General features: G+C 66.1%; 197 protein-coding genes, 2 tRNA genes, 1 other RNA gene and 3 pseudogenes (2 of these 203 cut by a window edge). 106 read left to right on the forward strand and 97 right to left on the reverse strand.

The features are described from left to right. From bamA to ACCQ12_RS07210, 16 genes are all read right to left on the reverse strand, one after another. Window positions 1–729: the start of an outer membrane protein assembly factor BamA gene (bamA, locus tag ACCQ12_RS07135; RefSeq protein WP_372383257.1), read on the reverse strand. It extends 1635 nt beyond the left edge of the window; 729 of the gene's 2364 nt are visible here — the first part of the coding sequence; it begins with the start codon at window positions 727–729; its stop codon lies off the left edge, out of view. An 83-nt stretch (window positions 730–812) separates the two neighbouring features. Next, window positions 813–2171: an RIP metalloprotease RseP gene (gene rseP, locus ACCQ12_RS07140; RefSeq protein WP_372383258.1), complete on the reverse strand. Its 1359-nt coding sequence runs from the start codon at window positions 2169–2171 to the stop codon at window positions 813–815. Window positions 2172–2197: 26 nt separating this feature from the next. Continuing rightward, window positions 2198–3388, reverse strand: coding sequence for a 1-deoxy-D-xylulose-5-phosphate reductoisomerase (locus ACCQ12_RS07145; RefSeq protein ID WP_372383259.1), 1191 nt, complete (start codon window positions 3386–3388; stop codon window positions 2198–2200). A 2-nt stretch (window positions 3389–3390) separates the two neighbouring features. After that, window positions 3391–4218 carry a phosphatidate cytidylyltransferase gene (locus tag ACCQ12_RS07150; protein WP_047693617.1) on the reverse strand — a complete coding sequence of 276 codons (828 nt, stop codon included), beginning with the start codon at window positions 4216–4218 and terminating at the stop codon, window positions 3391–3393. Continuing rightward, window positions 4215–4976, reverse strand: coding sequence for a polyprenyl diphosphate synthase (uppS, locus tag ACCQ12_RS07155; RefSeq protein WP_184386934.1), 762 nt, complete (start codon window positions 4974–4976; stop codon window positions 4215–4217). The genes ACCQ12_RS07150 and uppS overlap by 4 nt, the downstream gene beginning before the upstream one ends. Before the next feature lie 17 nt (window positions 4977–4993). Continuing rightward, entirely contained in the window at window positions 4994–5551 is a 558-nt protein-coding gene (gene frr, locus ACCQ12_RS07160) for a ribosome recycling factor (protein ID WP_039412023.1), read from the reverse strand. A 194-nt stretch (window positions 5552–5745) separates the two neighbouring features. After that, entirely contained in the window at window positions 5746–6468 is a 723-nt protein-coding gene (pyrH, locus tag ACCQ12_RS07165) for a UMP kinase (protein ID WP_039412029.1), read from the reverse strand. Window positions 6469–6574: 106 nt separating this feature from the next. Continuing rightward, complete coding sequence (locus tag ACCQ12_RS07170; RefSeq protein ID WP_039412032.1) at window positions 6575–8098, reverse strand: sensor domain-containing diguanylate cyclase; 1524 nt, start codon at window positions 8096–8098, stop codon at window positions 6575–6577. A 287-nt stretch (window positions 8099–8385) separates the two neighbouring features. Further along, a complete protein-coding gene (gene tsf, locus ACCQ12_RS07175) occupies window positions 8386–9264 on the reverse strand; it encodes a translation elongation factor Ts (protein ID WP_104581605.1) in 879 nt (292 codons plus the stop codon). Window positions 9265–9432: 168 nt separating this feature from the next. Then, window positions 9433–10236: a 30S ribosomal protein S2 gene (gene rpsB, locus ACCQ12_RS07180; protein WP_372383260.1), complete on the reverse strand. Its 804-nt coding sequence runs from the start codon at window positions 10234–10236 to the stop codon at window positions 9433–9435. 440 nt (window positions 10237–10676) lie between these two features. Continuing rightward, window positions 10677–11384, reverse strand: a complete 708-nt coding sequence (locus ACCQ12_RS07185) for a fimbrial biogenesis chaperone (RefSeq protein WP_372383261.1) — start codon at window positions 11382–11384, stop codon at window positions 10677–10679. Between the two features lie 2 nt (window positions 11385–11386). Further along, window positions 11387–11695, reverse strand: a complete 309-nt coding sequence (locus ACCQ12_RS07190) for a hypothetical protein (RefSeq protein ID WP_372383262.1) — start codon at window positions 11693–11695, stop codon at window positions 11387–11389. Between the two features lie 66 nt (window positions 11696–11761). Further along, window positions 11762–12796, reverse strand: a complete 1035-nt coding sequence (locus tag ACCQ12_RS07195; protein WP_184440041.1) for a Csu type fimbrial protein — start codon at window positions 12794–12796, stop codon at window positions 11762–11764. Then, window positions 12793–15141 (reverse strand): fimbria/pilus outer membrane usher protein, encoded by a 2349-nt coding sequence (locus tag ACCQ12_RS07200; RefSeq protein WP_372383264.1) that lies wholly within the window; start codon window positions 15139–15141, stop codon window positions 12793–12795. The genes ACCQ12_RS07195 and ACCQ12_RS07200 overlap by 4 nt, the downstream gene beginning before the upstream one ends. 16 nt (window positions 15142–15157) lie before the next feature. Further along, complete coding sequence (locus tag ACCQ12_RS07205) at window positions 15158–15925, reverse strand: fimbrial biogenesis chaperone (protein WP_372383265.1); 768 nt, start codon at window positions 15923–15925, stop codon at window positions 15158–15160. Between the two features lie 8 nt (window positions 15926–15933). Next, window positions 15934–16458 (reverse strand): Csu type fimbrial protein, encoded by a 525-nt coding sequence (locus ACCQ12_RS07210; RefSeq protein WP_449367374.1) that lies wholly within the window; start codon window positions 16456–16458, stop codon window positions 15934–15936. 317 nt (window positions 16459–16775) lie between these two features. On the opposite strand from ACCQ12_RS07210, the gene map reads away from it, so the two are divergent. The 7 genes from map (at window position 16776) to asnB (ACCQ12_RS07245) (ending at window position 25250) form a co-directional block, all read left to right on the forward strand. After that, complete coding sequence (map, locus tag ACCQ12_RS07215) at window positions 16776–17552, forward strand: type I methionyl aminopeptidase (protein WP_039410342.1); 777 nt, start codon at window positions 16776–16778, stop codon at window positions 17550–17552. Next, complete coding sequence (locus ACCQ12_RS07220; protein ID WP_166751387.1) at window positions 17549–20158, forward strand: [protein-PII] uridylyltransferase; 2610 nt, start codon at window positions 17549–17551, stop codon at window positions 20156–20158. Before map ends, ACCQ12_RS07220 begins: the two co-directional genes overlap by 4 nt. A 17-nt stretch (window positions 20159–20175) precedes the next feature. After that, on the forward strand, window positions 20176–21321 hold the full coding sequence (dapD, locus tag ACCQ12_RS07225) for a 2,3,4,5-tetrahydropyridine-2,6-dicarboxylate N-succinyltransferase (RefSeq protein ID WP_372383266.1): 1146 nt from the start codon (window positions 20176–20178) through the stop codon (window positions 21319–21321). 207 nt (window positions 21322–21528) lie between these two features. Beyond that, window positions 21529–21885 (forward strand): arsenate reductase, encoded by a 357-nt coding sequence (locus tag ACCQ12_RS07230; RefSeq protein WP_372383267.1) that lies wholly within the window; start codon window positions 21529–21531, stop codon window positions 21883–21885. A 248-nt stretch (window positions 21886–22133) separates the two neighbouring features. Then, the gene (dapE, locus tag ACCQ12_RS07235) at window positions 22134–23264 is read left to right on the forward strand and encodes a succinyl-diaminopimelate desuccinylase (protein WP_372383268.1); all 1131 of its coding nucleotides are present in this window, start codon (window positions 22134–22136) and stop codon (window positions 23262–23264) included. Between the two features lie 21 nt (window positions 23265–23285). Further along, window positions 23286–23426 (forward strand): hypothetical protein, encoded by a 141-nt coding sequence (locus tag ACCQ12_RS07240; protein WP_158255441.1) that lies wholly within the window; start codon window positions 23286–23288, stop codon window positions 23424–23426. A 129-nt stretch (window positions 23427–23555) separates the two neighbouring features. Further along, on the forward strand, window positions 23556–25250 hold the full coding sequence (gene asnB / locus ACCQ12_RS07245) for an asparagine synthase B (protein WP_372383269.1): 1695 nt from the start codon (window positions 23556–23558) through the stop codon (window positions 25248–25250). 54 nt (window positions 25251–25304) lie between these two features. Here the strand turns inward: asnB (ACCQ12_RS07245) and hpaM are convergent, their stop codons facing one another. The 3 genes from hpaM to ACCQ12_RS07260 form a co-directional block, all read right to left on the reverse strand. Then, entirely contained in the window at window positions 25305–26357 is a 1053-nt protein-coding gene (gene hpaM / locus ACCQ12_RS07250; RefSeq protein WP_184374068.1) for a type III secretion-associated outer membrane-bound protein HpaM, read from the reverse strand. Between the two features lie 289 nt (window positions 26358–26646). Beyond that, entirely contained in the window at window positions 26647–28785 is a 2139-nt protein-coding gene (locus ACCQ12_RS07255; protein WP_372383270.1) for a TonB-dependent siderophore receptor, read from the reverse strand. Window positions 28786–29277: 492 nt separating this feature from the next. After that, complete coding sequence (locus ACCQ12_RS07260; protein WP_372383271.1) at window positions 29278–31671, reverse strand: penicillin acylase family protein; 2394 nt, start codon at window positions 31669–31671, stop codon at window positions 29278–29280. Between the two features lie 257 nt (window positions 31672–31928). On the opposite strand from ACCQ12_RS07260, the gene bfr reads away from it, so the two are divergent. Continuing rightward, entirely contained in the window at window positions 31929–32414 is a 486-nt protein-coding gene (gene bfr / locus ACCQ12_RS07265) for a bacterioferritin (RefSeq protein ID WP_372383272.1), read from the forward strand. Between the two features lie 87 nt (window positions 32415–32501). Here the strand turns inward: bfr and ACCQ12_RS07270 are convergent, their stop codons facing one another. The 3 genes from ACCQ12_RS07270 to ACCQ12_RS07280 form a co-directional block, all read right to left on the reverse strand. Continuing rightward, window positions 32502–33158, reverse strand: a complete 657-nt coding sequence (locus ACCQ12_RS07270; RefSeq protein ID WP_372383273.1) for a thiopurine S-methyltransferase — start codon at window positions 33156–33158, stop codon at window positions 32502–32504. A 334-nt stretch (window positions 33159–33492) separates the two neighbouring features. Beyond that, window positions 33493–35736: a DNA topoisomerase IV subunit A gene (gene parC / locus ACCQ12_RS07275; RefSeq protein WP_372383274.1), complete on the reverse strand. Its 2244-nt coding sequence runs from the start codon at window positions 35734–35736 to the stop codon at window positions 33493–33495. Between the two features lie 61 nt (window positions 35737–35797). Continuing rightward, window positions 35798–36649, reverse strand: coding sequence for an AraC family transcriptional regulator (locus tag ACCQ12_RS07280; RefSeq protein WP_039563972.1), 852 nt, complete (start codon window positions 36647–36649; stop codon window positions 35798–35800). A gap of 122 nt (window positions 36650–36771) precedes the next feature. Here ACCQ12_RS07280 and ACCQ12_RS07285 point away from each other — a divergent pair, with 122 nt between their 5' ends. Genes ACCQ12_RS07285 through ACCQ12_RS07300 form a run of 4 tightly spaced genes read left to right on the forward strand, consistent with a single transcriptional unit; the run spans window position 36772 to window position 41514 of the window. Beyond that, window positions 36772–37212, forward strand: coding sequence for a MarR family winged helix-turn-helix transcriptional regulator (locus tag ACCQ12_RS07285; RefSeq protein ID WP_039410307.1), 441 nt, complete (start codon window positions 36772–36774; stop codon window positions 37210–37212). Next, complete coding sequence (locus ACCQ12_RS07290; RefSeq protein WP_372383275.1) at window positions 37209–38723, forward strand: AdeC/AdeK/OprM family multidrug efflux complex outer membrane factor; 1515 nt, start codon at window positions 37209–37211, stop codon at window positions 38721–38723. Before ACCQ12_RS07285 ends, ACCQ12_RS07290 begins: the two co-directional genes overlap by 4 nt. A 10-nt stretch (window positions 38724–38733) precedes the next feature. Continuing rightward, window positions 38734–39927: an HlyD family secretion protein gene (locus tag ACCQ12_RS07295; protein WP_184386946.1), complete on the forward strand. Its 1194-nt coding sequence runs from the start codon at window positions 38734–38736 to the stop codon at window positions 39925–39927. Window positions 39928–39933: 6 nt separating this feature from the next. After that, window positions 39934–41514, forward strand: coding sequence for a DHA2 family efflux MFS transporter permease subunit (locus ACCQ12_RS07300; RefSeq protein WP_047693582.1), 1581 nt, complete (start codon window positions 39934–39936; stop codon window positions 41512–41514). Between the two features lie 219 nt (window positions 41515–41733). On the opposite strand, the gene ACCQ12_RS07305 is transcribed toward ACCQ12_RS07300, so the two are convergent. The 3 genes from ACCQ12_RS07305 to ACCQ12_RS07315 all read right to left on the reverse strand — a co-directional run bounded on the left by ACCQ12_RS07305 (window position 41734) and on the right by ACCQ12_RS07315 (window position 46102). After that, window positions 41734–41820: transfer RNA gene (locus ACCQ12_RS07305), tRNA-Leu, on the reverse strand. Window positions 41821–41961: 141 nt separating this feature from the next. Then, entirely contained in the window at window positions 41962–44151 is a 2190-nt protein-coding gene (locus tag ACCQ12_RS07310; protein ID WP_372383574.1) for a beta-glucosidase family protein, read from the reverse strand. A gap of 181 nt (window positions 44152–44332) precedes the next feature. Continuing rightward, window positions 44333–46102, reverse strand: a complete 1770-nt coding sequence (locus ACCQ12_RS07315) for a M14 family metallopeptidase (protein WP_372383276.1) — start codon at window positions 46100–46102, stop codon at window positions 44333–44335. Between the two features lie 284 nt (window positions 46103–46386). On the opposite strand from ACCQ12_RS07315, the gene ACCQ12_RS07320 reads away from it, so the two are divergent. Both ACCQ12_RS07320 and ACCQ12_RS07325 read left to right on the forward strand, forming a co-directional pair. After that, complete coding sequence (locus ACCQ12_RS07320) at window positions 46387–47952, forward strand: POT-type proton-dependent oligopeptide transporter (RefSeq protein WP_372383277.1); 1566 nt, start codon at window positions 46387–46389, stop codon at window positions 47950–47952. Between the two features lie 7 nt (window positions 47953–47959). Further along, the gene (locus ACCQ12_RS07325; RefSeq protein WP_039414461.1) at window positions 47960–48568 is read left to right on the forward strand and encodes a rhomboid family intramembrane serine protease; all 609 of its coding nucleotides are present in this window, start codon (window positions 47960–47962) and stop codon (window positions 48566–48568) included. Window positions 48569–48709: 141 nt separating this feature from the next. Here the strand turns inward: ACCQ12_RS07325 and ACCQ12_RS07330 are convergent, their stop codons facing one another. After that, on the reverse strand, window positions 48710–48916 hold the full coding sequence (locus tag ACCQ12_RS07330) for a hypothetical protein (RefSeq protein ID WP_104579981.1): 207 nt from the start codon (window positions 48914–48916) through the stop codon (window positions 48710–48712). A 210-nt stretch (window positions 48917–49126) separates the two neighbouring features. Between ACCQ12_RS07330 and ACCQ12_RS07335 the strand changes: the two genes are divergently transcribed. The 3 genes from ACCQ12_RS07335 to ACCQ12_RS07345 all read left to right on the forward strand — a co-directional run bounded on the left by ACCQ12_RS07335 (window position 49127) and on the right by ACCQ12_RS07345 (window position 50864). Next, window positions 49127–49411: a GNAT family N-acetyltransferase gene (locus tag ACCQ12_RS07335; RefSeq protein ID WP_166750639.1), complete on the forward strand. Its 285-nt coding sequence runs from the start codon at window positions 49127–49129 to the stop codon at window positions 49409–49411. A 40-nt stretch (window positions 49412–49451) separates the two neighbouring features. Further along, window positions 49452–50297 carry a DUF3298 and DUF4163 domain-containing protein gene (locus tag ACCQ12_RS07340; protein WP_372383278.1) on the forward strand — a complete coding sequence of 282 codons (846 nt, stop codon included), beginning with the start codon at window positions 49452–49454 and terminating at the stop codon, window positions 50295–50297. A gap of 66 nt (window positions 50298–50363) precedes the next feature. Continuing rightward, window positions 50364–50864, forward strand: a complete 501-nt coding sequence (locus ACCQ12_RS07345) for a MarR family winged helix-turn-helix transcriptional regulator (RefSeq protein WP_104579979.1) — start codon at window positions 50364–50366, stop codon at window positions 50862–50864. Window positions 50865–50955: 91 nt separating this feature from the next. Here the strand turns inward: ACCQ12_RS07345 and ACCQ12_RS07350 are convergent, their stop codons facing one another. Continuing rightward, window positions 50956–53154, reverse strand: coding sequence for a M3 family metallopeptidase (locus ACCQ12_RS07350; protein WP_372383279.1), 2199 nt, complete (start codon window positions 53152–53154; stop codon window positions 50956–50958). A 460-nt stretch (window positions 53155–53614) separates the two neighbouring features. On the opposite strand from ACCQ12_RS07350, the gene ACCQ12_RS07355 reads away from it, so the two are divergent. Further along, window positions 53615–54103 (forward strand): glutathione peroxidase, encoded by a 489-nt coding sequence (locus ACCQ12_RS07355; protein WP_104579977.1) that lies wholly within the window; start codon window positions 53615–53617, stop codon window positions 54101–54103. Window positions 54104–54233: 130 nt separating this feature from the next. Here the strand turns inward: ACCQ12_RS07355 and ACCQ12_RS07360 are convergent, their stop codons facing one another. Beyond that, entirely contained in the window at window positions 54234–55013 is a 780-nt protein-coding gene (locus ACCQ12_RS07360; protein ID WP_039414483.1) for a ferredoxin--NADP reductase, read from the reverse strand. A gap of 216 nt (window positions 55014–55229) precedes the next feature. After that, window positions 55230–57107 carry an ABC transporter ATP-binding protein gene (locus tag ACCQ12_RS07365; protein WP_372383280.1) on the reverse strand — a complete coding sequence of 626 codons (1878 nt, stop codon included), beginning with the start codon at window positions 57105–57107 and terminating at the stop codon, window positions 55230–55232. Window positions 57108–57388: 281 nt separating this feature from the next. Between ACCQ12_RS07365 and ACCQ12_RS07370 the strand changes: the two genes are divergently transcribed. Next, window positions 57389–58906: a fumarate hydratase gene (locus ACCQ12_RS07370; protein ID WP_372383281.1), complete on the forward strand. Its 1518-nt coding sequence runs from the start codon at window positions 57389–57391 to the stop codon at window positions 58904–58906. Window positions 58907–59222: 316 nt separating this feature from the next. Here ACCQ12_RS07370 and ACCQ12_RS07375 read toward each other — a convergent pair whose 3' ends face one another. Further along, on the reverse strand, window positions 59223–59519 hold the full coding sequence (locus ACCQ12_RS07375; RefSeq protein WP_372383282.1) for a hypothetical protein: 297 nt from the start codon (window positions 59517–59519) through the stop codon (window positions 59223–59225). Window positions 59520–59715: 196 nt separating this feature from the next. On the opposite strand from ACCQ12_RS07375, the gene ACCQ12_RS07380 reads away from it, so the two are divergent. Continuing rightward, on the forward strand, window positions 59716–60351 hold the full coding sequence (locus ACCQ12_RS07380; RefSeq protein ID WP_355587566.1) for a glutathione S-transferase family protein: 636 nt from the start codon (window positions 59716–59718) through the stop codon (window positions 60349–60351). A 112-nt stretch (window positions 60352–60463) separates the two neighbouring features. Continuing rightward, the gene (locus ACCQ12_RS07385; protein ID WP_372383283.1) at window positions 60464–61177 is read left to right on the forward strand and encodes a carbonic anhydrase; all 714 of its coding nucleotides are present in this window, start codon (window positions 60464–60466) and stop codon (window positions 61175–61177) included. A 225-nt stretch (window positions 61178–61402) separates the two neighbouring features. Here the strand turns inward: ACCQ12_RS07385 and ACCQ12_RS07390 are convergent, their stop codons facing one another. Continuing rightward, window positions 61403–62533, reverse strand: coding sequence for a phospholipase A (locus ACCQ12_RS07390; RefSeq protein ID WP_372383284.1), 1131 nt, complete (start codon window positions 62531–62533; stop codon window positions 61403–61405). Window positions 62534–62822: 289 nt separating this feature from the next. After that, a complete protein-coding gene (locus ACCQ12_RS07395) occupies window positions 62823–63308 on the reverse strand; it encodes a DUF456 domain-containing protein (protein WP_166743268.1) in 486 nt (161 codons plus the stop codon). Between the two features lie 228 nt (window positions 63309–63536). On the opposite strand from ACCQ12_RS07395, the gene ACCQ12_RS07400 reads away from it, so the two are divergent. Continuing rightward, window positions 63537–63752, forward strand: coding sequence for a cold-shock protein (locus ACCQ12_RS07400; protein WP_003483561.1), 216 nt, complete (start codon window positions 63537–63539; stop codon window positions 63750–63752). A gap of 89 nt (window positions 63753–63841) precedes the next feature. Here ACCQ12_RS07400 and ACCQ12_RS07405 read toward each other — a convergent pair whose 3' ends face one another. Beyond that, window positions 63842–64324, reverse strand: a complete 483-nt coding sequence (locus ACCQ12_RS07405) for a glycine zipper 2TM domain-containing protein (RefSeq protein ID WP_047693562.1) — start codon at window positions 64322–64324, stop codon at window positions 63842–63844. 120 nt (window positions 64325–64444) lie between these two features. Beyond that, complete coding sequence (locus tag ACCQ12_RS07410) at window positions 64445–64873, reverse strand: hypothetical protein (protein WP_166743267.1); 429 nt, start codon at window positions 64871–64873, stop codon at window positions 64445–64447. 70 nt (window positions 64874–64943) lie between these two features. On the opposite strand from ACCQ12_RS07410, the gene ACCQ12_RS07415 reads away from it, so the two are divergent. Further along, window positions 64944–65774, forward strand: a complete 831-nt coding sequence (locus ACCQ12_RS07415; protein WP_179454606.1) for a tRNA threonylcarbamoyladenosine dehydratase — start codon at window positions 64944–64946, stop codon at window positions 65772–65774. A gap of 3 nt (window positions 65775–65777) precedes the next feature. Here the strand turns inward: ACCQ12_RS07415 and ACCQ12_RS07420 are convergent, their stop codons facing one another. Continuing rightward, entirely contained in the window at window positions 65778–66581 is an 804-nt protein-coding gene (locus ACCQ12_RS07420) for a TatD family hydrolase (RefSeq protein ID WP_184440087.1), read from the reverse strand. Next, complete coding sequence (locus ACCQ12_RS07425; RefSeq protein WP_047693558.1) at window positions 66581–66796, reverse strand: DUF6116 family protein; 216 nt, start codon at window positions 66794–66796, stop codon at window positions 66581–66583. Before ACCQ12_RS07425 ends, ACCQ12_RS07420 begins: the two co-directional genes overlap by 1 nt. 144 nt (window positions 66797–66940) lie before the next feature. Between ACCQ12_RS07425 and ACCQ12_RS07430 the strand changes: the two genes are divergently transcribed. The 9 genes from ACCQ12_RS07430 to ACCQ12_RS07470 all read left to right on the forward strand — a co-directional run bounded on the left by ACCQ12_RS07430 (window position 66941) and on the right by ACCQ12_RS07470 (window position 79525). Next, window positions 66941–67732, forward strand: a complete 792-nt coding sequence (locus ACCQ12_RS07430; protein WP_047693557.1) for a glycine zipper 2TM domain-containing protein — start codon at window positions 66941–66943, stop codon at window positions 67730–67732. Between the two features lie 117 nt (window positions 67733–67849). Next, on the forward strand, window positions 67850–69025 hold the full coding sequence (locus tag ACCQ12_RS07435; RefSeq protein WP_372383285.1) for an acyl-CoA dehydrogenase family protein: 1176 nt from the start codon (window positions 67850–67852) through the stop codon (window positions 69023–69025). Window positions 69026–69083: 58 nt separating this feature from the next. Beyond that, window positions 69084–71657, forward strand: coding sequence for a DUF3857 domain-containing transglutaminase family protein (locus ACCQ12_RS07440; RefSeq protein WP_372383575.1), 2574 nt, complete (start codon window positions 69084–69086; stop codon window positions 71655–71657). Window positions 71658–71808: 151 nt separating this feature from the next. After that, window positions 71809–72447, forward strand: coding sequence for a glutathione S-transferase family protein (locus ACCQ12_RS07445; RefSeq protein WP_199680122.1), 639 nt, complete (start codon window positions 71809–71811; stop codon window positions 72445–72447). A gap of 175 nt (window positions 72448–72622) precedes the next feature. Beyond that, window positions 72623–74563, forward strand: a complete 1941-nt coding sequence (asnB, locus tag ACCQ12_RS07450) for an asparagine synthase (glutamine-hydrolyzing) (RefSeq protein WP_372383286.1) — start codon at window positions 72623–72625, stop codon at window positions 74561–74563. Between the two features lie 78 nt (window positions 74564–74641). Beyond that, window positions 74642–75196, forward strand: a complete 555-nt coding sequence (locus tag ACCQ12_RS07455; RefSeq protein ID WP_372383287.1) for an NADPH-dependent FMN reductase — start codon at window positions 74642–74644, stop codon at window positions 75194–75196. A 221-nt stretch (window positions 75197–75417) separates the two neighbouring features. Then, window positions 75418–76848 (forward strand): replicative DNA helicase, encoded by a 1431-nt coding sequence (locus tag ACCQ12_RS07460; RefSeq protein ID WP_039403345.1) that lies wholly within the window; start codon window positions 75418–75420, stop codon window positions 76846–76848. Window positions 76849–77111: 263 nt separating this feature from the next. Next, the gene (locus tag ACCQ12_RS07465) at window positions 77112–78530 is read left to right on the forward strand and encodes a cryptochrome/photolyase family protein (protein WP_372383288.1); all 1419 of its coding nucleotides are present in this window, start codon (window positions 77112–77114) and stop codon (window positions 78528–78530) included. A gap of 269 nt (window positions 78531–78799) precedes the next feature. Next, complete coding sequence (locus tag ACCQ12_RS07470; protein WP_039403338.1) at window positions 78800–79525, forward strand: YiaD family glycine zipper/OmpA-like lipoprotein; 726 nt, start codon at window positions 78800–78802, stop codon at window positions 79523–79525. An 801-nt stretch (window positions 79526–80326) separates the two neighbouring features. Here ACCQ12_RS07470 and ACCQ12_RS07475 read toward each other — a convergent pair. Further along, window positions 80327–81361 carry an XC_2801 family transcriptional regulator gene (locus tag ACCQ12_RS07475; protein ID WP_047696769.1) on the reverse strand — a complete coding sequence of 345 codons (1035 nt, stop codon included), beginning with the start codon at window positions 81359–81361 and terminating at the stop codon, window positions 80327–80329. Window positions 81362–81490: 129 nt separating this feature from the next. Between ACCQ12_RS07475 and ACCQ12_RS07480 the strand changes: the two genes are divergently transcribed. The 6 genes from ACCQ12_RS07480 (at window position 81491) to ACCQ12_RS07505 (ending at window position 89144) form a co-directional block, all read left to right on the forward strand. Continuing rightward, window positions 81491–81718 carry a hypothetical protein gene (locus ACCQ12_RS07480; RefSeq protein WP_372383289.1) on the forward strand — a complete coding sequence of 76 codons (228 nt, stop codon included), beginning with the start codon at window positions 81491–81493 and terminating at the stop codon, window positions 81716–81718. Further along, window positions 81715–82488 (forward strand): SDR family oxidoreductase, encoded by a 774-nt coding sequence (locus ACCQ12_RS07485; RefSeq protein ID WP_047696767.1) that lies wholly within the window; start codon window positions 81715–81717, stop codon window positions 82486–82488. The genes ACCQ12_RS07480 and ACCQ12_RS07485 overlap by 4 nt, the downstream gene beginning before the upstream one ends. After that, the gene (locus ACCQ12_RS07490) at window positions 82485–83681 is read left to right on the forward strand and encodes an efflux RND transporter periplasmic adaptor subunit (RefSeq protein ID WP_372383290.1); all 1197 of its coding nucleotides are present in this window, start codon (window positions 82485–82487) and stop codon (window positions 83679–83681) included. Before ACCQ12_RS07485 ends, ACCQ12_RS07490 begins: the two co-directional genes overlap by 4 nt. A 106-nt stretch (window positions 83682–83787) precedes the next feature. Continuing rightward, on the forward strand, window positions 83788–86958 hold the full coding sequence (locus ACCQ12_RS07495; RefSeq protein ID WP_047696763.1) for an efflux RND transporter permease subunit: 3171 nt from the start codon (window positions 83788–83790) through the stop codon (window positions 86956–86958). A gap of 36 nt (window positions 86959–86994) precedes the next feature. Further along, window positions 86995–87726, forward strand: coding sequence for an SDR family oxidoreductase (locus ACCQ12_RS07500; protein ID WP_372383291.1), 732 nt, complete (start codon window positions 86995–86997; stop codon window positions 87724–87726). After that, window positions 87720–89144: an efflux transporter outer membrane subunit gene (locus tag ACCQ12_RS07505; RefSeq protein ID WP_166750363.1), complete on the forward strand. Its 1425-nt coding sequence runs from the start codon at window positions 87720–87722 to the stop codon at window positions 89142–89144. Before ACCQ12_RS07500 ends, ACCQ12_RS07505 begins: the two co-directional genes overlap by 7 nt. Window positions 89145–89266: 122 nt before the next feature. Here the strand turns inward: ACCQ12_RS07505 and ACCQ12_RS07510 are convergent, their stop codons facing one another. Continuing rightward, window positions 89267–90241 carry a GGDEF domain-containing protein gene (locus tag ACCQ12_RS07510; RefSeq protein WP_047696757.1) on the reverse strand — a complete coding sequence of 325 codons (975 nt, stop codon included), beginning with the start codon at window positions 90239–90241 and terminating at the stop codon, window positions 89267–89269. A gap of 166 nt (window positions 90242–90407) precedes the next feature. Here ACCQ12_RS07510 and ACCQ12_RS07515 point away from each other — a divergent pair, with 166 nt between their 5' ends. Next, window positions 90408–90641, forward strand: coding sequence for a hypothetical protein (locus tag ACCQ12_RS07515; RefSeq protein WP_372383292.1), 234 nt, complete (start codon window positions 90408–90410; stop codon window positions 90639–90641). A 232-nt stretch (window positions 90642–90873) separates the two neighbouring features. On the opposite strand, the gene ACCQ12_RS07520 is transcribed toward ACCQ12_RS07515, so the two are convergent. Next, entirely contained in the window at window positions 90874–92616 is a 1743-nt protein-coding gene (locus ACCQ12_RS07520) for a sensor domain-containing diguanylate cyclase (RefSeq protein ID WP_372383293.1), read from the reverse strand. A gap of 143 nt (window positions 92617–92759) precedes the next feature. On the opposite strand from ACCQ12_RS07520, the gene ACCQ12_RS07525 reads away from it, so the two are divergent. Together ACCQ12_RS07525 and ACCQ12_RS07530 are read left to right on the forward strand one after the other, a co-directional pair. Further along, window positions 92760–93011 carry a hypothetical protein gene (locus tag ACCQ12_RS07525; RefSeq protein WP_039403307.1) on the forward strand — a complete coding sequence of 84 codons (252 nt, stop codon included), beginning with the start codon at window positions 92760–92762 and terminating at the stop codon, window positions 93009–93011. A gap of 216 nt (window positions 93012–93227) precedes the next feature. Then, window positions 93228–93392 carry a hypothetical protein gene (locus ACCQ12_RS07530; RefSeq protein WP_372383294.1) on the forward strand — a complete coding sequence of 55 codons (165 nt, stop codon included), beginning with the start codon at window positions 93228–93230 and terminating at the stop codon, window positions 93390–93392. A gap of 135 nt (window positions 93393–93527) precedes the next feature. On the opposite strand, the gene ssrA is transcribed toward ACCQ12_RS07530, so the two are convergent. Continuing rightward, window positions 93528–93926, reverse strand: a transfer-messenger RNA (tmRNA) gene (ssrA, locus tag ACCQ12_RS07535). A 132-nt stretch (window positions 93927–94058) separates the two neighbouring features. Here ssrA and ACCQ12_RS07540 point away from each other — a divergent pair. After that, complete coding sequence (locus ACCQ12_RS07540) at window positions 94059–96506, forward strand: S8 family peptidase (protein WP_372383295.1); 2448 nt, start codon at window positions 94059–94061, stop codon at window positions 96504–96506. Window positions 96507–96719: 213 nt separating this feature from the next. Here ACCQ12_RS07540 and smpB read toward each other — a convergent pair whose 3' ends face one another. Further along, on the reverse strand, window positions 96720–97223 hold the full coding sequence (gene smpB, locus ACCQ12_RS07545) for an SsrA-binding protein SmpB (protein WP_005988385.1): 504 nt from the start codon (window positions 97221–97223) through the stop codon (window positions 96720–96722). A gap of 59 nt (window positions 97224–97282) precedes the next feature. On the opposite strand from smpB, the gene ACCQ12_RS07550 reads away from it, so the two are divergent. Next, window positions 97283–97714 carry a type II toxin-antitoxin system RatA family toxin gene (locus tag ACCQ12_RS07550; RefSeq protein WP_372383296.1) on the forward strand — a complete coding sequence of 144 codons (432 nt, stop codon included), beginning with the start codon at window positions 97283–97285 and terminating at the stop codon, window positions 97712–97714. Then, window positions 97711–97992 (forward strand): RnfH family protein, encoded by a 282-nt coding sequence (locus ACCQ12_RS07555; RefSeq protein WP_372383297.1) that lies wholly within the window; start codon window positions 97711–97713, stop codon window positions 97990–97992. Before ACCQ12_RS07550 ends, ACCQ12_RS07555 begins: the two co-directional genes overlap by 4 nt. Window positions 97993–98132: 140 nt before the next feature. Here ACCQ12_RS07555 and ACCQ12_RS07560 read toward each other — a convergent pair whose 3' ends face one another. After that, window positions 98133–98528, reverse strand: a complete 396-nt coding sequence (locus ACCQ12_RS07560) for an outer membrane protein assembly factor BamE (RefSeq protein ID WP_039403293.1) — start codon at window positions 98526–98528, stop codon at window positions 98133–98135. Window positions 98529–98632: 104 nt separating this feature from the next. Here ACCQ12_RS07560 and fur point away from each other — a divergent pair, with 104 nt between their 5' ends. Beyond that, entirely contained in the window at window positions 98633–99043 is a 411-nt protein-coding gene (gene fur, locus ACCQ12_RS07565) for a ferric iron uptake transcriptional regulator (protein WP_005988392.1), read from the forward strand. A gap of 893 nt (window positions 99044–99936) precedes the next feature. Here fur and recN read toward each other — a convergent pair. Then, entirely contained in the window at window positions 99937–101601 is a 1665-nt protein-coding gene (recN, locus tag ACCQ12_RS07570; protein ID WP_372383298.1) for a DNA repair protein RecN, read from the reverse strand. 137 nt (window positions 101602–101738) lie between these two features. Here recN and hrcA point away from each other — a divergent pair, with 137 nt between their 5' ends. The 6 genes from hrcA (at window position 101739) to ACCQ12_RS07600 (ending at window position 109136) form a co-directional block, all read left to right on the forward strand. Continuing rightward, entirely contained in the window at window positions 101739–102770 is a 1032-nt protein-coding gene (gene hrcA, locus ACCQ12_RS07575; RefSeq protein ID WP_179454557.1) for a heat-inducible transcriptional repressor HrcA, read from the forward strand. A 98-nt stretch (window positions 102771–102868) separates the two neighbouring features. Then, entirely contained in the window at window positions 102869–103387 is a 519-nt protein-coding gene (gene grpE, locus ACCQ12_RS07580) for a nucleotide exchange factor GrpE (RefSeq protein ID WP_047696740.1), read from the forward strand. A gap of 142 nt (window positions 103388–103529) precedes the next feature. Beyond that, a complete protein-coding gene (gene dnaK, locus ACCQ12_RS07585; protein WP_372383299.1) occupies window positions 103530–105455 on the forward strand; it encodes a molecular chaperone DnaK in 1926 nt (641 codons plus the stop codon). 160 nt (window positions 105456–105615) lie between these two features. Further along, the gene (gene dnaJ, locus ACCQ12_RS07590) at window positions 105616–106743 is read left to right on the forward strand and encodes a molecular chaperone DnaJ (RefSeq protein ID WP_047696736.1); all 1128 of its coding nucleotides are present in this window, start codon (window positions 105616–105618) and stop codon (window positions 106741–106743) included. A gap of 357 nt (window positions 106744–107100) precedes the next feature. Further along, window positions 107101–108009: a pyridoxal kinase gene (pdxY, locus tag ACCQ12_RS07595; protein WP_228313656.1), complete on the forward strand. Its 909-nt coding sequence runs from the start codon at window positions 107101–107103 to the stop codon at window positions 108007–108009. Further along, window positions 108006–109136, forward strand: a complete 1131-nt coding sequence (locus ACCQ12_RS07600; protein ID WP_184374095.1) for a prephenate dehydrogenase — start codon at window positions 108006–108008, stop codon at window positions 109134–109136. The genes pdxY and ACCQ12_RS07600 overlap by 4 nt, the downstream gene beginning before the upstream one ends. 239 nt (window positions 109137–109375) lie before the next feature. On the opposite strand, the gene ACCQ12_RS07605 is transcribed toward ACCQ12_RS07600, so the two are convergent. The 13 genes from ACCQ12_RS07605 to ACCQ12_RS07665 all read right to left on the reverse strand — a co-directional run bounded on the left by ACCQ12_RS07605 (window position 109376) and on the right by ACCQ12_RS07665 (window position 126808). After that, window positions 109376–109570 (reverse strand): hypothetical protein, encoded by a 195-nt coding sequence (locus ACCQ12_RS07605; RefSeq protein ID WP_166752672.1) that lies wholly within the window; start codon window positions 109568–109570, stop codon window positions 109376–109378. A gap of 403 nt (window positions 109571–109973) precedes the next feature. Further along, window positions 109974–111377, reverse strand: coding sequence for a TolC family protein (locus tag ACCQ12_RS07610; protein WP_372383300.1), 1404 nt, complete (start codon window positions 111375–111377; stop codon window positions 109974–109976). Then, complete coding sequence (locus tag ACCQ12_RS07615) at window positions 111374–112459, reverse strand: efflux RND transporter periplasmic adaptor subunit (RefSeq protein WP_372383301.1); 1086 nt, start codon at window positions 112457–112459, stop codon at window positions 111374–111376. The genes ACCQ12_RS07610 and ACCQ12_RS07615 overlap by 4 nt, the downstream gene beginning before the upstream one ends. After that, window positions 112443–114131 carry an ABC transporter transmembrane domain-containing protein gene (locus ACCQ12_RS07620; RefSeq protein WP_047696729.1) on the reverse strand — a complete coding sequence of 563 codons (1689 nt, stop codon included), beginning with the start codon at window positions 114129–114131 and terminating at the stop codon, window positions 112443–112445. Before ACCQ12_RS07620 ends, ACCQ12_RS07615 begins: the two co-directional genes overlap by 17 nt. 89 nt (window positions 114132–114220) lie before the next feature. After that, a complete protein-coding gene (locus tag ACCQ12_RS07625; RefSeq protein WP_104580012.1) occupies window positions 114221–115120 on the reverse strand; it encodes a hydrogen peroxide-inducible genes activator in 900 nt (299 codons plus the stop codon). A gap of 87 nt (window positions 115121–115207) precedes the next feature. Then, window positions 115208–116974, reverse strand: coding sequence for an ABC transporter transmembrane domain-containing protein (locus tag ACCQ12_RS07630; protein WP_166750373.1), 1767 nt, complete (start codon window positions 116972–116974; stop codon window positions 115208–115210). Then, window positions 116971–117573, reverse strand: coding sequence for an IMPACT family protein (locus tag ACCQ12_RS07635; protein ID WP_372383576.1), 603 nt, complete (start codon window positions 117571–117573; stop codon window positions 116971–116973). Before ACCQ12_RS07635 ends, ACCQ12_RS07630 begins: the two co-directional genes overlap by 4 nt. A gap of 228 nt (window positions 117574–117801) precedes the next feature. Beyond that, window positions 117802–118395, reverse strand: coding sequence for an LOG family protein (locus tag ACCQ12_RS07640; RefSeq protein WP_047696722.1), 594 nt, complete (start codon window positions 118393–118395; stop codon window positions 117802–117804). Window positions 118396–118553: 158 nt separating this feature from the next. Further along, a complete protein-coding gene (gene lpdA / locus ACCQ12_RS07645; protein ID WP_184374097.1) occupies window positions 118554–119990 on the reverse strand; it encodes a dihydrolipoyl dehydrogenase in 1437 nt (478 codons plus the stop codon). Between the two features lie 146 nt (window positions 119991–120136). Next, entirely contained in the window at window positions 120137–121348 is a 1212-nt protein-coding gene (sucB, locus tag ACCQ12_RS07650; protein WP_166752674.1) for a dihydrolipoyllysine-residue succinyltransferase, read from the reverse strand. 40 nt (window positions 121349–121388) lie between these two features. Further along, window positions 121389–124217, reverse strand: coding sequence for a 2-oxoglutarate dehydrogenase E1 component (locus ACCQ12_RS07655; RefSeq protein WP_047696717.1), 2829 nt, complete (start codon window positions 124215–124217; stop codon window positions 121389–121391). A gap of 180 nt (window positions 124218–124397) precedes the next feature. Beyond that, window positions 124398–125330, reverse strand: coding sequence for a GNAT family N-acetyltransferase (locus tag ACCQ12_RS07660; protein ID WP_372383302.1), 933 nt, complete (start codon window positions 125328–125330; stop codon window positions 124398–124400). Continuing rightward, a complete protein-coding gene (locus ACCQ12_RS07665; protein ID WP_372383303.1) occupies window positions 125327–126808 on the reverse strand; it encodes a ribosomal protein uL16 3-hydroxylase in 1482 nt (493 codons plus the stop codon). The genes ACCQ12_RS07660 and ACCQ12_RS07665 overlap by 4 nt, the downstream gene beginning before the upstream one ends. A 334-nt stretch (window positions 126809–127142) precedes the next feature. Here ACCQ12_RS07665 and ACCQ12_RS07670 point away from each other — a divergent pair, with 334 nt between their 5' ends. Further along, window positions 127143–127511: a PDZ domain-containing protein gene (locus tag ACCQ12_RS07670; protein ID WP_372383304.1), complete on the forward strand. Its 369-nt coding sequence runs from the start codon at window positions 127143–127145 to the stop codon at window positions 127509–127511. Window positions 127512–127685: 174 nt separating this feature from the next. On the opposite strand, the gene ACCQ12_RS07675 is transcribed toward ACCQ12_RS07670, so the two are convergent. From ACCQ12_RS07675 to ACCQ12_RS07685, 3 genes are all read right to left on the reverse strand, one after another. Beyond that, on the reverse strand, window positions 127686–128195 hold the full coding sequence (locus ACCQ12_RS07675; protein ID WP_372383305.1) for a DUF3060 domain-containing protein: 510 nt from the start codon (window positions 128193–128195) through the stop codon (window positions 127686–127688). Between the two features lie 181 nt (window positions 128196–128376). Continuing rightward, window positions 128377–129744 (reverse strand): adenylosuccinate lyase, encoded by a 1368-nt coding sequence (gene purB / locus ACCQ12_RS07680; RefSeq protein ID WP_372383306.1) that lies wholly within the window; start codon window positions 129742–129744, stop codon window positions 128377–128379. A gap of 36 nt (window positions 129745–129780) precedes the next feature. Continuing rightward, window positions 129781–131103 (reverse strand): hemolysin family protein, encoded by a 1323-nt coding sequence (locus tag ACCQ12_RS07685; RefSeq protein WP_372383307.1) that lies wholly within the window; start codon window positions 131101–131103, stop codon window positions 129781–129783. A 285-nt stretch (window positions 131104–131388) separates the two neighbouring features. Between ACCQ12_RS07685 and ACCQ12_RS07690 the strand changes: the two genes are divergently transcribed. Continuing rightward, on the forward strand, window positions 131389–132795 hold the full coding sequence (locus ACCQ12_RS07690; protein ID WP_047696706.1) for a class II fumarate hydratase: 1407 nt from the start codon (window positions 131389–131391) through the stop codon (window positions 132793–132795). Window positions 132796–132930: 135 nt separating this feature from the next. Here ACCQ12_RS07690 and ACCQ12_RS07695 read toward each other — a convergent pair whose 3' ends face one another. From ACCQ12_RS07695 to ACCQ12_RS07725, 7 genes are all read right to left on the reverse strand, one after another. Further along, window positions 132931–133353: a hypothetical protein gene (locus ACCQ12_RS07695; protein WP_039403207.1), complete on the reverse strand. Its 423-nt coding sequence runs from the start codon at window positions 133351–133353 to the stop codon at window positions 132931–132933. Between the two features lie 275 nt (window positions 133354–133628). Further along, on the reverse strand, window positions 133629–134162 hold the full coding sequence (locus ACCQ12_RS07700) for a DUF2884 family protein (RefSeq protein ID WP_372383308.1): 534 nt from the start codon (window positions 134160–134162) through the stop codon (window positions 133629–133631). Window positions 134163–134184: 22 nt separating this feature from the next. After that, window positions 134185–135009: a DUF4097 family beta strand repeat-containing protein gene (locus ACCQ12_RS07705; protein ID WP_372383309.1), complete on the reverse strand. Its 825-nt coding sequence runs from the start codon at window positions 135007–135009 to the stop codon at window positions 134185–134187. 10 nt (window positions 135010–135019) lie between these two features. Beyond that, window positions 135020–136006 (reverse strand): hypothetical protein, encoded by a 987-nt coding sequence (locus tag ACCQ12_RS07710; protein ID WP_047696700.1) that lies wholly within the window; start codon window positions 136004–136006, stop codon window positions 135020–135022. Then, on the reverse strand, window positions 136003–136878 hold the full coding sequence (locus ACCQ12_RS07715; RefSeq protein WP_047696698.1) for an ABC transporter ATP-binding protein: 876 nt from the start codon (window positions 136876–136878) through the stop codon (window positions 136003–136005). Before ACCQ12_RS07715 ends, ACCQ12_RS07710 begins: the two co-directional genes overlap by 4 nt. Next, on the reverse strand, window positions 136875–137237 hold the full coding sequence (locus ACCQ12_RS07720) for a GntR family transcriptional regulator (RefSeq protein ID WP_003483692.1): 363 nt from the start codon (window positions 137235–137237) through the stop codon (window positions 136875–136877). Before ACCQ12_RS07720 ends, ACCQ12_RS07715 begins: the two co-directional genes overlap by 4 nt. Before the next feature lie 2 nt (window positions 137238–137239). Further along, window positions 137240–137488, reverse strand: coding sequence for a hypothetical protein (locus tag ACCQ12_RS07725; RefSeq protein WP_081422587.1), 249 nt, complete (start codon window positions 137486–137488; stop codon window positions 137240–137242). A gap of 135 nt (window positions 137489–137623) precedes the next feature. Between ACCQ12_RS07725 and ACCQ12_RS07730 the strand changes: the two genes are divergently transcribed. The 10 genes and pseudogenes from ACCQ12_RS07730 to ACCQ12_RS07775 all read left to right on the forward strand — a co-directional run bounded on the left by ACCQ12_RS07730 (window position 137624) and on the right by ACCQ12_RS07775 (window position 146922). Beyond that, entirely contained in the window at window positions 137624–138181 is a 558-nt protein-coding gene (locus ACCQ12_RS07730; RefSeq protein WP_372383310.1) for a glutathione peroxidase, read from the forward strand. Between the two features lie 90 nt (window positions 138182–138271). Next, window positions 138272–139243, forward strand: a complete 972-nt coding sequence (locus ACCQ12_RS07735; RefSeq protein ID WP_039403181.1) for an FKBP-type peptidyl-prolyl cis-trans isomerase — start codon at window positions 138272–138274, stop codon at window positions 139241–139243. Between the two features lie 61 nt (window positions 139244–139304). Beyond that, window positions 139305–139658, forward strand: a pseudogene (locus ACCQ12_RS07740) (UDP binding domain-containing protein); the annotation flags it as partial. Continuing rightward, window positions 139651–139887, forward strand: a complete 237-nt coding sequence (locus ACCQ12_RS07745; RefSeq protein WP_039403175.1) for a SlyX family protein — start codon at window positions 139651–139653, stop codon at window positions 139885–139887. The pseudogene ACCQ12_RS07740 and the gene ACCQ12_RS07745, both read left to right, overlap by 8 nt. A gap of 18 nt (window positions 139888–139905) precedes the next feature. Further along, window positions 139906–140643 (forward strand): DUF2058 domain-containing protein, encoded by a 738-nt coding sequence (locus ACCQ12_RS07750; protein WP_372383311.1) that lies wholly within the window; start codon window positions 139906–139908, stop codon window positions 140641–140643. 392 nt (window positions 140644–141035) lie between these two features. Then, on the forward strand, window positions 141036–141878 hold the full coding sequence (locus tag ACCQ12_RS07755; RefSeq protein WP_372383312.1) for a transporter: 843 nt from the start codon (window positions 141036–141038) through the stop codon (window positions 141876–141878). Between the two features lie 429 nt (window positions 141879–142307). After that, window positions 142308–143413 (forward strand): annotated as a pseudogene (locus tag ACCQ12_RS07760) (LacI family DNA-binding transcriptional regulator). Window positions 143414–143426: 13 nt separating this feature from the next. Then, the gene (fucP, locus tag ACCQ12_RS07765; RefSeq protein ID WP_372383313.1) at window positions 143427–144737 is read left to right on the forward strand and encodes an L-fucose:H+ symporter permease; all 1311 of its coding nucleotides are present in this window, start codon (window positions 143427–143429) and stop codon (window positions 144735–144737) included. Then, window positions 144734–145720 carry a carbohydrate kinase family protein gene (locus tag ACCQ12_RS07770; RefSeq protein WP_166743232.1) on the forward strand — a complete coding sequence of 329 codons (987 nt, stop codon included), beginning with the start codon at window positions 144734–144736 and terminating at the stop codon, window positions 145718–145720. The genes fucP and ACCQ12_RS07770 overlap by 4 nt, the downstream gene beginning before the upstream one ends. After that, a complete protein-coding gene (locus ACCQ12_RS07775; RefSeq protein WP_166743231.1) occupies window positions 145717–146922 on the forward strand; it encodes an AGE family epimerase/isomerase in 1206 nt (401 codons plus the stop codon). Before ACCQ12_RS07770 ends, ACCQ12_RS07775 begins: the two co-directional genes overlap by 4 nt. A 130-nt stretch (window positions 146923–147052) precedes the next feature. On the opposite strand, the gene metH is transcribed toward ACCQ12_RS07775, so the two are convergent. The 3 genes from metH to ACCQ12_RS07790 form a co-directional block, all read right to left on the reverse strand. Continuing rightward, window positions 147053–149806 carry a methionine synthase gene (gene metH / locus ACCQ12_RS07780; RefSeq protein ID WP_372383314.1) on the reverse strand — a complete coding sequence of 918 codons (2754 nt, stop codon included), beginning with the start codon at window positions 149804–149806 and terminating at the stop codon, window positions 147053–147055. A gap of 241 nt (window positions 149807–150047) precedes the next feature. Beyond that, window positions 150048–151187, reverse strand: coding sequence for a homocysteine S-methyltransferase family protein (locus tag ACCQ12_RS07785; protein ID WP_372383315.1), 1140 nt, complete (start codon window positions 151185–151187; stop codon window positions 150048–150050). Further along, on the reverse strand, window positions 151184–152179 hold the full coding sequence (locus ACCQ12_RS07790) for an ArsR/SmtB family transcription factor (RefSeq protein ID WP_372383316.1): 996 nt from the start codon (window positions 152177–152179) through the stop codon (window positions 151184–151186). Before ACCQ12_RS07790 ends, ACCQ12_RS07785 begins: the two co-directional genes overlap by 4 nt. A gap of 123 nt (window positions 152180–152302) precedes the next feature. Between ACCQ12_RS07790 and ACCQ12_RS07795 the strand changes: the two genes are divergently transcribed. Both ACCQ12_RS07795 and ACCQ12_RS07800 read left to right on the forward strand, forming a co-directional pair. Then, window positions 152303–153451, forward strand: a complete 1149-nt coding sequence (locus tag ACCQ12_RS07795; RefSeq protein WP_184386988.1) for an acyl-CoA dehydrogenase family protein — start codon at window positions 152303–152305, stop codon at window positions 153449–153451. Window positions 153452–153783: 332 nt separating this feature from the next. Beyond that, window positions 153784–155307 (forward strand): platelet-activating factor acetylhydrolase IB subunit, encoded by a 1524-nt coding sequence (locus ACCQ12_RS07800; protein ID WP_372383317.1) that lies wholly within the window; start codon window positions 153784–153786, stop codon window positions 155305–155307. A gap of 265 nt (window positions 155308–155572) precedes the next feature. Here the strand turns inward: ACCQ12_RS07800 and ACCQ12_RS07805 are convergent. Further along, window positions 155573–155659 (reverse strand) — tRNA-Leu (locus tag ACCQ12_RS07805). A gap of 120 nt (window positions 155660–155779) precedes the next feature. On the opposite strand from ACCQ12_RS07805, the gene rnr reads away from it, so the two are divergent. The 4 genes from rnr (at window position 155780) to ACCQ12_RS07825 (ending at window position 163406) form a co-directional block, all read left to right on the forward strand. Further along, window positions 155780–158326: a ribonuclease R gene (gene rnr / locus ACCQ12_RS07810; RefSeq protein ID WP_372383318.1), complete on the forward strand. Its 2547-nt coding sequence runs from the start codon at window positions 155780–155782 to the stop codon at window positions 158324–158326. A gap of 126 nt (window positions 158327–158452) precedes the next feature. After that, entirely contained in the window at window positions 158453–158926 is a 474-nt protein-coding gene (locus ACCQ12_RS07815) for a GFA family protein (protein WP_104580031.1), read from the forward strand. 439 nt (window positions 158927–159365) lie between these two features. Next, window positions 159366–160115: a 23S rRNA (guanosine(2251)-2'-O)-methyltransferase RlmB gene (rlmB, locus tag ACCQ12_RS07820; RefSeq protein WP_039412860.1), complete on the forward strand. Its 750-nt coding sequence runs from the start codon at window positions 159366–159368 to the stop codon at window positions 160113–160115. Between the two features lie 258 nt (window positions 160116–160373). Beyond that, window positions 160374–163406 carry a diguanylate cyclase domain-containing protein gene (locus ACCQ12_RS07825; RefSeq protein ID WP_372383319.1) on the forward strand — a complete coding sequence of 1011 codons (3033 nt, stop codon included), beginning with the start codon at window positions 160374–160376 and terminating at the stop codon, window positions 163404–163406. Window positions 163407–163626: 220 nt separating this feature from the next. Here ACCQ12_RS07825 and rnt read toward each other — a convergent pair whose 3' ends face one another. The 8 genes from rnt to ACCQ12_RS07865 all read right to left on the reverse strand — a co-directional run bounded on the left by rnt (window position 163627) and on the right by ACCQ12_RS07865 (window position 171875). Then, entirely contained in the window at window positions 163627–164268 is a 642-nt protein-coding gene (rnt, locus tag ACCQ12_RS07830) for a ribonuclease T (RefSeq protein WP_104580033.1), read from the reverse strand. 157 nt (window positions 164269–164425) lie between these two features. Next, complete coding sequence (phoU, locus tag ACCQ12_RS07835; protein WP_039412869.1) at window positions 164426–165136, reverse strand: phosphate signaling complex protein PhoU; 711 nt, start codon at window positions 165134–165136, stop codon at window positions 164426–164428. Between the two features lie 110 nt (window positions 165137–165246). After that, window positions 165247–166077 carry a phosphate ABC transporter ATP-binding protein PstB gene (pstB, locus tag ACCQ12_RS07840; RefSeq protein WP_039412872.1) on the reverse strand — a complete coding sequence of 277 codons (831 nt, stop codon included), beginning with the start codon at window positions 166075–166077 and terminating at the stop codon, window positions 165247–165249. Between the two features lie 22 nt (window positions 166078–166099). After that, a complete protein-coding gene (gene pstA, locus ACCQ12_RS07845) occupies window positions 166100–166969 on the reverse strand; it encodes a phosphate ABC transporter permease PstA (RefSeq protein WP_039412875.1) in 870 nt (289 codons plus the stop codon). Continuing rightward, window positions 166969–167943, reverse strand: a complete 975-nt coding sequence (gene pstC, locus ACCQ12_RS07850; RefSeq protein WP_372383320.1) for a phosphate ABC transporter permease subunit PstC — start codon at window positions 167941–167943, stop codon at window positions 166969–166971. The genes pstA and pstC overlap by 1 nt, the downstream gene beginning before the upstream one ends. 112 nt (window positions 167944–168055) lie before the next feature. After that, window positions 168056–169147 carry a phosphate ABC transporter substrate-binding protein PstS gene (gene pstS, locus ACCQ12_RS07855; protein ID WP_372383321.1) on the reverse strand — a complete coding sequence of 364 codons (1092 nt, stop codon included), beginning with the start codon at window positions 169145–169147 and terminating at the stop codon, window positions 168056–168058. Window positions 169148–169408: 261 nt separating this feature from the next. Next, on the reverse strand, window positions 169409–170428 hold the full coding sequence (pstS, locus tag ACCQ12_RS07860) for a phosphate ABC transporter substrate-binding protein PstS (protein WP_372383322.1): 1020 nt from the start codon (window positions 170426–170428) through the stop codon (window positions 169409–169411). A 196-nt stretch (window positions 170429–170624) separates the two neighbouring features. Then, a complete protein-coding gene (locus ACCQ12_RS07865) occupies window positions 170625–171875 on the reverse strand; it encodes an OprO/OprP family phosphate-selective porin (protein WP_166750399.1) in 1251 nt (416 codons plus the stop codon). Window positions 171876–172191: 316 nt separating this feature from the next. On the opposite strand from ACCQ12_RS07865, the gene ACCQ12_RS07870 reads away from it, so the two are divergent. The 3 genes from ACCQ12_RS07870 to ACCQ12_RS07880 all read left to right on the forward strand — a co-directional run bounded on the left by ACCQ12_RS07870 (window position 172192) and on the right by ACCQ12_RS07880 (window position 174909). Further along, window positions 172192–172533: a hypothetical protein gene (locus ACCQ12_RS07870; protein WP_047696658.1), complete on the forward strand. Its 342-nt coding sequence runs from the start codon at window positions 172192–172194 to the stop codon at window positions 172531–172533. Between the two features lie 115 nt (window positions 172534–172648). Further along, window positions 172649–173329 carry a carbonic anhydrase gene (locus ACCQ12_RS07875; protein WP_047696657.1) on the forward strand — a complete coding sequence of 227 codons (681 nt, stop codon included), beginning with the start codon at window positions 172649–172651 and terminating at the stop codon, window positions 173327–173329. An 11-nt stretch (window positions 173330–173340) separates the two neighbouring features. After that, window positions 173341–174909 carry a SulP family inorganic anion transporter gene (locus ACCQ12_RS07880; RefSeq protein ID WP_372383323.1) on the forward strand — a complete coding sequence of 523 codons (1569 nt, stop codon included), beginning with the start codon at window positions 173341–173343 and terminating at the stop codon, window positions 174907–174909. A gap of 209 nt (window positions 174910–175118) precedes the next feature. Here ACCQ12_RS07880 and nth read toward each other — a convergent pair whose 3' ends face one another. The 3 genes from nth to ACCQ12_RS07895 are packed head-to-tail and all read right to left on the reverse strand — an operon-like array spanning window position 175119 to window position 176996. Further along, window positions 175119–175829 (reverse strand): endonuclease III, encoded by a 711-nt coding sequence (gene nth / locus ACCQ12_RS07885; protein WP_047696653.1) that lies wholly within the window; start codon window positions 175827–175829, stop codon window positions 175119–175121. Beyond that, window positions 175826–176206: a hypothetical protein gene (locus tag ACCQ12_RS07890; protein WP_372383324.1), complete on the reverse strand. Its 381-nt coding sequence runs from the start codon at window positions 176204–176206 to the stop codon at window positions 175826–175828. Before ACCQ12_RS07890 ends, nth begins: the two co-directional genes overlap by 4 nt. A gap of 7 nt (window positions 176207–176213) precedes the next feature. Further along, window positions 176214–176996 carry an enoyl-CoA hydratase/isomerase family protein gene (locus ACCQ12_RS07895; protein ID WP_047696649.1) on the reverse strand — a complete coding sequence of 261 codons (783 nt, stop codon included), beginning with the start codon at window positions 176994–176996 and terminating at the stop codon, window positions 176214–176216. Between the two features lie 164 nt (window positions 176997–177160). Between ACCQ12_RS07895 and ACCQ12_RS07900 the strand changes: the two genes are divergently transcribed. The 4 genes from ACCQ12_RS07900 to ACCQ12_RS07915 all read left to right on the forward strand — a co-directional run bounded on the left by ACCQ12_RS07900 (window position 177161) and on the right by ACCQ12_RS07915 (window position 180685). Beyond that, complete coding sequence (locus ACCQ12_RS07900; protein WP_047696647.1) at window positions 177161–177859, forward strand: FKBP-type peptidyl-prolyl cis-trans isomerase; 699 nt, start codon at window positions 177161–177163, stop codon at window positions 177857–177859. A gap of 118 nt (window positions 177860–177977) precedes the next feature. Further along, window positions 177978–178775 (forward strand): CoA pyrophosphatase, encoded by a 798-nt coding sequence (locus ACCQ12_RS07905; RefSeq protein WP_372383325.1) that lies wholly within the window; start codon window positions 177978–177980, stop codon window positions 178773–178775. Beyond that, window positions 178772–179644 carry a sulfurtransferase gene (locus ACCQ12_RS07910; RefSeq protein ID WP_179456898.1) on the forward strand — a complete coding sequence of 291 codons (873 nt, stop codon included), beginning with the start codon at window positions 178772–178774 and terminating at the stop codon, window positions 179642–179644. The genes ACCQ12_RS07905 and ACCQ12_RS07910 overlap by 4 nt, the downstream gene beginning before the upstream one ends. A gap of 87 nt (window positions 179645–179731) precedes the next feature. Further along, the gene (locus ACCQ12_RS07915) at window positions 179732–180685 is read left to right on the forward strand and encodes a DUF1684 domain-containing protein (protein WP_372383326.1); all 954 of its coding nucleotides are present in this window, start codon (window positions 179732–179734) and stop codon (window positions 180683–180685) included. Window positions 180686–180723: 38 nt separating this feature from the next. On the opposite strand, the gene ACCQ12_RS07920 is transcribed toward ACCQ12_RS07915, so the two are convergent. After that, window positions 180724–181299, reverse strand: a complete 576-nt coding sequence (locus ACCQ12_RS07920; protein WP_166743217.1) for an N-acetylmuramoyl-L-alanine amidase — start codon at window positions 181297–181299, stop codon at window positions 180724–180726. Between the two features lie 23 nt (window positions 181300–181322). On the opposite strand from ACCQ12_RS07920, the gene ACCQ12_RS07925 reads away from it, so the two are divergent. The 9 genes and pseudogenes from ACCQ12_RS07925 to ACCQ12_RS07965 all read left to right on the forward strand — a co-directional run bounded on the left by ACCQ12_RS07925 (window position 181323) and on the right by ACCQ12_RS07965 (window position 189300). Beyond that, complete coding sequence (locus ACCQ12_RS07925; protein ID WP_039412437.1) at window positions 181323–181814, forward strand: MOSC domain-containing protein; 492 nt, start codon at window positions 181323–181325, stop codon at window positions 181812–181814. Beyond that, the gene (locus ACCQ12_RS07930) at window positions 181811–182338 is read left to right on the forward strand and encodes an alpha/beta hydrolase (protein ID WP_047696642.1); all 528 of its coding nucleotides are present in this window, start codon (window positions 181811–181813) and stop codon (window positions 182336–182338) included. The genes ACCQ12_RS07925 and ACCQ12_RS07930 overlap by 4 nt, the downstream gene beginning before the upstream one ends. A 40-nt stretch (window positions 182339–182378) precedes the next feature. After that, complete coding sequence (locus ACCQ12_RS07935; RefSeq protein WP_047696640.1) at window positions 182379–182885, forward strand: GNAT family N-acetyltransferase; 507 nt, start codon at window positions 182379–182381, stop codon at window positions 182883–182885. 150 nt (window positions 182886–183035) lie between these two features. Continuing rightward, a complete protein-coding gene (locus ACCQ12_RS07940) occupies window positions 183036–183986 on the forward strand; it encodes an SAM-dependent methyltransferase (protein WP_047696638.1) in 951 nt (316 codons plus the stop codon). 179 nt (window positions 183987–184165) lie between these two features. After that, window positions 184166–184354: pseudogene (locus ACCQ12_RS07945) on the forward strand (hypothetical protein). After that, window positions 184351–186486, forward strand: coding sequence for a bifunctional 23S rRNA (guanine(2069)-N(7))-methyltransferase RlmK/23S rRNA (guanine(2445)-N(2))-methyltransferase RlmL (rlmKL, locus tag ACCQ12_RS07950; protein ID WP_184370031.1), 2136 nt, complete (start codon window positions 184351–184353; stop codon window positions 186484–186486). Before ACCQ12_RS07945 ends, rlmKL begins: the two are co-directional and overlap by 4 nt. A gap of 144 nt (window positions 186487–186630) precedes the next feature. Beyond that, window positions 186631–187407, forward strand: a complete 777-nt coding sequence (locus tag ACCQ12_RS07955; protein WP_039412455.1) for an NAD kinase — start codon at window positions 186631–186633, stop codon at window positions 187405–187407. 187 nt (window positions 187408–187594) lie between these two features. After that, window positions 187595–188560, forward strand: a complete 966-nt coding sequence (locus ACCQ12_RS07960; protein ID WP_047696635.1) for a 5'-nucleotidase — start codon at window positions 187595–187597, stop codon at window positions 188558–188560. Next, complete coding sequence (locus tag ACCQ12_RS07965; RefSeq protein ID WP_372383327.1) at window positions 188557–189300, forward strand: spermine/spermidine synthase domain-containing protein; 744 nt, start codon at window positions 188557–188559, stop codon at window positions 189298–189300. Before ACCQ12_RS07960 ends, ACCQ12_RS07965 begins: the two co-directional genes overlap by 4 nt. Before the next feature lie 150 nt (window positions 189301–189450). Here ACCQ12_RS07965 and ACCQ12_RS07970 read toward each other — a convergent pair whose 3' ends face one another. The 8 genes from ACCQ12_RS07970 to can all read right to left on the reverse strand — a co-directional run bounded on the left by ACCQ12_RS07970 (window position 189451) and on the right by can (window position 199229). Further along, window positions 189451–190017: a DUF2939 domain-containing protein gene (locus ACCQ12_RS07970; RefSeq protein ID WP_184385172.1), complete on the reverse strand. Its 567-nt coding sequence runs from the start codon at window positions 190015–190017 to the stop codon at window positions 189451–189453. A gap of 111 nt (window positions 190018–190128) precedes the next feature. Beyond that, on the reverse strand, window positions 190129–190815 hold the full coding sequence (locus ACCQ12_RS07975) for a DUF2461 domain-containing protein (RefSeq protein WP_039412460.1): 687 nt from the start codon (window positions 190813–190815) through the stop codon (window positions 190129–190131). After that, complete coding sequence (gene sbcB / locus ACCQ12_RS07980) at window positions 190812–192257, reverse strand: exodeoxyribonuclease I (protein WP_372383328.1); 1446 nt, start codon at window positions 192255–192257, stop codon at window positions 190812–190814. Before sbcB ends, ACCQ12_RS07975 begins: the two co-directional genes overlap by 4 nt. A 309-nt stretch (window positions 192258–192566) precedes the next feature. Continuing rightward, a complete protein-coding gene (locus tag ACCQ12_RS07985) occupies window positions 192567–193934 on the reverse strand; it encodes an FAD-dependent oxidoreductase (protein WP_166743213.1) in 1368 nt (455 codons plus the stop codon). A gap of 171 nt (window positions 193935–194105) precedes the next feature. Continuing rightward, window positions 194106–195380, reverse strand: coding sequence for a kynureninase (gene kynU / locus ACCQ12_RS07990; protein ID WP_372383329.1), 1275 nt, complete (start codon window positions 195378–195380; stop codon window positions 194106–194108). Between the two features lie 33 nt (window positions 195381–195413). Further along, a complete protein-coding gene (locus ACCQ12_RS07995; protein WP_372383330.1) occupies window positions 195414–197543 on the reverse strand; it encodes an FUSC family protein in 2130 nt (709 codons plus the stop codon). A 283-nt stretch (window positions 197544–197826) separates the two neighbouring features. After that, the gene (locus tag ACCQ12_RS08000) at window positions 197827–198357 is read right to left on the reverse strand and encodes a 3-hydroxyanthranilate 3,4-dioxygenase (RefSeq protein ID WP_372383331.1); all 531 of its coding nucleotides are present in this window, start codon (window positions 198355–198357) and stop codon (window positions 197827–197829) included. 209 nt (window positions 198358–198566) lie between these two features. Next, window positions 198567–199229 (reverse strand): carbonate dehydratase, encoded by a 663-nt coding sequence (gene can, locus ACCQ12_RS08005; protein WP_039411402.1) that lies wholly within the window; start codon window positions 199227–199229, stop codon window positions 198567–198569. A gap of 155 nt (window positions 199230–199384) precedes the next feature. Between can and ACCQ12_RS08010 the strand changes: the two genes are divergently transcribed. Genes ACCQ12_RS08010 through ACCQ12_RS08030 form a run of 5 tightly spaced genes read left to right on the forward strand, consistent with a single transcriptional unit; the run spans window position 199385 to window position 201946 of the window. Continuing rightward, complete coding sequence (locus ACCQ12_RS08010; RefSeq protein WP_372383332.1) at window positions 199385–199921, forward strand: glycoside hydrolase family 108 protein; 537 nt, start codon at window positions 199385–199387, stop codon at window positions 199919–199921. Window positions 199922–199963: 42 nt separating this feature from the next. After that, on the forward strand, window positions 199964–200494 hold the full coding sequence (locus ACCQ12_RS08015) for a DUF2589 domain-containing protein (protein WP_039520615.1): 531 nt from the start codon (window positions 199964–199966) through the stop codon (window positions 200492–200494). Between the two features lie 49 nt (window positions 200495–200543). Continuing rightward, on the forward strand, window positions 200544–201164 hold the full coding sequence (locus ACCQ12_RS08020) for a DUF2589 domain-containing protein (protein ID WP_355586441.1): 621 nt from the start codon (window positions 200544–200546) through the stop codon (window positions 201162–201164). Between the two features lie 47 nt (window positions 201165–201211). After that, complete coding sequence (locus tag ACCQ12_RS08025; protein ID WP_104580055.1) at window positions 201212–201472, forward strand: hypothetical protein; 261 nt, start codon at window positions 201212–201214, stop codon at window positions 201470–201472. Then, window positions 201473–201946: a hypothetical protein gene (locus ACCQ12_RS08030; protein WP_372383333.1), complete on the forward strand. Its 474-nt coding sequence runs from the start codon at window positions 201473–201475 to the stop codon at window positions 201944–201946. It abuts the gene before it with no gap. An 11-nt stretch (window positions 201947–201957) separates the two neighbouring features. Here the strand turns inward: ACCQ12_RS08030 and ACCQ12_RS08035 are convergent, their stop codons facing one another. Further along, window positions 201958–202146: a hypothetical protein gene (locus ACCQ12_RS08035; protein ID WP_372383577.1), complete on the reverse strand. Its 189-nt coding sequence runs from the start codon at window positions 202144–202146 to the stop codon at window positions 201958–201960. A 52-nt stretch (window positions 202147–202198) separates the two neighbouring features. Between ACCQ12_RS08035 and ACCQ12_RS08040 the strand changes: the two genes are divergently transcribed. From ACCQ12_RS08040 to ACCQ12_RS08050, 3 genes are all read left to right on the forward strand, one after another. Continuing rightward, the gene (locus ACCQ12_RS08040; RefSeq protein WP_372383578.1) at window positions 202199–202909 is read left to right on the forward strand and encodes a hypothetical protein; all 711 of its coding nucleotides are present in this window, start codon (window positions 202199–202201) and stop codon (window positions 202907–202909) included. 168 nt (window positions 202910–203077) lie between these two features. Next, window positions 203078–203947, forward strand: coding sequence for a hypothetical protein (locus tag ACCQ12_RS08045; protein WP_047696608.1), 870 nt, complete (start codon window positions 203078–203080; stop codon window positions 203945–203947). Between the two features lie 372 nt (window positions 203948–204319). Continuing rightward, on the forward strand, window positions 204320–205033 hold the full coding sequence (locus tag ACCQ12_RS08050; RefSeq protein WP_052077077.1) for a LuxR C-terminal-related transcriptional regulator: 714 nt from the start codon (window positions 204320–204322) through the stop codon (window positions 205031–205033). A 298-nt stretch (window positions 205034–205331) separates the two neighbouring features. Here the strand turns inward: ACCQ12_RS08050 and ACCQ12_RS08055 are convergent, their stop codons facing one another. Genes ACCQ12_RS08055 through asnS form a run of 5 tightly spaced genes read right to left on the reverse strand, consistent with a single transcriptional unit; the run spans window position 205332 to window position 208250 of the window. Then, window positions 205332–205967 carry an FMN-binding negative transcriptional regulator gene (locus ACCQ12_RS08055; protein WP_372383334.1) on the reverse strand — a complete coding sequence of 212 codons (636 nt, stop codon included), beginning with the start codon at window positions 205965–205967 and terminating at the stop codon, window positions 205332–205334. Between the two features lies 1 nt (window position 205968). Continuing rightward, complete coding sequence (locus ACCQ12_RS08060) at window positions 205969–206301, reverse strand: hypothetical protein (RefSeq protein ID WP_039411430.1); 333 nt, start codon at window positions 206299–206301, stop codon at window positions 205969–205971. Beyond that, on the reverse strand, window positions 206298–206603 hold the full coding sequence (locus ACCQ12_RS08065) for a hypothetical protein (protein WP_228313614.1): 306 nt from the start codon (window positions 206601–206603) through the stop codon (window positions 206298–206300). Before ACCQ12_RS08065 ends, ACCQ12_RS08060 begins: the two co-directional genes overlap by 4 nt. Then, a complete protein-coding gene (locus tag ACCQ12_RS08070; protein WP_372383335.1) occupies window positions 206600–206854 on the reverse strand; it encodes a hypothetical protein in 255 nt (84 codons plus the stop codon). The genes ACCQ12_RS08065 and ACCQ12_RS08070 overlap by 4 nt, the downstream gene beginning before the upstream one ends. Window position 206855: 1 nt before the next feature. Further along, window positions 206856–208250, reverse strand: a complete 1395-nt coding sequence (asnS, locus tag ACCQ12_RS08075; RefSeq protein ID WP_047696596.1) for an asparagine--tRNA ligase — start codon at window positions 208248–208250, stop codon at window positions 206856–206858. 204 nt (window positions 208251–208454) lie between these two features. Here asnS and ACCQ12_RS08080 point away from each other — a divergent pair, with 204 nt between their 5' ends. From ACCQ12_RS08080 to ACCQ12_RS08110, 7 genes are all read left to right on the forward strand, one after another. Then, window positions 208455–208793, forward strand: coding sequence for a HesB/IscA family protein (locus tag ACCQ12_RS08080; RefSeq protein WP_039411442.1), 339 nt, complete (start codon window positions 208455–208457; stop codon window positions 208791–208793). 370 nt (window positions 208794–209163) lie between these two features. Continuing rightward, on the forward strand, window positions 209164–209595 hold the full coding sequence (gene rpsF, locus ACCQ12_RS08085) for a 30S ribosomal protein S6 (RefSeq protein ID WP_039411444.1): 432 nt from the start codon (window positions 209164–209166) through the stop codon (window positions 209593–209595). Between the two features lie 11 nt (window positions 209596–209606). Then, entirely contained in the window at window positions 209607–209837 is a 231-nt protein-coding gene (gene rpsR / locus ACCQ12_RS08090) for a 30S ribosomal protein S18 (protein ID WP_005991243.1), read from the forward strand. A 242-nt stretch (window positions 209838–210079) separates the two neighbouring features. After that, the gene (gene rplI / locus ACCQ12_RS08095) at window positions 210080–210529 is read left to right on the forward strand and encodes a 50S ribosomal protein L9 (RefSeq protein WP_039411457.1); all 450 of its coding nucleotides are present in this window, start codon (window positions 210080–210082) and stop codon (window positions 210527–210529) included. A 209-nt stretch (window positions 210530–210738) separates the two neighbouring features. Beyond that, complete coding sequence (gene smc / locus ACCQ12_RS08100) at window positions 210739–214242, forward strand: chromosome segregation protein SMC (RefSeq protein ID WP_372383336.1); 3504 nt, start codon at window positions 210739–210741, stop codon at window positions 214240–214242. Window positions 214243–214298: 56 nt separating this feature from the next. After that, complete coding sequence (gene zipA, locus ACCQ12_RS08105; RefSeq protein ID WP_179456930.1) at window positions 214299–215033, forward strand: cell division protein ZipA; 735 nt, start codon at window positions 214299–214301, stop codon at window positions 215031–215033. 8 nt (window positions 215034–215041) lie between these two features. After that, complete coding sequence (locus ACCQ12_RS08110; RefSeq protein ID WP_166752720.1) at window positions 215042–215425, forward strand: hypothetical protein; 384 nt, start codon at window positions 215042–215044, stop codon at window positions 215423–215425. A 230-nt stretch (window positions 215426–215655) separates the two neighbouring features. Here the strand turns inward: ACCQ12_RS08110 and ACCQ12_RS08115 are convergent, their stop codons facing one another. Further along, window positions 215656–216780, reverse strand: a complete 1125-nt coding sequence (locus tag ACCQ12_RS08115) for a pyridoxal phosphate-dependent aminotransferase (protein ID WP_372383337.1) — start codon at window positions 216778–216780, stop codon at window positions 215656–215658. 389 nt (window positions 216781–217169) lie between these two features. On the opposite strand from ACCQ12_RS08115, the gene ligA reads away from it, so the two are divergent. The 6 genes from ligA to ACCQ12_RS08145 all read left to right on the forward strand — a co-directional run. Further along, window positions 217170–219671: an NAD-dependent DNA ligase LigA gene (gene ligA, locus ACCQ12_RS08120; protein WP_372383338.1), complete on the forward strand. Its 2502-nt coding sequence runs from the start codon at window positions 217170–217172 to the stop codon at window positions 219669–219671. Next, window positions 219668–220630, forward strand: a complete 963-nt coding sequence (gene epmA / locus ACCQ12_RS08125; protein ID WP_372383339.1) for an EF-P lysine aminoacylase EpmA — start codon at window positions 219668–219670, stop codon at window positions 220628–220630. Before ligA ends, epmA begins: the two co-directional genes overlap by 4 nt. A gap of 354 nt (window positions 220631–220984) precedes the next feature. Further along, a complete protein-coding gene (locus ACCQ12_RS08130) occupies window positions 220985–221671 on the forward strand; it encodes a DUF3011 domain-containing protein (protein WP_047696583.1) in 687 nt (228 codons plus the stop codon). Between the two features lie 1096 nt (window positions 221672–222767). Beyond that, window positions 222768–223832: an S-methyl-5-thioribose-1-phosphate isomerase gene (gene mtnA / locus ACCQ12_RS08135; protein WP_166750421.1), complete on the forward strand. Its 1065-nt coding sequence runs from the start codon at window positions 222768–222770 to the stop codon at window positions 223830–223832. A gap of 209 nt (window positions 223833–224041) precedes the next feature. Next, window positions 224042–226744: a DNA gyrase subunit A gene (gyrA, locus tag ACCQ12_RS08140; RefSeq protein ID WP_372383340.1), complete on the forward strand. Its 2703-nt coding sequence runs from the start codon at window positions 224042–224044 to the stop codon at window positions 226742–226744. A gap of 215 nt (window positions 226745–226959) precedes the next feature. Further along, a protein-coding gene (locus ACCQ12_RS08145) for a membrane-bound PQQ-dependent dehydrogenase, glucose/quinate/shikimate family (RefSeq protein ID WP_372383341.1) crosses the window boundary here: on the forward strand, window positions 226960–228467 show its 5' portion. It continues 991 nt past the right edge of the window; 1508 of the gene's 2499 nt are visible here — the first part of the coding sequence; its start codon is at window positions 226960–226962; its stop codon lies off the right edge, out of view.

A 228467-nucleotide genomic window follows, 5' to 3' on the forward strand; every position in this document is an offset into this window, starting at 1 on the left:
GTCCACATAGCCGCGGTCCAGGTACCAGGAATTGAGCTTTTCCAGGTCGCCGGACATCTTTTCCTTGGAGTACTGGTCGTCGCGGCGGTACCACGAGGCCCAGTTGTGCTCCTTGGACTCCCAGTTCTCCAGGATGTCCTCGTTGGCGAACTTTTCCGTACCGATCAGGTTGACGTGGCGGATCTTGGCCGCCTTGCCTTCCTTGATCGCGATGGCCACATCGACGCGGTTGCGGTCCAGCGGGCTCACCGTGGGGGTGATTTCGACGTTGTACTTGCCGCGGTTGTTGTACTGGCGGGTCAGTTCCTGGGTCACGCGGTCCAGGCTCAGGCGGTCGAAGGTGCCGCCCTCGGTCAGGCCGATGTCGCCCAGGCCCTTGAGCAGCTCTTCGGACTTGATGTCCTTGTTGCCGGTCACGGTGAGCTTGTTGATCGCCGGGCGCTCCTTGACCGTGATCACCAGGATGTTGCCCTGGCGGTCCAGCTGCACGTCCTCGAAGAAGCCAGTGCGGTACAGCGCGCGGATCGAGTCGGCCACCTTGGCATCGTCCACGGTATCGCCACGGTTCACCGGCAGATAGGTGAACACGGTGCCCGAAGCGATGCGCTGCAGGCCGTCGACGCGGATGTCGCTGGCAACGAACGGCTCGGCGGCCAGGGCAACGGCTGGCAGGCTGAGGCCGGCGGCAAGAGCGAGGGCAAGCAGGCGGCGAGTGGGAAGACGCGTCATGTCACATCCGGTTGGAGTCGATTTCAGGTGTTGCTGGGTGCCGGCGTATGACGACGACAACAGGCGGAAAGAGTGGAGCAGTTTCATCGTGGAACCAGGCCAAGGATGTCGTTGTAGAACGCCAGCCCCATCAGCCCGGCCAAGACCGCCAGGCCGACGTATTGCCCGGCAATCATGGCCCGCTCGCTGATCGGGCTGCCCTTGACCAACTCAATAAGGTAATACAGCAGATGCCCACCGTCCAAGATCGGGATGGGCATCAGGTTGATGATCGCAAGGCTCAGCGACAGCAGGCCCAGGAAATACAGGAACCAGTCGAGCCCGCGTTCGGCCGAGGCATTGGCCGCGCGCGCGATGGTGACCGGGCCGGAGATGTTCTTGACCGAGGCCTGGCCGGTCAGCATGCGCTTCATCATGCCCAGCGAATCGGCGGTCATCCGGCCGGTTTCGCGGATCGCGGCCGGCACCGCGGCAAACAGGCCGTACTGCTGGCGGCTGTCGTATGCCGGGGCGGGCGCGGCGGCCGGGCGGATACCGATCATCCACTGGCCCTGCGGCGACTTGCGCGGGGCAATCTCCAGCGCCAGGCGGTCTTCGCCCTGTTCGCCCTTGCGCGCCACCTCGATCATGCCCGGGCCGCCGTGCTCGCCCAGCGCCTGCACCTGCGGAATGATGTCCTCGGCCGAGCGGATCGGCTGGCCGTCGATGGCCACGATGCGGTCGCCCGGCTTGAGCAGGCCGTCGGCGACCGAGCCGGGCACCACCTCGGCGATCACCGGCGGCTGCAGCATGAACTGCCAGCCGATCCCGGCCAGCGAGGCCACGCGGCGCTCGTCGAAGCCGACCGGCAGCTGCGACAGGCGCAAGGTGTGCTCGCTGTTGCCGGCGCCCTCGGTGGCGGTGAGTACCTGGATGTCGCGCCGGTCCATCGCCGCGGTGGTGAGCTGCATGCTGGCATCGCTCCAGCTGCTCACGCCGCGGCCATCGATGCGCACGATACGCTCGCCCGGGGTCAGCCCGGCCTCGGCGGCCAGGCCGTCGGCGCGGCCGACGGTGGCCGAATAATCCTGCTTGCCGACCACGAACATCGCCCACAGCATCGCCATGCACAGCAGCAGGTTGGCGATCGGGCCGGCGGCCACGATGGCGATGCGCTGCCACACGGTCTTGCGATTGAATGCCTGATCCTGCTCGGCCGGGTGCACGTCGCCTTCGCGCTCGTCGAGCATCTTGACGTAGCCGCCCAGCGGAATGGCCGCCACCACGAACTCGGTGCCGTGCCGGTCGCGACGCATCCACAGCGGCTTGCCGAAGCCCACCGAGAACCGCAGCACCTTGACGCCACACCGGCGTGCGACCCAGAAGTGGCCGAATTCGTGGAAGGTCACCAGCACACCCAGGCTGACGATCATCCACCAGACCGAACCGATGAAATCACCCATGGATGTAACTCGGTTGCGTGGTTCGGTCAGGCATGAAAGGCGTGGTGGGCGAGGGCGCGTTCGGTGATCTGCCGTGCTTGCGCGTCGGCAGAAAGGAGGGTGTCGAGGGTGTCGGCATTGTGCCGCGGAAGCGTTGCCAGCGTTTGTTCGACCAACGCTGGGATCGCTAGGAAACCTATCCGGCCCTGAAGAAACGCTGAAACAGCCACTTCGTTGGCCGCGTTCAGGATGGCCGGGGCGGTTCCGCCAGCACGCAAGGCCTCCCAGGCCAGCCGCAGGCAGGGGAAGGCCGCAGTGTCGGGGGCTTCGAAATCCAGCCGGCCCTGCTGCAGCAGGTCCAGCCCCGCCACCCCGGAGTCGACCCGTTCGGGCCAGGCCAGTCCGACGGCCAGGGTGGTGCGCATGTCCGGCAGGCCAAGCTGGGCCAGGGTGGAGCCGTCGACGAACTCGACCAGCGAATGCACCAGGCTCTGCGGGTGCACCAGTACATCGATCTGCCCGCCGGGCAGTCCGAACAGGTGGTGCGCCTCGATGACTTCCAGGCCCTTGTTCATCAGCGTGGCCGAATCCACCGAGATCTTCGGCCCCATCGACCACTTCGGGTGGGCCACCGCCTGCGCAGGCGTCACGGCCGACAGCGCAGTGCGGTCCCAGCCCCGGAACGGGCCGCCAGAGGCGGTGAGGATCACCCGGCGTACGCCGCGGCTGGCATCGCACGAGCGCAGGCACTGGAAGATGGCGCTGTGCTCGCTGTCGATCGGGATGATTTCAGCGCCGGCGGCAGCAGCGGTGCGGGTCAGCAGTTCGCCGGCCAGCACCAGCGATTCCTTGTTGGCCAGCAGCAGGCGCTTGCCGGCGCGCGCGGCTGCCAGGGTCGAGGGCAGGCCGGCGGCGCCGACGATGGCCGCCACCACGGTATCGCAGGCATCGCTGCCGGCCAGTGCGTCCAGCGCTGCGGTGCCGGCATGCGCCTGGGTGGCCAGGCCGGCGGCGCGCAGGCCGTCGCGCAGTACCGGGTACAGCGCCTGGTCGGCAATCACCGCATGCGCGGGCCGGTGCGTGGCGCACAGTGCCAGCAGGGCATCGACCTGGCTGCCGGCCGACAGCACGCTGGCGCGCAGCCGGTCCGGATGGCGGGCGATGACGTCCAGGGCCGACGTGCCGATCGAGCCGGTCGCGCCGAAGACGGCGACCTGGCGGGGAGAAGAGCCAGCCATGCTTAGAATCCGAGAATTTCCTTGCCGAGTGCGAACACCGGCAGGGCGGCGAGCACGCCATCGATACGATCCAGCACGCCGCCGTGGCCCGGGATCACCGTGCCCGAGTCCTTGGCGCCGGCATGGCGCTTGAGCAGGCTCTCGAACAGGTCGCCCAGCACCGAGGCCAGTACAGCGACGGCTGCAACCAGCACCAGCTGTGGCACATGCGCCAGGGTCAATCCGGCCAGCCAGCCGAACGCGCAGGCCACCGCGATACCGGCGACCATGCCGCCGAGCAGCCCTTCGATGGTCTTGTTGGGGCTGATGCGCGGCGCCAGCTTGTGCTTGCCGAACGCGCGCCCGGCGAAATACGCGCCCGAGTCTGCCGCCCAGACCATGGTCAGCGCGGTCAGCAGCCACAGGTTGCCCTTGTCCGGGTTGGCATGCAGCAGCACCAGCGCGGCCCAGGCCGGCAGCACCGCCAGGGTGCCGGCGGCCAGTTTGAGCGCGCGTGCCTGGCCGTTGCCGTGATCGGCACCGAAGGTGAAGAAGCGCAGCCACAGCAGCGCCAGCACCCACCACACCACGCCCACCAGGGCGGCGATCTGGAACAGCACCATGGAGCCGGCCGAAGCCCACACCATCAGTACCATCAGCAGCAGGTTGAGCATCAGCAGCACGGTGCGCGGCAGGCTGTCGTCGATGCCGGAGAGCTTGAGCCATTCCCACAGCCCGGTCAGGAACAGCACCGCCGCCAGCGCCGCCAGCCACTGCGTGGGCAGCAGCACGATCGCGCAGATGGCGAGCGGCGCCATGATCAACGCGGCAATCACGCGGGTCTTGGTCATGCGGAGGAAGTCTCCGTCGCCTTATCGGCGATCTGGGCGCTGGTCAGGCCGAAGCGACGTTCGCGCCCGGCGTAATCATCCAGCGCCTGCTGCAGGACGCCGGCATCGAACTCCGGCCACAGGGTTTCGGTGAACCACAGCTCGGTGTAGGCCAGCTGCCACAGCAGGAAATTGCTGATGCGGGTATCACCGCCGGTTCGGATGAACAGATCCGGCGCCGGCAGGTCGGCCAGGGCTACCCGGCTGGCGAGCAGGGCTTCGTCGATCTGCTGCGGTTGCAGGCGACCGGCGGCCACCTCTTCGGCCAATGCGCGGGCAGCCGCAGCGATGTCCTGGCGGCCGCCATAGCTGGCCGCGATGCTCAGCACCAGCCGCGCGTTGCCGGCGGTGCTACGTTCCGCTGCCGCCATGCGGTCGCGCAACGGGGCGGCGAAGCGGCTGCGCTCGCCGATGAAACGCACCTGCACGCCGCGTCGCTGCAATTCGTCGACCTCGCGGTCCAGCGCGTGCAGGAACAGCTTCATCAGCGCATCCACTTCTTCCTGCGGGCGGCCCCAGTTTTCACTGGAGAACGCGAACAGGGTCAGCGCGCTGACGCCTTTTTCCAGGCAGAAATCGATGGTGCGGTTGACCGCCCGCGCACCGGCGCGATGGCCGATCATGCGCGGACGTCGCCGACGCTGCGCCCAACGCCCGTTGCCATCCATGATGATGGCAATGTGGCGCGGTATCGCGTCGGAGGAAGGGACTGGATGCATGGCAGGCGATGCCACGATCAGACCGTCATCAATTCCTGTTCCTTGCCCTTGACGACCTCATCCACGTCCTTGATGGCCTTGTCGGTCAGTTTCTGGATGTCGTCTTCGGCGCTGCGGGCCTCGTCTTCGGTGACGGCCTTGTCCTTGAGCAGATCCTTGACCTGCTGGTTGGCATCGCGGCGGATGTTGCGGATCGCCACCTTGCTGTCTTCGCCTTCGCCATGCACCGACTTGCTGAGCTCCTTGCGGCGCTCCTCGGTCAGCGGCGGCAGGTTCAGGCGGATCACGGTGCCCACCACGGTCGGGGTCAGGCCCAGATCCGAGGCATAGATGGCTTTTTCCACGTCCTTGATCATGCCCTTGTCGAACAGGCTGATGACCAGCGAGCGGCCTTCGGAGACGCTGATGCTGGCGACCTGATTCAGGGGCGTGTCGGTGCCGTAGGCCTTGACCTTGATACCGTCCAACAGCGCCGGCGAGGCACGGCCGGTGCGGATGGTGGTGAGGGAATGGCGCAGAGCATCGATGCTCTTGGTCATGCGCGTCTGCGCGTCTTGTTTGATCTGGGTGAGCATCGCCGGAATCCGTGTGGAGCTGAATCCGGGGATTATAGCCGGGACTGGGGTTTCACGACTCGCATGCCGTCAGGACCCGCGCAGCCGGTTCACTTGCCGCCCTGTTCCAGCCGGGCGTGCGGGGTGAAGATCGCTGCGCAGCGCGCGGCCATGCGCTCTTGCGATTCCCCAATCCCGATTCCCGATTCCCGACCTCAGCTACGGCCCTGCACCAGCGTGCCGATCTGCTCGCCGCGTAGGATGCGCAGCAGCACGCCGGGCTCGCTCATGCCGAAGATGCGCAGCGGCAGGTCGCTGTCGCGTGCCAGTGCGAAGGCCGCGGTGTCCATCACTTCCAGGCCCTGCAGGATGACTTCGTCGTAGGTCAGGCTGTCGTAGCGCACCGCATCGGTGTGCTTCTTCGGGTCCTTGTCGTAGACGCCGTCGACCTTGGTTGCCTTGAGCAGCAGGTCGGCGCCGATCTCGATCGCGCGCAGCGCCGCGCCGGAGTCGGTGGTGAAGAACGGGTTGCCGGTGCCGGCAGCGAAGATCGCGATGCGTCCCTTTTCCAGGTGACGCATGGCGCGGCGGCGGATGAAGTCTTCGCAGACATCGTTGATCTTGATCGCGCTCATCACGCGCACCTTGGCGCCAAGCTTCTCCAGCGCATCCTGCATCGCCAGCGCATTGATCACCGTGGCCAGCATGCCCATGTGATCGCCGGTGACGCGGTCCATGCCGCTGGCGGCCAGGCCGGCGCCGCGGAAGATGTTGCCGCCGCCGATGACCAGCGCGACCTGCGCACCGGCCTGCTGGGCTTCGATCACTTCATGGGCCAGGCGATTGATGACCTTGGGGTCGATGCCGTAGTCCCCGTCTCCCATCAGCGCCTCCCCGGAAAGTTTGAGAAGGATGCGGCGATAGGAAAGTTCGGACATGGGGGAGGCCTCGGGGGTAGGGGACGGCAAACGCCGGCAATTCTAGCGGAAGCCTGTCCCCGGGCGTGGTAAAAATTCCTTTGTCGGTGGCGACGTGACGCGTTGCTCAGTGTGCGCGCGGGTTGGGCGGCGTCGGTACATCGGTCGCATCGTAGGCGGTGACACGGTTGCGGCCGCGATGCTTGGAGCGATACAGCGTGCTGTCGGCGGCCTGCAGCAGGTGCTCGATGCTTTCGAACTGGCGCTCGATACCGCCGTGCGTGGCCAGGCCTGCAGAGAAGGTGATATGCAACGGGCCGCCCTGCAATTGCGCCATCGGCGTGCGCGCAGTCTCGGCAAGAATGCGCTCGATCACCATCAGCGCCGCGTCGGCCGGTGTGTTGGGCAGGATCACTAGGAATTCTTCGCCACCGTAGCGCGCCACCAGATCGCTGGTGCGCACCATGCGTTGCAGTGTCTGCGCAAAATTGCGCAACACCTCATCGCCAACCAGATGGCCATGCGCATCGTTGACGCGCTTGAAGTCGTCCAGGTCGATGAAGGCGATCGACAGCGGCCAGCTCTGCCGCGAGGCCAGTTCGAACTCATGCGTCAGCGCGGTGCCGAGCTGATGGCGGTTGAACACGCCGGTCAATGCATCGCGGCTGGCCTGTTCGGCCAGATGGCGCATGCGGTTTTCCGATTCGTCGGCATGACGGCGCGCTTCGGCCACGTCCTGCAATTCGCGCAGGCTGCGCAGCATCGCCAGTTCGCGCGCCTGCTCGAAGATCATCTGGATGTGCTCGGGTTGCGGCACGCGGATGTCGAACAGCGCTTCCAGCTCGGGCAGCGATTCGGCGATGCGTTCGATCACTTTCTCGAAGCGCTCGGCATCCAGTTCCAGGATGTCCTGGGCCTGGCGCTGCGCGCGCTCGGTGGCGGTGACGGCGCTTGCGGAGAGCCAGATGTCGGCCAGCCGCCCGGACAGCGCGACGCAGGCCATGAACGGCTCCAGGCTCGCCGGTTCGTCCTCGCTCTGCGCGATCGCATTCTGCAGATAGGGCGGCAATTGCCACTGATGCGCGAGCCAGGCGCCCACCTCGGCATGGGTGGCACCCAGGTGTTCGCGTTCGGCATCCAGTAGCGATGCATTGTCCGGCGCCTGGTCCAGCAGTGGCCCGTACAGCTCGGGCGCACCTTGCAGCAGCGCCAGCTTGCCGATGTCCTGCAGCAGGCCGGCCAGCATCAATTCTTCGGGTTTGCGGATGCCATAGGCCTGGCCCAGGATGCGGCTGGCCAGCGCGCACAATCCGGCGCGACGCCAGATGTGCTCATGCAGGGGATGGGCGGTGAAGGTGTTGCGCACGCCGTGCACCATCGAAAAGCCCAACGCCAGACTCAAGGTGGCATTGAGTCCGAGCATGGTCAGCGCCTGGCCCAGGTTGTCGACGCGGCGGCGGCTGGCGTAGAGCGGCGAGTTGGCCACGCGCAGCATGCGGGCACTCAAGGCCATGTCCATGCCGATGACGTTCGCCGTGGTGGTCATGTCCACGTCCGGGTCCTGCGCCAGTTCGATCACGCGCAGCGCGACGCCAGGCGGCGATGGCAGGTTGCGGCAGTAGTGCAGGGCGGCCTGAAGATCTGGTTGCATGAGTCATCGCCGACGGTGATCGCAAGCATACAGCTGCGTTCGTTGAGTAGGGCACGCCATGCCCCGCCATCACCGCGCTGCATGCGCGCTGGGTGTCGAGAGCCTGGTCGGTATCTGGATTTAGCGGCACCCGTCAACCGATCTGTAGCGTCGAGCACGGTTCGCCACGTGGCGGATGCGTTTGCTTCAGGTTCGGGCGCCGGGCCTGTCGTGCGGCAAGGACGGGTACAAAACGGGCACAAAAAAAGCCGCGGCATGCCGCGGCTCCTTCTGCACTGTGGCGAAGATCAGGCCAGGCCGGCCTGCTTCATCACTTCGGCGGCGTAGTCTTCCACCACCTTCTCGATGCCCTCGCCAACGGCCAGGCGCTGGAAGCCGATCACGTCCGCACCGGCGGCCTTGACGGCCTGCTCGACGGTCTGATCGGTGTTCAGCACGTACGGCTGGCCGTACAGCGTGACTTCGTTGACGATCTTGCTGATCTTGCCGCTGATGATCTTTTCCAGGATCTCGGCCGGCTTGGACTTGTCCTTTTCGGACATCTTGGCCAGTTCGATTTCCTTTTCCTTGGCGACGAATTCGGCCGGAACGTCGGACGCCTTGACGTGCGGCGGGTTCATCGCAGCGATGTGCATGGCGATGCCGCGTGCCAGCTCGATGTCGCCACCCTTCAGCTCGACCAGCACGCCGATGCGGCCGCCGTGCACATAGGCCGCGACGTTGTTGGCGCTGTCGATGCGGACCAGGCGACGCACCTGCAGGTTCTCGCCGACCTTGGCGATGACTGCGGCGCGACGCTCTTCGATGGTCTCGCCGCTGTCGAGCTTGACGCTCTTGAGCGCTTCGGCATCGGTAGCGTCCGAGTTCAGTGCGGCATTGGCCACGACCTCGGTGAAGGCCAGGAAGTTCTCGTCCTTGGCGACGAAGTCGGTCTCGGAGTTGACTTCGACCAGCACGGCCTTGCCGCCGGCCTGTGCGGTGGCGATGCGGCCTTCGGCGGCAACGCGGTCGGCCTTCTTGTCAGCCTTGGCCAGACCCGACTTGCGCAGCCATTCGGCAGCGGCGTCGATGTCGCCAGCGTTTTCGACGAGTGCCTTCTTGCACTCCATCATGCCGGCGCCGGTGCGCTCGCGCAGTTCCTTGACCAGGGAAGCAGTGATTTCCACGGGATTACCTCATTGGACGAATGCGTGCGGCGGAAAGGATTCCGCCAGTAGGAGACGGTGCAGCGTGCTGGCCGCCCCCGTTGTGTCTTCAGTGGCCTGTACGACGGGTCGCGATGGACCCGCCGGGGCTGCGGCCGCACAGCATGGTGCGGCCGCATTGCATGCCAGTTACTCGGCAGCGGCGGCGTCAGCCTTCTTGTCGCCCTTCTTGGCCGGAGCGCGACGGCCCTTGCCTTCGTCGCCGGCATCGGCAGAGAACTCTTCTTCGCGGACCGAAGCCGAGTTCGGCGCAGCAGCCTTGCCTTCCAGCACGGCATCGGCGGCGGCGCGTGCGTACAGCTGCACGGCGCGGATGGCGTCGTCGTTGCCCGGGATGGCGTAGTCGACCAGGGCCGGATCGTAGTTGGTGTCGACCACGGCGATCACCGGGATGCCGAGCTTCTTGGCTTCCTTGATGGCGATGTCTTCATGGCCGATGTCGATTACGAAGATCGCGTCGGGCAGGCGGTTCATTTCCTTGATGCCGCCCAGCGAGGCGTCCAGCTTTTCGCGCTCGCGACGCAGGCCCAGCACTTCGTGCTTGACCAGCTTTTCGAACGTGCCATCGGTCTCGGCCGCTTCCAGTTCCTTCAGGCGGGCAACCGACTGCTTGACGGTGCGGAAGTTGGTCAGCGTGCCGCCCAGCCAGCGCTGGGTCATGAACGGCATGCCGCAACGCTCGGCTTCTTCCTTGATGGACTCGCGCGCGCTGCGCTTGGTGCCCAGGAACAGCACGGTGCCGCGCTTCTGCGCGATCGAGGAGAGGAAGTTCATCGCGTCGTTGAAGAGCGGAACGGTCTTCTCGAGGTTGATGATGTGGATCTTGCCGCGCGCGCCGAAGATGTACGGCGCCATCTTGGGGTTCCAGTAGCGGGTCTGGTGGCCGAAATGGACGCCGGCTTCCAGCATCTGACGCATGGTGACTTGGGGCATTGCAGTAACTCCGTAAGAGCGGAATCGCCGTGCGCGGCCTTGACTTTTAGAGTCCGCGCATGGGCATGCGGACTGTTGCGAGGGACTCGCATCAAACGCACAAGATTCCGGGGTTGGGCTTCCCTGTTGCCTCCGCGACGAACCCCTTGTGAGGGCACCCCGGCGCGGATGGCGGCAGCAGGTGTGGATTCGTCGGTGACGTCCGACGTGAACGACGCAATGCGTGAGAGACGCAAAACAGCCGGCGGAGTATAGCCGGCTGGGTGACGTGGTGCAATTGGTATGGTTCTGAGGCAGCTGACAGTGATCGCTGGGGGATTCGGGATTGGAGATTGGTTTAGAGCGGATCGCGAATGACCGGTCGTGTCGCACATTCCGAAGGACGGCGAGGCCAGCAACGCTTCTGCGAATCCCCAATCCCGAATTTCCAATCCCGGCCCTCAGGGCTCCAGCGTCAGCGTGCTCTCGATATCGCCATTGACGCGTGCCACGAAGCGGCCGGTACCGGGGAGCAGGCTGGCCGGCAGTGCCCATTGCCGGGTCTGGCCTGGCAGCACATAGCCGGCCAGGTCGTCACGAATGCTGCGGCGGGTGCCGCCGGCATCGATGAAGGCCAGGTCGGCCAGGCGTGCGTGACTGAGCCCGGCATTGTGCACGCGCAGCGTCCGCTCGACGCCCTGGCCGGTCAGCGAGACCTGCAGGCGCGGATGCCCGCTTCCCGGTTCGCTGGGCAGCGCGAACACCGGGGTGGAGTAACGCAGCAGCTCGGTCTCCTGGCCGGTGGCGTGCTGGGTCACCACCAGGCGGTAGCTGTCTTCGATAGTCGCGGGGCTGGGGCCGAGGCGGATCACCCGCAACAACTGCCGGCCTTGCGGCGGGATATCGAACTGGCTGGGGCTGACGGTGGCGCCCAGGGCCGGTTCCAGCACCTCGCGATCGCCTTGCTGGCGCCAGCGGTAGAGCCTGGCATCGGCGCGCCACGGATGGGCGTCCTGGTTGTAAAGCCAGACGGCGGTCTGATCGGTGTCGGCCGGGATGTGCGCGGTGGTCGGTGCGATGGCGATTTCGGCACCGACGGCGCTGCCGCTGGTTGCCAGGACGGCCAGGCCCAGCACCAGCCAGACCCGACGGAAGCAGGACGTGGCCATGGTCAAAACGCAATGGTGGTGATGCGCGCCGCGCCGCTGGGCGCAGGCCCGGCAAGGGCGCTGGCGTCCTGGGCGGTGCTGGTAGGCGGCGGCGTCCCGGCGCCGGGCGCTGGTTGGGCGATCGCGACCGGGGTGCCGCGCGAGCAGCTGGCGCGCGGCGGTGTGGTGCGCAGCTCGCAACCGCTGAGCACGCGCAGGCCGATGTGCAGGGTGGAGTTTTCAGGGCCGCGGTTGCCGGCCGCGCTCGCGATGGAGGCGCTGCAAGCGAGGGCAAGCAAAAGCACGCGCTTCGGCAAGGTGACCGTCATCATGAAGGCAATCGTTTGCAGCGGATACGTAACAGATAGCGACGTGCCCCAAACGAACTTTATTAACTGTCAGTAAGTGATCGAGACTGTCACCGTGTCGTTGTAGGCGCCTGCGATAGGCAGCTGCGGAGCCGGGGCGCGTCCGTAGACGGTGACGGTCTGTGCCACCCCGTTGCCGGTGCCGGCCAGGGTGTCGACCCCGATGGTGGTGCCCCAGCGGCTGCTGCGGCCGGGGTCCTTGTAGAGCTCGTAAGTGATGTAGTTGGCGCTGCTGGCGTGGCGCATGCGGCGGGTGCTGCCACTGGCGTTGACGCCGACATCCAGGCCAATGTTCCAGGCGGTGCGGTTGGTGCAGGCCAGGCTGATGGTGGAGCTGCGGTCGATGGCGGTGGCGATGCTGCCGGCGATGCTGCCGAAATCCAGGTCGGTGGTGACATAGGTATTGCAGCGCGCCGGGACGCTGGCCGACGCGGTGAACGGGAATGCATTGCTGGCGGTCTTGGCGCCGCTGCCGCCGGTGGTGCAATTGGCCGGAACCGGCGGGACGCCAATGATGCTTTCGTTGTAGGCGTAGCGCAGCACGGTATCGGCACCACCGAAGTTGCTGGTGTGATTGCCGGTCGACAGGATCTGGTTGGCGGGAATGCGCCCGTACAGCGTGATGCTGGTCATCTGCGAGCCGCCGGTAACCACCGGAACGCCGTACGACAGCGTCAGCAGGCCCGGCGACGGGCTTGCCGACCCGGTGGCTCCCCAGACCTGGGTGCGTGCGGCGTCCTTGTAGACCTGGAAGTCCAGGCTGTCGCCGGTGGCGTTGAGCATGCGGCGCGGGGCATACAGCCCATTGCTCGCGCTGCCCGGGCCAAGATCCAGGCACAGGCTCACCTGCGCATACCCCAGAACGCTGAGCGCGGCGGTCGCGCACGTGACGTTGAGCGTGGCGACCACATCGGTCGTGCCATTGGCCGCGACATTGCCGAAGGCCATGGGCGTCCCCAGCGTGACCGTGCAGGTGGTGTCGGCGCGCGCGTGCTGGCTCGGTGCCAGCCACAGGCTGCAGAGCGTCAATGCAAGCAGGAGTGGCCAGCGCATCGTCGGTGTCATGGCGCGGGCTCTGTCGTGCAGCGCAGCGGGCCGACCCGCGGAATGCCGCCGGCCTCGGGCGGGTACGCGAACTGCGCCACGCAACGGCCCTGCGGCAGATCGACCAGGATGCGGTTGTCGGCCTGCAGATTGTCCAGATAGGTTTCGCCGTCGTAGCCGACCACCACGCGTTCGGCGTTCCCCTCGCGCTGCGCCACGCTGCCCACCGGCAATGCAGCGCCATTGGCATCGTGCAGGACGATCACCGCAGCGCGCACGCGGGTGATGCCGAAGCGCACGGCCACACCGGACTGCTGGCGCGGGGTCACCGTGGTGTCGACGCGGTCAACGCGCAGCTCCGCGGGCAGGTTCAAGGCGTCGATCGACAACTGATTGCGCTGCCACGACTGCAGGGGCGTCACCAGCAAGGTGCCGCGTGCGTCGGTGACACCGATCAGACGGTTTTCCAGCCGGACCGGAATGCCGGCCTGGCCGTCGGTGGAGACCACCGCAAACGCATCCTGGACGTCGCGCGCCGCAAAGCTCCGTCCATCCATCCATACCAGGCTGCCACTGGCGCTGGCATAGCCGAAGGTAGCGCCATCCTGGCTGGCCGCGCCGAAGTTGTAGCGGCCGACCCGGTTCAGCCAGCCCAGTTCGGCCAGCCCGCCACTGGCATCGTCGCCGGCGCGTGCCTGCAGCCGCCAGCCAATGCCGCCCAGGTCGCCGTCGCCGGGCAGCGGCTGGCTGACATCGGCGACAAAGCCGGTGCGGTTGCCACTGCGCTGCATCGAGGCACTGGCCTGGCGCAACTGGCCGAAGGTGGTCGACAGCGACAGATACAGGCTGCGATCGCTGCGCTCGTCCAGATTCTGGTTGCCGGACAGGTTGGCGGCCCAGTTGCGCCCGAAGCTGCGCGACCAGAACACGCTGGCATAGCGCGAGGTGTCGCCTTGCGGGTAGCTCAGGCGCACGTAGCTGGTGCCCAGCGAGCCGATCGGGTCGACATTGACGCCGAACGCGGCGCGGTCGCTGACGCGCGCCGGCAGGCTGCCCTGCAGCGCCCCCAGGTCGCGGTAGTCGCCGTGGGTACGCTGGGTGCCCAGGTTGACGTTGAAGCGCCGGTTGTTCCAGGCGTAGCCCAGCACGTACTGTCCGCCGCGCAGGTCATGCATGCGGCTGTGGGCGTAGGCAGCGTTGACCACCCCGCCTGCACCCAGCAACCACACTCCGCCCGCGCCGGCATTGATCACGCCGCCGCCGGCTTCGGCATGCGCCTCGACGGTGAAATCGTCGCGCATTCCCTTGCGCAAGGTGGCGCTGGCGATCGGCTGCGAGGCATAGGAAAACGAGCGCACCCCGTAGTCGCGACGCAGGTGGCCGATGCCGGCCGACCATTCGGAAATGCCGCGCGCCAGCAGTTGCGGCGTGCCGTAAAACGCGAAATTCAGCTGGCGCACGCGACCGAAGGCGTCGGTCACCACGATCTGCGCCTGGCCGGTGCCGCTGATGCCCGGTTGCGCGGCCAGCTGGAACGGACCGGCCGGCACCTGGCCGCTGTATTGACGCAGGCCATCGACGTAGAGCTCCACCGTGGAAGGCACCGCTGCTTCGCCCAGAAAACTGGGCGTCGGCGTCAGCACGCGATACGGCTGCAGCGCGTAATTGCGGCCGATCTGCACGCCCCCCAGCCGCAGCGAGCGGCTCCAGTCGACGAAGCCGCTGTAGAAGTCGCCCACCGTCAGGCTGGTGGCGCTATCGGGGAAATCCATCTGCCAGGCGCTGTCCAGACGCACCGCTTCACTGCGCCAGCGCTCGTCCTGCGGGCGGTCGTAGGCCAGAAACACCGCCGTGGTGTCGAACATGCCGCGGCCGATGCCGAAGCCACGCAGTTCGGTCGCCAGCGACACGTTGCTGGCACCGGTGGTGCGCGTGGCATACAGGTCGTAGTTGAGCAGGACGCCGGGCGATGCGGTGGCGCTGGGCGGGGCGGCTTCTTCGGGCTTGAGCACGGTGGTGGACAGCGCCAGCTGTGCCACCGGCACCTGCAGCGCGAGCCGCTGCAGGGCGGCGTCGTAGCGCACTTCCACGTCGGGCAGGCGATCCAGATCGACCGACTGACCCGGCGCGCGGTCGGCCAGGATGAAGCCGAGCTTGCGCAGGGTGTCCACCGAGGCCCGCAGATGGCCGTCGACCAGCTCGAACGGCGTCAGGCCGCGCTCGGCCTGATTCAGGGTGACCTCCAGATACAGCGTCTGCGGCTGCCCGGTGGCGGGTTGTGCGGTCTGATCGGGCAAGGCGTCGATATCGGCGAGGTCGCCGGCCGTCGCGTCTGCCCACCCGGTGGCGGCCGCCAGCAGCGTCATCGCCAGCCGGGCCGCATCACGGCGCCGTCGGCGCGGCCAACAGGGTACGTTCGTCAGCCTCACCATTGATCCTTGCGATGATGGCGCCGCGGGCGAACTGGGCCAGCGGTGCACCCAGCGACCAGCGCATGGTCTGCCCCGGCAGCACATAGCCGACCAGCCCGTTCAAGGCGGTCTTGGTGGCGCCGTCGACCCGGTGCTGCAGATCGGCGATCTGTGCATGCCCGCTGCCGGTATTGCTGATCTGGATCTGCGCAGTGCCGTCGCTGCCGGCCACTACCTGCGCGCTCAGGGTCGGGGTGGGCGCGGCCTTGCCGGGCGGCAGCACGAAGATCGGCACCGAGTAGCGCAGCACGAACTGCATGCCCTTGCGGTCGGCATCGGCGCTGGGTAGTTCGTCGACGATGATGCGGTAGCAGGCTTCCTGGCTGCCGGGTGCGGGCCCGGCACGGATCACCCGGATCAACTGGCGCTCGCCGGCGGCCAGGGTGCGCATCGGGGGGCTGATCAGCAGCTCCTGGGTCGGGGCGAGCTGGTCCTGGCCCTCGCGCTGGGTCCAGCGGTAGGCGCGGGTCTGCACCTGTACCGGCGCGCCGCCACTATTGCTCAGCCACAGCCCATCGGCGCTCTGTTCGGCGCTCAGGGTCAGCGAGGTCGGGGCCAGCTGCAGGCTGGCCGCGTGCGTGGCGGGCAGCGTCCAGGCACTGCCCAGCAACAGGCTCAGGGCCAGTCCAGTCAGGACCAGCCGTGCGCGCACAGGAAACCGCAGGGGAGGCAAGGGCATGCGTGGTCTCAATAGACGATCGTGGCGGTGATCGTGTCCAGGTAACTACCGGTGGCGGCATTGGCCACCGACGGATTGGTCACGCGGCCGTAGACCGGATAGACCTGGTTGAGGCCGGTGGCGGTCCGGCTCAGGGTGTTGGTGCCGGTGGTGCTGCCCCACACCGTGCTGCGCGCCAGGTCCTGGTAGAGCTGGTAGGAAATGAAGTTGTTGGTGGTCACCAGCGGGTCGGCGTTCTTCATCCGGCGGGTGGTCACGTCATTGGCGGTGCCGGCGTTGCTGCCTGCGCTCAGCGCGATGTTGTAGGGGGTCAGTGCGGTGCACTGGGCGGTCACGCTGCCATTGGCGTCGACATTGGCGGTCGAGGTGGACAGCACCGAGCCGAAGTCGACATCCGTGGCAGAGGCGGCCGTGATTGTGCAGGCCTTGGTCACGGCGATCTTGACGTTGAAGGTGGTGGTGTCTGCAGCAGTCGCCATACCGATGGTCGAGAGCAGGCCGAGGGACAGCAGGACAGGGCGGACAGTACGCATGGACATTTCCTTGACCGGTTGGGTCAGCAGTGACGCGACAACATGTCGCCCTCCCTGCAATGCATCAGCTGTGCCAAACATAACGGCGATTGCGCCGGCTATCCAGCTGTTTTCAAAGGCCAATCTGACAAATATGCGATGTCCTGCGGATGACTCCGTTCACGCCAACGTTGACGCGTCCGGGACTGCGTCACACATGAATGGGCGGGTGGCGGCGGTTTTCTGTTGCCCCGTCCGTTTGTGCGACGGCAATGCGACTTGAAAAAAGCCGCGCATGGGTCGTTCAGATTCAGCCCGTATCGGCGATAATCCGGGCCATGAGCGTCAATCTGAAAACCAAAGAAGAAATCGAACTGATGCGTATCGCCGGCCGTCTGGCCGCCGAGGTGCTCGATATCGTGGGCCCGCACGTCAAGCCGGGCGTCACCACGGCCGAGCTGGACCGCATCTGCCATGACCATATCGTCAATGTGCAGGGAACCATTCCTGCCAATGTCGGCTATCGCGGCTTCCCGAAGAGCGTGTGCACCTCGGTCAACAACGTGATCTGTCACGGCATCCCGAGCGCGGCCAAGGTCCTGAAGGATGGCGACATCGTCAATATCGATGTCACCGTCATCAAGGACGGCTGGCATGGCGACACCAGCCGCATGTACTACGTGGGCACTCCCTCGGTGATGGCCAAGCGCCTGGTGGACACCACGTACGAAGCCATGTGGCGCGGCATCCGCGCGGTCAAGCCGGGTGCGACGCTGGGCGATGTGGGCCATGCGATCCAGAAGTTTGCCGAGGCCGAGCGCTTCAGCGTGGTGCGCGACTATTGCGGCCATGGCATCGGCAAGGTCTACCACGACGAACCGCAGGTGATGCATTACGGCCGTCCGGGCGAAGGACTGGTGCTCAAGCCGGGCATGACCTTCACCATCGAGCCGATGATCAACGAAGGCACCTACCACCATAAGACCTTGCCCGATGGCTGGACCGTGGTCACCAAGGACCGCAAGCTGTCCGCGCAGTGGGAGCACATGGTGGCGGTGACCGAGGACGGCGTGGATGTGCTGACGCTGTCGGCCAACTCTCCCGCGCCGGTATGACGGCCACGCCGGCGGATCGACCCGACCCGGGCGTCGCCGGCGACGCGGACTGGGCCGCGCAGGCCCGTCCGCTGTTGGTGCACGCCGACATGCGGCTGTGCAAACGCTTCGATCAGGGCGAGCCGATCGAGCGGCTGGTGGCGCTGCGCGCACGCGCAGTCGATCAACTGATGCGCAATGCCTGGACGCGCTGCATTCCAGCCGACAGTGGCCTGTCGCTGCACGCGGTCGGCGGCTACGGGCGCGGTGAGTTGTTCCCGCGCTCGGACGTGGATGTACTGGTGCTGGGCGACACCGCTGCGCAGCAAGACCACGAGCAGGCGCTGGCGCGACTGTTCGCGCTGTTGTGGGATGTGGGCCTGCCGATCAGTCATGCGGTGCGCTCGCCTGCGCAGTGCACGGCTGCAGCGGTCGATCAGACCGTGCTTACCGCGCTGATCGAATCGCGCGCACTGGTGGCCGATGGCGCGGCGCGCGCGGCGCTGGCAGCGGCCATCGCGCCGCAACAGGTGTGGTCGCCACGCGATTTCTTCCAGGCCAAGCGCGAGGAGCTGCTGGCACGGCACGAGCGCTTCGGCGATACCGCCGACAACCTCGAACCCGACATCAAGGATGGCCCGGGCGGTCTGCGCGACCTGCAGACCCTGGGCTGGATGGCGTTGCGCGCGTTCGGAGTGAAGGATCTGGACGCGCTGGTCGGGCTGGGGCATGTGGGCCTGGACGAAGCGGCGGCGCTGCGGCGCGAGCGCGAGGAACTGGCGCGGCTGCGCTTTGGCCTGCATATCGTCGCCAACCGGCCCGAAGAACGCCTGCGTTTCGATTACCAGAAGACCCTGGCGCAGCGGCTGGGATTTGCCGACGACCCGGAAAGCCTGGGCGTCGAAAAGATGATGCAGCGCTTCTACCGCAGCGCGGCGCTGATCCGCCGCATCAGCGACCGGCTGCTGCAGCGCTTCGAAGAACAGTTCGATGGCGAAGCGGTGCCGGAGCCGATCGGCGGCGGGTTCAGCCTGCGCCGTGGCTATCTTGCCGCCGATGCAGAGACCTGGCCGGATGGCGACGTGCTGCAGATCTTTGCGCTGTTTGCGCAATGGGCGGCGCATCGCGAGGTGCGCGGGCTGCATTCGTTGACCGCGCGTGCGCTGGCCGAGGTCCTGCACGAGCTGCCGGCCTACGACGTGGCCGATGCGACGGCACGCGAGCGTTTCATGGCGCTGCTGCGTGGCCCGCGCGCGGTGGAAACGCTCAATCGCATGGCGCGGCTGGGCGTGCTCGGGCAGTGGATTCCGGCGTTTGCCAGCGTCTCCGGGCGCATGCAGTTCGACCTGTTCCATGTCTACACGGTGGATCAGCACACCTTGATGGTGCTGCGGAACATCGCGCTGTTTGCGGCCGGCCGTGCCGATGAGCGTTTTTCGATCACCCACGAAGTCTGGCCGCGCCTGCGCAAGCCCGAGCTGCTGTTGCTGGCCGGCCTGTTCCATGACATTGCCAAGGGCCGGGGCGGCGATCATTCCGAACTGGGCGCGGTCGACGCACGTGCGTTCTGCCTGGCACATCGCCTGAGCGAAGGCGATACCGAGCTGGTGACCTGGCTGGTGGAGCAACACCTGCGCATGTCGGTCACCGCGCAAAAACAGGACATCTCCGACCCGGAGGTGATCCATCGCTTCGCCACGCTGGTGGGGACGCGTGAGCGGCTGGATTATCTGTACCTGTTGACCTGTGCCGACATCGCCGGCACCAGCCCCAAGCTGTGGAATGCGTGGAAGGACCGGCTGCTGGCAGACCTGTACTTTGCGGCGCGCCGCGCCTTGCGCGAAGGCCTGGAGCATCCGCCGCCGCGCGAGGAGCGTCTGCGCGAAGCGCGCGACTCCGCGCGCGCGCTGATGCAGGCGCAAGGGCACGACGATGCCACCATCGACCGCCAGTTTGCCGGCATGCCGGACGAAAACTTCCTGCGCTTCCGCCCCGAGCAACTGGCCTGGCAGGCCGCATCGCTGATCGAAGTGGAGATCGGCCAGACCCTGGTCAAGGCGCGCCGTGCGGTGCCGGACAACGACGCGCTGGAAGTGTTCGTGTATTCGCCCGACCGCGATGGCCTGTTTGCGGCGATCGTGGCCACGCTGGACCGCAAGGGCTATGGCATCCACCGCGCCCGCGTGCTGGACGCACCGCACGATGCGATCTTCGACGTGTTCGAAGTGCTGCCGCAGGAGAGTTTTGCCGACGGCGACCCGCAGCGGCTTGCTGCGGTGCTGCGCCAGGTGCTTGCCGGCGATCTGCAGAAAGTGCGCCCATCGCGGCGCGCAGTGCCGCGCCAGTTGCGGCATTTCCGTTTTGCCCCGCGCGTGGAATTCAGCGAAAGTGCCGGCGGCCGGCGCACCCGCATCAGTCTGGTCGCCCCCGATCGCCCCGGCCTGCTGGCCGATGTCGCGCACGTCCTGCGCATCCAGCACCTGCGCGTGCACGACGCGCGTATCGCCACGTTTGGCGAGCGTGCCGAAGATCAGTTCCAGATCACCGACGAGCACGATCGCCCGTTGTCCGAATCCGCCCGGCAGGCGCTGCGCGATGCGCTGTGCGCCTGTCTCGATCCCGCCTAGTCCGTCCGGAGACCCCCATGGCCACCCCCAAGAAGACCACGCGCAAGCCCGGCGCCGCCACCACCGCCAGCAAGCGTGCAGCCACGCCTGCCGGCAAACCCGCCAAGGCCGCTGCGGCGGCCAGCGCCAAGCCGCCGGCAAGCGCCGCCGCCAGGCGCGATGCCAAGACGGCCGTTGCTAAGAAAGCGCCGGCAAAGAAAGTTGCCAGTGCTGCGCGTGTGGCCAAGCAGGCCACCCGCGTGGTCTCGGCACCGGCCGCCAGGAAGGCCGCAGCAGCCAAGAAGTTGCCGATCGCCGAGCAGGTCGTACAGCGCGCAACAGCGCATGTGAGCAAGGACGAATTGAAGCTCGGTATCGAAAGCGCCTTCGAGCGCCGCGCCAGCCTGACGGTGGACGAGATCGAGGGCTCCACGCGTGCGATCGTCACGCGTGTGATCGACGGACTGGAAAGCGGCGAATTCCGCGTTGCCGAGCCGGACGGGCAGGGCGGCTGGACGGTCAACGAGTGGTTGAAGAAAGCCGTGCTGCTGTATTTCCGCGTCAACGAGATGGCGGTGATCGATGCGCAGCCGGCGCCGTTCTGGGACAAGGTGGAATCGCGTTTTGCCGATTTCCACGAAGCCGACTTCCGCAAGGCCGGCGTGCGCGTGGTGCCGGGTGCCGTGGCGCGTCGCGGAAGCTATTTCGGCAAGGACGTGGTGCTGATGCCGAGCTTCACCAACATCGGCGCCTACGTGGGCGAAGGCACCATGGTCGATACCTGGGCCACGGTGGGGTCGTGCGCGCAGATCGGCGCGCACTGCCATCTGTCCGGCGGCGCCGGCATCGGCGGCGTGCTCGAACCGCTGCAGGCCAGCCCCACCATCATCGAAGATCACTGCTTCATCGGTGCGCGCTCGGAAGTGGTGGAAGGCGTGGTCATCGGCCATCACAGCGTGATCGGCATGGGCGTGTTCATCAGCCAGAGCACGCGCATCTACAATCGTGCCACCGGCGAGATTTCCTACGGCTACGTGCCGCCGTACAGCGTGGTGGTGTCCGGCCAGCTGCCGTCCAAGGACGGCTCGCATTCGTTGTACTGCGCGGTAATCGTCAAGCAGGTGGATGCGAAAACGCGGAGCAAGACCAGCGTGAATGAATTGCTGCGCGGGCTGGCGGATTGATCCATCGTGCATCGGGAGGAGGCCTGCGAGTTGCTCGCGCGCTGGACGCTTGCTTCCCTTCTCCCACCGGGAGAAGGTGGCGCGAAGCGCCGGATGAGGGTACGAGCGAAGCCTGATGCGCGTTCTGTACGGGGCTTCACCCGTACCCTCACCCCAACCCTCTCCCGGTGGGAGAGGGGCGTTATAGGCCGATTTTCCGGGATACAGATGACGACGCTCTACGGATTGAAAAACTGCGACACCTGCAAGAAGGCCACCAAGTGGCTGGACCGCTTCAATGTCGCCTATACGTTTGTGGACTACCGGGACAACACGCCGTCGCCGGAGACGCTGCTGGGATGGGCAGGCAAGGCGGGTGGATTCGAGGCCTTGATCAACAAGTCCTCCACCACCTGGCGGCAGTTGCCCGACAACAAGAAGACGCCCGGTTCGGATGCGGAGTGGAAGCTGCTGCTGCGCGAATACCCGCAGCTGATCCGCCGCCCGCTGGTGATGACCGACGACGGCGAGTTGAGTCAGGGCTTCTCCGATAACGGCTTCAAGAAGCGGTTCGGCATCGGCTGAGCGACTGCGGTTCCTACGGCGAGGCCGGAGCGCGCTGCCGCTGGTGTCGTTGCTGCCATTGGTTCGGCGATCGCCTGTTCGCTCATCCGTCCATCGCTCGGCAAGCCGGTCGAGGTGGCGTGGGCATGGCTCCCGGCAGCAAGGTATTCCGACCCCGCGACTGCGACCGCGATCGAACCACACCGATCGATGCAAATCCGCTCCATTCCATCAACGCCGCTGATGCGGCTCCACTGCGGTGACGTTTCATGAGCGATGTGCTGGACCTGACCTGTGACCTCATTGCACGTGCCTCGGTAACGCCGGTGGATGCCGGATGTCAGGCACTGATTGCGCGGCGCCTGGGCGCGGCCGGATTCGCCTGCGAGCACCTGCGCCTGGGCGAGGTCGACAACCTGTGGGCCACGCATGGCAGCGGCGCGCCGGTGCTGGTGCTGCTCGGCCATACCGATGTGGTGCCGCCGGGCCCGCGCGACGCATGGACCAGTGATCCGTTCGCGCCGCAGATCCGTGACGGCGTGCTGTACGGCCGTGGCGCGGCGGACATGAAAGGCAGCGTCGCGGCATTTGCAATCGCCGCAGAGCAGTTCGTTGCCGCCCATCCCGGGCATCCCGGCACGCTGGCAGTGTTGCTGACGTCCGATGAAGAGGGCGATGCCATCGACGGCGTGCGCCATGTCGCACGGCTGTTCGCCGAGCGCGGCCAGCAGATCGATTGGTGCATCACCGGCGAACCGTCGTCCACCGAGCGATTGGGCGATCTGCTGCGCGTGGGCCGGCGCGGCAGTTTGTCCGGCATGTTGAGCGTGCGCGGTATCCAGGGGCATGTGGCATATCCGCACAAAGCGCGCAACCCGATCCACCAGGCCGCACCTGCGCTGGCCGAACTAGTGGCGCGGCAGTGGGACGACGGCTTTGAAAGCTTCCCGCCGACCAGCCTGCAACTCTCCAACATCCACGCCGGCACCGGTGCCAACAACGTGATCCCCGGCGAGCTGCAAATGGCCTTCAACCTGCGCTACACCCCGCACTGGGACGCGCCGCGCCTGGAAGCGGAGATCACTGCATCGCTGGATCGGCATGCGCTGGATTACACGCTGCAGTGGCATCGCAGCGGCGAACCGTTCTACACCCCGGAAGGCCGCCTGCGCAGCGTCGCGCGCGCGGTGCTGGGCGAGTTCGCCGGTGCGCCGCCGGAAGAGAGCACCGGCGGCGGTACCTCCGACGCGCGCTTCATCGCGCCGCTGGGCGCGCAATGCATCGAAGTCGGCCCGGTGAACGCGTCCATCCATCAGGTGGACGAGCACGTCCGCGTGGCCGACCTGGAAGCCTTGCCTGCGTTGTATCGCACGCTGATCGAGCGCTTGTTGAGCGCATGAGGTGTCGGCGTCGGACCGTCGTTGCCGCTGAAACAGTTGCGCCAGCGAAAACGAACGGTTAGCGTCGACGCCATGGTCATCCACCTCGCCAACGTCAATAACGCCAACCGCAACACGCTGCGCGCGAATAATCGTGCGCGGCCGATGCGGGTCTGCGACTAGGCGAAGTTCACCCAAACGCCCAGGAATCAGAAAACCCGCATCGGCCGATGCGGGTTTTTTTATGGGTGTCATTTCGTGCAGCACGCGTGTCCACCGGCCACCAATCCCGCAGTTCATCAGGAGTTTTCCATGTGTTCCATCTTCGGTATTTTCGGGCTGCAACCCGGTGACGATCTGCAGGCGCTACGCCGGCAGGCTCTGGAATGTTCGCAGCGTCAGCGCCATCGTGGCCCCGACTGGAGCGGCGTGTATGTCGATGGCGGTGCGATCCTGGTGCACGAGCGCCTGGCCATCGTCGACCCGGCCGGTGGCGCACAGCCGTTGCTTTCCGAAGATGGGCAACTGGTGTTGGCGGTGAATGGTGAAATCTACAACCATCGCGAAATCAAGCAGGAACTGCAGCAGGCCTACGCATTCCAGACCGGCTCCGATTGCGAAGTGATCAATGCGCTGTATCGCGAAGATGCGCCTGCGTCCTATCTCAATCGCCTCAACGGCATCTTTGCGTTTGCGTTGTGGGACAAGGCCGCCGGCCGCGTGATCATTGCGCGTGATCCGATCGGAGTGGTGCCGCTGTACTGGGGCCACGATCGCGAGGGTCGCCTGCGGGTGGCGTCGGAACTGAAGTCGCTGGTGGACGAGTGCGCCGACGCCGCGCAATTTCCGCCGGGGCACTGGTACGACAGCGCCACCGGCGAACTGAGCCGTTACTACGAGCGTGCCTGGCGCGAATACGCTGAAGTGGAAGGCGTGCAGGTGCAGCTGCAGGAATTGCGCGAAGCCTTCGAGCGTGCCGTGCACCGCCAGCTGATGACCGATGTGCCGTACGGTGTGCTGCTGTCCGGCGGACTGGACTCGTCATTGGTCGCAGCCGTGGCTGCGCGTTATGCACGCCACCGCATCGAAGAAAACGACACCACCGAAGCATGGTGGCCGCGGCTGCATTCGTTTGCGATCGGCTTGAAGGGGTCGCCCGATCTTGCCGCCGCAGAAGTCGCTGCGTCGGCGCTGGGCACCGTGCACCACGGCTTCGAATACACCTTCGAAGAAGGGCTGGATGCGCTGCCGGAAGTGATTCGCCATATCGAGACCTACGACGTCACCACCATCCGGGCATCGACGCCGATGTTCCTGCTGGCGCGGCGGATCAAGGCGATGGGCGTCAAGATGGTGCTGTCGGGCGAAGGCAGCGACGAAATCTTCGGTGGCTACCTGTATTTCCACAAGGCACCCAATGCGCGCGAGTTCCACGAAGAACTGGTGCGCAAACTCGATGCGCTGAACAACTACGATTGCCTGCGTGCCAACAAGTCGATGATGGCCTGGGGCGTGGAGCCGCGGGTGCCGTTCCTGGACCGCGAGTTCCTGGATGTGGCCATGCGCATGGACGCCAGCTTCAAGATGATCGACAAGACCAGCACGGGCGCCACGCGCATGGAAAAGGGCGTGTTGCGCGAGGCCTTTGCCGGCTATCTGCCCGAATCGATCCTGTGGCGGCAGAAGGAGCAATTCAGCGACGGCGTCGGCTACGGCTGGATCGACGGGCTCAAGGAGCATGCCGCCTCGCACGTCAGCGACCGCGAACTGGCTGCGGCCGGCAAGCGTTTCCCGGTCAATCCGCCGCAGACCAAGGAAGCGTATTTCTATCGCAGTGTGTTCGAGCAGTTCTTCCCGAGCCAGGCGGCGGCGGAGACGGTGCCCGGCGGCAAGTCGATTGCCTGCTCGTCGCCCACCGCGATTGCCTGGGATGCGAGTTTTGCCGCAATGGCCGACCCATCCGGCCGGGCGATCGCAGGCGTGCACGCACAGGCGCTGGCCTCCTGAGGCAGTGGGCTTGCAGCGGCCGGCACGCGCCAACGCGCGGCCGGCCGCCTTGTCTTATTGCTCGTGGCGCACGCAATAACCGTATCGCTGCGGCTCGATATCCACGCCGGCCACATCGGCCTGGTTGTTGCGCCACAGGTTGGGCTTGAAGTCGGCCGCCGTGCAATTGGCCGCGCGGTCCACGCCGATGGTGTAGGTGAACGGCGTATTGGAGAAGCGGTTGTTCTCGAACACGTTGTCCTGGCTCATGCTGTTGTCCCAGCACAGGATTTCCGGCGTGCGATAGCGGATGGCGCAGGCCAGGAATACGCCGGCGACCTTGTTGCCGTCGAACTGGTTGTTGCTGAAGCGGTTGCGCCGTGCATCGGACAGGTAGATGCCCTGGCTGCCATTGCGCTCGAAGCGGTTGTTGCGGATCTCGCTGTCTTCCAGATGCTCGGTGGTCAGGCCTGCAGCCACGTTGTCGTGGATGTAGTTGTTGACCATGGTCACCTTGGCTGTGCGGTTGAACGACACGCCATCCCAGATGGCGCCGGAGACATCGTTGTTTTCGATGGTGATCTCGCGGGTGTCGTACTCGCTCAGCAGGCAGGCGCTGCGGCACTTGTTGACCTGCAGACCGGCGAGCCGGATGCCCTGGCCGGAGCGCACCACCACCGCGCTGTTGCTCAGGTACGGGCGCTCGGGCATGAACTCCTTGTCGCCGGTGCTGGCCACGATCTGCATGTCTTCGATGCTGACGTTGCGGATCACCCCGGTGGGCTGCTGGTTTTCGTAGTCGCCTACCACCAGCACAGGCTGTTGCACGCCGTCGGCCATGCGCAGCACCGTGCCCGGACCCTTGCCGCGCAGGGTCAGGTTGCCACGATGGATCGACACCAGCCCGTTGAGCGGAAATTCGCCTTTTTCCAGGCACAGCACGGCCGGCGTGTCGCCCAGCGGCAGTTTGTCGATGGCTTTTTGCAGATCCTGCCCCGGCTTCACCTTGGCGGTGCAACTGGCCACCGGCGCGGCAGGTGGGCCCGGAGTGGCTGGTGGCGCGGCCGAACAGGCGGCCGAGAACAGCAGGGGCAACAGGGCGGAAACGGAGCGGGCAAGCTGAGGCATGCGGATTCCGGTCAGTGAGGGGAGGAGGGCGATGTGCGGTAGCTCTCTACCGATCGCGACGGCCTCTAGTGTGTCGCACCGAACGTTAAGTTCCAGCCCATGCATGCCCGCGCGATTCGGCGCAGGTTCATTGCGCGGCCATCGCCACCGCCGCAACCGTGCGTTGTTGCACAGTTGCCATCGCCACACGCAGACGCGTGGCAGCGATGGCGATGGCGCGGGCTGAATTACAGGATCCACACTCCGCACTCCGCACGCATGCAGGAGTGCGCACCACTGCAAGCGGCGATCAGAAGCTGTAGGCCAGTTGCGCGTAGATGCGTCGCGGCTCGCCCGGGAAGTGGCCGCCGCGCGCATTGAAACCGCTCACCGCGTACACCTTGTCGAACAGGTTCTTGACGTTGATCTGCAGCTTCCATGCGTCCCACTGCGTCTGCCAGCTGATGTCGTAGATGGCGTACGGTTTGACCCGCTGGCCTTCGAGGCTGACCCGCTCGCCCACGTAGTCGGCGCCGAACGCGACCGCCGAGCGCCATGCCGGCAGGTCGTAGCGGGTCCATAGCCCGAAGGTGTTGCGTGGCGCATTGGCGAAGCGATCGCCGGAGGCATTGGTGATGCCATTGGTCCCCGCGTCCAGCACGCGTGCATCGTTGTACGCATAGGTGAGGTTGAGCACCCAGCGCTCGGTGAGGTCGGCCAGCAGGTCCACCTCCAGCCCTTCGCTGCGCACCAGTCCGAGTGCAGACAGCTGATTGACCCCATCGACGACGGCACCATTGGCCTGCACGATGTTGCTGCGTTCGATGCGATACAGCGCGGTGTTGAGGGTCAACCCACCATCGTTGAGCGCGGTTTTCAGGCCAAGCTCCCACTGCGTGCTGCGTTCCGGATCGAATGGCCCGCCCACGCTGGCATCCTGATTGGCCGCATCCTGCGGCAGGAAACCGCTGGCATAACTGGCGTAGGCATTGACGCCATCGCGCAGCACGACGGTGCTGCCCACGCGCCAGCTGAGGTCGTTGCCGGTGACGCGCGAATCGTCCAGCAGGTTGTCGTCCTTGAAGCCGTCCCAGCGCACGCCGGCCATTGCATGCCAGCGCGGCGTCAGCGTGAGCTCGTCCTGCAGATATGCGCCATAACGCTGGCTGCGCGTGCTGGTGGCGCGCCAGGGCAGTGTGTCCAGCCCGTAGTCGTAGAAGCCGCTGCGCCCGTACTCCGGGTTGAACAGATCGATACCCGGCACTGGCCCGCGCACGCGCCCGGTATCGGCGGTGTTGGCGGTCTGTGCACGGAAATCGGCATCCAGACGGTAGTAATCGGCGCCCATCAGCAGCTTGTGCTCGATCGCGCCGGTGCTGGTGCGGAACACCGCGTTGACGTTGCTGGAAATCGCATCGTTGTCGCGGTACTGGTTGCGCAACTGGCGCGTCATCCACTCGGCCGTACCGTCGCGATCGCGGTCGATCAGGCCCATCGGCTCGTGATAGATCTGATGTTCGTCGTTCTTGAACCAGCGCACCGCCATGTCCACGTCCCACGCGCTGGACGGCGCAAACCGGTACTGCGCGAACGCCACCTTGGCGCGCATGTCGAGAAAGTCGGTGGGCTCGTTGTGGTTCCAGCGGCGGTCGGTGAGGAAGTTGCCGTCGTCATCCACCGGCACCCCGCGCAGGCGGTTGCCGCCCAGGTTCTGGGTGATGTCGGTGTACTGCAGGGTGAGTTCGCCGGTGTCGCCGATATCGAAGGCCACCGACGCATCACCGATCTGGCTTTGACTGTCGGTGTTCCAGCGAAAGCCGTCCTCGCCATCGGCATAGGCGCCAACGCGGTAGCGGATGCGGCCGTCGGCGCGCGCGGGGCCTGTGGCTTCGAACGAGGCCGCGCCGAAGGACTGATTGCCCACCTGCAACTCGATCCGGCGCTGTGCCTGATGCGCCGGCTTGCGGGTGACATAGTTGATGACGCCGCCCGGCTCGCCGCCGCCATACAGCGCGCCCGCCGGACCCTTGAGCACTTCCACGCGTTCGATGTTGAACAGCTGCGGCACCGAGAAGCCGGCGTACGGGTCGCCGCGCAGTCCGTCGTAGAGCACGTTTTCCTGGCGGAAACCGCGCAATGTCACGCCGGCATAGCTGAAGAAACTGATGCCGCTGATGCTGCGATACAGATCGGTGATCTGACGGGCGGCCTGGTCGTCGATCAACTCGCGCGGCAGGACCTGCACCGATTGCGGCACCAGTGCCAGCGGTGTATCGGTCCGCGTGGCCACGGCGGCGTCGTCGGATTTGTAGAGGGTCTGCGCGCGGCCGACGACATTCACGCCATCCAGCTCGGTCAAGGCCGGAGGGGTGCTGTGTTGAGCGAAAGCAGGCAGGGCAGGCAGGGCGAGCGCAGCGGTGAGCGCGGTGACAAGGAGCGTGGGGCGCATTGGTGACTAAATGGGAATGGTTATCAAATGCATCTTAGCACGATGTGATTGGCCAATTGCAGAGGTCGCTGCGGAGGAGCGAAACGTGTGGTTGTGTGATTTGCTTGTGTGCGTGTGCGTGTGCGGATGCAGTCACGCGAGCTGCGAGCTGCGAGCTGCGAAGGCAGAAGGCAGAAGGCAGAAGGCAGAAGGCAGAAGACGCCTCGCCGGGGAGCGGCTTCAGAACATGGCGGCCATGCCCGCTTCCCTTCTCCCGCCGGGAGAAGGTGCCCGAAGGGCGGATGAGGGTGCAGTGCCGCTGGATGCTGCCGGTTGCGGGACTCGCCTCGGCTCTGGCTGATCCATAGGGATGAAGCCCGTACCCTCACTCCAACCCCTCTCCCGCCGGGAGAGGGGCTTTGCATCGGGGGAGAGGGGCTTCCGCATGGCGGCGATAGCCGATGGTTCTTGTTGTTTTTCCGTAGCCGCTATGCAGCAGCGTTGCTGCCGCTTTTACTGCGGACGCAATTGCAGCGTGTAGCGCGTGGCAGTGGGTAGAAAAGGTGTGGGTCGTCCATGCACCCAATCGTCGTGGCCCGCGCCCCAGAACGGTGACAGCGGGTGGCCGCTCTGGCCGCCGGGCATGTGCACGATGCCGTCCTGTTCGTGCCCGGGAGAGACCACCATGCGCTCGGAGGCGCCGAAAGCCGGGCCTTGCACGCGTGGCATGTCGCGGTCGCCCGGCAGCTGGTCCGGTGGCATGCACAGCCAGCGGCTGGCCAGCGCCGGCAACGCGCGGGCGATTGGATGGCAGATGGCAGCGGTGTTGCGCTCGCCCCAGGTGCGCTTGCCCAGTGGTTCGCCGGGCGCTGCCTGTGCGGCCAGCTCACGCTGCGCGCTACGGGCAGCGTCGCCAAGCAACTGGTCCCAGCTCGCATAGCTTGGTGGCAGCAGATGCACCGGGCGCTGTTGCAGAAGCGGCCACACGACGCCTTCCAGTTGCGCGCGACGCAGCGGCAGAAACTCATTGCCAAGCGCAGCTTTCCCGGGGGCAAGCAGGCCGGCTTCCACCGCAGCGATGGTGTTGCTGCGGAACTCGCGCACGATGCGGTAGCTGGCCGAATCGGTGGAGGCATGGCCACTCCACCGCCGCGTTGCCACTTCGACTTGCTGCAAGGCCGGGTCGTTGCTGTGCGCGACCACGCCGCGCAGCACCTGCCACCAACGTGTCAGCAACACCGCGCGATCGTCCAGCTGGATCGCCAGCAGATCGCGCTCGGTGAAGCGCTGCCTGGCGAACAGGGCGTCGCGGATCTGCTGGGCACGTGCGCCCAGGTCGTAGCCGGCATTGCCCAGCGTGGCCAGTTGCTGCGCGTCGACAACCCGGCTGTTGGCGGTCCAGAGCCGATGCGAGGGCGGGTCGATCAGCGCGGGCGCTGCGTCGCTGCGCAGCGGCCACGGTGTGCAAGCGGCCGGCGGCGTGGTGGCCGGTGCTGGCGGGGCGGTCTGTGGCGAGGCTGCAAGGTCGGCGATGCCGGTCGGGGTGCAGCCGGGGTTGCGTGCAGGGCGCGCGCCGATCAGTCGCCAGCCGATGCGCCCGCTGCGGTCGGCGACCACCAGGTTCTGCGCGGGAATGCCGGAGCGGTCCGCTACCGCGAAGGCGTCCTGCAGGTCGCGTGCGCGGCTCATCTGCGCAAAGTCCAGGCGGATGGCGCCGGGCAACTGCGCGGCCCAGCGCAGCGCCAGCACGCTGCCATCTGCATTTTCGTGCAGGATCGGCCCCCATGCCGCTTCGCGCACCTCAAAGCGCACCGGTGCCGCGCCGGCGACGCGGATCGTTTCGACATGCGTCGTCAGTGCCTGCGGGTGATCCGGCGTCGCCGGTGCGATACGCGCGAAGTCGGCGGTGTCGATGTAGCTGTTGGTGAAGGCCCAGGCCACGTGGCCATTGCTGCCGACCACCACCGCCGGCAGACCGGGCAGGGTGAAGCCGGTGACATCCACCTTGCCATCGGCTGCGGCCGTGTCGGAGTAGCGCAGCCGCGCGCGGAACCAGATGTTGGGGGCGCGCAGGCCCAGGTGCATGTCGTCGGCCACGATGGCGCGGCCGTCGGCGGTCAGGCGGCCATCGACTGCAAAATTGTTGCTGCCCGGGGTGGGCTGCTCGGCCTGCGGTGCGGCGGCTGGATGCGGCAGGCGGCGCAGATCCAGCGTCCCCGCATCCGGCAGCACCGCATCGCCCTGTGCGGGGCCGGACAGCGGCGCATCCCAGCTGGAACCCTGGTGATCGAGCAAGGCCGCCAGTGCCGGTGGCAGCACCGCGCGCAGACGCGCGGCGGCCAGTTCGGTCTGGTTGTCGCTGTCCTGCAGGTCGGCGTACATCGCCATGCCGGTCAGGATCGAATCCTCCAGGGTCCAGGCACGCGGCGTCTGGCGCAGCAGCAGGTACGGCCAGGGGCGCACCGGCAGCGCGGCCAGCCCCGCGTTCACACCGTCGGTATATGCCTGCAGCGCGGCACGCTCGCTGCCGGCTGCAATCTGCAGACTGGCCTGCACGCGTGTGCGCAGCCGGTGGACGCGGTTGCGCTTGTCCAGGTCCACCGCCTTGGCGCCGAACAACTCCGACAGCTCGCCGGCGGGCGCACGGCGCATCAGGTCCATCTCGAAATAGCGCTCCTGAGCATGCACGTAGCCGAGCGCGCGCATCGCATCGATCTGGCTGGCGGCATCCAGCGTGACCACGCCGTTCCGGTCGCGCTGGACGCGCACTGGCGCGTGCAGCCCGGCCAGAGCGGTGTCGCCATCCAGCTGTGGCAGGCTGCCGCGCAGCAGCAGATACAGGACCACGCCGGCTGCCAGGGCCAGTACCACGATTGCCAGTGTCAGCCGGCCCAACCATTTGCGCATTTTCATGTCCCTGAGTGTGGATTGCTGACAGGCCGCGATGCGGTGGCGGCGGGCTGCGCAGCGCGGGGATCGCCGATCCGCAGGCCGGCCGCGCCCGTCTTGCGGCATGCACCGTCGATCTGGTCGCCATTGTCGAGTGTGCCTGCGGCGCATGACCGCGATGGGTCTGGCCGCAAGCGCAACTGAAAGTGATTCCGATTAGATCATTGCCCGCCGGCTTAGGGCACCATGCGCGCATTGCGTCACTGGAGCACAGCATGAAAGGCCATCCCGAAGTCGTCGAATACCTCAAACAGCTGCTACGCGGCGAACTGGCGGCACGCGACCAGTATTTCCTGCACTCGCGTCGCTACGAGGATCAGGGCCTGATGGCGCTGTACGAGCGCATCAATCATGAAATGGAAGAGGAAACCGAGCACGCCGATGCGTTGCTGCGGCGCATCCTGTTCCTGGAAGGCGACCCGGACATGCGACCGGCCGAGTTTGCGCCGGGCAAGACGGTGGTGGAAATGCTCGAGCGCGATCTGATCGTCGAATACGAAGTGCGCGCAGCATTGGCTGCCGGCATGAAGCTGTGCGAAGAGCACGGCGACTATGTCAGCCGCGACGTGCTGCTCAAGCAGCTGCAGGACACCGAAGAAGACCATGCCTGGTGGCTGGAGCAGCAGCTCGGCCTGATCAAGCGGATCGGCCTGGAGTTGTACCAGACCTCGAAGATCGACAAGGGCCCTGTGGCCGGTTGATGGCCACGGCTGCATGAACGCGCGGTGCAAGGCCGCGCGCAGCAGCCAGCGTGTGATGCGGCCAGGCGCGTGCCTGGCAGGCCGCCATCAGCCGCGTTGCAGGCGATAGACGACGGTGGACAGTGCGGTGACGCCATCGGCGCGAAAGCGCGGCTCCTGATCGAGGATGTCGCGCCGTTCCAGCACTTCCACCTGCCAGTTGGTGTCCAGCAACGCGTGTACCTGCGCGGCGTCCACCGAAAACGGCGGGCCGGCTTTCTCGGCTTGCGGATACTCCAGCGTGATCAGCAGGCCGCGGCAGTCTGCCGGCAGGCGCGCGTACGTCGTATCCAGATAGCGTTGACGCAGGTCCTCCGGTAACGCGACCAGCGCTGCGCGGTCGTACACCGCCCCGCAGTCGGCGAGCAGGCTCGCCTCCAGGGCAAATGCATCGCCGCAAATGATCTCGATGGGACCGGCGACGAAATGCTCGCCGGCAGCGCTGATGCGACGCTGCGGTTGCAGGCCGGCTTCGTCGAAAAACTGCATCACCGCCAGCGGCGACAATTCCACGCCCAGCACGCGATGGCCTTGTGCGGCCAGCCAGTGCATGTCCATCGTCTTGCCGCATAGCGGCACCAGTACGCGGGTGTCGGTGGGCACCTGCAGCTTGGGCCAGTGCTTGCGCAGCAGGGGCATGACCTCCTGCTGGTGGAAGCCGATCTGTCCGTGCTGCCAGCGTTGCAACCAGAAATCTGTGTCCATGGAGGCGTCGTGTCCTTGCGCGGCATGCGCAGTGGTCGTCGCGCCAGCGCGCGCCGCTCGATTGATGTGTCGATTCCAGCGTTGGCACTACAGCTGACGCAGCTCGATCAGCCAACGCAGCGGCGCCGATCGCACCGCTGCGCAGGCATATGGCGAAGCCGCGTTACTGCACTTCCAACTGCGCCTCAGTAGCCTGAGGCGACCGCAGTTCCAGTCACGCCGCTGCGCGCCGGATGGGTGAACCCCCGTTACTGCACTTCGAACCCGCGCCTCGGTCGCCTGAGGCGACCGCGGTTCCATCCGCGCCGCTGCGCGCCGGATGGGTGAACACCCGTTACTGCACTTCCAACCCATCCACCTTCTGCCACCCACGCGGCAACAACGCCCCACGGCTCGCGCGCGCACCCACATACGTGTCCAGATCCTTGAACGACAGGCTCATGGTGCGGGCGCCGCTGCGCACCAGCAGGGTATTGCCCGGAGCGACCGCCACCACCGCCACTACACGCTCGGTACCGAGCTTGGCCTTGGGGATCTCGATGATCTTGTTGCCCTTGCCCTTGTCCAGCTCGGGCACCTCGGTCGCCGGCACCGCCAGCAGGTTGCCGGCGCTGGTCACCGCGACAATCCGGTCGGTCTGCGGGTTGCTCACCTGCGCCGGCGTCAGCACGTGCGAGCCGGCGGTGAGGTTGAGCATCGCCTTGCCGGCCTTGTTGCGGCCGGTGAGGTTTTCAAAGCGGGTGACGAAACCGTAGCCGTGCGAGGACGCCAGCACGAAGCGGGTGGCGTTGTCGGCACTGGCTATGACCTGGAACGCGGCGCCGGAGGCCGGCGAGAAGCGCCCGGTCAGCGGTTCGCCATTGCCACGCGCGGAGGGCAGGGTGTGCACGGCGGTGGAATAGGCGCGGCCATCGGAATCCAGGAACGCCACCTGGTGGGTGCTGCGGCTGCGCACCGCCGCCCGCAGGCCATCGCCTTCGCGATACGACATGCCGGCCGGATCGACCTCGTGGCCCTTGGCGGCGCGCACCCAGCCCTTTTCCGACAGCACCACGGTCATCGGTTCGCTGGCGACCATCTCGGTTTCGTCGATGGCCTGCGCGGCGCCGCGCTGCACCAGCGGCGAACGGCGCGCATCGCCGAACTTCTTGGCATCGGCGGTGAGCTCGTCCTTGATCAGCTTCTTCAGCTTGGGCTTGCTGTCCAGGATGGCCATGATCTGCGCGCGTTCCTTGGCGAGGGCTTCCTGCTCACCGCGGATCTTCATTTCTTCCAGGCGCGCCAGCTGGCGCAGCTTGGTTTCCAGGATGTATTCGGCCTGTTCCTCGCTCAGCGCGAAGCGCGCGATCAGCACCGGCTTGGGTTCGTCTTCGCTGCGGACGATGCGGATCACTTCGTCCAGGTTGAGGAAGGCGATCAACAGACCTTCCAACAGGTGCAGACGGCGCTCGACCTTTTGCAGGCGATGGTTGAGGCGGCGGGTGACCGTGTCGCTGCGGAAGGTCAGCCATTCGCTCAGCAGGTGCTTGAGGTTCTTGACCTGCGGACGGCCATCCAGGCCGATCACGTTGAGGTTGACGCGATAGCTGCGTTCCAGATCGGTGGTGACGAACAGGTGGCCCATCAGCTGCTCGGCATCCACGCGATTGGAGCGCGGCACCAGCACCACCCGCACCGGACTGGTGTGGTCGGATTCGTCGCGGATGTCCTCCAGCCATGGCAGCTTCTTGGCGCGCATCTGCTGGGCGATCTGTTCGATCACCTTGGACGGCGACACCTGGTACGGCAGCGCGTCGATGACGATGTTGGCGTGCTCTTTCTTGTAGGTGGCACGTGCGCGCACGCTGCCGTGGCCGGTCTCGTAGATGTTCCGCAGGTCCGCAGCCGGGGTGATGATCTCGGCGGTGGTCGGGTAGTCTGGGCCCAGCACGTGCTCGCACAAGTCGGCGACCGTGGCATCGGGGTCGTCGAGCAGGCGCAGCAGCGCGCTCACGATCTCGTTGAGGCTGTGCGGCGGCACGTCGGTGGCCATGCCGACGGCGATGCCGGTGGTGCCATTGAGCAGCAGGTGCGGCAGGCGGGCCGGCAGCCAGGTGGGTTCTTCCAGGGTGCCGTCGAAGTTGGCTGCCCAATCGGCGGTGCCCTGGCTGATTTCGCCCAGCAGCACCTCGGCGATCGGGGTCAGCTTGGATTCGGTGTAGCGCATCGCCGCGAACGACTTGGGGTCGTCGGTCGAGCCGAAGTTGCCCTGACCTTCGATCAGCGGGTAACGGTACGAGAACGGCTGGGCCATCAGCACCAGTGCCTCGTAGCAGGCGCTGTCGCCATGCGGGTGGTACTTACCAATCACATCGCCCACGGTGCGCGCGGATTTCTTCGGCTTGGCGGCGGCATTCAGGCCCAGCTCGCTCATGGCGAAGATGATGCGCCGCTGCACCGGCTTCAGGCCATCGCCCAGGAATGGCAGGGCGCGGTCGAGCACCACGTACATCGAATAGTCGAGATAGGCGCGTTCGGCGTACTCGCGCAGCGGCAGCTGTTCGAAGCCGTGGAAGGTGGGGCGGGTCAGATCGGTCATGTAAAGCCAGGTCCTGCGTGAAGAAGAATCCGCGCCGAGGCGCGGACTCGAAGAGCGCCGATTATCCGGATGCGGCGGGGGATGCCAAGCCGCGCGCATGGCCGGCGGCCAGATAACGGGTGGGCGGGGCGCCGAAATGGCGGTGGAACACACTGACGAAGGCGCTGGGACTGCTATAGCCCAGCTGGTCGGCCACCTGCGCCACCGGGCTGCCCTGGCTGAGCCGGCGCAGGCCTTCGGCTAGCCGCGCCTGCTGCCGCCATTGCGCAAAACTCAGGCCGGTCTCGGCACGGAAATGCCGGCTCAGGCTGCGCGGCGATAGCCCGCCCCAGTCGGCCCAGGCTTCGAGCGGGCGCGGGTCGGCCGGGGTGTCGAGCAGCTGGCGGGCGATGCGCAGCAGCCGGCGGTCGGCCGGCATGGGCAGGTGCAGGTGGTCGATCTGCACCTGGCACAGTTCGTCCAGCAGCACCGCGGCCAGCCGTTGCTGGGCAGCGTCCAGCGGCTGATCCAGCGGCCAGCTGGCGGCACGCATGATCGCTTCGCGTGCCAGCCCAGTCAGGCGGATCACGCCGCCCTGTGCGGGCAGGGCATGGCAGGCATCGGGCCGTACCACCACGCCCCAGCCGCGCATCGGCCCGGCCAGCTCCACGGTGTGCTGCCGGCCGGGCGGCATCCAGCCGGCGCAGCCGGGCGGCAGCGACAGCGTCCCCTGTTCGGTGTGCACGGTGAGCACGCCCTGTTCGACAAACATCAGCTGGCCGCGCACGTGGGAATGCCAGGCGGTTTCCGGTGCCCACACCGCACGCAGGTCGGCCAGGAACGCGATCAGCACCGGCCCGTGTGCCCACTCGAAACTGGCCCGGATGCCGGGTGGCAGGGCATCGATCGTGGTTGGCGGGTTTTCGATAGTCATTGGCGCAATTGTATTACCGGGCCAGCAATCACGGCGCGTATCGTGGCGATCCTTGCGCGCGGTTTAATACCACATAAGATATTTGCGTTGACAAATATATTTTTCGGAACAAAATGTCTGGCATGGATCTACCGCCCACCGCCTCGCCGTCGTTCGGCCTGCTGTTGCGCCAGGTGCGCGACGCGCTGATGCGCCAACTCGACGCCGAGATGAAGGGCGAGCTGCCCGACTTCGGCTTCAGCCACTACGTGGGGCTGAAGGTCCTGGCAGTGCGTTCGCCCTGCACGGCCAACGAGTTGGCGCTGGCCCTGGACCAGACCCCGAGCGCAGTGACCCGCCTGCTCGACAAGCTCGAGGCGCTCGGCGCGGTGCGGCGCGAGCCGCATGCGCAGGACCGCCGCGCGCTGCAGATCGTCATGACCGACCAGGGCCTGGCGCTGTGGGAGCGGCTGCGCGCGCGTGGCGAGCGTGCCATCGAGCACGGCCTGCGCGACCTGTCGGCGCCCGAGCGCGAGCAACTCACCTCTCTTCTCATCCGTGTCCGCGATGCACTCAACTCATGAACGCTGCTAGTTCCCTTCTCCAGACGCTGCGCCCGCGCTCGATGCGCCTGGCGCGGCCGCTCGTCCTCACCGCGCTGAGCCTGGCGCTGGCTGCATGTGCCAGCAGCCGTGGCCTGGCGCCGCAAGGCACCGTGCTGCAGCCCGGCGACGTGCATGCCGAGCGCACCCTGACGCAGGCCGGCTTGAGTCCCGCCGCATGGCCGGCCAGCGACTGGTGGCGCGCGCTCGGCGATGCGCAGCTGGATGCCCTGATTGCCGAAGGTCTGCAGCACAGCCCCAGCCTTGCCGCAGCCGATGCGCGGCTGCGGCAGGCGCAGGCGCGCATCGGTTCGGCCCAGGCCGACCGTGGCCCCAGCCTGTCGGTGTCCGGCGGCTATACCGGGTTGCAGTTGCCTGAATCGATGGTCGGCGAGGAACTGGGCGGCAGTTACGGCGGTAGCGCGCAGGTCGTGCTGGATTTCCGTTATGGCGTGGATCTGTGGGGCGGCAAGCGCAGTGCCTGGGAAGCGGCGGTGGATCAGGCACATGCGGCCGAGGTGGATGCACAGGCCGCGCGCCTGAACCTGTCCGCAGCGATCGCCGAAGGCTACGCGCAGCTTGCCTATGCCTGGAGCCTGCACGACGTGGCCAACGATGAGCTGGGCCGCGCGCAGAAGACCCTGGAGCTGACCCGGCAACGCCGCAGCGCCGGCATCGATAGCGAGCTGCAGGTGCGCCAGGCGCAGGCGCGCGTGCCGGCCGCGCAGCAGCAGGTGCAATCCGCGCAGCAGCAGATCGACGAGGCGCGCACTGCGCTGGCCGCGTTGGTCGGGCAGGGCCCGGATCGCGGGCTGGACATCGCACGGCCTGCCATCGCCGCATCGATCGCCATGCAGCTACCGGGCAACCTGCCGGCCGATCTGCTGGGCCGTCGCCCCGACGTAGTGGCGGCGCGCTGGCGCGTGGAGGCCGCCGACAAGGACATCGCGGTGGCCAAGACACGCTTCTATCCCAGCCTCAACCTCACCGCGCTGGGGGGGGCGGTCAACCCGGATATCGGCAAGCTGCTGGAAAGCGGCTCGGTGTTCGGATTGGTGGCGCCGGCATTGAGCCTGCCGATCTTCGACGGCGGCAAGCTGCGCGCCAATCTGGCCGGCAGCGATGCGCAGTACGACCTGGCCGTGGCCGATTACAACCAGAAGGTGATTGCCGCGCTGCGCGAAGTGGCCGACCAGGTCAACGCGGTGCGCTCGCTGCAGCAGCGCGTGCAGGCGCAGGACGAGGCCGTGCAGACGGTCAACGCCGCGTTCGGGCTGGCGCAGCAGCGTTACCGCGCCGGCATCGGCAGCTATCTGGAAGTGCTCAGCGTGCAGGAGCAGTTGCTCGTCGCACGCCAGCGCATGGCCGGGCTGCAGTCGCAACAACTCCTGGCCTCGGTGAGGTTGCAGCGTGCGCTGGGCGGCGGATTCACGCCGGAGCCCGCACGCGACACCGCACGCACCGCGACCACCTCCGCACAACCGAATTCCTGAGACAGCGACGATGAGCCAGAGCACTCCAACTTCTTCCCAACCCGCGCCGGCTGCGCCCAGCAAGCGCCGTGCGGCGCTGCGCATCGTGGCCATTCTGGTGATCGTGGCGATCATCGGTCTGGTGGCGTGGTACTTCCTGGTCGGCCGTTGGCACGAAGACACCGACGATGCCTACGTGCAGGGCAACCAGGTGCAGATCACCCCGATGGTGGGCGGCACCGTGGTCAGCATCGGCGCCGAAGACGGCATGCGCGTGGAGCGCGGCCAGTTGCTGGTGCAGCTGGACCCGGCCGATACCGCCGTGGCGCTGCAGCAGGCCGAAGCCAACCTGGCCAAGACCGTGCGCCAGGTGCGCGGTCTGTACCGCAGCGTGGAAGGTGCGCAGGCCGAAGTGTCTGCGCGCGAAGTGACGCTGCGCAGTGCCCGTGCCGACTTTGCGCGACGCAGGAATCTGGCCGCCAGCGGTGCCATTTCCAATGAAGAACTGGCGCATGCCCGCGAAGAACTGGCGGCTGCCGAGGCCGCGGTGAGCGGCTCGCGCGAGAGCTTCGAGCGTAATCGCGCGCTGGTGGACGACAGCGACCTGGCCAGCCAGCCGGACGTGCAGACCGCTGCGGCGCAGGTGCGCCAGGCCTATCTCAACCACGCACGTACCGGCGTGGTGGCACCGGTGTCCGGTTATGTCGCGCGGCGCTCGGCGCAGGTTGGCCAGCGCGTGCAGCCCGGCAGCGTGCTGATGGCGGTGGTGCCGCTGGAGCAGGTGTGGGTGGAAGCCAACTTCAAGGAAACCCAGCTCAAGCACATGCGCCTGGGCCAGGAAGTGGAGCTGCGCTCGGATCTGTACGGCGGTGGCGTGGATTACACCGGCCGCATCGAGAGCCTGGGCCTGGGCACCGGCAGCGCGTTCTCGCTGTTGCCGGCGCAGAACGCCAGCGGCAACTGGATCAAGATCGTGCAGCGCGTGCCCGTGCGCATTGCGGTGGACAGCAAGCAGTTGGCGGGTAATCCATTGCGCATCGGCCTGTCGATGAAGGTCGAGGTCAATCTGCACGACCAGCAGGGCAGCGTGCTGCCGACCAAGCCTGCGACCGGCGCGGTGTTCTCCACCGACGTGTATGCCCAGCAGTTGCAGGCCGCCGACGCCGACATCCATCGCATCATCCAGGACAACCTGCCGTCGCAGGCTGCCACCAAGGCGGGCTGAGCCACCATGTCTTCGCAAGCTCCCACCGCGCCCGGCGGCCCGGCGGCGCCGGCGCCCGCCGCCGGCTTTCGCCCGGCCAGCGTGGCGCTGTGCACCGTGGGCCTGGCCATGGCCTCGTTCATGCAGGTGCTGGACACCACCATCGCCAACGTCTCGCTGCCGACCATCGCAGGCAATCTCGGCGCCAGTTCGCAGCAGGCCACCTGGGTCATCACCTCGTTCGCGGTCAGCACCGCGATCGCCTTGCCGCTGACCGGCTGGCTGAGCCGTCGGTTTGGCGAGACCAAATTGTTCGTGTGGTCCACGCTGGCCTTCACCATCGCCTCGCTGCTGTGCGGCCTGGCGCAGAGCATGGGCATGCTGGTGGTGTCGCGTGCGCTGCAGGGCTTCGTGGCCGGGCCGATGTACCCGATCACCCAGAGCCTGCTGGTGTCGATCTACCCACGCGAAAAACGCGGGCAGGCACTCGCCTTGCTGGCCATGATCACCGTGGTGGCGCCAATCGCCGGCCCGATCCTGGGTGGCTGGATCACCGACAACTACAGCTGGGAATGGATCTTCCTGATCAACGTGCCGCTGGGCATCATCGCCAGCAGTATCGTGGGCTCGCAGTTGCGCAATCGCCCCGAGCAACTCGAAAAGCCGCGCATGGACTACATCGGCCTGATCCTGCTGGTGGTCGGCGTGGGCGCGCTGCAGCTGGTACTGGATCTGGGCAATGACGAAGACTGGTTCTCGTCCGACAAGATCGTGGTGCTGGCCTGCGTCGCTGCGGTGGCGCTGGTGGTGTTCGTGATCTGGGAACTCACCGACAAGGACCCCATCGTCGACCTCAAGCTGTTCCGGCATCGCAACTTCCGCGCCGGCACGCTGGCCATGGTGGTGGCGTATGCGGCGTTCTTCAGCGTCAGCCTGCTGATCCCGCAATGGCTGCAACGCGACATGGGCTACACCGCGATCTGGGCCGGCCTGGCCACCGCGCCGATCGGCATCCTGCCGGTATTGATGACGCCGTTCGTGGGCAAGTACGCGCTGCGTTTCGACTTGCGCATGCTGGCGACCATCGCCTTTGTCTTCATGTCGTTCACCAGCTTCTTCCGCTCCAACTTCAACCTGCAGGTGGACTTCGGCCACGTCGCGACCATTCAGCTGGTGATGGGCGTGGGCGTCGCGTTGTTCTTCATGCCGGTGCTGCAGATCCTGCTGTCGGATCTGGATGGGCGTGAGATCGCTGCGGGCTCCGGCCTGGCGACCTTTCTGCGGACGCTGGGCGGCAGCTTCGCCGCTTCGTTGACCACCTATCTATGGGCACGCCGCACCCAGGTGCACCACGCGCATATCACCGAACACATCTCGGTCTACACGCCGGGCATGCAGGAGCAGGTCACCGCAATGGGGCAGGGCGACCTGCAACGCGGCGCGGCCTCGCTCAACAACATGATCAACCACCAGGCCTCGCAGATGGGCTTCAACGACATCTTCTACCTGCTCGGCTGGACCTTCCTGGCCATCATCTTCTTCCTGTGGCTGGCAAAGCCGCCGTTCGGTGCGGGTGCAGGCGGCGCGGCGGCGGCTGGTGGGCACTGAGCGCTGAGCGCGGCAGCGGGCTGAGCATGAAAAACCCCGCTGAAATGCGGGGTTTTTCTTCATTCGGGATTTAGCGTTGGCCGACTGCCGCAGCGCCAAGCAGTTCGATGCGATGCATGGCCTGACGCTGGCCTTGGCAAATGAAGACCTCGCGACACTGATGCCCCAAACGCAAAAAACCCCGCCGAGGCGAGGTTTTTTACGATCTACCGTGAGTCGTGGTGCCCAGGAGAGGACTCGAACCTCCACGAAGTTGCCCCCGCTAGCACCTGAAGCTAGTGCGTCTACCAATTCCGCCACCTGGGCGACTCAGGGGGCGAATTGTGCAAGCTGCGCGCGTGGCTGTCAACGCATCTTTTGCAAAATTTTAGCGTCGCTTGCGACGCGCGTGACAGGGCGGCGGCGGCGGCGGCGGATACGCGCAGCACGCGTCCGCCGCGGGGCCGCTCACGGCAACTGCGTGGCCTGCAGGGCGACCTCCACGCTCTGCACCGGTTCGCTCGCCGAACGTGCCAGTTGCACGCGGTAGGTGCCCGCCGCGATGTTCCAGCGGCGCGCCTTGGCATCGAAGTCGGCCAACGTCTTTGGCTCGGCCACCACCTGCACGCGGCGCTTCTCGCCTGGCTTGAGCGTGAGCTTCTGCCAGCCGATCAGGCGCAGCGGGGTGGCGTGGCCGTCGGGCAGGGTGACGTAGAGCTGCGGCACCGCGGCACCTTCACGCGGGCCGATGTTTTCCACCTCGAAGCTGGCGGTGAGCTGGCTGCCGTTGGCGTCCACGCGCAGCCCGCCCATGCGGAACTGGGTGTATGACAGCCCGTGGCCGAACGGGTAGCGCGGGGTGAGATTGCGTGCGGCGAACCACTTGTAGCCGACATTGGCGCCTTCGATGGCGTAGTCGATGCTGTCTTCGCCCGGCTTGGCCGGCTTGAAGCCCAGGCCCGGAATCGAGGGGCGCGGCAGCTGCGACTCGTCCACCGGCCAGGTCACCGGCAGGTGGCCGGACGGGTTCACCGCACCGGTCAGCAGGTTGGCGATCGCCTCGCCGCCACCGATGCCCGGATACCACGCCTGCAGCACCGCCGGCACGCGCTCGGCCCACGGCATGCGCACCGGTCCGTTGGTTTCCAGCACCACGGTGGTCTTGGGGTTGGCCTTGGCCACCGCTTCGATCAAGGCGTCCTGGTTGTCGGGCAGGCGCATGTCCGGCAGATCCACCGATTCGGCGGCCCACTGGGTGGCGAACACGATCGCCACATCGGCGGCCTTCGCTGCACGTGCGGCAGCTGCACGGTCCTTGCCGTCCACGTAATCGATCTGCGCATTCGGCAACGCGGCGCGCAGCGCCTGCAACGGCGAAGACGGGTGGATGATCACCGGGCCGGGCCAGGTGGTCGGGGTGATGCCCGGTACCGCGTTGCCGCCGTTGATGGTGTAGTCCACGCGCGACGAGCCGCCGCCGGACATCACGCCCTTGTCGGCGTAGCCGCCGATCACAGCAATGCGGCGCACCTCCCTGGACAGCGGCAAGGTGGCCTGCTCGTTACGCAGCAGCACGCTGCCTTCTTCGGCCACATGCTGCGCAGCCAAGAGACCGGCCTTGCCGTCGATCGGCTGGCGCTGGCTCGGATGATCGAAGGCGCCATGCGCGAACAGGCTGCGCAGCACGCGCTTGACCATGTCGTCGAAGCGCGCACGCGGCACCACGCCGGCCGACACCGCCATGCGCAGCGGCGCGTCGAAGAACACCGCCGCGTCGAACACTTCGCCGGCCGATTGCTGATCCAGCCCGGCCAAGGCGGCCTTGGAGCCGCTGTGCACGCCGCCCCAATCGGACATCACGTAACCGGGGTATTTCCATTCCTGCTTGAGCACCTGGTTGAGCAGGTAATCGTGCTCGCAGCCGTAGATACCGTTGATCTTGTTGTACGAACACATCACCGAGGCCGGGTCGCCGATCTTCAGCGCGATCTCGAAGGCCAGCAGATCCGATTCGTGCATTGCCTGCTCGCCGATATCGGCGCTGTGGAAGTTGCGCCGCGTTTCCATGTCGTTGAGCGCGTAGTGCTTCATCGTCGACAACACATGTTCGCTCTGCACGCCGCGGATCGACTCGCCGACCATGGTGCCGGCCAGCAACGGGTCTTCGCCGGCGTATTCGAAATTGCGGCCGTTGCGCGGGTCGCGCTGCAGATTGACGCTGCCGGCCAGCAACACGTTGAAGCCCTGCTGCCAGGATTCGCGGCCCATGGTCTTGCCGCCGGCGTACGCCAGTTGCGGGTTCCAGCTCGATGCCGTGGACGGGCCCGATGGCATGGCGGTGGCGAAGTCGCCCTTGCGGATGCCACCCGGGTTGGTCACGCCCACACCGGCATCGGCGAGCTGCTGCGCGGGGATGCCCAGGCGCGGAACGCCGGGCACGTAACCGGCCGAGCCCAGCGCACCTTCCGGCTTGGGGATCTTGTCGGTGCCCAGGCCGAAATAGCTGCGCAGCATCTGGAATTTTTCGTCGTCGGTCATCTGCGCCAGCAGGCGGTCGGCGCGCTGGTCCGCAGTCAATGCGGTGTCCATCCACGGCTGCGACGACGGTGCGCCTTGTGCGACTGCCAGCGGTGCAGCCAGGGCAATGCCCAGGCCCATGACCACCGCCAGGACCAGGGGGCGCGGGCGGTTCTGGCGGTGTGTAAACGTTTTCATATCGAGGTGTGGCACGGGGTGTCCTTGTAGTGCTGGGTCGTAACGAACTTGTGGGCACCGAAGTGCCCGAATCGGGTGGACGCGGCTGTGCCGCGCTGCCGCCTGCCGGAATCGGCGGGGGCGGTTAGAAGCCGGTCTGCGCGGTGCGCAGGACCGGGTAGAGCTGGTAGCGCTCATCCCACGAAGAATGGCGCTTGGCGAAGAATTCCAGCCGTGCCTGCGGATCCTTGGCAAAGTCCGGGTCGCTGGCGATGCGCTGTTCGAATTGCGCCTTCAATGCGGCATCGTTGGCGAGCATGTCGCGCGCCACCTCTTCGGCGACATAGGCTTCCATGTATTCCTTGCGCTCGAACGCGGTGTTGAAAAAGCCCCACTGCAGCAGCGAATCCGGTGCCTGCGGTTCCAGCATCGCCATCACCAGGCGTGCCTTGGGTTGGGCGATCGGCACGAACAGCGAGCCGGCCGGCACATCGCGGCTTTCATCGCGCCATTGCCCAACGAGGTCGAGCGTCTGGTGACCCTCATTCGAGCGCGCGGCAAAACTGGCCTTGTCGGCGCGGAAGGTTTGCACCTGGCGCGTGGCCGCACTGCCGATGGTCTGGAAATCAATGCCGTGCAGGCGCAATTTTTCGCCCACCAGGGCCGCTTGCGCGGCCGGCACCAGATAGCCGCCACGCGGCGCATCCACCACCACATCGGGCGTGATCTGGTCGCGCAGCGGCACCTTCCAGATGTGCGGTGTGCGCTCGTCGTAACGCGTCATCAACGCGCCGGAAATCGGCGACGGCGTGCGTGTGTATGCATAGCCGCGAAACGCGACCGTGCGCGCCTGCGGGCCGGCCGCAAAGCTCAACGGCTCGGATGTGCCAGCCAGCTGCATGGCGCGTTGGTCGGCAGCCAGTGCATCGGCGCGCCACTGCGTGCCATTGCGTGCAGTCTGCTGCAGCACCGACACGATGGCATTGCGGGTCACCCGCACGCGTGTGGGGTAGTCCTTCCACGAATGCGTTTCCACCAGCATGCCGAAGCGGTTGCGCAACAGGAAATACCCGTGCGAGAAGCGTGGCGGCGAGACATCGTCGGCAAAGCCGGAGGCAGGGTCGTCCTCGTGTAAGAAGGACGGGTAGTAGGGCAGTGGCAGCGAGCCCTTTTTTTTCAGATCCGCAAGCACCGCGTCGCGCCAGCGCGTGCCGTCGCGCTGCAAGGTCGCATCGCCGGCATGCACCGGCTCAACCTGCACCGACACGTCGTGCTCGAACTTGGCGCCATCGGTGACGTGCAGGTCCACATACATCAGCGGGTCCCACTGCTGCACCAGGCGCAGCATGGACTGCATCTCGGGCGCGTCGGCCTTGACGTAATCGCGGTTGAGATTGAGGTTCTGCGCGGTGGTGCGCCAGCCCATCTGTTCGGGGCCGCGTTGATTGGGCCGGTTCCAGGCGCCAAAGCGCTCATGACCATCGACGTTGAACACCGGCACGAATACCCACACCAGTTTGTCGAGCACGCCTTTGCCGGCCTTGCCGTCGAGCAGTTCGCGCAGTGCCAGGAAGCCCGCGTCCTTGCCGTCGATCTCGCCGGCGTGGATACCGCCCTGGATCAACACCACCGGCAGCTTGCGCTGCGCGGCCGATTGCGCGTCGAGCGCGCCACTGGTGGAGACGACCAGGGCCTTCATCGGCCGGCCTTCCGGCGTGGTGCCGAACTGGATGCAGCGCACCGCCTGCGGGTAGCGCTGCGCGAAGGCATCGCACAGCGCGATGACTTCGTCATAGCGGCCGGTCTGCACGAAGCCGCTGCGCTCGGCCTGCGTGGTCAGTGGTGTGGCGGCAAGCGCGGCAGGGGTGGAAGTCAGCAGCAACAGGCTCAGGGCCAGGCGGGTGAAGCGGGGCATCCAGCGGTCCAGTGTTCCAGGAAAACGTTTGCAATGTAGCCGAGCCGAGCGGGCAGGCCAATCTGCACTGCGGCATGGGCGGCGGCCAGCAGCGAGCGCGAGCGCCCGGTCGGCGCTGCTTTTCGCTGCGCCTCCATGCGCAATGTATAGGCGTTTGATTGCATCGAATGCACCGGTGTCCTGCGCCTCGGCCGTGCGGTGCGCTGCGCGCGGCAGGGCCGCATGGCCGGCGACGTCCTGGCGCCGGTACGATAGCGCCTGTCTACCGCTCGACCGGACCGCCTTTGACCACCTCCACCTTGCCGGGCCCTACCGCCGGTGCGCGCCTGCCGCGCCAGATTCCCTTCATCATCGGCAACGAAGCCTGCGAGCGTTTCAGCTTCTACGGGATGCGCAACATCCTGGTGCAGTTCCTGATCACCTCACTGCTGCTGCAGGAGGTTGGCGCGCCGGGCCGCGAGGCCGAAGCCAAGCACATCCTGCACAGCTTCATGATCGGGGTGTATTTCTTCCCGCTGCTGGGGGGCTGGCTGGCCGATCGCTTCTTCGGCAAATACAACACCATCCTGTGGTTCAGCCTGGTCTACTGCGCCGGGCATGCCTGTCTCGCGGCGTTCGAAGGCAGCCGCAGCGGGTTCTTTGTCGGGCTGGGCTTGATCGCGCTGGGCGCGGGCGGCATCAAGCCGCTGGTGGCCTCGTTCATGGGCGACCAGTTCGACCAGTCCAACAAGCACCTGGCCAAGGTGGTGTTCGACGCTTTTTACTGGATCATCAATTTCGGCTCGCTGTTCGCCTCGCTGCTGATTCCGTTGGCCTTGAAAAATCTGGGTCCGTCCTGGGCGTTCGGCATCCCCGGCATCCTGATGTTCGTGGCCACGCTGGTGTTCTGGCTGGGCCGCAGCCGCTACGTGCGGGTGCCGCTGCCGCCGAAGGATCCGCACGGGTTTGGCGCGGTGGTGCGGACGGCGTTGCTGGCACGCGCGCCGGGGCAGGGGCGGCCCGGCCTGGTGCTGGCCGTCCTCTCTGTGGTGGCTGCACTGGCCTGCCTGGCGCTGGTGGCGCCGCTGGGCATCGTGATCTGCCTGTGCATGGCGCTGGTGCTGCTGCTGGGCGGGATCGGCGGCGGTACCTGGTGGCAGCTGGAGCGTGCACGCGGTACGCATCCGGACGCGGCCGTGGAAGGTGTGCGTGCCTTGCTGCGCGTGCTGGTGATCTTCGCGCTGGTGACGCCGTTCTTTTCCCTGTTCGACCAGAAGGCGTCCACCTGGGTGCTGCAGGGACGGGAGATGACCATGCCGGCCTGGTTCACCGCCTCGCAGATGCAGGCGCTCAACCCGTTGCTGGTAATGCTGCTGATTCCCTTCAACAACCTGGTGCTGTACCCGCTGCTGCGCCGTGGCGGCTGGGAGCCGACGCCGTTGCGTCGCATGACCAGCGGCATTGCTTTCAGTGGCGTGGCGTGGATTGCGGTCGGGGCGATCCAGGTGGTCATGGACGGCGGCGAGCCGATGCACATCGCCTGGCAGATCCTGCCCTATGCCTTGCTCACCTTCGGCGAGGTGCTGGTGTCAGCCACCGGCATCGAGTTCGCCTACAGCCAGGCACCGGCATCGATGAAGGGCGTGGTGATGAGTTTCTGGTATCTCACCACCACCGTCGGCAACCTGTGGGTGCTGCTATCGAACGTGGCGGTGCGCAACGCGACGGTGACCTCGCAGATCGCCGATACTGGGCTGAGCGAAGCGGCATTCCTGATGTTCTTCTTCGCGGCGTTTGCGTTTCTGGCGGCGCTGGCCTTCGGCCTGTACGCGCGCCGTTATCGCATGGTCGACAATTACCGTTCTGCCTGAGGTCTGCATGATTACCCTGATCCTGATCGCCATCACCGGCATCGTCTCGTGGATGGCGTTCAACAACCGCAAGCTGGCCGACCGGCTGATCCTGTGGCCGCCGGCGCTGGACAAGAACCGGCAGTACGACCGGCTGGTGACCTACGGTTTCATTCATGCCGACCTGGGCCACCTGGTCTTCAACATGATCACGCTGTTCTTTTTCGGCCGGGTGATCGAGAACGTGATGACACAGCTGACCGGCAGCGTGTTGACCTATCCGCTGTTCTATCTGGCTGCGTTGGTGGTGTCGATCCTGCCCAGCTATCTGAAGAACCAGCACAACCCCAACTATTTGAGTCTGGGTGCGTCCGGTGCGGTGTCGGCGGTGTTGTTCGCCTTCATCCTGCTGCAGCCGTGGACGATCATCCTGGTGCTGTTCATTCCGGCACCGGCGATCATCTATGCGGTGTTCTATGTGGGCTACAGCCTGTGGATGGACCGCCGCGGCGGCGACCGCATCAACCACAGCGCGCATCTGGCCGGCGCGGCATTCGGGGTGATGTTCATGCTGATCATGGAGCCGCGTGTGTGGCAGGTCTTTCTGGAGCAGCTGTCCAATCCGCGCTTTGGCTGAGTGTCCGCCGGCGGCAGCGAGGCGTCCGCCAGGCAGCGATGGCCACGCACGTTGCAGCGGTGCCAATCGGCGGGTCCTGCAGACTGCGCCAGGGCCGGCACGATGGCGTCGCCAGCCCCGGCAGATGCAGCGACGCCGGCTTCAGGCCGCGTTGCGTTCCTGATCGGTGGTGCTGCCGAGCGCTGCACCCGAGGTCGCGCCATAGGCCTGCTGCAGGCGCTGGTAGACGGTATCGTTGAGTTGGGCGAAATCGGGGTTGTGGGTGTCGCCGGTGATGGCGAACTGGAACAGGCCCTCGAGCAACGAGCTGTCGCTGTCTGCGGTGTGTCCGGCCGAATCGTTGTGCATGCGGTGACTCCTCGTAGGTAAGAGGGAGCTGGCCATGCCGGAGACCGGTTGCAGCGAGCGCCTTCGAGTCAGCTATCGGCGTTGCCTGAGCGAACTTGAGAACAGGTCTGCCAGGCTGCGCGGGCGGTCACAGCGTGGGTTCATTTTCACGCAGGCGCGGCGTCGCGCTGGTCACACTTGGCAAACACTCACTGCCAGGCGCAGACCACGATGGAGGCAGCGACAGTGCACGCCGTACACGAACCGAGTCAGCAGCACTTCGTCGTAGACACCGATGGACAACGTGCCGAGCTGATCTATGACCGCGACGGTGCGCGCATGACCATTACACACACGCTGGTGCCGGACGCGATCGCAGGGCGAGGCATTGCCGCCACGCTGGTCGAGGCCGCTTTGAATTTCGCGCGCGAACACGGGCTGACGGTGGTGCCGGCTTGCAGCTACGCCGCGGCGTATGTCCGCCGGCACCAACAATTTCAGGATCTGCTGGCCTGAGTGCCGGCAGCAGATGGTTCGATCAGGGGAGCAGGTGGGAATGGGGCGGTTGCTTGCAGTGAATGGTGTACGGGGCCTGCTGTTGCTGGCGCTGTTGGCGGGTTGTACCCAGCGCGAACCCGCCACGCCCGAATTCGCCGAACCGGCGGCCGATGCGGCCGCGAGCGCAACGCCCGCGCAGGAGCCTTTGCTGGTGCAGAGCGGCCCGCTGGAAGATGTGATCGAGCAAACGCCTGCCTACATGGTGGGCATCAGCTACCCGCGCGGGCTGGATGCGTACCCGGAACTGACCGCACTGATCCGCAACTATGCAAATGCCGCCCGCGGCGAGTTGATGGAGGCGGTGTCCGGCTTGGGCAACGACAAGCCTGCAGCGCCTTACGAGTTGTCGCTGGCTTTCGAAACGCTCGTGCAAACGGCCGATCTGATCGTCGTTTCCGCCGATGGCAGCCGCTACACCGGCGGCGCACATGGCGACCCCCTGGTGGCCCGCTTCGTGTGGTTGGTCAAGGAGCGCAGGCAATTGACGGCGCAGGCCATGGTTCCCGATCCGGCGGGCTGGGAGAAGATCGGCCGCGACGTCGCCGCGCAGCTGCATGCCGCCGCAACCCAGCGTGTGGAAGCCGATCGTGTACCGGTGGAAGAACAGGCCGAGCAGGTGGCCTCTGCCGATCGCATGATTGCCGAGGGCACTGCCGCGCAGGTGGACAACTTCGCGCAGTTCGTGCCGGTGTTGAATGCCACCGGGCAGATCGCTGCAGTGCGCTTCGTGTTTCCGCCGTATCAGGTCGGCCCCTATTCGGATGGCACACAAACGGCCGAGGTGGCTGCATCCACACTCTTGCCGTGGGTCGCGCCGGAATATGCACATCTTTTCGCTCACTGAGCCGTTGCCCTGCAAGCGATGTGATTGAATGGCCTGGCCATTCAGTAATGTAATCAAACGGGTGATATGAGCAGTTTCGATCAAACCGCGAACCGCGTGGACCACACCTGCGCGCGCTATCCAGCCTTTCCGCGGGAGCCGGCTGTCCTGGTGAGGTTGATCAAGCATCTCTACAAGCGCCTGCACACACAGAGTTGCGTGCGGCTCAAGCCCTATGGGATCAGTCCGCCGGAGTACGAGATCCTGATGATGTTGTACGGCACGCCGGAGCAGGCGATCACGCCGACCGAAGTGGCCGAGGCGGCCAGCGAAAAGCCTGCCAACATCACGCGCCTGACCGACCAGCTGTGCGAGAAGGGATTGATCGCGCGCGGCAGCAGCCCGGACGATCGACGCAAGATCGTGCTGACCCTGCAGCCGGCAGGCCTGGCGCTGATCGAAAGCCTGCTGCCCGACGCATGTACGTTGTTGCATGCAGAAACCGCAGGCATGAGCGAACCCGAACAGGTACGCCTGGAAAAGCTGTTGAAGAAGTTGCTCGATGGAGTGGACGCAGTCGAGCTCTGATCAGGCAGCGTAGCGTTCGCACCCGACATCGCCTGAAACGACAACGCCGCCCGGATCGCTCCGGGCGGCGTCGTTGCCTATGCAGCGGCCATTACGGCTTGGACTGCGGCGCTTCCGGGGTGGCGCCATCGCCGCCTTGCGCGCTCAGGCCACGCTTTTCGAGCAGTGGCTCGATCTGCGGTGCATGGCCGGCAAAGTTCTGGAATAGCTCCATCGCATCCACGCTGCCGCCGCGCGAGAGCAGGGTCTTGCGGAAGCGATCGCCATTGGCGCGGCTCAGCCCGCCGTGCTGCTTGAACCACTGCTGGGTGTTGGCATCGAGCACTTCCGACCAGATGTAGGCGTAATAGCCGGCCGCGTAACCGCCCATGATGTGGCTGAAATACGGGGTCTTGTAGCGCGGCGGCACCGGCGCGTAGGCGATGCCGTCCTGCTGCAGGGCCTTGGCTTCGAACGCCATCACGCCTGCGGCATCGGGCACGTCGCTGGCGCTGACCTGGTGCCAGTTCTGGTCCAGCATTGCCGCACCCAGATACTCGGTGGTGGCAAAGCCCTGGTTGAACTTGGACGCGGCAATCACCTTGTCCAGCAGCGCCTGCGGCATCGGCGAGCCGTTCTGATAATGCTTGGCGTAGTTCTTCAGGATCGACGGCTCGTCGGCCCACATCTCGTTGACCTGCGAGGGGAACTCGACGAAGTCGCGCGGCACGCTGGTGCCGGAGAAATACGGGTATTTGACGTCGGAGAACATGCCGTGCAGCGCATGCCCGAACTCATGGAACATGGTGGTCACCTCGTCCCAGGTCAGCAGGGTCGGCTGGCCGGCCGGCGGCTTGGGAATGTTGAGGTGGTTGGCCACCACCGGCTTGAACCCGGTCAGCTCGGACTGCGACACGTAGGAGTTCATCCAGGCGCCACCACGCTTGGATTCGCGCGCATACATGTCGGCAATGAAGATCGCCAGCTGCTTGCCGTCCGCGTCGAACACATCGTAGACAGTGATGTCGTCGCGGTAGGTCGGCAGATCGGTGCGCTGCTTGAAGGTCAGGCCGTATTCCTGGTTGGCCGCATAGAACACGCCGTTTTCCAGCACGTTCTTCAGCTCGAAATACGGCTTGAGCTGCGACTCGTCGAAGTTGTACTTGGCCTGGCGCACCTTCTCGCTGTAGTAGGCCCAATCCCAGGCTTCCAGTTTGAACGTCGGCTTGCGCGCGGCCTTTTGTTCCTTGTCGATCATCGCCTGCAGATCGGCGGCTTCGCGCTTGGCGTTGGCCACTGCGGCCGGTGCCAGCTTGCCGAGCATCGCGTTGACCGCTTCCGGTGTCTTGGCAGTCTGGTTTTCCAGCGAATAGGCGGCATACGTGGGGAAGCCGAGCAGCTTGGCCTTGTCGGCACGCAGCTTCATGATGCGCGACACCAGCGCGGTGTTGTCGTACTGGCCGCCATGGCTGCCGCGCGACACCGACGCGTCGTAGATCTTCTTGCGCAGCTCGCGGTTCTTCAACTGGGTCAGCGGTGGCTGGCCGGTCGTGTTGAGCAGGGCGATCACATACTTGCCGTCGAGCTTGCGCGCCTTGGCGGCTTCGGCGGCAGCGGCAATCTGCTCATCGGACAGCCCGTCGAGCTGCTTGACGTCATCGACGACCACCGCAGCGGCATTCACCTCGGCCAGCACGTTCTGGCTGAAGGTGGTGCCCAGGTTGGCCAGCTCGGCGTTCATCGCCTTGAGCGTGGTCTTGTCCGCGTCCGACAGCTTGGCGCCATCGCGCACGAAATCGCTGTAGTACTTCTCGACCAGGCGCACGCCTTGCGCGTCCAGGCCCAGCTTGGCGCGTTGGTCGTACAGGCTCTGGATGCGCGCGAACAGCTTGCCGTTGAGCGAAATCGCATCGCGGTGCGCAGCGAACTTCGCCGAATAATCGGCCTGCAACTTCTTGCGTGCGTCGTTGGTGTCGGCACCGACCAGGTTGAAGAACACCGTGGTGGCGCGATCCAGCGTGGCGCCGCTCTTTTCCAGCGCGATGATGGTGTTGTCGAAGCTCGGCTTGGCTTTCTGGTTGGCGATCTTGTCCACTTCCTTCAGTTGCTCGGCCATGCCGGCATCGAAGGCGGGTGCGAAGTCGCTGTCGGTGATCTTGTCGAACTGCGGGTAATGCAGCGGCAGCGTGCTGTCTGCAAAGAAGGGGTTGGCCTGGGTGGCGGCCTGCGTGGTGGCGGGGGCGGCGATGCTGTAGGACGGCATGGCAAGTCCCAGGGAAGCGGCCAGGGCAAAGGCGAGGCGGGTGGTCAAGAGGGTGGCTCCAAAGTGCGAACCGCCGAGGCTACCCCAGCCGGGCAGGACAGGCGTGTGACAAAAGGCATGGCCGGCAGGGCCATTGCGCAATCACGGACGGACGCGGCCGGGTTGAGCCCGCTGGCCAGTCGACGTGATCGCGGGCTCGGCGCCTGGTTGGCGCCGCCGGACCGCGCTCGCCTGGGCGCAGTGCGGGGGCGGCAATCAGCATGCACGCGCCGTAACGCGGTGCGGACCTGTGCTGGTCCGGCGATGACGTGCTGGGAGCTGTGTTCGCTTGCCGGAGTTGTCTGGCGTGACAGCTCGGGCGCCGAGGCGGATCTGCTGAAAGGCCGACACATGTGGACGGCCCCGCCATCGCGGCGCCGTGCTTCGCACTTGCACGCAAGCCCAGCCTGCCATGCTGTACAGCCACAGCTGCGCTACGCTGCCGCTTCCCTGCGCATCCGAGCACGCCATGAGCGACCTTGCCACGTTTGAATTCACCGACCTGGACGGTCGCACCCAATCGATGCGCGACTACGTCGGCAGCGTGGTGCTGGTGGTCAATGTCGCGTCCAAATGTGGGTTTACCCCGCAGTACGCGGGCTTGCAGGCGCTGTGGCAGCGGTATCGCGAACGTGGGTTGGTGGTGATCGGTTTTCCATGCGATCAGTTCGGGCATCAGGAACCTGGCGATGCGGCGCAGATCCGCCAGTTTTGTTCGCTGGATTACGCAGTGGATTTTCCGCTGTCGTCGAAGATCGAGGTCAACGGCAACGGCGCGCATCCGCTGTGGCAATGGCTCAAGCGCGAACAACGCGGCGTGCTCGGTTCCGAGGCGATCAAATGGAATTTCACCAAGTTCCTGATCGGCCGCGACGGCCACGTGCTGGAGCGCTATGCGCCAACCACCAAGCCGGAGGCCCTGGCCGCGGACATCGAGCGTGCGTTAGTTGAATCGTAGGAGCGCACCCGGGCGCGATGAAGCGTTCCCGGCAATGCCTCATCGCGCCCGGGTGCGCTCCTACGACAGTGCATCCCGGCGTCGCGGCTGCGTAAACGCCGCATCGCGCTGACGTCTCACGCGCGCCGCATCACTTCTCGACGAACGCGCGCTCGAACACGTAATGCCCCGGCGTACCGATGCGCGGCGAGGTCTGGAACCCGCGGGCGTCCAGCAGGGTACGCAGATCGGCCAGCATCTGCGGGCTGCCGCAGATCATGAAGCGGTCGTTGGCCGGATCCAGGGTCGGCAGACCCAGGGTCTGCTGCATGCGGCCATCGGCCATCAGCTCGGTCAGACGGCCCTGATTGGCGAAGGTTTCGCGGGTCACCGCCGGGTAGTACAGCAGCTTGTCGCGCAGCAGGTCGCCGAGGAATTCGTGCTGCGGCAGCTCGCGTTCGAAGTAGTCGCGATAGGCCAGATCCTGCACGAAACGCACGCCCTGGGTCAGGATCACCTTGTCGAAACGCTCGTAGGTTTCCGGGTCCTTGATGATCGACAGCCACGGCGCCAGGCCGGTGCCGGTGCCCAGCAGGTACAGGTTGCGGCCAGGATGCAGGTCGCTGATCAGCAGCGTGCCGGTGGGCTTCTTGCCGACCAGCACCTTGTCGCCCGGCTGGATGTGCTGCAGGCGCGAGGTCAACGGGCCGTCCGGCACCTTGATGCTGAAGAACTCCAGATGTTCTTCCCAATTGGCGCTGGCGATCGAATACGCACGCAGCAGCGGGCGCGTCTCGGTCTCCAGCCCGATCATCACGAACTGCCCGTTCTCGAAACGGAAACCGGCATCGCGGGTGGTGGTGAAGCTGAAGTAGGCATCGGTCCAGTGACGGACCTCAAGCACCGTTTCGGCGCCGAAAGCGGAAGACATACCGGTGAGTGTCGTGGGAGGAGTACCCGGCAATTCTACCTCAAGCCAGTCAAATGAGATGAACTCTCATTTGGCTGGGAATGGAGAGTCGGGAATCGGGAATGGGGTGTAGCGCCGAAAGACCTGGGCGTCTCCAGGGTCGGGAGGTTCAGTACCTATCAGCCGCCGCGAAGCCGCTTCTAACGATTCCCCATTCCCGACTCCCGATTCCCCGCCTCACCGATACCCGGCCGCCTGCAGCTCGAACAGCTCCGCATAACGTCCGCCCTGCGCCATCAGCTCGGCATGGGTGCCGGCCGCTTCGATGCGGCCCGCGGCCAGCACCAGGATGCGGTCGGCCATGCGCACGCTGGAAAAGCGGTGCGAGATCAGTACCGCGGTGCGGTTGTCCGAGAGCTCCTTGAAGCGCTGGAACACCTCGAACTCGCTGCGCGCATCCAGTGCGGCGGTCGGTTCGTCCAGGATCATCAGCTGCGCATCGCGCATGTAGGCGCGCGCAATCGCGATCTTCTGCCACTGGCCCCCGGACAGGTCCACGCTGTTCTTGAAACGGCGTCCGATCAGCTGGTCGTATCGGTCGGGCAGGCTGTCGATCAGCTCGCCGGCCATCGCGCGCTGCGCAGCCGCACGGATGCGCAGCGCATCGTCCATTGCCTCGACCTGACCCACGCCGATGTTCTCGCCCACGCTCAGGTGATAGCGCACGAAATCCTGGAAGATGACCCCCAGGTTGGCGCGCACATCGTCCAGGTCGTAGTCGCGCAGGTCCTGGCCATCGAGCAGGATGCGGCCCTCGTCGGGGTCGTACAGCCGCGCCAGCAGCTTGACCAGGGTGGTCTTGCCGGCGCCGTTCTCGCCGACCAGGGCCAGCACTTCGCCGGCACGCAATTCGAAATTCAGATGCCGCACCGTCCACTGCTCGGCGTCCGGATAGCGAAAGCCCACGTCCTCGAACACGAAGCCCTGGCGGATCGGGCGCGGCACCGGCAGCGCGTTCGGGCGCGAGCGGATTTCCGGCACGATGTTGAAGAACGAATACAGATCGTCCAGATACAAGGCCTGGCCGGCGACCTGCGAAAAGCCGATCAACAATCCTTCCAGCAACTGGCGCAGGCGCAGGAAGCTGCCGGCCAGGAAGGTCAGGTCGCCGATGCTGAAGTCGCCGCGCACCGTGCGCCAGGCGATGTAGCCATAGGCCATGTAGTAGCCCAGCGTGCCCAGCGCTGCCAGCAGCGCACCCCACAACGCACGCTTGCGCGCCAGTGCGCGGTTGGCCTGGAAGAACTTGTCGGCCAGCCGACGGTAGCGCGCGATCAGGAAGCGGTGCAGGTTGAGGATCTTGACTTCCTTGGCCGTCTCCACGCTGGCGCCGACCTGGCGCAGGTAATCGAGCTGGCGCCGCTCCGGCGTCCACTGGAAGTTGAGCGAATAGCCCAGCGCATTGAAGTGCGCTTCGCCGATGAAGGCCGGGATCAGTGCCGCCGCCAGCAGCACGATCAACCACGGCGCATACACCACCAGGCCCACCGCCAGGCTGATCACGGTGATGGCGTCCTGCACCTGGCCGAACAGCTGGCTCATCAGGTTCATGCGGTTCATGGTCTGGCGTCGCGCGCGATCCAGCTTGTCCTGCCGGTCGGGGTCTTCGAAATCCTCCAGATCCAGCTGCGCGGCGTGCTCCATCAGGCGCACGCTGGCGGCGTTGTTGAACAATTCCGACAGCAGCGCATCAGCGTAGCCGACCAGCCGGCCGAGCAGGTCCGAGCCGACCGCCAGCGCCAGTTCCAGCGCCAGCAGTTCCAGCAGGCGGTTCAGACGGCCGCTGCCCAAGGCCTGGGCGAACGAGTCGAATGCCGGCGGCTGGCCGACCAGGTGGATCGCCTCGTCGATGATCAACTTGCCGATATACAGCGAGGCCACCGGCATCAACGCGCGCAGCACGCGCAGGCCGATGCTGCTGGCACTCAGCCAGCGGCTGGTCTGCCAGATCTGGCGCAGGAAGGGCGGGAGATTGCGCAGTGCATCCAGGCGTTCGCGCAGGGTAGGGCCGGTACGGGGAGCGGGCGCAGTGGCGCCGGAACGGGAAGCTGACATCGCGCTAGTGTGCCGCGCGCGACGTGGGCGTGGGGTGTTGGGCAATCGGGCAAGGAGGCAGCGCCTGCAGGAGAAACGTGCCCATCGGGTGCCGAGATTGCCGCCAGCCGCTGCCCGGCGACAGTCGGCCCGCCTGCCGACTGCCATCATCCGTGGCCCTGCGGCGTGCTCTGCGCGCCATCCGCTGCATCGGTCAATCGCAGCGATAGACGCCGCGCCCGGACGCGCCTGCGGTTTGCTCTAAAATGCCTGGATTGCCCCCGCCAGCCGTAGAGCCAGCCGTGACCTCGATCAAGCAGGAAGACCTCATCCAGTCCGTCGCCGATGCGCTGCAGTACATCAGCTACTACCACCCGGTCGACTACATCAAGAACCTGTCCGCCGCCTACGAGCGCGAAGAATCGCCGGCCGCCAAGGACGCCATCGCGCAGATCCTGATCAATTCGCGCATGTGCGCCGAAGGCCACCGCCCGATCTGCCAGGACACCGGCATCGTCACCGTGTTCCTGGAAATCGGCATGAACGTGCGCTGGGACGACGCCACCATGGGCGTGGAAGACATGGTCAACGAAGGCGTGCGCCGCGCCTACAACCACCCCGACAACAAGCTGCGCGCCAGCGTGCTGGCCGACCCGGCCGGCAAGCGTACCAATACCCGCGACAACACCCCGGCCGTGGTCAACACCAAGATCGTGCCCGGCCACCATGTCGAGGTGATCGTCGCGGCCAAGGGCGGCGGTTCGGAAGCCAAGAGCAAGTTCGCCATGCTCAACCCGTCCGATTCCATCGTCGATTGGGTGCTCAAGACCGTGCCGACCATGGGCGCCGGCTGGTGCCCGCCGGGCATGCTCGGCATCGGCATCGGCGGCACCGCCGAAAAGGCGATGCTGCTGGCCAAGGAAGCCTTGATGGAGCCGATCGACATCGTCGACCTGCAGGCGCGCGGCGCCTCCAACCGCGCCGAAGAGCTGCGCTTGGAGCTGTACGAAAAGGTCAACGCGCTCGGCATCGGCGCGCAGGGCCTGGGCGGCCTGACCACGGTGCTGGACATCAAGGTCAAGGATTACCCGACCCATGCCGCCAACCTGCCGGTGGCGCTGATCCCCAACTGCGCGGCCACCCGCCACGCGCATTTCACCCTGGACGGCGGCGGCCCGGTGATGCTGGACCCGCCGTCGCTGGAAGACTGGCCCAAGCTCACCTACAACCCGACCAATGCGCGCCGGGTGAACCTGGACACCATCACCCGCGACGAAGTCGCCAGCTTCAAGCCGGGCGAAGTGATCCTGCTCAACGGCAAGCTGCTGACCGGCCGCGACGCCGCGCACAAGCGCATGATCGACATGCTCAACCGCGGCGAATCGCTGCCGGTGGATTTCACCAACCGCTTCATCTACTACGTCGGCCCGGTCGACCCGGTGCGCGACGAAGTGGTGGGCCCGGCCGGCCCGACCACCGCCACCCGCATGGACAAGTTCACCCGCCAGATGCTCGAACAGACCGGGTTGCTGGGCATGGTCGGCAAGTCCGAGCGTGGCGATGCGGCCATCGATGCGATCCGCGACAACAAGGCCGTGTACCTGATGGCGGTCGGTGGTTCGGCGTATCTGGTGTCAAAGGCGATCAAGGCCGCGCGCGTGCTCGCGTTCGAAGACCTCGGCATGGAGGCGATCTACGAGTTCGAAGTCAAGGACATGCCGGTCACCGTCGCGGTGGATTCCAGCGGCGAGTCGGTGCACAAGACCGGCCCGCGGCTATGGCAGTCGCGGATCGGCAAGATTCCGGTCGTGGTCGAGTAAGCACCACCAGGAAGCGGCCATGCGCACCGCATTGCCGCTTCCGTCGGCATGCCCCCGCATGGGGCTGACTGTCGTTGCGAACATGTGTGTGTAACGCTGCGTGCGCATCGATGCGAACGCAGCGGGCATGAAGCGGATTCGCCATCACCGCAGGCGTACCGCCAGGCCGGAAGCGGCTATGCTCGACCTTCGATTGCCGATGTCCAGGGAGAACAGGAATGCTCCGACGTCTGTGCCTGATCATGGCGCTGTGCGCCAGTGTTGACGCAGCCGCGCAGCAAAAGGCCGCGCCCACGGTGCTGTTTCCTTCGGGCAACTACTTGCCGCCGCCCACCGCACCGGCGCCGTTCGCCGAACCCACACCACTCGAACCGAGTGCGACCTCGACACGCTTCAGCGGGCCGACGGCGGGCGAACGCTGCATCACCCAGTGCAACGACAGTGCCAGGCAGTGTCGTGCCAACCGCCCAAGCGAGAGCAGCTGCCGCGCGTCGATAGCGCCATGGGGAAAGCGCTGCGACGACGCGCAAAACCCGGCGCAGCGGGCCAACTGCATGGCGCAGGTCTTCGATTGCAGCCAGCAGAGCGACGACAGCCGCTGCGAACCGCGCAAGCTTGCCTGCCTGCGTGCCTGTACCGACAACAGCGGCCAATGAACATCGCAGGCGGCTGTCGTGTGCGTGTGGACGGCGCGCAGGTGCCGCCTCGAATGGACCAATCGCACCGACGGCGGACGCCGGCAACGCCTATCCGATGATCGCCCCTTTGTTTCGTGACCTCAGCTAACCTCATCTCACCCGGGAATCCGCATGACCACCACGCTCTACCACACCCCCAGCACCGCCGCCCTGGTCGTGCATTGGCTGCTGATCGAACTGGATGTTGCCCACGTGCTGCATCCGCTGGACTTCGAGCGCGGCGAGCATAAACAACCGGCTTACCTGGCACTCAATCCCGCCGGCGTGGTGCCGACCCTGGTGCTGGATGGACAGGTCCTGACCGAGGCGGCAGCGATCGTGCTGCACCTGGCCGACCTCTATCCGCAGGCCGGGCTGGCACCGCCGGTGGGCACCCCGGAGCGTGCGGCCTACTACAAGTGGATGTTCTTCTGCGCCAATACCCTGCAGCCGGCCTACCGCGCCTGGTTCTACCCGCACGAACCGGCCGGCGCCGCCCACACCGACAGCGCGCAGGCACAGGCGCGCGAGAAGGTGGAAACCGCCTGGGCCCAGGTCGATGCGCATCTGCAGGCGGGCGGGCCCTACCTGCTCGGGAACACGCTGTCGGCTGCCGATTTCATGCTGACCATGATGATGCGCTGGTCGCGCAACATGCCGCGGCCGAGCGACACCTGGCCGGCCCTCAAAGCGCATGCGCAGCGTATGAAAGCGCGCCCCGCGTTTCAGGAAACCTATCGGCGCGAGGGCCTGGCGGACTGGACCTGAACCGGCGGCACGCGGCTGCGAACTCCTGTGCGCATAACCCCGGCCGGAGCGGTTTTGTCACGCTTGCCACATAGTACGATCGCGACACCAACCAGAGAGCAGGGGCTCGTCCATGTCGCATTCCGCATCCCGTCGAAAATTGCTGCAGGGCGCCTGTTGCGCACCGATCGCCGCCGCTGCCGGCTCGCTCCCGTTCGCGGTGCGCGCGGCGCCATCGAAAAAGACCGACCTGACCGCCGAGCAGGCACTGCGGGTCCTGCGCGACGGCAATGCCGCCTTCGTCGAGAACCGCCCCAAGAAGGTGATCTCCGACAGCAAGCGCCGGCTGGAGCTGGCCTTGGGCCAGACCCCGTTCGTGATCCTGGTGTCGTGCTCGGACTCGCGGGTTCCGCCGGAGCTGCTGTTCGGCCGTGGGCTCGGTGAAATGTTCATCGTCCGCAACGCCGGTAACACCGTGGACACCACCGCGCTGGGCTCGATCGAATACGCAGTGAGCCAGTTGGGCGTACCGCTGGTGGTGGTGATGGGGCACGAGAGCTGCGGCGCCGTGGCAGCAGCGGTATCGGTAGTGGAGCAGAACGCATTCTTCCCGGGTGCCATCGGCGCCATGATCGAGCCCATCGTCCCGGCGGTGCTGACCGCCAAGAGCAAGGGTGGCGATGATCTGCTGGGCGCGTCGGTGAAGGCCAACGTCAAGCGCACCGTCGATCGCCTGCGCGCTGCCTCCGAACCTGCGTTGCTCGAACCCCTGCGCGCCGGTGCGTGCAAGGTCGTGGGTGCCTATTACACGCTGAAAGACGGCAAGGTGGATTTCTTCGACGTCTGAGCCGCCGGCTTGCGGCCGTCGGCACGCGATGCAGGCTGCACGGCTGTGCCGCCTGCATCGTGTAAGCCGCTGTCATTGGCAATGCATGACTGCGCCATGCAGACGCAAAAAAGCCGGCAGCAATGCCGGCCTTTTGCGTTGCGCTTTGCGCCTGCGACAGGCTGCAGCCGCGCGGCCCTGCATTCCAATCGCGTGCGGTGCGCCGGCCGGGCGCACCGCAAGGCCTCAGAACCACTCCAGCAACGACACGCCCAGGCCGATGTAGGTGGCCTTGTGGTTGTAGTCGATCAGGCTTTCGCCGTAGCCGTCGAACACCTGCACATGGCCACGCAGCAGGTTGGTGATCGGAAAGCCGTAATCCAGCTGCACCGAACCGTGCGAACGATCGCCGCCGCGCAGCGAATGGCGTGCGATCACGGCGAACTCGTGGCCGTCCTTGTTGTAGACCAGGGTGGCATCGCCACGGCCCATGTAATCCTCGATGTCGGGATTATTGTCGTCGGCGCGGTCTTCCTTGATGCGGAACCACGGGCGCAGGCTGAGTGCCCAGTTCTCGCGATCCAGCCCGAAATTGAGGATCACCCGGTTCCAGGAGCGCGACAGCGGATCGGCGCGCCCGTTGGACATGTGATTGAGGCTGATGCCGCTCATGCGGCCTTTCCAGCCGAAGATGCTGTAGTTGTTGCGAAACACCAGCATCGCTTCGGGTTCGTAATTGGTTTCGCGGAACGGGCGCGAGGCATCGGAGTTGTAGGCCTGCCAGCGCGAGCTCTGGGTGTACCCCATCCAGATATCCCCATTGTCGCCAAACAGGTCTTCGGCCACCTTGGTCTTGAAGCTGAGCTGGAACTTCAGCTCGGCGCTGTCCAGCTGTTGCGGGGTATTGACCGAGTTGGCCGGGTTGGGCGACTGCGGGGTGCGGTTGCTGTCGCTGGTCCAGAACGCCGGCAGCAGATAGACCGGCTTGTAGCCGCGCAACTGAAACGTGCCCAGCTTGGAATCCTTGGCCAACTCCCAGCGGCGGTCCAGCAACGAGCCACGCCCGGCATTGGCAACGGCTTCTTCCTTCGACGGGTCCTGGCCGTCGGCACGGAAGAAATCGCCCACCCGGCTGAGCTTGCGGGCGTCATCCGGCTTGTCGGCCTGCTTGGCCAGTTGCGCTGCGGCATCTGCCTCCTGCACGGCTTGCGGGGTATGGCCCAGGGCCTGGTCGTAGCAGGCCAGGCGCGCCGCGTCCGAGGTCACCGAGGTGCAGGCCTGCGGCGAAGCCGGTTGCGGGGCGATTTCCTGCGCCTGCGCCAGCGGCGCAGCGGCCAGGGCAATCAGCATCAAGGGGCGGGTGCGGTGCTTGGACATGGTCAGTCTGGCCGAGGTGTTGCGCCAGGCAGGCGCAGAGATGCGTAGCTTAATGGTCGCGTCTGCATACGCGATGTGTACACGGCCATAACATTCGTCGGTGCGATGTGGGCATTGAACGCGGTGTTGCGTCGCTTGCCACGATGCGTGGGCACGCCGCCACGATCGGACGGACGCCGGCAGTGGGCAGCGCGGCTGCCAGCACGGCGCTTGCCAGGCAGGTCATCGCCGCAGCCGGTCAGGCGTGGCGAGTGCGCGTTTGCCGAACCGCTGCAGCGATCGACACGCGCTAGAAGAACCAGGCGATCGCAAACACGCCGAGCATGCACAGCCCCAGTGCCAGCTTGGTCGCCGCGCCGAGCATGATGCCCAGCCAGGTCCCGATGCCGACCTTGGTGGCCTGGCCGCTCTTGCGGGTCTGGTAGTACTCGCCAAGCCAGGCCCCGGCAAACGGCCCGACGAACAACCCGATCGGCATGAAGAAGATGCCGGCGATGGCGCCGATCACCGAGCCCCACAGCGCCGTCTTGCTGGCGCCCACGCGCTGGGCACCGTAGGCGGTCGCCAGGAAATCGATCAGGAAGGAGCCGGCAGTGATCAAACCCAGGATCACCAGCGCAATCCACCCCACATGGGTGAAGCCATCGGCCCAGGCGGCGACCAGCAGCCCGGCAAATACCAGCGGCAGGCCGGGCAGGGCGGGCAGGATCACCCCGGCCAGGCCGATCAGCACGAGCGCTCCGGCCAACACGTAATAGACGACGGTGGTGTCCATGATGGTTTAGAAATGTCCTATTTCAGGCTTGACAAAAATGCGCAAGGGGTGCTTGAAAATTCGTTTTGCGCGGGTTAAGTTGCAGCCGCTGCTGTTTGCAAAGGTCACCGTGAATCGTGGCCTGATGCGGTAGATCGTTCGATCCGCTACATCCATGTACCTCGCTTCCTCCTTGCAATCACAGCCACCACCGCCAGTCCATCACAGTGTCGTAGGGAGTCAGTCGAGATGTCCAACATCGAACGCGAGAATGGTGTCGTGAAGTGGTTCAACGATGCCAAGGGCTTTGGATTCATCAGCCGCGAAAATGGCGAGGATGTGTTCGTCCATTTCCGCGCGATCCAGATCCAGGGCTTCAAGAGTCTCAAGGAGGGGCAGAAGGTCAGCTTCACCGTCGTGCAGGGCCAGAAAGGTCTGCAGGCCGACGCGGTGCAGGTGGTCTGAGCGCCGCAGCGTGCCAGCACGTGGCACAGACAGCAGAAAGGCCCGTCACCGGGCCTTTCTGCTGTCTGCGGCCCGGAGACCTGCGCCGGTCAGCGCAGCACCACGCGGCCGTTGACCACGCGCACGTAGGCGTTTTCGCGGACACCCGCCAGATCGCGCTGGTTCACCACGATGACCCGGCCATCGTCCATGCGCACCTGCACGTCGAAGCTGTCGCTGGTGACGTTGTTCTGGATGGCGTTGCCGGCAAGCGCGCCGGCGGCGGCACCGGCTACGGCTGAAACGTTCTTGTTGCCCTTGCTGCCGCCGGTTTCCTTGGAAATCTGGCGGCCGGCGACGGCGCCGACGATGCCGCCAAGCACGGCACCGGTGCCGGTCGGCGCGGTGCGGGTCGGGCCCACCTCGTCGATACGGGTGACGATGCCGCAATCCACGCAGCGCGGCGCCGGCTGCGAATAGCCCTGGTCGTAACCGCGGTCGCCGCGATAGCTGCCGTACTGGGGCTGGGAGGTGGCGCAGCCAACCAGGGTTGCGGTTGCAGCCAGGCCGATAACGAGCAGTCGGGTCTTCATGAGGTGTCTCCGGATGGTTCTGAAGGCGGTCGGGGCCGCGGCGATGTCATCCTGGGATGGTCCAGGTGAACAGTCTGCCAACTGCATCACTCCAGGCTTAACGAAACCCGAGCGCCCTATTCATCGAAAGTCACGGTGACAGGCCTCGCAGGCGTCGGCGATGTGCGTTCCCGATTCGGCAACTGCCGCGCAGTCGGTGGCCGGCGCGGGTTGCGCGCGGTCCAGCGTCGCGCGCAGCGCGTCGGCATGTTCGACGAAGCGGCGGTCCTCGCCGAGGTTCGCGAATGCGGGCTCCAGTTCGTCGGCAAGCAGGCGTAGCGAGCGCAACCGCGCGCGTTGCTGCGCCAGGGTGCAGGTTGCAGTGGGTGGCGCTTGCAGGGCGCGCAATTGGTAGGCCATGACCTGCATCAGGCTGTCCGGGACCGGGTCGCGCCTGGCCTGCAGCACACGCGCCACCATCACCGTGGCCACCAGTCCGATCAATCCCCCCAGGACCAGCATGAAGCCGTAACGCGCCGTGCGCGATTGATTGGCAGGGGAGTCGGTCATGACGCGTGCTCCGGCAGCGAGGTCTGGCGTTGGGCGGACGCGCGGTGGATGGCGCGCGTAAAATAGGGCGATGAAAGCACAATGGCGTGAACGCTTTGCCGGTATCGACCGGCTATACGGGGTCGGCACGGTAGAGCGCCTGGCCGCCTGTCGCGTGGCGGTGGTAGGAATGGGCGGGGTGGGCTCGTGGGTGGTGGAAGCGCTGGCGCGTACCGGCGTCGGCCACATCCGCCTGATCGATGCCGACGACCTGTGCGTGTCCAACACCAACCGGCAATTGCCGGCGCTGGCCGGGCAGTACGGGCGCAACAAGGCGCGCGCGATGGCCGAGCGTTGCATGGCGATCAACCCGGAGATCGAGGCCGATGCGGTGGAGGCGTTTCTCACTGCCGGCAATATCGAAACGCTGCTGGGCGAGGGGTTCGATCTGGTGATCGATGCCTGCGACAGTTTCCGGGTCAAGGTGGAAACCATCGCCTGGTGCCGCCGACGCAAGCTGCCGTTGCTGACCGTCGGCGCCGCCGGCGGGCGTACCGATCCCACCCTGGTGCGCGTGCGCGATGTCTCGCGGACCGAACACGATGCGATGCTGGCGCTGATCCGCAAGAAGCTGCGCAGCGAGTTCAATTTCCCCAAGAATGCGCAGCGCTACTTCGGCGTGCCGGCGGTGTACTCGCTGGAAAACGTCAAGTACCCGCAAGCCGACGGCAGCGTATGCGGGATTCGCCCCCAGCTCGATGCCGACGCCACCCTCAAGCTGGACTGCGGCGCCGGGCTGGGCGCGGCTACCCACATCACCGGCACGTTCGCATTCGTGGCGGTGGGCAAGGCGTTGGAGATGTTGCTCAAGCCCAGGACCACCACGTCCACGCCGGTGGCCGAGGCTGCGGCGGCGCCGTGAGCATCACCCGCGCTGCGGCAGTGCGCTGCGCGGACCAGGCCAGGCCGGCAAACCGAACAGGCGGCACGCGTTGGCCGTGGTCTGCTCGGCAATGACGGCGGCCTCTTCGCCCCGCAGCTGCGCGATGCAGTCCAGCACCGTGCGCAGCAATGCCGGCTCGTTGCGCTGGCCGCGGATGCTGGCGTCGGGCTGATCCGGTGCGTCGGTTTCCAGCAGCAGCTGTTGCAGCGGCATGCGTGCGGCAAGGCCGCGCAGGCGATTGGCGCGCGGGTAGGTGACCGGGCCGCCCAGGCCGATCAGGAAATCCAGCTTCCATAACTGCTGCGCCTGCTCGGGGCTGCCGGCAAAGCTATGCACCACGCCACGTAGGCCACCGACTGCCTTGATGCGGGCGATGACTTCTTCGGTGGCCCGGCGTGCATGCACGATCACCGGCAGGTCGAAGCGCTTGGCCAGGCGCAATTGCCCATCGAAATAGTCGCGTTGCGTGCCTGCGTCCAGGCCGTCCAGATAGAAATCCAGACCGCACTCACCGATGGCGCAGGGGCGCTCGCGCGTGATCCACTCGGCCAGCAGCTCCAGGTGGTCGGGCTGGTGCTGGTCGAGAAAGATCGGGTGCAGGCCGTAGGCCGGATGCAGTCCCGGCGCCTGGGAACAGACCTCGCGCAGGCCCGGCCAGCTGGCGGCAGTGATCGCCGGCACCACCTGCTGCAGGATGCCGGCCGCGCGTGCACGCGCAATCACCTCGGCGCGGTCGTGATCGAATTCGCTCGCGTCCAGATGGCAGTGGCTGTCGATCAACTGCATCAGTCGCGGCGCACCGATGCCGGCAGCGGCGCCTTCCGGGTTTTCCAGTTCGCCAGCAGCAGCGTGGTGAGCCCGAACAGCAGTTCGTCCACAAATGGCACGACATCCGGCACCAGCACATCCACCACGAACAGCGTGGCTGCCAGCTTGAACAACGTGGGATAGCGCAGTTTGGCCGCCCATTCCAGGGCGCGTGCGGTGAGAGGATTTCGCATGCGAGAGCTCCGCCTGTTAGAAGTGCATGAAGTAACCGCTAGCTGAACTTAACCGAACCGTTCATGAGCGAGGGCGTTTTCGTTCAGGGTTCACATGCTGGAATCACGCCGTCAACAACGCGGTGCGTCCGCAGGGAGCTGGTTATGAAGAGCAATACGACAACTATACTGGTCGCTGCTGGTGCCTTGCTGGTTGGAGGCGTGGCTACGGCCGCCTTCATGAATAATCGTCCGTCCTCCGGCGACTTTGTGGCGAATGGCCAGCCGGCGCCGCGCGGGCTGGAATACGCCGACGTGGTTCGGGTCGCCCCGATCACCCAGCGCGAGCCGCAGTACGCCCAGGTCATCAACAGCAACGCCATCCGCGAAACCACCACCAGCTCTTCGCCGCGCGAAGTGTGCCGCGACGTCGTGGTGCAGGAGCGCCTGCCCGAGCGCGATGGCAACGTCGGCGGCACCGTGGCCGGCGCGGTCATCGGTGGCCTGATCGGTAACCAGGTCGGTGGCGGCAACGGCCGCAAGCTGGCCACGGCCGCAGGTGCGGTGGGCGGCGGCTTCATCGGCAACCGCGTGGACCGTAACCATGTCGGCGGCCGCGTAGTGGATCGTACCGAGCGCCAGTGCCACACCGAAAATGCCAACTCCTCGTCGTCGCGCGTGGTGGGCTATGACGTGACCTACCGCAATGCCGATGGCACCACCGGCACCATGCGGATGGACAACAAGCCGGGCGAGCGCATTTCGCTGGGCGATGCCGACAACGTGGTGGCCTACGACGTGACGTATCGCTACGACGGGTTCGAAAAGACTGTGCGCATGAACGACAAGCCGGCGAGCGATCGCCTCGCGGTAGTCGATGGTCAGTTGGTGACCCAGACCGCCTCGACCGCGGGAGATGCGGGCATCCGTCAGGACGGCATGAGCAGCCGCCAGTGATGGGCTGAGCCTACTGCGTCAACAAGAGCCGGCATCGCCGGCTCTTTTTTTGCCCGCGCCCCTGCGCAAGGAGGCCGCGCGCCCGGCAACTGACGGATACTTGCCCTAACTCCCTGCTTGGAAGCGGCGATGCCGGTGCGTGCCGATGATCTGTTCGATGTGCGTGCGCTGCTCACCGACGACGAGCGGGCAGTGCAGGATGCGGTGGCGCGCTTCACCGACAGCCGCGTGCTGCCGGCCATCGGCGATGCCTTCGACGCCGCGCGGTTTCCACGCGAGTGGGTGCCGGAATTGGCGGGCCTGGGCGTGCTGGGCGCCAGCCTGCCGGTGGAACATGGCGGTGCGGGCCTGGGCGCGGTGGCGTATGGGATGATCTGCCAGGAACTGGAGCGTGGCGACAGCGGGGTGCGCAGTTTTGTCAGCGTGCAGTCCTCGCTGTGCATGTATCCGATCCATGCCTATGGCAGCGAGGCGCAACGCCGGCGCTGGCTGCCGGAGATGGCCGCCGGCCGGGTGATCGGCTGCTTCGGGCTGAGCGAGGCGCAAGGTGGTTCGGACCCGGCCGCCATGACCACGCGCGCGGTGCGCGAGGGCGACGGCTGGCGCTTGAACGGTGCCAAGCTGTGGATCACCAACGGCAGCATTGCCGGCCTGGCCGTCATCTGGGCGCAGACCGATGATGGTGTGTGCGGGTTTCTGGTGGAGACCGACAGCCCCGGTTTCGGCGCGCAAGACATCTCGCACAAGATGAGCCTGCGTGCGTCGGTCACGTCGGCGTTGTTTCTGGACAACGTATTCGTGCCAGAACCCATGCGGCTACCGAACGCGGCCGGCCTCAAGGCGCCGCTGGGCTGCCTCAACCAGGCCCGCTACGGCATCGCCTGGGGCGCGATCGGCGCGGCGGTGGCCTGCCTGCGCGAGGCGCTGGCCTATAGCGGCGAGCGCATCCTGTTCGGCCGGCCCCTGGCGGCCACCCAGAGCGCGCAGATCAAGCTGGCCGACATGGCGCGGCGCATTGCCACCGCCCAGTTGCTGGCGTTGCAGTTGGGGCGGCTGAAGGACGCCGGCACCGTGCGACCGGAGCAGATCTCGCTGGCAAAGTGGAATAATTGCCGCATGGCGCTGGACGTAGCGCGCGAATGCCGCGAGCTGCTGGGCGCGGCCGGCATCACCACCGAGCATGCGGCGATCCGGCATGCGCTGAACCTGGAATCGGTGATCACCTACGAGGGCACCGAAACCGTGCATCAGCTGGTGGTGGGGCGTGCGTTGACGGGGTTCAATGCGTTTTGACGAGGAGCGGGTGTTGATCGGCAAGGATGGGGTGGGACGCCTGCGTGGCGTGATGTGGATGGTGTGGGTGTGGTGTGCGATCACCGCCGGGGCGGCCGTACCGGCGCAGGCCAGCGAGGCGCCCACGATGGCGCCGGTGCCGGGATGGGTGGTGGCCGATGCGGTGCCCGAGCATGTGCCGGGCGCGAGCGGGCTGCGCTATGAGCTGGTGTCCGACCAGGTCGATCTCACCGGACGCGCGCCGCGCGCCTACCGGCGATTGAGCTACACGGTGCAACGTGCCAAGAGCCTGGATGAGGCCGGCCAGATTTCCGTCGACTATCAGCCGCAGTACCAGACGCTGGAACTCAACAGCCTGGACGTGTGGCGCGACGGCAAGCGCCTCGACATGCGCGGCCGGGCCCACTACGCGCGCCTGCGCCGCGAAAGCGGGCTGGAAGATGGCCTGATCGATGGCGCGTTGACCCTGTCGATCACCCTGCCGGATCTGCGCGTGGGCGACCGGGTCGATTATGGCGTGACCATCACCGGCAGCAATCCGGTCTTCGGCAAGGGCTATCACGACGTGTTCGATGCACGCTATGGGGTGCCGCTGGGCGAACGTCGGGTCCGCGTGCGTTACCCCGCCGCGATGGCGTTGCAGTGGCGCATCAGCGCGCCAGGCTTCAGCCGAAACGTCAGCACCGCGGACGGGGTCGCGCTGTTGAACATCGGCGCACGCACGATCGCCGCCATGCAGCCAGAAAAGGACGCTCCCGACGATGTCGACCCATACGGGTTGATCGAGATCTCCACCGCCGGCAACTGGGCGGCGGTCGCGGCGTGGGCGGCGCAGCTGTATCCGGATGCATTCAAGGACGCGCAGGTGGCGGCCGGCATGGCGCAGAGCCTGCGGCTGCGCAGCGACGATCCACAAGGCGCGTTGCTGCGCGCGGTGGCGTTCGTGCAGGGCGAGATCCGTTACGTCGGGCTGGACATGGGCGAGAACTCGCACGCCCCGCATGCGCCGGAAGTGACCTTGCGCAACCGCTATGGCGATTGCAAGGACAAGGCGACCTTGTTGATTGCGCTGCTGCAGCTGGCCGGCATCCGCGCCGAGCCGGTGCTGGTCAGCAGCGACAAGGGCGGCACGCTGGACCAGCGCCTGCCCAGTCCGTACGCGTTCAACCATGTGGTGGTGCGTGCGCATCTGCCCCAGGGCGAGATCTGGGTGGATGCCACGCGTGACCGCGAGGACGGTGCGCTTGCGCAGCGCCGGCCGCTACCGTTCGTGCGCGGATTGCCGGTGCTGGCCGGGCAGGACGCCCTGGTGGCGGTGCCGGCGCCGATGCCGACGTTGCCGCAGGTCGAGGTGGTCGAGGACGTGGTGGTATCGCTGCGCAAGCCGCAGCGCGTGGCGCGCTTTGCGGTGGACACCATCTACCGGCAGGGGCGCGGGGAGCAGGTGGCGTCGGGTTTCGAAACCAATGGTGCGCCCGCTGTGGGCGAGCACTATCTGGAGTTCATGCAGCACTACTACACCGCGCTGACCCAGGTGAGCGAGCCGACCATCGACGCTGCCGACGCGCTGAACGTGCGTACCCACGAAACCTATCGGCTGGAATGGCCGGCCAGGGAAGGCGACGAGCTCGGCTTCCCGTTGTTCCAGCTCGGCGAGTGGATGCAGGCCTTGCCCGCGCAGGCGCGCAAGAGCCCGTTGGCGCTGGGTGGACCGCAGCTGGCACGGCAGACCGTGCGCGTGCAGGCCGACCCGGCGGTGACCGTGGAGAGCGACACGCAGATCGTGGCCAACCCCTGGTTCCGCTTCTCGCGCACGATCGCAATGCGCGATGACCGCCTGGTCATCGTGGGCGAATGGCAGCGTTTTACCGATCGCATTCCCGCCGGGGAGGTGGCACGTGCATCGGCCGACATGGAGCGTGCGCGCGACCTGCTGTACTTCAATCAGGATCTGAAGCCGCGGCGGCGCTCGCAGCCACCGGACTGGCGTGCGCTGGGCGAACCGTTGGCCGGGCTGCTGGCGCTCATCGTGCTGGTACTGGCGTGCCTGCCGTGGTGGCGTGCTGGCGGATTGGGCGGGATGCTGTTCAACCCGCATGGCACGGCGCAACGCATGCCGCAACAAGGCCGGTTGCGCATGAGCGCGTGGGCCGTGTTCGTCGTGACCACGCTGGTGTCGACGTGGATGTGGCTGCACGCGCTGCCGTGGTGGATGCAGCTGGCGGGCATCGTCGCCGTCGGCGCGCTGCTGCCGCTGGGCTGCGTGCTGCTCACGGTGCTGTTGCGCTGGATGGGCAGCGCTGCGCGTTTCGATCGCCTGCTGCCGGTGATGGCCGGCAGTGTCCTGCCATGGTTGGTGTGCGTGCTCGCCGCGCTGGTGGCGCTCAAGGGCAGGGTGGGGCTGCTGCGCACCGGGGCCAGCGACCCGGCCGGCATGGCGCAGCTGTCGGTGTGCGTGCTGCTGCTGATGCTCGGGGCGGTGTGGTGGTCGATCAGCGCAATCCAGTCGGTGGCCGGCACGACCGGCTGTGCGCGCAGCCGCGCGTTCGGTGCCTGGGCGTTGACGCTGTCGCTGCTGGGCGTGCTGCTGGCGGTGCTGGGGGTGCCGGTCGCCATCGTGGCGATGGGCTGAGGCGGGATGCGGCCCACATCGGCTGCAGGCTCCTGCGCTGGCAGCGCGCACTCCGCCGGCGATGGCCGGCCAGCACCCTGCGCAGGGCTTTGCAAAGCCGCAAAGGGCTGTGACACTGCCAGCCCCTCGTTGTTGCCGCGGAGCCAGTGTGATGTCGACCGTGCGTCCCCCGTTGACCGTGCATGGCATGTCCAGCTCCGGTAATTGCTACAAGGTGCGCTTGCTGCTGGAGCAGCTGGGCAGCCGGTATCACTGGGTCGAAGTGGACAGCGTGGCCGGGCAGAGCCGCACGCCCGAGTACCTGGCCAAGAACCCCAACGGCAAGGTGCCGATGGTGGAGCGCGACGACGGCCGCGTGCTCACCGAATCCAACGCGATCCTGTTCTGGCTGGCCGAAGGCACGCCGTACCTGCCCACCGATGCCTGGCAGCGCGCGCAGGCCCTGAGCTGGATGTTCTTCGAGCAGTACAGCCATGAACCGTACGTGGCGGTGGCGCGTTTCATCAGCCTGTGGACCCCGCGCGATGCGTCGCGCCACGCGGAACTGCCGCAACTGCGCGCGCGCGGCGAACAGGCCCTGGCGGTGATGGAACAGCACCTGCAGCAGCACGCCTGGTTCACCGGCGCCGACTACGGCATAGCCGACATCGCCTTGTTTGCCTACACCCATTGCGCGGCAGATGGCGGCTTCGATCTGGAGCGTTGGCCGGCGATCGGTGCCTGGCTGCAACGCGTGCAGGCGCTGCCTGGATTCGTGCCGATGCCGACCCCTGCGGCGGTGGCGGCATGAGCGGCGCATGCTGCGTGCGGGTGGCCGGTTCTGCTGCAGCCAACTGCGGAGCAGGTGGGGGCGGGCAGGGCGCTGGATCGGCACCCGCGCACTCGCGCGAAGGCCGGCACGCCGTCAGTGCGCGGTGTGCCGGCGCTTCTCGCCCGGCCACCGTCGTGTCGCAGGGGCGCTGAGGATGTGCGGATTGGCAGGATTGCTGCTGGCCTCGCCGCGCCTGCACGGCGAGCAGCTCGATGCGCTGGTGCGCCCCATGGGCGCGGCCGTGCGTCATCGCGGCCCCGACGATGCCGGCACCTGGTGCGATGCGCAGGCCGGCGTGGCGCTGGCACACCAGCGGTTGAGCATCCTGGATCTGTCGCCGCTCGGACATCAGCCGATGCGCTCGGCCGACGGCCGCTATGTGCTGGCCTACAACGGCGAGGTCTACAACTTCGCGCAGTTGCGCGCGGCCCTGGCGGCGCTGGGGCATCGTTTCCGCGGTCATTCCGATACCGAGGTGCTGTTGGCGGCGGTGGTGGAGTGGGGCCTGGACGACACCTTGTCCCGCTGCAACGGCATGTTCGCCATTGCGCTATGGGACGAGCGCGACAACTGCCTGTTTCTTGCACGCGACCGGGTGGGCAAAAAGCCCCTGTACTACGGCTGGGCCGGCGACACCCTGGTGTTCGGTTCCGAACTCAAGGCGTTGTGGCAGCACCCGGATTTCGACAATGGCGTCGATCGCAACGCGCTGACCTTGCTGCTGCGTCTGGGCTACATCCCGGCCCCGGCCTGCATCCATGAGCACACCTTCAAGCTGATGCCCGGCCGGGTGCTGCGGATGGACGCGCAGACCGTGGCGGCGGGCGCTGCCGCGCACCGGCCGGACCAGGCGCAGCAGCCGTTCTGGAATGCGCGCGAAGCGATGCAGCGCGCACTGGCAGCGCCGTTCACCGGCACCGATGCGCAGGCCGAAGAGCAACTGGACAGCGTGTTGCGCGATGCGGTGGCGCTGCGCATGGTGGCCGACGTGCCGGTGGGCGTGTTCCTGTCCGGCGGCACCGATTCGTCGATCGTGACCGCAATGATGCAGGCGCAGAGCGCCCAGCCGGTCCACACCTTCAGCATTGGGTTCGAAGGCTCGCATCACGACGAGGCGCCGCTGGCGCGCGAAGTGGCCACGCATCTGCACACCGACCACACCGAGCTGTATGTCAGCGGCGCCGATGCGCTGGCGGTGGTGCCGACCTTGCCGGACATGTTCGACGAACCGTTTGCCGATGCCTCGCAGGTGCCGACCGCGCTGGTGGCGCGGCTGGCACGCGGTGGGGTGACGGTGGCGCTGTCCGGCGACGGAGGCGACGAACTGTTCTTCGGCTACGGCCGCTACCAGCGCGCGCTGCGCAACTGGCGCATGCACGGCCTGGTACCGGGTCCGCTGCGCCGGCTGATGGCGGTGGCGGCGCGCAGCAACGGCGAGTCCTCGCGCACCGGCGGGTTGGCCGCGCTGGTGGCGGAAGCCGGCGCGCGTGGCATCGGCGACATCTACCGCAACCGCATCTCGCGTTGGCGCGATCCGGCCGCAGTGGTGCTGGGCGCCACCGAGCCGGACAGTTTCTACAGCCTTGCCGACCCGCTGCACGGCTCGGGCACGCCGGCCGACGCGATGATGCTGGCCGATTTTGCCGCCTACCTGCCCGACGATCTGTTGTGCAAGGTGGATCGCACCACCATGGCGGTGGGGCTGGAAGCGCGCGCACCGTTGCTGGACTGGCGCGTGGCCGAGTTCGCCTGGTCGTTGCCGTTGTCGCTCAAGTACCACGATGGCGTCAGCAAGTACCTGCTCAAGCGCGTGCTGTGCCGCTACCTGCCCGACCCGATGGTGTACCGCGGCAAGCGCGGCTTCGGCGCGCCGGTCAGTGCGTGGTTGCGCGGCGATCTGCACGGCTGGGCGGACGATCTGCTGGCGCATGGCACGCTGGAGCGCGAGGGCGTGTTTGCCGCCGATACCGTGGCCGGGCTCTGGCGCGCCTTCAACGGCGGCGAGCGCAAATGGCATACGCACCTGTGGACGGTGCTGATGTTCCAGGCATGGCAGGCGCATTGGCGCGCGCAGCGGGCGGCGGTGCGTCGCTGAGGCGGCGCAGGCGTTTCACCGGGTGTGCGCGTCGGGCTGACTAGAGTCGGGCGCTGGTTTCCCCAATGGAGCGTTCCCATGAGCAAGTTCACCATCGCCGTCCTCGTTGGCAGCCTGCGCGCAGCGTCGTACAACCTTCAGCTGGCACGCGCGCTGGAGCATCTGGCCGGCGACAAGGCAGTGTTCGAGTACGTGGAAATCGGGGATATCCCGTTGTACAACCAGGATCGCGATGGCGATTTCCCAGCCGAAGGCACGCGCCTGAAACAGCAGATCCGCGCCGCCGATGCGGTGTTGTTCGTGACCCCCGAATACAACCGCTCGATCCCCGGCGTGCTCAAGAACGCGCTGGACACCGGCTCGCGCCCGTATGGCGACAGCGCATTTTCCGGCAAGCCGGCAGCGGTGGTCGGCATCTCGGTCGGCGCCATCGGCACCGCCACCGCTCAGCAGCACCTGCGCAACGTGCTGGCCTACCTGAACATGCATGTGCTCGGCCAGCCGGAGGTGTTCCTGCAGTACAAGGACGGCCTGTTCGGACCGGACGACCAGGTCGCCAACGCCGACAGCCGCGCGTTCCTGCAGGGCTTCATCGACGCCTTCCTGGGCCTGATCGAGCGCACCAAGCGCTGAGTTGACCACAGCGATTCCCGGCCCGGCCCAGGCCTGCCGGACGGGCCGGGGGCATGCCGAAAACCCAGGCGGGGCGGGCGTCTCGGTCGCTGCGACAGCGGTGGCGTACAACGCTGATGCACCGGCTGTCCACCAGTTATCCACAGAGTTGTGCATGGTCGTCGGCGCCGCCGATGACTATGCTTCCTGCCCTCGTCTCCCCGCGTCAGGTCTGTTCGTCCATGTCTGCTCGTCCTGGTTTCCGTTCCAAGCGCAATCGCGATCGCGACGACGACGATTACGATCGTCCCGAGCCGCGTCTGGACCAGCTGCGGGTACCGCCGCATTCGGTGGAGGCCGAGCAGGCGGTGCTGGGCGGGCTGATGCTGGCGCCGGACGCATTCGACCGGGTCAACGACCAGCTCACCGAAAACGACTTCTACCGGCGCGATCACCGGCTGATCTACCGCGCCATCCGCGAATTGAATGAGAAGGACCGCCCGTTCGATGCGGTGACCCTGGGCGAGTGGTTCGAGTCGCAGGGCAAGCTGGAGCAGGTGGGCGATGGCGCCTACCTGATCGAGCTGGCCAGCACCACGCCGTCGGCGGCCAACATCGCCGCCTATGCGGAAATCGTGCGCGACAAGGCGGTGCTGCGGCAGCTGATCGAGGTGGGGACCACCATCGTCAACGATGGCTTCCAGCCGGAAGGCCGCGAGAGCGTGGAATTGCTGTCGGCCGCGGAAAAAGCGGTGTTCAAGATCGCCGAAGCCGGCGCGCGCGGCCGCACCGATTTCGTCGCGATGCCGGGCGCCCTGAAGGATGCCTTCGAAGAGCTGCGCAACCGGTTTGAAAACGGCGGCAACATCACCGGCCTTCCCACCGGCTACACCGATTTCGACGCGATGACCGCCGGCCTGCAGCCGACCGACCTGATCATCCTGGCGGCACGTCCGGCCATGGGCAAGACCACCTTTGCGCTGAACATCGCCGAATACGCCGCGATCAAATCCAAGAAGGGCGTGGCGGTCTTTTCGATGGAAATGTCGGCCTCGCAGCTGGCGATGCGCCTGATCTCGTCGAACGGCCGCATCAACGCGCAGCGTCTGCGCACCGGCGCGCTGGAAGACGAGGATTGGGCGCGCGTGACCGGCGCGATCAAGATGCTGAAGGAAACCAAGATCTTCATCGACGACACGCCTGGCGTGTCGCCGGAGGTGCTGCGGTCCAAGTGCCGCCGGCTCAAGCGCGAACACGATCTGGGCCTGATCGTGATCGACTACCTGCAGCTGATGTCGGTGCCGGGCAACAGCGAGAACCGCGCAACCGAAATCTCGGAAATCTCACGTGGACTCAAGGGCCTGGCCAAGGAGCTCAACGTGCCGGTGATCGCGCTGTCGCAGCTCAACCGCTCGCTGGAAACGCGCACCGACAAGCGCCCGGTGATGGCCGACCTGCGCGAATCGGGCGCAATCGAGCAGGACGCGGACATGATCGTCTTCATCTACCGCGACGATTACTACAACAAGGAAAATTCGCCGGACAAGGGCCTGGCCGAGATCATCATCGGCAAGCACCGCGGCGGGCCGACCGGTGCGTGCAAGCTCAAGTTCTTCGGCGAATACACCCGTTTCGACAATCTGGCGCACGATTCGGTGGGCAGCTTCGAGTAACGGCCGCGCGGCCGGTGCCCGTGCGCGTGGAGGGCGTTGGACGGCGGTGGCGCGGCATGCCCCGCGTCGCCCGCTACGCGCGGGCGCGTGATGGCGGCGATGTCGCTGCGCTGGCACTTGCGCGGCGATTGCGGCGCGCTATCTGCCAATGCGCATGCGCAGCATGCTGATCGGCATGCCGGCAGTGAACGCCGCCCGGCATCGCGCCATCGTTGCGTTTGCTGGCTTATGCTGCGCAGCCTCACCGCCGCTGCCGAGTCCGCATGTCATACGCCATCGTCTGGTTCCGTCGCGATCTGCGCCTGGAGGACAACCCGGCCCTGCGTGCCGCACTCGATGCCGGGCACCATCCGATCCCGCTGTATATCGATGCGCCACACGAAGAAGGCGAATGGACACCCGGTGCGGCCTCGCGCAGCTGGCGGCATCACTCGCTCGCAGCGCTGGAGGCATCGTTGCGCGCGCTGGGCAGTGGGCTGGTCGTGCGGACCGGCAGCAGCGAGCAGGTGCTGGGGGAGGTGATCGCCCAGACCGGTGCGGTGGCGGTGTACTGGAACCGCAAATACGAACCGGCGACCCAGTCGCGCGATGCGCAGATCAAGCGCAACCTGCGCGAGCGCAGCATCGAGGTGCAGAGCTGCAATGCATCGTTGTTGTTCGAGCCATGGCAGCTCTCCACGCAGCAGGGCGGGCCGTACAAGGTGTTCACGCCGTTCTGGCGCAATGCGCTGACACAGCTGCAGCTGCCGGCCGCGGTGGCCGCACCGCGTAGCCTGCCGCCATTGCCGGCAACGCTGCCGTCCGTCGCGCTGGAGTCGCTGGCGCTGCGCCCGAACGTGAAGTGGGACACCGGCTTCTGGGAGCACTGGCAGCCTGGCGAGGCGGGCGCGCACGAAATGCTGGAGATCTTCATCGATGGCGCGCTCGACGGGTATCGCGACAATCGCGACCGACCCGATCGTGTCGGTACCTCGCAGCTATCGCCGCATCTGCACTTCGGCGAGATCGCGCCGTGGCGGATTGCCGGCACCCTGGAAGCGCATCGCAACGCGCGCAACGGTGCTGAAATCGATGGCTACATCCGCCAGTTGGGTTGGCGCGATTTTGCGTATCACCTGCTGCATCATTTCCCGGACACCACCAACCGGAATCTCAATCCGCGTTTCGAAGGCTTCGCGTGGGCAAAGGCCGATCCAGTGGTACTGCAGGCCTGGCAACGTGGCCGCACCGGCATTCCGATCGTCGATGCCGGCATGCGGCAACTCTGGCACACCGGCTGGATGCACAACCGCGTTCGCATGATCGTGGCCAGCCTGTTGTGCAAGCATCTGCGCGTGCACTGGGTCGAAGGCGCGCGTTGGTTCTGGGACACGCTGGTGGATGCAGACCTGGCCAACAACACCATGGGGTGGCAATGGGTCGCTGGCACCGGCGCCGATGCCGCGCCGTATTTCCGCGTGTTCAATCCGGTGACGCAGGCAGAAAAGTTCGATCCGCAAGCGGCCTACATCACCCGCTGGGTGCCCGAGCTCGGCAAGCTTGCAGTGAAGGAACGCTTCGCTCCGTGGCTGTATCCGCTGTCGCTGGCGCGGCTTGCGCCGGAGTATCCGCGATCGCCCATCATCGGGCTGGCCGAAGGACGTGACGCCGCACTGGCGGCGTATGCAAAAACGCGCGGCTGATGACTGGCGACAGCAATGCATTTTGGTCCGCGCGCCGATGCAATGTGGCGCTTTTCAAGTACGCCACGTGTCATCCTGGTGCGGCTGCACGGCCGGTGGGCCGGCACGCAACGACTGCGTTGCCATGATGCGCGCGAGAAAACGTTTTCCTGAATGGACAACCCGCTGCGCGTCGTCGTCGCCCACTTTCATCATGCGCCAGTCGCGTTGGTCTGTTTATCCTCGCGCACACGATTGAGCGCCGGATGGTCCGGCGATAGGAGAGCACCATGTCCCCAGCAGCCACCAAGAGCCTCGCCGTTGCACTGGCCAGCGCCATCGCGCTGTCAGCCTGCGCGACCGGCGGCTCGTATGTGCAGCGCGATCAGTACGGCGAGCAGACGCAACAGCAGAACCGCACCGGCCGCAATGCGCTGATCGGTACCGCCATCGGTGTGGCTGCAGGTCTGCTCACCGGCGACAGCGCCACCGAGCGTCGCCAGCATGCCATGGTCGGTGCCGGCATCGGCGCGCTGAGTGGTGCAGCAGTCGGCCAGTACCAGGACCGCCAGGAACGCGCACTGCGCGAGCGCACCGCCAATACCGGTATCGAAGTGCAGCGTCAGGGCGACAACATCACCTTGAACCTGCCCGACGGGATCACCTTCGACTTCGGCAAGTCCGCGTTGAAGCCGCAGTTCTACAGTGCGCTCAACGGGGTCGCGTCCACGCTGCGCGAGTACAACCAGACCATGGTGGAAGTGGTTGGGCACACCGACAGCGTCGGTAGCGATGCGGTCAACCAGCGCCTGTCCGAAGAACGCGCCGGTGCCGTGGCGCAATACCTGACCGCGCAGGGCGTGCAACGCGAGCGCATGGAAACCATGGGCGCCGGCAAGCGTTACCCGATTGCCGACAACAGCACCGATGCCGGCCGCGCACAGAACCGTCGCGTCGAGATTCGCCTGATTCCGTTGCGCGCCGAAGGCGCCGCCAGCAATACCGGCATGCGGTGAGTGTGCTGCATTGAATCGTGGGTTGGTCGATTCGACTGGCCCGCGATGTATTGAAAAGCAGGCCGCGAAAGCGGCCTGTTTTTTTGCGCTGCATTTCTGGTGATCAAAAGCGGCTGATCTGCGTTTGGGCTGCAGACCCCTTGCCCGCCCACCCTCTCAGGACACGCTGCAAGTACAAGTACGTCAATGTAGCTCTGGCGCGGCATCCATGCCGCTCAAGGTCCCGCGACGGTGAGCGGGCAAGGACCAGTCAAGTTGCTCGTTGCGCAGAGCTTTCAATAAAACAGCCAGCCAACTCTCTGGTGCGGTGTCCTCGCCGATTGCGGGACCGTTGGCGGCATGGATGCCGCCATCGAGCCCCCATGGATGGGTTAACGGCGTGTCCCGCGAGCGGTGAGGGCACCGCGCACTCGACGTCTTTGCGTTTGCTGCATGGCCCTTGCCCGCTCACCACCGCGGGACACGCCGTGAATCCGTCCCTGGAGGCTCTGGCGCGGCATCCATGCCGCTCAAGGTCCCGCGACGGTGAGCGGGCAAGGACCAGTCAAGTTGGTCGGTGTGCAGAGTTTTCAAAAAAACACCAGCCAGCTGCCTGGCGAGGGCCCCGCGCACTCGACTAACCAAGCTTCTGATCTAGATAGTCCGGGACCTGTGTTGCTCAACGGCTTGGCGCTACATCGCTTTGATGCAACACGCACCGGCATTCAACCATCGCTCGCAGACGTACCCTCATCCGCCTTTTGGGCACCTTCTCCTGAGTGGGAGAAGGATTACTCCATTGAGCGACTGCTTGAAGCGATCTTAGGCCGTGACGTTTTCCAGAATGCGCTTGCCCTCGGCGCGTAGTTCCGCTTCTGCGCCCACTTCGACTTTCGCGTCGTTGTCGGCTTTTTGCGCGGCCAGACGGGCAGGGCACTGCGCCATCATGTAGTCCGCGTCGAAGTTCATCCGCGTCACCAGAAAGTCCACGAATGCACGCACCTTCGGCGACACCAATCGACCGCCGGCGAACACGGCATTGAAGTCCACCTCCGGCCCGGTCCATCCGGCCAGCACGCGGCGCACCAGGCCCGTTTGCACGAATGGCTTGGCCATCACATCGCCGGTCAGCAACAAGCCTTCGCCGCACAGTACTGCGCCGTTGAGCGCAGCCGGGTCGTTGGCCACCATCAGCGGATTGACCGGGAAGTCGCGCACATCGCTGCCGTCGCTGAGCGACCAAAAAAAGCGGTTGTTGTGCACGTTGCGGTTCTTGCGCAGCGCCAGCGTGCGATGGAATTGCAGCTCGTCCGGATGCAGTGGCTCGCCATAGCGCTCGATGTAGGACGGGCTGGCGAACACCTGCGTGCGCAGGCTGCCGAGTTTGCGCGCGACCAGATTCGAATCGGGCAGGGCGCCGACGCGCAGCGCCAGATCGGCTTCGCCGCCGATCAGGTCCAGCTTCTCGTTGCCCAGATGCATGTCCAGCTGGATTTCCGGATATTGCGCGTGGAATTCACCCAGTAATGGCGCGATCCAGGTGATGCCCAGCGAATACGGCACGGTGAAACGCAACCAGCCGCGCGGGCCCGATTGCAGTTGCCCCACCGCGCTTTCGGCTTCTTCCAGCTCGCGGGCAATGCGCTGGCAATGCTCGTGGTACACCGAACCGGCTTCGGTCAGGCCGATGCGACGCGTGGTCCGGTGCAGCAGGCGCGCACCCAGGCGCGTTTCCAGTTCCTGCACCTTGCGGCTCACGGTGGTCTTGGGCAGGCCGAGCGCGTTGGCGGCGGCGATGAAGCTGCCCTGTTCGACCACCTTGACGAAGATCAGGGTGTCGTTGAGATCGTGTGTCATGGGACTGCCTTCCGAGGGTCAGGAGGGATTAGACCGCTTGCGGGACGATTATTCCCCTAAATCCGGACTAATCAAGTGCTGCTTTGAGGCCTAGCTTATGCGGCATCCCCTTCATGCAGGAGCACGGCCATGTGGTTGTGCGATGTCTTCGGTTTGTCTTCCGCGTCCCGCAACGCCATCGAAAGCGCCTTCGATCCGGTGGTTTCCTCGGTAAAAAGCCAGCGCGCCAGCGTTTCGCGTGCATTTGCCGCATCGCCGAAACGGCAGGCCGGCGGCGCGCCCGCGCGGCGGACTGGACTGCCGGCGCGCTGGGCACAGCGTGGAATTGTCCCGATGTCGGGAGTGAAAGTCCCATGACCGGGATGGTCCAATCCGAGACGGCGGTCATAGGCGGTGCGGGCAGCGTGGGCGCGGGCATCGTCGCCGCGCTGCTCGACGCCGGCATGCCGGTGCTGGTGATTGGACGTGATGCCGCCAAGCTGGCGGCGCTGCGTGCCGAGCATGGCGATTCGCCGTTGCTGGATACCTTGCGCGGCTCGGTCGCCGACGATGCGTCCGCGCTGGCCCTGGCCACCGAGCTGGCCCAGCGCCCACGTCCGCTGGGCGCAGTGATCGCCAGCCTGGGTAGCCCGCCCAAGGCCGGGCGCCTGCTGGACCGGCCGGTGGCGGCGTTGCGCCGCCGCCTGGAGCGCGACGTATTGCCGCATCTGGCTGCTGCCCGCCACCTGCTGCCGCTGCTGGCCGAGGCCGACGGTGGCGGCCGCTATCTGTTGCTCGGCAGCCCCTGCGCGCTGCGTGCCTGGTCGGCGCATGGCGACCGCTCGGTCGCCGCCGCCGCCACCCGCATGCTGGCCCAGGTGCTGCATGAAGAAGCCAAGCCGCTGGGCGTGCGCGTGCACCTGCTCTCGGTCGAGCAACCGGTGTGTACGCCCGGCCGCGCCAAGGAGGCCTGTCCGGAATGGATTCGCGCCGTGGATGTCGGGCGCGCCGCCGTCTCCCTGATCGCCGGGCCCGGCCAGCCCGGACAACCCATCGTGACCGTCAGCCGTCGTCTGCCCTCCGCCCCGTCGGTGGACCGGCTGGCCGGTCTGCATTTGCCTATCCCCACTCGAGAGATGTCTCCATGACCCCGAACGCCACCCCGTTCCGTTTCCCCATGCGTCCCGTGCTGACGGCCGCCGTGCTCGCGGTGGTGCTTGCCGCCTGTGGCGGCGGCGCTGCGCAGACCGGCGCACCGCCACCGCCCAGCGTCAGTGTCGCCCCGGTGCTGATCAAGGAAATCAGCCAGTGGGACGAATTCAGCGGCCGGATCGAGCCGGTGGAAAGCGTCGAGCTGCGTCCGCGCGTGTCCGGCTACATCGACAAGGTCAACTACACCGAAGGTGCGGAAGTGAAGAAGGGTGATGTGCTCTTCAGCATCGACGACCGTAGCTACCGCGCCGATTTCGCCCGCGCCAATGCCGCGCTGGTGCGGGCCCGCACCCAGGCCACGCTGGCGCGCAGCGAAGCCGCGCGTGCACGCAAACTCTCCGACCAGCAGGCCATTTCCACCGAAACCTGGGAGCAGCGCCGCGCCGCCGCCGATCAGGCCGATGCCGACCTGCTGGCCGCACAGGCCGCGGTAGACACCGCCAGGCTCAACCTGGACTGGAGCCGCGTGCGTGCGCCGATCGACGGCCGCGCCGGGCGGGCGATGGTCACCGCCGGCAACCTGGTCACCGCCAGCGACAGCGCCAGCGTGCTGACCACGCTGGTGTCGCTGGACAAGGTGTTTGTCTATTTCGATGCCGACGAAGGCACCTTCCTGCGCTATTCGCAGATGGCCCGCAACGGCGAGCGTCCGGACGAACGCGGCGGTCAATTGCCGGTGCGCATCGGCCTGGTCGGTGAGCAGGGCTTTCCGCACGAAGGACGGGTGGATTTCCTGGACAACCAGGTGACCCGTAGCACCGGCACCATCCGCGTGCGTGCGGTGCTGGACAACGCGCAGCGGCAGTTCACGCCGGGCCTCTACGCCCACGTGCAGCTGCTGGGCAGCGGCCAGTTCAAGGCCATGCTGGTGGACGAAAAGGCCGTGCTGACCGACCAGGACCGCAAGTACGTCTACGTGGTCGACAAGGACGGCAAGGCGCAGCGGCGCGATGTGGAGCTCGGCCGTAGTGCCGATGGTCTGCGCATCGTGCGCAAGGGCCTGGCGGCCGGTGACCGTGTCGTGGTCGACGGCGTGCAGAAGATCTTCATGCCCGGAATGCCGGTCGACGCCAAGGCCGTGGCCATGGCACCGGCGCCGGCAGCGGACAAACGCACCGCTTCGAACTGATTCATCGCTGCAGCGCAGCCCATGAACGCCGGCCTTTCCATCTGGCCGGCTCGGGGCCGCCGTGCCGCGCCGCCACCCGGCGGCAACCTCTTCCAGGACCACCCCAATGGACTTTTCCCGTTTTTTCATCGACCGGCCGATCTTTGCCGCGGTGCTGTCGATCATCATCTTCGCGGCCGGCCTGATCGCCATGCCGCTGCTGCCGATCAGCGAATACCCCGAAGTGGTACCGCCGAGCGTGCAGGTGCGCGCGGTGTATCCGGGCGCCAATCCCAAGGTCATCGCCGAGACCGTCGCCACGCCGCTTGAGGAAGCCATCAACGGCGTGGAAAACATGATGTACATGAAGTCGGTCGCCGGCTCGGACGGCGTGCTGATGGTCACCGTGACCTTCAAGCCGGGCACCGACCCGGACCAGGCGCAGGTGCAGGTGCAGAACCGCGTCAGCCAGGCGCAGGCGCGTCTGCCCGAAGACGTGCGCCGCCAGGGCGTGACCACGCAGAAGCAGTCGCCCACGCTGACCATGGTGGTGCATCTGACCTCGCCCAAGGGCAAGTACGACTCGCTGTACCTGAGCAACTACGCCACCTTGAAGGTCAAGGACGAGTTGTCGCGCCTGCCTGGCGTGGGCCAGATCCGCGTGTTCGGTGCCGGCGATTACGCCATGCGCATCTGGTTGAATCCGGACAAGGTGGCCGCGCGCGGCCTGACCGCCAGCGATGTGGTTGCCGCCATTCGCGAGCAGAACGTGCAGGTCTCCGCCGGCCAGCTCGGCGCAGAACCCATGCCCAACAAGAGCGATTTCCTGCTCTCGATCAATGCGCAGGGCCGCCTCACCACCGAAGAAGAGTTCGGCAACATCGTCATCCGCAGCGGCAACAGCGGTGAGATCGTGCGGTTGAGCGATGTGGCGCGTCTGGAACTGGGCGCCGGCAACTACACCCTGCGCTCGCAGCTGGACAACCAGAACGCGGTGGGCATGGGCGTGTTCCAGTCGCCCGGTGCCAACGCGATCGAACTGTCCGATGCAGTGCGCGCCAAGATGGCCGAGCTGGAAAAGCAGTTCCCGCAGGACATGGCCTGGTCGGCCGCGTACGACCCCACCGTGTTCGTGCGTGACTCGATCAGCGCAGTGGTGCACACCTTGCTGGAAGCGGTGCTGCTGGTGGTTCTGGTGGTGATCCTGTTCCTGCAGACCTGGCGCGCGTCGATCATTCCGTTGCTGGCGGTGCCGGTGTCGGTGGTCGGTACGTTTGCCGCCCTGTATCTGCTGGGCTTTTCGATCAACACGCTGAGCCTGTTCGGGCTGGTGCTGGCGATCGGCATCGTGGTCGACGACGCGATCGTGGTGGTGGAAAACGTCGAGCGCAATATCGAAGAAGGGCTGAGCCCGTTGGCCGCTGCGCACCAGGCGATGCGCGAAGTGTCCGGGCCGATCATCGCCATCGCGCTGGTGCTGTGCGCGGTGTTCGTGCCGATGGCGTTCCTGTCGGGCGTGACCGGCCAGTTCTACAAGCAGTTCGCGGTGACCATCGCCATTTCCACGGTGATTTCGGCGATCAATTCGCTGACCTTGTCGCCGGCACTGGCGGCCATGCTACTCAAGGCGCACGACGCGCCGAAGGACGGCCCGTCGCGATTGATCGACCGTCTGTTCGGCTGGGTGTTCCGTCCGTTCAACCGCTTTTTCAATAGCAGCTCGCACAAGTACCAGGGCGCGGTGTCGCGCACCCTGAGCAAGCGCGGCGCGGTGTTCATGGTGTATCTGCTGCTGCTGGTCGGCACCGGTTTCATGTTCAAGCTGGTGCCGGGCGGGTTCATTCCGACCCAGGACAAGCTGTACCTGATTGCCGGCACCAAACTGCCGGAAGGCGCCTCGCTGGAGCGCACCAACGAGGTGATCCGTCAGATCAGCCAGATCGCGATGCAGACCGAAGGCGTGGATCACACCATCGCGTTCCCCGGCCTGAATCCGCTGCAGTTCACCAACACGCCCAACACCGGCACGGTGTTCATCACGCTCAAGCCGTTCAGTCAGCGCAGCCGCAGCGCGGTGCAGATCAACGCCGAGCTCAATGCACGCATCAGCCAGATCCAGCAGGGCTTTGCGTTCGCCTTCATGCCGCCGCCGATCCTGGGGTTGGGCCAGGGCTCGGGCTACTCGCTGTACATCCAGGACCGTGCAGGTCTGGGCTATGGCCAGCTGCAGAGCGCGGTCAATGCGATGTCCGGTGCGATCTCGCAGACGCCGGGCATGCAGTTCCCGATCGGTACCTACCAGGCCAACGTGCCGCAGCTCGATGCCAAGGTCGACCGCGACAAGGCCAAGGCGCAGGGCGTGCCGCTGACCAACCTGTTCGACACGCTGCAGACCTACCTGGGCTCGTCGTACATCAACGACTTCAATCGCTTCGGTCGCACCTATCAGGTGATTGCCCAGGCCGATGGACAGTTCCGCGACAGCGTCGAAGACATCGCCAACCTGCGTACCCGTAACGCCAATGGCGAAATGGTGCCGATCGGCAGCATGGTCACGCTGGGCCAGACCTACGGCCCGGACCCGGTGATCCGCTACAACGGCTACCCGGCGGCCGACCTCATCGGTGAAGCGGACCCGCGCGTGCTCTCGTCCACCGAAGCGATGCAGAAGCTGGCCGGCATGGCACCGCAGGTGTTGCCCAACGGCATGAACATCGAGTGGACCGACCTGAGTTATCAGCAGTCCACGCAGGGCAACTCGGCGTTGATCGTGTTTCCGATGGCGGTGCTGCTGGCGTTCCTGGTGCTGGCCGCGTTGTACGAAAGCTGGACCTTGCCGCTGGCGGTGATCCTGATCGTGCCGATGACCTTGCTGTCTGCCTTGTTCGGTGTGTGGCTGACCGGTGGCGACAACAACGTGTTCGTGCAGGTGGGTCTGGTGGTGTTGATGGGCCTGGCGTGCAAGAACGCGATCCTGATCGTGGAGTTCGCCCGCGAACTCGAAATGCACGGCAAGGGCATCGTGGAAGCCGCACTGGAAGCCTGCCGCCTGCGTCTGCGCCCGATCGTGATGACCTCCATCGCCTTCATCGCCGGCACCGTGCCGCTGGTGTTCGGCCATGGTGCCGGCGCCGAAGTGCGCTCGGTCACCGGCATCACCGTGTTCGCCGGCATGTTGGGTGTGACCTTGTTCGGCCTGTTCCTGACCCCTGTTTTCTATGTGGCACTGCGCAAGTGGGTGACCCGTCGCGGTCCCGCTGCACCGGCTGCCGTTTCGCATGACGCCGTCAAGGCGTAAGCCCGTCACTTCCCCCAATTAAAGAGGATTCACCACATGAGCAACACCAAGATCGCACTGGTCACCGGCGCCACCCGCGGCATCGGCCTGGAAACCGTTCGGCAACTGGCCCAGGCCGGCGTGCACACGCTGCTGGCCGGCCGCAAGCGCGACGACGCCGTCGCCGCCGCGCTCAAGCTGCAGGCCGAAGGCCTGCCGGTGGAAGCGATTCAACTGGACGTCAACGACGACATCAGCATCGCCGCTGCCGTCGGCACGGTGGAGCAGCGCCATGGCCACCTGGACATCCTGGTCAACAACGCCGGCATCATGGTCGAAGACATCCAGCGCAAGCCCTCCGAGCAGAGCCTGGATGCGTGGAAGCGGACCTTCGACACCAACCTGTTCGCGGTGGTTGGCGTGACCAAGGCGTTCCTGCCGCTGCTGCGTCGTTCGCTGGCTGGGCGCATCGTCAACGTGTCGAGCATCCTTGGCTCGTTGACCTTGCACAGCCAGCCCGGCTCGCCGATCTATGACTTCAAGGTGCCGGCCTACAACGCCTCCAAGAGTGCGTTGAACAGCTGGACCGTGCATCTGGCCTACGAACTGCGCGACACCCCGATCAAGGTCAATGCCATCCATCCGGGCTACGTCAAGACCGACATGAACGGTGGCGGCGGCGAGATCGAGGTGGAGCAGGGTGCGTATAGCAGCGTGCAGATGGCGCTGCTGGATGCGCACGGCGCCACCGGCAGCTACACCCACCTGGGAGAGACCTTGCCATGGTAAGAACATTGCTCGGCGCGGCACTGGCCGCGCTGGTGCTCAGCGGTTGCGCGGTCGGGCCGGATTACCGGCCCGACCCACCCGCCTCGGTGACGCTGCAGGGCGCGCAGGACGCGGCCTTCAGCGCCGAATCACCGGTCGGCAACTGGTGGTCGCAATTCGACGACCCGGTGCTGGAACAACTGGTGCGCGATGCGCTGTTCGCCAACCACGACCTGCGCGTTGCGGTGTCGCGGGTGAAGCAGGCACGCGCGGTGTTTGTGGAGCGCCGTCTCGACCAGGCCCCGCACATCACCGCACAGGGCAGCTTCGATCGCCGCGAGCAGCAGCAGGTCATCGCCGGCAACCAGCGTTTCCTTACCGAGCAGACCACGCTCGGTCTGGATGCGGCCTGGGAACTGGACCTGTTCGGTCGCCAGCGTCGTGCGTCGGAAGCCGCACGCGCCGATCTGGATGCAGAGCAGGCCAACCTGCAGGACGTGCAGGTCACCGTCGCCGCGGAAGTGGCGCGCAATTACTTCGAATTGCGCGGCACCCAGAAGCAGCTCGACGTCTCCAAGCGCACCCTGACCAATCTGCGCGACACCCAGAAACTCACGCAGACGCGCTGGGACCTGGGCGCCGGCAGCGAGCTGGATGTGCAGAGCAGCCTGGCGCGGTTGAAGGCGATCGAAGCGGATATTCCGTTGCTGGAAACCGCCGAAGCGCAGTACCGCCATCGTCTGGCGGTGTTGCTGGGGCAACAGCCCGATGCGCTGGATGCCACCCTGGTGGCACGCAGCATGCCGGCGTTCGCACGCCCGTTGCCGCTGGGCGACACTGCCGGCTTGCTGCGTCAGCGTCCGGATGTGCGCAGTGCCGAACGCCGGCTGGCCGCGGCCACCGCGCAGGTCGGTGTGGCCACGGCGGATCTGTTCCCGCGCATCAGCGTGAGTGGGTTTGTCGGCTTCCTGTCCGGCGATGCGGCCAGGTTGACCGAGGGCAACGCCAAGGCCTGGTCGATCACCCCGTCGATCAGCTGGGCGGCGTTCGACTTCGGCACCGTGCGCGCGCGCCTACGTGCGAGCAAGGCGCAGGCCGAGGGCGCATTGGCGCAGTACCAGCAGGCCGTCCTGCTGGCACTGGAAGACACCGAAAACGCCTTGATCGGGTACGGCCGCCAGCAGGCACGTCTGGCGATCGTCGTGGAGCAGGCCAACGCTGCGCGGCGAGCGGAGCAGTTGGCGCAGATCCGCTATCGCGAGGGCTCGGAGGACTTCCTCACCCTGCTGGATGCGCAGCGCACCCAGCTGGCAGCGGACGATGCCCTGGCGCGCGCCGAGGCGGCCGTCAATGTCGGTGTGGTCGGGGTGTACAAGGCGCTTGGCGGCTGGAAGCAGGGCGAAGCGCCCGCCGCTCCGGTGGCGGTGGTCAAGCGTTGATGGACGCGCGGGGCGGCCAGTGGGCCGCCCCGTCGCGACCGCAGTGGGGCATCCCGCTCAGGGATGCGCCATCGGCAGGCAGATGGCGCGCGTGCCGCCGTCCGGGTTGGCGCGCGCTGCGCTCAGTCGGCCACCCGCACGCTGTCGCGGCCACTGTTCTTGGCCAGATACAGCGCCGCATCGGCGCGCGAAAACCAGTCCTGCCAGTGGGTCTCGCCATCGTGGCGCGCGGCCCCCAGCGACACCGTGATCCGCCCGCCCGGGCCACGCAGTCCGTTACGGATCACCTTGCGCAGGCGCTCGGTAGCCGCTTCCAGTTCGGCCAGCGAGCCGGCACGCAGCAGCACCACGAACTCTTCGCCACCGAAGCGGAAGACCTGATGTGGCTCACGCACTTCGTAGCGCAGGATGGTCGCCAGGTCCGACAGCGCCGCATCGCCGGCGGCGTGCCCGTAGAGATCGTTGACCTCCTTGAAATGATCCAGGTCGAGAATGATCAGGCTGTTCAGCCGCTCCTGCGGCTGGCGCTGGTCGATCTGATGGGAGAGCGCGCGTTCGAGCATGCGCCGGTTGGGCAACCCGGTCAGCGCGTCCAGCGAGGCCAATTCTTCCAGATGCACGCGGTCGTCCTGCATGCGCAGCGAGAACGCATAGCCCACCGCCAGCGTCACCAGCGTCACCACCACCGTCGACACGCCCTGGCCGGGGCTGACGATCAGGCCGGGCAAGAACAATAGCGCTGCCATCAACGGCAGGCTCAGCAACACCGCGCGTTGTGGCCCGCACAAGAAATAATTGGTTGCCAGCACCGGAAACAGCCAGGGCAGGGCACCGTCGCCCCCGGTCCAGCAAGCCACCAGGCAGCCGGCGACATTGATCGACGCCAGCCAGACCCCGCCGGTGCCGGTCTGTTCGGCATCGCGCATCTGCCAGCCGCGCCAGATCGCCAGCACGCCCACGACCGCAGTGATCAGGCACGCAACCACCTGGCCAGTCATGGCCAGGTACACCGCATAGAGGCAAAGCAACAGCGCGGTGATTGGCCCAAGCATCTTGACGATGCCGAGGCGGAAATCCCGCCGCAGGTGGAGGATCACATGGAAGGTTCTGTAGGAGTCGGCACCATTATCGGCCCGGCCCTGCCAAAGTTGAGTATGCGGACACCACCGCAATGGGTAGGAAAATGAAGCGTTGCACGGCGGGGCTTCGCACATTCTTGACGGCCTTGCCGCAACCGTATGGCCTTTGTCGTTGGAGTCCGCCATGCCTAGCCGCGAAGAGCTCGATACCCGCCTGGATGCACTGCAGGACGAACTGCCACACCTGGCTGCCGACGACGATGCGGACTTCGACTACCTGGATTTTCAGGCGCGCGCTGAAGCGTTGCTGCGCAGTGCCGAGCCCGAGGATGCGGCGTATGTCCGCACCCGCGTCGACGGCATGCTGGCGGGCGCCGGGCTGATTCCGACCGATGAAGACGGGCACGCCTGTCGCTGAGGCTGCGCCGTCGCAGCGGGTACGCTGCGCCTGGAGTTGCTGCGGGGTGCGAGCGCCGTGTGCCGGATTGAGATGCAGCGTTTGCATTGCACGCCGTGCCGTATCCCATAGCCGCCCGACCGTCAGCAGCCTGCCACCAGCTGGCGTGTCGCCAGCCGCTATAACTGATCACGAATAGTTCCAGCAGGATCGGCCAGCAGATTTCCATCGCCGCCTCGCCGCGTCGGGTTGATCACCGCTGCCGAGCAGCCGTATCGCTCAGGGGCAGCGGGGCCAGCCCTGCACGTGCGAGCGCCGCGGCGCCCACCACCTGATTGCGTCCGGCCTGCTTGGCCCGATACAGCGCCTCGTCTGCGCGCCGCAGCAGTTGCGCGGCGTTGCCCGCATGCTCGGGAAAGCTCGCTACACCGAACGATGCGGTGATCTTCGGCAGCGACACGCCATCGGCCATCACCTGCAAGGCCTCGATGCCGGCGCGCAGCTTCTCGGCCATCATGCAGGCCACCGGCAGGTCCACCTCGGGGAGGATGATCGTCAATTCCTCGCCGCCGTAGCGGCAGCAGATGTCTTCGCCGCGCGTCTGCGCCAGCAGCAGCTCGCCGATCGCCGCCAGCACCCGATCGCCGCCGCTGTGGCCGTGCAGGTCGTTGAACCGCTTGAAATGGTCCACGTCCAGCATCAGCACCGAGAGCGGTTGCACCCGGCGTGTGCAGCGCGCCAGTTCGTGGTTGAGCGCTTCTTCCAGATAGCGTCGGTTGTACAGGCCGGTGAGCGGGTCGCGGATCGACTGCTGGCGCAGCGTCTCGCGCAGACGCAGGCTGTGCAGCACCAGCGAAAGCTGTTCGGCCGCCGCTTCGGCCACCGTCAACGTGGCCAGGCCGCCGGGGTCGTCGCTGCGCAGTGCCAGCATGCCCAACTGTGTGCCCTGGGCCGACAACGGAATGCACACCGTGCTGGCATGCGCCGGAAGATTGGCGTCGGCGTGGCGGCACAGCATGCCGGCGCTGGCGTCATCCACCACATGGGTACGGTCGCGACGCAGCGCCCAGCAGGTGTCCGGCGCAATGCTCGGGCTGTCGCCGTCGGCCATTGCGCCCCAGGCCACCACCTGCTCGGCGCGATCGCGCGATGCGCGCAGCAGGTATACGGCCCCTGCGGCGCCGGGAATCAGTGGCGCGATCGTGCGTGCGGTGATTTCCAGCGCTTCTTCGGCGTCACGGCAGTTCTGCAGCAGGCCCGAATACCGCGCCAGCGCTTCCAGGCCGGCAGACGTGCGCTCCAGGGCCGCGAACGATTCCACCAGGCGCTCGCTGGTATGGCTGGCAGCGTCTTCGGCATGCACCCGCCGCTGCAGCTCGCGCGCCAGCAGGCGGTAGGCCAGCAGCATCACCAGCAGCCCGCTGACGATGCCGATCACGGTCATGCGCAGCACCCACTGCGCGCTGCTGGTGTTGGCCTCGGTGCGTTTGACCAGCTCATGGCGTTCCAGCTCGGTCATGGTCTGCACCTGCCGCCGCAGGGCCGCGGAGGTCTGGAACACGCCCCGCGCGATCGACCCGCGCGCGCCATCCAGTCCATGCGCGCGATAGCTGTGCAGCAGGTCGTTGATCTGCACCAATCGCTTGTCCACCAGCTGCCCCAGCGCACGCGCGTTGCGCCTCTGCACCGGGTTGTCCTGGACCAGGGCATCCAGCCGCACGATGCGCTCGGGCAGGCGCCCGATCGCATCGGCGTACACCCCCAGAAATGCCTCGTTGTCGGTGAGCACGTAGCCGCGCACCGACGACTCTGCCGACAGCAGGCCCGCCTGGATCTCGTCGATGCCGGCCAACACCTCCTGCGTATGCGTCACCCAGCCGGCATCGGACAGCGAACGCTGGGTGGTGAAGTAACCGCCCACTCCGATCAGGACGAAGATGGCCCCGCCGAGCAGCAAGGCTCCGGCGGCACGGCGTTTTGCTTTTTTGGTCAACACCGTGTTCCCCAACACCGATGGTCTGGTTGAGTCCGATGCAAGCCGCGTGCCCAGGTGGGGCAGTCAGCTGGCAGACGGGGCAGCACTCGTCGCCGCCACGTCGTGCCGGTATGCTCGTGACGAACCGTCGAGCCGAGCACACATTGGTCATTTTTCTTGGACGCTACCAGTTGACCTGCCACGCATCGCGCAGTGGCGATGCCGCCGAGTCCTGGAGCGCGGACTGGAACATCGAGCAGATCGGCACCGGCAAGGCGAGCGGCGAGCTCGCAGGCGCCAGGCTGTCGCCGACATTCCCGGACCACCGCAGCGCCATGTCGGCCGCCCGCGTCGCCGGCATGGTGACGCTGGAAGCCATGCACGCCGAAGCACAGCGGCAGCTCGAATACACCTGAGCGGCTATCGTTTCGATCCCACTGCCGCTCCGCCGCTGCATGTCGAGGGTGCCGCTGTTTTCCTGCTGCTGATCGGAGGGCTTCTCCCGCAAATGTCGTTGCGCGAGTTGGACCAACCGACTGAGTCCACGCGTCGCGGCTGCCGGCATCGTCACGCTGGCACGCAGTTTGCGTCGGTTGCCGCAGGGCGCTGGGGAGCGCCGTCGGAGCAATGCAGTGGAAGAGCCCAACAAGAGCGCCCTGGTCCTGCTGCAGCAGGAAGCCACCGAACTGCTCGCGCTGTTCGATCAACTCCGCGGTGAGGCGGCTCTGGATACGGACATCGATCCCTGCCCGCAGCCGCGCAGCACGGGCGCCGAACCCGACGGTGCGCGTCACTAACTGACACGCCTGGTGGCGAACTGTTCACCGCGGCGTCCCGCCTGCTACGCAAACGCATCGAACGCCCATGAAAAAGGCCGGGAACCCTTCATGGAAGGATTCCCGGCCTTGGTCGGTCGTCTTAGGACCGTGGTGTGGTGGAGGTGGGCGGAATCGAACCGCCGTCCGGAAGCACTCCATCCCCGGCACTACATGCTTATCCCTCCGTTAGATCTCGTTCCCAGGCAGCACGGCGGGCAAAGCGCACCTGGAAACCAGCCTGCTTGATCTAGCCGGCAGCTGACAGGCAGCCACTACCGGCGGTTCCGTGATAATGACCCTACATCTACGAGCACGGGCACAAGTAGGTTCGGGGGTTCGCCTTAGGCGGCTGTAGAACTAACAACTAAAGCCAATTAAGCGGCGATAGCGTAGTCCGAACCGTAGTTGTCGTCGTTGGCAACTAAAAGTTTGCTGCTGGATTAACGAGGAAAGCTGCCCCCTCGGCATGCGCCAAGCGACTTCGCGACCCCCCGTCGAAACCAGTGCACCCCCGGGGAAAGCATCAAACGCTGACCACCCCAGTGTAGGGATCGGCGCGCCCTGTCACAAGTGTTGAGATGGGCTGCGCTTACAGTGGCTTCAGGCGGTACCGAACCGAACAGTCTGCAAGCGAGGAGCGAAGCGATGGCGACAGGCAAGCCCCCACGTTCACGCACGCGGCGCGCCATGTCGCGCACGGCCGGCGACACCGAACCCGCACCGTCGCGCCAGCGAGTGCAACGCACCCGGCAGGCGAATGAACCGGCTGTCGCCGCCACGCGCGTGCAGGGCAAGGCGCGCACCGTGATCTATATCCATGGCATCGGTAACAAGCCGCCGGCCGAGGTGTTGCGGTGCCAGTGGGACAAGGCCTTGTTCGGGCGGCCGATGGGGGAGCGCACCCGGCTTGCGTACTGGGTCAATCGCGAGCGCTATCCGGTTGCTGAGCCGGGCACTTGCGATGCGCGCGATGTGGGACCGGCGCTCAACCAGGGCGTGCAACGCGTATTGAGCACGCTGGGGGTGGTGCCGGGCGAGCAGGATCTGCATCTGCTTGCAGACGCCCTGGCGCAGGGCGAACAGGAGCGGTCGGATCTGCATCGCCTGCTCGACGAGCTGGATGGCAAAAGCGGCGCGGGTAGCGTGCAGGCCAAGGGGCCGGTCGATGCGGTCAATCGGGTCCTGCTGCGGCTGATCTCCGCAGCGCTGCTGCAGGATGTGCATGACTTTTTTTTCGTACCGGAGCGTGCCGCAGTGATGCGCGACAGCCTGGTGCAGCGGTTGCGCTCGGGCGGCGGGCCGTTTGTGGTGGTCGCCCATAGCCAGGGCTCGATGATTGCCTATGACGTGTTGCGGCAACTGCGCGCCGCCGACTGCGAGGTGACGCTATTTTTAACCCTGGGATCGCCGCTTGGGTTGCCGCAGGTGCGCAGCATGTTCAAGCGCTGGACGGGTACCCGCAAGCTGCCGTTTCCCGACTGCGTCCAGCAGTGGATCAACGTGGCCGAAACGCGCGACCCGATCGCGCTGGACCCGGATCTCACCGATGACATCGCCAATGCCAAGGGACGTTTTGACAACCTGGCCGGCGCGCGGCTGAATCCGGACTGGCAGCACAACGCCCACTCGGGCTCGGGCTATCTGTCGATCCCGCAGGTGCGCGCTGCCGTGCGTCAGGCGGTTGGCGTCGGCTTCGATCAACCGGTGTCCAACGCGGTGTTGATCAAGGATCTCAGTGAGCAGCTCGAGGCGCATGGCCCCGACCATCGGCACGAGGTACTGATCGAGCTGGATCGGCGGCTGTCGGGGCACGACCCGGGCAGCGTGCGTGCGCTGCTGCTGCGCCAGCTGCGTGAGACCGCCGCACGCAGTACCGGCCTGACAGGCGATGCCCTGGATGAAGCGATCGAACTGGAAGATGGCCTGCAGCGATTCGTCTCGGCCCGGTTGACCCGTTTCGAAATCGAATCGCTGCAGGACCGCTATCGCGCATTGGGCTTTCGCCGGGTGTGGCGTGATGCCGGCAAGCGCGCGCTGATTCACGTCTCCGGCAACGTGCTGCACGCCGATGCCGCGCGCACGGCGTATCGCGCGCGCGGGCAGGAGATCGGCTGGGCAGTCCTGGATACCGGCATCGCGGCCGGGCATCCGCATTTCTTCGCCAAGGGGCAGCGCGACAACGTGGTGGCGCAATGGGATTGCACGCGGCGCGGCGCGCCCAGGCAACTGACCCGCGCCGATGGCGAAGCGTTCACCCGGCTCGATCGGCATGGGCACGGCACGCACATTGCCGGCATCATCGCCGGCCAGTGTCAGGCGGTGATTGCCGATGCGCACGGCACGCCCGGTCGCCCGCTCGAGTTTGCCGGCATGGCGCCGGACGCCCGGCTGTATGGTTTCAAGGTGCTCGACGATGCAGGCAATGGCCGCGATTCGTGGATGATCAAGGCGGTGCAGCAGGTGGCCGCGATCAACGAACGCGCTGGCGAACTGGTCATCCACGGCGTCAATCTGAGCCTGGGCGGCTATTTCGACCCGGAAAGCTACGGCTGCGGTTTTACGCCGCTATGCAACGAGCTGCGGCGGTTGTGGCGGCAAGGCGTGCTGGTGGTGGTGGCCGCCGGTAACGAGGGGCTGGCCTGGTTGATGGGCAAGGATGGCGATGCCTATCCGGCCAACATGGACCTGTCGATCAGCGATCCGGGCAATCTGGAAGACGCCATCGTGGTGGGCTCGGTGCACAAGAGCAGCCCGCACAACTATGGCGTGTCGTATTTCTCTTCGCGCGGGCCCACCGCCGACGGCCGCGGCAAACCCGACGTGGTGGCCCCGGGCGAAAAGATCGTCTCGGCCTACTACGACTTCGACCCGAAAGACCCGGCCAGCCTGATGGTGGAAATGAGCGGCACCAGCATGGCCGCACCGCATGTCTCAGGCGTGCTGGCCGGGTTCTTATCGGCGCGCCGCGAGTTCATCGGCTTCCCCGACCGGGTCAAGCAACTGCTGCTGGACACCAGCACCGACCTGCAGCGCGACCGCTACGTACAGGGCAGGGGAGTGCCGAATTTGATGCGCATGCTTGGAAAGACGTGAATCGGGAGTTGGGAATCGGGAATCGGGAATCGGGAATCGGGAATCGGGAATCGGGAATCGGGAATCGGGAATCGGGAATCAGGAATCAGGAATCAGGAATCGTAAAAGCGTGCCTGGTCGTGCGATGCGGCAGCTAGACTCGCGGCAAGTCAGAAGCAGCCCCCGCTGTTGCGATTCCCAATTCCCAATTCCCAATTCCCGATTCCCGGCACCTTAGGCATCACGATTATGCCGGCGCATCACGCGCTGCTTGTCGCGTTGCCAGTCGCGGTCCTTGGCGGCGTCGCGCTTGTCGTGATTCTGCTTGCCCTTGGCCAGGGCAATTTCCAGCTTGACCTTGTTGCTGCTCCAGTACAGCGCGGTGGGCACCAGGGTATAGCCCTCGCGCTCGACGCGGGTGAGCACCTTGTCGATCTCGGCCCGGTGCAGCAGCAGTTTGCGGTCGCGTCGTTCCACCGGCACCGTGTGCGTGGAGGCCTGGATCAACGGGGTGATCTGGGCGCCGATCAGGTAGATCTCGCCGGAACGGACATACGCGTAACCGTCGACGATGTTGGCGCGGCCGGCGCGGATCGCCTTGATCTCCCAGCCCTGCAGCGCCAGACCGGCTTCGTAGCGTTCTTCCAGGTGGTATTCGTGGCGCGCACGCTTGTTCAGGGCGATGGTTTTCGTGGCCTTCGCGCCGTTTGCTTTATCCTTGGATGGTTTCTTGCTCATGCCGCCATTGTCGCCGATTCGGTGTCGTCAAACGATCTTCCGTCTTTCACAAGTTACGAATGCCTATCATCCGTCGCAGCGCCCTGGTCGAACACAGCGCCTCCCGCATGTTCGATCTGGTCAATGATGTCGCCGCCTATCCGCGCCGCTTCGGCTGGTGCGACGCTGCCCACGTGCTCGAGCAGGACGATGCGCACATCGTGGCGCGCCTGGATCTGGGCTTGGGCTCGTTCCGCACCTGGTTCACCACCGAGAACATCCTCGAACGCCCCGAGCGCATCGTGATGCATCTGCGCGACGGGCCATTCAAGCGCCTGGAGGGCTTGTGGGAATTTCAGGCCCTGGGCGAGAGCGCGTGCAAGGTCAGCCTGACCCTCGAAGTGGAGACCAGCTCGCGTTTGCTGGGCCCGGCGCTGGCGCTGGGCTTCCAGGGCCTGGCCGATCGCATGGTCAACGACTTTGTGCGCGTCGCCGACCGCGGCGACGTATGACGGTGCAGGTCGAGGTCGTCCTGGCCTGGCCTGACCGCTACAGCAGCGTGCAGCTGGAGGTGCCGCAGGGCACGACGGTTGCCGAGGCGGTGGCCTCCTCCGGGCTGACGCGGGACTACACGCCTGCCGCGCTGGCGATTCACGGTGTGGTGGTACGGCCGGAGCAGGCACTGTGCGCGGGTGACCGGATCGAATTGCTCAGGCCGCTGCTGCTGGACCCCAAGGAAGCCCGTCGTCGACGCGCTGCGCCCGACCGGAAGAGCGGATCCGGTACGTAGTTGCACGGTTGTCCATCGTCGTCAGGCGAAGTGTTGTTGAGCGAACTGTTCCGCACAGATGGAACAAAAAAACGGCATCACTGGCCGGTTTTCAAGGCGCTGCATAGGGCCGGGCAATCGCCCGACCTGCAACCTGGCCATCAACGGCCGCGTTGCTTCTTCTTGTCGCGGGCTAGGTTGCGGCCGAACTGCTTGGGCGCGGACTTGGCCAGCTGCTCGTCCTGCGACGGGAAATAATCGCCTTCCCAACGCGTCACCTGATCGTTCTCGAAGAACACGGTGAAATTCTTGACTTCGGTATGCGCCAGGCGGTCGACGCGCTGGGTGGACGTGTAGTCCCAACGCTGCGCATGGAACGGGTCGGGAATGGACGGCGTCCCCAGCAACGCGCTGACCTGCTGCTTGCTCTGGCCTACCTGCAGTTGCTCCACGGCGTTCTGCTTGATCAGGTTGCCCTGGTAGATCGGCTGCTTGTAGATGATGCCGCAGCCAGCGGTGGAAAGAGCAATGGCGGCGACCAGCAGGAGATTGCGCATCGGGGAGTAAGTGCTGAGGAAATCACGCCGATGATACACTCCCGCCGGTCGCCGCGACCCGTTTGATGGCAGCTGGCGCTAAATCGCCAATGAACGGAGAACATATGGAAACCCACGACCTGCGCAAAGTCGGGCTCAAGGTGACCCATCCGCGCATGCGGATCCTGGAGTTGCTCGAACAGAAGAGCAACCAGCATCACCTCAGCGCAGAAGACATCTACCGGCAGCTGCTCGATCACGGCGACGAGATCGGGCTGGCCACGGTGTACCGCGTGCTGACGCAGTTCGAAGCCGCCGGCCTGGTGCTCAAGCACAATTTCGAGGGCGGGCAGGCCGTATACGAGCTCGATCGCGGCGGCCACCACGACCATATGGTCGATGTGGATACCGGTCACGTCATCGAGTTCGAAAGCGAAGAGATTGAAGCGCTGCAGCGCCAGATTGCGGCCAAGCACGGCTACGAGCTGGAAGAGCATTCGCTGGTGCTGTACGTGCGCAAGAAGCGTCCGCGCTGAGCCAGGTGTATCGCAGGGGCGAATGACAAGGCGGCTTCGGCCGCCTTGTGCGTTCTGGGGCGTGAAGTTGGATTTGATGCACGGGCTTGCCCCCATCCGCCCTTCGGGCACCTTCCCCCGCAGGCGGGGGAAGGGAGCAGGTGGGTGGTCAGTCGCGGTGCAACCGGTAGATCGCGCGTAGCCAGGCATCCCTTCTCCCGCTGGCGGGAGAAGGTGGCGCGCAGCGCCGGATGAGGGGCGACACCGTGTACGGCTGTCGCGCCTGTCGTAGTCGCGTCGCAGCGATGTCGCCCCCATCCGCCCTTCGGGCACCTTCCCCCGCAGGCGGGGGAAGGGCGCGGTGGGTGGTCAGTTGCGGTGCAATCGGCAGATCACGCGCAGCCAGGCATCCCTTCTCCCGCTGGCGGGAGAAGGTGGCGCGCAGCGCCGGATGAGGGCGGCACCGTTTACGGCTGTCGCGCCTGTCGTGGTCGCGTCGCAGCGATGTCGCCCCCATCCGCCCCTCGGGCACCTTCCCCCCCGCGGGCGAGGAAAGGGCGCGGTGGGTAGTCAGTTGCGGTGCAACCGGCAGATCACGTGCAGCCAGGCATCCCTTCTCCCGCTGGCGGGAGAAGGTGGCGCGCAGCGCCGGATGAGGGGCGACACCGTGTACGGCTGTCGCCCCTGTCGTAGTCGCGTCGCAGCGATGCCGCCCCCATCCGCCCTTCGGGCACCTTCCCCCGCAGACGGGGGAGGGAGCCTCGTCAGCGGAGCAAGGGCGTCTTGCTGACGAGGGTAGGGAGTCTCGTCAGTGGAAAGGAACTCTCGCAAGCGCACGACGGTCGTGCTGCCACGCGTCATCACTGCCGCCGCCGTCGCACCGGCGTGGCGGCACTAGGCGCTGCCGGCCCCGATCAGGCGCTTTGCAACAGCTTGCGGGCAGCCGCGCGGGCTTCCTTGCTCACTTCCACGCCGCCGAGCATGCGCGCCAGTTCTTCCTGGCGGGCTTGCGGGCCGAGCAGTTCCACCGCGCTCTGGGTCATGCCGTCCACCGGTGCCTTGCTGACCCGGTAGTGCGCGTGGCCCTTGGCCGCAACCTGCGGCAGGTGGGTCACGCACAGCACCTGGCGTTCTTCGCCCAGGGCGCGCAGCTTTTGCCCGACGATATCGGCCACCGCGCCGCCGATGCCCGAATCCACTTCGTCGAACACCATGGTCGGCACGCTGTCCAGGCCGAGCGCGGCCACCTCGATGGCCAGCGAGATACGCGATAGCTCGCCGCCGGAGGCGACCTTGCGCAGGGCACGCGGCGGTTGCCCGGCGTTGGCGGCTACCAGGAATTCCACCCGTTCGGCGCCGTTGGGGTCCGGCCGGGCGCTGTCGTGTGGCTGCAGCTGGATCAGGAATTGCCCACCGCCCATGCCCAGTTCGCCGATCAGGGTGGTGGTGGCGGCCGACAGGGCCTCGGCGGCGCTCTGGCGGCTGGCGCTGAGCACGCTGGCCGCACTGCGCCAGACGCCGGTGGCGGTGTCGATGTGCTTGTCCAGCTGCTGCAGGCGCTCGTCGGCGCCGCGTAGGCTCTCCACCTCGGCGCTCAGGTGGTCGCGGTGGGCGGCCAGCTCGTCCGGGGCGACGCGATGTTTGCGCGCCAGGTCGTGCAGCCGGCCTAGGCGGCGTTCCATGGCCTCGAACTGGGCCGGGTCGGCGTCCAGGTCGTCGCGCACGCGGTCGAGCAGGGCCAGTGCCTCTTCGATCTGGATCACGGCGCTGTCCAGCAGTGCGTCCACCTCACCCAGGCGCGGTTCGTGCTCGGCCACGCGGGCCAGATCGTGTCGACTGTCCTGCAACAGGCCCAGCGCGCTGGCGCCGTCGTCGCCGTTGAGCTGTTGGGCCACGCTGTCGCAGGCGCCGATCAGCGCGGTGGCATGGGCCTGGCGGCGGTGATTGACGTCCAGGGCGGCGATCGCGGCCGGGTCCAGGTCCTCGCGTTCCAGTTCGGCCAGTTGGTGCTCGAGGAAGCCGATGCGGTCGGAGACATCGCCCTGTGCCGAAAGCGCGTCGCGCTCGTCCAGCAGCGCCTGCCAGCGCTGGCTGGCCTGGCGCACCTGCTCGCGCTGGGCGCTGTTGCGGGCATAGGCATCGAGCAGAGCGAGCTGGCTGTGCCGGGCCATCAGCGCCTGGTGCTCGTGCTGGCCGTGGATTTCCACCAGCCGGGAGGCCAGCTCGGCCAGTTGCGAGGAGGTGACTGGGCGGCCGTTGATCCAGGCACGCGAGCCACCGTCGGCGCGGATGATCCGGCGCAGCTGGCACTGGGCATCGTCATCCAGTTCGTTGTCGGCCAGCCAGCCCAGGCCGGGGTGCTCGGCCGGCAGCTGGAATTCGGCCGACAGTTCGGCGCGGTCGGCACCGTGGCGCACCACGCCGCTATCGGCGCGCAGGCCGGACAGAAAGCCCAGCGCGTCCACCATCAGCGACTTGCCGGCGCCGGTTTCGCCCGACACCACGGTCATGCCCGGCCCGAATTCCAGTTCGGTGGCACGGACAACGGCGAAATCCTTGATCGAGAGGTGTCTGAGCATGGGGTCGAGTGTGAACGCTTTGGGGAAGCTTAGGGTGGGAGGGGCAGACGGGGAATCAGGCGCTTGCCATCCCCGAGGCCAGACATTATCTATGCCCAGTCTCACCGGATGATCCCATGCGCGCGTCCCAGTCCCCAATGCTCGATCCCCGCGCCCGCCAGTTGCTGCGCACCCTGATCGCGCGCTACATCCGCGACGGCGAGCCGGTGGGGTCCAAGACCCTGGCCCAGCATGCCGGGCTGGATGTCAGCCCGGCCACCATCCGCAACATTCTTGCCGACCTGGAAGACGTGGGCCTGCTCAGCTCCCCGCACACCTCGGCCGGGCGTATTCCGACTGCACATGGCTACCGGGTCTTCGTCGACAGCCTGGTGCAGATGCAGCCGCCCGGCGAAGACGAAGTGCGCCGCCTGCGCGCGGAGCTCGCCAGCGGCAACGGAACCCAATCGTTGCTGGGCAGCGCCTCGCAGATGCTGTCGGCGATGAGTCACTTCGTCGGGGTGGTCAGTGCGCCGCGGCGCGAGCAGTTTGCGTTCCGGCATATCGATTTCGTGGCGCTGGACGCGCGCCGGGTGCTGGCGATCCTGGTGTTTGCCGACAACGAGGTGCAGAACCGGGTGATCGAGCCGCGCCGCGCCTACGAGCCCGCCGAGCTGGAACGGGTGGCCAATTACCTCAATGCGCAGTTCGCCGGGCGCGCGCTGTCGGACATCCGCGTCAGCCTGCTGCGCGAGCTGCGCATGGCCAAGAACGAGATGGAGCAGCTGCTGGCGCACAGCGTGGACCTGGCCAGCGAGGCGCTGGTGCCGGCCGATGCCGACGACATGGTGATGGCCGGGCAGACCCGCCTGATGGGCGTGCAGGACCTGTCGGACCTGGACCGGCTGCGCGAGCTGTTCGAGGCCTTCGCCAGCAAGCGCGAGATCCTGCAGTTGCTCGAACGCACCATCCAGGCGCCGGGCGTGCGCATTTTCATCGGCGAGGAAACCGGCATGGTGTCGCTGGACGATGTCTCGCTGGTCACCGCGCCATACACCGCCAACGGCCAGGTGCTGGGCGTGCTGGGCGTGATCGGTCCCAAACGCATGGCCTATGACCGGGTGATTCCGCTGGTGCAGACTGCCGCCGAGGTGCTGGGCGCGGCCATGGAGCCGCCCGGCGCGCGATAACCGGCGGCGATCGGCGCGATTGTTTGCTTGAAACGCGCGCGAGCGCCCACATACGGGGTGACGTTGGGGCGGGCGTTCCGCTTGCCCGGGAACTGCACATGAACCAAGACCACCCCGAATTCGACTCCGAAGACCTGTCCCAGAACCCACCCGAGACCGATCCGCTCAAGGCCGAGATCGAGTCGCTGCGCAGCGAGATCGCGTTGGTCAAGGCCGACGCCCTGCGCGAGCGCGCCGACCTGGAAAACCAGCGCAAGCGCATCGCCCGCGATGTCGAGAACGCCCGCAAGTTCGCCAACGAGAAGCTGCTGGGCGAGCTGCTGCCGGTGTTCGACAGCCTGGACGCCGGGTTGACCGCCGCCGGCAGCGAGCCCAGCCCGCTGCGCGATGGCCTGGACATGACCTACAAGCAATTGCTCAAGGTCGCTGCCGACAATGGCCTGACCCTGCTCGACCCGGTCGGCCAGCCGTTCAACCCCGACCAGCACCAGGCGATCAGCCAGGGCGAGGCCGAAGGCATCGCGCCCGGCCACATCGTGCAGGTGTTCCAGAAGGGCTACCTGCTCAACGACCGCCTGCTGCGTCCGGCCCTGGTGGTCGTGGCCAAGCACGACTGACCGGCAGCGCCCGGCTGAACTGCCAGGCGCGCCGGTGAAACACAGATGCGCACGGATGGCTTGAACACCTGCGCACCACCCCCACATCTCAGCCAGACCCGGCGTCGCCGGACACAGCTACAGAATCATCAGGAGCGTATCCATGGGCAAGATCATTGGTATTGACCTCGGCACCACGAACTCGTGCGTGGCGATCATGGACGGCGGCAAGGCCCGCGTCATCGAAAATTCCGAGGGCGACCGCACCACGCCCTCGATCGTCGCCTACACCAAGGACGGCGAAGTGCTGGTCGGTGCCTCGGCCAAGCGCCAGGCCGTGACCAACCCGAAGAACACCTTCTACGCGGTGAAGCGCCTGATCGGCCGCAAGTTCACCGACGGCGAAGTGCAGAAGGACATCTCGCACGTGCCGTACGGCATCCTGGCGCACGACAACGGCGATGCCTGGGTGCAGACCAGCGATGGCAAGCGCATGGCGCCGCAGGAAATCTCCGCGCGCGTGCTGGAGAAGATGAAGAAGACCGCCGAAGACTTCCTCGGCGAGAAGGTCACCGAAGCGGTCATCACCGTGCCGGCGTACTTCAACGACAGCCAGCGTCAGGCCACCAAGGACGCTGGCCGCATCGCCGGTCTGGACGTCAAGCGCATCATCAACGAGCCGACCGCGGCAGCCCTGGCCTATGGCCTGGACAAGAACGGCGGCGACCGCAAGATTGCCGTGTACGACCTGGGCGGCGGCACCTTCGACGTCTCGATCATTGAAATTGCCGAAGTCGATGGCGAGAAGCAGTTCGAAGTGCTGGCCACCAACGGCGACACCTTCCTGGGCGGCGAAGACTTCGACAACCGCGTCATCGAGTACCTGGTCGACGAATTCAACAAGGATCAAGGCATCGATCTGCGCAAGGATCCGTTGGCGCTACAGCGCCTGAAGGACGCGGCAGAGCGCGCCAAGATCGAGTTGTCGTCCAGCCAGCAGACCGAAGTGAACCTGCCGTACGTCACTGCCGACGCCTCGGGCCCGAAGCACCTCAACATCAAGTTGACGCGTGCCAAGCTCGAAGCGCTGGTCGAAGACCTGGTCAAGAAGTCGATTGAGCCGTGCCGCACCGCGTTGAACGACGCCGGCCTGCGCGCCAGCGACATCAACGAAGTGATCCTGGTCGGCGGTCAGACCCGCATGCCGAAGGTGCAGCAGGCGGTTGCCGATTTCTTCGGCAAGGAACCGCGCAAGGACGTCAATCCGGACGAAGCCGTGGCCGTGGGCGCTGCGATCCAGGGCGGCGTGCTGGCCGGCGACGTCAAGGACGTGCTGCTGCTGGACGTGACCCCGCTGTCGCTGGGTATCGAAACCATGGGCGGCGTGTTCACCAAGATCATCGAAAAGAACACCACCATCCCGACCAAGGCGTCGCAGACCTTCTCCACCGCCGAAGACAACCAGTCGGCCGTGACCGTGCACGTGTTGCAGGGTGAGCGCGAGCAGGCCCGCTTCAACAAGTCGCTGGCCAAGTTCGACCTGTCCGGCATCGAGCCGGCGCCGCGCGGCATGCCGCAGGTGGAGGTGTCCTTCGACATCGACGCCAACGGCATCCTGCACGTCTCGGCCAAGGACAAGAAGACCAACAAGGAACAGAAGGTCGAGATCAAGGCCGGTTCGGGCCTGTCGGACGAAGAGATCCAGCGCATGGTCGCCGACGCGGAAGCCAACCGCGAAGAAGACAAGAAGTTCCAGGAGCTGGTGCAGACCCGCAACCAGGCCGATGGCCTGATCCACGCCACCCGCACCGCGATCACCGAGCATGGCAGCAAAGTCGGTGGCGATGTGATCGGCAAGGTGGAAGCGGCGCTGTCGGATCTGGAAACCGCCATGAAGGGCGACGACAAGGCGCAGATCGAAGCGCGCAGCAAGACGCTGGAAGAAGCCGGCCAGTCGCTGTACGCCGCGGCTGCCGCAGCAGAGCAGGGCGGCAACGCCGATGCGGCCAGCGGCAATGCGCAGGCTTCCAAGGCCGCCGACGACGTGGTGGACGCCGAGTTCACCGAGGTCAAGGACGACAAGAAGTAAGCCGTGATTCGGGAGTCGGGAGTGGGGATTCGCACGCCGCCGTGCGGGTGAGTCCCCACCCCGATATCCTCTACGCGTCGCGTCGCCAGGGCGGAACAGCACATGCTGTCCGCTTTCGCGTTTCAACGAATCTCAAATCACGAATCCCGAATCCCGGCTTATGAGCAAACGCGATTATTACGAAGTGCTGGGCGTGGCCCGTGGCGCCAGCGACGAAGAGCTGAAGAAGGCGTATCGGCGTTGTGCAATGAAGCACCACCCGGACCGCAACCCCGGCGACGCTGCTGCCGAAGCGGCGTTCAAGGAGTGCAAGGAAGCCTACGAAGTGCTGTCCGATGGCAATAAGCGTCGTGCCTATGACGCGCACGGCCATGCGGCGTTCGAGCACGGCATGGGCGGTGGTGGCGGGCCTGGTGGCCCGGACATGGGAGATATCTTTGGCGATATCTTCGGCAATATTTTTGGCGGTGGCGCCGCCGGTCCGCGCGCTGCGCGACGTGGTGCCGACGTCGGTTACGTCCTGGAACTGGATCTGGAAGAAGCCGTCGCCGGCATCGAGCGACGCATCGAGATCCCGACCCTGATCGAGTGCACGCCATGCCATGGCAGCGGCTCGGAAGACGGCAAGGTCGAGACCTGTGGTACCTGCCATGGACGCGGCCAGGTCCGCATCCAGCGCGGCATCTTCGCGATGCAGCAGAGCTGCCCGCATTGCGACGGGCGCGGCACGTTGATCCAGAACCCGTGCAAGACCTGCCACGGGGCAGGGCGCGTGGAAGAGGACAAGGTGCTGTCGATCAAGGTGCCGGCCGGCGTGGATACCGGCGACCGGATTCGTCTGGCAGGCGAGGGCGAGGCCGGTCCGGCCGGTACACCGCCGGGCGATCTGTATGTGGAAGTGCGCGTGCGTGAGCATGCGATCTTCCAGCGCGATGGCGACGACCTGCACTGCGAAGTGCCGATCCGCATCTCGCAGGCGGCGCTCGGCGATACCGTCCGCGTGGCGACCTTGGGCGGCGAGGCGGAAATTCGCATCCCGGCCGAAACCCAGACCGGCAAGCTGTTCCGCCTGCGCGGCAAGGGCGTGCGCTCGGTGCGCAGCCGCAGCGAAGGCGATCTGTATTGCCGCGTGGTGGTGGAAACCCCGGTCAACCTCACCGCCGATCAACGTGAGCTGCTGCAACAGTTCGAGGCCACGTTCACCGGTGAGGATGCGCGCAAGCATTCGCCCAAGTCGGCCACCTTCATCGATGGCGTCAAGGGTTTCTGGGACCGTATGACGTCGTAAGCGACGTCTGTCTCGCGGGGAGCGACAGGAGACGCCATGCGTTTCCCGTCGCGGCAAGACCTCATTCCTTCTCCCATCGGGAGAAGGTGTCCGAAGGGCGGATGAGGGCGAGCCTGCAGGGGCATCAGCCGCTCGTCCCTCAATCGATGGCCAAACGTGGCAGCCACTCACCTCGCATTACCATTGACACGCCAGGCGCGGTCGTGGCAACGCTCAACGGCGTTCGGTATGGCAATGCATCGAGCAGCTGCCATCTCGTGCCATCCGTACACGCCGGATCACACTGATCCACTACCCGCGTATCCGCTCACGCGTTGCGGAGGATAATGGCGTCATCTCTACGAAGACGGCCACCCCATGAGCGATGCAACCGACAGCCACCTCGTCCACGGTCGCCGCCAGCGCCCCGACGGTCCTTCGCCGATCGATGTGATCTCGGTGCAGTCGCAACTGGTCTACGGGCACGCCGGAAATAGCGCTGCGGTGCCGCCGCTGCGCGCGCTGGGGCTACGTGTGGCCGAAGTGCCGACGACGCTGCTGAGCAATGCGCCGTTTTACGCCACGTTGCGCGGCCGTATCCTGCCGGCGGACTGGCTGGCCGACCTCCTGCTCGGCGCCACCGAACGCGGCCTGCCGCAGCGTGCACGCATGCTGGTCTCCGGTTACTTCGGCAGCCTGGCGAACGGCCAAGCTTTCGCCGACTGGCTGGAGCAGACCTTGCCGCAGGCGCCGCAGCTGCGTTATTGCCTGGACCCGGTGATTGGCGACACGCACACCGGCCCGTATGTGGAACCCGGGCTGGAGCGCGTGTTCGCCGAGCGTTTGCTGCCGCACGCCTGGCTGGTCACGCCCAATGCCTTCGAACTGGGGCGTTTGACCGGCTTGCCCAGCCTGCAGCAAGACGATGCCATCGCCGCCGCACGTGCCTTGCTGGCACGCGGGCCGCAGTGGGTGCTCGCCCACAGTGTGGCCGGTGCAGCAGGCGAGCTGGTCACCCTGGCGGTCAGCACGGAGGCGGTCTATCGCTGGGCCAGCCCGCATCTGCCGGTGGACGTGGCCGGCACCGGCGATGTGCTGATGGCCTTGCTGATCGGCTTGTTGCTGCGCGATGTACCGTTCGAGCAGGCGGTGGGCCACGCGCTCAGTGGCGTGCACAGCGCACTGGAGGCGACCTTGGCGGCGGGGTACGAAGAGTTCGACGTGCTGGCCGCCGCGCCGGCTGCGCTCGCGGCATCGCCGCGTTTTGCCGTCGAGCGCCTGGCATGATTCCCCAGCCGGTCGTCGGCATCGTCGGCATTGCCGGCGCGTACGGACGCTGGCTGGCGCAGTTCCTGCGCACGCGCATGCAGCTGGAAGTGATCGGCTTCGATCCTGCCGACAGTGGCGGCATCGACGAAGCCACCCTGGCGCAGCGGGCGGACGTGCTGATTTTTTCCGCGCCCATTCGCCACACCGCCGCCTTGATCGAGCGCTATGTCGCGCTTGCCGGCGCGCGCGCGGCATCGCAGCTGTGGATGGATGTCACCTCGATCAAGCAGGCGCCGGTGGCGGCGATGCTGGCATCGCCGGCCGAGGTGGTCGGTCTGCATCCGATGACTGCGCCACCCAAGTCGCCCACGCTGAAGGGGCGGGTGATGGTGGTATGCGAAGCGCGCCTGCAGCGCTGGTCCACGTGGGTACAGACCTTGTGCACGGCCCTGCAGGCCGAATGCGTCTACGCCACGCCCGAGCACCATGACCGGGTGATGGCGCTGGTGCAGGCGATGGTGCATGCCACCCATCTGGCACAGGCCGGCACCTTGCGCGACTACGCGCCGCTGCTGGGCCAGTTGCAGGCCTTGATGCCGTATCGCTCGGCATCGTTCGAGCTGGACACGGCGGTAATCGCGCGCATTCTCTCGCTCAACCCCGCGATCTACGAAGACATCCAGTTCGGCAACCCGTACGTGGGCGAAATGCTCGACCGCTTGGTCTTGCAGCTGCAACAGCTGCGTGCACTCGTCGCGCAGGGCGACGATGCCGCACGCGCGCAGTTCCGGGCCCGGTTCCTGCATGACAACGCGCAGGCCCTGCAACACGACGCGCTGGCCGCCGGCAACTACACCTACGAACGGGTGGGCTATCTGCTTGCAGATCTCACCGAGCCGTTGACCCTGAGCGTGTACCTGCCGGAAGACCAGCCTGGTTCGCTGCGCGCGCTGTTGCATGTGTTCGAGCAGCACGGGGTGAATCTGTCGTCGATCCATTCCTCGCGTACGCCGGTGGGCGAGTTGCACTTCCGGATCGGCTTCGAGCCCGACAGCGACCGGGTGGCGCTGACCCAGGCGGCGAGCGAGATCGACCGCAGTGGCATCGGGCGCGTTCTGGAACGGTCGGATCGCGCCGTTGGTTGAAGCACTGTCGGTTCACTGTCCGACGCTTGTGGCAATCACCGTAGCGCACTCGAGCGTGCACATGCGCCGCGCAGTTGTTCGGTGCGCTAAGGCACCGCCTGCGCGAGGCACAGGTAGCCGGCAACGGTTTCATCCACACAGGGTGTGGATGAAAGCTGCACAAGCATGTGGATAACCGGGCGCAGCCCTTGCACAGCAAGGGCTGCCGGTTTGCTGGTCAAAAAATGATCAACACCGTCTCAAGGCATGGAAAGCTGCAGCTCGCCGCCTTCGGTCACGAAACGCTGGCCCTGCCGATGCAGATGGCGGCCATCGGGAAGTTCATACCGTGGCGCGGCGTGCGTTTCGGATGTGGATGCGTGCTCGTCGCGGAACTCGATGATGACGTACGGCTCGCCATCTGCACCAATCGCGGGAAATTGCCGGAAAGACATAGGCACCTCCGAAAGAGTCGAGGGTTGCAATGCGGATCATCGGCCCGCACCACCAGCGCGTGCTGGCACGCCGAGCATGCGTAGCCACGTGTTACCCAGGCGTCATTGCGCAATCCGGCGACAACGGGAAGGTCGAGCCCGCTGGGCGCGCTGCTATGTCATGCGCGCCCGGCAACGCTGCAGCGGACGATGTGCACGTTCACACCAGCGCCCGGTCGCGGCGATCGCGAGGGACCGCCAAGAGCGATGGCGCGGAGACTGGGTACTTGCAGCACGCGGCTGACGCGGGCGCCTGGCAAGGCCGCGCCCACAATCGCTTGCGCGAAAAACCTCAAGACCTGGGTGGGCTGGGGCGCCATGCACCGCCAGGCAGTGCGGTACGCCCGTGCCAAAGCGCCACGCATCAACGGCTCAGCTGCAGCGCGTCCCGGTCGGCCGTGGCCGCGGCCAGTTCGGCGCGTGCCGACGCAATGCGCGCCTGCGCATCGATCAGGCGCACGCGCGCGTCGTTGGCGGTTTCCTCGCGCTGATTGACCAGGAAGAAATCGCCCGAGCCCAGCTCGAAGCGGCGTCGCTCGGCGGCAGCCAGGCGGTCGGCCAGGCCGCGTTCTTCGTCGGCGATCTTGGCCAGGCGCTCGGCGGCATTGAGCGAGATGACGATGGATTCCACCTCCACCGAGATCTGGTCGCGCAGGAAACGGCTGCGTTGGTCCAGCGCCTCGATCTCGGCGCGCGCTTCGGCCACGCGGCCCTTGGCGGAGCGATTTTCCAACGGCACGCTGAAACGGAACCCGATGATCGCATCGGTCTGCGAGCGGTTGGGGCCACCCACGCCCGGGTCGCCCAGATCCTTGCTGACCTCGAAACTGACATCCAGCCGTGGTTTCAGATCGTTCTGCGCCAGCATCAGCCGTGCGGTGGCCTGATCGATGCGGGTCAGCACGGCGCGGTAATCCGGGCGTTCCACCGGCGCGGTGATCTTGCTGGCACCGGCCAGCCCTTCCAGCGCGGAGGTGTCTGCCGGCAGACGCTCGTTGGAGACGATCAGCGGCATGCCGGCCTCGTCGCGCAGGTACAGCGACAACGCGTTGGCGGCGTTGGCAAAGTCCTGCTCCGAGCGCACCACCAGGGCGCGACGGCGAACCAGGTTCTGGTCGTTCTCGGTCAGCAGGATGGTTGGGCGCGCGCCCAGCGTGACCTGCCGCGAAATCGCGTTGCGTCGCCGCTCGGCCAACTCCAGCAGGTCCTTGTAGGCGCGCAACTTCAACCCGGCTGCCACCCAGCTCTGGTAGGCATCCACGGCGCGGCGCTGCACGCCGATCGCCACCATTTCCGCTTCGTACCGGGCTACATCGATGTCGGCGCTGGTGACGCTGCGACGGGTGCGGCGTTCGTCGACCACGCGGTCGCGCAGCAAGGCATACAGCGCCCCGACCTTCACTTCGCCGCCGCGGTCGGTATAGGACTTGTCTTCGTAGACCGGAAACGACCCACGCGACGAGCGGTAGCCGCCGTAGTAATAACCGCCGTTGTTCTCGAACGGCCGCTTGACGCCGGTTTCGATGGTGCTGCCGTCGTAATAGCCGGCCTCGCGCGAGCGGCCCTCGATATCGAACACGGTGTCGAACGCACCGTCGGCGGAGATGCCCTTGCCTTCGGCCTGGCGCACCTTTGCCAGCGCTTCGACGATCTGCGGTGCGGAACGGGCAGACGATTGCAGCACCTCGTCCAGGCTCAGCGGCGCGGTCTGGGCGAATGCGGCACCGGGGCACAGTGCGATCAGCAGGACAAGCAGACGGTGCCTCATTTCTTGCCCGTCTCCTCGTCTTCGGACTTGGAGGCGGCAGGCTTGGTCTTGCCATCCTCCTGCGTGGTCGCGGCGGGGCGGCGGCCAAATTCCAGCGGGAAGTTGTTGAGCTGGCGCCACAGTTCGTAGCCCACCCGCACCGTTTCGCCCTGCACCCAGCCGCGCACCTTGCCGCCCTGGCGGGCGAATTCCTGCGCCGGCCATGCCGGTTTGCCAGGCTGGGGTTCGACCAGGATGCGGAACAGGCCGTCGGGCGCGGCGTTGGGGTCGATGGCGCGCACGCGGCCGTCGAACATGCCGTGCGCTACCGACGGCCAGCCGCTGAACTGGATCGCCGGCCAGCCTTCGAACTCCAGCCGCACCGGGCGGCCAGGACGAATCAGCGGCACGTCGCGGCCGTCGATGTACAGCTCCACCGCGCGCTCCACGCGCTCCGGCGCGATCACCGCCAGCACCGTGCCGGGCGAGACCATGGCGCTGCCGCTGGCGGCGTTGAGTTGCTGCACGCGGCCATCGCGCGGCGCGCGCACCAGCTGCGCGGACTGGCGGTTCAACTGGATGTCGATGCGGGTCAGCTTGGCGCGCGACTCGGCCAGCTTGGCATCGGCCTCGGCCACCTTGATCTGGGTCAGCTCGTAGTCGCGGCGGCCGGCCAGCCCTTCGTCCAGCAATTGCTTGCTGCGCGCGACATCAATGCTGGCAACCGCGCGTGACTGCTGGATGGCGGTGATTTCCGCCGCCACCTGCGCGCGCTCGCTGGCCAGGCGGGCGAGCAGATCCGGGTCCAGGTCGCCGACGCGGGCGATCGGGTCGCCCTTGGACACGTGCTGGCCATCGTGCACGTACCAGCGCTCCACCCGGCCGGGCACGAAGGCGGTGACCTGTTGCTGGCGATCGCCTGGATCGAGCGAGACCACCTGGCCCTTGCCGCTGGCAGTCTGCACCCAGGGGGCGAACGCCAGGATGGACGCAGCGATGGCAACGCCGATCAGCAGCATCCACGCCAGCGCCTTGGCGATGCTGGGCGGCCGCATGGACGCCAGGGTAGGGAAGTGCGCGATCCGGTCAGGGGCGTGCTGCATTGTCTGCCTCCTGGGTGGATGCGATCAGTTCGGCGCGGGTGGCGTAACGTTGCTGGCGCTCGGGCTCCAGCCGGAACCAGCCATCCAGGGTGATGTCCTCCGGCCGGCCGGTGCACAGCAGGACGGTGGTCCCGGCCTCCTTCAAGCGGCGCAGCACCCGGGTCAGGCGCTCGGCGGGCAACAGGTCGTACAGCTGCGACAACATCAGCACGCGCGGGCGCACCAGCAGCGCATTGGCCAGCTTCAGCGCCATCACCTCGCCGATCCACAGCGGGAAGCCGGAAGCAGCGAGCCGGGTGTCCAGTCCCTGCGGCAGCGCGGCGATGCGCGCGCGCAGCCCCACCGTGTCGATGGCTTCGAGCATCGCTTCGGACGTCACATCGGCCGAGGCCATCGCCAGGTATTCGCGGATGGTGACCTCCACGATGGTCGGGCGATCGAGCACGGTCACTTCCGAACGCAGCAGGTACATGTCGAAGGTGGCCATGTCGGCGCCGCCCACCATCACCAGGCCGCGATCGGGTACCACGTGCCGCTTGAGCACCATCGCCAGCAAGCGCTCGGCGCCGCCGTCGGCCAGCGTCACCAGCTGCTCGCCGGCGTCCAGCGCGAAATCGAACCGCGCCCCTTCGATCACCACGCCATCCAGCCGCACCGCGCTGTTGCCGGGCGTCTTGCCGGCCGCGGCCACCGCGCGTTCCTGTGGGATGGCGTACAGCAACGACAGTTCTTCTGCGCTGGCGACCAGGTCGTAAAACACGTCCAGGTACGAGCCCAGCTGCGCAATGCCGTAGAACACCGCGCTGAGGATCAGCTCGGCCGCCACCAGCTGGCCGATCGACAATTCGCCGCGCAGGATCAGGCTGCCGCCCAGCGCCAGCAGCGCTGCGCTGGCCACCGCATAGGTCAGCAGGAACGCCACGGTCTGGGTGAAGGTGTAGCGGAAATGACGCCGATGCTGTGCGACGTAGGCAGCGGTGACCGCCTCGGAGCGGTCCATCGCGAAATTGAGGTGGCGGCTGGATTTGTAGAAGCCGTTGGAGCCGCCGACGCTTTCCAGCCAGTGCGCGGCATTGTGCTTGGCGTGGCTCAGCTCGACCGCGGTGCGGATCGAGCCGCGCGACCAGATCATCCAGATCGAGAAGATGGTGAGCAGCAGCAACGCGTTGAAACCCAGGAAAAACGGGTGGTAGAAGCTGGTGACGATCAGGCCCACCGCCGATTGCAGCACGATGGTGAAGGCGCCGACCGCCAGGCTGGGCACGGCCTTCTGCACCACCACCAGATCGAAGTAGCGGTTGAACACGTCGCCACGGTTCTGGTCGGCGAAGAACGGGTTCTGCGCGTGCACCGCACGCACGGTGATCTCGGCCACCACCCGCGCGAACAGGCGGCGCTCGAACAACGCCATCATCCACACCCGCATGGCGCTCAGGCAGGTCACCAGCAGCAGCAACCCCAGCAACAGGCCCGACAGCGTCCACAGCGGGGTGGGCAGCGCGGTGTTGGCAACGCTGTTGATCAGCAACTGCACCGAGATGGGCGTGGCCAGCGACAGCAAGCTGATCGCAACGCCGTACACCATGGCAAGACGCACATACGGCATGTCCGGCCCGACGATTTCCGCCAGCCAGCCCACCGCTTCCCGCCATCCGATCCGCTTGGCCGCCATTCGCTATCCGTTGATGAGTTCAGTGAAACATTGACGAGTTGCCGGCCCTGGAACAAGGCTGCGGCGCTTATTCAGCGCATAGGATTTTCCTATGCGGCTACCGCACGCAGCAGATCGGCGATCAAACCGAAGGCGGGCGCGCGACCGGCACCCTGCCGCCAGAGCAAACCGATCTCCCTATAGTAGCGCCCGCCTTTGACCGGCCGAACCACCACGTCGTCGCCTTCGCGGATTTCCTGGCGTACGTACAGGTCCGGGAGCAATGCAAGGCCCATGCCCATGCCGGCCATCTGGCGGATCGCATCCAGACTGGTGCCTTCGTAATCGCGCAGGACATGGGCACCGACCTCCATCGCAATGGCGGCCACCTGTTCGGCCAGGCGGTATTCCGGCATCAGGGTGAGCAGGTTGGCGCCGCACAGGTCAGCCGGGGTGATCCAGCGCTTGCTGCGCAGCGGGTGATCGGCGGCCATGGTGACGTGCAGCGGTTCGCGGAACAGCCGCTCGCTGTGCAGGCTGCGTCCGGCCACCGGCAATTGCGCCAGGATCAGGTCGTGCACGCCGTTGGCCAGGTCGCTGGCCAGCACCGTCGGCAGACCCTCGCGCACATGCACGCGCAGCGCCGGGTGCTCGCGGTGCAGGCGCGCGACCAGGCTGGGCATCAGATAGGCGCCCAGGGTCGGCGAGACACCGAGGCGGATGGTGCCGATCAACGGATCGGCCGAGGTGGCGCGCACTTCCTCCAGATCGGTGACGTCGAGCAGGATGCTGCGCGCGCGGTCGAGCAGGTCGCGGCCCAGCGGGGTCAGGATGGCCGGCACGCCGCGCTCGAACAGCGGCGCACCGATGATGGTTTCCAATGCACGGATCTGCTGCGACAGCGATGGTTGCGAGACGCCCATCTGGTCGGCGGCACGGGTGAAGCTGCCGGTATCGGCCAGCGCGACGAAATAACTGAGCTGGCGGAGGGTGGTCTTGGGGCGGGGCATGGGCACGTCGGTCGGGGCAGTTTGCCCGGGGGCGCTGCGCCGGCTCGTCCGACGCGCATCGCCCCACGGGTCGGGATCAAGCCGGGGTCATTGATCGATGAACTGCAAGCGCGCCAGCTCGGCATACAGGCCACCTTCGGCGATCAGCTGCGCATGCGTGCCCTGTGCCACGATGCGGCCGGCATCCATGACCACGATGCGGTCGGCCTTGAGCACGGTGGCCAGGCGGTGCGCGATGACCAGGGTGGTGCGGCCCTGCATCAGCCGGTCCAGTGCCTGTTGCACGGCGCGCTCGCTCTGCGCGTCCAGTGCGCTGGTGGCCTCGTCCAGCAACAGGATCGGCGCGTCCTTGAGCAGCGCACGCGCGATCGCCACGCGTTGCTGCTGGCCACCGGACAGGCGCGTGCCACGCTCACCGAGTTCGCTGGCGTAGCCCTGCGGCAGTGCCTGCAGGAATCCATCGGCCTCCGCAGCGGTGGCCGCGGCTTCCACGTCGGCCGCGCTGGCCTCCAGCCGACCGTAGCGGATGTTGTCGGCTGCACTGGCGGCAAACAGGGTGGGTTGCTGCGGGACCAGGGCGATGTGTTCGCGCAGCCGCACCGGGTCGGTCTGGCGCAGGTCCACCCCGTCGATGCGCACGCTGCCGCTGGCCGGGTCATGGAAGCGCAGCAGCATCGACAGCACGGTGCTCTTGCCGGCTCCCGAGGGACCGACCAGGGCAACGGTTTCGCCCGGGCTGACCTGCAGGTCGAAGCCATCCAGCGCCGGCGCGTCGGGACGCTGCGGGTAATGGAACACCACCTGGTCGAAATGGATCGCGCCACGCAGGGGGTGCGGCAGCGGCGTGGGCACGGGCGGCGCCACGATCGCCGGTTGTTCTTCGAGCAGTTCGCCGACCCGGCCCATGCCGCCGGCAGCACGTTGCAACTCGTTCCAGACCTCGGCCAGCGCGCCGACCGAGCCGCCGCCAATCAAGGCATACAGCACGAACTGCCCCAGCGTGCCCGGCGTCATGCGCCCGGCCACCACGTCGTGCGCGCCCAGCCACAGCACCGCGACGATGGCGCCGAAGATCAGCACGATCGCCACCGCAGTGACGCCGGCCTGGGTGCGGATCCGCAGCCGCGCGGTGTCGATGGCGGCAAACAGCGCCTGGCTGAAGCGCTGGCTTTCGTAGCGCTCGCGCGCATGCGCCTGCACGGTGCGCACTGCGCCCAGCGTTTCGGCCGCCAGGGTATTGGCATCGGCCACGCGGTCCTGGCTGGCACGCGAGATCTTCTGCAGCCGGCGTGCGCCCAGCACGATCGGCAGCACCGCCAGCGGAATGCCGATCAGGGTGAAGCCGGCCAGGCGCGGGCTGGTGACGAACAACATCACCATGCTGCCGATCACCGTCACCGAGCTGCGCAGCGCCACCGACATGGTGGTGCCGATCAGCCCACGCAGCAGCTCGCTGTCTGCCGACAGCCGCGACACCAGCTCGCCGCTGCGGCTGCGGTCGTGAAACCCGGCATCCAGTCCGATCAGGTGCGCGTACAGCCGCCCGCGCAGGTCGGCGACGACCTTTTCGCCCAGCAGCGAAACGAAGTAGAAGCGCGCTGCCGTGGCCAACGCCAGCACCACCGCCACCGCAAACAGCAGCGCGAATGCCTGGTTGATCTGTGCGCCACCGGAGAAGCCGTGGTCGATCATGCGCTTGACCGCGGCCGGCAGGCTCAGCGTGGCCGCCGACGACACCGCCAGCGCAATCAGCCATGCCGCGAACAGGCCGCGCTGGCGTTGCACGAATGGCCACAAGGTGCGCAGGCTGCCAAGCTTCCGCAACGGACTGGGCCTGGCGGCTGGCTGATTCATGCGGTTTCCGGAAGTGAGAGATGGACACGATTGCGAGTGGCGTCGCACAGGCGCGTTTTCAAGCCGGCAAGCTGATCTGCAGGCAGTTGCACGCGTAGCGCTGCGCCTGTCGCGTCGAACTGCTCGTCCAGTTTGTCGGCGTGGAAGGCGGCAAGCGCGGCGTGCACCAGGCCGAGATCGTCGAACTGGCAGTGCAGGTCGAGCAGCGTGACCGCGATCAACTGCCGCCGCGTTGCCAGGCGCAGGCATTCGGCGGCTGTGCCACCATAGGCGCGGACCAGTCCTCCGGCACCAAGCTTGATGCCGCCATACCAGCGCGTGACGATCACCACCACCCGATCGAATCCCTGGCCGTCGATGGCCGCCAGGATCGGCCGGCCGGCAGTGCCGCTCGGCTCGCCATCGTCGCTGGAGCGGTAATCCTGCCCAAAGCGATAGGCCCAGCAGTTGTGCGTGGCATCGGGCGTGGAGACGCGCTGCACGATCTCCAGCGCCTGGGCCGCAGTGTCGAGCGCACAGGCATGGGCCAGAAAGCGGCTGTGCTTGATGTCCAGGCTGTGGTGCGCGTCAGCGGCGAGGGTATCGAGCATCGCTGCCATTCTAAGCGAGGCAGCGATGCCGGTTGCCGCAGTCGTGGTGGCGGACTGGCAGACCCTGGCTGTCGGGTTGGCGCTGCGGCCGCGGAGCGCAGCCGTTGCGGATGGAATAGTGGCGAGCGATCTCACCCTCGGTGGATCGGCGAGTTGACGCGGGTGCCGGCCAGTTTCACCGCACGTCGTCGCAGGCACGGCGCGCGATGAAACCAGGTGAGCTTGAGGTGTCCTCGACTACACCAGCGTCGCGCGACGCTTTTCGTCGATCCACTTGGACGCCTGCGCCGGCGTGTAGTGCTGCATCCACTCCAGCATCTGCGCGATATCGGCGCCGTACCACAGGTCGGTGCGCTGATCCGGGTGCAGGAACCGTTCTTCCACCATGCGATCGATCATGCCGATCAGCGGCGCATAGAAATTTTCGATATCCAGGAACGCGCAGGGCTTGTTGCCGATGCCGAGCTGGCGCCAGGTCAGCATTTCGAAAATCTCTTCCATGGTGCCGAAACCGCCGGGCAGGGCGACGAAGGCATCGGACAGCTCGAACATGCGCATCTTGCGCTCGTGCATCGAGCCGACGATCTCAAGCTCGGTCAGTCCGCGGTGCGCCACTTCCCAGTCCGCCAGCTGCTTGGGGATCACCCCTGTGACCTGGCCGCCGGCGGCGAGTACCGCGTTGGCCACCGTGCCCATCAGGCCGACGTTGCCACCGCCGTAAACCAACCGCAGGCCTTGCTCGGCGATGCGCGTGCCCAGGGCGGTGGCGCGTTCGGCATAGGCCGGTTTGTTACCGGCGTTGGAACCGCAGTAGACGCAGATGCTTTTCATGGGATTCGGGAGTGGGGAGTGGGGAATTGGGAATGGTTAAAGCAAGAGCAAAAGCGGAAGCCGGAACGCATGACGCCGGACCTAGGTCCGGCGTCAGCACAAGAGTGAGCAAGGGAGCGCTTCTACGATTCCCGATTCCCCACTCCCGATTCCCGGCCTCAGTTCGCCTTATGGATCGCGCGCTTGCTCACGGCCATCGCGGCATCGTGGATCGCCTCGGACAGGGTCGGATGCGCGTGGCAGATGCGGGCCAGATCATCCGCCGAGCCATTGAACTCCATCGTCAGCACGCCTTCGTGCACCAGCTCGGACACGCCCACGCCCACTAGATGCATGCCCAGCACGCGGTCGGTCTCGGCATCGGCAATCACCTTGACGAAGCCGGCCGGCTCGCCCATGGCGACCGCACGCCCGATCGCCGCGAACGGGAAGCTGCCAGCCTTGTAGGCGACACCTTCGGCCTTGAGCTGCTGCTCGGTCTTGCCGACCCAGGCAATCTCCGGTTCGGTGTAGATGACCCACGGAATGGTGTCGAAGTTGACGTGGCCCGGCAGGCCGGCGATCAGTTCGGCCACCGCAATGCCTTCTTCGAAGCCCTTGTGCGCCAGCATCGGGCCGCGCACGCAGTCGCCGATTGCCCACACGCCGTCCACGCCGGTGTGGCAATGCCCGTCGACCTCGATCTGGCCACGGTCGGTGACCTTGACCCCGGTGCCGTCGGCCAGCAGGTTCTTGGTCGCGGCCTTGCGGCCCACGGCCACCAGCAGCTTGTCCACGGTCAGGGTCTGCTCGCCCGCGGCGTCGGTGTAGCTGAGCACCACCTGCTTGGCATCGCCGCTGCCGGTGATCTCGGTCTTGCTGACCTTGGCGCCGAGCTTGATGTCCAGGCCCTGCTTCTTGAATTCCTTCAACGCGGTCTTGGCCACTTCGGCATCGGCCAGCGACAGGAAGTCGGGCAGCGCTTCGAGGATGGTGACCTCGGCGCCCAGGCGCTTCCACACGCTGCCCAGCTCCAGGCCGATGACGCCAGCGCCGATGACGGCCAGACGCTTGGGAACGGCGGTGAAATCCAGGCCGCCGACGTTGTCGACGATGGTGTCGCCGTCGAACTTGGCGAACGGCAGTTCGATCGATTCCGAACCGGCCGCCAGGATCACGTTGGTGCCCTTCAGCTCGATTTCGCCGCCTTCGTGCTGGGTCACCTTGACGACGTTGCCCGGCTGCAGCTGGCCGAAGCCGTAGTACGGGGTGATCTTGTTGGCCTTGAACAGCATCGCGATGCCGCCGGTGAACTGCTTCACGATCTTGTCCTTGCGGCCGATCATGGTGGGCACGTCCATCTTGGCGTCGTTGAAGCTGATGCCGTGGTCGCCGAACAGGTGGCCCATGTTCCAGAACTGGCGCGAAGAATCCAGCAGCGCCTTGGACGGGATGCAGCCCACGCGCAGGCAGGTACCGCCCAGGGCGGGCTTGCCGTCCTTGCCGAGTGCGGCGTCGATGCAGGCGACCTTCATGCCCAGCTGGGCCGCGCGGATGGCGGCGTGATAACCGGCCGGACCGGCACCGATGACGACGACGTCGAATTGTTCGCTCATTTCATTTGCTCACGGGAATGGGGAATAGGGAATGGGGAATCGCAACAGCGCATGCGCCTGTCGCGTGCCATCCAGGTCCAGGCGGGAATGGAGCGGGCGGTGGGCGCTTGTCCCATTCCCGACTCTCCATTCCCGATTCCCGGCTCTTAAAGGCCGAACAGCATGCGGCCCGGGTTTTCCAGCTGGTTCTTGATGTCGACCAGGAACTGCACCGAGTCCTTGCCGTCGATGATGCGGTGGTCGTAGGACAGTGCCAGATACATCATCGGCGCGATCACGACCTGGCCGTTCTCAGCGATCGGACGTTCCTTGATCGCGTGCATGCCCAGGATGGCGCTCTGCGGCGGGTTGATGATCGGGGTGGACAGCAGCGAGCCGAAGGTGCCGCCATTGGTGATGGTGAAGGTGCCACCCTGCAGATCGTCCAGGCCCAGCTTGCCGGCGCGCGCCTTGGCGGCGTAATCGGCGATGCCCTGTTCGACCTCTGCAAACGACTGGCGCTCGACGTTACGCAGCACCGGCGTGACCAGGCCCTTGTCGGTGGAGACGGCAATCGAGATGTCGCTGTAACCGTGATAGATGATGTCGTCGCCGTCGATCGAGGCGTTGACCAGCGGGAAGCGCTGCAGCGCGTTGGCGGCGGCCTTGACGAAGAAGCTCATGAAACCCAGCTTGATGCCGTGCGCCTTCTGGAACTCGTCCTGCAGCTCCTTGCGTGCGGCCGACACCTTGGCCAGGTTGACCTCGTTGAAGGTGGTCAGCATCGCGGTGGAGTTCTTCGACTCCATCAGGCGCTTGGCGATGGTCTTGCGCACGCGGGTCATTGCCACGCGCTCTTCCGGACGGGCGCCGGAGGCCTTGCCCACGCCGCCGGCCTTGGCGAAGTTGACGATGTCTTCCTTGGTCACGGCGCCGCGACGGCCGGTGCCCTCGACCTGCGACGGATCCACGCCCTGGGTGATCGCGGCAAAGCGCGCACCCGGCGGCAGCGAATCTGCAGCGGACTTGGACGCCGGTGCAGGTGCCGCGGCAGCAGCCGGTGCCGGCGCGGCAGCAGGCGCTGCCGCAGCGGCCGGTGCATCGGCCTTCTTCTCTTCAGTCGGTGCAGCCGCAGCCACGGCGCCTTCTTCGATGATCGCCAGAATCTGGTTGCTGGTGACCGTGCTGCCGGCCTCGAACTTGATTTCCTTCAACACGCCGTCGACCGGCGAAGGAACTTCCAACACGACCTTGTCGGTTTCCAGGTCGACCAGATTCTCGTCGCGCTTGACCGCTTCACCGGCCTTCTTGTGCCAGCTGGCGATGGTGGCGTCGGAAACGGATTCGGGCAGTACCGGAACTTTGACTTCGGTGGCCATTCGGGGAGCGTCCTAGGGTTTTCGTTCTTTGGGGAAGGAGTTATTCAGCGACTTGGTCGTTGAACGGATTGAGCAACGCATCGGCGACCAGCTTCTGCTGTTCGGCGATGTGGTCGGCCATGTGGCCGGCGGCAGGCGAGGGCGAACGGGCGCGGCCGGCGTAATGCAGGCTCTGGCCACCGGCCAGGCAGAAGTTCAGGTGATGGCGGATCTGGTACCACGCACCCTGGTTCTGCGGTTCTTCCTGGCACCACACCACGTCGGTGGCATTGGCATAGCCCTTGAGCTCGGCTGCCAGCTGCGCCCGTGGGAACGGGTACAGCTGCTCGATACGCACGATGGCGACATCGTCCTGGCCACGCTTGGTCTGGTCTTCGAGCAGGTCGTAATAGACCTTGCCCGAGCACAACACCACGCGCTTGACCTTGGCCGCGTCGGCCTTGGCATCCGGGATCAGATGCTGGAACTGCCCGTCGGCCAGTTCTTCCAGGCTGGACACCGCCAGCTTGTGGCGCAGCAACGACTTGGGCGTCATCACCACCAGCGGCTTGCGGGTGGTCATGCGCATCTGGCGACGGATCATGTGGAAGCACTGTGCCGGCGTGGTCGGCACGCAGACCAGCATGTTCTCCAGCGCGCACAGCTGCAGGAAGCGCTCCAGACGCGCAGAGCTGTGCTCCGGGCCTTGCCCTTCGTAACCATGCGGCAGGAACAGCGACAGGCCCGCGATACGGCCCCACTTGGCTTCGCCGGCGGCGATAAATTGGTCGATCACCACCTGCGCGCCGTTGGCGAAGTCGCCGAACTGCGCTTCCCAGATGCACAGCGCATTCGGGTCGGTGGTGGAATAGCCGTACTCGAAGCCCATTACCGCTTCTTCGCTGAGTAGCGAATCGATGATGGTGGCGTCTTCCGGGTTCTCGACCAGCTGGCGCAGCGGCAGATAGTAGTTGTCGTTCTTCTGGTCATGCAGGATCGCGTGACGGTGGAAGAACGTGCCACGACCGGCATCCTGGCCCACCAGGCGCAGCTTGTGGCCTTCGGCCAGCAAGGTGGCGTAGGCGAGGTTTTCGGCAAAGCCCCAGTCGCCGAGCTGATCGCCAGCGGCCATCTTGACGCGGTCGTCGTAGATCTTGGCAACGCGGGCGTGCAGCTCCACGCCCTCGGGGATGGTGGTGATCAGCTTGGCCAGACGGTCCAGCTGATCGCGCTTGACGCGCGTGTCCACCGGATCGGCGGCGGTGCCGACCAGATACTTGGACCAATCGATGGCGAATTCGTCCGGCTTGCGCTTGGCCAGTTCGGTGGTGTACTCGCCCGAATCCAGCTTGTTGCGGTAGCCGTCCACCAGCGCCTTGGCCTCGTCGGCGCTCAGCACGCCCTCGCTTTCCAGCTTGGCGGCGTAGAGCTCGCGGGTGGTCTTGTGCTTGCGGATGGTCTGGTACATCACCGGCTGGGTCGCTGCCGGCTCGTCGGCTTCGTTATGGCCCCAGCGGCGGTAGCAGACCAGGTCGATGACCACGTCCTTCTTGAACTGCTGGCGGAATTCGTAGGCCAGCTTGGACACGAACATCACAGCGTCCGGGTCGTCGCCGTTCACGTGGAAGACCGGCGCGCCGATCATCTTGGCGACGTCCGTGCAGTACAGCGTGGAGCGGGCGTCGTCGCGGGTACTGGTGGTGAAGCCGATCTGGTTGTTGACGACAATGTGCACCGTGCCGCCGACCGCGAAACCGCGTGCCTGCGACATCTGGAACAGCTCCATCACCACGCCCTGGCCGGCAAACGCGGCATCGCCGTGGATCAGGATCGGCAGCACGCTCTTGCGCTCGGCATCGCCGAAACGCTCCTGGCGGGAGCGCACGCTGCCCACCACGACCGGGTCGACGATTTCCAGGTGCGAGGGATTGAACGCCAGCGCCAGATGCACCTGCTTGTCGGTGCCGACGGCGATGTCGGCCGAGAAGCCCATGTGGTACTTGACGTCGCCGGTGTGCGCGCGGTCGTCATGGGCATGCTCGAACTTGCCTTCGAATTCGTCGAACAGCTTGCGCGGGTTCTTGCCCAGCGTATTGACCAGCACGTTGAGGCGGCCGCGGTGGGCCATGCCGATCACGATGTCCTTGACCTGATCGTTGCCGGACTGGCGAATGATCTCGTCCATCATCGGAATCAGCGAGTCGCCGCCTTCCAGCGAAAAACGCTTCTGGCCGACGTACTTGGTGTGCAGGTAGCGCTCCAGGCCTTCGGCGGCGGTGAGCCGCTCCAGGGTGCGCTTGCGGCTGGCCGCATCGCCGGCAATCCGGCCGCCCGCATCTTCCAGGCGCCGGTAGATCCACTGGCGCTGGTCGAACTCCTGGATGTGCATGAACTCTGCGCCGATGGTGCTGGCGTAGGTCGCCTTCAGGCGAGCCAGCAGATCCTTCAGCTTCATCCGCGGCTGGCCGCCGACGCCACCGGTGCTGAACTCGCTGTCCATGTCCGCCTGCGAGAGGCTGTGGAACGGCAGGTCCAGATCGGGCGGGTTGACCGGCGGGGTGAGCCCGAGCGGATCGAGCTGTGCGCCCAGGTGACCGCGCGCACGGTAGGCAGTGATCAAGCGGCCGACATTGCGCTCGCGCTCGTCGCTGGCGCCCGCGCCGGTCCCGGCATGGGCGGCCTGCTTGGAGGCGCTGAGGATGTGGGCAATGGCCGCCGAGTGCGGCACATCACCGGCATCGCGACCATTGAAGCCGTCGAAATAACTCTTCCACTTCGGATCGACACTGTCCGGGGCGACGAGGTACTGCTCGTACAGATCCTCGATATAGGCGGCGTTGCCGCCGGCGAGCTGCGATGACTGCGCGAACTGCTTTAGGAGATTATCCACGATGGTAAGTCGGGTCTGCTGTGGGGATGACTGTTCGGAAGCGGCAGGGCGAGATGCCCTATCGGTCGGTATCGAATCTCGAAAAATTATACCCCCTTGCGCTGGTGAGGGGGCGTCTGCGAGCTGACCGGCCGGGTAGACCAATCGGCATCGCGCCTACGTGGCAAGGGCGTTGCGGCGTCAAATGCCGAGTGCGCGCGGCTCGTTCCAGAGCGCGCTGCGCTCCCATATCTGCGCGAATTCGCGCTCCAGCTGGCGACTGCGGGCCGCGCCGGACAGCCAGGTTTCGCCGTCGTCGAAACGATGGCCTGTTGGACGAAAGTAGTAGGCGTCATCGCCGACCACATATGCCGATGCATAGCTGGTATCGACAGGATCGCTGACGGCGCGGAACCGGAACACGCTCGGCAGGCGCTGGGCCAGACGCAACATCGCGCTGCTGCTGGCCGCGGCGCTGGCGGTGTCCTGCACCAGCACCTGCACGCGCTTGTCGTGCCGTGCAGTGGCGAAGCGTCGCAGTGCATCCAGTACCCCGGGATTGTCGAACAGGGGCGGGTCCAGGGCGCGGGTGTAGATCAGCAATTGCCGCCGCGCGCTGCACAGCAGGCCGGTGGTGGCGGCCAGGGCCGCACCGAGGGTATCCACCGCCATGGGGCCGTCGAGCCGGCGATGGACCGGCGTGCCGGGTGGATCGACGGCATCGGCGCTGCCGTCGGGTGACAGGTTGGCAGGGCCGTCGGGAAGAAAGCCCTGGCGTGCGAAGACCGCCCCGGCGTTTGCAGTCACACGGGCCTGCAGGCTGGGCCAGCCACGCTGGGCGGCGCTGGCCACGGCGGCGGCAAGCAGCTGATCCGACAGGCCGCGGCGGCGCCAGTCCGGCACCAAGCCGAGCCAGTCGACGCGCCGGTCCGGGGTCAGCCGGACCGAGGCGACCAGTTGGCCCTCCTCGGTGCGCGCGACCAGGTGCAGGCTGAGCGGGTCCAGCGCGTCCCACTCGGCCCCGGCCGAAGCGCCCGGGGCCGTGCCGCCGCAGGCCAGGCGCAGCGTACGCAGGGCGGCGGCGTCGGTGGCCGGGTCCAGCGAAACGATCTGTGGCCTGCCGTGTGGGCTCATGGACGAGGAGAGCTGCCTTGGTCTTCGTCGATGTCCGAGGCATCTTCGTCGTCGTCCCCGTTCTCGTTCTCGCCGAGCTCCGCTTCGGCGGAATCGACGCGCTCTTCCGGGGTATCCGCGTCGTCAGCGACCTCCTCGACCTCCGCAGCGTCGTCGATGGCATCGTCGGCCTCCACGGTATCGGCATCGTCATGCGCGTCGTCGTGATCGGCCGACACGCTCAGCGCTGCTGCCTGTGCGTCGTCGATGTCCTCGATGTCCTCGTGCGTATCCTCATGGGCGCGCTGGTAATGGCCCTGGGCCAGCAGCTCCAGCACTACCTCGCGGCCGCGTGCCGTCAGCTGGCCGTACAGCGCGCCATCGACTTCCTCGGCGGCCGCCAGGCGTGCGGCGTCCTTGGCGGAGAGCGCAAATTCCAGGCCGCTGCAGAACAGCGTGGCGCCGCGCTTGGCACGCCGCCAGGCCAAGCGCGACCACGGGTGGCGGTACAGCACCACGCCTTCGTCCAGGGCCTGTTCCACCGCTTCGCGTGGGATCGGCTCGGGCGCGGGCACCACGTCGCCGGAGGCGCGGTAGGTGGTCATGAACCGGCCGAACCAGTCGCCCAGGCGGTCCGGGTCGTTCATGCGCAGCGCGTTGAGCGCTGCGACCACGCGGTTCATCGCGGTGACGTCGATCTCGTACGGGTCGGCCGGCACCTGGAGGTCTTCATCGTGGTAGCGCACCGCTTCGTCGGCATCGGCGATCAAGGTATCCAGGTAATCGCCGATCAGCTCGGCCGAGGACGGGGCGCGGGTGCCGATGGAGAACGTCAGGCAGGCGTCTTCGGCCACACCGTGATGCGGGACCAGCGGCGGCAGATACAGCATGTCGCCTGGGCCCAGTACCCACTCGTGGGTGGGCTTGAACTCGCGCAGCAGCTTGAGGTCGACATCGTCACGGAACGCGAGCGGCGTGGGCTTGCGGCCCTGCGAGGTGCGTGCGTCGATCTGCCAGCGGCGCTGGCCCTGGCCCTGCAGCAGGAACACGTCGTAATGGTCGACATGCGCGCCGACCGAGCCACCGGTGGCGGCGAAGCTGATCATGATGTCGTCGATGCGCCAGCGCGGCAGGAAGCGGAAGTGCTCCAGCAGTGCGCGCACGTCGGCGTCCCACTTGTCCACGTCCTGCACCAGCAGGGTCCAGTCATGGTCGGGCAGGCCCGGGAAGTCGGTTTCCTGGAATGGGCCGGTGCGCACGTCCCAGCCGTCGGTGGCGCGGTCGTGGCTGATCAGGCGTGCCAGCACGCCGTCTTCGCAGGCCAGGCCGGCCAGATCTTCCGGCTGCAGCGGCGAGGCGAAGTCCGCGAAGGCATTGCGGATCAGCAGCGGGTGCTTGTGCCAGTAATTGCGCAGAAAGCGCTCCACCGGCATGCCCAACGGCTGACCCGGGCGGGCCTGGACTTCGATGACGGGAGGGGTTGCCTTGCGTGCAGCCATGGTGGGGTCCTTGCAGGGTATCGATGGAAGACTGGGGCGCGGGCAGGGCCGGCGCGAATGCCGCTATTGTCCGATGCTTGCGCCGGATCTGCACCTGCGCGCTAGGGCGGCAACAGGCAAGGCTTCAGGGAGGTGGTGATTCCGCCTGTGCGGTGCGGATGACTGTGGTCGGGTGTACCACGCTGCGGCGCCATGCGGCCCGCACGGTGGTCGGGCGCCCGCCGTGCTGTGACGCAAGGGCGGGTGTCCGATGGCACATGAGCGCGCCGCATCAGGAACCCGATACTGGGTCACCGCAGCGGGGTATGCGCTGCTTTCGACAAAGGGCTGACCGATGCGTCGTTGGACAGCGGGTGTGCTGTTGCTGACCGCCATGCTGAGCATCAGCGGCGCGGTGCAGGCAGCGGAAGAGAAGGGGTGGTTCGGTCTGAGTTTTGCCGTGGAAAGCGAGGGGTTTTCGTTCAACCCCACCCTCACGTCGGTCAAGATCGATGGCATCAAGCCGGCATCGCCGGCCGCCGCGGCCGGTCTGCAGGTAGGCGATGCAATCGTGTCGGCGCAGGGCGTCCCGGTGGCAGGCAGCAAGGCCGATCTGCTGAAAGCGGCGGTCACTCGCAAGGTCGGCGAAACCTTGCGGTTCGTGATCGTGCGGGGCGCTGCCAAGCCGCGTGAAGTGACCCTGGTGGCGGCGCGGCGGCCCTGATCGGCCGGCGCCGATCGCTATGCTCACGCAATTCGCGCTGGAATGCAGCGCCTGGGTGTCTCGCCGATCGGCTTGATGCTGTGGCAGCAAGGGCACCTGCATGACATCACCACTGGTCGGCAGTGTGGCCCAGGCGGCTGCGCGTGCTGCACCGGCAACCACGTGCAGCGCGGCTTACATCACCTTGTTGCCGCTGCCGCGATCATCGAGGGTGGGCTTGCTGGACGGATTGACGGTGTTGTCGTTGCCGGAAAACCGCACCTGCTTCACGTCGTGCGCCAGCACCAGGTTCTTGTTGCCCTGGATGTCGACGCTGTCGACATTGGTCAGATTGAGCGTGTTGTCGTGGCCGCTCACGCTGAGCTCGCCCAGCTGCGCGTTGAGCACGGTGAAGTTGCTGCCTTCCACGCGAATGCCGCGGGCCTTGTCCAGGTTCATTGCGCCGCGCGAGGCGGTGATGGTGACCGTGCCGCAGTCGCCGTGCAGGATCCACTCGCTGTCGTTACGGGTCAGCCGCACGTCCTTGCCGCCGCAATCGGCGCCGCTGGCCGGGTCGGTCAGCGTGGACGACATGGCCGACATGGCCGACATGGCCTGGCCGGCGGGGCCCTCGGCGCTGCAGCCACTCAAGGCGGCCATGCCGGTCAATGCAAACAGCACAGGTGTAATCCGGACTGCGCGCATGGGAAATCCTTTGCTTGGATGAGGCCGGCACCATACCAGCCGCGATGCGGCAGGCCGTCGACGCCGCTCTTGCGTCCGGCGCCAAGGCGTGCGCCGGTTGCGCGGCTGGCGAGCGCGACCGGCACCGCCGCCGGACTACAGTCGCGTCCGGCGGCTGCCATGACGCCGGTCCCGCAGGCGATCAGACCGCGCGTGCCAGCTGCTCGGCCAGGCCGATGTAGCCGCCCGGGGTCAGCGCACGCAGGCGCTGCTTGTCGTCTTCCGGCAGCTGCAGGCTTTCCACGAACGCCTGCATCGAGGCGGCAGTGATGCCCTGGCCACGCGTCAGTGCCTTCAATTGCTCGTACGGGTTAGGCAGGCCGTGGCGGCGCATCACCGTCTGCACGGCTTCGGCCAGCACTTCCCAGGCCGCATCGAGGTCGGCATCCAGGCGCTCGGGATTGACGGTCAGCTTGCCCAGGCCCTTGGCCAGCGAATCCAGCGCCACCTGGGTGTGGCCGAACGCGGTGCCCAGCGCACGCAGGACGGTGGAGTCGGTGAGGTCGCGCTGCCAGCGGCTGATCGGCAACTTGGCCGAGAAGTGCTCGAACAGTGCGTTGGCGATGCCAAAATTGCCTTCGGCATTTTCGAAGTCGATCGGGTTGACCTTGTGCGGCATCGTGGACGAGCCGACTTCGCCTTCCTTGAGCTTCTGCTTGAAATAGCCCAGCGAGATGTAGCCCCAGATGTCGCGCGACAGGTCGATCAGGATGGTATTGGCGCGGCGGCTGGCGTCGCCGATTTCGGCCACGTTGTCGTGCGGCTCGATCTGGGTGGTGTACGGGTTGAACACCAGGCCCAGGCTCTCGACGAAGCGCTGTGCGAATTCGGCCCAATCCAGCTGTGGATACGACACCAGGTGCGCGTTGTAGTTGCCGACCGCGCCGTTGATCTTGCCAGTCAGTTCCACGGCGGCGATCTGCTTGCGCTGGCGCTCCAGGCGCGCCACCACATTGGCGATTTCCTTGCCGAGCGTGGTCGGCGATGCGGTCTGGCCGTGCGTGCGCGAGAGCATCGGCTGGGCAGCCTGGGCATGCGCCAGCGTGCGCAGCGAGGCGGCGATGCCGTCGAGCGCGGGCAGCAGGACCTCGCGGCGCGCCTGCTCCAGCATCAGGCCGTAGCTGAGGTTGTTGATGTCCTCGCTGGTGCAGGCAAAGTGCACGAATTCCAGCGCCGGGCCCAGCTCGGCGTCGCCGGCGAGCTGTTCCTTGATGAAGTACTCCACCGCCTTGACGTCGTGGTTGGTGGTGCGCTCGATCTCCTTGACCCGCGCGGCGTGCGTCACGCTGAAATCGTCGGCCAGCGCACGCAGGCGCTGGCTGGCGGCGGCGGAAAACGGCGCCAGCTCGGTGATGCCCGGCTCGGCGGCCAGGGCCAGCAACCACTCGATCTCCACCTTCACCCGCGCCCTGATCAGGCCGTATTCGGAAAAGATCGGGCGCAGCGCGTCCACTTTGGAGGCATAGCGGCCGTCGAGCGGGGACAGGGCGAGCAGGGCGGAATCCGACATGGGCAGGGGCACTGGGAAGCTGGCGGGGCCGGTATTCTACGCCGCCCCGGCGCCGGCTTCGCCCACCGGCCGCACCGTCACTGCCTGGATGCGGTGGCCAGCCATGCGCCGCACGGTCAGCGCGTGGCCGTCCAGCTCCAGGGTTTCGCCTTCTTCGGGCAGCCGCTGCAGCTGATGCACGATCAGTCCGCCGACCGAATTGACATGGTCCGGAGCGCTCAGGTCCTGGCCGAGCAGGCGTTCCAGGCGGAAGATCGAGGTGCTGCCGGCCACCAGCAGCGAGCCGTCCTGACTGCGCACCGGCGCGTCGCGCACCACGTGGCGGTGTTCGTCCTCGATCTCGCCGACCACCACTTCCAGCAGGTCTTCCAGGGTGAAAAAGCCCAGGATGCGGCCTTCGTCTTCCACGCACAGCGCCAGATGGGTGGTGCCGGTGCGGAACTGCTCCAGCGCGCTGGGGATCGGGGTTTCCAGGGGCAGCAGCGCCGGTGGGCGCAGCAGCGGGCGCAGATCGTCCAGGTCCTGGCCGCGCGCCATCGCCACCAGCAGATCCTTGGTGTGCAGGATGCCCAGCACCTGCTCGCCATCGGCGTCGAACCAGGGGTAGCGGCTGTAGCGCGATTCGCTGAATTCGGCGAGCACCGCCTCCAGCGTCATGCCTTCGCGCAGGCTGCGCAGGTGCTCGCGCGGGCGCATCAGGTCGCCGGCCACCAGATCCGGCAGGTCCAGCGCATGGCTCATCAGGGCCAACCCATGGTCCGGCGTGGGCGCGTTGGGGTCCTGGCGTCCCACGATCAGTTTCAGTTCTTCGCGCGAATAGCGGTGCGACTGGTGTTCCACATCGCCCCAGCCCAGCAGCCGCAACAATCGGTTGGCGCTGGTATTGAGCAGCCAGATCGCCGGAAACATGACCCAGTAGAAGACGTACAGTGGCGCTGCGGTCCACAGCGACATGTGCTCCGGGCGCCGGATCGCCATGGTCTTGGGAGCGAGCTCGCCCAGCACGATGTGCAGGAAGGAAATCAGGCTGAAGGCGATGGCCAGGGCGGTGAACTGCGCCGCCTCCGGCGACATGCCCAGCATATCGAACACCGGCGCCAGCAGATGCGCGAAGGCCGGCTCGCCGACCCAGCCCAGCCCGAGCGAGGCCAGGGTGATGCCGAGCTGGCAGGCCGACAGGTACGCATCCAGATGCGCATGCACGCCCAGCAGCAGGCGGCCGCGCCACCCGTTAGTCTGCGCCAGACCAACGGCCTGGGTGTGACGCAGCTTGACCAGCGCAAACTCGGCAGCAACGAAAAATCCGTTCAACAGCACCAGCAACAGCGCGACGCACAGCAGCAGCACGTTAGCGAGCATGTTCGCCTCCGCATGCTGCGGCACCGCTGCGTGCCGGCGTCAACCGATGGGCGTGCACCGTGGTGGGCGATGTCGCAAAAAAGAACGCAGGGCCTGCGTGTCTACAGTCAGGGTCGTCGCCCATGGCAGCGTGGTACCTCGTATGGATCGATGCTCAGTCTAGTGCACGCGTTGCGATGACATCGTCGCAACGTCGCCAGCGGGTATCGTAGTGGGCCTCGCCAGCGTGGGTGCGCCCGCTGCCAGCCATTGCGTCACCACCACCACTACGTGCGGAGAGTGCAGATGAGCGAACGTTTCAGGACCGAACACGACAGCATGGGGCAATTGCAGGTGCCCGCCGATGCGTTGTGGGGCGCGCAGACCCAGCGTGCGGTACAGAATTTCCCGGTGTCCGGCCAGCCGATGCCGCGCGGTTTCATTCGCGCGCTGGGGCTGATCAAGGCCGCTGCCGCAGGCGTCAATGCCGACCTCGGGCTGTTGCCGAAGTCGATCGGCAAGACCGTGCAGGATGCGGCATTGCAGGTGGCCGATGGCACGCACGATGCGCAGTTTCCGATCGATGTGTACCAGACCGGCTCGGGTACCTCGTCCAACATGAATGCCAACGAGGTGATCGCCACACTGGCCACGCGCGCCGGCAAGGATGCGGTGCATCCCAACGACCACGTCAATCTTGGCCAGAGTTCCAACGATGTGATCCCCACTGCCATCCGCGTCTCTGCGTTGCTTGCGGTGCAGGACCATCTGCAGCCGGCACTCAAGCACCTGCGCAAGACCATCGACAAGCGCGCCAAGTCTCTGAACAAGATCGTCAAGACCGGGCGCACGCACTTGATGGATGCGATGCCGCTGACGTTCGGGCAGGAATTCGGCACCTGGTCGGCGCAGCTGAGTTCGGCGCAGGAGCGCATTGACGACGCGCTCAAGCGGTTGCGGCGGCTGCCGCTGGGCGGCACCGCGATCGGCACCGGCATCAATGCCGATCCGCGTTTCGGCGCCAAGGCGGCCAAGGCCTTGTCGAGCCTGAGCGGGGCAAAGTTCGAAAGTGCGCAGAACAAGTTCGAAGGCCTGGCCGCGCAGGACGATGCGGTGGAGTTGTCGGGCCAGCTCAATGCACTGGCCGTTGCACTCATCAAGATCGCCAACGACCTGCGCTGGATGAATGCCGGCCCGTTGGCGGGCCTGGGCGAGATCGAATTGCCAGCGTTGCAACCCGGCAGCTCGATCATGCCCGGCAAGGTCAATCCGGTGATTCCCGAGGCCACGGTCATGGCATGCGCGCAGGTCATCGGCCACCACACCGCGATCACCGTGGCCGGGCAGACCGGCAATTTCCAGTTGAACGTGACCTTGCCGCTGATCGCCTACAACCTGCTGGATTCGATCACCTTGCTGGGCAACGTCGCGCGCCTGCTGGCCGATAGCGCCATCGCCGGATTGAAGGTGCGCCAGGAGCGCGTGCGCGAGGCACTGGACCGCAATCCGATCCTGGTGACCGCGCTCAACCCGATCATCGGCTACGAGAAGGCCGCCGCGATCGCCAAACGTGCCTACAAGGAACAGCGCCCGGTGCTGGACGTGGCGCTGGAAGACAGCGGGCTCGGCGAAGCGGATCTGCGCCGTTTGCTGGATCCGGCCGCGCTGACGCGTGGTGGCATCCAGGCCGGCAGCAGTGGTGGCGGTGGCTGACCACTGAACGCGTGTGCGTCTGTAGGAGCGCACCTGGGCGCGATGAAGCCTTCCCGATAAGGCCCCATCGCGCACCAGTGCGCTCCTACAGGGTCTCGCGCCAATCTACTGATTAGCGCGGACTTGGCCGGCGGCTCAGTGCCGCTCGGCCTGGATGTTGCCAAAGCTTTCGCGATACGGCTGCAGCGACGGAATCTCATCCAGCAATTGGCTGCTGAGCGTCTGGATCTCGGGTGTGGCGGTCAGCTTGATCGACTTGTATTCCGGATCCGGGCCGGCGTCGTTGACCGCCTGCTGGCGCAGCATCTGCAGGTGCCCGAACAGCAGTTGCAGCTTGGCGCGGGTCGGCTCCTTCTGCGGTAGCGCGATATCGTCGATCTTGAGGGTGCCGTCCGGGGTGATCTCCGCGTTGGCGGCAGGCGGGCGACGGATCATCACCGACTGCGTGGTGATGGCGACGCGCGGCTTGCCACGTTCGGCACGCCGGGACGACTGATCGCCGCAGGCGGCGAGTGTGCACAGCAACAGCGCCATGCAGAGCATCACGAACTTGTTCATGGGATCGGTGGGTCGAGGGGAGCGCACTAGTGTAATCCCGCCGCGGTCTGCGGGTGCCGGCGCGGGTGGTCGGCAGAGCTGACAAAACGTCGCAGGGGTGCGCCAACCAGCGGTCGCAACACGATCATCGTGCGCCGCTGACCCATTGCATGTTCACCCGTGCGCAGGGTGCCGGCCAGTGGCTGCGGCGATGTCCGACCAGTCCGATGCAGTGGCCGCAAGCACGACGGCGGCCGCCGCGGAGCCGAGCCGCTGCCTCAATCCGCACGCCGCCCTCAATCGCGGCAGTCGGCAACATCCTTCTGGGTGAGATTGGCATAGGGGCCAAATTCGGGCACGGCACTGGCTGCGGCATCCTGCGCGCCGCGTAGCGTGTCCAGCTGATCGCAGATCAGCCTGGCCTTCTGTTTGAAGGTCTCCGCTTCGGCTTCGATCTTGTCGCCGATCTGGTCCGTGTTGCCGCTCAACACGCCTTTGAGCGCTTCACCGGCGGCATGCGCGCCGAATGCCGCGCCCTGCGTACCGATATCGATGCCCTTGGCCGCAACGCCCTGGATCTGTGCGTAGTAATTGCGCATCGCCCGATGCTGCACGTCGTTCAAGTTCACCGCCTTGCCGTCGATGCTGAGCGCACCGTCGGCACTGATGGTCGCCGCCGGCAAGCCGCTGCGCTTGAGCGTCACGCTCTTGCCGTTGAAGGTCACGCCGCCGCCGCTGTCGTTCTCGCCCGACACCACCACCTTCGGCTCGGACTTGCCGCAGCCCACCAGCAGCACGCTGGCCATTACCGCAGAAATAAGCAGTTTCATAAGCTATCCCCCAAATGAAGAGTTACCTGTCCGCCGGCACGCGCATGGCGCCGCCCACATCGCTGGCGCTGATGTCGCCGCTGCCCTTGCGCGCAAGGCTGACATCGCCACTGACCTTGCGCACATGGATCGAGCCGGAGCTGACCGCCTCGACCCGAACGCTTCCCCGCACGTCCTCGATCTCCATCTCGCCCGACCCCACGGTGCCGACGGTGACGTTGCCTGCCACATCGCGCAGTTTGACGTCGCCGGAGCCGACCGTGCCGACATCGGTTGCGCCATGGACCTGCTTTGCCTTCAGATCGCCCGAGCCCACCGCCAACACACGCAGCGCACCGATATCCTCCAGCTCGATGTCGCCGGAGCCCACCTTGGCGGTGACGCGTCCCTTGCTGCGGCGGACGGTCATATCGCCCGAACCGACATCGGCGCTGACGGATGCGGCACCGCTGATCTCGGCATCACCGGAGCCCACATCGAACTGCACCAGCAGGGTGTTCGGCACGCTGCCGCGCAGGTCCAGATACGAATAGTTTTCGCCGATGGACATGCGGATCAGGCGGTCTTCGGCCAGGGTCACCACCAGCTTGTCGCCGATCCGCTTCTGGGTCACGGTCAGGTGCTTGAGCAGCTCGGCCTTGGCCGCACAGGCGCGGCCTTGCAGGCGTCCGCCGGTACCGGGCGCGGCGTCCAGACGCAGGTCGTTGGAACCGACTTCGAACAACACCGTCTTCACTCCCGCCAGTTGCAGCTCCAGGCTGCGCGGCTCGGAGTACTTGCATTGCTCTTCGGCAGCCGCGGCGCCGGGCAATGCGAACAGAAGGGCCAGGGTCAGGGGCAGGCGCATGGAATGTCCTTCAGGCTTCTGAGCGCCGGCGGCGCAGGTAGATGGAGGCGACGATCAGGGCCACACCGATGGCGGCGCCGATCCAGATGTCGGCATTGCCGTAGACGCGTGCGCTGTCGGTGTGCTGCAGGGCCCACTGCACCAGGTCGCTGGGGTTCTGCATGGCGCTGCTGTCCAGGTTGCCGCTGACCGCACGCGGCGACCAGGTGCCCGGCAGCACGCTGAGCAGGCCGCGGTAGCCGACGATGTACCAGATCCAGCCGATCGGCAGCGACACGCCGGGCATCGCCGCAAGGATGCTCAGCATCACGCAGGCCAGCAGCGGGAACAGCACCGCCCACAGGAACGGCTTGCTCGAGGCCCAGGCCGAGCAGAACATCAGCCAGCCGATGGTGGGCAACGACCACAGCAGGCTCATCGGCACGGTCTTGAGCAGCAACCACAGTAGCGCGAACGGATGCGAGTGCGTGGCCATGGCCCACGGGCTGGGCGCACCGGCGATCAACGCGCCGCCGATGGCGATCAGCCACAGCGCCAGCCCCACCACCAGGCCGATCGCAATGGCGATCAGCGGCGCCAGCAGCAGCGCCCAGGCGGCCTTGGACAGCACGGTCTGCACGTCGGAGACCGGCAGCGATTTCCAGAACAGCACGCTGCGGTCGCGGCGGTCGTCGTACAGGCTGCCCAGCGCATAGAAGAACACCACGAAGGCCAGTACCACCGAGGCGATGCCGATCCCGCCCAGCAGCAGGCCGTCGCCCACCTGGCCCAGGGTGCGGGTGTAGTCGGCCATGTCGCCCGGATTGACGCTGTCGCCGACCATGTTGCGGCGGGCGGTGATCGCACCGATCACCGCGCCCAGCAGCGCGAAGAACACCGCAATGCCGCCGGTGATCAGTTGCGCCCACACGAAGCCGCCACGGTGTTCCCAGTATTCGCGTTTGAGCAGCCAGCCGAAGGTGCGGGCAGGCGATGCGTGGTTGGTCATGGCATTCATGCGTAGGTCCCCTTCATGACGGCAACAAACAGGTCGGCCAGGCCGGGATTGCGGGTCTCGCCGAAGTGGGCGAGCTGCGCTTTGGGCACGCCGTCGAACAACATCACCGTCTTGCCGAAGGGCAGGGCGCGTTCGTCGATCGGCGTCAGTGTTCGCGCGGCATCGAGGTGCTCGGCACCGACCAGCACTTCGGTGTAGCGCTGCGCCACGTCCTCCATGTCGGCGGTCAGCACGATGCGGCCGTCGCGGATGAACATCACATCGGTAAGGATGTGTTCGATCTCCTCGACCTGGTGCGTGGTGACGATGATGGTCTTCTGCTCGTCGAAGTAATCCTCCAGCAGGCGCTGGTAGAACTGCTTGCGGTAGAGGATGTCCAGACCCAGGGTGGGTTCGTCCAGCACCAGGATGCGCGCGTCGATGGCCATCACCAGCGCCAGGTGCAACTGCACGATCATGCCTTTGGACAATTCGCGCACCCGCGATTTGCGGTTGAGCTGGGTGTTGGCCAGGAAGCGCTCGCACTTGGCGCGGTCGAAGCGCGGATGCACGCCGGCCACGAAGTCGATCGCCTCGCCAACCCGCAGCCAGCGCGGCAGCACCGCCACGTCGGCGATGAAGCAGACCTCGTTCATCAGCGCGTTGCGCTGGGTGCGCGGGTCCAGGCCCAGCACGCGCAGCTCGCCGTCGAAGTCGGTCAGGCCCAGTACCGCCTTCAGTGCAGTGGTCTTGCCGGCGCCGTTGGGGCCAATCAGGCCGACGATGCGGCCGGCGGCGATGGTGAAGCTGGTGTTGTCCAGCGCCAGGCGGTGTTTGTAGGCCTTGCGCAGGCCGCGGGCGTCGACGACATGGTCGGTGGAGACGGCGGTCATGGTGTTTTCCCCTGTGGCAACAGATCGTCGATGGACAGGCCCAGGCGCTGGATGCGTTCCAGCACCGCCGGCCATTCTTCATTCAAGAAACGCTCGCGTTCGCTGCCGCGCAGCTTCTGTGCGGCTTCCGGGGTCATGAACATGCCCAGGCCGCGGCGTTTTTCCACCAGGTTCTCGTCGGCCAGTTCCTGATAGGCGCGCGAGACGGTGATCGGATTCAATTGATAGTCCGCCGCCACCTGGCGCACCGAGGGCAGGGCATCGCCCGGCTTGAGGATTCCATCGAGCATCATGGCAATGACCCGTTCCTTGAGTTGGCGGTAGATGGGAGCGCCGTCGCTCCATTGGATGTCGTTCATGATCAGCTCCGTGGGCGCAGAACCTGCGCGAAGGAGAAATAGGGCATCGACAGTGAGGCACGCGGATGCCGGCCAGGCCGGGTGCGTGCTTCGGGGGGAGTTGTCGCGTTTTCCGTAACCGCTTCCGACACGCCATAATCGGCGCCGGACTCCGTCACCTGACTGGAAGCGGCTCCCAGCCAACCAATGGCAAACAGGGTGCTGCCGAACAGCAACAGCGGAACTGGTCGCGTGACACGTGTGCTGTTCATGCTTTCCCCCTGCGTTGGATGACTGGTGTTGTATTCAACTATAACACCGACACGCAGGCAGTCAACCGTCTGTCACACCCAACTGATGGCACCCCGCCAGATTCGGGATGCCGATCCCTCGCCGAGGTCTTGCCCATGTTGCTGAAACGTCTGTTAGTGGTTGTATTTGCTGGATTTTTCGCGGGCTCGGCGCTGGCCGTCGGCGCTGCGCTGCTGGATCTGGATTACCGCCCGCTCGCCGGAAAGGCCCCAATCAACCTGAACCGTAGTTACGGCGGCAAGGTGGTGATGGTGGTCAACACCGCCAGCAAGTGCGGCTACACCCCGCAGTACGAAGGCCTGGAAGCGCTCAACAAGCGCTACGCCAGCCGTGGATTTGCGGTGCTGGGCTTTCCGTCCAACGATTTTCAGGGGCAGGAGCCCGGATCCGAGAAACAGATCCAGGAATTCTGCACGCTGACCTACGGCGTCAAGTTCCCGATGTTCGAGAAGGTGCATGTGCTCGGCACAGAGGCCACGCCGTTGTATCAGCGGCTGACCCAGGCGACGGGCGTGGCGCCGGGCTGGAACTTCCACAAGTATCTGATTGGTCGCGATGGGCGCGTTGTGGCGCAGTTCCCCAGCAAGATCAAACCGGACGATCCGCGCGTTGTGGCGGCGATCGAACGCGAGCTCAATGCGCCCTCGCGCTGAGCACGGCTCTCGCAACGCCGCGTGCGCATGCGACAATGCGTGTTCAGCGCCGTCGGCGGCGTGTCTTTTCACTTTCGGGAAGTGCATCGAATGAAGATGGGAAAGCGCGGCGCGGCGGCGTCGCTACTGATGGTGGCAATGGCGGCTTCGGTGCCGGCGATGTCGCAGCAACCGGCCGCAGCGGCCACCAAGGAGAAGCCAGTTTTGAATGCATCGTCTGAGAAAAGCACGCGCGACAACGTCAGCTACGCCATCGGTATGGACGTGGCCCGCTCGTTCGAGCCGATCGCCCAGGACATCGATCTGAGCGCCATGCAACGCGCCATCGAAAATGCATTCAAGGGTGGCAAGCCGCTGTTGTCCGACGAGCAGACCCAGGCCACCGATACCGCCCTGCGCACCGCGCTGGCGGCCCGTAACGGCCAGCAGGTGCCAGGCATGGCGCCGGGTTCCGCGCCGGCTGCCCCGTCCAAGGAAAACGTCGGCCTGATGCTCGGCGACCGTGCAGTTGGTCCGTCGCTGGCCGGCATCAAGGACGAGATCGACCTGTCGATCCTGATGGAAGCGGTGCGTACCGTGTTCGCCAAGGGCACCACGCGCCTGACCCAGCAGGAAGCGGCCGCCACCATGCAGGCGTTCGCCTCGGCCAAGCAGGGCGCTGCCGGTGCCAAGAATCGCGAAGAGGGCAATGCCTTCCTTGCCAAGAACAAGACCGAAAAGGGCGTGATCACCACCGCATCCGGCCTGCAGTACATGGTGCTGCGCCAGGGCAGCGGCGAGCGTCCGATGCGGACCAACAAGGTGCGCGTCAATTACGAAGGCAAGCTGCTCAATGGCCAGGTGTTCGATAGTTCCTACCAGCGCGGCCAGCCGGCCGAGTTCGGTCTGGATCAGGTCATTCCCGGTTGGACCGAGGGCGTTGCGTTGATGCCGGTCGGTTCGAAATATCGTTTCTGGATTCCATCCAACCTGGCCTATGGCCCGAACGGGACGCAGGGTGGGCCGATCGGACCGGACGCAACCTTGACGTTCGATGTCGAACTGATGGGCATCCTTCCCTGATCTTTCGCAGGACTTCCGCCCCCATGCGCGTTGCAATCTCTGGCACCGGCGACGTTGGTCCAACACCGATGACATGCGTGCTGCGTCCAGCCATTGCCTGATGGCGCAGCCGTGGGAAGCCTGTGCCACCGTGCGAGCCTCCGACCCGGAGGCCACTCGTGAAGCCAGGCGCATCTTCGGCGGGCGCGATGACCTGACCTTCTGCGACGGAGCGTTCGCGGTACCGGAAGGCGCCGACGCATTGGTTCTGGTCACTGGGTGGAAGCAGCTCCGCAGCCCGGACTTCGGCAAGATCAGGCAGGCAGTGAAGGACGAGGTCGTGTTCGACGGCCGCAACCTGTATGACCGGCAAGAGATCGAAGCCGCTGGTCTGGCTTACTACGCTATCGGACGAGGCCGTTCGTTACATGCATGAGCAACTCTCGCCGCGCGACCAGGACCTGGAAGCGCGATTGGTGGAACTGGAAACGCGCCTCTCCTTTCAGGAGCAGGCGCTCAACGAACTGAGTGAAGCGCTCGCGGACGCCCGCTTGACCGGCGCCCGCAATGCCGAACTGATCCGCCACCTGCTCGAAGATCTGGGCAAGGTGCGCTCCACGTTGTTTGCCGATGCGGCGGATGAACCGCCGCCTCCGCACTATTAATTGCAGATTGCCGCCGCCATGAGCGATACCCTACGTGACCAGCTGCTTGGCCTGGGCTTCAAGTCCGCGCCCAAGCCAGAACGCAAACCCGACGCGCGGCCTGCCGCGCGTCCGCACGGCAAGGGCGGCAAGCCCGCACCTGGCGGCCACCGGCCGGATGGCCAGGGCAGGGGGCCTCAGCGGTCGTCTGCCGCCGCGGCCACCGATGGCAGCGGCGAACGCAAGCACGGGGGCAGGCCCGATCGTCGTAACGACGGCCGGCCGGCGGCGTCGCCACGTCCGCCGCAGGCCGACGCAGGCCGGCGCGGTCCTAGGCCGCCGCGCACGCGCGAAGACATCGATCTGGCCAAGGCCTATGCGATCCGGGCGCAGCGCGAGAAGGACGAACGCATCGAAGCCGAGCGTATCAAGCAGGAAGAAGCACGCCTGCGCCGCGAAGCCAAGGCCAAGCTGGAAGAACTGCTCAAGGACAAGGGACTGAATCACGCCGATGCCGACATTGCCCGGCATTTTCCGTACGGCGGCAAGATCAAGCGCATCTATGTCACCGCCGACCAGCTCAAGGCACTCAACGCCGGCGAGCTCGGCGTGCTGCAGCTCAACGGGCGCTATCTGCTGGTGACGGCCGAAGTGCTGGCCGAAGCCGAGGCGGTGTTCGCGCCATCGGTCGCCCTGAAGGTGGACCCGAACGCACCTGCGGGCGAGGATCCCTATGCCGATCCCAAGTACCAGGTGCCTGACGATCTGGTCTGGTAAGACGGCATCACGCGGCTGTTTTGCAAGGGCACCTGAGGGTGCCCTTGTCGTTGGCGGGCGAGCTCGCCAATGGTTGTGACTGGGCAGGGCGGCGGGATGCTGACCCACGGGATCGGGCTTGCCTGCCGGCCTGGCGATCGTCAGTGCCGGAGCAGTTGCTCGTTGACGTCACCGCGTGTCGGCTAGTGCGTCTGTTGTAGCTGTCGCCGCAGCGTGCTGTTTTGCCGCGCCGCGGCCTGCCACGCGTACAACGCTGGCTGCGCCGCTGGCGAGAGCGGCGCGGTATACAAACCGGTCACGGCCGGCGCGGCACCATGCGCGCCGTTGCTGGTCGACGCAGCCATCCCGATGATTGCTGCGTTGTCGCTCACTTCCTGCCGATGGTGCCGCCCATGTCCGTGTTTTCTGTTCCCGTGCAATCGCGTGCCGATGCACCGTCGGTGCCGGCCTCTTCCTTCGTGAGCGAGCGGTTGCAGCTGCGCGCAGGGCGACCTCTGCTGTTGGCCGGGTCGCTGCTGGCGTTGTGCCTCAGCAGCCGGCCGGCGGCAGCGCAGGCGGAGGATCCACCGGCGTTCGACCGGCCCGGCATCCCGTTTGCCGCCGAGGTGTTGCAGCCCGGCGCATTCGCCTGGGAGCAGGGTTTGCCGGATGCGAGCACCGATCGCACCGATGGCCAGCGGACCACGCTGTACACCGCCGACACCGTGCTGCGTCTGGGCCTGTCGCAACAGGTGGAGCTGCAACTGGGCAGTGACAGTTACAACTGGCAGCACGGGGGCGGCCAACGCGTGCGCGGCGGCGGCGACAGTCATATTGGCTTGAAAGTTGCCCTGCCATCGCGCTCCGACAGTTTTCACTGGGCGGCGCTGGGCACCTACAGCGTCCCGACGGGCAGCCCTGCCTTCAGCGACGGCTATGCCCGCGAACTCGGCGTCACCGCCTCCTGGGACCTCGCGCAGCAGCGTGCGTTTGCGCTGTACGTCAACTATGCGCGCGACGACGAGGGCCACACCTGGACCTTTGCGCCCAATTACACGTTTTTTTCCGGCGAGCATTTCAGCAGCTACGTCGAAGCCGGGTTCGATACCGGCAGCGAGCATTCGCGCGTGGCGGGTGCGGGCGGCGCCTGGCAACTGCCGCACGCGATGCAGCTGGATGTCTCGGTGCTGCGCGGTCTGACCTCGGAGAGCCCGGACTGGCAGGGCGGGGTTGGCTTGTCGATCGCGTTTCAGTAACGACTATGGGTAAGCCAGGGCGTCTGCGTCGTGGTGCCCGACGACGCTAGCCGTGCGCTGCGTGGCTGCCAGTGGTGGCCCGGACGGTCGTGGCGGCATCGCAATGCCGGGCTGCACTCTCGAGCTGGTGGTGGCGGTGGGGGTGGCGGTCACGGGCAAAGAAGTTCTAGATACCGGAGGGGCGCAAGGCGGAGACGGCACCACGTTGGTGGCAGCCGCTCTTGCGGCAAGGAGCCGTGCGCTGCTTGATCGCCCCGACCGACCAGTCGGCACGCACTGAGTGGACTATCCCGCCCGATTTGTTGCACTGCCGCATGCATTGAGAACAAGGAAAAGGCCTAATTGGATCGATCCAATGAACGCTACGGGCATGCGCATTTCTCTCAACGCCAGGTCTGCAACTTGACGCGTGCCACGCCTACATCCGCAATGGAAGAGGACGGCGACGCGCGCCGTCTGCGCCGTGGCGCAGTGACGTTGCGCGATATCGCGGTCGCCATCGGCGTGTCGCGTGCCACCGTCTCGCTGGTACTGCGCGGCAGCCCCTTGGTGCATGCGAGCACGCGGGCACGTGTCGAGGCCGAGCTGGATCGACAGAACTATGTGTACAACCGCGCCGCAGCCAATCTGCGCCGGCGCACCTCGTCCAGCATCGCGTTGGTCATCAACGACCTGTCCAATCCATTTTTTGCCGAGTTCGCCGCAGGCGTCGATGAAGCGCTGGGCGCGGCCGGCTATGTGACGCTGCTGGGCAGCACCGGTGAATCGACGCAGCGCCAGCAGGCGGTGCTGACCTCGTTGATGGAGCACACGCCGGCCGGAATCATCCTGTCGCCAGCCGAAGGCAGCCAGGCGCAGGCTCTGACCCAGGTGCTCGGCCGCCAGCGCAACGTCGTGCTGTTCAACCGTGAAGTGGAGGGTGCCGGTTGGGATCTGCTGGCGCTCGACAACGAGCAGGGCGCGTTTCTGGCCTGCACGCACCTCATCGCGCAAGGTCACCGGCACATCGTGTTCTTCGGTGGCCATGCCGAATCCAGTTCGTGCCGTCAGCGCCGTGCCGGCTATACGCGTGCAATGACGGATGCAGGGCTGGCCGTGCAGTACGTCGAGTCGGCACCCAATCGCCAGGATGCCGCGCTGTGTGGCGCACGCATGTTGGGCAGCGCGGGCCAGCGCATGAGTGCGGCGGTCTGCTACAACGACAGCGTGGCGCTGGGCCTGATGGCCGCGCTGGCGATGCAGGGCCGTGTGCCCGGCCGCGATTTTGCGGTGACCGGCTTCGACGATATCGCCGAAGCCGCGTTGTTCACCCCGGCCCTGACCACGCTGGCCGCCGATCCGCGCGCGCGTGGCCGGCAGGCCGCGCAACTGGTGCTGCAGCGTATCGGCAGCCCTGAACTGGCGGCGCAACGGCTCACCGCCGCCGTCGCCTTGAAGATCCGTGCAAGCAGTGCATGCGCGCCGACCGCAGCGCCTGTGCCGTAATGCGCAAGCATTCCCCCAACCGTTCCCCCACCAAGGCCTCCGGCCGCTGACCAGGCAACTCCTATGGTTTCCCTTTCCACGCAATCCACTGTGCCAAGCGGCAACAAGGCGCCCGTCAACAACGGCGTCGCGTTGTCGGTGGTCACTACGATCTTCTTCATGTGGGGCTTTCTCACCTGCCTCAACGACATCCTGATCCCGCATCTCAAAGCGGTGTTCGCGCTCAACTTCGCCCAGGCGATGCTGGTGCAGTTCACCTTCTTCGGTGCGTATTTCCTGATGTCGCTGCCGGCCGGTTGGCTGGTGAACCGGTTGGGCTACAAGCAGGGCATCGTGGCCGGGCTGGCAGTGGCGGCGGTCGGCGCACTGGGCTTCTGGCCGGCGGCGGAGTTGCGTGTCTACGGCGCCTTCCTGGGCGCGCTGTTCGTGCTGGCGACCGGCATCACCATCCTGCAGGTGGCGGCCAACCCGTATGTCGCATTGCTGGGTCCGGAGCGCAGTGCCTCCAGCCGGCTGACCCTGGCGCAGGCGCTCAATTCACTGGGCACCGCGATCGCGCCGCTGCTGGGCGGTTGGTTGATCCTGTCCAACACGGTGATGAGCAGCGATGCGCTCAAGGCGCTGCCGGAACCCGAGCAGCTTGCCTACCGCGTGCAGGAAGCGCAGGCAGTGCAGGGCCCGTACATCGGCCTGGGCGTGGTGCTGTTCCTGCTGGCGATCTTCGTGTTTCTGTTCCGCCTGCCGGCATTGACCGACGCTGGCGCGCAGAAGGAAGAAAGCAAGCATTCGCTGCTGGATGCGCTGCGCCACCCGCATGTGCGCTTCGGGGTGCTGGCGATCTTTTTCTATGTCGGCGCAGAAGTGGCGATCGGCAGCCTGATGGTCAATTACTTCTCGTTGCCGGAGATCGGCGGTTTCACCGAGCGCGAAGCGACCAAGTACGTCTCGGCCTACTGGACGCTGGCGATGATCGGCCGTTTCATCGGCTCGGCACTGCTGGCCAAACTGTCGCCCCGCGTCCTGTTGTCGGCGTTCGCGGCGATCAACGCACTGCTGCTGGGCGCCACCATGGTCAGCGGCGGCATGCTGGCGGTGTACGCACTGGTGGCGATCGGCCTGTTCAACTCGATCATGTTCCCGACCATCTTCACCCTGGGCATCGAGCGCCTCGGCCCGCTGACCGGGCGTGCGTCGAGCCTGTTGATCATGGCCATTGTCGGCGGTGCGATCGTGCCGTATCTGCAGGGCCTGCTCGCAGACCGGATCGGCCTGCATGAGTCGTTCGTGCTGCCGCTGGTGTGCTACCTGTACATCGTGTTCTACGGTATCTGGGGCTCTCGTCTGCGTGGCGCATTGGCGGAGGCGCACGCATGAGCGCTGTCAAGAACCAGGTGATCTGCTTCGGCGAGGCCTTGATCGACATGCTGGCCTTGCCACAAGCCAGCAGCGACGACGCGCGCACGTTTGCGCAATATGCGGGCGGCGCACCGGCCAACGTGGCCGTCGCTGTCGCCAAGCTCGGCGGTGCGTCCCATTTTGTCGGCATGCTCGGGCGCGACATGTTCGGCGACTTCCTGCTGCAGAGCCTGCAGCAGGCCGGTGTAGCCACTGGCGGCATCGTGCGCACCGATCAGGCCAAGACGGCGCTGGCGTTCGTCGCGTTGGACGAGGCGGGCGAGCGCAGTTTCAGTTTCTACCGGCCGCCTGCAGCGGATCTGCTGTTCCGTCCCGAACATTTTGCTGCCGATGGCTTCGCGCAGGCGGCGGTGCTGCATGTGTGCTCCAACAGCATGACCGAGCCGGAGATTGCGCAGTGCACGCTGGACGGCATGCGCCGCGCGCGCGCCGATGGCGCCATCGTCAGCCTCGATCTCAACCTGCGCCCGATGCTGTGGCCGCAGGACGTGAACCCGGCGCCGGTGCTGTGGGAGGCGTTGGCCCTGGCCGATGTGGTCAAGCTCTCGCGCGAAGAACTCGACTATCTGGCCGGCACGCTGGACGGCGATGCCAGTGCAGTGACGCAGAAGCTGTGGCAGGGCAACGCGACCTGGCTGCTGGTCACCGATGGTGGCGGCCCGGTGCACTGGCAGACCCGCACCGATTCCGGCCAGGTGCCGGCGTTCACCGTGCAGGTGCGCGATAGCACTGCTGCGGGCGATGCGTTCGTGGGTGGGCTGCTGTTCCAGCTGGCTGCGCGCGGCACCACGCTGGCGCAATTGTGCGGCGATACCTCGGCGATGACCGAGGTGATCCGGTTTGCTGCCGCCGTCGGCGCATTGGCGGTCACGCGCAAGGGCGCGTTCGCCGCAATGCCCGGCATCGATGACGTCCATTCTCTGATCCAGGAACAAGCATGAGCCCGTTGCCCGCATCCCCCGCACCCGATTTCCGCTCGGCCGATGTCCTGCGCCAGCACATCGCCGACACCATGGCGTTCTACCACCCGCGCGCGATCGACCCGGCCGGTGGCTTTTTTCAGTATTTTCGCGATGACGGCTCCATCTACGACGCCGGCCACCGGCATCTGGTGAGTAGCACGCGCTTCGTCTTCAATTACGCGATGGCCTACCGCGAGTTCGGCAACGCCGAGTACCTGGAGGCGGTGCACCACGGCCTGGATTACCTGCGCAACGTGCATCGCAATGCGGCGACCGGCGGTTATGCCTGGACGCTGCGCGATGGCGTGGTGGAAGACGACATGAACCACTGCTACGGCGTTGCGTTCGTGCTGCTGGCGTATTCGTGCGGGCTGAAGGCCGGCATCGCCGAAGCCCGCACGTGGATGGACGAAACCTGGCAGCTGCTGGAGAAACACTTCTGGGAGCCGGAATTTGGTTTATACCGCGATGAAGCGGACGCCCAATTCAACTTCACCACGTATCGCGGCCAGAACGCCAACATGCATATGTGCGAGGCGATGATCGCCGCGTATGAGGCCAGTGGCGAGCAACGTTATCTCGACCGTGCGCTGCAGTTGGCCGACAACATGACGCGCCGTCAGGCCGCCAAGGCCGATGGCCTGGTATGGGAGCACTACGACCCGCAGTGGAACATCGATTGGGACTACAACCGCGATGACCCCAAGCACCTGTTCCGCCCCTGGGGCTTCCAGCCAGGCCATCAGACCGAATGGGCCAAGCTGCTGATGCTGCTGGACCGCTACGCGCCGGCCGACTGGTTGTTGCCGACCGCGCAACATCTGTTCGATGTGGCGGTGGAACGCTCCTGGGATGCCCAACGCGGCGGGCTGTATTACGGCTTCGCACCGGACGGGCAGGTCTGCGACGACGACAAGTACTTCTGGGTGCAGGCCGAATCGCTCGCCGCTGCCGCATTACTGGCCCAGCGCAGTGGCGAGGATCGCTACTGGCAGTGGTACGACAAGCTGTGGGACTACGCCTGGAAACACATGATCGATCACCGCTACGGCGCGTGGTATCGCATCCTGGACGCGGACAACCGCAAGTACAGCGACGAGAAGAGCCCGGCCGGCAAGACCGATTACCACACCATGGGCGCGTGCTACGAGGTTCTGAACGTGCTGCGGCCAGCAGCTTGATGCTGGTGTAATCCGGCAGCGCGGTCGAAGGTTGGCGGCTGCACCGTAGGAGCGCACCCGGGCGCGACAGGGCTTTACTGGTAACGCCCTGTCGCGCTCGGGTGCGCTCCTAAGGTGTTTGCGGCGGCCCTTACTCCGGGTCGTAATCCAGATTCGATGCCAGCCAGCGTTCTGCCAAGGCCAGCGTGATCCCCTTGCGCTTGGCGTAGTCGGCCACCTGTTCCTTGCCCAGGCGCCCGACCACGAAATACTGGCTCTTGGGATGGCTGAAGTAATAGCCGGACACCGCGGCGGTAGGCAGCATCGCGAAACTTTCGGTCAGCGTCATCGTGGTGTTCTGCTCTGCATCGAGCAGGTCGAACAGCGTGCGTTTTTCGCTGTGTTCCGGGCAGGCCGGGTAACCGGGGGCAGGACGAATGCCGCGATAGCGCTCGGCGATCAAGGCGTCGTTGTCCAGGCTCTCGTCGTCCGCATAGCCCCAGAACTCGGTACGCACCCGCTGATGCAAGCGCTCTGCCAGTGCTTCGGCCAGGCGATCGGCCAGCGCCTTGAGCAGGATCGAATTGTAGTCGTCGTGCGCGGCTTCAAAACGGGCCACATGCGGGTCGATGCCGATGCCCGCGGTGACCGCGAAGGCACCGATCCAGTCCTGCACACCGCTGTCCTTGGGCGCGATGAAATCGGCCAGGCAGAAATCCGGGCGGTCGATGGGTTTGTCGACTTGCTGGCGCAAAAAATGCAGGGAACGGGGAATGGAGAATCGGGAATGGTCGAGCGCGGGAGCATCGCTTTGTGATTCCCGACTCCCGATTCCCGATTCCGCCGCTTCGGTCAGGACGACGACGTCATCGCCCACGCTATTGGCCGGCCATAGCCCAAACACGGCCTTCGCCGTCAGCCACTTCTCGTCGACGATCTGCTTGAGCATGCGGCGTGCGTCGCGATACAGCTCGCTGGCCTGGGTGCCGACGATCTCGTCGCTGAGGATGGCCGGGAACTTGCCGGCCAGCTCCCAGGCCTGGAAGAACGGGGTCCAGTCGATCAGCTCGACCAACTCCTGCAGCGGGTAGTCGTCGAAGACGTGCAGGCCCGGCTGGCGTGGCGCGGGCGGCACGTAGCTGTCCCATCCGCCATCGAAGCGTTGCGCACGCGCCTTTTCCAGCGACACCAGTCGCTTGGCATCGCCACGGTTGCGATGGCGGGCACGGATCTCGGCGTAGTCGGCGTCGTTGGCGGCCACGAACGCCTGACGCAGGTCGCGCGAGATCAGCGATTGCGCAACGCCGACCGCACGCGAGGCATCTTTGACCCACACGGTGGGCGCGGTGTAGTGCGGGTCGATCTTCAGCGCGGTATGCGCGCGCGAGGTGGTGGCACCGCCGATCAAGAGCGGGATCTCGAACCCCTGGCGCTGCATCTCGCGCGCCACATGCGACATCTCTTCCAGCGACGGCGTGATCAGGCCCGACAGGCCGATCAGGTCGGCATTTTCTGCGCGTGCACGATCCAGGATCACCTGCGCCGACACCATCACGCCCAGGTCCACCACATCGAAGTTGTTGCAGGCCAACACCACTCCGACGATGTTCTTGCCGATGTCGTGCACATCGCCCTTGACGGTGGCCATGATGATCTTGCCATTGGACCTGCCGACATCGCCGGTGCGCAGTTTTTCCGCTTCGATGTAGGGCAACAGATACGCCACGGCCTTTTTCATCACGCGTGCGGACTTGACCACCTGCGGCAGGAACATCTTGCCTGCGCCGAACAGGTCGCCGACCACGTTCATGCCGTCCATCAGCGGGCCTTCGATCACATCCAGCGGGCGGGTGGACTGCTGACGCGCTTCTTCGGTATCGGTGTCCACGTACGCATCGATGCCGTGCACCAATGCATGCGCCAGGCGCGCGCGTACCGGCTTGTCGCGCCAGGCCAGGTCTTCGGCTTTCGCCGCACCCTTGGTGCCCTTGTAACGCTCGGCGATCTCCAGCAGGCGCTCGGTGCCGTCCTTGCGCCGGTTGAGGATCACATCCTCCACGCGCTCGCGTAGCTCAGGGTCCAGATCGTCGTAGATCGGCATGCCGCCCGCGTTGACGATGCCCATGTCCATGCCGGCCTTGATCGCATGGAACAGGAACACCGAGTGGATCGCCTGGCGCACGTTTTCGTTACCGCGGAACGAGAACGAGACATTCGACACGCCGCCGGAGATATGGCAGTGCGGCAACGTGCGTTTGATTTCACGGGTGGCTTCGATGAAGTCCACTGCGTAGTTGTCGTGTTCTTCGATGCCGGTGGCGACGGCAAAGATGTTCGGGTCGAAGATGATGTCTTCCGGCGGGAAGCCGACCTGCTCGGTCAGCACGTTGTAGGCACGCGTGCAGATTTCCACCTTGCGTGCGCAGGTGTCCGCCTGGCCCACCTCATCGAAGGCCATCACCACCGCGGCGGCGCCATAGCGCAGCACCTTGCGTGCCTGCTCGATGAAGACCGCTTCGCCCTCCTTGAGCGAGATCGAATTGACCACGCTCTTGCCTTGCAGGCATTTCAGGCCCGCTTCGATCACCGTCCACTTGGACGAATCGACCATCACCGGGATGCGCGCGATATCCGGTTCGGACATGATCAGATTGAGAAAGCGGGTCATCGCCTTCTCGGAATCGATCAGGCCCTCGTCCATGTTGACGTCGAGGATCTGCGCACCATTGGCCACCTGTTGGCGCGCCACTTCCACCGCTTCTTCATAGCGCTCTTCCTTGATCAGCTTGCGGAACTGGGCGCTGCCGGTGACGTTGGTGCGCTCGCCGACGTTGATAAACAGCAGGTCCGGGGTGATGACCAGCGGTTCCAGGCCGGACAGGCGGGTGTAGCGGGGAGTGCTCATGCAAGGCTCTGCTGGAGGTTGGCGCCGCGATCAGTCTGGATGTGTTGGTGTTCGTGACCAAACGAGGGGGCGCGATGGAATGCGTCCCTCATCCGGCGCTGCGCGCCACCTTCTCCCGCAGGCGGGAGAAGGGGAGGGCGCTGCGCCTGGAGTGTCTCCGTGCCAAGCCACGCCATGCTGTGTCCTTCTCCCGCCTGCGGGAGAAGGTGCCCGAAGGGCGGATGAGGGCGTGCCTGCCGCATCACGCCGCCAGCTCCTGCGCGCCAGGCAATTGCCGCGGTGACAGATCCGCCACCGCTTCGGCGATGGCGCGGATGTGATCGGGCGAGGTGCCGCAGCAGCCGCCGACCAGATTGAGCAGGCCGGCCTGCGCGAATTCGCGCAAGGTGTGCGCCATCTCTTCCGGCGTTTCGTCGTACTCGCCGAATGCATTCGGCAAGCCGGCATTGGGGTGCGCGCTGACGTAGGCATCGGCAATCCGCGCCAGCGTCTCCACATGCGGGCGCAGGTCCTTCGCGCCGAGCGCGCAGTTCAGGCCCACCGACAACGGCCGCCCATGCGCAACCGACGCATAGAACGCCTCGGCCGTCTGGCCGGACAAGGTGCGGCCGGAGGCGTCGGTGATGGTGCCGGAGATCATCACCGGCAAGCGCCCGCCGCGCGCCTCGAAGACTTCTTCGATGGCGTACAGCGCGGCCTTGGCATTGAGCGTGTCGAAGATGGTTTCCACCATCAGCGTGTCGGCGCCGCCGTCGATCAGGCCTTCGATCGCCTCGCGGTAGGTCTGCCGCAGCGCATCGAAGCTGGTATTGCGATACCCGGGGTCGTTGACGTCCGGGCTGATCGACGCTGTGCGACTGGTGGGGCCGAGCACGCCGATGACAAAGCGCGGCTTGTGCGGTGTCAGCGCCTCGACGGCATCGCAGCATGCGCGCGCCACCTGCGCGCCGGCCTTGTTCAATTCGTACACCAGATGTTCCAGGTGATAGTCGGCCTGGCTCACCGAGGTGGCGTTGAAGGTGTTGGTTTCCAGCAGGTCGGCACCGGCGTCCAGATAGGCGCGGTGAATGCCGGCAATGATCTCCGGGCGCGTCAGCAGCAGGAGATCATTGTTGCCTTTCAGGTCATGCCCTTCCGGCGCGTGCGCGTGATCGCATCCCGGGCCATGCACGTGCGCGCTGTCGTAGCCGTCGGCAAAACGCGTGCCGCGGTAATCCGGTTCCTGCAGGTCGTGGCGCTGGATCATGGTGCCCATCGCGCCGTCGATGATGAGGATGCGCGCGCGCAATGCGGCCGTGAGCGAGGCAGCGCGCTCGGGGTGCAGCCACGGCAATGCAAACGGGATTGGGGATTCGGGATTGGGGATTCGCGCGTGCGTCATGGCCCGGTTCTCCTCGCCGCAGTGTCTTTGTTTTCCACCAATCCCGAATCCCGAATCCCGATTCCCGGCTTCACCGCAATCAACGAGATCACCTCGAAATGCGGCGGACGTTTTTCGCGCGTCACCGTCTCCAGGCTGGACACCTCCAGATCCGCCTTCTCGACGAACCTGCGCAGTTCCTTGGCGGCAAAACCGAGATTGACATGGCCGTAGGCATGCACCGCGGCGCGATGTTCGTGCTTGGCCAGGCTGCACAGCAGCAGGCGGCCGCCGGGGCGCAGCACGCGCGCCGATTCGGCCACCGCCTGCGCAGGCTTTGCGGCGTAGGTGAGCGCATGCATCAGCACCACCAGGTCGAAGCTGGCATCGGGGAACGGCAGCGCATGCATGTCGCCCTCGCGCACTTCCACGTTGCGCAGCTTGCGCAGGCGTTCGCTGGCGGCGGCGACCACGCGGGCACTGGTGTCGATGCAGATGTAGCGGGTGGCGTGCGGGGCCACCAGTTCGGCCAGTACGCCGTCGCCGGAGGCGATGTCCAGCACGTCGCCGGTTTCCAGCAGGGGCAGGGCGGTGCGCGCCAGTGCCTCCCAGGTGCGGCCGGGCGAGTAGTGGCGCTCCATGTCACCGGCGACCGAATCGGCCCAGTTCTGGTCGGCGGCGCGGTTGGCCAGCACCGCCGCCACGCGCTCGGCGTCCTGGCGCAGCAGCGGATCGTCGCTGCCGGTGCTCAGCGCCAGCCACAGCGCCCGTTGCGCCGGGTCCAGTGACACTTCGTCGAAGCGGTAGTACGCCGACACGCCGGCGCGGCGGTCGCGCACCAGCCCGGCTTCCTTGAGCTTGGCAAGGTGGGTGGACACGCGCGGCTGGGCCAGTCGGGTAATGGCCGACAGCTCGGCCACGGTGAGTTCTTCCTGTTCCAGCAAGGCCAGCAGGCGGACTCGGGTAGCGTCGGCGAATACTTTCAGGCGGGCCGACCAGTCTTCCAGATCCATGAATATCTCTATATCGCGATATGGAGATATTTTCGGCCGGGCGGGGTGTGGGGTCAACTACATACGCATGCGAATGGTTGTGGCTACAATGGTCGCTCAGCCAATACCCGGGAGGGGTCGAACGTGGATTTCAGCTTTACCGAAGAACAACTGATGATCCAGGACGTGGCCCGCCGGATCGCCCAGGAAAAGATCGCCCCCAGCGCCGAGCAGTTCGACCGCAGCGGCGAATTCCCGCTGGAAAACATCCAACTGCTGGGTGAGAACGGCCTGATGGGCATCGAGGTACCGGCCGAGTACGGCGGCGCCGGCATGGACCCGATCAGCTACGCACTGGCGATGATCGAAATTGCCGCCGCCGACGGTGCGCACTCCACCATCATGTCGGTCAACAATTCGCTGTTCTGCACCGGCATCCTGAAGAACGGCACCGAGGCGCAGAAGCAGCTGTACGTGCGCGCGATTGCCGAAGGCACGCACATCGGTGCCTTCGCGCTGACCGAGCCGCAGTCTGGTTCGGATGCCTCGGCGATGCGTTGCCGCGCGGTCAGGCAGGCCGATGGCAGCTTCGTCATCAATGGTAAGAAGAGCTGGATCACCTCCGGCCCGGTGGCCAGGTACATCGTGCTGTTCGCGGTGACCGAACCGGACAAGGGCTCGCGCGGCATCACCGCGTTCATGGTCGATACCGAGCGTGCCGGCTTTCACCGCGGCAAGACCGAGCCCAAGCTCGGCATTCGCGCCTCGGCCACCTGCGAGATCGAGTTCGCCGACTACGTCGCGCAGCCTGACGAGGTGCTGGGCCAGGAGGGAGCGGGCTTCAAGACCGCGATGAGCGTGCTCGATGCCGGGCGTATCGGGATCGCGTCGCAGGCCGTGGGCATCGCGCGCGCCGCCTATGAAGCCACGCTGGCGTATGCGAAGGAGCGTAAGGCCTTCGGCGCGGCGATCGGCACTTTCCAGATGACCCAGGCCAAGATTGCCGACATGAAGTGCAAGCTGGATGCAGCCTTGTTGCTGACGCTGCGCGCGGCCTGGCTCAAGGGGCAGGGCAAGTCATTCGGCACCGAAGCGGCGGTCGCCAAGCTCACCGCCTCCGAGGCAGCGATGTGGATCACCCACCAGGCCGTGCAGATTCACGGCGGCATGGGGTATTCCAAGGAAATGCCGCTGGAGCGCTACTTCCGCGATGCCAAGATCACCGAAATCTACGAAGGCACCTCGGAGATCCAGCGTCTGGTGATCGCACGCAGCGAAACCGGCCTGCGCTGAGCGGCCGGTTCCGGCAGCGCGCCGCCGGTTGCCGACTCCATTGGCCCGAGGTGCGCAGCGCTCGATCCAGTGCTTGATTTAGGCGATTGCTTCCCACTGCCAGGTAGGAGCGCGCTCGCGCGCGATGAAGCGTTATCGATAACGCTTCATCGCGCGCAAGCGCGCTCCTACGCCAACGTGAGCGGTCTGCGATCAGAGATGTGTCGTGCCAGTGGCCTGGCGTCGACACATCACAAGCACTCGCAGCCTTACATGGCGGTGGCTGTGTCCACGCTTGTGGTGCGCGGCGCGCGCGGATCACAATCGTGGCTTCTCCAGCCTCTGGTGCGCGCATGCTCCGGTCCTTGCACGCTGTGTTTCCTCGCCTTTCGCTATCCGCCATCGCGCCCGCACTGGTGTGTTGGGGGCTGCTGCTGGTCTGCCCCGCAGCGAGCGCGCAGACGCCGCCGCCGTCGATCATCCCCACCGATCGCCTGCAGGAGCCCTGGTGGGCGCAGCGGCATGCGCAGGTGCTGGAGCAGGTCAGGCAGCATCCGGAAACCAAGCTGCTACTGGTCGGCGACTCGATCACCCAGAACTACGAAAAATCCAAGGCGCCGGACGAAGACTTCCAGCCGACCTGGCAGACCTTCTACGGCAGCCGCGGCGCGCTCAATCTGGGCTTCAGCGGTGACGGCACCGAAAACGTGCTGTGGCGGCTGGCCAATGGCGAAGTCGACGGGCTGCAGCCCAAGGTCGCGCTGGTGCTGATCGGCACCAACAACACCGGCCATCTCGGCCAGGGCGCGGAGCAGGCTCAGCTCGGCATCGATGCGGTGGTTGCCGCGCTCGAACAGAAGCTGCCGCGTACCCACATCCTGTTGTTGAGTGTGCTGCCCAGCGGGGTTTCTGCGGAAAAATCGCGTCGCGACGCCCAGGTCAACCAGGGTCTGGCAGTGCGTTACGGCGACAACCCGCGTGTGACCTACCTGGATGTGAGCGCGGTGTTTCAACGTGCCGGCACGCTGCGCACCGAGCTGTTCTACGACACGCGCTTCCATCCTGCCGCCGGTGCCCTGCATCCGGACACCCAGGGCCAACGCATGCTGGCCGAGGCGATCGAACCCACGCTGGCGCGGCTGTTGGGGGAGGCGCCGGTCAAGCCGGTGGCCGAGCTCGGCCGCGACGTGGCGACCTCGCTGCTGCCGGTCGATTGGCTGGAACAGGACTCCTACGACTGGTACGCACGCCACCATGCCGCACTGGCTGCCGCGCGTACGCTCAAGCCGGAGGTGGTGATGATCGGTGATTCGATCACCCACTTCTGGGCGGGCCCGCCGCAAGCCACGCGCGTCAGCGGGCCGGCGTCGTGGCAGTGGTTGTATGGCAAGCGGCCGGTGCTCAACCTGGGCTTCGGCTGGGATCGCACCCAGAACGTGTTGTGGCGTATCCGCCAGGGCGAACTCGACGGCCTGGATCCGCGCTGGGTGGTTGTGCATATCGGCACCAACAACCTCACCGGCACCGCGCAATCGCGCGCCAGCACGCCTGCCGAGGCAGCACAAGGCGTCGAAGCGGTGGTGGGCGAAGTGCGCCGTCGTCTACCCAACAGCAAGCTCATCCTGATGGCCATCATGCCGCGTGGCCGCTCTGCCGGCGATCCGCAGCGTGCTCCGATTGCCGAAACCAACCGCTTGCTGCGCACGCGGTATGCCAGTGACCCGGCGGTGCGCCTGGTCGATATCGGCCCACAGCTGCTGCAGCCCGACGGCAGCCTGCCCGAAGTCCTGATGCCCGACGGCACCCATCCCAGCGAGGCCGGCTACCGGATCTGGGCACAGGCACTGCGCGCGGCGGGGGTGACAGCGGTTCCGTGATCGAACGACCGGCAGCTTGCGTGCTGCGGGCGCTGCCGGCGTCGACGCGGATGACGACAGCGAATGTATCGCCGCACACGCGTGAACGATTGCCCGTGGTGACGTGCCGGTTGAGTGGTTGCGCTGCGCAAAGTGATTGCGATGACCATGGTCAATCGTGATACCGGGCCTCAGAACAGCGAGCGGCGCGGCAGCGACCAGGGCCCGGCGTTTTCCGTAGCCCAGAAACCAGAAGACCCCCGATCGCTCGGAGGTCTTTTTAAACTGGTGCCCAGAAGAGGACTCGAACCTCCACGAAGTTGCCCCCGCTAGCACCTGAAGCTAGTGCGTCTACCAATTCCGCCACCTGGGCAGGTGAGCCGCGAATTTTGCAGACTCCCGGCGGGCTTGTCAACAACTTGCCTGCATCGATTGCCATGAACGGGCCGCCGTTGCCGCCCACGTCAGGACCGCAAGGGGTACCATTAGGGCAATGACAAAGAAAAACACTCCAGATTCCGATCGGCCGAGTCGCCGCAAATCCACCGGCGCAGCCGAGTCCAGCACCGCCGAACAGCAGAAGTTGCCAGGCTGGATGCCGGACTTCCTGGTTCGCGCTGCCGCCGGTGCATCGACCAAGGCCGCCAACAAGCGCGCTGCCGATAAAGCCTCCGGCGTAGCCTCGCAGCCGTCGGACGCGCTGCCCATGCCGGCGGCTCCCCGCGCACCGCATCCGCGCAAGAGCGGGCCTGCCGCGCCGCTGCCGGAACGTTTCCAGAACGAGGCCGCCCAGCAGAAAGAAGTCCAGGCCGGCAATGCCGGGTTCAAGGACCCGCATGCCGATCGTGAGGCGCTGCGCTACGCCGAGCCCATTGCCAGCCGCGAGGCCATCCTGCAGTTGCTCGATGCCTGCGACGGCCCGCAGACCGCTGAAGAGATCGCCGACAAGCTCAACCTGAGCGATCGCATCGACGCGCTGGGCAAGCGCCTGGCCGCAATGGTGCGCGAGGCGCAGCTGGTGCAGAACCGCCGTGGCGGCTACGCGCCGGTGCAGCAGACCAGCCTGATTGCCGGTGTGGTGATCGCCAATCCGGAAGGCTTCGGCTTCCTCAAACCGGACGAGGGCGGCGACGATCTGTTCCTGCCGCCGTTCGAGATGCGCAAGGTCATGCACGGCGACCGCGCGCTGGCCAACGTCACCGGCATCGACCGCCGCGGCCGTCGCGAAGGCGCGATTGCGCGCGTGCTCGAGCGCGGCATGTCGCGCATGCTCGGGCGTTTTTTCTACGAACATGGCGTGGCGTACGTCGACCCGGACGACAAGCGCATCCAGCGCAACGTGCAGATTGCGCCGGATGGTATCGGCGAGGCGCGCGAAGGGCAGTTGGTGGTGTGCGAGCTGATCGCGCCGCCGGACGCGCGCCGCCCGGCGATCGGCAAGATCATCGCGGTGCTCGGCGACAAGCTCACCCCGTCGCTGGTGGTGGAAATGGCCATCCACGGCCATGAGCTGCCGCACGAATTTCCGCAGGAAGTGCTGGACGAAGCGGCTGCCGTGCCGTTGGTGGTCGAGCCGCAGATGATCGGCGGGCGGGTGGATCTGCGGCAGATGCCGCTGGTCACCATCGATGGCGAGGATGCCAAGGACTTCGACGACGCGGTGTATTGCGAACCCAATGCCGACGGCTTCCGTCTGGTGGTGGCGATCGCCGACGTGTCCAACTATGTGCGTCCTGGCACGCCGCTGGACGACGAGGCGCAAAAACGCGCCACCTCGGTGTACTTCCCGGGATTCGTGGTGCCGATGCTGCCGGAGACATTGTCCAACGGCATCTGCTCGCTGATGCCCAAGGTCGACCGCATGTGCTTCGTCTGCGACATGCAGGTGGGGCGCGATGGCGAGGTGACCGGCTCGCGGTTCTACGAAGCGGTGATGAACTCGCACGCACGCCTGACCTACAACCAGGTCTGGAAGGCGGTTGGCGAAGACGACGCCGATACCAAGGCCTTCATCGGCCCGTTGCTGCCGCAGGTGCAGCGCCTGCACCAGCTGTACCACGTGCTGTCCAAGGCCCGCACGCAGCGCGGCGCGATCGAGTTCGAAACCTCCGAAGTACGCTTCGTGCTCGACAACACCGGTGAGGTGACCCAGGCCGGCATGCTGGTGCGCAACGATGCGCACAAGCTGATCGAAGAGTGCATGATCGCCGCCAACGTCGAGGCGGCGCGCTATCTGCTGAGCATGCATGTGCCCGCGCCGTACCGCGTGCATGAGCGCCCGCCGGAGAGCAAGTACGAAGACCTGCTGGAGTTCCTCAAGGAGTTCCAGCTCAGCCTGCCGGCGTGGAGCAAGGTGCGCCCCGGCGACTACACCAAGCTGCTCAAGAAGGTGCGCGCGCGCCCGGACGCGGCGTTGCTGGAGTCGGTGCTGCTGCGCAGCCAGAGCCTGGCGGTGTATTCGCCGGAGAACAACGGTCACTTCGGTCTGGCGTTGGAGGCGTACGCGCACTTCACGTCGCCGATCCGCCGTTACCCCGATCTGCTGGTGCACCGCGCGATCAAGCATGCCTTGACCGGGGCCAGCCCGGACAAGTTCATCTACACCCCGCGGCAGATGTCGGCGCTGGCGCTGCAGTGCTCCGAACGCGGACGCCGTGCCGACGAAGCCGAGCGCGAAGTGGATGAGCGTTATCGCGCCGCCTGGATGGAAAAGCACGTCGGTGGCCAGTTCGACGGCGTCATCAGTGGCGTGACCGGTTTTGGTCTGTTCGTGGAATTGACCCAGTCCAAGGTCAATGGCCTGGTGCACGTCACCCAGTTGCCGCAGGACTATTACCAGTTCGACCCGATCCGCAAGACGCTCAGTGGCGAGCGCCGCGGCCGCGAGTTCCGCCTGGGCGATCCGGTACGCGTGCTGGTGCTCAAGGCCAGCATGGAAGAGCGCAAGATCGACTTCCGTCTGGCAGAGGATGGCGCAGCACCCGAAGCGCCGCTGCCGCCACGCGAGAAACCGGCCAAGCGCAGGAAAAAGGCCAATTGAAGTCGGCGTTGCGGGCGGTCGAACGGGCCGCTCGTAACGTGCCGACGCGGTAGTGCAGGCTGGTGGCTCGTGGCGAGCGCTGGGGCTGCCGTGATATCCGTTGCAAGCTGAGAAGCGGGGCGCAGGATGAACAGCTCTTCCGAATACAGCGGTGGTTGCCAATGCGGCGCCGTGCGTTTCCACGTGCGCGGCGTGCTCGATGACGCGTCGATCTGCCATTGCCGGATGTGCCAGAAAGCCTTCGGGGCGTATTACGCGCCATTGGTGTCGGTGCGCGGCAGCGCGTTCCGCTGGACCCGCGGCGAGCCCAAGCGCTTCGCCTCATCGTCGATGGTACAGCGCGGTTTCTGCGCCGATTGCGGCACGCCGCTGACCTATGAAGCACCCGACGGCGTGGCGATCGCAGCCGGCGCATTCGACACGCCGGAGCGCTTGCCTCCGCACATCCAGTACGGCCTGGAGCGCAAGCTGCCGTTTGTCGATGCGTTGGCGCAGTTGCCGACACGACGCACGGAAGATGATGCCGCCGCAGAAGCATTCCAGGCTTCGCTGGTCTCGCGGCAGCATCCGGACCACGACACCGAGCGGTGGCCGGTGTAAGTAACGGCCCAAGGTCAACTTGCATCCAGGTGCCATTCCACGTTGCCAGCAACGTGGCGCGGTTCGCTGCAGTCGTTGGCACTGCGCGAGCTGCAAACCTTGCAAGGACATGCGGAGCACCGATGTGTTGGCGTGCCGCAGCCAACCCGGCACAACGGTTGCCGAGTTTTCCGTCGCGGGCCAGGGGCGCGGCTCGCCAGTAACAACTGCGGCAGCGCGAGATTCAACAGCCATCGCCGTGGTTCGGGCTGCGGCAGACGTGCAGGGGCTGATGTAGTTGCCCTCCGCGTGTTGTCGCCAGCCACGCGCCACTGCAACCGGCATCAGCGGCATCGCCGCCCGGCGTTTTGGCGATCGTGTGCAGGCGATCCACGCCCGGCCGTGACGTGGCAGGCCGCAGGCCCTACCATTCCCCCACATTTCTTCGTATGCCCGCGCAATGAGCAAGCAGAACCAGTGGATCGTCGGCGTCAACGCTGTCGCCTCGTCCGTCGAGAACGACGCCGACAACGTGCGCGAGGTCTTGATCGAGGCCGGCAGCAAGAACCCGCGCCTGACCGAGATCGAGGAACAGGCGCGCCGCAAGGGCATCGACGTGCGCCGGGTCAATACCCAGGCGTTGGACGGCGTGGGTGGGCAGGTCCGTCACCAGGGGGTGGCGGCACGCTACGCCGCCGCGCGCCTGTGGGCCGAGAACGAGCTGGAAGGGCTGGTCGAAGCGGCGCAGGGGCGTGCGCTGGTGCTGGTGCTCGATGGTGTGCAGGACCCGCATAACCTGGGCGCCTGCCTGCGCAGCGCCGCGGCTGCCGGTGTCACTGCGGTGGTCATCCCCAAGGACAAGTCGGCCACGGTGAACGCCACCGTGCGCAAGACCTCGGCCGGCGCCGCCGACCGCATTCCGGTGGTGGCGGTCACCAACCTGGCGCGCTGCCTGCGCGATCTGCAGAAGCAGGGCGTGTGGCTGTACGGATTGGCGGGCGAGGCCGATGCCTCGTTGTACAGCGTGGACCTGCGCGGCAATGTCGGGCTGGTGCTCGGTGGCGAGGCCGATGGCCTGCGCCGTCTCACCCGCGAGCACTGCGATGGCTTGGTCAAGATTCCGATGCCGGGCGATATCGAGAGCCTGAACGTGTCGGTGGCAACCGGTGTGACCCTGTTCGAGGCCGTGCGCCAGCGGCTGGGCGCCTGAAGGCAAGCGGCAAGGTGAGCCAACGGCACCCTATGGCTTCTGCCGCAATCGCTGACGGCGGCAGCTGACACCATCGCGTAGCTGCGTGGTCCGACGCCGCGATCTGCGCAGATTGCGGCGTTCCCGTGACTGGCGCAGCGACAAAGGAGGCGCGGCAACGCCGTCATAGCAGGCGTTTCGGTACCAGGCCGGTGACCCGCTCAGCGCGCCGGGCGCTTTTTGCCTACCATATCGTCAGTAAACGGTATGTCATGTCTGATGAATCTTGGGGTGGGCGCCCGCGGCAAGGGCGAGAACGGGGACGCCGACCTGGCGTCGGCACGACGGTATTGGCAGTGGCGGCACTGGCTTGGTGTCGGCCTCTGCCTGTTGTTCGCAGTGTCTTGTGCCGCAGCGATCGCCGCGCCGGCCGGCACGGCGTCGTTGCGCAATTACGCGATCGACAGCTGGAGTTCGCGCAACGGCCTGCCGCACAACTCGCTGCGCGACATTGCCCAGACCCGCGACGGTTATCTGTGGTTCGCCACCTGGGAAGGCCTGGTGCGCTACAACGGCCTGGAATTCAGCGTGATCGATCGCAGCACGCGTCCGGGGCTACCCGATAACGGCGTCGGTGCGCTGTATGTGGATCGCGATGGCGCGCTCTGGCTCAGCGATGCGCGCGGCAATCTGGTGCGTCACGGTGCCGACGGGCAGTGGCGGCAATGGCAACGCACGGGGCAATGGCCGCAGGCGCTGATCCATGCGATGACCATGGATTCGGATGGCCGCATGTGGCTGTTGTTCGAAGGCCACGGGCTGGGATGTCTGTGGCCGGATGGACGCTTCGACTATTTCCCGCCGCGTGACGGCGTGCCGCTGCAGAGCAGTTTTCCGCGCATGCTGTTCGACGGCCAGGGTCGCTTGTTGATCGGCACGCTGGATGGCTTGATCTATCGCGAGCCGGATGGACGCATGCACCGCGCGCCGGCGGCCTTCGGTCTGCCGCCGGGCCTGGCGTGGCCTTATCGCGCGCCGGACGGCACGGTGTGGGTAGTTGCCGGCGAGCAGCTGTTCCGCCTGCACGACGAGCGGGCAGTGCTGGTGCACCGGCTGCCGGGGCAGGGCCATTTCACCGCGATGCTGCAGGACCGCAATGGCGACCTCTGGCTGGGCAGCGAAAACCAGGGCCTGCTGCGGATCGGCAGTCATGGCGTGGAGCATCTGGCAGCAGGCCGCAGCCTGCCCACCGGGCGGATCGTCAGCCTGCGCGAAGATGCCGAAGGCAGCATCTGGGTGGGTGCCAACGGTGGCCTGTTTCGGCTGCGCGAGACCTTGTTCAGCAGCTACAGCCAGCGCGATGGGCTGAGCGGCGACTATGCGCGCGCGGTGCTGGAAGACCGCGATGGCAGCCTGTGGATCGCCAGTACTGCTGGTCTGGACCGCATGCTGCTGGATGGCCGAGTCGTGCCGGTGCCGGTTGCCACACCGTCGGGGCGGCGGCTGTCGGTGCTCAGCCTGGCGCTGGACCGGCATGGCGACCTGTGGGTCGGGACCTACGCCGACGGGGTCTTCGTGCTGCGCGATGGTCGCGTCTTACGGCATTACGGCGACGCCGAAGGCATTCCCAGCGGGCATATCCGTGCCATCGCGGTCGATGCGCAGGATGTGGTGTGGCTGGCGACGCAACGCGGCGTCGTGCGATTGGTGGAGGGCAAGCGCGTGCCGGTGACGGTCCAGGGCCTGCCCGATGGCGTGGTGACCGCGTTGGCCAGTATCGATGGCGCGCTGTGGATCGGATCGGTCGATGGCGCGGCAGTGTTGCGCGACGGCACGCTGCGGCAACTGGACCTGGAACGCCTGGGCGGCGCGCGCAGCGTGTTCGGCTTTCAGTCCATTGGCGATGCGGTGTGGATATCCACCGATCGCGGCCTGTACCGCGCACGCGGCGGCAGCCTCGCACGCGTGGGTCTGGAGCAGGGCATGCCGGTGGACACGGTGTTCCAGCTCGTCGAGGACCGCGTCGGCAACGCGTGGATCAGCAGCAACCGTGGCATGTTGCGGACCGGATTTGCCGCGCTCAATGCGGTTGCCGATGGGTACGGCACGCTCGCCATCGAGCGTTATGGCGAGATCGATGGCATGGGCAATGCGCAGGCCAACGGCAGTTCCGGCCCCAGCATGATCGAACGTGCGGACGGGTCGGTCTGGGTGGTCACCGCTGGTGGCGTGAGCACGGTCGATCCCGCGCGCCTGCAGCGGTTTCGCGAACGTCGTCCGCCGCCGGCGTTGATCGAAAGCGTGCAACAGGATGGCCGCCCGCTGGCATGGCGCCAGCAGGCGCAGCTGCCTGGCGGTTACCGGCTCAATGTCTCGTATGCGGGCATGAGCTTTCTGCTGTCCGAGCGCATCGAGTACCGCACCCGTCTGGACGGCCTGGACAATGTCTGGATCGCGCGCGGCCGGCAGCGCAGCGTGGAATTCATCGGCCTGCCGCCGGGCCACTACACCTTGCGTGTGGCCGCACGTCACCCGGGCGGCGCGTGGAGCCCGCAGGAGGCGCGCTGGACCTTCGACGTGCTGCCGCTGTGGTGGCAGCGCCACGATGTGCGCATTGCGGCGGCGCTGGGCGCGCTTCTTGCGCTGACCCTGCTGTACCGGGTGCTGTTGCATCGCTACAAGACCCACAACGCGCGCCTGGCCGAACTGGTGCGCAAGCGCACCCAGGATTTGCAGATGCAGGCCCAGCGTCTGCTGCAGGCCAATCAGGAAAAGAGCGAATTGCTGACCCGCCTGCGCATCAAGTCCGACGTGTTCGAGCGCCAGGCGCACGAGGATGTACTGACCGGGTTGCCCAACCGCCGCCACTTCGACGAAGCACTGGCGCGCGACATCAGCCGCGCACGGCGCAGCGGGCGCCCATTGGTGCTGGCGATCCTGGATATCGATCATTTCAAGCGCATCAACGACCGGCATTCGCATGCCAGTGGCGATGCGGTGTTACACGAGGTGGGTGCATTGCTCACCGCCGCCGCACGCGCCTCGGATCTGCCCGCCCGTCTTGGCGGCGAAGAGTTTGCGCTGCTGCTGGCCGACACCGCATTGCACGATGCACAGGCGCTGTGCGAACGCATTCGCACGCGCTTCCATGCGCGCAGCGACTGGGGCGGCGTGGAAGGGCTGCAGGTGACCTTCAGTGCCGGGCTGACCGCACTGCGCGATGACGACACCGGCTCATCGTTGATGCAACGCGCCGACCAGGCGCTTTACCAGGCCAAGAGCGCGGGGCGCGACCAGATCTGGGTGGGTTAGAGGCCGGGATTGCGGATTGGGGATTCGTGAAGCGCTGCGTCCGCGCTTCTCTGTCGCGGACGGAAGACCTGAGCCTTGCAGGGAATAGGCCTCCCATCCGACGGCGAGTGCATGCCTGCATGAGACGACGCGAGTTGCATGTCGGCCACTGTTCGTAGCGCAAGCGGGAACGATCGCGCAGCCCGGACATGGCGCGCTCCCGCCAATCCCGAATCCCGACCTAAACAGGCCCCGGCCAGGCATTGGCAATCGTGCAGAACAGCCGCGCGGTCTGCTCGGTGTCGTAGACCGCGCTGTGTGCATCGGCCGTGTTCCAGTCCAGACCCGCAGCCTGCGCGGCACGCGCCAGCACGGTCTGGCCATAGGCCACGCCGGCCAGCGTCACCGTATCGAACACGCTGAAAGGATGAAACGGATTGCGTTTATGCCCCACGCGCGCCACTGCCGCGTTGAGGAAATTCAGATCGAAATGCGCGTTGTGGCCGACCAGGATTGCCCGCTGGCAGCCGTACTTCTTCACCGCGGCGCGTACCGGGGCGAAGACGTGGTCCAAGGCGTCCTTTTCCTGCTTGGCGAAGCGGAAGGGATGGTCGAGCACGATGCCGGTGATTTCCAGCGACTTGGGGTCGATCTCCAGCCCGGGCGCCGGCACCAGATGCGCGCTGGCAGTCTGCCCCGGGAAGAAGCGGCCCTCGTCATCCATTTCGATCGGCACGCAGGCAATTTCCAGCAAGGCGTGCCGGTTCCAGTCGAAGCCGCCGGTCTCCACGTCCACCACGACGGGCAGATAGCCGCGGAAGCGCCGCGACATGGGCAGGATGGCGCGGGCAGGCTGTGGGTCGACCGGTTCGTTCATCCGCATAGCCTAGCAGGTCACACCCCGGGGCTCGACGGCGCGAGGCGCGCCTTGCGTGCGCCTTTGGTCTGGCGCGTCGGCGACCGGCCTGCCATTGCAGCTCACAAGGCGTTCCGGCAGCTGCCGCCAGCAAGCGGCCGCTGTCGCGCAGGACCGCCAGCGCTCAGATGACGCCCGTACTGCTGGTGTCGTCGCGCTTGAGGCGTGGCGGCAACGGCTGTTCGCCATGCACCAGAAACCAGACGTTTTCGGCGATGTTGGTGGCGTGGTCGCCGATGCGTTCCAGGTTCTTGGCCATGAACAGCAGATGCGTGCACGGGGTGATATTGCGCGGGTCTTCCATCATGTAGGTCAGCAACTCGCGGAACAGCGCGGTGTACTGCGCATCCAGCCGTGCGTCTTCGTCGCGCACGCGGATCGCGGCATTGGCGTCCTTGTCGCGGTACGCCTGCACCGCCGCGCGCACCGCATCGGCCGCCATCTGCCCGAGCGCGCGCAACCCCACCGTCTGCGGCAACGGTGGCGCCGAGTTCAGCGCAATCGAGCGCTTGGCCACGTTGGCCGCATAATCGCCGATGCGTTCGATATCGGCCGGGATGCGCAGGCCGGCCAGGATCTCGCGCAGGTCGCGCGCCATCGGCCCGCGCAATGCCAGGCGCATCACGTCGTGGCTGATGGCATGTTCCAGCGCGTCGATCGCCTCGTCGTTGACCACGATGCGGTGTGCGGCGTGGTCGTCGCGCCGTTCCACCACGTCCAGTGCCGCCTCCAGCTGCGCCACCGCCGTGTCGCCCATGCGCACGATCTCGGCGACAAGACGGTGCTGCTCCTCGTCGTAGCTTTTGACGATATGGTCGTTGAGGTGCTGGTTCATTGTGATCTCGATTACATGGCCGTGGTGGATGTCTGCCACCCCGCCGATGCGCTGGGCAAGGCAGGTGACGGAGCTGCTTCAATGCGGGCGTTACGGTGCGTCGCCTTGCATCACCCGAACCGGCCGGTGATGTAGTCCTCGGTCTGCTGCTTGGAGGGCTGCGAAAAAATGGTCTCGGTGCGGTCGTGCTCGATCAGGTCGCCCAGATACATGAAGGCGGTGTAGTCGGAAACGCGGGCGGCCTGTTGCATGTTGTGGGTGACGATCACGATGGTGTAGTCGCGCTTGAGCTCTTCCACCAGTTGCTCGATACGGCTGGTGGAGATCGGGTCCAGCGCCGAGGTCGGTTCGTCCAGCAGCAGCACGTCCGGGCGCAATGCCACCGCGCGTGCGATGCACAGGCGCTGCTGCTGGCCGCCGGACAACCCCAGCGCGCTCTGTCCCAGCTTGTCCTTGACCTCGTCCCACAGCGCGCCCTGGCGCAACGCCTGTTCGACGCGGTCCTGCATGTCGGCCTTTGACAGTTTTTCGTGGTGGCGGATGCCGTAGGCCACGTTCTCGAAGATGGTCATCGGGAACGGCACCGGCTTCTGGAACACCATGCCCACCTTGCTGCGCAGGCGGTTCATCGGGTACTTCGGCGACAGGATGTTTTCGTTGTCCAGCAGCACCTCGCCGCGCGCTTCCATCTTCGGGTACAGCGCGTAGATGCGGTTGAAGATGCGCAACAGGGTCGATTTGCCGCAGCCGGAAGGTCCGATCAGCGCGGTGACGCGCTTTTCCGGGATTTCGATGTTGATGCCCTTCAACGCGTGATACTTGTCGTAATAGAAATCCAGATTGCGTGCGGCCACCTTCACCGGCGCCTGCGCCGTTGGCGCCCCCTTTGCGGCCGGAACAGCGATGCGGTGCATCGGCGTGGCGTTTTGGAGATCGTTCATGTCGGGTGTCCGGAAAGATAGGTCAGTCATTGGAAATCTTGTTGCGCAGTAGCAGGGCACGTGCGCCCAGGCTCACCAACAACACGAACACGGTCAGCACCAACGCACCGGACCAGGCCAGCGTCTGCCAGGATTCGTACGGGCTGCCGGCAAACTGGTTCATGATCACCGGCACGCTGGCCATCGGCTGGAAGATGTTGCTGTTCCAGTACTGATTGCCGAACGCGGTGAACAGCAGCGGTGCGGTTTCGCCGCTGATGCGCGCCAGCGCAAGCAACACGCCGGTGACGATGCCGGCCGAGGCGCTGCGATACAGCACCTGCACGGTCACCTTCCACTGCGGAATGCCCAGCGACAACGCCGCTTCGCGCATCTGCGCCGGCACCAGTCGCAGCATTTCGTCGGTGGTGCGTACCACCACTGGCAGCACGATGAAGGCCAGCGACAGGGCGCCGGCAAACGCTGAAAACCGCCCGCCGGTCTGCATCACGTACAAGGTGTAGACGAACAGGCCCAGCACGATCGACGGCGCCGAGAGCAGGATGTCGTTGACGAAACGCACCACGATGCCGGCCTTGCGCGCATTGCCGTACTCGGCCAGCCAGGTGCCGGCGGCCACGCCCAGCGGGGTGCCGATCGCCAGCGCCAGCCCGCACATCACCGCACTGCCGAAGAAGGCATTGAGCAAGCCACCTTCCTGCATCGGCGGCGGCGTCATCTTGGTAAACAGGTTGAGGTCGATGCCCGGCACGCCCTTGGACAACAGCGTCCACAGGATCCAGGCCAGAAAGAACAGACCGAACAACGCAGTGACGCACGACAGCAGCAACGCAATCGCGTTGGTCACCCGGCGACGGTTGTAGAGGGATTGCGACACCGAAGACGCAGACATCAGTTGCCCTCCCGACGCGACAGCTGCATCAGCATGAAGCGTGCAATGGCCAGCACGATGAAAGTCACGATGAACAACACGAAGCCCAGCAACAACAGGGCCGAACGATAGGTTTCGGTAGCCTCGCCGAAGTCATTGGCGATCAACGCGGCGATGGTGGTGCCCGGTTCCAGCAGCGAGGGCGACAGGCGCACCGTGTTGCCGACCACGAAGGCCACCGCCATGGTTTCGCCCAGCGCACGGCCCAGTCCCAGGAACACGCCGCCGATCACCGCCGAGCGGGTGTAGGGCAGCACGATGTCCCAGCTCACCTCCCACTTGGTGGAGCCCAGCGCGTATGCCGATTCCTTCAGGCGCGTGGGCACGGTCAGGAATACTTCGCGCATCACCGAGGAAATGAAGGGAATCACCATGATCGCCAGCACGAAGCCGGCCGTCAGCAGGCCGATGCCCAGCGGAGGGCCCTGAAACAACGGGCCGATCAGCGGCAGCGTGCCCAGGTGGTCGTTGAGCCATGGTGTGACGTGTTCGGTCATCACCGGCACCAGCACGAACAGGCCCCACATGCCGTAGATGATCGACGGGATGCCGGCCAGCAGTTCGATGGCGGTGCCCACCGGGCCACGCAACCAACGCGGTGCCACTTCGGTCAGGAAGAACGCGATACCGAAACTCACAGGTACCGCAATCAGCATCGCGATGACTGCGGTGACCAGGGTGCCGTAGATCGGCGCCAGCGCACCGTATCTGTTTTCGACCGGATTCCAGTCGGCCGAATAGAAGAAACTCAGGCCCTGCATCTGCAAGGCATGGCGTCCGCCCCACAGCATCGACAGTGCCGCGCTGCCGAGCGCCAACAGGACGAAAACGACCGTAGCGGCCAGCGCAAGCTTGAACAGGCGATCGGCGCGTGCGTCGCGCAGGTCGCGGCCGCGTGGCGCGGTCATCGCTTCGGGAATGGCGGTGGCATTCATTCGATTGGACTCGTCACCCGCGCAACGGCGGGAGCGTGAGACAGCAGGAACGGCGAGGCACCGTCAGGTACCTCGCCGCAGCGCAGCCCGCCGCATGGGCGGGTGCAGGGCATTACTTGAACTCGCTGCCCCAATAGGCCTGGATCTGCTTCACCAGCTCCGGCGGCAGCGGCACGTAATGCAGTTCGCTGGCCTGGGTCTGGCCGTTTTCCAGCGCCCACTTGAAGAAGTCCAGGGTCGCCTTGCTGCGCGCAGCATCCTTGGCCTGCTTGTGCATCAGCATGAAGTTGGTGGCGGTGATCGGCCACGCCTTCTCGCCGGGTGCATTGGTGATCACCAGGTTGAAATCCTTGGCGTTGGCCCAGTCGGCGCTGGCAGCGGCGGCGGCGAAGCTTTCCGCATTCGGCTCGACCCACTGGCCAGCCGCGTTCTGCAGCGAGGTGTACGGCATCTTGTTCTGCAGCGCATAGGCCAGTTCGACATAGCCGATCGAGCCCTTGATCTGCTGCACGTACGAGGCCACGCCTTCATTGCCCTTGCCACCCACGCCACCCGGCCACTGCACCGAGGTGCCTTCGCCGACCTTGCTCTTCCACTCCGGGCTGACCTTGGACAGGTAGTTGGAGAAGTTGAAGGTGGTGCCCGAGCCATCCGAACGGTGCACCAGGTTGATCTTGGTGGCGGGCAGGGTCACGCCCGGGTTGGCCGCGACAATGGCCGCGTCGTTCCACATGGTGACCTTGCCCAGGAAGATGTCGCCCAGCAGCGCGCCGGTCAGGCGCAGCTTGCCCGGGGCGATGCCTTCCAGATTGACCACCGGCACCACGCCGCCGATCGCGGACGGGAACTGGCCCAGGCCGGCCTGCTGCAGCTCGGCGCTGTCCAGTGGCTTGTCGGTCGAACCGAAATCCACCGTGCCGGCCTTGATCTGGGCAATGCCGCCGCCGGAGCCGATCGACTGGTAGTTCACCTTGTTGCCAGTGGCGGCGTTGTAGTCGGCCGACCACTTGGACACCAGCGGGTAGATGAAGGAGGCGCCGGCGCCGGAGATTTCAGCGCCCTTGCTGTCGCTGGCAGCGGCGCCTGCGGTCGGCGCGCCCTTGGCGGCATCGCCGGGCTGCGCATCCTTGCCCGGCGAGCATGCGGCCAGGGCAAGGGCGATGGTGAGGGACAGGGCGGTCAGGCTGGCCGACTGCAATTTCATGGAAGCTCCGAGGCTGGATTGGCCGGGTGTCCGGCAGACCACGCTATGAAATGATGTTTTTGTTACACGTGCATGACAGTGCCTTCTGGCAAAGGCATCACAAAAAAAGACGCGGACCACGGAGGGCATCGCACCCTCCGGGATCCGCGTCCCGGTCCCGACGCCGGGGAGAGAGACGGCGCCGTTCCTGTGACAGGTTGTTGCCTTGCCCAGTGGCCCGGCGAACGGTGGAACTCTTGCCCGCCGCTGCCTTGGCTGCGCTTAGCGGGGAAGGGTCTTGGCCCAATAGGCCTCGATCTGGCTCACCAGGCTGTCCGGCAGCGGCACATAGTCCAGTTGCTTGGCCTGTGCGTCGCCCTTGGTGTAGACCCAGCGGAAGAACTCCAGCGTGTTCTTCAGGCCGGCCGGATTCTTCGGCTTCTTCTGCACCAGGATGAAGTTGGTCGCCGTGATCGGCCAGGCGTTGTCGCCCGCGGCATTGGTCATCACCAGGTAGAAATCCTTGGAAGTGGCCCAGTCGGCGCTGTTGGCGGCAGCGGCGAAGGTTTCATCGGACGGCTGAACGAACTTGCCGGCGGCGTTCTTCATCGCGGTGTAGGCCATCTTGTTCTGCAGCGCATACGACAGCTCGACATAGCCGATGCCGCCCTTGATCTGCTTCACGTACGCGGCCACACCCTCGTTGCCCTTGCCGCCGATGCCGGTCGGCCACTGCACCGCGGTGCCTTCGCCGATCTTGCCCTTCCAGTCGGCATTGACCTTGGACAGGTAATTGGTGAAGTTGAAGCTGGTGCCCGAACCGTCGGAGCGGTGCACTACGGTGATCTTGCCGTCGGGCAGCTTCATGCCCGGGTTGAGCGCGGCGATCGCCGGGTCGTTCCAGGTGCTGACCTTGCCCAGGAAGATGTCGCCCAGGGTCTTGCCGTCGAGCTTGAGCGCACCGGCAGCGATGCCCGGTACGTTGACCACCGGCACCACGCCGCCGATCACCGACGGGAACTGTGCCAGCCCGGCAGCGGCCAGTTCTTCCGGCTTGAGCGGGGCGTCGGAAGAGCCGAAATCCACGCTGGCCGCCTTGATCTGGGCAATGCCGCCGCCCGAACCGATCGATTGATAGTTGACCTGCTTCTTGGTGGCGGCGTTGTAGTCGGCCGACCACTTGGACATCACCGGGTAAATGAACGACGCACCGGCGCCGGTGACATCGGCAGCCTGGGCACACAGTGCCAGCGACGCGGCGAGCATGCCGACGGCCAGGCGGGTCTTGAAGGAGTGGATCACGGAACAGCTCCAGATGGGGTAGGGATCGGGACGTCCCGCGGTCGTGCCATTGCAGTGCAGGGGCATGACCGCGCGGTGTCGGGGACATGACAGGCAGGTGACGCGGGCGTGCGATGGCACGCGGGGTAGGGCGAGGCAACCAGGCGGCACCCTGAGGGCTCTGGCGAGCCGCCTGGCGCCCGGCGCGGTCGCAGGCTTACCAATAGAACTGCGCACGCGCCTCGATGATCGACGGGTTGTCGTCCACCAGTCCGCGCGTGGCGCTGCTGTAACGGGTGCTTTCCACCTTGGCGTAGTCGAGCGCCAGCTTGAAGTTGGAGCGCCAGTACCAGTTGGCACCGATCGTCCACACATCCATCTTGCCGCCCAGCACGCCGTCCACGAACGGGGTGTTGCCGTTGGCAATCAGATGGCCATCGTTGAGGTCGAGGGTGTCGTAGCGCACCGCCAGCTGCCACATGCCCGACGCCGGTTCGTTGGGCAACGGGGTGGTGGGCACGCCGGCCTTGTAGCCCCACGTCTCGCCGGTGATGTTCCAGACGCCGCTGACGTACCAGCCATCACTCTTGTAGTCCTGCGCGTTGGTGCCGATACGCTTGGCGGTTTCCTGGAAATATTCGCTCTGCAGCTTGAACGGCCCGGTGACCCACATCGCCTCGGCACCCGCCACGCCTACGCGGTCCACATTGGTGATGGCGCCGCTGTCGATCAGGCGGATCGTGGTCAGGTCGGCATCCGGGCGCGCGCGCAGGCGCAGGGTGTCGTCGTCGGTGTCGTACCCGAGGTAGCTGAGGCCAAAGTGCAGCACGTTGCCGGTTTCGTTGATCGGCGCCCAGGTGCCGCGCGCGCCATAGCCGCTGCCGTGGGCCTGGTTGCGGGTCAGCTCACGGCCGAACGCACTGGCCGTCACGCTCCAGTTGTTGTCGCCCATGCCGTAGGCCACGCCCAGGCGGCGCGAAATGCCATAGGTATTGGTCACCGACGCCTTGGAGACGAAGTCGTTGTTCTTGGTGCTGGACAGTTCTTCCAGGCTGTTGGGCTGCTTGAACTGGCCCACCTGCAGGTAGTTGTTGGCGTTGCCGCCAAACTTGTACTTGATGTTGTTGTCCAGGAACCGCCCGGTGCTGCGGATGGTGGTGCCGCGGATGGTGACGTCCTTCAGCACGCTCGGGTCGTACCCGGCCACCCATTCGAAGTTGCCCGGGCCCTTGCCCTTGAGCACCAGCTCGGCGCGGCGGATGCTGAATTCGGAATTGTCGCCATTGGCACCGATTGGACCGTTGAGGTCCTGCACATCGTTGTGAAACCAGTTGCCGTCGGCCTGGACCAGGCCTTCCAGCGAGATCTCCGAGCCACCGATCACATCGATGGCGATCTCCGCGTGGGCGGCAGGCGCCGTCAGCACCAGCAGCACCGCGGAGCCAAGCAGGGAGGGAGCGAATTTCATATGTGCCTTGCGACCTGGGAAGTGGGCGCAGGCTATGGCGTGAAGGTTGCGTTAATGTGACAAAACAACAGAAACGTAATAAACCATTTTTGTCAGCAAAGACAATAATTTACGCGTGTATTGATTGTGTCAGTGTGTGTCAAATGGCTGTGCGTGGTCGCGATTGTGACAATGCCCCGCAATCCTTGGCGTCACACACTTTTGCCGCTTCCGGGTCAGGCGACCTGAACCGTAGCCGTGACCGGATGAACATATATGTCAGCTTGTGCAACGCACCACTTGCGCTGCCAGGTCCTTAATTGTTAGTTTCGAGGCCATGTTTCCTCGATTCCTCCAAACCCTGTTGGTCTGCCTGCTCGCGCTCACGGCGTGGTCGGCGGCCAACGCACACACACGCATCCACGATGCGTTGGTGGGCGATGGTTTGGCGGTGATGGTGGATGCTGGCGAAGAACGCGATGCAGCAGAAGATCCGCAGGACGATGGCGATACGCAAAGCCAAGTCGATACACAGCCTGCAGACGATATCCCCTTGCTCTCCCAAGCTTGGCCGATGCTGGCGCGGTATTCCCCCTCGTGGCACGCGCATCACGCGCCGGCAAATCAAAAACGCGACCTGATCCCGCAACTGCGTCCTCCAAACGCGCTGCTTGGCTGATCCCCGCTGTCGCTGCACCCGGCGCTTCCTGCGTCGGATTTCCGATTGATTTGTTTGTCTTTGCAATTCGCGGTTTGAGCCGCGGACGGCTATTCGTTGCCCAGAGGAATCTCCCATGGAAAGTTTGCTAGAAGGTTTTCGCCATTTCCGTAAGGAAGTGTATCCGCGCCAGAGTGCGCGCTTTCAGGAACTGGCAGGCGGCCAGAGCCCGCACACGCTGTTCATTACCTGCGCCGATTCGCGCGTCATGCCGGAGCTGATCTTCTCCGCGCAACCCGGCGAACTGTTCGTCTATCGCAATATCGGTAACGTGGTGCCGCCGTACTCGCAGCATGTCAGTGGCGTGGTGGCGGCGATCGAGTACGCCATCGCCGTGCTGGGCGTGCGTCACATCGTGATCTGTGGTCATACCGATTGCGGCGCGATGAAGGCGGTGCTCAAGCCGGAATCGCTGGAAGACGTCCCGTCCGTGGCGGCATGGCTCAAGCACACCGATGCCGCGCGTCACGTCACCGCGCATCACGGGCACGATCCGCACAGCCAGGAAGCGCTGAGCTGCATGACCGAAGAAAACGTGGTCTCGCAGCTGGACCATCTGCGCACGCAGCCGGTGGTGGCCGCGCGCCTGGCCGCAGGCACCTTGCGCATCCACGGCTGGATCTACGACATCGCCCACGGCGAGATCCGCGCCTTCGATGCCGAGAAGGGTGGCTTCCGTCCGTTGCTGGCCGAAAGCACCCCCGAAGCCACTCCGCGTCCGCGACTGCAGCAAGTCGTCCGCGCTGAACTCGCCTGACGGAGTCGATCATGAACACATCAGGTATCGGCGGATATTTCCGTCAGGGGCTGTTCGGGCGTGACTTGCTGTCATCGGTCGTGGTCTTCCTGGTCGCATTGCCCCTGTGCATGGGCATCGCAATCGCTTCCGGCATGCCGCCGGCCGCTGGCCTGATCACCGGCATCGTCGGTGGATTGGTCGTAGGCTTCCTGGCGGGCTCTCCCTTGCAGGTGAGCGGTCCGGCCGCCGGCCTGGCTGTGTTGGTGTTCGAACTGGTGCGAGAGCACGGCGCCGCCGCGCTCGGCCCGGTGATCCTGGTGGCCGGTGCCATCCAGCTGGTCGCCGGTCTGTGCCGTGCGGGTGTGTGGTTCCGGATGACGTCGCCGGCCGTGGTGGCCGGCATGTTGTCGGGCATCGGCATCCTGATCGTGGCTTCGCAGGCACACGTGTTGATGGACGCCGCGCCCAAGGCGCGTGGTCTGGAAAACTTCGCTGCACTGCCGGCCGTGTTGTGGCAGGCCATCAGCGAGGGCACCGGCCGTACCGCATTGTTGGTGGGTCTGGCCACGATCGGCATCATCCTGGCCTGGGACAAGCTGCGTCCGCAGCGTCTGCGCTTCCTGCCGGGTGCGTTGATCGCGGTGGTGGCGGTGACGGCAACGGTGCAGTTGCAGGGTTTGAACGTCAACAAGGTCGACGTGCCGACCAACCTGTTCTCGGCGATCAGCATCCCCAGCGTTTCCGACATCTTTGGCGTGTTCAACCACACGTTGCTGGTGTCGGCGGTGACTTTCGCCTTCATCGCCAGCGCCGAAACGCTGCTGTCGGCGGCGGCGGTGGATCGCATGCATCAGGGTGCGCGCACGCAGTACGACCGTGAGCTGGCGGCGCAAGGTGTGGGCAATATGTTGTGCGGCTTCCTGGGCGCACTGCCGATGACTGGCGTGATCGTGCGCAGTGCGGCCAACGTGCAGGCTGGTGCTGCCACGCGTACGTCGACCATCCTGCATGGCGGTTGGCTGCTGGTGTTCGCGATGCTGTTGCCGTGGCTGCTGCGGATGACGCCGGTGGCGTGTCTGGCCGGCATCCTGGTCTACACGGGCGTGAAGATGATCAAGATCGGGCAGGTCAAGGAGCTCGCGACCTACGGTCGTGGCACCGCGGCGATCTACCTGGCGACCACCTTTGCGATCGTGGCGACCGACCTGTTGACCGGCGTGTTGATCGGCTTCGGCCTGTCACTGTTCCGTCTTGCGCTGCATTCCTCGCGTCTGAAGGTCGAAGTGCGCGAGCACGCTGACAAGAAGGACGAAATGCACCTCACCCTGCAGGGCTCGGCCACCTTCCTGAAGGTGCCGGCCATGGCGCGGACGCTGGAAAGCGTGCCGCCGAACACCGCGCTGCACCTGGACGTGGCCAAGCTGCATCACGTCGACCATGCCTGCATCGAGTTGCTGCGCGACTGGAGCCGGAATGCGGCTTCGCGTGGCTGCGAGCTGGTGGTGGACTGGAAGGAGCTGGACCGGCGCGTCGAAGGTCAGCCGACTGTTGACAGCGTGCTGGTCGACAAGCGCGTCGAGCAAGCCAAGGCTGCATAACCTGCTGTACCTGCCCGGCGTACGCGCCGGGTGACCCTCTATCGTGACCGGATGATGCATGGCGCCGAAAGACGCATCATCCGGTCGCGATTTTTTTTTGAGCCGGGATTTAGGAATCGGGATTTGGGATTCGCAAACGCAGCGGTCGCGCTGGCGAGGTGATTGCTCGGAGTCAGGCGGTGGGTTGCTTGTTGCGGTGGCGCGACTGCTCAGCCTGTGGGCGTTGTCGGCCGTTCGGCGGGTGCGGGGGTCTTGTCGCGGTAGCGGCAGAGGTCATGGATCACGCAGCCGGGGCAGTCGGGTTTGCGTGCCTTGCAGACGTAGCGGCCGTGCAGGATCAGCCAGTGATGCGCGTCGTGCAGAAACTCGGCAGGAATCACTTTGACCAATTTGTCTTCCACGGCGCGTACGTCCTTGCCTGGTGCAAGGCCGGTGCGGTTGGAGACGCGAAAGATATGCGTGTCCACGGCCATGGCGGGTTCGCCGAACGCGGTGTTGAGCACCACGTTTGCGGTCTTGCGGCCGACGCCGGGCAGCGCTTCGAGCGCGGCACGGTCGTGCGGCACTTCGCCGCCGTACTGCTCCAGCAGGATGCGGCAGGTCGCGATGACATTCTTTGCCTTGGCGTTGAATAGCCCGATGGTGGCGATGTAGCGCTTCAGGCCTTCTTCGCCAAGATCCAGAATGTCGCGCGGTGTGTTGGCTACCGGATACAGCTTGCGGGTGGCCTTGTTGACGCCGACATCGGTGGCTTGTGCCGACAGCAGTACGGCGATCAATAACTCGAACGGGGTGGTGTATTCCAGCTCGGTGGTCGGGTGCGGATTAAGTTCGCGCAGGCGCTCGAACATCTCCTGTATTTCGGGCTTGCGCATGCTGCTGCCGCGCCGTGCCGGCGGAGTTGCCTGCGTCGCGTTCATGGCTGCGCTCCGCCGGCGGCTTTTGCCTTGGCGCGCGCCAGGATGGCAGCGGCCAGCGGCGGCAATGCCGGTGCTGCCGGCTGGCTGGGCGCCGGGGCGGGCGCCCTGCGTGCATCGCGTTCGGCGGCGCGGCGTTGCAGGCGCGCGGTACGTGCGCGATAGCGCTCGCGTGCCGCCCAGGCATCGCGCAAGCGCCGTTGTGAGGCCAGCAACGTTGCGCACACCTGCGCGCAGTTGGCGTCCAGGGCGTCGTGCTGCGGGTCGGGCAGGTACGCCATCAAGCCGAGCGCCAGCGCACGGTCGAGATCGTCGGCCACCACACAATCGAACAACTGCAAGGGCAACGGACGCGGTGCCGGGATGGGGTCGAGCGTCATGGCGATGTCAGCGGTTGCTGAAGTGGGCAGCGCGCTTGTCGAGAAAAGCGCGGGTTCCTTCGCGCATGTCCTCGCTGGCAAACAACAGCGCAAATTGCGCGGTTTCCAGTTGCAGGCCTTCTTCCATCCCGCATTCTCCGCCGAACACCACCGCGTCCAGGATGCCGCGCAATGCCAGCGGTGCGGCGGTGGCCAGCCGCTGCGCCAGTGCCAGGGTTTCGTCCTGCAAGGCGTCCGGCTCGACCACCCGGTTGACCAGCCCGAGCTGCAGCGCACGCGCTGCATCGATCGGCTGGCCGAGCAGGCACAGCTCCAGCGCTGCAGCGCGTCCGGTCAGGCGCAGCAGGCGTTGGGTGCCGCCGAAGCCGGGGATCAGGCCGAGATTGATTTCCGGTTGCCCGAGCCGTGCGGTCGCTGCGGCAATGCGCAGGTGGCAGGCCATGGCCAGCTCCAGGCCGCCGCCGAGCGCAAACCCGTTGACCATGGCGATCACCGGCTTGGGCATGCGTTCGATGCGGCGCATCAACTGCTGCCCGACCAGCGAAAACGCACGGCCTTCCATGGCCGACAGCGCACTCATCTCGGCGATGTCCGCGCCGGCCACGAACGATTTGGGGCCGGCACCGGTGAGGATCACCACGCGCACATCGTCGGCGCTCGCGGCGTCTGCGAAGGCCTGATCCAGCGCCAGCATGGTGTCGCGGTTCAAGGCGTTCAGCTTGTCCGGGCGATTGACCGTAATGGTCCGCACACTGGCGTGATCGGCGATCAGAATGACGTGGTTGGACATCGAAAACCCTTGAGAACGTAAAAAAAAAGTAAATGCGGAACTTCCGAAAGCCTTGCTGGTCCTAGCTTTCGTGATAAGTAGCGGTTCGGTATCGCGGCCGCTATCCTAGCGCGTCATCTCAGGCGGCAGACCCGTCCTGTGCCACCACCCTGGAGAATTGTTTGATGAAGTTGCGTTCTATCGCGGTCGCTGTGGCGGCCCTGGCCCTGACGGGCAATGCACTGGCCCAGGACACGACGTCCGAAAAGGGCAAGTTGAGCTATTACTTCGGTTACGACTACGGCAATAACCTTGCCGAGCTCACCGGTCGCGGCGAGCAGCTCGACATCAACTCGGTGGTAAAGGGTCTGCAGGACGCCTATGCCAAGAAGCAGCCGGCGATCACCGCCGACCAGCTGAAGCCGGCTGTCGAAGCGTTCCAGAAGCGTGAGCAGGGCCGTGCACAGCAGGCCAAGGCCGAGTACGACAAGGCCGCTGCCGCCAACAAGACCAAGAGCGATGCGTTCCTGGCCAAGAACAAGAGCACCGCTGGCGTGCAGACGCTGCCGAGCGGCGTGCAGTACCGCGTGATCGAAGCCGGCAAGGGTGCCAAGCCGACCCAGGCCAGCACCGTGCAGCTGGAAGTGGCCGGTCCGTATCCTTTCGGCGACCGCGAGAAGGCGCGTCCGGCGCAGCAGATCCCGGCCATCAAGGTCAGCGAAGTCGAAATGAAGGCCATGCGCGAAACGTTGCTGCAGATGCCGTCCGGCTCGAAGTGGGAAGTGACGTTGCCGCCGGAGCAGGCCTATGGCGCCGATCCGCGCACGCCGTTCCCGCCGAACGTGGCAGTGCAGTTCGAGATCAAGCTGGTCAGCGTCAAGTAACTGCGTTTGCTGTTGCACTGACAACGCCGGCCATCAGGCCGGCGTTGTCGTTTTTGGCCCGGCCAAGGTGCCTGAAGAGATCGATGAACGTCCCACACCGCGTCTGCAGCAGCAAACGATGAGCGCCACCGACGCGGCCGATGGGTCTCTGCCCAGTCCATGTATCGGTGTATGTTCGTTGGACGCGCAATCGCACTGTGTCGGCTGCCTGCGCAGCCTGGATGAAATCGCCCGCTGGATGAGCATGAGTGACGTCGAACGCCAGGAGTTGCTGCACACGGTTTTGCCGGCACGTGGGCTGGTTGCCGCGTTGCCCGAGTACGCGCAGTTGCGACGCGCGCTGTACCCGCTGGATACCGCGCCCGCCGGGCCGGGCTGGAACCATGCAGAACTGATCGATCTGAGCGAGGGAGGCGCGTCTGCCGAAGCGGCAGTGCTGTGCGGCCTGGTGCCACGCGCGCAGGGCACGACGGTGCTGCTGACCCGGCGCACCGACAGCCTGCGCCATCATGCCGGGCAGGTCAGTTTCCCGGGGGGGCGGATGGAGCCGTCCGATGCCGACGCGGCCGCGGCCGCATTACGCGAAAGTTGCGAGGAAATCGCCCTCGGTGCGCAGCAGGTGCACGCGCTGGGCTATCTGGACCCATTCCTGACCGTGAGCGGATTCCGGGTGACGCCGGTGGTGGCCGTGGTCGACCCTGCCTTTGTCGCGGTACCGCAGCCGGACGAGGTGGCCGAGGTCTTCGAAGTGCCGCTGGCCTACCTGATGGACCCGGACAATCTGCGCAGCGTGGAGCTGGAATTTCGCGGGCGCCCACGCCGCGTGCTCGAATACGACTGGCCCGGGCAGCACATCTGGGGCGCCACCGCGGCCATTCTTCTCAATCTCCGTCGTCGCCTGGAGCAGGTTGCATGAGTGTCGATCCGAACTGGACCACGTTGGTGGACGTCAGCACGCTGGCGGGCACGTTGGCGCACCCGCAGGTGCGCGTGCTGGATGCGCGCGCCGCGCCACCGACTGCCCCGGACCCGGAGGCCGCACGCAAGATGTATGCGCAAGGGCATTTGCCCGGCGCGTTTCATGTCGATCTGGATCACGACCTGGCCGACCTGTCGCGTCCCGGTCAGGGACGGCATCCGTTGCCGCATGCTGCCGATTTCGCCCGCCGTCTGGGCGGGTGGGGCATCGATCCGGCGAGCCAGGTGGTGGTCTACGACGCGGGCGACGGCAGCATGGCGGCCGCGCGCGCGTGGTGGATGCTGCGCCTGATGGGACATCGGCGCGTGGCGGTGCTCGATGGCGGGCTGGCCGCGTGGCGCGCTGCCGGTTTGCCGGAAACCGGCGAGCAGCCGGAGCTGCACGAGGGGCCTGCGTACCCGGGCAGCTTCGACAGCGCTGCCGTGGTCGACGCCGAGCATATCCTGGCGCGGCTGGGGCAGGCGCCGGGATGGCTGCTGGACGCGCGCGCGGGCGAGCGCTTTCGCGGCGAGCTGGAGCCAATCGATCCGGTGGCCGGCCACGTGCCGGGCGCGGTGAGTCGTCCGTTGGGGCTGAGCCTGCGCGATGGCCGCTTCAAGCCGGCCGAGGAACTGCATGCGGAACTGTCCGCGCTGCTGGGCGCGTACCGGCCCGAGCAGGCGGTCGTGATGTGCGGCTCCGGCGTGACGGCCTGCCACCTGCTGCTGGCGCTTGAAGTGGCCGGGCTGCCCGGTGCGCGGGTGTACGCCGGTTCCTGGAGCGGTTGGCTGCAGGATCGCTCGCGGCCGGTCGCGACCGCTGCCTGATGCATGCACAATGACCGCAGGAATGGTGGTCTGTGGGGACGCAGGCTTGCTGCGCGGAGCGCAGTTTCTTGCAGGGTGGGTGGCGACATGCGGGTGCAGTTGCAGGCCGGCGCCTTGTGCGTCGCAGTGATGTCGATGACGGCGTGCTCGGCGGGTTCGACTGCCGACACCAACGGTGTGCGGGGCGCCAGCCGTGCCGAGGACGATGGGCAGCAGGTCTATCAGGTCGCTCTGGAGCAGGCACGTGCGCAGCGTCTGGCACGGTTGCGGGCGCCGGATGGTTGGCTGAGCTATACCGGCTCCGGCCGCGTCCGTGCGGGCCGGTACCAGGTGGGCAGCGATCCGCGCAGTGACCTGGTGTTGCCAGCCGGTCCTGTGCACCTGGGCCAGCTGAGCCTGGACGCCGCCGGCCACGTGCGCTTCAAGGCGGCCGCCGGCGCAGGCGTGAAGCTGCACGGTCGGCCGGTCGATGAGGTCAGCCTGGAGCCGGAGCGCGTCGATCAGCCGGGCGACCGCCTGGAGGTGGACAACCGGCAGTTCTACCTGGTGCAGACCGGCGCATTGTTCGGCTGGCGGTTTCGCGACCCGGCGGCGCCCGTATTGGCCCGGTTCCAGGGCTTCGACTATTTTCCGATCGATCCGCACTGGCGTGTTCAGGCGCGCTGGCAGCCGTATGCCACGCCGCGGACCGTGACCCTGCTGACCTCGATCGGAACGCCACTGACGGTGGACGTGCCAGGCGAGGCAGTGTTCGAGCGCAATGGGCAGACCTATCGCCTGCAGCCGATCGCGCAGGAGGACGGCAGCGGGCTGTTTTTCCTGTTTGCCGATCGCACCAGCGGCAAGGAGAGCTACGGCGGCGCGCGCTATCTGTTCACCGCGCTGCCGCGCGATGGCCATGTGTTGCTGGATTTCAATCTCGCGGAAAACCCGCCCTGCGCGGTGACGCCGCATGTGGTCTGCCCGATCGCGCCGCCGGAAAACCGGCTCGCCGTGGCCGTCAATGCCGGCGAAAAAACCTATCGTGCTCCGGAGCCGTGAGGCGCCGCTGACGCGTTGCTCCAGTGCAGGGCGTGCGGTCAACGCAGGCTGTGCGACCAGCCAATGGCTGCATGGATGCGTGACCACGGAAACAGCGGGCCGGGGTCGAGCTTGCGCTGGATCTTGCGGGACGGGTCGTCACTGGCCGCTTCCTGCGTGGTATCCAGCTCCTGATGCCCGGCGATGCGGCGCACCGATGGTAGCTGCTGCTGCAGCCACTGCAGCAGGGTGATGAGTGCGCCGATCTGCGGCTCCGGGTACGCCTCGCTCATCAGTTGATGGCGCGAGTCGAGCCAGTGTGGATAGCGGCCGCGGTTGACCAGTTCGATGCCAAGTGTGTGCGGGTTGTGGCCGCGTACATGATGGGCGACGCGCTCCAGCGCCACGTACTGCTGGATGCTGCCGTTGCGGTCGATGTAGTAATGCCCGCTGTTGCCGGTGCCGCTGTCGTAGAGCACGCGCTCGCCGTAGTCGCGCGCCATCGCCATGTCCGGCAGTTCGGTGCAGTGGATGACCACCATGTCGATGTGCCCGAGCGGGCGCCGCGCCAGTCGCGATTCGTAGGGCAACGGCGCGTAGGTGATCGGCGGCGACGGCAGGACGGCATCGGACATGTGGCGAATGCTAGCATTCGACGATGGCCTTGAATCCCGACAGCCCCCTGGGCAAATTGATGGCGACGCTGCCGCAGACCGGTCAGGTGACCTGGATCGGCGTGCGTCCTGCGCGTGATGTGGACATGCTGGAGGTGGACGCCGCGCAGGCCACTACCGGTATTGGCTTGGTGGGCGACCGCTACAAGGGCGGCAGCGGCAAGCGGGGCGTGACCCTGATCCAGGCCGAGCACCTGCCGGTGATTGCGGCGCTGGCAGGGCATGCGCAGATCGCACCGGCCACGCTGCGACGCAATCTGGTGGTGTCCGGCATCCCGCTGATCGCGTTGAAAGGGCGGCGCTTTTGCATCGGCGAGGTCGAGCTGGAAGGCACCGATCCCTGCGACCCGTGCTCGCGCATGGAAGACGCGCTGGGTGCTGGCGGCTACAACGCGATGCGCGGACATGGCGGCTTGTGCGCCCGCATCCTGCGCGGCGGCGTGCTGCGCATCGGCGATACGGTGCAGGCGCTATGAGCCGCGGGCACTGCATCCTCGCGCATGGGTTCGAGAGCGGGCCCGATGCCTTGAAGGTCACCGCGCTGGCCGAGGTGGCCGAACGTCTCGGATGGACCCACGAGCGGCCGGATTTCACCGATCTGGATGCGCGCCGCGATCTGGGCCAGCTGGGCGATGTGCGCGGGCGTCTGCAACGGTTGCTGGACATCGCGCGTGCTGCGGCCGACAAGGGCCCGGTGGTGCTGGCGGGGTCCAGCCTGGGGTCGTATATCGCTGCGCAGGTCTCGCTGCAGGTGCCCACGCGTGCGCTGTTCCTGATGGTGCCGCCGACCAGAATGGGGCCGTTGCCGGCGCTGGATGCGGCGGCGGTTCCGATTTCGATCGTGCATGCCTGGCACGATGAATTGATTCCCGCCGCCGAGGTGATCGCCTGGGCACAGGCACGCGCCGCGCGGCTGTTGCTGGTCGACGACGGACATCGCCTGGCATCGCATGTCGACGCGTCGGCACGCGCGTTTGCCGAACTGCTGCAGAGCCTGTGATGCGCCATCTCGGGCACCTGCGTCGCCGGCGAGCCGGGCAATGAGCATTCTGATCCGTGAAGCGTCCGAGGGCGATGCGGCGGCCATCGAGATCCTGACGATGGTGGCATTCATGCGCGACGAGCACAGCCGCCATGACGAACAGCACGTGATCGCTGCACTGCGCGAGGACGGCGCGCTGGCGTTGTCGCTGGTGGCCGACCATGACGGCTATGTGGTGGGGCACCTGGCGGTGTCGCCGGTGGCCTTGTCCGATGGATCCTCTGGCTGGTTTGCGCTGGGGCCACTGGCCGTTGGCCCGGGCCATCAGCGCCAGGGGCTGGGCACGCGCCTGGTGCGCGCCGCCCTGGCGAGCTTGCGCGAGCGTGGTGCGGCCGGCTGCGTGGTCGACGGCGAGCCCGGCTTCTTCCGTCGTTTCGGATTCGCCGTCGAGCCGGGCCTGGGCATGCCGGATGTGCCGGCATCCGTATTGCAGGCGCTGGCGTTCGGCGACCGGCTGGTGCCGCTGGCCGATGTGACCTACCACCCGGCATTCGGGCTGGGTTGAGCCGTGCGCGTGGCTTGCCCGGAGCCTTTCCGCGCAGCCTGTGGTTCCCGTTCGTTCGCCGGCATCCTGCATCGCCCTGGGCACCGTCGCGGCTTGCGTCAGCCGTCATCATGGTCGATCGATCGCGATGAACGCTAGACGAGGTGAACGATGCAAGATGACCAGCAAACGGTGTCGCCGCAGGCGCGCCTGATTTCGCACGCGGGCGACCTGCCGCAGGACGATGCGACCCTGCTCACCGCGATCAAGGCGCGACTTGGCCAGGACCCCGCGCGGCCTGCGGCGGACGTGGAGCGCCTGCTGCAGTTGCTCGATGCGCTATGGGCGGTGGAGCTGGGCCGGTTCCTGCTCCGCAACTGCGGGCTGGATGCCTATTGGACCCATCAAGTGGTAACGCACCAGCCAGGCAGTCTGGCGCCGGACACCACGCCGGCGCTGGAATACGCCCTGTTCGAGACACTCCCGGCCGTGCTCGCCACGCGCGAGCGGTTCGGCATTTTCCGTGCGCAGTTGCAGGCCTTGCTGCAGCCTGGCATGACGCTGGCCTCGGTCCCCTGCGGCTGGATGGGCGACCTGCTGAGCCTGGACTACCGGCAGTGTCCGGAGGTGCAGTTGCTTGGCATCGACCTGGACCCGCAGGCGCTGGAAGGTGCTTTGCAACTGGCGCGCCGGCACGGGTTGGAAGGGCAGTTGTCGCTACGGCTGGAAGACGCCTGGACGCAGGGCGATGCCAATAGCGTGGACGTGCTGACAAGTAACGGACTCAATCTCTACGAACCGGACGACGCACGCGTGATCGCGTTGTATGGCGCGTTCTTCCACAAGCTGCGGCCGGGCGGCACGTTGCTGACCAGTTTCCTGACGCCCCCCCCCAGCCTGTGCGCGCAGTCGCCATGGCAGATGGCATTGATCGACCCGGCGGCGCTGGCACTGCAGAGCCAGATCTTCGTCGACATCGTGCAGGCGCGCTGGGCATCGTTCCGTACACACGCGCAAACGCGTGCGCAACTGGAGAGCGCGGGCTTTACCGACATCCGTTTCATCGAGGATCGCGCCAGCCTCTTTCCCACCGTCATCGCGCACAAGCCTGCCCACGGCTGAGCGGGGCGGCCGCAGGCCTGCACGCCTGCGGCACCGACGGTAGGGGGCTGGTGCGCGGGGCCGGCGTTGGGCGGTGTGCCGCTGCCAGACCCATGCAATCCATGCGTGGCGGGGGATTGGGCCGGGTTGCAGGCAGTGCCGGACGGCGATCGCGGCCCTGGTGGCGGTGGCGTTTGCTGGTGGCCGCTGGCGCGCTGGTGAACCGTGCGGCGGGCGACGCGGCCGGCGGGGGTGGTAATGCCGGCCCCGATGGCCGACCATTTGCGCCCGTCCACGGCCACGGCATTGCCCCTACGGGCGCCGGCCCGCCGTGCTGCTCCCACGCTCGCCGCCGCGGCCAGCGTCTTTATCGATACCTGCCTACGTGAAATTCTTCGCATCCTGTGCCAAGGGCCTGGAATACCTGCTTGCCGACGAGCTGCTCGCGCTCGGTGCCAGCAAGGCCACCGCCACCATCTCCGGCGTCAACGTCGAAGGCGAACTGCGCGATGCGCAGCGCGCCGTGCTGTGGTCGCGCCTGGCCAGCCGCGTGCTGTGGCCGCTGAGCGAGTTCGATTGCCCGGACGAAGACGCGCTGTACGCCGGCGTGGCCGAGCTGCCATGGGACGAGCACCTGTCGGTGGGGCACACGCTGTCGGTGGACGCGCATGTGTCCGGTACCGCCATCACCCATGCCCGCTACGCGGCGCAGCGCATCAAGGACGCGGTGGTGGACACCATGCGCCGGCAGGGCCTGGAGCGCCCGTCGGTGGATGTGGAAAGCCCGGACCTGCGCCTGAACCTGTCGCTGCGCAAGGGCCGCGCCACCATTTCGGTGGACCTGGGGGGCGGCCCGCTGCATCGACGCGGCTGGCGCATGGCGCAGAACGAGGCGCCGTTGAAGGAAAACCTGGCTGCGGCGGTGCTGATGCGCGCCGGCTGGACGCGCGCCTATGCCGATGGCGGCGGCCTGCTGGACCCGATGTGCGGCAGCGGCACGCTGCTGATCGAAGGCGCGCTGATGGCTGCCGACGTCGCGCCGGGTCTGCAGCGCTATGGCAGCGATGTGCCTAGCCGTTGGCGCGGTTTCGACCGCGAGACCTGGCAACAGCTGGTCAGCGAAGCGCGCGAACGCGACAGCGTCGGCCGCGCTGCGCTCAGGCAGGTGATCCATGGCAGCGACATGGACCCGCACGCCATCCGCGCCGCGAAAGAGAATGCGCAAGTGGCCGGTGTCGCCGAGGCGATCTGGTTCGGCGTGCGTGAGGTGGGCGAGCTGCAGACGCCGCCGCAGGCCACCGGCGTGGTGGTGTGCAATCCGCCCTATGACGAGCGCCTGGCAGCCGATGCAGCGTTGTACCGCAGGCTCGGCGATACCCTGCAGCGTGTCGTGCCGCAATGGCGGGCCAGCCTGCTGTGCGGCAATGCCGAGCTGGCATATGCCACCGGCCTGCGCGCAGCCAAGAAGTACCAGCTGTTCAATGGCGCGATCGAGTGCGCGCTGATCGTCTGCGACCCGATCGCAGTGCCGCGGCGTACCCCGCTGGCGGCGCCGACCGCGCTCAGCGAAGGCGCGCAGATGGTGGCCAACCGCTTGCGCAAGAACCTGCAGAAATTCAAGAAATGGCGCGCGCGCGAAGGCATCGAATGCTTCCGCGCCTACGATGCCGACCTGCCGGAATATTCCGCTGCCATCGACGTGTACCAGCAAGCCGATGGCGACCGGCGCATCTTCCTGCATGTGCAGGAATACGCAGCGCCCGCAACGATCCCGGAAGCCGATGTGCGCCGTCGTCTCAATGAATTGCTGGCTGCCGCGCGCGAGGTCTTCGAGGTGCCGGCCGAGCGCGTGGCGCTGAAGTCGCGCGAGCGCGGCAAGGGCGGCAGCAAGTACGGCCGTTTCGAACAGCGCAACGAAATCGTCAACGTGCGCGAACACGGCGCGTTGCTGCGGGTGAACCTGTTCGATTATCTGGATACCGGGCTGTTTCTGGACCATCGCCCGCTGCGCGGCACCATGGCGCAGCAGTCCAAGGGACGCCGTTTCCTTAATTTGTTCTGCTACACCGGCGTGGCCAGCGTGGAAGCGGCGGTGGCCGGCGCTGCCTCCACCACCAGCGTGGATCTGTCCGCCACCTATCTGCAGTGGTGCGCCGATAACCTTGCGTTGAACGGCCAGGCCGGCAGCAAGCACAAGCTGGTGCAGGCCGATGCATTGGCGTGGCTGGAAGCCGAGCGCGCGCATTTCGATGTGATCTTTTGCGACCCGCCGACCTTTTCCAACTCCGCGCGCGCCGAGGACTTCGACATCCAGCGCGAGCATGTGCGCCTGCTGCGCGCGGCGGTGGCGCGTCTGGCGCCGGGCGGCGTGCTGTATTTCTCCAACAACTTCCGCCGCTTCAAGCTGGACGAAGACGCAGTGGCCGAGTTCGCGCAGTGCGAAGAAATCAGCCCGCGCACCATCGACCCGGACTTCGAACGGCATGCACGCATCCATCGCGCATGGCGGTTGACGGCCTGAGGCGTGCCGCGATGGGCGGTGGGTGGTGGGCGCGGTGCCCGCGGCAAGAGGCGCAGCAGCGGCGACGCACGCGAGGGCAGGGGGCATGGCAACAAGCCCAGCACAGGGCTGCGGTATGCTGATTCGCATGCTTTGGAGTCGACAATGACCGCACCACCCCGCATCGCCTTTCTGGCCAGCCCCACCGAGCCCGCGGCCAACGCGCGCGCGCGCCTGGTGCAGCGCTATGGCGATCATCCGCTGGAGACGGCCGATGTCGTCTGCGCCCTGGGCGGCGACGGCTTCATGCTGCAGACACTGCATCGCCACGGCGCCGCCGACAAGCCGGTGTTCGGCATGAAGCTGGGGTCGGTCGGATTCCTGATGAACCAATATCGCGACGATGAAGACGACTTGCTGGCCCGTCTGCAACGTGCCGAGCCGGCGCATCTGCGGCCGCTGGAAATGCTGGTGCAGACCGAATCCGGCAGCAGTGCCGGGTCGCTGGCGTACAACGAAGTCTCGCTGTTGCGACAGACCCGCCAGGCCGCGCATCTGAGCGTGGATCTGAACGGACAGACCCGCATCGCCGAGCTGATCGGCGACGGGGTGATGGTGGCCACACCGGCCGGCAGCACCGCCTACAACTACTCGGCGCACGGGCCGATCCTGCCGCTGGGCTCGCATACGCTGGCACTGACGCCGATCGCGCCGTACCGCCCGCGCCGCTGGCGCGGCGCCATCCTCAAGGCCGATACCGAAGTGCGTTTTCGCGTGCTTGATCCGTACAAGCGCCCGGTCAGCGTCACCGCCGATTCGCACGAGATCCGCGACGTGGTGGAAGTGACCATCCGTGAATCCACCGAGCGCCGGGTCACCTTGCTGTTCGATCCGGAACACAACCTGGAAGAGCGCATCTTCAGCGAGCAGTTTGCGGTGTGAGGGGCGGGGATTGGGCATTGGGGATTCGGGATTGGCAACGGCGGGAGCCGCGCACGCTGGCCGCCTGCGAGCACGTCGACGCGTTACGATGCGGCTCGCGCCATCGTGTTCCTGATCTCAAATCCGCACGCGCTGCTGCTCACCAATCCCGATTCCCGAATCCCGACTCCCGACTCCCGGCACCCAAATGGCTGACAACTCCCCCAGGCTCCTGACCGTCGCGGTGACCTCGCGCGCGCTGTTCGATCTTGAAGAAGGTCATGCCCTGTTCGAGGCCAGCGGGGTGGAGGCGTATTCGGCGTTCCAGCGCGAGCACGAAGACGACATCCTGCAACCGGGCGTGGCGTTCCCCGTGGTGCGCAAGCTGCTGGCGCTCAATCACGATGTGCCCGAGGAGACCCCGCGGGTGGAAGTGATCCTGTTGTCGCGCAACTCCGCCGATACCGGTTTGCGCATCTTCAACTCGATCCAGCACTACAACCTGGGCATCGTGCGCGCCACCTTCACCTCCGGCGAGCCGACCTGGCCGTATGTGAAGCCGTTCGGCACCGATCTGTTCCTGTCGGCCAATCCGGAATCGGTGCGGCGCGCGCTCACCCATGGCATCGCCGCAGCGACCATCATGCCGCGTGCGCCGGGCGAGCGTGCCGAGGCGGCTGCGGCCATCGTGGACAACGACGAGAGCCGCCTGTCCACCCAGCTGCGTATCGCCTTCGATGGCGATGCGGTGATCTTTGGCGACGAGAGCGAGCGCATTTCCCGCGAGCAGGGTGTCGAGGCATTCGGGCGGCACGAGCGCGAGCGTGCCCGCGAGCCGCTATCGGTCGGGCCGTTCCGTAATTTTCTCTCCGCGCTGCACACGTTGCAGGCGGCGTTTCCGGCTGGCGAGTCGTCGCCGATCCGCACCGCGCTGGTCACCGCGCGGTCTGCACCGGCGCATGAGCGGGTGATCCGCACGCTGCGCGAATGGGGCGTGCGGCTGGACGAGGCGCTGTTTCTGGGCGGGCGGCACAAGGGGCCGTTCCTGGAAGCCTTCGGTGCAGACATCTTCTTCGACGACTCGCAACACAACATCGACAGCGCACGCCAGCATCAGCACGTGGCAGCCGGCCATGTGCCGCACGGCGTGGCCAACGATCCGCCGGGCGCATGAGCGCGCCGCCGCAGCCGCCCGGACGTGCTGCGCTGCGCCGTCGCTGGCGCACCCTGGAGCTGTGCTTCGACGAGCAGACGGTCCAGACACGCATGTCGCGCTGGGCGCCGTATCGGTTGATGCTGCCGTATACGCGCAGCATGTTGGCGGCGTTGTGGCTGCAGCCGCGGCCAGAGCGCATCGGCGTGATCGGTGTGGGCGGCGGTGCGCAGGTAAAGTTCTGCCATCGGTATCTGCGCAACACGCGCATTGAGGCGGTGGAAGCCGATGCGCAGGTGCTGGCGCTGCGCGATGCGTTCGCGCTGCCGCGCGACGATGCGCGGCTGGAGATCAGCCTGGGCGATGGCGCGCAGTGGATCGGCCCGCGTGCCTGTCGCTATGACCTGTTGCTGCTGGATGCCTACGACACCGACGGGATTCCGCCGGCCTTGTGCACGCCGGAGTTCTACGCGCAGTGCCGCGCGGCACTGACCCCTGACGGCGTGCTGGCGTTCAACCTGTACGACGTGCCCATCGCTGGGCACCTGGCGCAGCTGCGTTCGCTATTCGACGGTCTGGTGCTGGCGTTGCCCGAGCCGGACCTGCGCAATCAGGTGGTGTTTGCCTGGAACCGCCGACATACCCCGGCGACCCCGGAACAGGCCCTGGCACCGTTGCCGTGGGCAGCACGCCGGCAGCTACGACCTTCGATGCTGCGGCTGCAGGCGGCATGGACCGAGCGCGCCTGGCGGTTTGCGTAGGGCGTCAGCCTGCGTGGTGCGCCAAGCGGGGATGGCGGCAGCCACGCGGCACGCGTCCGCTAATTGCGTGCACGATGTTGCAGTCCATCGGTGCAGCGTGTCGACCAGCGCTTGCTCGCACGCCAGGTCGTCCGCATCCGTACGCAACACCTACGGCGCGGGCGAGTCGCCTTGGTCGCCGAGCGGCAGCTGGATGTCGGTCAGGCGCCAGCGCAGGCCCTGGCGGGTGAGCACGAACACCACCGGTGCGCCGGTGGCGGTGTACGTGGTGGCGGTGAAGCGGCGGGTGGATTCGAAGCGTTGCGTCGCGCCCTGCAGCGGGCGGGCAGGAGACGGCGCGGCATAGGTGTCGGCGCTGACGGTGTCGCCGATGACGCGGTTCCACACGCTGTGGCCCTGCAGCAGCGCACCAATACCCAAGGGCGTGATCAAGGTATCCACGCCAGCGCCGCTGATGCCGCTGGCCAACCGCAGCGCAACACCGCCCAACAGGCTCGACTGCGCGCTGCTGCCGGCCTGGCGGATCAGGTAGTCGTCCAGTTGCGCCTTGAGGTTGACGCGCAGGCTGGGGAAATCGACATGGCGATCCAGCTGCCCGGCATCGCGGTCGGCGACCGCCTGACTGATGCCGCGGATGGCCAGGTACGGCCCTGCCACCACGTAGCCGGCCAGCAAGGCCACGATCAGCAAGGGCAATAACCACCAGCGTTTTTTCATCGTTCGCACTCCGTTGCCAAGGGCGGTGGTGGTTGCCTGCACTCTGCGGCAATGGCCGGCACGCGCTGATCGACTGCAGCGCACCGCCCAGCGGTGGCGCTGCGTGCGCTGTCAAAATTCCAGATCCAGCGCGGCGCACAGGTAATCGACAAACGGCGCCAATGTCACCAGATCGGCTTCGATGGTCTGACGCAGGCGCGGCCCGGTCATCAGCGCATCGTCCAGGTGGCGCAGATACGCCCAGTTGCGATGCTTGAGATCGTCGATGAACTCGAAATCGGCTGGAAAACCGCGCGGTGCACGCACCAGTTTTTCACTGTCGTCCAACGCAAACTTGCGACGCAGCTTGGGTGCGTACGCGGCGGCTTTCCAGCTGCCGGGGTTTTCGAAGATGAACTGGCGCAGCTTGCGTTGCGTGTCCGGCTCCGGGTGCCACAGCCCCGCGCCGACGAAACTCTCGCCCGGCTGCAGGTGGATGTAGAACGACGGCGCAGGAACCTGGCGGCGGCGCTCATGAAACAGGCGCGCGCCCTGCCAGTTCTTGTACGGCGATTTGTCGTTGGAAAAACGCGCATCGCGGTAGATGCGAAACAGCGAGCCGCCCTGGGTCTTGGGATCGGCACGATAGTGCTCGCTGACCTGCGCCAATGCCGGCTGCAGGTCGGTGATCAGCTGCAGGAACGGCTGGCGCACATGCGCTTCGTACTGGTGCCGATGGTCGTTGAACCAGGTCTTGTCGTTGTGGCGGGCCAGGGCACGCAGGAATTTGAAGCTGGCGTCGGAAAAGTAGGTGGTCATAGCGTGCGTTGGAGGTCCGAACCCCAGGCGGCGAGCTGGTCGAGTAGGGCTTGCTTGGTAGAATCGTCGGGGTGAGCGAGCCGTAAATCCGCAATCTGCGCGTAAAACTGCTCCAGGGTGACTTCGCCCAACCCGCGGTCTTCCAGCAGGCGCTGGCGACGGTACACGTTCCAGCGGTCGTGTTCTTCGGGCGACAACGTCTGCGGCCAGTTGCGCGCGCGGTAGCGGAACAGCAGCTCGACCAGGCGTGGATCGCGGAAACGCGCTTCCAGGGCGCCCAGCTCGTCTGGCGCACTGGCGCGCACCTGGGCCAGCAAGCGCTTGTCGCCCTCGGCCAGAAAGCCGTCGTAGAGCGAGGCGTCGGCATCGTTGGCCGCTGCGGCAGCGGCGCGGTCGTTGCCGTAGACCTGGCGTACCTTTTCGGCGAGCGCGGGCCCCAGCTCGCGCAGCCGTGCGGCCTTGGCCATGACGACGTCGCGGTCCACGCCCAGGCGCTGGAAGTCCGCTGCGCGCAGGTGCTGCCAGGACACCAGTGCCGGCGATTTGTTCAGATGCACTTCTTTCAGCGGAATGCGTTGCTCGCCCTCGGGCAGATCCGCGGCGCGGATATACAGCCGGTCGGCAATCTCGTCGGGGCTCAGGCGCAGCAGCACCTCCGGGTCGCCGTCCAGATCGAACACGATCACCCGGCTGTCGATGCGCGGATGCCGCGTCAGCGGCAATACTGCGGCGGCACACAGGCGCGAGGCCGGGTAGCGCTGCGACACATGCAGCACTGGCTCCATCGCAATCACGTCGAGCAGGGTGGCGGCAAAGCGCTTGTCGCGCAGGCGCAAGGCGTAGTCCCACAGCTTGGGCTGATGCTGCTGAAATTTGCGCGCCATGCCGATGGTGGCGTACACGTCGGACAGGGCTTCGTGCGCATCCCCTTCGCGCACGGCATTGGCGTCGGCCAGATGCTCCAGCTTGAACGAAGTGGCGCCATCTTCGCGCTGCGGCCAGGCGATGCCATCCGGGCGCAGTGCGTGCACCAGGCGCAGCACGTCGAGCAGATCCCACCGCGAATTGCCGCCGCGCCATTCCCGCTCATAGGGATCGTAGAAATTGCGGAACAGGCCACAGCGCACGAACTCGTCGTCGAAGCGGATCGAGTTGTAGCCCAGCGTGCAGGTCTGCGGCCGGCTCATCTGCTCGGCGATGCGTGCAAATGCCTCGGCTTCGCTCACGCCCTCGCGCAACGCATGCTGCGGGGTGATGCCGGTGACCATGGTGGCGTACGGGGAGGGCAGCAGATCGTCGGCCGGTTGCACGAAGAAGCTGATCGGTTCTTCGATCACCCGCAGCTGCGCATCGGTGCGAACCGCCGCGAACTGCGCGATGCGGGTGCGGCGCGGGTCCTGGCCGAAGGTTTCCAGGTCGTAGAAGAGAAAGCTGTCAGGCATGCGGGTGCAAGATCCAGATGCGCAGCGCACGGCGTACGCGCTGCCGGTGCCGCCTAGTATCCCCCATCGCAGCACCGGCACGCTGAGGCGCGGCTGTGCGGCGGGTTGGCGCACGTGAGTGGTGCGCGCGTGCAGTGGCCCGGTGGGCCGGCGATCAGCGTTGACTAACCGACCGGCACGCGCAGGGCAGTTGCAGCTGTCTCGCAGCTGCCGACAGCGACGCCGGAGAGATCAGCCAAGACCCGGATGACGCCACGGCATGGCCTGCAGCGCAGGCAGTGATGCCGTGGGCCACTGCCGTCGCAGACGTCAGTGCGCGCCCTCCAGCGGCTCCAGGCGCGCGTGCACGCTGGTTTCCAGCGCAGCCCAGTCGATGCGCGACAGATCGCTGTGACCGCGCGTGGCATCGACCAGGATCTCGCGCTGGATCTCGCTGCGCGCCAGTGCGATCGAGTAGCGCGTGCGCAGGAAGGTCACCATGGTGTAGTGCGGCACGAAGCGGGTGGGCCAGCGCGCCTGCAATTGCTGTTCGAGTTCGCGTTGCAGCAGGAACTGCGCATCGCCCACGCGGTCGCGCATCTCCAGATAGTTGTCCAGCGCCATTTGCTGGATTGCCGCGGCATCGTCGCGGCGTGCGGCCTCGAAGGCGGCAAATGCGCTGCCGATGTCGTCGTGCGCGTCCATCTGTTCGGCCAGCGCCACGCAGTCTTCGAACGCACAGTTCATGCCCTGGCCGTGGAACGGCACCATCGCATGTGCGGCATCGCCGATCAGCAAGGCGCGGTTGTCCAGATGCCAGCGGTCCAGGGTCAGGGTGCCGAGCAGTCCGGGCGGATGTTCTTCCCAGTGCTCCTGGAGCTGCGGAATCAGCGGCAAGGCGTCCGGGAAGTCGCGCGCAAACAGCGCATGCGCTTCTTCGCCGGTGCGGGTGGTGGCAAAGCTGGGTTCGCCGGCGTTGGGCAAAAACAAGGTCACGGTGAAGGTGCCGCCGTCGTTGGGCAGCGCAATGCACATGTAGCGCCCGCGCGGCCAGATGTGCAGTGCGTTGCGCTCGATGCGGAAGCCGCCACCGGGCAGCGGCGGGATTTCCAGCTCCTTGTAGGAGTGATCCAGGAACTCGATGCGCTCGCCCAACGGCGATTTGCGCTGCATGGCCGCGCGCAGCGCCGAGCCGGCGCCATCGCTGCCGATCAGGCTCTGGAAGTGGATCTCGTGCGGCTGATCGTCGCGGTCGTCGATGAAGCGCGCGTAGCCGGCATCGAAATCGACCGTGTGCAGGCGACGGTAGAAGTGCACGGTGGCGCCGGCCTGTTCGGCCAGATCCAGCAAGGCCACGTTCAAGGCGGCGCGATGGATCGACCAGATCACTTCGCTGTCGTCGCGGCCATAGCGCTGCAGCTGCGGTTCCCCGTTGACCGGGTGCACCATGCGCCCGCGCATCATCACCGCCTTGGCCATTACCGCGTCTTCTGCGCCGGCCTGGCGCAGTGCGTGGCGGCCGCGTTCGGCCAGGGCCAGGTTGATCGAGCGGCCGGACTCGTAGCCCTTGATGCGTGGATCGCCGCGGCGTTCGTAGACGGTGACCTGCCAGCCGCGGCGCGACAGCAGGATGGCCAGCAGGCAACCGGCCAGGCCGGCGCCGATCAGGGTCAGGGAGCGGGGGGAGACTGGGCTCAATGCAATATCCGGCGGCGGCCGGACGCAGCGCCGGCGAAGAGGGGGAGACAGCGACTGGCAAGGGCGGCCGCCCGGGCATCAGCCGTGGGCGGGCTGGGAGTGTACGTGGGCCGCTGCCGGCTCCGCGTCGCGGCCCCCAGGCCCGGTGACCTTGCAGTCAGCGTGTTGCGCTCAGGCGGCGGCCCAGGTTTCCACCTGTTCCACGAAGGTGTGCAGGTCGACGAAGCGGTTGTACAGCGGCACCGGCGCAATGCGGATCACGTCCGGTTCGCGCCAGTCGCCCAGCACGCCGGCGGCATGCAGATGCTCGAATAGCGCGCGCCCCTGCGCGCGGCCGCCTTTCACCCGCAGCGACAGCTGGCAGCCGCGCTGCGCAGCGTGCGCGGGGGTGACGATCTGCAGCACCTGCGCCAGGCGCGCGTGGATCAGCTGTTCCAGATGGCCGGTGAGCTGCTCGGATTTGGCGCGGAGCGCGGCCATGCCGGCCTGGTCGAACAGGTCCAGCGATGCACGCAGCGGCGCCAGCGCCAGTACCGGCGGATTGCTCAGCTGCCAGCCTTCGGCGCCCGGCGCAGGCACGAACTGCGGATCCATGCGGAAACGGGTCTGCTGCTCGTGTCCCCACCAACCGGCCATGCGCGGCAGGTCGCTGGTGGCATGGCGCGCATGCACGAAGCACCCACCCACCGCGCCCGGCCCGGCATTGAGATATTTGTAGTGGCACCACACCGCGAAATCGACGCCATCGTCGTGCAGGGTGAGCGGGATATTGCCCACCGCATGCGCCAGATCGAAACCCACCGCCGCGCCCTGCGCCCGCGCCAGCCGCGCGATCTCGCCCAGATCGAACGCCTGCCCGGTGCGGTACTGGATGCCCGGCCACAGCACCAGCGCCAGCCGCGAGCCGTGCTGCGCGATCGCCGTGGCAATGGCCGCCATCGACACCGTGCCATTGGGTTCGTCGGCCTCCACCTCGATCAGCTGCGTGGCCGGGTCCAGCCCATGCAGGTGCAGTTGCGACTCCACTGCGTGGCGGTCGGACGGGAACGCGCCGGCTTCGATCAGGATCGCGCCGCGCTCGGGCGTGGGGCGATAGAAGCTGGCCATCATCAGATGCAGGTTGACGCTGAGGGTGTTCATCGCCACCACTTCGCCGGGCAGCGCGCCGACCACGCGCGCCAGGCCGTCGCGCACCAGCTGGTGATAGGTGAGCCATTGGGTGGGGCCGGTGAAGTGGCCTTCCACGGCAAGCGCGCCCCACTGATCGAGTACCTCGCTGACCATTGCGCGGGCCTGTCGCGGTTGCAGGCCGAGCGAATTGCCGACGAAGTAGGTCTGGTCCTGGCCGTGGTGCTGCGGAAACACGAACGCCTCGCGCAGGTTGCGCAGCGGGTCGGCGGCGTCCAGTGCCGCGGCGTGGGAACGGGACAGCGGGTCGGTGGTCATCGGGCATGCAACGCTCTGGAACGATGCGGCAGTTTACCCGCCGGCACCGCGCGCGCCGTCATGCACGCCCGCTGTCTCGGCCGGGGCCGGTCGGGCAGGTCGCAGCAGGTGGGTGAGGGTGCCGATGCTGTCGGTGACGCGGTCGATGGTGTCGGCAAGCGCGGCGATGCCGGGCGTGCCGTCCGGCAACGCGGCCAGCGCATCGGAAAGCTTGCGCTCGGCGCTGCGCAAGGTGGCCGCGGCCGGCGTGCCGCCGTTGACCAGGCAGTCGATCAATTCCGCCAGCGCCTGGTCGGCGTGGTCGGCAAAGGCGGGCAACGCGTCCAGCGCGGGCAACTGGTGGCCATCGCGCAGCACTGCCTCCAGCAGCAAGGTGGCGCGGATCAGCCGGTTGCCGTTGGCCAGCAGCGATTCGGCAAGCTTGAGTTCCTGCAGGTTGCGGCGGCTGCGTGGCTCCCCGCGCAGCCGCTCGATCGAGGCCTGCGCATTGGTACGCGCTACGCGCGCGGCGGCGCGGCTGTCGCCCAGGTGGTCCATCCGGCCCAGCAGCAGGTTGCGCAGATGCTCGCGGTAGGCAGTGAGCAGGTGAGCCAGTGAACTGCGGATATGCCGACGCTCGCGCGTGGGCCACAGCGCATAGGCGACCAGGGCCAGCGCACTGCCGGCCACGGTGGCCTGCAAACGTGCACCGACCGCCTCGCCGGGCGTCACCCCTTCGAACGACAGCAGCAGCACCAGCATGCCGGTGAGGAAGGCCACGCCGATGCCGTAATTCACCTGGGTCAACAAACGAAAGCCCAGGCAGAACAGCGCCAGCAAGGCCATGCGGACGCTGGCCCCATCCATCGCCAGATGGGCAAGCAGCGTGGCGACCAACAGGCCGACGAAGGTGCCCGCCACGCGCAGCGCGCCAAAGCTGAAGGTGCCGCCGAAGTCCGGCTTCAGCACGATGGCGGTGGTCATCGGAATCCAGAACCCATGCGGGATCTGCTGCCAGCGCTGGAACGCGATCGCCAGGGCCAGGCACACGCCGCAGCGCAGCGCGTGCCGACACGCCACCGACGACAGATCCAGGTTTGCGCGCAGGGTGGCCCAGGTGGCGGCCGGGCGCAGCGCTGCCGGCAGGCGTGCTTCGGCCAGTTGCGCCTGGATCTCGCCACGGCTGCTGGCCCAGTGGGCATTGCGGATCAGCGCGCGCAACTGGCCGCCCAGGCCCTGCGCGCGGGCGACCGCCACGCGCACCAGCCGGCGCTCGCGGGTATCGGCGTTGTCGTGTTGCACCTGCGCCAGCGCAGCGATCAGGTCGTCGAAGCCGGTCATCGATGCGTTGGCCGCCACCGGGTCTTCGCCCACCGTCATCGCGTGGGCCAGCTGTTCCAGCACGATCGCACTGCGTTCGAGCACCCGCTCGATGGCCGGGCGTGCCTGCGATTCGGTCAGGCGGGTGTCGGCATCGGCCAGCGACAGCAGCTCCAGCCGCACGCGCTCGCACAGCTCGGCGATGATGCGAAAACTCTGCACGGCAATCGCACGCGAACGATGTTCGCCATGCAGCATCACCATCGCATCCAGCACTTCCTGCGTGGCCGGCGGTGCAGCGCTGGCTTCCGGGCGCTGGCGGGCGATGCCGGCCAGCTGGCGCATCAGCTCGGCCAGCGCGAACCGCTCCGGGCGGTAGCGTTGCAGCGGCCAGGCCGCCAGCGCCAGCAACACCTGCAACAGGCCGCCGGCAAAGATCAGCGCCGCCACGCCCGGCGCTTGTGCGACAGGCAGGCGCATATCCGCGCTGACCACCAGCAGGATCATGCTGGTCAGGCCCACCCGTGCCGCCACCGGGCCAAGCGCCACCAGCAGGCCGCCGCCCAGGCCGAGCAACAAGCCGGCCAGCACCAGCGCCGGCGTGTTGTGACCGACCCACACGCCCAGCAAGGCCGCCAGGCCGGCCGCCAGTGCCGCCATCAGCATGCGCTGCAGGCGCGCGCGGTAGGGGCCGGGCTGGTCGGAGAACATGGTGTTGAGCGCGCCGCTGCACACGGCCAGCCCGGCCGCGACATGCCCGGTGGCCACGCCGATCGCCAGCGGCAGCACCACCGCGGCGGTGTTGCGCAGGGCCACGCGCAGCGGCACATCGCGCGGCTTCAGGTCGATCAGTGTGCGCAGCATGGTGGCTGTTTCCGTGCAGCGGCCCGGTGCATCGCTTGCGCGCGATCGCTGCGCGCATACGGCCACGCGCGAAACGCGCTGCGCCGGATCGGGCAGGTCATGGCAGTTCTCCTGTCAGGCAGCGGGCAGGAAGAACCTGCCGGCCGCGCCCATCGTCGCAGCGCTGCAGCATCATCGCGGTATGCGCAGGCAACGCCCGCTGCCCCGGCAACAGCAGACCTTGCACAGACAATCAACCGCATCGCACTCCACGTGCTCGCCGCAATGGCATGCCATCGTCCCCTCAGGCCTCGACTGCGGCATAGCGCTCGGGCGCAGGGTGCAAGTGCCCGCATTGGGTGCAGGTGCGCAAGGCCAACGAGCGATAGAAGTGATCGAATACCGGCGGAAAATCGGTTTCGATGTTGTCTAACGGAAACATCGCCTCGTAGAGCTTGTGATTGCACTGCGGGCAATACCACTGCAGGCCGTCATGTTCGTGCGGCAGGCGCTCGCGTTCGATGACCAGGCCGATCGAGCCGGCGGCACGTTGCGGCGAATGCGGCACCTTCGGCGGCAGCAGAAAGATTTCGCCGGCGCGGATCGGGATGTCGCGTTGGACGCCCTCGTCCTGCACCTTCAGCACCATCTCGCCTTCGAGCTGGAAGAACCACTCCGGGCCTTCGTCGTAGTGATAGTCGGTGCGCGCGTTCGGCCCGCCGACGATCATGATGATGAAGCCGTCCTGCTGGATGCACTTGTTGCCGACCGGCGGCTTGAGCAGGTGGCGGTGTTGCTCGATCCAGGCATGCAGGTTGATCGGCGGGACCAGCATCGACGTTCCTCGACAAAGAAGACGTCCAGCATAGCCAACCCATGGCGCCGTTGGGTGACGCGGTGGCTGGCGCGATCGCGAAGGCGAAGTCCCCGCCGCCGCTGCGCAGAGCCGGCACGTACCACTGAGGCCATGCCGGTTCCGGACGCCTTGTCCGGACGCGTGCGACGCCTGCTCCTTGCGTCGCCGTGAACGCGCCCGGTTGGGCCTCAGCGTTCTTCGTGATCGGCCTGGATCTGCGCCAGCGCGGCGTCGTAACGCTCCTGCAGCAGCTCCGGGCGGTCGATGGACATGCCCAGGTCGTGCGCATGCCCGTCGCGCAGGCTGTACACCCAGCCATGCACGCACAGTGCCTGGCCGCGCTCCCAGGCATCGCGCACGATGGTCGTGCGGCAGACATTGACCACTTGTTCCAGCACGTTGAGCTCGCACAGGCGCGCATGCTGCACCGGCAGATCACCGGCATCGTGCAGGCAGGCCTCGTGCTTGTCGGCCACATCGGTGACGTGACGGATCCAGTTGTCCACCAGGCCCATGCGCTTCTGGGTGAGGCTGGCAAACACGCCACCGCAACCATAGTGGCCCACCACCAGGATGTGCTTGACCTTGAGCACGTCCACCGCGAACTGGATTACCGACAGGCAGTTCAAATCGGTATGCACCACCACGTTGGCGATGTTGCGATGGACGAACACCTCGCCCGGCGCCATGTCGATGATCTGGTTGGCCGGCACGCGCGAGTCAGAGCAGCCGATCCACAGGTATTCGGGCGTCTGCTGGGTGGACAGCTTGGAAAAGAATTCCGGGTCTTCGCGACGGATACGCTCGGACCAGGCACGGTTGTTGTCTAGCAGATGGTTGAGCTCGTTCATGGGGGCAGTATTCCAGAAAACGCGGTCTTGGTGGCCCCTGCCGGGACCCGGAATGAATCAGCTTTCAGGCACCGTAGTATCGGTGAACGGCCGATGTCCGGCTATTGCACCGATGCGGAAACTGGCGCCACCGATCAATTCGACAGGTGGCGCCGATGGCTGACTTCAACGTGTTTTTTCCGACCCTGCTCAAGCACGAAGGCGGCTTCGTCAACGATCCCGCCGATCCGGGTGGGGCCACCAACAAGGGCATCACGCTGCTGACCTTCAAGGCCTGCGCCCAGAACCTGCTGGGCGTGGAGCCAAGCCTGGCAAACCTTCGTGCCCTGACGGATGCCCAGGCCGGGGTCATTTACAAGGCGCAGTACTGGGACCGGCTGCGCGCCGACCAGATCGCACTGCAGCCACTGGCCAACATCCTGTTCGATTTCTATGTCAACGCCGGCGGCAACGCGATCAAGCTGCTGCAGACCGTGCTCAATGCGCAGACCGGCGGCGCGCTGGTGGCGGACGGGCGGATGGGACCGGCGACTTTCGCCGCACTGGCATCCAGCAACCAGCAAGACCTCTATGCACGCTACAAGGCCGGCCGCAAGGACTACTACCAGCGACTGGTCGCCGCGCGACCTGCGCTTGGCAGGTTCCTCAAGGGATGGCTGGCACGCGTGGATAGCTTTCCCGACGCGGTCTGAGCCAGTACCGGCCCAGCGACATCTCCGACCAACGAGCCCAACATGGCGCAAATCTCCCTCAATGATCTGATCGAAGCGCTGGCCGGGGCGGTCATCGACGCCCAGGACCGGATCGAACAGCACCAGATGGCCAATCTGGGCGCGTTCTTCGACGAGGACAATCGTCCCAGAAGCGTTCTGATCCGCTTGCCGTCGCAGCATCCGGAGGCGGGCGAGAACGACGAAGACCTGTATCGCGCACCGCTGTTGCCGCTGGTGTCGTCCAACGTCCTGCGTATCAAGGACGTCGAGATCAGCTTCGATGCGCAACTCGGCGAGCTCAGCGAACTGGACGAAGCAGCGTTGCCGGCGTCGCTGGCGGTTCCAGCCGCCGTCGATGACTGGCATCCCAAGCCGCCGGCGCTGCCCGGCCAGATCGGCATCGACCTTGGCTCCAACGCAAAAAGTGCGCGGCACAGTGCAGTACATGTCGTGTTGCGCGTGGAAGGCAGCGAGCCGACCGAAGGCGTGGCACGTCTCATCAATCGCCTTGCGCAGTCGCAAGGTGTGTTCAAGACGGTCAAGGGAGATTGATTCCCGCCGTCGTCGATTCTTCTAAACAATCACTCTTCAGGAGAGCACCATGAGCGATATTGTCAATATGTCAGACCAATTCAAGGGCCTGCCGATGGCGGACCTGATCGGCGCCCCGTTACGTGCAGCCTGCGATGCGCAGGTCATGCTGGCCCGCGCCACCGCCGACTTCATCAAGGTCATCGGTTTTCTGCCGCCGACCGACCCGGCTACCGATCCCAACGGAAACGGCGGCACACGGACCGCGCAGTTCAAGTTCAAACGCCCGGTCGAAGACCCCAGCGGTGTCGGGATGGCCGAGGAGGAAGTCGAGATCGTTGTGCCGCTGCTGACCTTGGTCAATGTTCCCAATTTGAGCATTCAGACCGTGGACGTGACCTTTGACATGGAAGTCAAATCCTCGTTCTCGGAAAAGGAAGCCGAAGACAAGAGCCTCAAGGTGGATCTGGAGGCAAGCGTCGGCTGGGGCGTGTTCAAGGCCAAGGTCAACGTGCAGGGATCGGTGTCCAGCCACAAGGAAAACACGCGCTCTTCGGATAACTCGGCCAAGTATCACGTCGCATTGCACGCCGAAGATCGCGGTACCCCTGAAGGGCTGTCGCGCGTGCTCGACATCCTGCAGACCGCTGCAGCGCCACGCAAAGTCTCACCGCCTGTACAGGTACCGTAAGCGTCGCTGCTGAGTCCTATACCTGTCTATCACCCGAGTCGTTGCCGATGATCGATTTTTCAGAAGTGAGCTACATCAAGCGCATCGTCGTCGGCAGCGACAACCCGGCAAAGATGCAGACCGCTGAGCAGGTCGAGGCCGCGCAGCAACTGCTCAATCGCTGCCTCAGCGAAGCGCCCAAGGGAGCGATTCTCGGGATCGAGAAGAGCTTCAATATCCTGCAGCTGGGCGAGCACCAGGTGGTGCTGCAATGGTTGTGCTACCACGTTGGGTTCAAGCGCAAGCCGATCTGGCTGACGGAGTCGTAGATGGCACACGCGAGCTATTCCTTGGACGCCTTCGTGGCGCTGCTCGACCAGACCGTCCGACGAGCGCAACTGCAATGCTACCAGCGCCACGCCACACTGGTGGATGCTGCGGTGGCCGCCTGCGGTATGCAGGTTCGCTGCGTGGATGATGAAGGAACGGCCCAGGGCGAATTGGAAACCATGCTGTCCATTCCAGTCTGCCAATTGCGCGCGCTGCGGCTATCGCAAATCAGCGAGTTTTTGTTGACGCTGGAAGTGCAGATAGAGGCGATCACGCACAGCGACGGTGCTCCCGGACTGGCGCTGCGTATCGCGCCGCCACGCAGCGGTACGTCAGGCCACACGCTGAAAATCGGCTATCGGGGCAGCGAGTGTCCGCGTGGCGTGCTCTGGTTCGATGGCGTCGCGCTCAAGGAATGGACGCTTCATCCGTTCGTGGACGTGCCACCGTCCGATTCCGGAGTGGTGCCGTGAGGTTGCTGCTGTCAGACGCCGATGCCCGCGCGCTCGCCGAGCGGCTGGGAACCGATATGGCCACCTTGCATGCGGATCTCTGTCGGCAGTCCCGGCGCAAGCCGCGATCCATCTTCATCATCTGCCTGGTTGTTGTTCTGGTCATCGCTGCGCTCGGTCTGCTGATTGGCAGCGTGATCGATCTTTCCACTGTTTCCAATTTCTTATCGGAGCTTTTTCATGTCTGGTCAACATCGTCATCAACATCACATTTTGCGCATCACTTCGGCACTGGCCTTGTGTCTTTCGCTGACTGCAGCGCAGGCAGCTCCCGCTGAGGGGATTCCGGCGGGTGACTGGCGCGGCATCCTGTCCACCGGCGGCAGCGCAGGCCCCGTCTACGTCCGTCTGAGTGCGCGCGCCGCTGGAGTCGAGGGTACCCAGGTGGCGGATCTGCGATTCGGGCCTCCCTACAATTGCGCGCTCGAGTTACGAGCGCAGCCGGACGGTTACGCGTTGCTGTCGCGCAATGGCGGCAAGTTTTGCGAGGCGCTGACCGGCGGTCTTGCCCAACTCCAGGTGGCCGATGGGGGCGCGCCTGGGATGCAGCTCACGTTGTCTGGCAGCGCCTCGCCGTTCGTCGTCGCCCTGGATCAAGGCAATGCCGGATTGGCCGAAGCCGGGCGCTGGCGCGCGGCGGGCCTGATGTCTGCACAGCTTGAAATCGTGGCGACCACCGTTCGTCCGGGAGATGTGCTCGGTCGCCTGCGTTACGGTGCCCCGCGCGATTGCCAAGTGGAATTGCGCTATGCCGGACGTGCGGCAGGCGTGTTGAATGCCTGGGTCATGGCCAACGACAGGGGCTATTGCCGTCAGCTCAGTGATGCCCAGGCCAGTCTGCAGGTTCGTGCTGATGGCAGCGCCGAGCTTGCACTGCTGTTGAAAGGTCAGCGGGATACGGCGCTGTTCCAGCGGATGCCTTGAGGTGTCGTAGCTGCGTATCTGCCAGCAAGGACGTCATCTATGTGGAAGCGAGCCAGCAAGCGCGCCGGCCTACGGCGACGCGCAGTGGCCCAGCCCATCCCGCCGGCAGAATTCGGCGGGCCGGCATTTTGCAGCGTACTCGAACAACTGGAGCTTGAATGCCGGGCGATGGTGTCCTATGCACTGAAGCAAGGGATGGCAATGTCTCCCGATCTGCCCGGCCGGCTGGCAGAGCTGCGCGTGATGCCTGGCGCCTCCTTGCACGGCGAATCCGGTGCGCGCGAATTGGCCGGTCTGCACCGGCAGCTGGTGCGTGCGATCCAGCCGGCAACGCCGCAGGCGGTTGTGCTGATCGAGCGCGAGCGCCTACGCGGTGGCTGGCTGCGCTGGCTCGGGCCGATTCCGCTGATCCGCACCTTGACCTTGACCTCGGTCGGTTGTCTGGCCTCAGTGGTCGGGCTGGCGATGTCCAGCCTTGTGAACGCGCACAACATCACGCTGGGCTTCCTCGATTCCTCGGGGAGTACGCTGGGCTGGAATGTGATGTTCATCCTGGCCTGCGCCGGACTCGGTGCCGCGTTTTCTGCCTTGTTCCAAGCCCATCGTTACGTTGCCGACGCAACATACGATCCGCGCTTCGATTCCTCCTATGCGGCGCGCATGATCCTTGGTCTGATCGCCGGCCTGATCCTGGTGGAGTTGCTGCCGGAGAATCTCTTCGCTGAAAGCAGCCTGGGCGCGTTCGGAAAGCCCGCACTGGCGATGATGGGCGGCTTCTCGGCAAGCGCGGTGTACCGCCTGCTGCAACGCATGGTCGAGGTCATGGAAACGGTCGTGCGCGGCGATTCCGGCCAACAAGCCGCTGCCGCCATCCAGTCGCAGCGTGCGTCGGCCGAATCCGAAAGCATCCGCGCGCGTGGCGAACTTGCTGCAGGTCTACTGGACCTGCAGCGCGAGATGCAGGCGGACCCGCGTCTGGATCAGGTGCGCCAGCAACTGACCGGCCTTGCCAGGCAGATGATGTCCGACGATTCGTAATCGTTCGCTCGTGAGATGCGGTAAGGCGCGCGCGCTTTTTATGCCGGCCGTCAGCAGAAGCGCGGTTTGGCAGAGTCTGCAGGGCAGCAGGTGGCAGCACACTTTCGCGTCGTGCGGCATGGCTCGCTTCGGCTTCGGCGCAAATTGCCTAACACGCTTCAGGCAGGCGCACCCGTCATGGTGTCTCAGCGGCGTCGGCATCGTTATCGATATCAGCATCCGATGCTCGCCAAATCAGTTCAAGACCGATGGCCCGGCGGTGAGCGTGTGACAAGCTCGCTCAAGTGCTCCTGCCGAGCATCTGCCGATTCGCTGCAGCGCGCCGCTTGAAAGCCGCTGCACATCGCGGTCCCCATTCGTGCACCAGAGGGTATGATGAAGACACGTATCGTCGTTGCTGCCGATCGCACCATCCTCGTGGAAGGGATGGTCGCTTTGCTGCAAAAGGTTCCGGGATTCGAAGTGGTAGGGCATGCGGAAGACGGGCTGGCATGTCTTCAGATCGCCGCAAGAGAACTGCCTGATATCGTCCTGGTGGATGTCCTGCTCCCCGGCCTCAATGGTATCGATCTGACGCGGCGCTTGATGCAGCGCAGCCCCAGTAGCCGGGCAATCTGTATCGCTCCGTCCGATGCCTGTATGCAGGCCAGCGCAGTCTTCGAAGCTGGCGCCAAAGCATATCTGGCGCGAACCAGCCGTTTCGCCGAATTGCTGCGTGCGATTCAATGCGTCACCCAGGATCAGACCTATATCAGCCCGCAGATGTCGCGTTCATTGATCGCAGGGCTGCGTCGACCCGCCAAGGCCGATTCTGCCTACACCCGACTGACCTCACGCGAGCGCGAGATCGTGCAGCTCTATTCGGAGGGGCTGTCCACCAGGCAGATCGCTACCCGCTTGCACCTGAGCGTGAAAACGGTGGGAACGCATCGCGAAAACTGCATGTTGAAGCTCAATATCCAAAGCATCGCTCAGCTGACCCGTTATGCGATCGCGCAGGGCCTTTCTTCGCTCGAAGCAGCAATCGACGGGAGTGGTGGGCCGCCCGATGCATGCGTAGCGCAACACATGCGCCGTGCCGGCTGAGGCATCCCAGCAACGCACAGCGGCACACCGGCCGTATGGACGCTGGTGCAAGCACGCAGGTGCTAGGCGATGGCTTATGCACATCAGCATCCCCGGTGGCCGATGCACCACCACCGCAGCGTGTACAGCGCTAGCGCATGCTGATCAGGTTGTGAGCGTGGCGCGGGGGCGATGTCTGGCGCAGTGAGGTAGTGGTGCGACGACCCGCAGGTAGCTCGATTCCGGCGTCGCCCGAGGGTACGGCCGACGCGTCCCAACCGTCTGGTGATCAGGCTTCGAGAGTGCGACCGCTGCCGTTTCAGCGCGTCGTATGGGCGTCCATGGCCGCCTGCATCAATGCTGCGACCGCTTGCGAGGCTTGGTTGGGTTGCTGCGCAAGGAATTCGCTGACACTGCGTTGATTGGCGGCAGGGTGGTTCTGGCTGAGCTTGAAGGTGAGCTCGATACGGCTGGGCACGAAACGGAAGCCCACCAGGCCGCGCAGTTGCCGGCGATGGCTGTCGCGCGCCATTTCGAACTGCCAGTCGCTGCCGATGCGGTGTTCGAAGTGCGCGCTCATGCGCCCGATCAGGTCGCCCAGCACCTGCTCGTCGTCCACCCGGCTGCAATGCCCATGCAGATGCGCCACCGCGTAGTTCCAGGTCGGTACGCGCGCGGCGGTTTCCTTGTCTGGATACCAGGTGGGCGACACATAGGCGTGCGGGCCGTGCACCACGATCACCGCCTCGCCAGGTGCGCGTGCCTGCGGGTTGGGGCGTGCCCAATGACCTTCGATGGTGATGTCCTCGCCATCGCGCCGGTACAGCACCGGCAGGTGCGAGATGGCCGGTTGCCCGCCTTCGTCCTGGCTGATCAGGGTGACGAACGCGTCGCGCGCCAGCAGCCAGTCCAGCAACGCCAGATCGGTCTGTGCAAACGCGCGCGGGGCGTACATCTCAGGCGCGGCCGCCCATGCTGATGACCATGCGTTCGCGCAGGTCGGCATCGTCGTCGCCTTGCGGTGGCGAGATCTCGTGCAGCGAGAAACCGCGGATCAGCGCGTCTTCTTCGTCCAGCCCGTCCAGCGCGACGAACTCGGCATCGAACAGCGCCGCGCGTGCACTGTCTTCGCTGTCGTAGGCCAGCGTCTTGCCATCGCTGTCCAGCACCTCGGCGGTGCCGGCATCCTTGATGCGCAGGCGTGCCCAGATCAGGGTGCGACCAATGGTAGCCAGCCACCATTGGTCGTGTCCGGTGGAGGTGTCGCGGTCGTCGAGCTCGATAGTCATGGCATTACCTTGGAAAGCAGCCCGAGCAGGGCTGCCATGCCCAGGCCGAAAAAGATGGTCAGCAGCGACAGCCATGCGGGCGTGGCCAGGCCGGATAGGGCACCGTCGCGGTAGCTGCGGTAGCGGCGCGCCAGCAACCAGCGCAATGCCACGGGGCTGATGAAAGCCGGGTCGCCGAAGCTGGCCAATGCCTCCGGATGCCGGTCGCGCATATGCACCAGGGTCAGTGGCCAGAAGATCAGCAGCGCGGTCAGCCCCGCGACGGCCACACCGACGAAACACAGTGCGAAGAACAGAGTCATGTGCCCTCCAGCAGGAGTGCGAGTTTGGGAAGCGCTGCGCCGACCACCAGCGCAGCAATGGTCCACCACAACGGCCGCACGGCATGGCCGACAGCCTTGCGCGCCGTATCGGCCTGCCACCACGCGCCCGGGTTCGGGTGAGTAGACGCCAGCTGCGCCAGCCGCAGACCGCGCGCCCCGGCAATGCCGGCACTCAGCAATGCCACCAGAAAGGCCAGCAATTGCAGCGTGGAGGCGACCAGCAGACTCACCTCAGAACTCCGCGCTGCCTGGCGCGCGCGGATAGGGGATGGCGTCGCGGATGTTGCTCAGCCCGCACACGTACACCACCAGCCGTTCGAAGCCCAGGCCGAAACCGGCATGCGGCACCGAGCCATAGCGACGGAAATCGCGGTACCAGCTGTAGTGCTCCTTGTCCAGCCCGAACTGCGCCATGCGCGCATCCAGCACATCCAGGCGCTCCTCGCGCTGGCTGCCGCCGATGATCTCGCCGATGCCCGGCGCCAGCACGTCCATCGCCGCGACGGTCTTGCCGTCGTCGTTCAAGCGCATGTAGAACGCCTTGATGTGCTCGGGATAATTGGTCACCACCACCGGGCGGCCGATGTGTTCTTCGGTGAGCCAGCGTTCGTGCTCGGTCTGCAGGTCCAGGCCCCATTCGACCGGGAAGTCGAACTTCTTGCCGGAGTTCTGCAGCAGCTTCACCGCATCGGTGTAGTCGATCTGCTCGAACGGGGCATTGATGAAGGCCTCCAGCTTGCTGATCGCGTTCTTGTCCACGCGCTCGGCCAGGAACGCCAGATCGTCGCCACGCTCGTCCAGCACCGCGCGGAACAGGTACTTGAGGAACTGCTCGGCCAGACGTGCATCCTCGGCCAGATCGGCGAAGGCGATTTCCGGCTCGATCATCCAGAACTCGGCCAGATGACGCGTGGTGTGGCTGTTCTCCGCGCGGAAGGTCGGGCCGAAGGTGTACACCTTGCTCAGCGCCAGGCAGTACGCCTCCACGTTGAGCTGGCCGGACACGGTGAGAAAGGTTTCCTTGCCGAAGAAGTCGCGGCTGAAATCCACATTGCCGGCGGCATCGCGCGGCAGGTTGACCATGTCCAGCGTGGAAACGCGGAACATCTGCCCGGCACCTTCGGCGTCGGAGGTGGTAATGATCGGTGTGCTGATCCAGTTGAAGCCGTTCTGATGGAAGAACCGGTGCACCGCCTGCGCCAGGCAGTTGCGGATGCGGGTGACCGCGCCGAACAGATTGGTGCGCGGGCGCAGGTGCGCCACTTCGCGCAGGAACTCCGGCGTCATCGGCTTGGGCTGGATGGGGTAGGTGAGCGGGTCCTCGACCCAGCCGACGATCTCCACGCCGCTGGCCTGGATCTCGAACGACTGGCCCTTGCCCTGCGACTTCACCAGCACGCCCTTGGCAATCAGCGAGCAGCCACTGGTCAGCCGCTTGATCTCGTCGAAATTGGGCAGGGTGTCGTTGGCCACCACCTGGATCGGAGCGAAGCACGAACCGTCGGTCACGTTGATGAAGGCCAGTCCGGCAGATCCGCGCAAGGTGCGCACCCACCCCCGTACCGTGACTTCGCCGCCTTCGGGGAGCTTGCCCGCAAGCGCATGTTCAACGCTGACCACCGTCATGACTTTTCCTCGCCGTAGCGACCTTGAATGGCCTGCGAGTTTACTGGCTGCGGGCGCGCCGGCGCGAGCACCTGAACACGTTGCGCCATGCTGCGCTTGTCGCAGGCGCGCGCTGCCCCCATGTGTTGCGGACGCCATCGCCGAGCGTGCCGCCGGGGTGTGGCGGTCTCGCTATACTTGTCACCACTGTTTTGGAGTGTCCCCATGGCCATCAGCCTCACCCCCGCCGCGCTGGAGCGCGTGCAGCGTTTCGTGCAGCAGACCCCGGGTGCGCTGGGCCTGCGCTTTGGCGTGACCAAGACCGGTTGTTCCGGCTGGGGCCACATCACTGACCTGGCGCGCGAGAAGCGCGATGACGACGCGGTGTTCGAGCAGGGCGGGGTACGCATCTTCGTCGACCCGGTGAGCCTGCCGCTGGTGGATGGCACCCGCATCGATTTCGGCAAGCACGGCCTCAGCGAGACCTTCACCTTCAGCAATCCCAACGCCACGGCCGAGTGCGGTTGCGGGGAGAGCTTTACGACCGAAGCCGAGCATCGCTGAGCCCGGCTGAGCCAATCGGCACTGGAGTCCCTTCTCCCCTCGGGACATTGTCCTCCTTCATGGGGGAGGAAGGTGCCCGAAGGGCGGATGAGGGTGCGGGCGAAGCTTCATGCAGTGGAAGGGCGCGAGTGGCTTCGCCCCGTACCCTCACCCAACCCCTCTACCGCGGGGAGAGGGGCTTGAGCGCCTGCGAGGACGCCACGTTCGCGGGCTGGCTGCCGTAGGTCCAGTTGCGGCTAAGCATCTGAACTGCCATACTTTCCGGCTTCCTGCCCGGGTCCGGGTGGGAACCCTTGCTCCACCGGCCGCCTGTGCGGACTTCCCGGGGAGCTGTCCGGCCCACGTGGCCACATCCGAAAGGTAAAACAACATGAGTCGTCATTACGAAGTCGTGTTCCTGGTCCATCCGGACCAGAGCGAGCAGGTCCCGGCCATGATCGAGCGCTACAAGTCGCTGATCGAGGGCGGTAACGGCACCATCCACCGTCTGGAAGACTGGGGCCGTCGTCAGCTGGCCTACCCGATCCAGAACCTGGTGAAGGCGCACTATGTGCTGCTCAACATCGAAGTCGACCAGGCCGTGCTGAGCGAGCTGGTGGAAAGCTTCCGCTTCAACGATGCGGTGCTGCGTCACCTGGTCGTCAAGCGCGATGGCCCGGACACCGAGCAGTCGCTGATCATGAAGAGCAAGGACGAGAAGGGCGACAAGCCCGAGCGTAGCGAGCGTCGTCGTCGTGACGATGAAGAGGGCGAAGCCCCCGCTGCCACCGATACCGACGGCGACAACGCCGAAGCCGCTTAAGGAGCGCTGTCATGTCCAAGTTCTTCCGTCGTCGCAAGTTCTGCAAGTTCACCGCCGAGGGCGTCAAAGAGATCGACTACAAGGATCTCAACACCCTGCGCCAGTACCTCACCGAGAACGGCAAGATCGTGCCGAGCCGCGTGACCGGTACCAAGTCCAAGTACCAGCGTCAGCTGGCCACGGCCGTCAAGCGCTCGCGTTTCCTGGCGCTGATCCCGTACACGGACAACCACGACGTCTAAGCAGTTCCGCGCAGGAGTCCGCAGTCATGCGGCTCCTTGCGCAAGACCCACACGTGTTTTGTGTGAGTCCCCAGCCCGCACATCCATGTGCGGGTTATCAAAAATTAGAGGCCGGTCATTCGAGATGCGGTGTTGATCGTGTTCTTGCGATTCCCAAATCCCGATTCCCGAATCCCGTCTTTTCGGACAGCACCCGTTGCGCCCGCCCACCGGCCGGCGCTAACGAATAACGGAGCACCACCATGGATCTGATTCTTCTGCAGAAAGTGACCAACCTGGGCAACCTGGGCGACAAGGTCAGCGTCAAGCCGGGCTACGGCCGTAATTTCCTCGTGCCGCAGGGCAAGGCCGTTCCGGCTACCGCTGCGAACGTAGAGGCGTTCGAAACCAAGCGCGCCGAGTACGAAGCCAAGGCCAACACCATCCTGGCCGACGCACAGAGCCGCGCCACCAAGTTCGAAGGCGCCAGCGTCACCATCGGCGCGCATGCGTCGACCGAAGGCAAGCTGTACGGCTCGGTTGGCCCGCGTGACATCGCCGAGGCGTTCACCGCCGCCGGCCTGCCGCTGGAAAAGAGCGAAGTGATCCTGGGCGAAGGCGCATTCCGCAATGTCGGCGAATACGACGTTGTGCTGCACCTGCACGCCGATGTGGAAACCTCGGTCAAGGTCATCGTCGAATCCGACGCCTGATCCAGGCCGTCAGTGTCACCCGAAGGGCGCCTTGTTAGGCGCCCTTTGTTTTTGGGGCGCCGCCGCCAGCGCAGGCATGCCCGTTATACTCATGCCCCATTGCCGGTTCCACGGCCCGCAGATCTTATGGATCAAGGGCTTGGGCGCTGGCTTCACAGGAAAAGTACCTACCGGCTTCGTCCGCGCGGTGCCCGGAATCTCCAGTCCCCATGCGCCTGTCCACGATCAAACTGTCCGGTTTCAAGTCGTTCGTCGACCCGACCACGTTGCACCTGCCCACCAACATGACCGGCATCGTCGGCCCCAACGGTTGCGGCAAGTCCAACATCATCGATGCGGTGCGCTGGGTCATGGGCGAAAGCTCGGCCAGCCGCCTGCGCGGCGACTCGCTGACCGACGTGATCTTCTCCGGCTCCTCGGCGCGCAAGCCGGTGTCGCAGGCGACGGTGGAGCTGATCTTCGACAATTCCGATCACACCATCACCGGTGAGTTCGCCTCGTTCAACGAGATTTCGGTCAAGCGCCTGGTCAGCCGCGACGGCAACAGCGCCTATTACCTCAACGGCACCAAATGCCGGCGCCGCGACATCACCGACCTGTTCCTGGGGACCGGTCTGGGCCCGCGCAGCTACTCGATCATCGAGCAGGGCATGATCAGCCAGATCATCGAGGCGCGCCCGGAAGACCTGCGCGTGTATCTGGAAGAGGCCGCCGGCATTTCCAAGTACAAGGAGCGCCGCAAGGAAACCGAAACGCGCATCCGCCACACGCGCGAAAATCTCGACCGGTTGGGCGACCTGCGCGAGGAAATCACCAAGCAGCTGGCGCATCTGCAGCGCCAGGCGCGTCAGGCCGAGCAATACCAGGCCCTGCAGGAAGAGCGCCGGATCAAGGATGCCGAGTGGAAGGCGCTGGAATACCGCGGCCTGGACGGGCAGTTGCAGGGCCTGCGCGAAAAATTGAATCAGGAAGAAACCCGCCTGCAGCAACTGATCGCCGATCAGCGCGATGCCGAAGCACGCATCGAAACCGGGCGCGTACGCCGCGAGGAGGCCGCCGAAGCGGTGGCCAAGGCGCAGGCCGACGTGTACCAGGTGGGCAGCGCGCTGGCGCGCATCGAACAGCAGATCCAGCATCAGCGCGAGCTCTCGCACCGCCTGCACAAGGCACGCGACGAGGCGCAGAGCCAGCTGCAGGAATTGACCCAGCACATCAGTGGCGATTCGGCCAAATTGGCCGTGCTGCGCGAGGCGGTGGCCGATGCCGAGCCGCAGTTGGAACAACTGCGCGAAGACCATGAATTCCGCCAGGAAGCGCTGCGTGAAGCCGAGGCGCGGCTGGCCGACTGGCAGCAGCGCTGGGAAGCCCATAACCGCGACACCGGCGAAGCCTCGCGTGCCGGCGAAGTGGAGCGCACGCGCGTCGATTACCTGGACCGCCAATCGCTGGAAGCCGACCGCCGCCGCGAAGCGCTGGTCAACGAACGTGCCGGGCTGGATCTGGATGCGCTGGCCGAAGCGTTCGAGCAGATCGAACTGCGCCACGAAACGCAAAAGGCGTCGCTGGATGGGCTGACCGAGCAGGTGGAAGCGCGCAAGCACGCACTCGGCGGCCTGCAGGAACAGCAGCGGGCGAGCCAGGGCGAGCTGGCGGAAGTACGCAAGCAGGCGCAGGCCGCGCGCGGCCGGCTGTCCTCGCTGGAAACCCTGCAACAGGCCGCGCTCGGCCAGGAGCAGGGCGCGGCGGTGGCGTGGCTGAAGTCCCGGGGCCTGGACTCGGCGGCGCGGGTGGGCGAGCGCATCAGCGTGGAAAGCGGTTGGGAAAACACCGTCGAAAGCGCGCTGGGGCAGTTGATCGAAGGCGTGCTGGTGGAGGCGCCCGAGCAGCTGGTGGACGCCCTGGGCGAGTTGGGCGAAGGCCGCATCGCGCTGGTGTCCGATGCCACCGACACCGCCACGTTCGCGCCGACCTCCTTGGCCGCCAAGGTGCAGGGGCCGATCGCGATCCGTCGCCTGCTGGCGCGCCTGCACGTCGCCGACGATCTGGCGGCCGCGCGCGCGCTGCAGCGCAGCCTGCCCGAGGGCGACTCGGTCATCACCCGCAATGGCGAGCGGCTGGGCGAGGGCTGGGTGCGCGTGTCGCGCTCCGGCGCCGCCAAGCAGGGCGCCTTGCTGCGCGAGCGCGAAATCCAGGACCTGCGCACCCAGATCGAAACCCTGCAGGAGCGCGAAGCCGAGCTCGAACACCAACTCACCAGCTTCCGCGAGCAATCGCTGGCGGCCGAGCAGCAGCGCGAAGATGCGCAGCGCCAGTTGTACATGGCCCACCGCAGCGTGTCCGAACTGGCCGGCCAGTTGCAGAGCCAGCAGGGCAAGGTCGACGCGGCGCGCACGCGCATCGACCGCATCGAAAGCGAACTGGCGCAATTGCTGGAAACGCTCGATACCAGCCGCGAGCAGGCCCGCGAAGCGCGCGCAAAACTCGAAGATGCGGTCACCTTGATGGGCGATCTGCAGGGCACGCGCGAAGCTTTGGAAAACGAGCGCCGCCAGCTCACCGACGCGCGCGACCAGGCCCGCGACGCCGCGCGCGGCGTGCGCGATGCGATGCATGCCCTGGCGCTGACGCTGGAGTCGCAACGCACCCAGATCACCTCGCTCAGCCAGACGCTGGAGCGCATGGACAGCCAGCGCGGGCAGCTCGACACGCGCCTGGAAGATCTGGTCGCCCAGCTCAGCGATGGTGATTCGCCGGTGGAAACGCTGGAGCACGAACATCAGGCCGCATTGAGCGAGCGCGTGCGCACCGAGCGCGCGCTGGGCGAGGCGCGCACCCTGCTGGACAGCATCGACAGCGAACTCCGCAGCTTCGAACAAACCCGTCAGCAGCGCGACGAACAGGCGCTGGCGCAGCGCGAACGTATTTCGCAGCGCAAGCTCGATCAGCAGGCGCTGGTGCTCAGTGCCGAACAGTTGTCGGCTGCCGTGGTCAAGGCCGGGTTCGTGCTCGAAGACGTGGTCAACGGCCTGCCCGAGGCGGCAAATGCGGCCGAATGGGAAGCAGCGGTGGGCCAGATCGACGGGCGCATGCGACGCCTGGAGCCGGTGAATCTGGCCGCCATCCAGGAATACGGCGAAGCTGCGCAGCGTTCGGAATATCTGGACGCGCAGAACCTGGACCTCAATACCGCGCTGGAAACCCTGGAAGAAGCCATCCGCAAGATCGATCGCGAAACCCGCGGCCGTTTCAAGGACACCTTCGACCGCGTGAACTCCGGCGTGCAAGCGTTGTATCCGCGCTTGTTCGGTGGTGGTCACGCGTATCTGGAACTCACCGGCGAAGACCTGCTCGACACCGGCGTGACCATCATGGCGCGCCCGCCGGGCAAGCGTGTGTCCAGCATTTCGCTGCTGTCCGGCGGCGAGAAGGCGATGACCGCGGTGGCGCTGGTGTTTGCGATCTTCCAGCTCAACCCCGCGCCGTTCTGCCTGCTGGACGAGGTGGACGCGCCGCTGGACGAAGCCAACGTCGGCCGCCTGGCCAACATGGTGCGCGAGATGAGCGAGAAGGTGCAGTTCCTGTTCGTCAGCCACAACAAGGCCACGATGGAAGCGGCGCGCCAGTTGTCCGGCGTGACCATGCGCGAACCGGGTGTCAGCCGCCTGGTCAGCGTGGACCTGGAAGAGGCCGCACGTTTGGCGGGTGCGGCATGACGTGCCATGCTTGTTGGAATGATTCCACCCGTCACTTTTACGCGGAGGCACGCTGAATGTCCGACATGGCCATGATCCGGATCGGGATCCTGATCGCTGGACTGCTGCTGGTCGCGGCCATCTTCCTGTTCGGCCGCCCGAAGAAATCACCGCAGGGCCGTCGCGTCGACAAGGACGACGGGCAGCCGCGCGAGCGGCGCGAGCCGGTGATTTCCGGCGATGCAGATGTCGACGGTGTTGCCTTCGAGCGCAGCGAGGGCAGTGCCGAACAGAGCGAGCTGTCGCTGGACGCGCAGGACGCGGCCGGCGGTAACGATGTCGGCAAGCGCCCGAACCAGGATTTCGACAAGATCGTGTCGCTGTTCGTGGCCGCCAAGGCCGGGCAGATCCTGCGTGGCGAGGACGTGGTGGTGGCCGCGGAAAAGACCGGGCTGGTGTTCGGCCACATGAATGTCTTTCACCGTCTGGTGGAAGGGCACCCCGAGCGCGGGCCGATCTTCAGCATGGCCAGCATCCTCAAGCCCGGCAGCTTCGACATGGCCAACATCCGCGAGATGCAGACGCCGGCGATCGCGTTCTTCCTGACCCTGCCGGCGCCGATGACGGCGCTGGATGCCTGGGAAAAGATGCTGCCGACCGTGCAGCGCATGGCCGAGCTGCTGGACGGCGTGGTGCTGGATGACAGCCGCAACGCATTGGGCCGGCAGCGTGTGGCGCATATCCGCGACGAGCTGCGCGCCTACGACCGTCAGCACCAGGCACCGCCGCTGACCAAATCGCCGCGCTGGTGAGTTGAGCAATGTTGAGCCTGCAGGGCGTGTTGGCAGTGGCGCTACTGCTGGTGCTGTGGGCAATCCTGGCGATGCCGCTGCTGTGGATCTTTACCAGAATCGCCGCACGGCTGCGCAAGCGCCCGCGCAACTCGCCGTGGGTGATTGGCGGTTTTGCAGCCGCCATCACCTTGCTGGTGGCGCCGGTACCGACGCCCTTCATCAGCGTGTTCCTGCCGCATGCGATCGCGCTGTTCGACCGCCGTTACTACACGCACATCCTGCAAGGCTCGCCGATGCTGCGCGAGCTGCTGCTATGGAACGCCGGCTCGATGGCACTGACCTTCGTCATCAGCTATCTCTGGATCCGGCACACGCTACGCGCACCGCAGAGCGAGACGTCGGATCAGTAGGCGAAAGCCCCTCTCCCGGCGGGAGAGGGGTTGGGGTGAGGGTACGGGGCGAAGCCACTTGTGGTGTGTCATTTCTGAAGGCGCGTAGCGACGCGCTTGACCTCCCAGGCGGTGACAACTTCGCGACGCGCCCCTCATCCGCCCCTGGTGGGGCACCTTCTCCTCCATAAAGGAGGACAATGTCCCGATGGGAGAAGGGTTCGCGTGGGCTTTATCAAACGCTTTGCGAGTTAGCGCTTGGCTTTGCCGAATGCCTCACGAAAACGCACCATTTCCGCCTCGGTGCCCACGCTGACGCGCACGCGCTTGGGCCAGATCGGCCAGCTGCGGCCGACGATGACGCCCTGCTTCTGCATCGAATCGGCGAACACGCTCGCATCACGTTTGACGTCCAGCAGGAAGCAGTTGGCCTGCGAGGGCAGGCAGGTGTAGCCCTTGCCCTTGAGCCAGGCGATGGTTTCGTCGCGCACGCGGGCGTTGTCTGCACGGCGGGTCTGCACCAGCAGCGGGTCGCGCAGGCTGGCGATGCCGGCGGCCATCGCCGGTACCGACAACGGGTTGCTGCCGAGCGCGGCAAGTTTGGTCTGCAGTCCCGGCGGGGCCAGGGCGGCGCCCAGACGCAGGCCGGCCATGCCGTAGAGCTTGGAGAAGCTGCGCAGCACGATCAGGTCCTGGCGCTGCCGCACCAGATCGGCCACCGAGGGCTCGTTGCTGTAATGGATATACGCCTCGTCGACCACCAGCACCGCGCTGGCCGGCTTGTTGGCCAGCAGCCATTCGATGTCGGCGCGCGGGGTGATGGCACCGGTGACATTGCCGGGATTGCACAAATAGATCAGGCCGGCGGTCGGGTCGGCCTTGGCCATCGCCTTGACGTCGTGCGCGCCATCGGCACGCAGCGGCACCTTGCGCACGGCCACGCCGCGGGCAGTGGCGCTTTCGATCAGCGGGTCGAAGCTCGGGTCGGCCACCACCAGCCCGGCGCGCGCGGAGGTGAACAGGCTGCCGGCCCGGTTCAGCGCGTCGCGCGAGCCGGGAAACAACGACAGATGATCGTTGGGCAACTGCAGCTCGCCGGTCATCAGGTTGCGCAGATCCCGCTCCATCTCGAACAGGTAGCGGCCCGAGCGCGCCAGCGAACGCGTGGCAGCGTCAACCGCCGCCGGGGCAGGCCCAAGCGGGTGCTCGTTGAGGTTGAGGTACACGGTGCCGGCCGCGGCGGCCACGCCCGGCGTTGCCGGCGCCGCGGCGCGCTTGCGGGCCGCCTCGGCCGCGGGTGCCAGCCCCAGTGCGGAAACCGCCACGCCGGTGGTGGCGAGGCTGAGAAACGAGCGGCGCGAGACGGGCAACGACACGGGTGAGCTCCAGAGGCGGCGGGCAAAGAGGGCGCCACGCTAGCCGGTTTGGGCGTGTCTGCCTATCGGGAAATACCCGCAGGGCCGGTCGCGCAGGTGCGCGCGCTGCAATCAGGTGGCAGCGACGGTGGTGTTTCCCGCGTTTGCGTACACAGGTCAGGTAACCGCCGGGCCCGCTTCCAACGGGCTCCGGGCTGTGGCTGAAGCATCTGCTTCGCTCCGATGCCGACACCCTGGCAAGGTGCGGGTTACGCATGGCCACCGCGGCCGACGCCGCCAATGCCAACGATTTCATCATCGATCAATCCGCGCGACCGAAGGCGCTTCCGCCAATGCTTGGCATCGGCACGGCCCGTTAGAATGAGCGGCCCAGAGCCAGCCCCGCGATCATGACTGCCAGCCCGGATCCCGCTCAGCGCATCGCTGCCTTGCGTCGCCGCATCGACGATGCCAACTACCGCTATCACGTGCTCGACGAGCCGCAGCTGGCCGACGTCGACTACGACCGTCTGATGCGGGAGCTGGAGGCGCTGGAAGCCGAGCACCCGTCGTTGGCCAGTGCCGATTCGCCAACGCAGCGGGTTGGCTATCTGGCCGCCTCGCGCTTTGCCGAGGTACGGCATGCCTTGCCGATGTTGTCGCTGGGCAATGCCTTCAGCGACGAGGAAGTGCGCGAGTTCGTGCGGCGCATCAGCGAGCGCCTGGAGATCAAGCAACCGGTCTTCTCGGCCGAGCCCAAGCTGGATGGGCTGGCGATCAGCCTGCGCTACGAAAACGGCGAGTTCGTGCAGGGTGCCACCCGCGGCGATGGCGCCACCGGCGAGGATGTCAGCGCCAATCTGCGCACGGTCAAGGCGATTCCGCTGCGTCTGCGCGGCCAGGGCTGGCCGCAGGTGCTGGAAGTGCGCGGTGAGGTCTACATGCCGCGCGCCGCGTTCGAGGCCTACAACGCGCAGATGCGCGCGCAGGGCGGCAAGGTGCTGGCCAATCCGCGCAACGGCGCGGCCGGTTCGTTGCGCCAGCTGGATGCGCGCATCACGGCACAGCGCCCACTGAGTTTCTTCGCCTACGGCGTGGGCGAAGTGCGCGACGGCGCATTGCCGCAAACGCATTCGGCCATCCTGGCGCAGCTGCGCGACTGGGGCTTTCCGGTCAGCCAGCTGGTCGATGTGGTGCAGGGCAGTGAGGGCCTGTTGGCGTACTACCAACGCATCGGCGAAGCGCGCGATGGATTGCCATTCGATATCGATGGCGTGGTCTACAAGCTCGACGATCTGGCCGGGCAACGCGAGATGGGATTCGTGTCGCGCGCGCCGCGTTGGGCGATTGCGCACAAGTTCCCGGCGCAGGAGCAGTCCACCACGGTGGAGGCGATCGAGATCCAGATCGGCCGCACCGGTGCGGCCACGCCGGTCGCACGTCTGAAGCCGGTACACGTGGCCGGCGTCGTGGTCACCAATGCGACCTTGCACAACGCCGACCAGATCGCGCGGCTGGATGTGCGCGTGGGCGACACGGTCATCGTGCGCCGCGCCGGCGATGTGATTCCCGAAGTGGCCGGTGTGGTCGCCGACCAGCGACCGGCCGGCACGCAGGAATGGCGCATGCCCACGCAGTGCCCGGTGTGCGGTTCGGAGATCGTGCGCGAGGAAGGCCAGGCGGTGTGGCGTTGCTCGGGTGAGTTGACCTGCCCGGCGCAGCGCAAGGAAGCGTTCCGGCATTTCGTTTCGCGTCGTGCGATGGACGTCGATGGTCTCGGCGAAAAATTCATCGAGGTGCTGGTCGACAGCGGGCTGGTGCAGGGCGTGGCCGATCTGTATCTGCTCACCGTGGATCAGTTGTTGCAGCTGCGCCTGATCAGCAACGCCGAGAGCCCGCATGCGTTCCTGCGCGAGGTGCGCGAGCATCTGGCCAGCGGTGCGTATGCGCAGCTGGAAACCCGTGTGGTCGGCATCGGCGTGGACCTGGCAGGGGAGCACGAGGTGCCGCAGACCTGGCAGGCCGATCTGCTGCGCGCAGGCCTGCCGAGCTTCGACTGGAACCGCAGGAAGATCGCCACCAAGTGGGCCGAGAACCTGATCGAGGCGATCGAGACATCGCGCGACACCACGCTGGAGCGCTTCCTGTTCGCGCTGGGCATCGAACATGTGGGCGAGAGCACGGCCAAGGCCTTGTCGGCCTGGTTCGGCGATCTGGAACTGATCCGCCATCTGCCGTGGCCGTTGTTCAAGCGCGTGCCGGATATCGGTGGCGAAGTGGCGCGTTCGCTCGGGCACTTCCTCGACCAGCCCGGCAATCAGCAGGCTATCGACGACCTGCTGCAACGCGGCGTGCGTATCGGCGATGCGCATCCGCCATCGCCCAAGCTGCGCGAGGCGTTGAGTTTTGCCAGCGTACTGGAAGACATGGACATCCCCAAGGTGACGCCGGTGCGCGCGCAACAGCTTGCCGCTGCGGTGGAGTCGTTTGCTGCGCTGCGCACGGCAGGCGCCGATGTCTTGCAACAGGCCGGCGTTCCCGCGCCCGTGGTGGCCGCGTTGCTGCAATGGCTGGATCGCCCGGAAAACGCCGCGTTGGCAAGCGCGGCGCAACAGGCGATGGAAACGGTGCTGGCGCGCCTGCCGGAAGCCGATGCGCTGCAGACCGGCCCGCTCGATGGCCAGACGGTGGTGATCACCGGCACCCTGGCCGCGTTGACGCGCGATGCCGCCAAGCAACGCCTCGAAGCATTGGGCGCCAAGGTCGCCGGCAGCGTGTCGAAGAAGACTGCGTTTTTGGTCGCCGGCGAGGAGGCCGGTTCCAAGCTCGACAAGGCGCAATCGCTGGGCGTGGAGATCTGGGACGAAGCACGGCTGCTGGCCTTCCTGGGTGAACACGGGCAGCAGCCGTGACGGCAGCGCAACTGGATCTGGCTGCACTGCAACTGCGCGCGCAGCTCAACGCGGCGATTCGTGCGTTTTTTGCCGAGCGCGGCGTGCTGGAAGTGGAAACGCCGGTGCTTTCGCAGGCCGGCAATACCGAGCCGAACATCGAGAGTTTCAGCACCCGCTTCAGCGGGCACGTGGATGCCGGCCCGCCCGTGCGCTGGTTACGCACCTCGCCGGAATACCCGCTCAAGCGCCTGCTCGCCGCCGGTCTGGGCGATTGCTACGAGCTGGGGCGTGTGTTTCGCAATGGCGAAGCCGGCGGCCGGCACAACCCGGAATTCAGCATGCTCGAGTGGTACCGGGTGGGCTGGGACGACCGCGCGCTGGCGCAGGAAACCATCGCGCTGGTGCAGCGGGCGCTTGCGTTGGTCGGGCGTGCGGCTGCGGTGCAGGTGCTCAGCTACCGCGAGCTGTTCGTGCAGCGGCTGGGCATCGACCCGCTGCTGGCGCCGGAACAGGCATTGCGTGCGCCGCTGCAGGACATCGCCATCGACCCGCAGGGGCTCACGCGCGATGACTGGCTGGACCTGCTGATGACCCATCGCCTGCAGCCGGGGTTTTCCGGCGACACGCTCACCGTGGTGCACGACTGGCCGGCCAGCCAGTGCGCGCTGGCCCGGATCCGCCACGACAACCCGCCGGTGGCCGAACGGTTCGAGCTGTATCTGGGCGCCTACGAGGTCGCCAACGGCTACCACGAGTTGAACGACCCGCAGGAGCAACGCGCGCGTTTCCTGCGCGACAACGCGCGGCGCGCGGCGCGCGGTTTGCCGCAGCTGCCGCTGGACGAGGAGCTGCTTGCGGTGTTGTCGCAGTTGCCGGACTGCGCGGGAGTGGCGGTGGGCGTGGACCGTTTGTTGATGGCCTTGCGCGGCACCGCGCAGATCGCCGACGTGCTGGCCTTCGAGTTCGCGCGTGCCTGAGGACGGGGGCGGCCGGCGTCGCGCTGGATCGCACCACGCAGATCGCGGACGTGCTGACGTTCGAGCTCGCGCGCCTATGGCCTCGGCGCGGCGGGCATTGCGCTAGACCGCCAGGGCGTTTCCGGACGCAGGTGCTCCGCCGCAGCTTGCTGCGCACCAGGCCGGCGCGGCGCATGACGGACGTGGCGGATCCGTCGACGACACCGCTCCACGCGCACCGCGCGACAGTGCGCGTGCACCTCGCTGCCATGCCGCTGTCAGCTGCGCCGTATTGCTATCTTCACATCGATGATGCTCTCATCTTCACGTCCACGGGGGCGCGACGTAGATCGTTTCGGGGTGAGGATTGTTGGCATGAAGTGGCTGATCAGCTTATGCGGTTTGTGGTGCCTGCCGCTGCTGATGCTCGCCGATGCGCGTGCTTCCGAGCGTGCGGCCGGTGTGGTGCGCTGCGAGTCCAAGGACATGGCGCGCGTGCATTGCGCGATGAACATTGCCAATGGCGTTCAGCTGGTGCGCCAGCTCTCCGAGACCAGCTGTATCCGCGGCAGCGAATGGGACGTCGAAGACGATGGCGTGTGGGTCGAACAGGGCTGCCGCGCCGAATTCGCCGCGTCCCGCGTGCAGACCGCAACGGTGATGCGCCGCGTGGTGCGCTGCGATTCCAATGGCGGCAAGGTGGCGTGCCCGGTGGTGTTGCGTGGCGCGCCGGTGCGGCTGCTGCGGCAACGTTCGATGTGGCCGTGCAAGGAAGGCCGCACCTGGGGCGTTCGCCGTAACGAGATCTGGGTGTCGCGTGGGTGCGATGGCGAGTTCGAAGTGGGTGCCGAAGACGGCTCCGGCTTCGTGACGGTGCCGCGCATGGTCACCTGCGAATCCAAGAAAAGCGCGCGCCGCACCTGCGGGGTGTCGGTGGAGCGTGCGGTACGGCTGGGCCGGCAGATGTCCAGGACGCCCTGCGTGGAAGGCCAGACCTGGGGCTGGAGCCGCGATGGTGTCTGGGTGAACGACGGTTGCCGCGCCGAGTTCATCGTCGACTGAGCGGTTATCAGGGCTGCTGCGCGACTACGTGTCGGTCTAGTGCTTTAGGTCTTCGCCGCGCCGCGGCTGCCCCGTGGTCTGGCTGCAGGGCCCTTGCACGCCCACCGTCGCGGGATACGCTGCAAGTACATCCCGGTAAGCTCCGTGGCGGCATCCATGCCGCCATCCAGTCTCCATGGACGGGTTGACGGCGTGTCCCGCGAGCGGTGAGGGCGCCGCGGCCTCGACCAGGCTTGAAGATGGCCAAGCGATCGCGATAGGCGTGATGCAGGCGTCGCTACCTGATTTCTCAATACCGGCAGATCAGGAGGAGAGCGGATGGTCTGCGCCTTTGCTGCAGGGCCCTTGCCCGCCCACCATCGCAGGACACGCCGCAAGTACATCCCTGTAGGCTCCGTGGCGGCATCCATGCCGCCAAGGGTCCCGCGACGGTGGGCGGGCAAGGACCAGTCGAGATGGTCGGTGTGCAGAGCTATCAGCAGAGCAACCAGCAACCCATGCGATGCGGTGTCTTCGCTCTTCAGTAAAACCACCAGCCAACTGCCTGGCGTGGTGTCCTCGCCGATTGCGGGACCGTGTGGCGGCATGGATGCCGCCACCGAGCCTCCACGGACGGATTCACGGCGTGTCCCGCGAGCGGTGAGGGCACCGCGCCCTCGACCGGACTTGAAGACAGCCAAGCGATCGCTACACGCACGATGCAGGCGTCGCTACCTGATTGCTCAATATTGGTAGATCAGGCGAAAAGCGGATCATCTGCGCCTTTGCTGCAGAGCCCTTGCCCGCCCACCATCGCAGGACCCGCTGCAAGTGCGTCCATGTAGCTCCGTGTCGGCATCCATTCCGCCAAGGGTCCCGCGACGGTGGGCAGGCAAGGACCAGTCAAGTTGGTCGGTGCGCAGGGTTTTCAATCAGCAACGGCAAGCTGCGCGACGCGGCATTTTCGTTTTCAGCAAGACCGCCAGCCAACCGTCTGGGATGAGGGTGCCGCGATCTCGACCAACCGGGCGGTTGCGCCTGATGCATTGCTGCGCGGTCTGCGATCTGGGCGACGCCTTCCACTGACTGCACCGCCCCTGCGCCTTACAATGGACGCATGAACGACAGCGCCCATATCGATTACGCCCGCTACGACCACATCCGGCCGCTACTGTGGACCGGCGATGCCCTGGAATTGCTCGACCAACGCAAGCTGCCCTTCGTGGTGGAGCATGTGCGTTGCGACACCAGCGACGCGGTGGGCGAAGCGATCCATTCGCTGGCCGTGCGCGGTGCGCCGGCGATCGGCATTGCGGCCGGGTGGGGCGTGGTGCTGGCCGCGCGCGACATCGACGCCGATGACGGCAGCGCCGCGCTGCAGAAGCTCGAACCGGCGCTCCTGCGGCTCAATGCCGCACGCCCGACCGCGGTCAACCTGGCGTGGGCGCTGATGCGCATGCGTCGGGTGTTGGGCGCGGCCGGCGCGGACTGGCGCGAGGTGATCGCGCGCGAGGCGCAGGCAATCGCGGATGAGGATCTGGCCGCCAACCGCCATATGGGTGCGCTCGGCGCCGACCTGATCGCCCCCGGCAGCGGCGTGCTGACCCATTGCAATACCGGCTCGCTGGCCACTGCCGGTTTCGGCACGGCGCTGGGCGTGATTCGCGCCGGCATGGCGCAGCAGCGCATCGCCAAGGTGTTTGCCGGCGAAACCCGGCCCTGGCTGCAGGGCGCGCGCCTGACCGTGTGGGAGCTGCAGCAGGACGGCATCGACGCCACCCTCATCGCCGATTCGGCGGCCTCGCATCTGATGAAGTCCGGCCTGGTGCAGTGGGTGATCGTCGGCGCCGATCGCATCTGCGCCAATGGCGATACCGCCAACAAGATCGGCACCTATCAGCTGGCCATTGCCGCGCGCCACCACGGGGTCAAGTTCATGGTGGTGGCGCCGTCGTCGACCGTGGACATGGCCACCGCCAGTGGCGACCAGATCGAGATCGAGCAGCGCGATCCAGGCGAATTGTTCGGTGTGGGCGGGGTGCGTACGGTGGCCGACGGCATCCATGCCTGGAACCCGGTATTCGACGTCACCCCCGGCAGTCTGATCGATGCCATCGTCACCGAGCGCGGGGTGATCGTGCAGCCGGACCTGGCGCGGATGCAGGCAGCCTTCGGCGCCTGAGCCCGGCGCGGCGCACCTGCGCCGCAAACGTCCGGCAAAGTCCTGCAAGTGCTTGTTTCTGGCTGGTAAACCGGAGGCGTCGGGCTGCCCCTTCGTGGTACAATCCGGGGCTTGAATCGATCGGCGGGAGCGTGGGGTCGGCAGCCTGTGGGTAAGGCGCCCCCGACGCGGCTTTCCGGCTCGCCCGCCACCTCACTTACGGAACCCGAATGGCAGAAACCGCCAAGGAAATCATCCAGGTCAATCTGGAAGACGAGATGCGCAAGAGCTATCTCGATTACGCGATGAGCGTGATCGTGGGCCGCGCACTCCCCGATGCCCGTGATGGCCTCAAGCCTGTGCACCGTCGCGTGTTGTTCGCGATGCACGAGCTGGGCGCCCACAGCAACAAGGCCTACTTCAAGTCGGCGCGTATCGTCGGCGACGTCATCGGTAAGTACCACCCGCACGGCGACCAGTCGGTGTACGACACGCTGGTGCGCATGGCGCAGCCGTTCTCGCTGCGCTACATGATGGTCGATGGCCAGGGTAACTTCGGTTCGGTCGACGGCGACTCCGCGGCGGCGATGCGTTACACCGAGTCGCGCATGTCGCGGCTGGCGCATGAGCTGATGGCGGACATCGACAAGGAAACCGTCGATTTCCAGCCCAATTACGACGAAAAGGAACTGGAACCGACGGTGATGCCGACCCGGCTCCCGAGCCTGCTGGTCAACGGTTCGGCCGGTATCGCGGTGGGCATGGCCACCAACATCCCGCCGCATAACCTGACCGAGGCGATCAACGCCTGCATCGCGCTGATCGACACCCCGGAGCTGGATGTCGAAGGCCTGATGGAATACATCCCGGGCCCGGATTTCCCCACCGCCGGCATCATCAACGGCACCGCCGGCATCGCCGCCGGTTATCGCACCGGCCGTGGCCGTGTGCGCATCCGTGCCAAGGCCGATGTGGAAGTGGCCGACAACGGCCGCGAGGCGATCGTCGTCACCGAGATCCCGTACCAGGTGAACAAGGCGCGGCTGATCGAGAAGATCGCCGAGCTGGTCAAGGAAAAGAAGCTCGAAGGCATCAGCGAACTGCGCGATGAGTCCGACAAGGACGGCATGCGCATCTACATCGAGATCAAGCGCGGCGAGTCGGCCGAGGTTGTGCTCAACAACCTGTATCAGCAGACCCAGATGGAGTCGGTGTTCGGCATCAACATGGTCGCGCTGATCGACGGCCGCCCGCAGTTGATGAACCTCAAGCAGATGCTGGAGGCGTTCATCCGCCACCGCCGCGAGGTGGTCACCCGCCGCACCATCTTTGAGCTGCGCAAGGCGCGTGCGCGTGCGCACGTGCTGGAAGGCCTGACCGTTGCATTGGCCAACATCGATGAAATGATCGAGTTGATCAAGACCTCGGCCAACCCGCAGGAAGCGCGCGAGCGCATGCTGGCCAAGACCTGGCAACCGGGTCTGGTCGGTGCGCTGCTGGGCGCGGCCGGTGCCGAGGCGTCCAAGCCGGAAGATCTGCCGCCGGGCGTGGGCCTGATCAAGGGCTTTTACCAGCTCAGCGAAGTGCAGGCGTCGCAGATCCTGGAAATGCGTCTGCATCGCCTGACCGGCCTGGAACAGGAAAAACTGACCGACGAGTACAAGCAGTTGCTCGGCGTCATCGAAGGCCTGATCCGCATCCTGGAAAATCCGGACGTGCTGCTGCAGGTGATCCGCGACGAGCTGATCAATATCCGCGAAGAATACGGCGACGAACGCCGCACCGAAATCCGTCACAGCGAAGAAGATCTGGACATCCTGGATTTGATCGCGCCGGAAGACGTGGTGGTGACGCTGTCGCATGCCGGCTATGCCAAGCGCCAGCCGGTGAGCGCCTATCGTGCGCAGCGCCGTGGCGGCCGTGGCCGGTCTGCCGCCGCGACCAAGGAAGAAGATTTCATCGACCAGCTGTGGCTGGTCAACACGCACGACACGCTGCTGACCTTCACCAGCAGCGGCAAGGTGTTCTGGCTGCCGGTGCATCAGCTGCCGGAAGCCGGCTCCAATGCGCGTGGCCGCCCGATCATCAACTGGATTCCGCTGGAATCCGGCGAGCGCGTGCAGGCGGTGCTGCCGGTGCGCGAGTACGCCGACAACCGCTATGTGTTCTTCGCCACCCGCAACGGTACGGTCAAGAAAACGCCGCTGAGCGAATTCGCCTTCCGTCTGGCGCGCGGCAAGATCGCGATCAATCTGGACGAAGGCGACGCGCTGGTCGGCGTGGCGTTGACCGATGGCGACCGCGACGTGTTGCTGTTCGCCTCCAACGGCAAGACCGTGCGCTTTGGTGAGTCCACCGTGCGCTCGATGGGCCGTACCGCCACCGGTGTGCGCGGTATCCGCCTGACCAAGGGCGAGGAAGTGGTCAGCCTGATCGTGGCCGAGCGTGCCGGCGGTGTCGAAGAAGAGATCGAAGGCGACGAGGTCGATGACGTGGTGGAAGCCACCGATGGCGGCGAGCCTGCCGTGATCGAGGTCGCCGACGACGGCAATGTGGCCTACATCCTGACCGCCACCGAGAACGGCTACGGCAAGCGCACCCCGCTGGCCGAATATCCGCGCAAGGGGCGGGGCACCCAAGGCGTGATCGGCATCCAGACCACCGAGCGCAATGGCAAGCTGGTGCGTGCAGTGCTGCTGGGCGCCACCGACGAAGTGTTGCTGATTTCCGATGGCGGCACGCTGGTGCGCACCCGCGGTTCGGAAATCTCGCGCGTGGGCCGCAACACCCAGGGCGTGACGCTGATCCGTCTGTCCAAGGGCGAAAAGCTGCAGGCGGTCGAACGCCTGGATGCATCGCTGGATGAAGTGGACGATGTGGTGGAAGAGGTGGCCGCGCAGGCCACCGTAGTGCCGCCGGCAACCGAAGAATGATCGGTTGATCGTGCAGCGGCATTGCTGCAGCTGACCGAAAACGCCGGCGGAAGCCGGCGTTTTTTTATGCCGGTCATTGTTGCAGGCCATGACATCTGCAACGCAGTGTCCTCGACCGATTGCCGCGAAAAAGGCGGCTCTTTCACCCGCGCGGGCCGAAGGTGGTTGGCGGTGCGGCGGCGTTGCGTTGCCGCTGAGTCGAAGAGGAACAACTGATGACGATTCTGGATCGTCCTTCCGGTCGCGGCCATTGGGCGCTGGCGATATTGGGAGGTGTGATTGCCGTGCTGGGCGCAGTACTGCTGGCCGGTGGCGTGTGGTTGGCCGCGCTGGGTGGCTCCTGGTATTACCTGCCGGCCGGTGCGGCAATGGTGATTGCCGGCGTCTTGCTGGTGCGGGGCCGCAATGCGGGCGCATGGTGGTTTGCTGCGGTGGTGGTGGGTTCGCTGCTGTGGACATGGTGGGAATCGGGCAGCGATTACTGGCGCTGGGTGCCGCGTCTGGGTTTGATCGTCGGCCTGGCATTCGTGCTCGCGCTGTTGCTCCCGAAATTGCAACGCCCGGTGTCGCGCGCGGTCTCGCGCAGCGTGGCAGGCGCGCTGGCGGCAGTGTTCGTGGTCGCCTTCGTGCTGGCCTTCGTGCCGCACGGCGTCACCGAAGCCGATGGCGCGCTGGCGCAGGCGGCCGGCATGGTGGGTGGTCTGCTCAATCGCACTGCATCCGCCCCGGGTGCGGCACCTGGCGCACAGCCGGCGAACGCACCTGCCGACGGCGACTGGGCTGCCTACGGACGCAGCCAGGCCGGGCAACGTTACTCGCCGCTGCAGCAGATCAATCGCGACAATGTGGCGCAGTTGCAGCAGGCGTGGGTATTCCATACCGGCGATCTGCCGAGCAAGCGCTGGGGCGCGGAGACCACGCCGCTGAAGGTGGGCGACAGCCTGTACCTGTGCACCGCGCGCAACCAGGTGATCGCGCTGGATGCCGCCAGCGGCAAGCAGCGCTGGCGCTACGATCCCAAGGTCAAGGACGAGGCAATTCCGTACACCGCGGCCTGCCGCGGGGTGTCGTATTACGAAGTGCCGGCAGCCGCCAACACTGCAGACGCAACGGCAACGGCAACGGCAACGGCAACGGCAACGTCGCCGGCAGCGCTGTGCCGCACGCGGGTGATCGAAGGCACGCTGGACGGCCGCTTGATTGCACTGGATGCACGCAGCGGTACGCCATGCCCAGACTTCGGCAGCAATGGTCAGGTCGATATCACCGTCGGCATGGGTCAGACGCCGCCGGGCTATGTGTCGATCAATTCGCCACCGGCCATTGTGCGTGGCGTGGTGGTCACCGGCCATCAGGTGCTCGACGGGCAGAAGCGTTACGAGCCTTCCGGTGTGATCGAAGGCTTCGATGCAGTGACCGGCAAGTTGCGTTGGGCCTGGGACATGACGCATCCGGACTGGAACGGTGCACCGCCGCCGGGCCAGAGCTGGACGCGCGGCACGCCCAACATGTGGACCACGGCGGCCGCCGATGAGCAGCTGGGCTATGTGTATTTGCCGATGGGCAATTCCACCGCAGATTACTGGAGCAGCTCGCGTACGCCGCAGGAGAATCGCTACGCGACCTCGCTGGTGGCGCTGGATGTGGCCACGGGCAAGCCGGTGTGGAATTTCCAGACCACCCACATCGACGCCTGGGATTACGACCTTGGCTCGCAGCCGAG

The sequence above is a fragment of the Xanthomonas sp. NCPPB 1068 genome, from assembly GCF_041479385.2.
In the GTDB taxonomy this organism is placed as follows: domain Bacteria; phylum Pseudomonadota; class Gammaproteobacteria; order Xanthomonadales; family Xanthomonadaceae; genus Xanthomonas; species Xanthomonas cannabis.

Excerpts from the sequence above, each read along its gene's own strand:
- ACCQ12_RS07420 (WP_184440087.1), bottom strand. The coding sequence starts at position 66,581 with ATGCAGTTGATCGACAGCCACTGCCATCTGGACGCGAGCGAATTCGAT.
- ACCQ12_RS07560 (WP_039403293.1), bottom strand. The coding sequence starts at position 98,528 with ATGCGCAATCTCCTGCTGGTCGCCGCCATTGCTCTTTCCACCGCTGGC.
- ACCQ12_RS08000 (WP_372383331.1), bottom strand. The coding sequence starts at position 198,357 with ATGCTGGTCCCGCCGATCAACCTGCATGCCTGGATCGAGCAACACCGC.
- hpaM (WP_184374068.1), bottom strand. The coding sequence starts at position 26,357 with ATGCCTCAGCTTGCCCGCTCCGTTTCCGCCCTGTTGCCCCTGCTGTTC.
- ACCQ12_RS07970 (WP_184385172.1), bottom strand. The coding sequence starts at position 190,017 with ATGAAAAAACGCTGGTGGTTATTGCCCTTGCTGATCGTGGCCTTGCTG.
- ACCQ12_RS07540 (WP_372383295.1), top strand. The coding sequence starts at position 94,059 with ATGGCGACAGGCAAGCCCCCACGTTCACGCACGCGGCGCGCCATGTCG.
- uppS (WP_184386934.1), bottom strand. The coding sequence starts at position 4,976 with ATGCATCCAGTCCCTTCCTCCGACGCGATACCGCGCCACATTGCCATC.
- ACCQ12_RS07630 (WP_166750373.1), bottom strand. The coding sequence starts at position 116,974 with ATGAATCAGCCAGCCGCCAGGCCCAGTCCGTTGCGGAAGCTTGGCAGC.
- ACCQ12_RS08055 (WP_372383334.1), bottom strand. The coding sequence starts at position 205,967 with ATGTACGCCCCGCGCGCGTTTGCACAGACCGATCTGGCGTTGCTGGAC.
- ACCQ12_RS07730 (WP_372383310.1), top strand. The coding sequence starts at position 137,624 with ATGTTGCTGAAACGTCTGTTAGTGGTTGTATTTGCTGGATTTTTCGCG.
- asnB (WP_372383269.1), top strand. The coding sequence starts at position 23,556 with ATGTGTTCCATCTTCGGTATTTTCGGGCTGCAACCCGGTGACGATCTG.
- ACCQ12_RS07925 (WP_039412437.1), top strand. The coding sequence starts at position 181,323 with ATGGCCTTGAATCCCGACAGCCCCCTGGGCAAATTGATGGCGACGCTG.
- ACCQ12_RS08020 (WP_355586441.1), top strand. The coding sequence starts at position 200,544 with ATGAGCGATATTGTCAATATGTCAGACCAATTCAAGGGCCTGCCGATG.
- ACCQ12_RS07190 (WP_372383262.1), bottom strand. The coding sequence starts at position 11,695 with ATGATGACGGTCACCTTGCCGAAGCGCGTGCTTTTGCTTGCCCTCGCT.
- ACCQ12_RS07460 (WP_039403345.1), top strand. The coding sequence starts at position 75,418 with ATGTCTGCTCGTCCTGGTTTCCGTTCCAAGCGCAATCGCGATCGCGAC.
- ACCQ12_RS07195 (WP_184440041.1), bottom strand. The coding sequence starts at position 12,796 with ATGACACCGACGATGCGCTGGCCACTCCTGCTTGCATTGACGCTCTGC.
- mtnA (WP_166750421.1), top strand. The coding sequence starts at position 222,768 with ATGAACGACAGCGCCCATATCGATTACGCCCGCTACGACCACATCCGG.
- grpE (WP_047696740.1), top strand. The coding sequence starts at position 102,869 with ATGAACCAAGACCACCCCGAATTCGACTCCGAAGACCTGTCCCAGAAC.
- rlmB (WP_039412860.1), top strand. The coding sequence starts at position 159,366 with ATGAGCAAGCAGAACCAGTGGATCGTCGGCGTCAACGCTGTCGCCTCG.
- hrcA (WP_179454557.1), top strand. The coding sequence starts at position 101,739 with ATGCTCGATCCCCGCGCCCGCCAGTTGCTGCGCACCCTGATCGCGCGC.
- ACCQ12_RS07390 (WP_372383284.1), bottom strand. The coding sequence starts at position 62,533 with ATGTCCAAGCACCGCACCCGCCCCTTGATGCTGATTGCCCTGGCCGCT.
- ACCQ12_RS08025 (WP_104580055.1), top strand. The coding sequence starts at position 201,212 with ATGATCGATTTTTCAGAAGTGAGCTACATCAAGCGCATCGTCGTCGGC.
- ACCQ12_RS07635 (WP_372383576.1), bottom strand. The coding sequence starts at position 117,573 with ATGGCAGCGATGCTCGATACCCTCGCCGCTGACGCGCACCACAGCCTG.
- ACCQ12_RS07975 (WP_039412460.1), bottom strand. The coding sequence starts at position 190,815 with ATGACCACCTACTTTTCCGACGCCAGCTTCAAATTCCTGCGTGCCCTG.
- ACCQ12_RS07770 (WP_166743232.1), top strand. The coding sequence starts at position 144,734 with ATGAGCGCTGTCAAGAACCAGGTGATCTGCTTCGGCGAGGCCTTGATC.
- ACCQ12_RS07710 (WP_047696700.1), bottom strand. The coding sequence starts at position 136,006 with ATGAATGCCATGACCAACCACGCATCGCCTGCCCGCACCTTCGGCTGG.
- ACCQ12_RS07895 (WP_047696649.1), bottom strand. The coding sequence starts at position 176,996 with ATGTCCAACCACGTCATTCTGATCGCCGATCACGCCAGTGTGCGGACC.
- ACCQ12_RS08050 (WP_052077077.1), top strand. The coding sequence starts at position 204,320 with ATGATGAAGACACGTATCGTCGTTGCTGCCGATCGCACCATCCTCGTG.
- frr (WP_039412023.1), bottom strand. The coding sequence starts at position 5,551 with ATGCTCACCCAGATCAAACAAGACGCGCAGACGCGCATGACCAAGAGC.
- dnaJ (WP_047696736.1), top strand. The coding sequence starts at position 105,616 with ATGAGCAAACGCGATTATTACGAAGTGCTGGGCGTGGCCCGTGGCGCC.
- can (WP_039411402.1), bottom strand. The coding sequence starts at position 199,229 with ATGAACGAGCTCAACCATCTGCTAGACAACAACCGTGCCTGGTCCGAG.
- ACCQ12_RS07605 (WP_166752672.1), bottom strand. The coding sequence starts at position 109,570 with ATGTCTTTCCGGCAATTTCCCGCGATTGGTGCAGATGGCGAGCCGTAC.
- ACCQ12_RS07440 (WP_372383575.1), top strand. The coding sequence starts at position 69,084 with ATGGTGTGGGTGTGGTGTGCGATCACCGCCGGGGCGGCCGTACCGGCG.
- ACCQ12_RS07875 (WP_047696657.1), top strand. The coding sequence starts at position 172,649 with ATGGAAAGTTTGCTAGAAGGTTTTCGCCATTTCCGTAAGGAAGTGTAT.
- dapE (WP_372383268.1), top strand. The coding sequence starts at position 22,134 with ATGAGCGATGTGCTGGACCTGACCTGTGACCTCATTGCACGTGCCTCG.
- ACCQ12_RS08065 (WP_228313614.1), bottom strand. The coding sequence starts at position 206,603 with ATGACTCTGTTCTTCGCACTGTGTTTCGTCGGTGTGGCCGTCGCGGGG.
- ACCQ12_RS07400 (WP_003483561.1), top strand. The coding sequence starts at position 63,537 with ATGTCCAACATCGAACGCGAGAATGGTGTCGTGAAGTGGTTCAACGAT.
- ACCQ12_RS07445 (WP_199680122.1), top strand. The coding sequence starts at position 71,809 with ATGTCGACCGTGCGTCCCCCGTTGACCGTGCATGGCATGTCCAGCTCC.
- ACCQ12_RS07365 (WP_372383280.1), bottom strand. The coding sequence starts at position 57,107 with ATGTCAGCTTCCCGTTCCGGCGCCACTGCGCCCGCTCCCCGTACCGGC.
- ACCQ12_RS07800 (WP_372383317.1), top strand. The coding sequence starts at position 153,784 with ATGCTCCGGTCCTTGCACGCTGTGTTTCCTCGCCTTTCGCTATCCGCC.
- ACCQ12_RS07955 (WP_039412455.1), top strand. The coding sequence starts at position 186,631 with ATGACCGCACCACCCCGCATCGCCTTTCTGGCCAGCCCCACCGAGCCC.
- ACCQ12_RS07935 (WP_047696640.1), top strand. The coding sequence starts at position 182,379 with ATGAGCATTCTGATCCGTGAAGCGTCCGAGGGCGATGCGGCGGCCATC.
- ACCQ12_RS07625 (WP_104580012.1), bottom strand. The coding sequence starts at position 115,120 with ATGCCCCGCCCCAAGACCACCCTCCGCCAGCTCAGTTATTTCGTCGCG.
- ACCQ12_RS07205 (WP_372383265.1), bottom strand. The coding sequence starts at position 15,925 with ATGCCCTTGCCTCCCCTGCGGTTTCCTGTGCGCGCACGGCTGGTCCTG.
- nth (WP_047696653.1), bottom strand. The coding sequence starts at position 175,829 with ATGAACGCGACGCAGGCAACTCCGCCGGCACGGCGCGGCAGCAGCATG.
- ACCQ12_RS07940 (WP_047696638.1), top strand. The coding sequence starts at position 183,036 with ATGCAAGATGACCAGCAAACGGTGTCGCCGCAGGCGCGCCTGATTTCG.
- ACCQ12_RS07890 (WP_372383324.1), bottom strand. The coding sequence starts at position 176,206 with ATGACGCTCGACCCCATCCCGGCACCGCGTCCGTTGCCCTTGCAGTTG.
- ACCQ12_RS07900 (WP_047696647.1), top strand. The coding sequence starts at position 177,161 with ATGAAGTTGCGTTCTATCGCGGTCGCTGTGGCGGCCCTGGCCCTGACG.
- sbcB (WP_372383328.1), bottom strand. The coding sequence starts at position 192,257 with ATGCCTGACAGCTTTCTCTTCTACGACCTGGAAACCTTCGGCCAGGAC.
- ACCQ12_RS07395 (WP_166743268.1), bottom strand. The coding sequence starts at position 63,308 with ATGGACACCACCGTCGTCTATTACGTGTTGGCCGGAGCGCTCGTGCTG.
- pstC (WP_372383320.1), bottom strand. The coding sequence starts at position 167,943 with ATGAATGCCACCGCCATTCCCGAAGCGATGACCGCGCCACGCGGCCGC.
- ACCQ12_RS07695 (WP_039403207.1), bottom strand. The coding sequence starts at position 133,353 with ATGAACAAGTTCGTGATGCTCTGCATGGCGCTGTTGCTGTGCACACTC.
- ACCQ12_RS07230 (WP_372383267.1), top strand. The coding sequence starts at position 21,529 with ATGACGACGCTCTACGGATTGAAAAACTGCGACACCTGCAAGAAGGCC.
- rnt (WP_104580033.1), bottom strand. The coding sequence starts at position 164,268 with ATGCGGATGAACGAACCGGTCGACCCACAGCCTGCCCGCGCCATCCTG.
- ACCQ12_RS07185 (WP_372383261.1), bottom strand. The coding sequence starts at position 11,384 with ATGGCCACGTCCTGCTTCCGTCGGGTCTGGCTGGTGCTGGGCCTGGCC.
- ACCQ12_RS07470 (WP_039403338.1), top strand. The coding sequence starts at position 78,800 with ATGTCCCCAGCAGCCACCAAGAGCCTCGCCGTTGCACTGGCCAGCGCC.
- ACCQ12_RS07750 (WP_372383311.1), top strand. The coding sequence starts at position 139,906 with ATGAGCGATACCCTACGTGACCAGCTGCTTGGCCTGGGCTTCAAGTCC.
- ACCQ12_RS07685 (WP_372383307.1), bottom strand. The coding sequence starts at position 131,103 with ATGCTCGCTAACGTGCTGCTGCTGTGCGTCGCGCTGTTGCTGGTGCTG.
- ACCQ12_RS07335 (WP_166750639.1), top strand. The coding sequence starts at position 49,127 with ATGGAGGCAGCGACAGTGCACGCCGTACACGAACCGAGTCAGCAGCAC.
- ACCQ12_RS07720 (WP_003483692.1), bottom strand. The coding sequence starts at position 137,237 with ATGAACGACATCCAATGGAGCGACGGCGCTCCCATCTACCGCCAACTC.
- ACCQ12_RS07790 (WP_372383316.1), bottom strand. The coding sequence starts at position 152,179 with ATGGATCTGGAAGACTGGTCGGCCCGCCTGAAAGTATTCGCCGACGCT.
- ACCQ12_RS07325 (WP_039414461.1), top strand. The coding sequence starts at position 47,960 with ATGATTACCCTGATCCTGATCGCCATCACCGGCATCGTCTCGTGGATG.
- zipA (WP_179456930.1), top strand. The coding sequence starts at position 214,299 with ATGTCCGACATGGCCATGATCCGGATCGGGATCCTGATCGCTGGACTG.
- ACCQ12_RS07785 (WP_372383315.1), bottom strand. The coding sequence starts at position 151,187 with ATGACGCACGCGCGAATCCCCAATCCCGAATCCCCAATCCCGTTTGCA.
- ACCQ12_RS07300 (WP_047693582.1), top strand. The coding sequence starts at position 39,934 with ATGTCTTCGCAAGCTCCCACCGCGCCCGGCGGCCCGGCGGCGCCGGCG.
- ACCQ12_RS07775 (WP_166743231.1), top strand. The coding sequence starts at position 145,717 with ATGAGCCCGTTGCCCGCATCCCCCGCACCCGATTTCCGCTCGGCCGAT.
- ACCQ12_RS07490 (WP_372383290.1), top strand. The coding sequence starts at position 82,485 with ATGACCCCGAACGCCACCCCGTTCCGTTTCCCCATGCGTCCCGTGCTG.
- ACCQ12_RS07280 (WP_039563972.1), bottom strand. The coding sequence starts at position 36,649 with ATGACTATCGAAAACCCGCCAACCACGATCGATGCCCTGCCACCCGGC.
- ACCQ12_RS07555 (WP_372383297.1), top strand. The coding sequence starts at position 97,711 with ATGACGGTGCAGGTCGAGGTCGTCCTGGCCTGGCCTGACCGCTACAGC.
- rpsF (WP_039411444.1), top strand. The coding sequence starts at position 209,164 with ATGAGTCGTCATTACGAAGTCGTGTTCCTGGTCCATCCGGACCAGAGC.
- ACCQ12_RS08060 (WP_039411430.1), bottom strand. The coding sequence starts at position 206,301 with ATGACTATCGAGCTCGACGACCGCGACACCTCCACCGGACACGACCAA.
- ACCQ12_RS07620 (WP_047696729.1), bottom strand. The coding sequence starts at position 114,131 with ATGGCGGCCAAGCGGATCGGATGGCGGGAAGCGGTGGGCTGGCTGGCG.
- ACCQ12_RS07910 (WP_179456898.1), top strand. The coding sequence starts at position 178,772 with ATGAGTGTCGATCCGAACTGGACCACGTTGGTGGACGTCAGCACGCTG.
- ACCQ12_RS08080 (WP_039411442.1), top strand. The coding sequence starts at position 208,455 with ATGGCCATCAGCCTCACCCCCGCCGCGCTGGAGCGCGTGCAGCGTTTC.
- ACCQ12_RS08030 (WP_372383333.1), top strand. The coding sequence starts at position 201,473 with ATGGCACACGCGAGCTATTCCTTGGACGCCTTCGTGGCGCTGCTCGAC.
- ACCQ12_RS07285 (WP_039410307.1), top strand. The coding sequence starts at position 36,772 with ATGGATCTACCGCCCACCGCCTCGCCGTCGTTCGGCCTGCTGTTGCGC.
- rpsR (WP_005991243.1), top strand. The coding sequence starts at position 209,607 with ATGTCCAAGTTCTTCCGTCGTCGCAAGTTCTGCAAGTTCACCGCCGAG.
- ACCQ12_RS07995 (WP_372383330.1), bottom strand. The coding sequence starts at position 197,543 with ATGCTGCGCACACTGATCGACCTGAAGCCGCGCGATGTGCCGCTGCGC.
- ACCQ12_RS07735 (WP_039403181.1), top strand. The coding sequence starts at position 138,272 with ATGAAGATGGGAAAGCGCGGCGCGGCGGCGTCGCTACTGATGGTGGCA.
- ACCQ12_RS07755 (WP_372383312.1), top strand. The coding sequence starts at position 141,036 with ATGTCCGTGTTTTCTGTTCCCGTGCAATCGCGTGCCGATGCACCGTCG.
- ACCQ12_RS07415 (WP_179454606.1), top strand. The coding sequence starts at position 64,944 with ATGAAAGCACAATGGCGTGAACGCTTTGCCGGTATCGACCGGCTATAC.
- ACCQ12_RS07870 (WP_047696658.1), top strand. The coding sequence starts at position 172,192 with ATGTTTCCTCGATTCCTCCAAACCCTGTTGGTCTGCCTGCTCGCGCTC.
- ACCQ12_RS07500 (WP_372383291.1), top strand. The coding sequence starts at position 86,995 with ATGAGCAACACCAAGATCGCACTGGTCACCGGCGCCACCCGCGGCATC.
- ACCQ12_RS07675 (WP_372383305.1), bottom strand. The coding sequence starts at position 128,195 with ATGCGCGCAGTCCGGATTACACCTGTGCTGTTTGCATTGACCGGCATG.
- ACCQ12_RS07640 (WP_047696722.1), bottom strand. The coding sequence starts at position 118,395 with ATGAAAAGCATCTGCGTCTACTGCGGTTCCAACGCCGGTAACAAACCG.
- ACCQ12_RS07475 (WP_047696769.1), bottom strand. The coding sequence starts at position 81,361 with ATGACACACGATCTCAACGACACCCTGATCTTCGTCAAGGTGGTCGAA.
- fucP (WP_372383313.1), top strand. The coding sequence starts at position 143,427 with ATGGTTTCCCTTTCCACGCAATCCACTGTGCCAAGCGGCAACAAGGCG.
- ACCQ12_RS07355 (WP_104579977.1), top strand. The coding sequence starts at position 53,615 with ATGAGCGACCTTGCCACGTTTGAATTCACCGACCTGGACGGTCGCACC.
- pyrH (WP_039412029.1), bottom strand. The coding sequence starts at position 6,468 with ATGTCCGAACTTTCCTATCGCCGCATCCTTCTCAAACTTTCCGGGGAG.
- ACCQ12_RS07345 (WP_104579979.1), top strand. The coding sequence starts at position 50,364 with ATGAGCAGTTTCGATCAAACCGCGAACCGCGTGGACCACACCTGCGCG.
- ACCQ12_RS07615 (WP_372383301.1), bottom strand. The coding sequence starts at position 112,459 with ATGCAGCACGCCCCTGACCGGATCGCGCACTTCCCTACCCTGGCGTCC.
- ACCQ12_RS07920 (WP_166743217.1), bottom strand. The coding sequence starts at position 181,299 with ATGTCCGATGCCGTCCTGCCGTCGCCGCCGATCACCTACGCGCCGTTG.
- ACCQ12_RS07745 (WP_039403175.1), top strand. The coding sequence starts at position 139,651 with ATGCATGAGCAACTCTCGCCGCGCGACCAGGACCTGGAAGCGCGATTG.
- purB (WP_372383306.1), bottom strand. The coding sequence starts at position 129,744 with ATGTCGGATTCCGCCCTGCTCGCCCTGTCCCCGCTCGACGGCCGCTAT.
- ACCQ12_RS07315 (WP_372383276.1), bottom strand. The coding sequence starts at position 46,102 with ATGCCCCGCTTCACCCGCCTGGCCCTGAGCCTGTTGCTGCTGACTTCC.
- pdxY (WP_228313656.1), top strand. The coding sequence starts at position 107,101 with ATGAGCGATGCAACCGACAGCCACCTCGTCCACGGTCGCCGCCAGCGC.
- fur (WP_005988392.1), top strand. The coding sequence starts at position 98,633 with ATGGAAACCCACGACCTGCGCAAAGTCGGGCTCAAGGTGACCCATCCG.
- ACCQ12_RS07310 (WP_372383574.1), bottom strand. The coding sequence starts at position 44,151 with ATGGGCCTGGGCATTGCCCTGGCTGCACCGCTGGCAGTCGCACAAGGC.
- ACCQ12_RS07965 (WP_372383327.1), top strand. The coding sequence starts at position 188,557 with ATGAGCGCGCCGCCGCAGCCGCCCGGACGTGCTGCGCTGCGCCGTCGC.
- dnaK (WP_372383299.1), top strand. The coding sequence starts at position 103,530 with ATGGGCAAGATCATTGGTATTGACCTCGGCACCACGAACTCGTGCGTG.
- ACCQ12_RS07425 (WP_047693558.1), bottom strand. The coding sequence starts at position 66,796 with ATGCGAAATCCTCTCACCGCACGCGCCCTGGAATGGGCGGCCAAACTG.
- ACCQ12_RS08010 (WP_372383332.1), top strand. The coding sequence starts at position 199,385 with ATGGCTGACTTCAACGTGTTTTTTCCGACCCTGCTCAAGCACGAAGGC.
- ACCQ12_RS07330 (WP_104579981.1), bottom strand. The coding sequence starts at position 48,916 with ATGCACAACGATTCGGCCGGACACACCGCAGACAGCGACAGCTCGTTG.
- ACCQ12_RS07660 (WP_372383302.1), bottom strand. The coding sequence starts at position 125,330 with ATGAGCCCACACGGCAGGCCACAGATCGTTTCGCTGGACCCGGCCACC.
- parC (WP_372383274.1), bottom strand. The coding sequence starts at position 35,736 with ATGACCGATCTGACCCGCCCCACCTTCCACGGCTTCGAACAGCTGCCG.
- rplI (WP_039411457.1), top strand. The coding sequence starts at position 210,080 with ATGGATCTGATTCTTCTGCAGAAAGTGACCAACCTGGGCAACCTGGGC.
- ACCQ12_RS07430 (WP_047693557.1), top strand. The coding sequence starts at position 66,941 with ATGAAGAGCAATACGACAACTATACTGGTCGCTGCTGGTGCCTTGCTG.
- ACCQ12_RS07260 (WP_372383271.1), bottom strand. The coding sequence starts at position 31,671 with ATGCGCAAATGGTTGGGCCGGCTGACACTGGCAATCGTGGTACTGGCC.
- metH (WP_372383314.1), bottom strand. The coding sequence starts at position 149,806 with ATGAGCACTCCCCGCTACACCCGCCTGTCCGGCCTGGAACCGCTGGTC.
- map (WP_039410342.1), top strand. The coding sequence starts at position 16,776 with ATGAGCGTCAATCTGAAAACCAAAGAAGAAATCGAACTGATGCGTATC.
- ACCQ12_RS07815 (WP_104580031.1), top strand. The coding sequence starts at position 158,453 with ATGAACAGCTCTTCCGAATACAGCGGTGGTTGCCAATGCGGCGCCGTG.
- pstB (WP_039412872.1), bottom strand. The coding sequence starts at position 166,077 with ATGAACGATCTCCAAAACGCCACGCCGATGCACCGCATCGCTGTTCCG.
- rnr (WP_372383318.1), top strand. The coding sequence starts at position 155,780 with ATGACAAAGAAAAACACTCCAGATTCCGATCGGCCGAGTCGCCGCAAA.
- ACCQ12_RS08045 (WP_047696608.1), top strand. The coding sequence starts at position 203,078 with ATGGTGTCCTATGCACTGAAGCAAGGGATGGCAATGTCTCCCGATCTG.
- ACCQ12_RS07670 (WP_372383304.1), top strand. The coding sequence starts at position 127,143 with ATGCGTCGTTGGACAGCGGGTGTGCTGTTGCTGACCGCCATGCTGAGC.
- ACCQ12_RS07485 (WP_047696767.1), top strand. The coding sequence starts at position 81,715 with ATGACCGGGATGGTCCAATCCGAGACGGCGGTCATAGGCGGTGCGGGC.
- ACCQ12_RS07865 (WP_166750399.1), bottom strand. The coding sequence starts at position 171,875 with ATGAAATTCGCTCCCTCCCTGCTTGGCTCCGCGGTGCTGCTGGTGCTG.
- ACCQ12_RS07220 (WP_166751387.1), top strand. The coding sequence starts at position 17,549 with ATGACGGCCACGCCGGCGGATCGACCCGACCCGGGCGTCGCCGGCGAC.
- ACCQ12_RS07600 (WP_184374095.1), top strand. The coding sequence starts at position 108,006 with ATGATTCCCCAGCCGGTCGTCGGCATCGTCGGCATTGCCGGCGCGTAC.
- smc (WP_372383336.1), top strand. The coding sequence starts at position 210,739 with ATGCGCCTGTCCACGATCAAACTGTCCGGTTTCAAGTCGTTCGTCGAC.
- ACCQ12_RS07455 (WP_372383287.1), top strand. The coding sequence starts at position 74,642 with ATGAGCAAGTTCACCATCGCCGTCCTCGTTGGCAGCCTGCGCGCAGCG.
- recN (WP_372383298.1), bottom strand. The coding sequence starts at position 101,601 with ATGCTCAGACACCTCTCGATCAAGGATTTCGCCGTTGTCCGTGCCACC.
- ACCQ12_RS07295 (WP_184386946.1), top strand. The coding sequence starts at position 38,734 with ATGAGCCAGAGCACTCCAACTTCTTCCCAACCCGCGCCGGCTGCGCCC.
- ACCQ12_RS07915 (WP_372383326.1), top strand. The coding sequence starts at position 179,732 with ATGCGGGTGCAGTTGCAGGCCGGCGCCTTGTGCGTCGCAGTGATGTCG.
- ACCQ12_RS07360 (WP_039414483.1), bottom strand. The coding sequence starts at position 55,013 with ATGTCTTCCGCTTTCGGCGCCGAAACGGTGCTTGAGGTCCGTCACTGG.
- ACCQ12_RS07270 (WP_372383273.1), bottom strand. The coding sequence starts at position 33,158 with ATGGACACAGATTTCTGGTTGCAACGCTGGCAGCACGGACAGATCGGC.
- ACCQ12_RS07380 (WP_355587566.1), top strand. The coding sequence starts at position 59,716 with ATGACCACCACGCTCTACCACACCCCCAGCACCGCCGCCCTGGTCGTG.
- ACCQ12_RS07200 (WP_372383264.1), bottom strand. The coding sequence starts at position 15,141 with ATGACGCTGCTGGCGGCCGCCACCGGGTGGGCAGACGCGACGGCCGGC.
- ACCQ12_RS07465 (WP_372383288.1), top strand. The coding sequence starts at position 77,112 with ATGTCATACGCCATCGTCTGGTTCCGTCGCGATCTGCGCCTGGAGGAC.
- ACCQ12_RS07495 (WP_047696763.1), top strand. The coding sequence starts at position 83,788 with ATGGACTTTTCCCGTTTTTTCATCGACCGGCCGATCTTTGCCGCGGTG.
- asnS (WP_047696596.1), bottom strand. The coding sequence starts at position 208,250 with ATGACGGTGGTCAGCGTTGAACATGCGCTTGCGGGCAAGCTCCCCGAA.
- ACCQ12_RS07715 (WP_047696698.1), bottom strand. The coding sequence starts at position 136,878 with ATGACCGCCGTCTCCACCGACCATGTCGTCGACGCCCGCGGCCTGCGC.
- ACCQ12_RS07480 (WP_372383289.1), top strand. The coding sequence starts at position 81,491 with ATGTGGTTGTGCGATGTCTTCGGTTTGTCTTCCGCGTCCCGCAACGCC.
- dapD (WP_372383266.1), top strand. The coding sequence starts at position 20,176 with ATGGCCACCCCCAAGAAGACCACGCGCAAGCCCGGCGCCGCCACCACC.
- ligA (WP_372383338.1), top strand. The coding sequence starts at position 217,170 with ATGACTGCCAGCCCGGATCCCGCTCAGCGCATCGCTGCCTTGCGTCGC.
- gyrA (WP_372383340.1), top strand. The coding sequence starts at position 224,042 with ATGGCAGAAACCGCCAAGGAAATCATCCAGGTCAATCTGGAAGACGAG.
- ACCQ12_RS07905 (WP_372383325.1), top strand. The coding sequence starts at position 177,978 with ATGAGCGCCACCGACGCGGCCGATGGGTCTCTGCCCAGTCCATGTATC.
- smpB (WP_005988385.1), bottom strand. The coding sequence starts at position 97,223 with ATGAGCAAGAAACCATCCAAGGATAAAGCAAACGGCGCGAAGGCCACG.
- ACCQ12_RS07255 (WP_372383270.1), bottom strand. The coding sequence starts at position 28,785 with ATGCGCCCCACGCTCCTTGTCACCGCGCTCACCGCTGCGCTCGCCCTG.
- ACCQ12_RS07880 (WP_372383323.1), top strand. The coding sequence starts at position 173,341 with ATGAACACATCAGGTATCGGCGGATATTTCCGTCAGGGGCTGTTCGGG.
- ACCQ12_RS07515 (WP_372383292.1), top strand. The coding sequence starts at position 90,408 with ATGCCTAGCCGCGAAGAGCTCGATACCCGCCTGGATGCACTGCAGGAC.
- ACCQ12_RS07505 (WP_166750363.1), top strand. The coding sequence starts at position 87,720 with ATGGTAAGAACATTGCTCGGCGCGGCACTGGCCGCGCTGGTGCTCAGC.
- ACCQ12_RS07170 (WP_039412032.1), bottom strand. The coding sequence starts at position 8,098 with ATGCAACCAGATCTTCAGGCCGCCCTGCACTACTGCCGCAACCTGCCA.
- ACCQ12_RS08110 (WP_166752720.1), top strand. The coding sequence starts at position 215,042 with ATGTTGAGCCTGCAGGGCGTGTTGGCAGTGGCGCTACTGCTGGTGCTG.
- ACCQ12_RS07690 (WP_047696706.1), top strand. The coding sequence starts at position 131,389 with ATGAGCGAACGTTTCAGGACCGAACACGACAGCATGGGGCAATTGCAG.
- ACCQ12_RS07150 (WP_047693617.1), bottom strand. The coding sequence starts at position 4,218 with ATGACCAAGACCCGCGTGATTGCCGCGTTGATCATGGCGCCGCTCGCC.
- ACCQ12_RS07385 (WP_372383283.1), top strand. The coding sequence starts at position 60,464 with ATGTCGCATTCCGCATCCCGTCGAAAATTGCTGCAGGGCGCCTGTTGC.
- ACCQ12_RS07825 (WP_372383319.1), top strand. The coding sequence starts at position 160,374 with ATGAATCTTGGGGTGGGCGCCCGCGGCAAGGGCGAGAACGGGGACGCC.
- bfr (WP_372383272.1), top strand. The coding sequence starts at position 31,929 with ATGAAAGGCCATCCCGAAGTCGTCGAATACCTCAAACAGCTGCTACGC.
- ACCQ12_RS07610 (WP_372383300.1), bottom strand. The coding sequence starts at position 111,377 with ATGAGGCACCGTCTGCTTGTCCTGCTGATCGCACTGTGCCCCGGTGCC.
- sucB (WP_166752674.1), bottom strand. The coding sequence starts at position 121,348 with ATGGCCACCGAAGTCAAAGTTCCGGTACTGCCCGAATCCGTTTCCGAC.
- ACCQ12_RS07550 (WP_372383296.1), top strand. The coding sequence starts at position 97,283 with ATGCCTATCATCCGTCGCAGCGCCCTGGTCGAACACAGCGCCTCCCGC.
- lpdA (WP_184374097.1), bottom strand. The coding sequence starts at position 119,990 with ATGAGCGAACAATTCGACGTCGTCGTCATCGGTGCCGGTCCGGCCGGT.
- asnB (WP_372383286.1), top strand. The coding sequence starts at position 72,623 with ATGTGCGGATTGGCAGGATTGCTGCTGGCCTCGCCGCGCCTGCACGGC.
- rseP (WP_372383258.1), bottom strand. The coding sequence starts at position 2,171 with ATGGGTGATTTCATCGGTTCGGTCTGGTGGATGATCGTCAGCCTGGGT.
- pstA (WP_039412875.1), bottom strand. The coding sequence starts at position 166,969 with ATGTCTGCGTCTTCGGTGTCGCAATCCCTCTACAACCGTCGCCGGGTG.
- ACCQ12_RS07665 (WP_372383303.1), bottom strand. The coding sequence starts at position 126,808 with ATGGCTGCACGCAAGGCAACCCCTCCCGTCATCGAAGTCCAGGCCCGC.
- kynU (WP_372383329.1), bottom strand. The coding sequence starts at position 195,380 with ATGACCACCGACCCGCTGTCCCGTTCCCACGCCGCGGCACTGGACGCC.
- ACCQ12_RS07410 (WP_166743267.1), bottom strand. The coding sequence starts at position 64,873 with ATGACCGACTCCCCTGCCAATCAATCGCGCACGGCGCGTTACGGCTTC.
- ACCQ12_RS08130 (WP_047696583.1), top strand. The coding sequence starts at position 220,985 with ATGAAGTGGCTGATCAGCTTATGCGGTTTGTGGTGCCTGCCGCTGCTG.
- phoU (WP_039412869.1), bottom strand. The coding sequence starts at position 165,136 with ATGAACCAGCACCTCAACGACCATATCGTCAAAAGCTACGACGAGGAG.
- ACCQ12_RS07405 (WP_047693562.1), bottom strand. The coding sequence starts at position 64,324 with ATGAAGACCCGACTGCTCGTTATCGGCCTGGCTGCAACCGCAACCCTG.
- ACCQ12_RS07960 (WP_047696635.1), top strand. The coding sequence starts at position 187,595 with ATGGCTGACAACTCCCCCAGGCTCCTGACCGTCGCGGTGACCTCGCGC.
- ACCQ12_RS07705 (WP_372383309.1), bottom strand. The coding sequence starts at position 135,009 with ATGCGCCTGCCCCTGACCCTGGCCCTTCTGTTCGCATTGCCCGGCGCC.
- ACCQ12_RS07700 (WP_372383308.1), bottom strand. The coding sequence starts at position 134,162 with ATGAAACTGCTTATTTCTGCGGTAATGGCCAGCGTGCTGCTGGTGGGC.
- rpsB (WP_372383260.1), bottom strand. The coding sequence starts at position 10,236 with ATGCCCCAAGTCACCATGCGTCAGATGCTGGAAGCCGGCGTCCATTTC.
- ACCQ12_RS07210 (WP_449367374.1), bottom strand. The coding sequence starts at position 16,458 with ATGCGTACTGTCCGCCCTGTCCTGCTGTCCCTCGGCCTGCTCTCGACC.
- ACCQ12_RS08015 (WP_039520615.1), top strand. The coding sequence starts at position 199,964 with ATGGCGCAAATCTCCCTCAATGATCTGATCGAAGCGCTGGCCGGGGCG.
- ACCQ12_RS07340 (WP_372383278.1), top strand. The coding sequence starts at position 49,452 with ATGGGGCGGTTGCTTGCAGTGAATGGTGTACGGGGCCTGCTGTTGCTG.
- pstS (WP_372383321.1), bottom strand. The coding sequence starts at position 169,147 with ATGAAATTGCAGTCGGCCAGCCTGACCGCCCTGTCCCTCACCATCGCC.
- ACCQ12_RS07290 (WP_372383275.1), top strand. The coding sequence starts at position 37,209 with ATGAACGCTGCTAGTTCCCTTCTCCAGACGCTGCGCCCGCGCTCGATG.
- ACCQ12_RS07930 (WP_047696642.1), top strand. The coding sequence starts at position 181,811 with ATGAGCCGCGGGCACTGCATCCTCGCGCATGGGTTCGAGAGCGGGCCC.
- ACCQ12_RS07145 (WP_372383259.1), bottom strand. The coding sequence starts at position 3,388 with ATGGCTGGCTCTTCTCCCCGCCAGGTCGCCGTCTTCGGCGCGACCGGC.
- ACCQ12_RS07725 (WP_081422587.1), bottom strand. The coding sequence starts at position 137,488 with ATGAACAGCACACGTGTCACGCGACCAGTTCCGCTGTTGCTGTTCGGC.